This window comes from Bacillus sp. EB01, assembly GCF_000613125.1.
Lineage (GTDB): Bacteria > Bacillota > Bacilli > Bacillales > Cytobacillaceae > Bacillus_D.
The window spans coordinates 292,823-523,508 of record NZ_HG964497.1 but is presented as its reverse complement, the minus strand read 5'-3'; the positions used below and the strand labels follow the sequence as shown (position 1 = coordinate 523,508).

Genomic DNA, 230,686 nt, shown 5'->3' with positions numbered 1-230,686 from the left:
ACAAAGATTATGGCGAAATTCTCCGCTGGGTGTATCGTGAAAATGTTCCGGGGTCATTCCCTTATACCGCAGGAGTGTTCCCGTTCAAGCGTGAAGGCGAGGATCCAAAAAGGCAGTTTGCGGGTGAAGGGACTCCAGAACGGACAAATCGCCGCTTCCATTATCTTTCAAAGGATGATACTGCAAAACGGCTTAGCACCGCGTTTGACTCTGTTACCCTTTATGGGGAGGATCCGGATTACCGTCCTGATATTTATGGGAAAATTGGCGAGAGCGGAGTTTCGATCTGTACGCTTGATGATATGAATAAACTGTATAAAGGATTTGACTTATGCCACCCGTCCACTTCAGTGTCCATGACTATCAATGGGCCGGCACCAATCATTCTCGCGATGTTCATGAATACTGCCATCCATCAGCAGGTTGAAAAGAAGGAAGCGGAGCTTGGAAGGATGCTGACGGTAGAGGAATTCGCGGAGGTTCGGGCTTATACACTCAAAAATGTCCGTGGTACCGTTCAGGCCGATATCCTCAAAGAAGACCAAGGACAAAATACATGTATTTTCTCCACTGAATTTGCGCTAAGGATGATGGGAGATATTCAGCAGTATTTCATTGACCATCAGGTTCGCAATTATTACTCTGTCTCCATATCTGGCTATCATATTGCAGAAGCGGGAGCCAATCCAATTTCTCAGCTAGCCTTCACCCTGGCAAACGGGTTCACCTATGTGGAGTACTATTTGAGCCGCGGGATGGATATCAATGAATTCGCGCCAAACTTGAGCTTCTTTTTTTCAAATGGACTTGATCCGGAATATACAGTCATTGGCCGGGTAGCCCGGCGGATTTGGGCAACAGTCATGCGTGATAAATATGGAGCGAATGAACGCAGCCAGAAGCTTAAGTATCATATTCAGACTTCCGGACGCTCGCTCCATGCCCAGGAAATTGACTTCAATGATATTCGGACTACGCTGCAGGCGTTGATGGCATTGCAGGATAATTGCAATTCTCTCCATACAAATGCCTATGACGAGGCGATTACAACTCCGACAGAAGAGTCGGTCCGCAGGGCAATGGCGATCCAAATGATCATTACCAAGGAACACGGCCTGTCAAAAAATGAAAACCCGCTGCAGGGAGCGTTCATCATTGATGAGTTAACGGACCTTGTTGAGGAAGCGGTTCTTCAGGAATTCGAGCGAATCAATGATCGCGGCGGCGTCCTTGGAGCAATGGAAACGCAATATCAGCGAGGAAAAATCCAGGATGAATCAATGTATTATGAAATGAAAAAACATTCCGGTGAACTACCGATTATCGGTGTGAATACGTACCTGAATCCGAATCCTCCTTCAGAGCAGGAAATGGACAATATGGAGATAGCCAGAGCCTCCAAGGAAGAAAAGGAGCTTCAAATTGCCAATCTTCGCAAGTTCCAGGAGAAACATGCAGACAAGGCGGCGAATGCATTGAAGCAGCTTAAAGAAGCGGCAGTATCTGGAGGGAATATTTTTGCCGAGCTAATGAAAACGGTAAAGGTAGCAAGCCTTGGCCAAATTACTCATGCACTATACGAGGTTGGCGGCCAATATCGCCGTAACATGTAAGATCAAAAGCGCAGGCGCCTTGATCATCGCCGTACAAACTGGAGGGGTTTCGACTGAGATAAAGGAATCACGAAGAGCGAAAGCGATTCGATGATGACTTATCGTAGTGAGGGGACTTCAAGTATCCGGAACGCGTTTAAAGCTATTTAAGTTCAACTAAAGAATTTGAGAAGCGTAGGCTTTCTATTGGATTGAAGCGGAAGGCGCGTAGACTCGTTCGAAAATGCAAAAAAACGCATTTTCTCCTGCGGTGCTTTTTCAGGGAAGATTATTCAATGTCCTGTGGGAGAAAAGGGACAGTGGGAGACCCCGCAGGAGCAAAGCGACGAGGAGGCTCCCCGCCCGCCCACGGAAAGCGAAGCGCCTGGAGCGGAAATTACAGAAAAGCTTTAGGTTTAACCTTTATAGAAGTAGAGCAAAAGCTCAAGCGCTAGCGCTGGAAGTAAAAGAGACCCGGGGAGGGGAAGCCTTCCCTGGGCCATTTTGTAATAAGTTTCCTTGAAATAGGAGAAATATTTTTCCGAAAAACAAGAAAATGAGTTAAAATTTGTCCCGAATACTATATAATATTGGCATACATACATGGGAGGGATTGACAGATGAAAAAGATAAAGACAAAGTATATAATTGCTTTACTCATCCTGTCAGCCTGGCCACTTTATTATTTATATCAACACCAGCTGGGAGCTGTATCCTTTTTGCTCCTTGCCATTCTTTTCCTCATGCTTGCCTTGAAGGAATTGTCAATGGAAAGAGAAAGGCGGGAGAGAGAAGAAGGCGGCCGTAACAACCGTGTGGGATAAAGTGACCATTCCATCTGCGGGACGCTTACTGAGTGTTAAGAGTGGAATAAATATTCCTGCCGCACCCAGTTATAACTGGCATAAACGGGAACATTTTGTTTATAATGAAGAATATGTATTTCGGGAGAATCCCTTCCTGAGCCTTTTGGGCGTAAATTTGAAAGGAAGTGCCAATGTTGAGTCTAGAAAATTACTCTAAAGAGCAGTTGAAGGAAATGTCCATGATTGAAATGGCCTATGAACTGCTGAAGAATACGAAGCAAACTTTATCCTTCCATGATATTGTGGATGAAATTTCGAAAGCATCAGATCTGTCCAGCGAGCAAGTAAGATCAAGGCTTGCACAGTTTTATACTGATTTGAACATAGATGGCCGTTTTATTTCACTTGGTGAAAATAAATGGGGCCTCCGGGTATGGTATCCTGTCGATACAGTTGAGGAAGAGCAGGTTCATGCTGCCAAGCCGAAGAAGAAAAAGGCGAAAAAGGTTCTGGATGAAGATCTTGATGATTATGAAGAACTTGATGATACCGATTTTGATGATCCTGAAGATTTTGTCGAAGATGATATCCTTGATGAAGAAGATGAGGACAGCTTTGATGATATAGATGAGGCCGATGAGTTCGAAGAGGAAGAAGAGGACTTTGATATTGCCGATGATGAAGCGATCGATGAAGACCTTGAAGAAGATATTGAGGAAGACCTTGATGACGACGATCTGGAAGAAAGTCTTGAGGCTCTTGAAGAAGAAGAGCTGGCCGAGGATGAGGACGAAGACGAGGATATGTAGGCTTGACAATCCTATCCGTTTGCCTGTAGAATCGTTTTTGGGCTCCTTAAAAAAGGAACGAATATCAATTGCTATCAAGCGCTCCCCTTGCAAATGCTGCAGGGAGGGCGCTTTTTTATTTTTTTCCGGCGTGAAGATTCTGGCTTCTAGCCGTTCTGCAAGACTGATTCAAATCCCCTTTTAGAAGATAATTTAACTCATGGCACCGTTTTTTTTTTCGACAAAAGGCTGTAATCAGGCAGGAATTGAACAAACTGTATTAGAGGGGGACTTAATATGACAAAATATATTTTTGTAACCGGCGGGGTTGTTTCCTCGCTTGGAAAAGGAATCACAGCTGCTTCACTAGGACGACTTTTGAAAAATAGGGGTCTAAGCGTTTTTATCCAGAAGTTTGACCCATATATTAACGTTGACCCAGGAACGATGAGCCCGTATCAGCACGGGGAAGTGTATGTAACAGGCGATGGGGCGGAAACAGATCTTGACCTTGGCCACTATGAGCGCTTTATCGATATTAATCTAACTAAGAACAGCAATGTTACAACGGGAAAGATTTATTCGACAGTCCTGAAAAAAGAGCGCCGCGGGGATTATCTTGGTGGGACGGTTCAAGTTATTCCGCATATCACTAATGAAATCAAGGAGCGCGTATTCCGCGCAGGCCATGAGACAAATGCCGATGTGGTTATTACTGAAATCGGCGGAACAGTAGGGGATATTGAATCGCTGCCATTTCTTGAGGCTATCCGCCAAATCAAGAGCGATATCGGCCATGAGAACGTAATGTATATTCACTGTACATTAATCCCATACATTAAAGCAGCCGGGGAAATGAAAACCAAGCCTACACAGCATAGTGTAAAAGAATTACGAAGCCTTGGAATCCAGCCGAACGTCATCGTCGTCCGGACAGAACTTCCTGTATCCCAGGATATGAAGGACAAAATTGCCCTGTTTTGTGATATTGATAAAAAGGCAGTCATTGAATGCCGTGACGCAGAAACTCTTTATACCATTCCGTTGGCTCTCCAGGAACAAAACCTGGATAGTATTGTTTGCGATCACTTGAAGCTTCAATGTGGGGAAGCGGATATGACTGAATGGAAGGCTCTTGTCGATAAAGTAACAAATTTGACAGGAAAGACAAAAATTGCCCTTGTCGGAAAGTATGTTGAATTGCAGGATGCATACTTGTCTGTTGTCGAAGCACTTAAGCATGCTGGTTATGCTTATGATGCAGATATCGACATCGACTGGGTGAATGCCGAACATGTTAATGAAGAAAATGTTGAAGAATTGCTTGGCGATGCGGACGGTATTCTTGTACCCGGCGGTTTTGGGGACAGAGGTGTCGAAGGGAAAATTTCGGCTATCAAATATGCTCGTGAACGAAAGGTGCCTTTCTTGGGGATTTGCCTGGGAATGCAGCTTGCAACTATAGAATTTGCCCGTAATGTACTAGGTCTTGAAGGCGCGCACTCGTCCGAGCTTGATCCAAACACGAAACATCCAATTATTGATTTGCTTCCTGAACAGAAGGATATTGAAGACCTTGGTGGAACCCTTCGTCTTGGTTTGTATCCTTGCAAACTTGTTGAGGGTACAAAAGTTTATGAAGCGTATGGTGAGAAAATTGTGTACGAACGCCACCGCCATCGTTATGAGTTCAATAATCATTATCGCAAGGATATGGAACAGGCAGGCTTTGTCTTCTCCGGTACAAGCCCGGATGGCCGCCTGATTGAAACGATTGAAGTTACTGACCACCCTTGGTTCGTCGCTTCACAGTTCCATCCAGAATTCCTGTCAAGGCCAACACGCCCTCAACCTTTGTTCCGTGAATTCATTCATGCTTCGCTTCAAGGGAAATAATGCATAATAAAAGCCAGTTCCTCAACTAAAGAGGAGACTGGCTTTTTTTGTCTGGAAAACAGTGACTTGATATACCGTCTGAAAAGGAAATGTTTTTGTATTTGTTTTGTGAACAACTGGAAATCGCTTGATAAAAAACCTTCCAAAATCATCCTGAGAAACTTTAGAGTTGGTCGTATTCAGCCAATATCTCATCAATAGTGAATTTTAATCCATAGTACACATATAAGGCTGCGATTGGTCCTGGATACCCATACCTGTTTCCTGTTTCGTCAGGAAGCAGCCCCTTTTTTAGGAAAAGATCAATGTGAACATCGGCTAACTCAGCAAGTGATGTTCCGCTGTCTTCATCTGACGTACAAACGGATATAAACGGAACTCCTTCTCTTTGCAAATTTTCGGCAGCCTCAATCCCATTCTGATCGGAGGAAAAGCGAGTAATTATCATTGCCCTGTCAGCAGCCGTAAAGGTTGGTGGTGAAGAAGGTTCCCAAATTGCTGCGCTTTGAAGCGGTTCAACCCCAGAGGTAGCCTCCATTCCCACAGCAGCCATTTCGTTTGGCCCGAAAATATAGATTTTGCCCTGTCCAGCTGATGCCTGTGCAAGCAGACGGGCGGCGTCCTCGAAGTTTTCTTCCTGTTTATTCTGTATTCTGCCTAACAATCCTGTCAGCTGTGTCGAAAACATTTTCAGCATCCATTGCTTCCCCCTCGATGTTTTTCCTCCATTATAGACAAATTCCTTCACTATGCAAAAATTGTCGGAAAAAGGAGGACAGAAAATGCAGGATATTAGTAAGAAAAAGAGAAATAGTTTGAGGACGGTGTTTCCTTTTAAACATAAAGAAGAAATAGTGGGAATTGGGGCGATGTTACAATGAAGGAAAAAATACTTATAGTTGACGATCAATTCGGGATTCGCATCCTGCTTAATGAAGTTTTTCAAAAGGAAGGATATGCCACGTTTCAGGCTGCCAATGGTATCCAGGCTTTGGATATCGTAAAAAAACATAAGCCTGACCTTGTCCTTCTGGATATGAAAATACCGGGAATGGATGGCATTGAGATTTTGAAACGGATGAAGGTAATTGAGCCTGATATTAAAGTCATCATCATGACCGCTTATGGGGAGCTCGACATGATTCAGGAGGCAAAAGACCTGGGTGCTATCACTCACTTTGCAAAGCCATTTGATATTGATGATATCAGGAATGCAGTGCGGACCTATGCTGTAAAGCAATAGGAGTTTTAAAACCGTTTAGTTTTAAATTGGAAAAGGTGTTTTTAATTAGGTTGGCAGGGGTAAACATCTATGTGTGCGTTTTCATTATGACAGTTTACGTACATATGACGGATTAATGGCATTTGATGAAATGGTTTGATATGATAACTAATGGAATTTAATGTTTTGTTAGTTGGCCTAAATACATAATCCGCCAATTGAGGGGTAACCTTACTTACGGAAGCCTTTTAACGAAACAGCCTACTTTAAGGAGGAAGAAAAATGCCTTTAGTTTCTATGACCCAAATGCTCAACAAAGCAAAAGAGGAAGGCTATGCGGTTGGACAATTCAATTTGAACAACCTTGAATTCACTCAGGCAATTCTGCTCGCCGCACAAGAAGAAAACTCCCCTGTCATCCTTGGTGTTTCCGAAGGTGCTGGAAGATATATGGGCGGCTTTAAAACAGTTGTAAAAATGGTTGAAGGCTTGATGGAGGATTATAACGTCACAGTCCCAGTCGCAATTCACCTTGACCATGGTTCAAGCTTTGATAAGTGTAAAGCTGCAATCGATGCAGGTTTTACTTCAGTTATGATTGATGCATCACATCATTCTTTTGAAGAAAATATTGAGATAACCTCTAAAGTTGTTGATTATGCACACTCTAAGGGAGTATCTGTTGAGGCTGAGCTTGGAACAGTCGGCGGACAGGAAGATGATGTCATTGCTGACGGTGTTATCTATGCTGATGTCGAGGAGTGTAAGGAGCTAGTCACACGTACTGGCATTGACTGCCTCGCACCAGCTCTTGGGTCTGTACATGGACCTTATAAAGGTGAACCAAACCTTGGCTTCAAGGAAATGGAGGAAATCGGAAAGGCGACTGGCCTGCCGCTTGTCCTTCATGGGGGAACAGGAATCCCAACAAAGGATATCCAAAAATCCATTTCGCTTGGAACTGCAAAAATTAATGTAAACACTGAAAACCAGATTGCGTCTGCAAAGGTTGTCCGTGAGGTACTGGCGGCTAAGCCAAACGAATACGACCCGCGTAAATACCTTGGACCAGCTCGTGACGCCATCAAAGAAACCGTTCAAGGAAAAATGCGTGAATTTGGTTCCTCAGGCAAGGCGTAAAAAGAACATATAATGTTGAATGAAAGAACGTTCATTGATTTTACGGAAGACACCAGGGCTGACACTGCGGAGCCATTGTATCTGAAACTAAAATCAGGAAAATATTCAAATTCAATATATAGCCTAAATAGGTATACCTTATAAAGATAGTCGGAACCGCCCCTGAAATAGAGGCGGTTTCAATGTATTTTTTGACAGCAGGTACTAATTAACAATGGAGGGTTAAAAATGAAATTTTTTATTGATACAGCCAATATGGATGAAATCCGTGAGGCATATTCTCTTGGTCTTTTATCCGGTGTTACAACAAATCCTTCGCTTGTTGCTAAGGAAAAAGGCGTTTCCTTCGAAGACCGTCTTAAGGAAATTACTGAGCTTGTTCCTGGATCGGTCAGCGCGGAAGTAATTGCTCTCGATGCTGAAGGTATGGTTAAAGAGGGCAGGGAGCTTGCAAAAATTGCTCCAAACATCACAATTAAAGTGCCAATGACTCCAGAAGGACTCAAAGCGGTCCATACTTTCTCGCAAGAAGGCATTAAAACAAACGTAACCCTCATTTTCAATGCAAATCAGGCACTTCTTGCTGCCCGTGCGGGTGCGTCTTATGTTTCGCCATTCCTTGGAAGGCTTGATGATATTGGGCAAAATGGGCTTGATCTTATCTCGACAATAGCTGAAATTTTTGATGTCCATGGTCTTGAAACTGAAATCATCGCTGCGTCTATAAGACACCCAATGCACGTAACTGAAGCTGCATTAAGAGGTGCACATATTGCCACAATTCCTTACAAAGTATTGATGCAGATTTTCCACCATCCACTTACAGATAAAGGAATAGAGGCCTTCCTTAAGGACTGGAATTCTCGCTAATAAGGACTTAAAGGGAAAGCTGTGGACGAATAATATAATTGGAGATTGGTCTATCTCTTCGAATGATTTTTTGCAGCTTCTCTTTTTCCATAAAGTGAAACTTCCATCAGTGGTGACTTTTCCACTGATGGATAGTCCCGCAAAGCCCGATTGTTTTTCTAAAGATGAGCCCAAATTTAAAAAAATTGGACTTTTATGGCAGTTAAATTCCCTCTGCTGGTTTGTTTGTTGCCTATAGATCAGGCGGGAGATTATATCGCCCGTTAAATGATGGAAAACTTTTTTGGTTATCGGTACATGAAAAGGTGATTTTCGTGTAAACTAATGGATAGACAAACTGTCGGATTATGCCTAATGCTTATGGAAAATAATACCTTTAGCCGCGGTCGGTACTAAAATTGGCCGTAAAGCTTATGTACGGTGGCTGGAAAGGGAGTTTCTAAAATGGAAAAGCTTAAAATTGCCGGAGGATACCCGCTTAAGGGTACTGTCCGGGTAAGCGGCGCCAAAAACAGCGCGGTTGCACTTATCCCTGCTACAATTCTTGCAGATTCCCCCGTAGTAATTGAGGGGCTTCCCGATATTTCAGATGTTGAAATATTAAAAGGGCTGCTTGAAGAAATCGGTGGAAAGGTACAGCTTTCCGATAATGAAATGACTGTCGATCCCTCGGCAATGATTTCAATGCCGCTTCCAAATGGGAAAGTAAAAAAACTTCGAGCTTCCTACTATTTAATGGGTGCCATGCTCGGAAGGTTCAAAAAAGCAGTTATTGGCCTTCCTGGGGGATGCCATCTCGGCCCAAGGCCAATAGACCAGCATATTAAGGGGTTTGAGGCCCTTGGTGCAAGTGTCACAAATGAGCAGGGAGCCATTTATTTGAGGGCAGATGAATTGAGAGGGGCACGAATTTACCTCGATGTAGTAAGTGTCGGCGCAACTATCAATATCATGCTTGCTGCGGTCCGCGCCAAAGGGCGGACAATTATTGAAAATGCAGCCAAGGAACCGGAAATTATTGATGTGGCAACATTGTTGACAAATATGGGTGCGCGCATTAAAGGGGCCGGTACAGATGTCATCCGTATAGATGGTGTCGATAGTCTCCATGGATGCCGCCATACCATCATTCCAGACAGAATTGAAGCCGGGACTTATATCATTCTTGGTGCAGCCATGGGTGAAGGTGTCCTTGTTGACAACGTCATTCCTCAGCATCTTGAATCATTGCTGGCCAAGCTTAGTGAGATGGGTGTTTACGTTGAAGCCCGTGATGATCAGATTTTTGTGAAAAGCACTTCTAAATTAAAGGCTGTAGATATAAAAACACTTGTTTACCCTGGTTTCCCTACCGATTTGCAACAGCCTTTCACATCACTCTTAACAAAAGCTGAAGGCTCAAGCATGGTCACGGATACAATATATGGGGCCAGATTTAAACATATTGATGAATTACGCCGGATGAATGCAAGCATTAAAGTTGAAGGCCGTTCAGCTATCATTTCAGGTCCTGTCCAGCTTCAGGGAGCTAAGGTGAAGGCAAGCGACTTGCGTGCCGGGGCTGCTTTGGTCATAGCAGGACTTATGGCTGAAGGAATAACTGAGGTTACCGGGCTGGAACATATCGACAGGGGTTATAGCAATCTCGTTGAAAAACTTCACGGGCTTGGCGCGACTGCCTGGCGTGAAGCAATGACAGAAGAAGAAGTGGAACAGCTTAAAAATACGTGATACCTATTTAAAGAAAACATATCCTCCACATGGAGGGAAAAATGTCTTTAAAGGCGCCTGCCCTTTTAGGCAGCGCCTTTTCTGAATTTTTGTAAATGTGTACTGGATGAAGGGAGAAAGACCATGGAAAGAAGCTTGACAATGGAACTTGTCCGGGTTACGGAGGCAGCAGCACTTGCTTCTGCCCGCTGGATGGGACGAGGTTTGAAGGATGAAGCGGACGATGCAGCCACTTCAGCGATGAGGGATGTATTTGATACTGTCCCGATGAAGGGAACAGTTGTAATCGGTGAAGGAGAAATGGACGAGGCGCCTATGCTTTACATTGGCGAAAAGCTCGGTACGGGATATGGCCCTAGAGTCGATGTTGCGGTAGATCCTCTAGAAGGGACCAACATCGTTGCAGCGGGAGGGTGGAACGCACTCGCAGTTTTAGCTATAGCAGACCATGGAAACCTTCTTCATGCACCTGATATGTATATGGATAAAATAGCGGTTGGTCCGGAAGCGGTTGGCCTGGTAGACATTAATGCCTCTGTCCTTGATAATTTAAAGGCTGTCGCCCGTGCCAAAAATAAAGACATTGAGGATGTAGTTGCCACTGTCCTTAATCGTGAACGCCATGCCAAAATCATTACGGAGCTTCGTGAAGCCGGTGCAAGGATTAAGCTAATCAATGACGGCGATGTTGCTGGAGCAATTAATACAGCCTTTGACTTTACTGGTGTTGATATTCTGTTCGGATCCGGTGGAGCCCCTGAAGGAGTTATTGCGGCTGTTGCACTGAAATGCCTTGGCGGGGAGCTGATTGGGAAGCTTGAGCCTCAAAATGACGCGGAAATTGAACGCTGCAAATCAATGGGCCTTGATGTCAATAAAGTACTCCGAATGGAAGACCTTGTCCGTGGGGATGACGCGATTTTTGCTGCAACTGGAGTTACGGATGGGGAATTACTTAAGGGTGTCCAGTTTAAGGGCTCATATGGTTCTACCCATTCTATTGTCATGCGGGCAAAGTCAGGGACAGTCCGTTTTATCGATGGGCGGCACAGCTTAACGAAAAAGCCTCACCTTGTAATAAAATAAATAATTTTCGTCAGAATTCCGGGCATTTGAAAAGCCCGGGACTTTTGGCGCTAGAAAGATAGTTAAAAAATATGGTTATTTCCTGTAAATAAGGGTAGAATATAAATTGTTTTGCAGGTTTAGTCTATCTTCCAATTAAACTTCAAGAATCCTTCATGTTTAAGAATCCCTCTCTGCACTAAACAAGGTATTTCAACTGTTTATAAAGTGAATCTTCTATCAGTGGGGTTTTCTTATCCCTGCATTGATGGTTAGATGAGCCAATCCGACCTTTACGAGCAGTTGATCTCCCGGTTATTTTCCTTTAATCCTAGAAACTTGAAGTGGGGAGTCTTACTGCCCGTTAAGAGTGGGATAAAAGGTACAGGCGCCAGGTTCGTAAAAAGATGGGTACAAGAATATGGCAATACTGGCAGATGTAAAGATAAACTGCCAGCTGGTACTTTTCTTTGTCTTCCCTTACGGCCAAGGCATCCTTGTGGATGCAGCAAGACATGAACCAAATAAGTAAAGTGTGGTGTCTAAATGGAATTAACAATTACCAGCCTCGAAAATATGAAATTAAAAGAACTATATGAACTTGCGAGGCAATACAAAGTTTCTTACTACAGTAAGCTGACAAAAAAGGAATTGATCTTTTCGATTCTAAAAGCTCGCGCGGAAGAGCAAGGGTTTTTCTTTATGGAAGGCGTCCTGGAAATCATCCAGTCGGAGGGATTTGGTTTCCTTCGCCCGATTAACTATTCCCCAAGCTCGGAGGATATATATATTTCAGCTTCGCAAATCCGCCGTTTTGACTTAAGGAATGGGGACAAAGTATCTGGAAAGGTAAGGCCTCCAAAAGAAAGTGAGCGCTATTATGGACTTCTCCATGTAGAAGCAGTCAATGGTGAAAATCCTGAATCTGCAAAAGAGCGGGTTCACTTCCCGGCATTGACGGCTCTATATCCTGATAGGCAAGTCAAACTGGAAACAACTCCAAAGTATCTTTCCACTCGGATTATGGATCTGGTTGCACCTGTCGGGTTTGGCCAGCGTGGTTTAATTGTGGCGCCTCCAAAGGCAGGCAAGACGATGCTGTTAAAAGAAATTGCCAACAGCATAACCACCAATCATCCGGAAGCGGAACTGATTGTGCTTTTAATCGATGAGCGCCCTGAGGAAGTAACGGACATCGAGAGGTCCGTAGCGGGCGATGTCGTAAGTTCAACTTTTGACGAAGTTCCGGAAAATCATATAAAGGTTGCGGAACTAGTACTGGAACGGGCAATGAGACTTGTTGAACATAAGAAAGATGTCATTATCCTGATGGATAGCATTACCCGGCTGGCGAGGGCGTATAACCTTGTCATCCCGCCTAGTGGCCGTACCCTGTCAGGCGGTATCGACCCTGCTGCATTCCACCGTCCAAAACGTTTCTTTGGTGCAGCAAGGAATATCGAAGAGGGAGGCAGTCTGACTATTCTTGCTACAGCTCTTGTTGATACAGGTTCCAGGATGGATGATGTCATTTATGAGGAATTCAAGGGCACAGGAAATATGGAGCTTCATCTTGACCGTTCCCTTGCGGAGAAAAGAATATTCCCTGCCCTCGATATCCGCCGTTCCGGAACAAGAAAAGAAGAGCTGCTCCTGCCCAAGGACCATCTTGACAAGCTCTGGGCTATCAGGAAGTCAATGTCCGACAGTCCTGATTTTGCAGAGCGCTTCCTGAAAAAGCTAAGGCAAACAAAATCAAATGAGGAATTTTTTGCTCAAGTTGGCGAAGAAATGAAAGCCAGCACCTCGAGAAGACAGCAATCATAAGAAATCCTTTTTCAAGTAAATCCCATCTTGCAAAAAGGACACGTCCCTGATATAATGATACCAGTGTGTTTTTCCACCTCGGGCTTATAGGTGCCCGATTCTATAACTCTGTTTCGGAATGACTCAGGGCGGAAGGAGATGAAAAGAATGAAAGCAGGAATTCATCCAAATTATAAGACAATTAAGGTGACTTGCGCTTGCGGTAACACGTTTGAAACAGGATCTGTTAAAAACGAGATTCGTGTTGAAACTTGCTCCGCGTGCCATCCTTTCTATACAGGCCGTCAAAAATTCGCTGAAGCTGGCGGACGTGTTGACCGCTTCAACAAGAAATACGGCATTAAGCAAGAGCAACAGCAATAATAGCAACTGTACAAAACAGGCAGGATTCAACATCGCTTGCCTGTTTTTTACTTTTAAAAATGCAAAATTTCTCGATTTTTGGCAGATTTTTGGTTTGTACTGCCTAAAAAAGGGTTTTATAGAGTATATATGACGATGTGTGAGACTTAGTTCAAATATACATAATAAATTGACAGGGTATGCAAGGAAGGAGAGGCAGCATTATGTATGTAATGAAGCAAAGCGGTTGGGTTGAAGTCATTTGCGGCAGCATGTTTTCGGGGAAGTCGGAGGAATTAATCCGAAGAGTACGCCGTGCTCAGTTCGCGAAGCAAAAAATTGCTGTTTTTAAGCCGAAAATTGATAACCGCTACAGTGAGGAGTCCGTGGTTTCCCACAACGGTTCCTCGTTTATTGCGATGCCTATTGCTCATTCCACAGCCATTTTTGATTATATTGATGTTGAAACGGATCTTATTGCTATCGATGAAGTCCAGTTTTTTGATGAGGAAATTGTCAATGTGATTCAGCATCTTGCGAATAGCGGATACAGGGTAATTGCCGCAGGACTTGATCAGGACTTTCGAGGGGAGCCTTTTGGCAAAATGCCTGAATTGATGGCGATTGCCGAGTTGGTTACAAAGCTTCAAGCTGTCTGTGCCGTCTGCGGATCGCCTGCAAGCAGGACGCAGCGCCTGATTGATGGCCGTCCTGCTTCATATGATGACCCCGTCATTCTTGTAGGTGCATCAGAAGCTTATGAACCGCGCTGCAGGCATCATCACGAGGTCCCCAACACAGCTGTTGCTGCAAAAGAAGTTGAAATCGATAATAAAACAAAAGCGTTATAAGAAAAGAGGCTGTCCGCCGGTGATGGACAAGCCTCTTTTTTGTTGTTCAGCTTATGAAAATGCTGCAAGGACAGGAGTTCCGGCCTTTAACGATGTGCATGTTCCTGCAAGATGCTCATGCTTTTATTCTGTCTCTATTCTTCAGGTGCTGGTTTCCAATCCTTTATGCCATCTGTTTCTAGAATCCCAATTGTGACGTCCCCAATATCGGGGTCGGCAAGCAGTTTATCCCTGACTCTGAATTTTATATCATCTGCTACTGCGAGTGTGAAACCGCGTTTTAGCTCAATATAACCTTCGATATGATATCTTCTTCCTTCCTGGATGATACGCATTTGCTTGATATCGTCAACATCTGGATCGGCAAGAATGGTCGCTGCTACCCTGTCTTCAATGGCTTTAGGAGCTGCGACACCAATCAGCCCAATTGTATTTTCAAAGCCGATCTTAATTGCTATTCCAAATAACATCAAACCAATCAAGAGCGTCCCAACACCATCGAGGAATAGAAGACCTGTAGTTTTGGAAAGGATAACGGCTCCGAGGGCGAGCAGAGCTCCCAGGGTTGCAATAATATCCTCATAAAAAACCAGCCTGGTTGGCGGAGCAGCGAGACGGACATTTTTAAAAGCAGAAGAAACAATGGCCATTCCCTTAGCTTCGCTCCGAGTTTCATGGACAATTTCCTTCATCGCTTTTACAAGAACCAACCCATCCAGAGCGACAGCAGCGGAGAGAACAAGAACATTAAGCCAAAAGTTTCCTGACTCTTTCGGATGCTGAATCAGTTCCCAGCCTTTTATTAATGTTTCATAGGACATAATGGAAATGACAATAACGGCAATTAATACAAACAAGTTAACAACCCGCCCGAAACCCGTCGGAAACTTACGGGTTGGTGTCTTTTCGGCAATCGCGCTTCCAATAAACACAAATGCCTGATTGGTTGCGTCTGCCACCGAATGGAGAGTGGTTGCCATCATGGTTCCACTCCCGCTAATTATTGCAGCAATTCCTTTAATTATAGCAAGTACTGTATTGGCAAGAGCTGCAATTCCGGAGGATTTGTTCCCTTTTTTTAAAAGTTCCACAAAGGTCAAAATTTTCTCACCCTTTCTAGTTCGCTGATAGGAGGTATACCTGATTAAAGTTACTTTTTATGTCAGTTACCCGCCCTCGTGATGATTAATCCTTTTTAGTATTAACAGTTGGGTTTTGTTATTTTAGATCTTATGAAATAGGATATCTGAAGGAATATAGGGTCATTTGTTTTAAAGAGGGTAAGGAACAAAATATATATAAACCTAAAACTTCCCATGCGCTTTTGACGGAGTAACTGACCTGTAATATAATAAAGAGTACTTATCTTTAGGGATACGTCCCTTTCGTGATTAGCAGAAACAAACCACACCTTTTGGGCAGTCATGCTTACTGCCCTTTAAAAATGGATACAAATATATAGATTAAAGAAACTTGAGGTGAATGAGTGTGTTTGATCGTCTTCAATCTGTTGAGGATCGTTATGAGAAGCTGAATGAGCTTTTAAGCGATCCGGACGTTATTAGTGACTCGAAAAAGCTCCGTGAATATTCCAAGGAGCAGTCAGATATACAGGAAACAGTACAAGTTTATCGGGAATATAAGTCAGCACGTGAACAGCTCCAGGATGCAAAGGTGATGCTGGAGGATAAGCTGGATGCTGATATGCGAGAAATGGTGAAGGAGGAAGTCAGTGAGCTTTCTTCGCAGGTCGAAGAGTTGGAGGCGAGGCTGAAGCTTCTCCTTATCCCAAAAGACCCGAACGATGACAAGAACGTTATATTTGAAATCCGCGGCGCCGCTGGCGGAGATGAAGCTGCATTGTTTGCCGGAGACCTTTACCGTATGTACAGCCGCTATGCAGAGGCACAAGGCTGGAAGACAGAAGTAATGGATGCGAGCCCAACCGGACTTGGCGGATTTAAGGAAATCATCTTCATGATTAATGGCCAGGGTGCCTATTCCAGGCTTAAGTATGAAAATGGCGCCCACCGTGTCCAGCGTGTTCCAGAAACAGAATCAGGCGGAAGGATTCATACATCGACTGCTACTGTTGCATGCCTTCCTGAAGCGGAAGAAGTAGAAATTGAACTCCACGACAAGGATATTCGATTTGATACCTTTGCATCGAGCGGTGCGGGTGGCCAGTCTGTCAACACGACTATGTCTGCCGTCCGTCTTACTCATATTCCAACAGGAATAACAGTATCAATGCAGGATGAAAAGTCCCAGCACAAGAACCGGGACAAGGCGATGAAAATTCTCCGTGCTCGTGTATATGACAAGTTCCAGCAGGAAGCCCAGGCGGAGTATGATCAGGTGCGAAAATCTGCTGTTGGTACCGGTGATCGTTCGGAGCGGATCCGTACCTATAACTTCCCGCAAAACCGTGTGACAGATCACCGTATTGGCCTGACACTCCAAAAGTTGGACATTATCCTCGAAGGAAAGCTTGATGAAATTATCGATGCATTGATTCTTGAGGATCAGTCCCAGAAGCTGGAAGATGCCTCAAATGTGTAAAAAAGTGTTTGAAGCCCTAAACTGGGCTTCTTCTTTTTTAAAAGAGGTGGATCGTGAGGAATTTGCCGGAGAACTGCTGCTGCGGTATGTAACAGGCATGACGAGGACCCAGCTGTTTGCATCAATGCGTGATGAGCTGCCGGAGGAACAATTGATGGCATTCCAAGCTTCGGTAAAGGAGCATGCAGCGGGGAGGCCAGTTCAATATATTATTGGTCACGAGGAATTCTATGGACGGAAATTTATAGTCAACGAGGAAGTATTGATACCACGTCCCGAAACGGAAGAGCTGGTTGATGGCGCAATCAACAGGATAAGGAAGATGTTTGGCAGTCCTGAAGGCTTGGAGTTAGCGGATATTGGTACTGGAAGCGGGGCAATCGCCATCACTATGAAGCTGGAGCTTCCGGGGCTGGGTGGTGTAACTGCTACGGATATTGCAGCTGATTCTTTGAAGGTTGCAAAAAAAAATGCACTAGCGCTTGGGGCAGATATTATCTTTATACAAGGCGATCTCTTGGAGCCTTTCATAGCATCGGGGAGAAAATTGGATGTTCTACTTTCCAACCCTCCGTATATTCCGGATAACGACAAATCATGGATGTCTGATGTGGTAACAGAACATGAGCCGCACCGGGCTTTGTTCGCAGGAACAGATGGGCTTGATTTTTACAGGCGTTTTATGGAACAGCTTCCGATGGTGCTAAACAACCGTTCGCTGATTGGCTTTGAAATAGGAGCAGGGCAAGGGGAGGCAGTTGCTGAGCTTGTTAGGAGAACCTTCCCACAAGGATCGGTGGAAGTTGTTCATGACATAAATGGAAGAGATCGTATGGTTTACGTTTGTAATGAGTGACAGTCATAAATTTTGTGATTCTTTCGAATTATGTGTTTAAGAGGCCGTCAAGTGGGTATAAACATGAGTCGGCATTTTAACACAGGGGGAGATAAACATGAATCATGCCATTGCCGGCATATTTGACTGTTTGCATAAGCTTGAAGATGCCATCATAGAGTTAAAAGCAAACGGCCTCCATTCCGGAGACATGACACTGTTGACAACAGAACCCCATTTTGGGCTAGTTGATATTCCTGCCATCCAGGTCAATGAGCCGCTCATGGTTTGGGATATGATCCTAGAGTATGTAAACAGTGAGGATGTAGAATCCGCTTTTTTGTATACACTGAAGGAATTGATTCTTGAAAAAGGAAAGTTTGTGCTGCTCAAGGAAGTCAGCATATCGGAACCAATCACATAAATGAAGCCGCCCGGCCTGAGTGCCGGGTTTTTTATTTTGAGATATTTCGCCGCCACTTAACAGTAAGTATTCATATTTTCCGAGAAGTGTTCATAAATCCCAAAAAAGTGTTCATAAATCCCATAAAGTATTCATAAATCCGAAAAAGTATTCATAAAAGATAGCAATCTGCTAGCGCACCCGTCTCAAAACACCTGCCATCAAAAAAAATCACCAATTTTAAAAAAATTCCCACACAATGAGAACACTTATATGATGAGATTTGGATAATACCATACCGATCCACACGGGAGGCTCCACTGAGGAGCAAATTTACCTGCAAACCTACAACATCATCATAAACAACCATTTCATTAAAACGTACAACAAACGAATAAGTGCCTCGGGCGGAATTGATAACACCGATCCCTCGAGTAAGTTGGGATTCAAAAAATGTACAATTAAAAGTTTTTCTTTCAGAAAAGAAATTTACTAGTTTATGATTCTTCCATCGTGGCGACACTGTTGATAGTGAAGGGACGGTGGGGGAAATGAACAGTAAACTTCTCGTATGGTTATATTTAGTTGTACTCTCAGTTGGCACCATTGCCAATTTATATATGCCAAAGGTGAAAGCTACCAGCCAGGAGGAGATTGTTATTCCTGGGGAGGCAATTAGGCTAAGAATCTTGGCCAATAGCGACCGGAAACTGGATCAGGACCTTAAGCAGAAGGTTCGCGATGAGGTGAATGTAAAAATTGCAGAATGGGTTGGCGATCTAACCTCGCTTGATCAGGCAAGGGAAACCATAAAAAACAAAATACCAGAAATAGAGAAAATTGCTCGAAATGTTTTAGAAGAAAATGGCTCTAAACAAGAAGCAAAAGCTGAATTTGGCCTAGTGAAGTTTCCTACTAAATTATATGGACAGTTTTTATATCCAGCTGGGGAGTATGAAGCTATTCTGATTACTCTCGGTGAGGGTAAAGGGGCAAATTGGTGGTGTGTCCTGTACCCGCCATTATGCTTTCTTGATTTTTCAAGTGGCACTGCAGTAGCATCTCCGGGTTTTGAAGAGGAAGGCGAAGTAGCTGAACCAGTAATAGATGAAGTTTCTCAAGAAGAGAAGCTAGGGCCAGAGACCGATCAAGATGAAACGTCTGACGATAAAGATGTTCACAATAAAGAACGGGTAGAGGATCAAAAACAGGGTTTAACAGAAGAAACCGAGAAGAATAAACCTGTATTCACACCTGAAGATGAGCAGGCAGTGAAAGTGAAATTCTTTGTCGTAGAAATATGGGAAAACCTTATGAATTAGGCCTTTTGACGGGCCTTTTTATTTTGCAAATTTTAACCTATGTAAAGGGGTTAATAAGTATGGAAGGAGAGGTAACGTTTTCCTCCTTCTTTGCGAAAAGCTATCAACTTTATTACAAAACTGTTTAAGGTGTTTTTAATTGAGAAGGTGGGATAAAAGTAGAGTGTACTACCAATCTCACTTATGAAGGAGGAATCTTACGATGGCTAACAACAACAACGGCAAGATGTCTCGTGAAGAAGCAGGTAGAATGGGTGGAGAAGCAACAAGCAGAAATCACGACCAGGATTTCTATCAGGAAATCGGCCAAAAAGGTGGAGAGGCGACTGCTCAAAACCATGATAGTGATTTCTACTCCGAAATTGGACAAAAGGGCGGGGAAGCTACATCCCGCAACCATGACAAGAACTTCTATGAAGAAATAGGTGAAAAGGGTGGAAAAGCCCGTTGGGAAAACGATAATAAATAACTGATGTTTGATGTATGAGGCTGTCCGGGTTCGGACAGCCTCTTGTCATGTTGTTCTATTCTTTATTCCTCACTCATATTCATAGAGTAGAATACTAGAATTGGAGTGGGGAAAATGCAGTTAACAATAAGACGCGGGGAAAAAACGGATTTTACCAAGATGGTTGAATTTTTAACAAAGGCTGGATTAAGCACAGAGGGTTTGACTGAAGAACTGCAGGGCGGCGTTATATTGGCTGAAGATAGGGAGTGGATAAGAGGATGCCTGGGCATGGAGCAGTATGGAAGCAGCGGGTTGCTCCGCTCTTTAGCCATTTCTCCTGGCATGGGTGAACAGGATTTACTGGCAATGTTTGAACAAATGCTGCTGCTGGCTGCTGAACGAAATATAACAGCTCTATTTCTGGCAACAAATAAACGAAATGCAATTCCATTTTTTGAAATGATAGGATTCAAAAAAATCGTCAAAAACGAATTGCCTTCTGAATTTTTCAATTCTATTCATGTACTGAATGTTTTAAGTATAAACAATTCTATTTTCTTGAAATATTCTTTATAAAGGGTCATTTATCCACAAAGTTATCCACTTTTCCACTGCTGTTATCCACAATATGTTGATAACGCTTGTTTTTACTATCTTCTTCTTTTATTATTGGTTCGAGAACACTTGTGGCTACAGCCGTAAGTTAGATAAAGGTGAAGGTAGAATGGATACAATTATATGGAATGTAGATAACGTCCTTGAAGATACAGATAAAATTAAACAGGCAGCGGCGCTTCTCGCAGCTAACGAGGCGGTGGCTTTTCCGACTGAAACTGTCTACGGGCTCGGCGGCAATGCTGAAAGCGATGATGCGGTCGCGAAAATATTTCAAGCAAAAGGCCGGCCAGCTGATAATCCACTTATCATTCATATTGCTGAAAAAAGTCAAATGACAAAATTTATAGCAGACCTGCCCGAAGTGGCGGAGAAACTTATAGAGGCATTTTGGCCGGGCCCCTTGACTCTCATTCTGCACTTGAAGGAAGGGGTTTTGTCTGAAAGGGCAACAGCTGGTCTTGGAACTGTCGGTGTAAGGATGCCGGATCATCCTGTTGCCCTCGCAATTCTTAAGGAATCGGCGCTTCCAATTGCTGCGCCCAGCGCTAATAGTTCAGGAAAGCCAAGTCCGACTACAGCACGCCATGTTGCGGATGATTTGAATGGGAAGATAGCCGGTATCCTCGATGGGGGAGCAACTGGAGTTGGTGTGGAATCAACAGTCCTGGATTGTACCAGTCCCATTCCTGCTATCCTTAGGCCAGGAGGCATTACCTTTGAACAGCTAGAAGCAGTTATCGGAAAAGTAGAGATCGATCCTGCCCTCCGAAGTGGAGATTCGAAACCAAAAGCACCCGGAATGAAGTATCGCCACTATGCACCTGAAGCTCCGCTATATCTTGTGGATGGCAATAGGGAATTCCTCCAGGCAGCCGCGGCGGATTATATACAGGACGGAAAGCGTGTGGGAATTTTAGCAACGGAAGAAACTGCAGGGGGATATGATGCTAATATCGTCCTTGCGTGTGGCAGGAGAGACAATCTTGAAACCGTGGCAGCCGCACTTTATGATACCTTGAGAATTTTTAATGAACACGAACTTGATATCATCCTGAGTGAAACTTTTCCTGAAGCTGGAGTCGGCCACGCTATTATGAACAGGTTGATGAAGGCAGCCGGAAATAAAGTGATACATGAGTGAAATGCGGAGCAGCGGGATACAGAGGGAATTGAGTGGGCATTTTCATCGCCCGCTGGTTATTAGCTGCTGTGCAAAGCCCGTTGCCCAGGAAAAATCTTTAAGGGCGGTTAACCGCCCTAATTTTTTTCTTATAAACCCAGGATCTTGAGATGTGTCTTAGTTCCAATTAATGCGGGATGAGTCGGTCAGGTAGGTTAAATTTTGCAGTACTTTTCTGAACTTCCTTCTATTCACTGCTGGACGTGCATATCATGAACTAGCATGTCCGGGAGGCTGGTCAGAATGTCGTCATTAGTTGGGGAAATTGCAACGCTGCTTTTAATGGCGTTCGCACTTGGGATGGATGCATTTTCAGTTGGGCTGGGGATGGGTATGTACAGGCTCAGGCTTCGCCAGATTTTAAAAATCGGCATTACGATAGGTATTTTCCATGTTTGGATGCCTCTCGTTGGCATGATTGCAGGCAGGTTCCTGTCAGAGCAATTTGGCTCGTTTGCCTCGTTAATCGGCGGATTGCTGCTGATCCTGCTCGGTATCCAAATGATTTGGGCTGGATTGAGAAAAGGGCAGGAAAGCATTATTACGCCCATTGGTTTAGGTTTGTTGTTTTTTGCCTTAAGTGTCAGCCTCGACAGCTTCTCAGTCGGGCTTACATTGGGGATTTATGGAGCCAGGACCGTGGCAGCAATTGTCTTTTTTGGTTTTGCGGCAACAGTAATGACATGGTTGGGTCTATTAATAGGGAGGAAGGTTCAGGGGTGGCTCGGCTCCTATAGTGAGTCACTTGGCGGCATCATATTGCTGGCCTTTGGCATTAAACTTCTGCTTCCCTTATAATTAGAGGTATAGTGGCCTGGACAGCTTCCGACGTGGAAGCTGTTTTGTTTTGAAGAAAATATTTCCTCTAAAAAAATACCTTTGGTTTTCAAGTTCAAACCGGAGCCTGATTGGATAATTGAGGGTAACAGTTTTATAATGATAGCAAAGGAGGAAGCGTTCATGCATCGTGTGTTGTTTGTTTGTACGGGCAATACGTGCCGAAGCCCAATGGCTGAGGCTATTCTGAAAAATAAGAACCATGAAGGCGTTGAGGTGAGATCTGCTGGCGTCTATGCAATGGACGGGGCTTCTGCTTCATCGAATTCTATAACCGTTATGAATGAAAATAGTATAACTCATAACCATCAATCAAGTCTGCTTACCCATGCTGATGTGGAATGGGCTACGGTCATTCTGGCAATGACGCTCTCGCATAAACAGGCGATTATATCCAACTATCCGCAGGCTGCTTCCAAAACCTTTACCCTAAAAGCGTTTGCGGGAGAGGATGGCTATCCGGATGTGAGTGACCCATATGGGGGCGACGTGGATGTGTATCGGGCGACATTTGCGGAGTTAGTGCAGCTCATTGATAAGGCGATGAGTCGGCTGCTGCGAAAGTAAAGACTGGTTATGTAAAACGTATTCACTGAGTAAATCAGCGCTGGCAGGTTTAGACAAGCTTCCTTCAGAACCGGATTAATCATAACAATTAGCAGGAGGAGTCACAATGAAAGTAGCACTTGCTTCAGACCATGGAGGGGTGAATATCCGAAAGGAAATTGCATCCCTTCTAGAAGAATTAAATATTGAATATAAGGATTTTGGCTGTGAATGCAGCACATCGGTCGATTATCCGGATTATGCCTTGCCTGTGGCAGAGAAGGTTGCTTCTGGAGATTTTCATAGGGGAATTTTGATTTGCGGGACTGGAATCGGAATGAGTATCGCCGCAAATAAGGTGAAGGGCATTCGCTGTGCACTTGTCCATGATACTTTTAGCGCAAAAGCAACAAGGGAACACAATGATACGAATATGCTTGCTATGGGTGAGCGGGTTATAGGGCCTGGCCTAGCCAGGGATATCGCGCAAATTTGGCTGACCACTGAATTCACGGGTGGCCGACATGCCAACCGGGTTGGCAAAATTACTGAATACGAAAAGAAAAACCAATAGGCTTATTATAAAACTGATTGGTAATTTCGCTGAAGCAGGCCGGGTACTCTTTTTATATAATGATGGTTTTGGAGATGGATTTCAGTCTGCCTATAAGGGGGATTAATAATGTCAGATACAATTGAAGAACTTGAACAGGAGTTATCGGAAATCCTCGAAGCGTTTCTAGACCAAGTGAATATTCGTTCCGGAAGCCTGATGGTAGTTGGCTGCAGTACAAGCGAGGTTGCTGGAAAGAGAATCGGGACAGCCGGGACAATAGAAATTGCTGAACTAATTTATCGGCAGCTGGATAAGTTCCGAGATAAAACAGGGGTGAAATTGGCATTTCAGTGTTGTGAGCACTTAAATCGAGCTTTGATAGTCGAAAGGACGACCGCCAGTGACCACAATTTAGAAGAAGTATCTGTCGTACCAGTTCGCCATGCCGGCGGTGCCATGGCTACATATGCGTTTAATAGGATGGAAGATGCTGTTGTAGTTGAATCAATTCAGGCGGAAGCTGGAATTGATATTGGCGAAACCTTGATAGGTATGCATTTGAAGCGAGTTGCGGTTCCTGTCAGGGTGGGCCGAAGAAGGCTTGGGGAAGCTAACGTAACCTTGGCTAAAACGAGGCCAAAGCTTATCGGAGGCCCGCGGGCTGTCTACGAGCGGACATCAGAGAATCTTTCCTGCACCTGAGTATCTTTTCCAATAGGAAACTGCTAAAATAATAGAGAATTTTCAGCATTTTGATTACAGGACGTTCAAGGGGGATTATCATGAAGCATTTGGCAGAACGGGATCCACAAGTTTTTGAAGCAATCCAAAAGGAATTGGGAAGACAGCGTTCAAAAATTGAACTAATTGCATCGGAGAATTTTGTCAGTGAAGCGGTTATGGAAGCGCAAGGATCGGTGCTTACTAATAAATATGCGGAAGGCTACCCTAACCGGCGCTATTATGGCGGATGTGAATATGTAGATATTGCCGAGGACTTAGCTCGTGATCGGGTTAAGGAAATCTTTGGAGCTGAACATGCCAATGTCCAGCCTCACTCAGGCGCCCAAGCAAACATGGCGGTATATTTTACTATACTTGAGCCGGGAGATACTGTACTAGGCATGAATTTGTCCCATGGCGGCCATTTAACACACGGCAGCCCTGTAAATTTCAGTGGGGTTCAATACAAGTTTATTGAGTACGGCGTTGATCAGGAAACACATTTGATTAATTACAATGATGTCCGTGAAAAGGCACTTGAGCATAAGCCTAAGCTGATTGTAGCGGGGGCTAGCGCATATCCTCGTGAAATTGATTTTAAAAAGTTTAAGGAAATTGCCGATGAAGTTGGCGCATATTTAATGGTCGACATGGCCCATATTGCCGGTCTTGTTGCTGCAGGCCTTCATCAAAGTCCTGTTCCTTATGCTGATTTTGTAACATCGACCACGCATAAAACTCTCCGCGGCCCTCGAGGAGGATTAATTCTTTGCCGTGAGGAGTTTGCCAAGAAAATAGACAAGTCCATCTTTCCGGGAATCCAAGGGGGGCCGCTTATGCATGTCATTGCAGCCAAGGCTGTTGCATTTGGTGAAGTCCTTCAGGATTCCTTTAAGGAATATGCCAAAAATATTATTGAAAATGCGAAGGCTCTTGCAAATGGTTTGCAGGCGGAAGGTGTTTCACTTGTATCTGGCGGGACCGACAACCATCTAATTCTGATTGATCTCAGATCGCTTGGATTGACCGGTAAAGTTGCTGAAAAGATTTTGGACGAGATTGGTATTACTGTCAACAAAAACACGATTCCATTCGATCCTGAAAGCCCTTTTGTCACAAGCGGCATCCGTATCGGAACTGCAGCTGTCACTTCCCGTGGCTTTGGTGCTGAAGAGATGAAGGAAATTGCTTCGTTGATTGCTTTTACTTTGAAAAACCATGATGATGAGACAAAACTAACTGAGGCAAAGGAACGCGTTGACGCGTTAACCGAAAAATTCACTCTCTACCCTGAATATTAAATCAAGATAGCCGGCATCCATAAATTGGGCCGGCTTTCCTTTTTACATGTTTGTTGCCCTTGTGAATTTTTTTCTGTAAAATGAGACGAAGTGTGAAACGATATAGTTAACTAAACCAAATAGTAGAGGGGCGATTATAGTGGCAAAAGTTCATGTTTATGACCATCCGCTAATTCAGCACAAGTTGACCTACATACGTGACAAAGACACCGGAACAAAGGAATTCCGCGAACTGGTGGATGAAGTCGCGACACTAATGGCCTATGAAATTACAAGGGACATGCCTCTTGAAGACATTGAAATTGAAACTCCAGTCAGCCTGGCGAAGGCCAAGGTCCTGTCCGGCAAGAAAATCGGCCTTGTTCCAATTCTTCGTGCAGGTATTGGGATGGTCGATGGAATCCTAAAATTGATTCCGGCTGCAAAGGTTGGGCATATCGGGTTGTACCGTGATCCCAAAACATTGAAACCTGTAGAATATTATGTAAAGCTTCCAAGCGATGTAGAAGAACGTGATTTCATCGTTGTCGATCCAATGCTTGCGACAGGCGGTTCTGCCATTGAGGCTATCCACTCCTTGAAAAAGCGTGGCGCAAAGCAAATTAAATTTATGTGCTTGATCGCGGCTCCTGAAGGCGTCGAAGCACTGAAAGAAGCTCATCCTGATGTTGATATATACATTGCCGGGCTTGACGAGAAGCTGAATGACCATGGCTATATCGTACCTGGGCTAGGCGATGCTGGCGACAGGCTGTTTGGAACTAAATAAACAACCAAAAGCGCAAGCGCCTCGGTCATCGCCGTACAAAATGGAGGGACTTCGACTGAGATAAAGGAATCATGAAGAGCGCAAGCGTGTTCGTGCATGACTTATCGTAGGGAGGAGGCCTGAAGTTTGATAAGCGATAGGCGCTCCTCATTACGCTATCGCGTAATTTCGTGCGATGCATCTCGAGGAAGCTTTCCTTGTGGAGCTAGACGTAGACGCTGGAACTGGATTTGCCCAGAATCGTTATTAAATTGTGATATTTAAAAAAGCCGGAACGGAATCCTAAAGGGTTTCGTCCGGCTTTTTTGTGTTTAAATATCCTTTTTCGCTTACTATAGATGCCTTAAGAAACGCTGTGGGTTTTCTAGGAAATCCTTAATCAGGCGTACGTGCTCGACTTCTTCGTATGGGGTTTTATTAAATAATCCTTCATCAAGGGTGTAAATATCTGCGCCGGGAATGGCCATAAGCATCGGTGAATGGGTAGCAATAATAAATTGGGCATCCATCCTGACCATTTCAAGAATAAGAGAGATTAGTGTCAGTTGTTTCAAGGGAGACAATGGGGCTTCGGGCTCGTCCAGAAGATAGAGGCCAGATGGGCGAAATCTTGCCTGGAACAGGTCCAAAAAGCTTTCCCCGTGTGACCGGACCTCCAGTCCATCCCCGTAGAGCTCCTGTAAATCGTAAAGCGTCCTGGCATAAGGAAGCGCTTCGAGGCTAAACTTGTCCCGCTCACGAATTTCTTTTACTGCTTGTTTAGATTCAATTTTTACTTCAGCGAGCTTTCTGGAAAAATTTATAAAGTCATTGGCACGGAAGAAAAACCCGTTTTTTGAACGAATTTTCCACGTCAGCTTTAACTTTTGCCCGAGCTCCCGGGCAGGTTCAAGCGAGCTATCTGAATCAATTGTCACAGCGGAACCAATAAGGGGGATTCCGCTATTGGCGGCAATGGCCTCAAGAAAGGTAGACTTGCCTGACCCATTTTCCCCTACAAATAGAGTAACCTTATTTTCAAAAGTGAAATCTTTGAAGTTTTGAACAAGGGGCAGGTTAAAAGGATAATATGATTCATGTATTTCCTTAACTAGAGTGACACGTTTTAGATGAACCATGGGGCTACCTCCCGTAATCGTTACAGTAACAATAGCAGAAAGTTCAGCTTAACAAAATTAAAAAAACCAAAGCAAGTGGTGCCTGCTTTGGTTTTCCTATCATCGCTGGATAAAAACTTCATTTAGCTTATTAAATTGGATCAGGATTTTTCCTGCACTGTTTATCGTAATTCCTTCTGGCTCTCTAGCTGTATTCAGCTTTACCCTGACTTTGTTTTTGCCATACTTATCAAAGGTCATGTATTCCCCGTTGGATAATAGATAGTATTTTCCATTCCCATAGGCAAACCCTTGGATTGGCTTTCCGGAGGTTGTGCCAATCATTCCGCTAATATGAATCTTTTCACGCCAATCCCTGGTAGCCCATGTACCGCTGCCTAAGTGAATTTTATTAATATCATATCCATCCCCTGATTTGGAAACAGCCACTGCTGTATTTGAATCAAGCATGGCAACGACATTTGGGTGGATGCTTGTAGGAACCTTCCACTTGCGAACTACCGTAAGTGTGGAAGGATTTATTTTTTGAAGGGTATAGCTTTCTTGTCCTTTCACATCCGCCAATTGATAGAGATAACCGCTTTTATACGCAATTGCCTGTCCGTGGCCGATTGTAAGTCGAGCGCTCTTTTTCAGAAGCACTCCCTTAGGACTATATTTGTATATATATCCGTAAGTGGTTTTGTCACCAGTGGCATATGTTAAATACATATTGTTATACTGATCAACTGCAATTCCTTGCAGGCTCCTAATATCATTAAGATTGGTAACAGTAGATGAGTTTCGGTATGGATAAAACAGGGTTTTAACAGAAATCTTGTTACTGAATGTAAGTGAATGTATCGTCATCGCGGCCTTTGCCCGTAACCCGTCGTTCGTTATTGCGAAAATTCCAATCAGTACAGAAAGTAAAACTGCTGTAATTTTGTACCTGGCTTGTTTCATTACGTTCCCCCTGTGTTGTATTTTCTCTGTCTTTTCCATTTTAAAGGAAGCAAAACCCTCTGTAATGGGAACATAGTCGCAAAAAGTATGGCAGTTTTTGGAGAAAAGTGTATTTCGCATACTTTTCATGACTCCGTTAAACCCTATTAAGACAAAGGAGGGTATTGTATGCGGAAATTAACAGTTGCTATGTTTTTAATCTTATTGCTGTGTGAAGTCCAAAAAAGTGAGGCGGCCATATCAGTGCCTCCACTTCCTGAAGAAGATCCGAAAGCTATCGAGTCGGGAATAGTTATTATGAAGGAAAAGGCAACTGAAGATGAAATCCGCAGACTTCTAAAGAGATACCCAAGTGTTAAACTCCGCTATGTATTTTCAGAATCAATTTATGGATTTTCTCTAGAAGGGAATCATGGGGAAATTTTGAAGTTGGAAAAAGAAGCATGGGTTGAGACTTTTTCACCTATTAAAACGTATAAAAGTGAAACTCTCACACAAGAGCTAAATCGGACTAACTCAATAGATAAAGATTATTCAGTGAGCAGCTATCCACTCTTAATTAACACCCAGCAACGGTTGACGGGAAGAGGGGTTAGTGTTGGGGTTATTGATACCGGAATTGATTATACTCATCCCGATTTAAGAAGAGCTTATCGAGGCGGCTGGGACTTCGTTGATCATGACGCTGACCCGATGGAAACAAAAGGAGGCTCTGGTGCGTCAACCATACACGGGACGCATGTAGCAGGAATTATTGCAGCAAATGGAAAAATGCGCGGTATAGCACCGGATGCGATGCTCAGGGCATACCGGGCCCTTGGTCCGGGTGGGACAGGCACTTCTGAACTTGTATTGGCCGCGATTGATCAAGCTATTAAGGATAAGGTAGATATTCTAAATCTGTCTTTAGGCAATGATGTGAATGGTCCTGATTTGCCTATTTCAGTTGCTTTAAATAAGGCAGTTGAAAAAGGGGTTGTCGCAGTTGTTTCAAACGGGAATTCAGGTCCAGGGCAATGGACGGTCGGTGCGCCTGGAACATCCTCTAAGGCAATTTCTGTGGGTGCTTCCACACCTCTTATGAAAGTTCCGTATATATTAATAGAAGGAACAAACGAAAAAATGAAGCTAGAAACAATGGCTGGTTCTGAACAATGGAAATCAAGTCCTTCATTCGATTTAACAGATGGAGGCTATGGCACTGAACATGAGTTGAGACAGTCAAAAAATAAAGTTGCCCTAATCAAAAGGGGAAAGTTGACCTTTGCCCAAAAAGTGCAGAATGCACTAAGAAAGGGGGCTAAGGGAGTAATTATATACAATAATGTAAAAGGCGGCTTTGCAGGCAATTTAAACTCCACTGCCCCATTCCCGGTATCATCAATTACAAATGCTTCGGGAGAACACCTTTTAAGCCGATTAATAGCAGGTAAGGATTCAGCCCGTATTATCTTTAAGGAGGAGAGTAACCTTTTAGCGCCATTTAGCTCAAGGGGCCCTGTTACAGGAACGTGGGAAATCAAACCTGATGTAGTTGCCCCAGGGGTGGCTATTTCCAGTACAGTTCCTGGAGGATATTTGCAATTAAATGGGACAAGCATGGCCGCTCCTTATGTAGCGGGTGTATGTGCTCTCATAAAACAGGCACATCCAGAGTGGACTCCGCAAGAAATAAAAGCGGCACTCATGAATACAGCACTTCCTTTGCATCAGAAAAGCGGTAAGGATTACAAAACCTTTGAACAGGGGGCCGGGCGTGTGCAGCCAGAGAAGGCTGCCAGTCATAATGTGCTTGTTATGCCAGGTTCAATTACCTTTGGAAAAATGCCCAGGACATTATGGAAATCAGCAGAAACAAGTTGGCTTACAATTAAAAATGTTGGCTCAGGAAGGGTTAGGGTTGCCTTTTCGATACCTCCCAGCCAGGCGGGACTTGACTGGAGGATGCCTTTGCCCTTTGAGTTAGGGCCAGGCGAGAAGAAGGCGGTCTCAATTACGTTGCGTATTGATCCCGATGAGTTGAAAGGAAAGATAGCTGAGGGTGCTTTTTCACTGCAAGCCGGAGACAATAAAATCAGAGTCCCGTATATCTTTGCTTACACTGAACCAGATTACCCTCGGGTGATGGGGTTTGAATTTGCCGAGGGCGATGCCCCAGGAAACTATTTATATGAAGTATATTTACCTGGGGGAGCGGAAGAGTTTGGAATTGCCCTTTTCAGAAAATCAGATTATACATTCTCTGGATTCCTTGATTATGGGAGAAGAATTGAAAGAGGATATAGGAAACGGAAAATTGTACAGGAAAACCTTCCCGGCCCTGGACTATATATCGCAAAAATATTTGCCAGGAAAGCGGGAAAAGAGGATATGGTGGAAACGATTATTCAGATTGAACCATGAAAAGAAAATAATGAGGAGTGAGAGTTCAGTAAGTGAAATAAATTTACATACATTATGGAAGGGTAAACTCACTCCTCTTAGGTGGCTTTATACAGTCCTAAATATTTTCAATTGTCGAAAAAACAGGCATCCTTGAATCAAAAATGATATAATACAAACATAAACAATTCACACACAGTGCAAATATAATAGAGATAGTCTATCAAGCTATTTTTACAATTATGACCGCTTTTTGGGAAAGTTTGTGAATCTATTCACCACAAATGAATTGACATCGACAAAGTGCTATTGTATGCTAACAAAGGGCATGAATGATAGGGTTTTCATAAAATTCCTGCAACAATGTTCCATCTATACAGGATTCTTCTATACATAACCTCTTTTGCCCGTTTCTCATTCTCTGAAGAGAGGATGCGATAAAATGCGTCGTGACGAACGCCACCCTTTTAAGGCAATGGCACTAATGTCGGCAATCCTCTCCCAGCTAGTCGGCTCAATCCTGTTTGGCATATTTGCCGGAAGATGGCTGGACGGCAAGGCCGATACGGAACCCCTTTTCTTAATTATTGGGCTGTTCATTGGATTGACAATGGGTGTCTATGCCATGATTCGCCTCATAAATCATTATTACTCAGGAGATTAATACAGACATGTCCGATATTGGGACCATTTATTCCCGGATTCGAAGATACTTATTTTTTTTGCTATCGATTTATGTCCTCGGCTGGGGTTTTACTGACTATCCGCACATATTCGGCGGTCTTATATTAGGCACCGCATTAAGCATGTTCAATTTATGGCTGATGGTGAGGAAAATGGGACAGTTTGATAGTGCTGTTGCACAGGGAAGAAGGGTCCGTTCTTTGGGTTCTATGTCGAGAATGGCAACCGGAGCCCTGTCAGTCATCATATCTATGAGATATCCAGACCAGTTTCATATTATCAGTGTAGTTTTGGGATTAATGACATCCTATATTGTCATTATGATAGATTTTTTCAAAGAATCATTTTTGCGTAATTAGCTTGAGCAGAGAAGCGAGGTGAATACTATTGCATCATGAAAATCCAATAGTGGGTCCGTTTTTTGGTCTGTATTTCAATCTGGCAAACATTTTAATGATTACGGTAGCAACAGCCATTGTGTTCCTTATAGCGTTGCTGGCAACCCGTAAGCTGGCAATGAGGCCGACTGGTATGCAGAATTTCATGGAGTGGGTCATGGATTTTGTAAAGAACATCATTAATAGTACCATGGACTGGAAAACTGGAGGAAGATTCCATATCCTCGGCATTACCCTGATAATGTACATATTTGTCTCAAACATGCTTGGGCTGCCATTCTCAGTCGTCATTAAAGGTGAACTTTGGTGGAAATCTCCAACTGCAGATCCGGTCATAACCCTGACACTTGCAACTCTGGTTGTAGGGCTGTCTCACTATTACGGTGTGAAAATGAGGGGTTTGAAGGGGTACAGCAAGGAATTCTTCCAGCCATTCTGGTTCATGTTCCCAATTAAGCTCATTGAGGAATTTGCTAATACCTTAACGTTAGGACTTCGTCTTTACGGTAACATTTATGCGGGGGAAATCTTACTTGGTTTGCTTGCAGGAGGATTGGCAACCGGATTCTGGGGCAATCTTGCCGCAGTTATTCCAACGCTGGCGTGGCAGGGCTTCTCAGTCTTTGTCGGTGCCATTCAGGCTTTTATTTTTACCATGTTAACGATGGTTTATCTGGCCCATAAAGTCAGCAGTGACCATTAATATATACCCGTCCAAGTTTTGGACAAACAAAACCACTATTTACCTTACACTAAGGAGGAACTTTTAAATGGGTCTTATAGCAGCAGCAATTGCAATTGGTTTGGCAGCACTAGGTGCAGGTATCGGTAACGGTCTTATCGTTTCTAAAACAGTCGAGGGTATTGCACGTCAGCCTGAAGCTCGCGGTATGCTTCAAACAACTATGTTCATCGGGGTTGCGTTGGTTGAGGCGATTCCTATCATCGCGGTTGTTATCGCATTCATGGTTCTAGGCCAATAAAGCTATTCAATGTTCAATAATGGCGAAGATCATTCCATAATGAACCTTCGCCATTGCTTTATGCCCTTATCTTTGAAGGCAGGCAACGGGTTTCCTTCCTTACATAGGGCAGTGTATTTTAGTTGAAAGTAGTTTGGGATACTTTTTGCTTTTTTATGTAGAAAAACCAGTTTGCCAAATATGTGCGACTACAGTTCTATCAAAAAAGCAGATAGCCATCCAAATCATATATGTATCCGGAAATTGTATGACTCTTGAAGGGAGTGACTCGAGGGTGTTGACAAGTTTAGTTTTGGGTGTGGCCGAGAATGGCGAAAAAGCGCCCCTTTTTAACGGCGGAGATATTCTTTTCCAATTAGTAATGTTCATAATTCTGTTGGCATTGCTCAAGAAGTTCGCATGGGGACCGCTGATGGGCATCATGCAAGAGCGTGAACAACATATATCAAATGAAATAAGCCAGGCTGAAAGAGCAAATCTTGAAGCTAAAAAACAACTTGAAGAACAGCGCGAACTTCTGAAAGAAGCACGTGTTGAGGCTCAAGGCCTTATTGAAAATGCCCGCAGGCAGGGAGATGTCCAGCGCGAGGAAATCATTGCGATTGCCCGTACAGAGGCTGATCGGATTAAAGAATCTGCTAAGATGGAAATCGAGCAGCAAAAGGAACAGGCTGTTGCAGCTATCCGCGAGCAGGTTGCCTCACTTTCTGTCTTGATTGCTTCTAAAGTCATTGAGCGTGAGCTAGGTGAGCAAGATCAGCAGAAGCTGATTGATGAATTTATCCAAGAGGCAGGAAAAGGCCGATGAGCACTTCCATGATTGCAAAACGCTATGCGCTGGCTTTGTTCAAGCTGGCTAAAGAACAGGGCCTGCTGGATGTGATTGAAGAAGACCTGAGGGTTGTTAGGGACGTTTTCAATTCCAATAGTGAGTTAAATGCAGTGCTTAAATCCCCGAGATTATCTCTGGACCAGAAGAAAGTCATTGTAAAAGGTGCTTTTACAGGTATTAATCCATATGTGCAAAACACGTTAATGATACTGATTGACCGCCATCGTGAAAATGAAATTCCAGGTGTTGCTGACGGGTATATCGATCTCGCAAATAATGCGAGAGGGATTGCCGAGGCGAAGGTCTATAGTATTCGTCCACTTTCTGATGAAGAGAAAATAGCACTATCTGCTTCGTTTGCCGCTAAGGTAGGCAAGCGTGCGCTTCGGATTGAGAATATCATTGATACCGATCTTCTTGGCGGAATCAAGGTACGCATTGGAAACCGAATTTTCGACGGCAGCCTGCGCGGCAAGCTGGACCGTCTTGAACGTAAATTATTGACCTAGATTTGTAGATAGGGGTGAAACTCATGAGCATCAAAGCTGAAGAAATTAGTGCGCTGATAAAACAGCAAATCGAAAACTATCAGTCGGAAATTCAAGTGAGTGATGTTGGTACAGTTATCCAGGTGGGTGACGGTATTGCTCGTGCTCATGGCCTCGACAATGTCATGGCTGGAGAACTTGTTGAGTTTTCGAACGGCGTTATGGGAATGGCACAAAACCTTGAAGAAAATAACGTTGGTATTATCATCCTTGGACCATACACGGAAATTCGCGAAGGCGATGAAGTCCGCCGTACTGGCCGTATTATGGAAGTACCTGTAGGGGACGCCCTGATTGGCCGCGTTGTTAACCCTCTTGGCCAACCGATTGATGGATTGGGCCCAATCAATACAACTAAGACTCGTCCTATTGAAGCGGTTGCTCCAGGGGTTATGGACCGTAAATCTGTTCATGAGCCGCTGCAGACCGGTATCAAGGCAATTGATGCTCTTGTACCAATTGGCCGCGGCCAGCGTGAGCTTATCATCGGTGACCGTCAAACTGGTAAAACAACGGTTGCGATTGATACAATCATCAACCAAAAAGGCCAGAATATGATTTGTATTTATGTTGCAATCGGACAAAAAGAATCAACTGTACGAAATGCGGTTGAAACACTTCGTAAATACGGTGCTCTTGATTATACAATTGTTGTTACTGCGGCTGCATCCCAGCCAGCTCCTCTATTGTACCTAGCTCCATATGCTGGTGTATCAATGGCTGAGGAATTCATGTATGATGGCAAGCACGTGCTAGTCGTTTATGATGACCTTTCCAAGCAAGCAGCAGCGTACCGTGAGCTTTCCTTGCTGCTCCGCCGCCCTCCAGGCCGTGAAGCTTATCCAGGGGACGTTTTCTACTTGCACAGCCGCCTGCTTGAGCGTGCTGCTAAGTTGAGCGATGCAAAAGGTGCTGGTTCTATCACCGCATTGCCGTTCATTGAAACACAAGCAGGAGACGTTTCTGCTTATATTCCGACAAACGTTATCTCCATCACGGATGGACAGATTTTCCTTCAGTCTGACCTATTCTTCTCCGGCGTACGTCCGGCGATTAATGCCGGTCTTTCTGTATCACGTGTAGGGGGTTCTGCACAAATCAAGGCAATGAAGAAGGTTTCCGGTACACTTCGTCTTGACCTTGCTTCATACCGTGAATTGGAGGCATTCTCCCAATTCGGTTCTGATCTTGATAAAGCTACCCAGGCGAAGCTTGGCCGTGGTGCCCGTACAGTAGAAGTCCTAAAGCAGGATCTTCACAAGCCGCTCGCTGTTGAAAAGCAGGTTGCAATTCTGTATGCGCTGACTCGTGGATTCCTTGATGATATTCCTGTCAGTGATATTCGCCGTTTTGAATCCGAATTCCATTCCTGGCTCGACCATAACCGCAAAGAAGTGTTGGATCATATCCGTACAACGAAGGAACTTCCATCGGACGACGATATGGCATCTGCAATCAATGACTTCAAAAAGACATTTGCAGTTTCTGAATAATTAGAAAAAGCGAAAGCACTCGTTTAGCTTTGAAAAATTATTCTCCAACACAAAAAGGCCCGGGGGAGTATGCCCCCGCGCCGAACTTTGAGAAAAGGGTGGTGAGAGAAGAGTGGCATCATTACGCGATATAAAATCCCGGATAAACTCCACAAAAAAGACAAGCCAAATCACCAAAGCAATGGAGATGGTATCTGCTGCTAAGTGGAACCGGGGTGTGACCAATGCAAAATCATTTGTCCCATATATGGAGAAAATCCAGGAAGTAACAGCTTCCATAGCTGTTGGCAGCAAGGATTCAAATCATCCAATGCTTCAGCATCGCCCGGTAAAAAAGACCGCCTATCTTGTTATCACTTCTGACAGGGGCCTTGCCGGGGCATTCAACAGCAATATTTTGCGTCAAAGCCTTCAGGCCATCCAAGAGCGCCATAAATCCAACGATGAGTTCGGAATTATTGCAATAGGCCGGGTGGGCCGCGACTTCTTTTTGAAAAGGGGCATGAACGTTGTGCTGGATATTGTCGGAATTTCGGATCAGCCGTCATTCGATGATATTAAAGAAATTGCCAGCAATACGGTCGGAATGTTCTCTGATGGTACATTCGATGAACTTCATATGTACTATAGCCATTATGTAAGTGCAATTTCACAGGACGTTACTCATAAAAAGTTACTGCCGCTGACGGATATTGCAGCGTCATCAAAGCTTACATCCTATGAATTCGAACCAAACGCTGAAGAGATTCTGGACGTTCTACTTCCACAATATGCTGAAAGCTTGATTTATGGAGCTCTTCTAGACTCTAAAGCAAGCGAGCATGCTGCAAGGATGACAGCAATGAGGAATGCGACAGATAACGCCCATGAATTGATCAGTTCTTACAGTTTGACATATAACCGTGCACGCCAGGCCGCGATTACTCAGGAAATTACCGAGATCGTCGGCGGGGCATCCGCGCTGGAGTAGATAAAGGTTTTCTTCCTCTATTGGGAAGGATGTAATAGGCCGGGTAGTGGTGCGGGGTGTCCCGCCGTTCTCCCGCCTTTTTAAAGCGCCTGGAATGAAACTTTAATTCCGGCTTTCGGATTATCGCAAATAGGAAAGTATCAGTTCGTACTTTTCTAACGCAAAAGAAAAACGAGGGCTAAAAAGCTAGCCGGTTTTTCTAACGATAGGAGGGAAAACGATGAACACAGGACACGTCCTGCAAGTTATGGGTCCGGTTGTTGACGTAAAGTTCGAAAGCGGTAAACTTCCGGAAATCTATAATGCATTAACTATTAATTCCAAAGCGCGCAACGAATCGGAAGTGGATATCCATCTGACATTGGAAGTTGCCCTTCATTTGGGTGATGATACTGTCCGCGCAATTGCAATGGCTTCAACTGATGGCCTAACTCGCGGCATCGAAGTTACCGACACTGGAGCACCTATTTCTGTTCCCGTTGGTGATGTAACACTAGGCCGTGTATTCAACGTGCTTGGCCAGACAATCGATCTTAAAGAGGATGTTCCTCAAAGTGCACGCAGGGATTCCATCCACCGTGAAGCGCCTACTTTTGATCAGCTTTCTACAGAGGTTGAAATTCTTGAAACAGGAATTAAGGTTGTAGACCTTCTTGCGCCATATATCAAAGGTGGAAAAATTGGTCTCTTCGGTGGTGCCGGTGTAGGTAAGACGGTTCTTATTCAGGAATTGATTAATAATATTGCCCAGGAGCACAGCGGTATCTCCGTATTCGCAGGTGTTGGGGAGCGTACTCGTGAGGGTAACGACCTATACCACGAAATGACTGATTCAGGCGTTATTAAACAAACAGCAATGGTATTTGGCCAGATGAACGAGCCTCCAGGCGCGCGTATGCGTGTTGCCCTGACTGGATTGACAATGGCTGAATTCTTCCGTGATGAGCAAGGCCAGGATGTACTGTTCTTCATGGATAATATCTTCCGTTTCACTCAGGCGGGTTCCGAAGTATCTGCTTTGCTTGGCCGTATGCCTTCAGCGGTTGGTTACCAGCCGACGCTTGCAACAGAGATGGGACGCCTTCAAGAGCGTATTACATCTACAAACAAAGGTTCTGTTACATCCATTCAGGCAATTTATGTACCAGCCGACGACTATACAGACCCGGCCCCGGCTACTACTTTCGCCCACCTGGATGCAACAACGAACCTTGAGCGTAAGCTTTCCGAAATGGGTATTTATCCAGCGGTGGATCCGCTTGCATCGACTTCCCGTGCCTTGTCGCCATCAATTGTTGGTGAAGAGCACTATGAAGTTGCCCGCCAAGTACAGCAAACTCTGCAGCGTTATAGGGAACTGCAAGATATCATTGCAATCCTGGGTATGGACGAACTCGGTGATGATGACAAGCTTGTTGTACACCGTGCGCGTCGTGTTCAAAACTTCCTGTCACAAAATTTCCACGTTGCTGAGCAGTTCACAGGCCAGCCTGGATCATATGTGCCAGTTAAAGAAACAGTTAAAGGCTTCCGTGAAATCCTTGACGGCAAATACGACCATCTTCCTGAAGATGCATTCCGCCTCGTCGGCCGCATTGAAGATGTTGTTGAAGCAGCAAAACGCATGGGTGTAGAGGTTTAAACCAGCCAGGAGGGTGAAAAATGAGGACGATTAAAGTCAGTGTTGTAACTCCCGATGGCCCGGTATATGAATCTGATGTTGAGATGGTCAGCACGAAGGCCCAGAGCGGTGAACTGGGAGTCCTTCCCGGCCATATTCCAATGGTTGCTCCGCTGGAAATTGGTGCTGTAAGGATGAAAAAGGATGGAAAAACCGAATTTGTTGCAGTAAGCGGTGGATTCCTTGAAGTCCGTCCAGACCAGGTAACAATTCTGGCCCAGGCTGCTGAACAGTCCAGTGCCATTGATGTGGAGCGTGCCCTGCGTGCGAAAGAGCGTGCTGAACAGCGGCTCAGAGAGCGACAGCAGGAAAATGTCGACTTCAGACGGGCTGAGCTTGCTCTGCAAAGAGCTATCAACCGTTTGACTGTTGCTGAAAGAAGATTATAAGATTAGATAACGAAGGCTGATTACAGAGTCGTCCACAAGCGGCGGCTTCTGTAATCAGCCTTTTTTAGCTTAGCAAAAATTTTATTATTTATATGGGAAATTAGGTAATGGTAAAAAATAGTTTATTTGTATTATTTTTTCTAAATTGGTTTATTCAAGAGTTTGGCCGGGTATCTCAAATATTGTAATAAATAAGCCAACAGGAGCAACTCCATAAAACTTATTCCAATACATATTGAAAAAGGCAAACCATCTGAAAGGATGGGACGCAAAGCCTAGGAACCTGTAATCAGTAACTTGATCATGGTCGTCCAGCTGCCAGGACTCATTTCTGGCAGCTTTTTGTTGTTTTTAATAGGTCCTTAATGGCTAATGCCATTTGGAATAATGAACATTCTGGGGGAGGTGTCTCAAAATTAGACTGAATATTCGGAATACAATTAAAGAATAAAGAAAGAGGGGACTGTCTTTGAAAAGAAAAACATATAAAATCACATCACTACTTTTCTTAGTATTGCTTATGATTTTTAACCTACTTCCAAATGGGGCTGCTTCAGCCAACAATAAAAGTAATGGAGGAGCTGCGCAGCCTAAGGAAGGTTATGAAATGTTTAAGGTGGATTCAGAGTCCTGGAAGGATGGTGTTTATAAGCATCATGGGGGAAACCTGGAACTCAATTTGAAGTTTGAAACAAATGCAAAGAAAAAGGAAGCTAAAGCGGTATCTTGGACCTCCAACATTCCTGTTTACTTTGTTTATGTAAAAGGAGGAAGAGGCGGCATAGAGACTCCATATCCAGAAGGGGCGACATCAGGGACAGGCTTAACTGCGCCGAATAATAAAGGAATTAGCCATATTGCTTTTTATTATAAAAATATTGATCCTCCAAAAGGGGAGGAAGGCCCTCCGGAAGAAGGAACAACCCCACCGGGTGATGGAGAGAAACCGCCAGGAAACGGAGATAATCCTCCGGGAGGCAGCAACCCTCCGGGCGAAGGAGATAATCCACCGGGCGACAGCAATCCTCCTGGTGATGGAGATAATCCACCTGGGAATGGAGGGGACAACGGAAACAGCAAAACTAATAAATATAAAGTCAACTTAATCAAGGGTTGTATGCCATTGGCGGACCATGCTTTCTTCATCCTGACAGATGGGAAAAAAATAATACTAGATAAGTATATTATTACTTTAAAGGATGTTGAAACAAAGGATATTGATAAGGTTGGGGTTGTCCTAAAAAGCGGGACAGTGCTTGTATTTGAAAGGGAAGACGTTTTAGTAGACTCCCCTAAAAATGAAAATGGAACAGTTGTATTCAAGATTGTCTGTAAAGAAGCAGCCCCTCCAGAAAGCGGTGAAAACCCTCCTGTTGAAAAGGACAAGCCAGCGAAATTCAAAGTGAATTTTATTAAAGGCTGCATGCCACTTGTTAATTATGCCTTTTTCATTCTTAACGATGGCACTAGAATCAACCTTGAAAAGAACACAATTGAACTTGAGGATATAACTCTTGATGATATCGACAAGGTGGGTGTTGTCCTAAAGGATGGTAAAGAACTTATTTTTGAAAAAGAGGAAGTGGTAGTCGAATCTCCCAAAAACAAAAACGGGACAATTGTTTTTAAAATAGAGTGTAAGTCAGATGAACCCCCTACCGAGAAGCCTGAAGCAACCAAAATTAAATTGGTTCTGAAAGATTGTTATGGAATAGTAGATAAGGCGTGGCTCATTTTAACAGACAATAAAGAAGTGGAGTTTCCTTCGTTCACCAGTATCCTTAAGCTCGAGGGCATCGACAATGGAGACCTCAAGGGTATTAAAGTGAAAGTAGGCGAAAAGTTAATAATCTACTCGCTTTCAGACCAAAACGTTAAGGTAAAGGTTAAGGAAAACGGCACGATTGTTATTACGATTGACTGTCCAAAAGCACCGCCAGTCGAGCAGCCTGAACGAATAGAAGTGAAGCTGATTATTAATGATTGTATCGGGATAGTGGACAAAGCATGGCTGCTGCTAGCTGATGGCAGGGAGTTAGAATATACTTCCCTGATGGATTTGGTAATGCAATTGGAAAAAATAAGTTTAGATGATATTAAGGGTGTGAAAGTGAAGGCGGCAGATAAGATAAAAACATACCTCCTATCAGATCCAAATGTGACGAAAGAAGTAAAGGATAACGGAACCATAGTTATCAAGGTGGACTGTGAGACCGAACATCCACCGATCGAGGAGCCAGTAGAATTGAATGTTGAAGTTATTCTTGGAAACTGTATTGGTTTGATTGAGAAGGCAGCTCTCATTTTGAAAGACGGAGGAACAGTAGACTTTAATGTTGATGGAGACTTGCAGACTTTGCTTCTTAAACTAAAAGATATCGAAAAAGAGGATGTCGAAGGACTGATGGTAACAATTGAAGGAGAACACTACACCATCCTTCTCTCGGAACTGAATGAATCAGAATTAGTCTTTAACGGAAATAAAATAACAATCAAGCTAAAATGTGATGAGCCTGATGACGGTGGCGGTGTGATAATTGAAGAACCTGCAGTGCCAGGCGGCCCGGTATCACCAAGTGTTCCATCAGAAGGGCCGATCATTTCGGATGACAACCCTCAAGGTGGAGTAGGAGGAGTTGGCGGGGAATTGCCGCAAACCGGTGAGAATAGCGCAATTGGATTTTACCTGGCTGGGTTACTCCTGTGCCTTGCGGGAGGAGGAATGCTCCGAACTTTGAGGAGGAATCCTGCATAATAGGTGTATGTGGAGGGAGAACTGCTTCTCCCTCTTTTTATTAAGTAATAGATTGAAATGAGGGAAGAATTGATGAAAAAAGCATTGGCATTCCTTTTAATTTTCTCAGGCCTGACAATAATCTGCTACCCCTCTGGAAAAAACCTGTACATCGACTATCTTCAACAAAAGATGATACGAGATTGGGAAAATGGAGAGAATGGTTTTCTGGAAGCGAAGGAGGCAATAAACAGCTTTAGCCAGCTTACTGATATCTTCTCGGAGGCATTGACAGAAGCCCCTGTTCTAGCAGTGGATACATCGGCTCAGGAGGAATCTGTGCAATCGGATAAAAAAACTGAAAAGAAAGCTGAAGCGGAAAAACCACAAATATTGGGGACGATAGAAATTGAAAAAATAGGTGTCAGGCTCCCTATCCTTAAAGGGGCTTCCCAGGAGAATATGAGGTATGGAGCCGGTCATTTGACGGGGACTGACTATCCCGGGGAGAAAGGGAATGCCGCAATTGCCGCTCATAGAAGCAGGACCTTCGGCAGGATGTTCAACAGACTTGGAGAGCTGGAGGAAGGTGACACAATAGTAATCAAGGACCGGAGTCAGACATTCAAGTATACTATTTTCAATTCCTCCATCGTTTCTCCGGATGATACATCTGTCTTAAAGAGAAATGGTGAAGACCAATTATTGACCTTGATTACCTGTGATCCAGTTGACAAAGCTACTCACCGATTAATTATCCATGCAAGGCTGGTTCCTTAAGTCGACAACCTTTTCAATATGGGAAATTATTCAAGAAAATTGTAGATATATGGTGTTTGCTCAGTTATAATAATAGACAAAGAGAATAGAATCACTCTTTTACGAAAGGGCAAACCTGTTGAAAGGCAGGGACGCAAAGCTATAGGGCCTTCACCGGAATTAAGGAAAGGCAGCCTAGCTACCGAAAGGAGAGTTTTTTTGCGCAAATTTATAAGTCTGCTGGTTGTTCTTTTGTTATTTCTGCCCCTCGAATCGACTGTTGCACAGGCCGCCCTTGCCACTTCTCAAACCCAGACTGAAGCGACAATCAACACGAATTCCCTTGCCAAGGGAATTATCTCTGTAGGCTTCAAAACCAAATCCGGTAAAAAGGCCAAAGTAGGGGTTGCCAAGAACGGAAAAACGTATTATTACAATCTGCCTAATAACGGTACCCTTACACAGTTCCCGCTGCAAATGAAAAATGGTGAATACACCGTAACCGTTTTTCAACAAACAACTGGAAATTACTATAAATCAGTAACCTCAAAAAAGGTAACCCTCAAACTGAAAGACTCTAAAACTGTGTTTCTGCAATCCGTCCAGAATGTAAAGTGGACAAGATCCATGTCACCGATTAAGACTGCTTCAAAGCTTGTAAAAGGAAAGACAAGGACCGAGGACAAGGTTAGGTCAATCCAAAACTATGTTGCCCGCAATGTGAAATATGATTATGAAAAGTACCGTAATGTGAAAAGTGGATATTTGCCAAATATTAATACCACTTATAAGAGTAAGAAAGGGATTTGCTACGATTATGCAGCCCTGTTCGGCTCGATGCTCAGGAGCCAGGGAATTCCTGCAAAGCTCGTTACCGGCTATTCCACAAATGCAAAAGGATTGCATGCCTGGAACGAGGTTTATATCAAAGAGCTGAAGAAATGGGTCATTATTGATACCACTGTTGATGCAGCTACTAAAAATTATTCCGGTAAATCCATCTATAAGAAAGCGTCCGATTACAAGAAACAGTATGAATATTAGAAGGAACTCCGCCTGAACGATTGTGTTCACCAACAATCAGGCGGTTTTTTAGCCTGAACAGGCACCCGGGAGACCAATAGCAGTGAGTGTCAGCAAAACTTGTATGGATAGACTATAAACTAAGTAGATATGAAAAAGGTCTGTACTGAATACATATAGTAGGGATAGAAGGGCTTAAACGCCGACTGGCGGTGAGTGATTGATAATTGATCGAATTACGCTGCATAGCGCCGCCACGGCAACCGGGATGAAGGGGAATTTGCGAAATAGGTCAGGGGCTGAAGAAATTTATCGAAATAGAAAGAAAGGGGAAGAAGTCCAGTACTCTTTTTCTTCCTGGCTTTGTCGACACACAAATGCAACAATGCTATAATGAATTCGGTTACATGTTTAACAAGTGTGAAAATTCTACAACATTGGAGGGGATAGGCATGGATCTGCTGAATGTATATCAGAATAATTATCTGATAGTCTTTGTGTTTCTGTGTCTCGGGGTTTTGCTGCCAATTGTGGCACTGTTTCTGGGGAAGCTTCTGCGCCCGCACAAGCCAAGCGACGCGAAGTATACTACATATGAAAGCGGGATTGAGCCGTTTCACGATTCACGAGTGCAATTCAATGTCCGCTATTATATTTTCGCCCTGATGTTTGTTATTTTCGATGTGGAAACAGTATTTTTGTATCCTTGGGCGGTAGCCTATGATAAGCTCGGTATCTTTGCATTGATCGAAATGCTCATTTTCGCATTGATGCTTGTACTAGGGCTTGTTTATGCATGGAAGAAGAAGGTGCTGAAATGGAACTAAAATTGGATAATATATCACCAATAGAAATGGAAGAAATGAAGCGGAATGTCTTTTTGACTACTCTTGAACAAGTGAAGGCCTGGGCCAGGAGCAATTCCCTTTACCCAATGACCTTCGGGCTTGCTTGCTGCGCGATCGAAATGATGGGTGTCGGAGCCGCAAATTATGACCTTGACCGATTTGGATCCTTTTTCCGAAATTCTCCTCGGCAGTCGGATGTCATGATTGTATCTGGAACTGTGACGAAAAAAATGGCCCCGATTGTCAGACGGCTCTATGACCAAATGCCTGAACCGAAATGGGTGATTGCAATGGGTTCTTGCGCCACTGCCGGAGGACCCTATGTAAATTCTTATTCTGTTGTAAAAGGTGTGGATCAAATTGTTCCGGTGGATGTATATATTCCCGGCTGCCCACCAAATCCAGCAGCCTTGATTTATGGAATTAATAAACTGAAAGAGAAAATTCGATACGAGGCGAAGACGGGGAAGAAGGTGATCTAACCGATGAGCGGTGAGAAGGATCTCGAACAATTAAAAAAGGAAGCGGTCGAGAAGGCAAAGGCCGCAGCTGCCGCAAAGCGGGCGGCAAAAGCAGCACAGGAGGCCTCCGGGACCGATGTGCCTGTACATAATGAACCTCCAGCAAAAACTGAAAAACCAGAATCAAAATCTGCTGATTCGGAATTGGAAAAAAAGAAAGCAGCGGCCGCTGCAAAGGCAAAGGCGGCAGCATTAGCAAAACAAAGACGGGAAGCTGGAACCGGCAATGAGCTTACTCAAGGAGCACAGCCAAAACCAGACGCAGAACCAGTGCAAAGTGATGACCAGGATTTAGCCAAGAAGAAGGCAGCCGCAGCAGCAAAGGCAAAAGCAGCAGCACAAGCAAAGCAGGCTGGCAGTGATGGAACCGACGCTGCAGCAGGTGATGAAAAAGCAAAGGCAATTGCAGCAGCGAAAGCAAAGGCGGCAGCAGCGGCAAAGGCAAAGGCTGCAGCACAAGCGAAACAAGCCGGCACAGGTGCAGCAGAACCTGATGGTGCTGATGAGAAAGCGAAAGCGATTGCAGCGGCGAAAGCGAAAGCCGCGGCGGCTGCCAAGGAACGCGCTGCAGCATCAGCCAAAAGCGGTGGAGAAAAGGAAGAAGCGGCACAAGCAGCTCCATCCCCTAATAAACCTTATCTTGATAAGTATGTAAAGGTAATTGAGGAGAACCTTGGAGCCCATGTTCTGGAAGATTCCTATATTAATAAACTTTCAAAGGATGTTCCAACCCTTGTTGCCAAACCGGATACCTACTTCAAGGTTGCGCAATTCCTTAAATTCAATGAACAGCTTAGCTTTGATTATTTATCGGAGTTGCATGGGGCCGACTTTGAAACACATATGGAACTATATGTTCATTTGTACTCATACAAAAATCGCCAATCTGTGGCACTGAAAGTTAAGATTAATCGTGACGAGCCAACAATCGAATCCCTGCACCCATTATGGGCAGGTGCAAACTGGCCAGAATGTGAAGCATACGATTTGCTGGGGATTACATTTACAGGGCATCCGAAACTGCATCGGATTCTCCTGGGAGATGATTGGGTAGGCCATCCACTTAGAAAAGACTACGAGCAGTACGACGTGGAGGTGTAACCTATGATACGAACTGAAGAAATGCTGCTGAATGTAGGGCCTCAGCATCCTAGTACCCATGGTGTTTTCCGGCTTGTTGTAAAGATTGATGGGGAAATCATTACGGATGCACAGCCGGTCATTGGCTATCTGCATCGCGGGACAGAAAAGATTGCTGAAAATCTGCAATATACCCAAATCATTCCTTATACAGACCGGATGGATTACATTTCCTCGATGACCAATAACTATGTTATCTGCCATGCTGTTGAAACGATGATGGGCATTCAGGTACCTGAACGGGCTGACTTCCTTCGGGTTATCGCAATGGAGCTTAACCGGGTCGCCAGCCACCTTGTATGGTGGGGAACGTATTTGCTTGACTTGGGAGCCACAAGCCCATTCATTTATGCATTCAGAGAACGTGAAATGATTATCAATATGCTGAATGAACTCTCCGGCGGGCGTCTGACGTTTAATTACATGCGTGTTGGCGGAGTCAAATGGGATGCGCCTGAAGGCTGGATTGAAAAAGTCCAGGAGTTCATTCCCTATATGAGAGAACAGCTTAAAGGCTATCATCAGCTTGTTACCGGCAATGAAATTTTCATGAACAGGGTTAAAGGGGTCGGCCGTTACTCAAAGGAAACTGCAATTCAGTATTCGTTGACAGGGCCAAACCTTCGTTGCACTGGTGTTAAATATGATTTGCGCAAAGATGAACCGTACTCAATTTACAACCGTTTTAATTTTGATGTTATAACCGAGGAGGGCGGAGATGCGTGGGCACGTTACCACGTCCGCACCAGGGAAATCGAGGAATCCTTGAAAATCCTTGAACAGGCTTGTGAACAATTTCCACAAGAAGGAGAGATCCTCGCCAAAGTGCCGAAAATCATCAAGGCGCCGAAGGGGGAAGCTTATGTCAGAATTGAATCGCCGCGTGGAGAGATTGGCTGCTATATTGCGAGCGATGGGAAAAAGGAGCCTTACCGCCTAAAGTTCAGGAGGCCATCTTTCTATAACCTCCAAATTTTACCGAAGCTCCTGATCGGTGAAAATATGGCGAATATGATTGCGATTCTGGGGGCTATTGATATTGTCCTCGGGGAGGTGGATGGATAATGATACAAAATTTGCTTACCTCGACACCGGGACTTGCCAACTTTTCGATCTTTTTCCTTCTGACAACAGTGTTCCTGCTAGTTGTCCTCGGCTTCGTAACATATGGAATTCTTGCAGAACGGAAAGTCATGGGGTTCATGCAAATGCGCCATGGCCCAAATCAGGTTGGCGGACGATGGGGCTTGCTCCAGACAGTAGCTGACGTACTAAAGCTTTTACTTAAGGAAGACATTATTCCGAAGGCGGCAGACAGGCCTCTATTTATATTGGCTCCTGTCATCGCATTCGCTCCGTCTTTCATGGTCCTTGCGGCAATACCGTTTACAGATGCATTTCAGTTCGCCGACATCGGCGTCGGGCTTCTCTATTATATAGCTGTATCCGGTTTGACTACTTTTGGTGTCCTCATCGGCGGATGGGCATCCAATAACAAATATGCCCTGCTTGGCGGGATGAGGGCAGCAGCCCAGATGATTTCCTATGAAATCCCGCTTGTCATGTCAGTTCTTGGCATCGTCCTCCTTACTGGCAGCCTGAACATGAACGATATAGTGGATGCTCAGAGAAATGGCTGGTATATCATACTTCAGCCAATCGCATTTATTGTCTTCCTAATAGCATCCGTTGCAGAATTGAATCGCGTTCCGTTCGACCTTCCAGAAGGGGAATCCGAAATTATTGCCGGCTTCCATGTTGAATACTCAGGATTCCGATGGGCATTTTTCATGCTGGCGGAATATGTGTATATGTTTGGAATGGCAGCTCTTACAACAGTTTTGTTCCTTGGAGGCTGGTTACCGCCGTTAGCTATTCTTGATTTCATTCCGGGGGCAGTCTGGTTTTCACTTAAATTCAGTTTAATAATCTTTATCCTAATCTGGTTCAGGTCAACATTCCCTCGTTTCCGTGCCGATAAATTAATGGAATTTGGATGGAAGGTTCTTCTGCCAGTTGCGCTGGCAAACGTGTTCCTTACTGCGCTTATTAAAGAACTTTTTGAACTTTTCTAGAAAGATAGAAACATACAATTGAGACCAAAAGTGCATCAGTTGGCTTGCTATTACATGATTGAATTAAAGGGGTGAAAACATGCTTGGATTGGCAAAAGGCTTAAAATATACCCTGAAAAACCTGACCAGAGAAAAGGTCACGTACGATTATCCTAATGAACCGCTGCCATTGCCTGACCGGTTCAGGGGAATTCAAAAGTTTTATCCGGAAAAATGCATCGTCTGCAATCAATGTGCCAATATATGCCCGACAGATTGCATTCAATTGACAGGGAAAAAGCATCCAGATCCAACCAAAAAGGGAAAAGTCATTGATACGTACGACATCAACTTCGAAATATGTATCCTCTGCGACCTATGCACAGAGGTATGTCCAACCGAAGCCATTATCATGACTAATAATTTTGAGCTGGCCGAATACAGCCGCGATTTCCTTTTTAAAAATCTTGAATGGCTGGATGAAAATGACGAGAATGTTCGGAAGGTGAATAAGCCATGATTTCAGGAGAATTTCTTGCCTTTATGGGGCTGGCGTTAGTGGCAGTTATCGGTGGCGTCCTCTTATTGAACCTGAACAATGTCGTCCATATGGTAGTCGCTCTCGTCTTTACATTTGTCAGCATTGCGGGAATATATATTCTGCTTTCGGCTGAGTTCATCGCTGCTGTGCAAGTACTTGTTTATTCCGGTGCCATTACCATCATCATGCTTTTTGGAATAATGCTTACCCGGCATGACCTTGACAGTGAGCACCAAACAGGGAGCTGGCGTAATATCCTTGTCTTTTTGGGAGTAGCGGCGTTTGCAGCTGTGGTATATGCGGGCATCTATAACCTTGACTTAAACCCAGGCCCAATTGCACTCCACGAAAACAATACCGAACAAATTGGAATGGCGCTTTATTCTAGATTCATTATTCCGTTTGAACTCGTTTCGGTTGTCTTGCTAGTTGCACTAGTCGGAGCAATTATCCTCGCGAAAAAAGATAACAAGGAGGGCGAATAAAATGAGTTCCGGAGTACCGGCATCTGCCTTCCTTGCTTTAGCCTTGATTTTATTTAGCATTGGATTGTTCGGGGCCCTCACAAAAAGAAATACGATTATTGTGCTTATTTCGATAGAACTAATGCTGAATGCAGTCAATATTAATCTTGTGACTTTCAGCAAATATGGAATGACCCCTTCCATTGACGGGCAGATTTTCGCCTTGTTTGCAATGGCGGTCGCAGCGGCTGAGGTTGCTGTAGGGCTTGCGATCCTCATCTCTCTATACAGAAATAAGAAAACAGTCAATGTAGACGAAATGGACACACTGAAAAACTAAAAGCGGAAGCGCTGTGATTAGCCCCGACAAGCGCTGGAGGGCCAGAAGAGGAAGTCGTTCTTTGACTTCCACTGAGGGACCGAAGCGACATCGAGGGGCTCGGCGCTGAAGCTAGATAAAACTAAAAGCGGAAGCGCCCGTTAAGCGGCGTATGGCCTCCTCGAAAAAGCTATCGCTTTTCCTTCGTGCGATGCTTATGCTGCCGAAGCATTCCTTGTGGAGGGCCTCGACATGAGATATAGGAAACACGATGAACGAAGTGAATCGATGTTGACTTATCGTAGTGAGGGGACCGAAGGACACTAGACGCTGGGCGCTGCAGCTGGATAAAACTAAAAGCGAAGGCGCCCGTGTCCGCTTAAGCACATGAATGCCAGAGGGTACCCGGGTGCCAAATGGCGAAAGTAAACGCAGGGCCATTCCTGCGGGAGCCTTTAAACAGGCTCAATCAGGCGCGCTGACAGAGACTATTGCTAAATGAACGCGCGTTTAAAAAGGGGATAGTGTATTGATGGAAAATGCATGGATCATACCGCTTTTCCCGCTTTTATCATTTTTGATTCTTCTTCTATTCGGAAAACGTCTTAAAGAGACAAGCGCCTATGTAGGGATTGGGCTGACTCTGGCAACGCTTGCCATGTCTTTACTTGTCCTCTTTGAACGGTTTACGGAGCCTACATATAAATCGGAGGCAACCTGGCTTACAATAGGGGATAATATTCAATTAACAGCGGGATTTGAAGTGAACCAACTGAATGCATTGATGCTGCTTATTGTGTCGCTCGTTAGCTGTCTCGTACATATTTATTCAAAGGGATACATGCACGGCGATGAGCGAATTCCAGTTTTCTATGCCTACCTTGGCTTGTTTACATTTGCCATGCTGGGCCTTGTTATTTCGCCGAACCTCCTGCAAACCTACTTCTTCTGGGAGTTAGTAGGCCTGGGTTCATTCTTGTTAATTGGCTTTTACTTCTTTAAGGAGGAAGCGAAAGCAGCTGCCAAAAAGGCCTTCATTATGACCAGGATAGGCGATGTTGGTCTGTTGATCGGTATGATTCTATTATTCTGGGAAACTGGCAGCTTTGAATACGATGAAATTTTTGCAGTAGTAGAAAGCGGAGCTATTACAGCCGGGATGCTGACTTTAATTGCAATTCTAATTTTCGTTGGAGCAATGGGAAAATCAGGTCAGTTCCCACTCCACACATGGCTTCCGGATGCGATGGAAGGTCCAACTCCTGTATCTGCATTGATTCATGCAGCCACAATGGTTGCGGCTGGTGTGTATCTCGTTGCAGCTTTGTTCCCACTGTTTAATGCCAGTGAAACGGCTATGCTCACTATCGCTGTTATCGGTGCATTTACAGCAATTTTTGCCGCAAGCATCGGCCTGGTCCAAAATGATATCAAAAGGGTGCTTGCATATTCGACAGTTAGCCAGCTTGGCTATATGATGCTTGCGCTTGGTTCAGCAGGTTATGTGGCTGGTGTCTTTCACTTGATGACACACGCATTTTTTAAGGCACTCCTGTTCCTTGCTGCAGGAAGTGTCATCCATGCTGTCCACACACAGAATATTGAAGAGATGGGCGGTCTTTGGAAAAAACTGAAAATCACAGGACCTCTGTTCCTAATCGGAACGCTTTCAATCAGCGGGGTTCCACTATTCTCGGGCTTTTTCAGTAAAGATGAAATCCTGATTGCTGCCTGGGAAGCGGGGCATCCGATTCTGTTCTTATTGGCAGTGATTGCGGCATTCTTTACAGCATTCTACATGTTCCGTTTGTTCTTTATGGTTTTCTGGGGAGAATCTCGCTCCAAGACAAAAAATGTTCACGAGTCTCCTGGCACGATGACAGGACCTATGATTATCCTTGCTATCCTCGCAGTTGTAGCAGGTTATGTTAATACACCTTGGTTCGGTGCATTCCTGGGTGATTGGCTGACTGAAGGTACAGAAGCTCTTGGCCATGGACATATTGAAGGGCCGGCATGGATTATGGTGGTTGCAACGCTCGTATCGCTTGCAGGGATTTTTCTTGCGTGGCTCATGTACGGAAAGCGTTCAATTTCGAGAGATTGGTTTAGCAGCAGTACCCCTATGCTTCATACAATTCTCTATAACAAATATTATATTGATGAGTTTTATCAACTGTCCGTCGTTAATTCAACGAAGGCCGTCAGCCATTTCTTCCGCTATCTTGATATTTTCTTAGTAGAAGGGTTGGCAAGCCTCGTAACTGGTTTAATCCAGGCTTTGGGTAAAATTGGCTCCAAGCTCCAGTCTGGACAAGTGCAGACATATGCTGCTGTTGCCTTCATCGGGCTTGCTGTACTGACAGTCATCTTTGCCCTGACAGGAGGGTACTTGTAATGGATCTATCGTTTGTTCTTTCACTGCTCGTATTCTCCCCGCTATTGGGAATTGCAGTTCTTGCCTTTATAGCGAAATCGAATGAGAAGCTGATTAAAATAGTAGGTCTGCTGGCTACAATTCCTCCACTAATTATTGGAATAGGGACATACTTGCATTACCTTTGGGGCAAGGACTTGGCCGACTTTTCGGTAAGAACTCCCTGGTTGCAATTCGGGGGATTCGGTCCTTCGGAAGAGAATTTCTTTTCAGTTTACTATGAACTCGCCATTGACGGGTTTTCCATGCTCTTGGTCGTTTTGACAGCGGTGGTCGCAACATTGGCAGCCCTTGCGTCATGGAAGGTAAACAAGGAATTGAAAGGATATTACATGCTGTTCCTTCTGCTCGAACTCGGCATGTTAGGTGTCTTTACAGCGCAAAATTTGATTCTTTTCTTCCTTTTCTTTGAAATGACTCTAATTCCAATGTTCTTCCTGATAGGGAAATGGGGCTATTTTGAAAAAGAAAAGGCAGCATACAGCTTCTTGATTTATAATGGGTTGGGTTCAGCCATTTTGCTGATTGTTATTATGGTCCTTTTCGCAAGGACAGGTACTACAAACATTGAAATTCTCATGCAACTCATGACAAATCCTAATGCCGAATTGGTTGCTGAGATTTCCGAAAGCGCCAAGATGGGATTATTGATTGCACTATTAGTTGCCTTTGGCATTAAGCTTCCGATTGTCCCTCTTCACAGCTGGATGCTAAGAGTACACGTTCAAGCACCACCGGCAATTGTCATGATTCACTCGGGCATTCTGTTGAAAATTGGAGCCTTTGGTTTAATCCGTTTCGGGCTCGGAATTTTCCCTGAACAGTTCAAGGAGCTGTCTGTAATTATCGCTATTCTTGGAGTAGTAAATCTTCTGTATGGTGCTTTTCTGGCATTCATTCAAAAAGACTTCAAAATGGTGCTTGCTTACTCCTCCATTTCGCATATGGGAATTGTCTTGATTGGCCTAGCTGCACTGAATGAAGCAGGTATACAGGGGGCTATTTTCCAGGTAATCTCACATGGGTTGATTTCAGCACTGTTGTTCTTCCTTGTCGGGGTCTTCTATGATCGGCTTGATACATCGCTTCTCGGAAATATGGGCGGGCTAGCTAAGGGAATGCCGATTGCATCTGGAATTCTGCTTGCCGCTGGCATGGCGTCGCTTGGCCTTCCTGGCATGTCAGGTTTCGTTAGCGAATTCATGGCTTTCCTGGGCTTGTTTGAAGAAATGCCTATACTGGCAGCGATTGGTTGTATCGGCATTATCATGACTGCTGCGTACTTGCTGCGTGCCATCCTTGGCATGACTTATGGGCAGTCACATCGGGATTTCACGGCTGTTTCTGATTTAAAGGGCGTTGAATTTGTACCTGCAGTGACCCTGGTTTTCCTGATTGTCTTGATCGGTGTATTCCCAAGTGTACTCGGCTCACCGCTGCAATCGGCTCTTAAAACTATCATGATTGGGCTGGGGGGTTGATGCACTATGGATCTCAATGAATTGCTATCATATGAATGGGGAGCAATGATGCCTGAGTTTATTATCCTGGGTACCGCTGCACTCCTGACACTTATTGATTTATTCATGCCAAAAGAGAACGACCGCAAGATATTTGGCTGGATAGCCATCGCGGCAATAGCATCTGCAACCATTTCGCTCGCAGGGCTAATTGATGCACCAGTTACATCAATCCTTGCTGATACTTTCAGGCTGGATTCATTTGCCAAGGCATTTAAGTTTATCCTGTTAATCGGTTCCGCACTTGTTATGCTTTTGGCTATACAGTATAACCCAAAGGATGGTTTTGAGGAATACAAGGGAGAGTTTTTCTATCTATTCCTGACAGCGCTTCTAGGGTCGATGATTATGGCATCAAGCGGGGATTTAATCACCCTCTTCGTTGGCCTTGAAACGCTTTCCATTTCGTCTTATATCCTGGCCGGGATGCGCAAGAACCGGCTGGACTCCAATGAATCGGCAATGAAATACGTCATCAATGGCAGTATTGCAACAGCAATCACCTTATTCGGAATGAGCTATGTTTATGGATTGTCTGGTTCAACTAATTTAAGGGAAATAGCCGGAGTCCTGCAAATGGCTGCAGATTCGCAGCATATCTATTTGCTTGGAATCGCCTTCTTTATGATTTTTATAGGGCTGTCGTTCAAAATTGCGGCTGCTCCATATCATATGTGGGCTCCTGATGTTTATCAGGGCGCGCCAACACCAGTAACGGCATTCCTGAGCGTCGTTTCAAAAACTGCTGGGTTCATCATTATTATCAGGATTATGCTATCTGTTTTTGGTGTACTTGCTTCCGAAGGGCCAAACTCGATGCCGCTCCTGTTAAAATTACAGGATTATATTGCCTTCCTTGCAGGAGCAACCATGATTATTGGAAACGTCGTTGCTCTAAGGCAGCGGAATATTAAACGGCTGTTTGCGTACTCAAGTATCGCTCATGCAGGTTATGTGCTTGTTGCCTTTTCTACTTTAAGCTATTTCATGTTTGATGCTGTATGGTTCTATCTGCTCGCTTATGTTTTCATGAACGTTGGGGCGTTTGCCGTTATCCAGCTGATAACTGAAAAAAGAGGTACAACGGACACGAAGGAGTTTGCGGGTCTTTATAAGAGAGCTCCGCTTCTGGCTGTTGCTTTTGGAATCCTGATTCTTTCCTTGGCGGGATTCCCTGGAACGGCAGGCTTCATTGGCAAGGTGAATATATTTATGAGCACCTTCGTCGACCCGGTAAATCCGCATTATGTACTGGCTTCTGTGATGATCGCCACAACAGTGGTTTCATATGTTTACTATTTCGGAATTTTAACGCAGATGTTTTTCCGGCCTGCCCAGGATGAAACTGCTATAAAAACTCCGGTTGTATTGTCTATTGCAATTGCGATAGCTGTTGCTGGAAGCGTACTGTTCGGGCTGCTTCCGAATGTAGCGCTCGACTTCCTGCATGAATATTTTAATGGATTTAGTGATTTCCTTAGCTAGGGACGGCACAAATCTGACGGGGAGTTTCAATGGGGCCCGGATATTTAGGGGATAGCCGGGATCCCTGGTTATGGTTATGCAATTAGAGGGTGCAGGTGCTTGGGAAACGCTTTGCACCCTGAGGTTTAACAAAAGGGGTAACAATAGGAATGGCCGGCTCTCACATCTGAGCCGGCCATTTGTGTATATTAGGATTCAAGTTTTCTTTTCATATAAGCCAGAAGATCTTCCCTCAATTCCGGCATTTGCAGGGCGAATTCGATAGTTGTCTCGATAAAGCCAAGTTTCTCTCCGACGTCGTAACGTTTCCCCTCAAATTCATAGGCAAATACTCGCTGAATTTCATTTAGGTTTTGAATCGCATCGGTAAGCTGGATTTCCCCGCCGGCACCAACTTCCTGTTTATCCAGGAACATGAATATTTCCGGAGTAAGGATATAGCGGCCGATAATCGCCAAGTCGGATGGGGCAGTACCTAGCTTTGGTTTTTCGACGAATTGTCTTACCTGATAGCGGCGATTGTACTCCTCAATAGGGTCAATGATTCCGTACCGGTGAGTTTCCGATTCCGGGACGCGTTGGACCCCAATGACAGAGGAAAGAGTTTGGTCGTATTGATTCATAAGCTGCTTCAGGCATGGAACCTCTGCCTGAACAATATCGTCTCCTAATAAAACCGCGAACGGTTCATCGCCAATAAAGTTCCTTGCACACCATACGGCGTGGCCAAGGCCTCTAGGCTCCTTTTGCCGTATGTAATGAATGTCGACCATGTTTGTTGACGCTTGAACCTTCTCTAACAGATCAAATTTCTCCTTTTCAAGGAGGTTTTGCTCCAGCTCGAAAGCATGATCAAAATGATCTTCTATCGATCGTTTGCCTTTTCCTGTTACAATAATGATATCTTCAATTCCTGATTCAATTGCCTCTTCCACGATATATTGAATGGTCGGCTTATCGACTATCGGGAGCATTTCTTTTGGCATAGCTTTTGTCGCCGGCAAAAAACGTGTACCAAGTCCAGCGGCAGGAATTATCGCTTTCCTTACTTTTTTCATAATCAATCACCTTCACAAGTTAAATTGGAACACAGAACAAATTTCTTCAAATAAATTGCGTAAAAAAAATCAAATACCTACAATGAAATAGAATGGCTATCATTGATTATTTCATATTAAAACAAATCAGACAACTAACAATATCCTAAAAATTCCCTTTAATGGGCGTAAAGATTTTTACTGAGGAGGATTAAGTGTATGATAGGTGGACTCGGGGCAGAGGCTGTTGTGGGCATTTTTACCCATCTGATTTTTATTGCATTGGCATGGTGGGCATTGCAAGCACTGAACTTTGACAAACTTTTACGAGCCGGTAGAGTTCTGCAAGCACGAATTCTTTATATCATGCTTTCAATTGTTATCGGGTCGGCCGTAAGCAATTTCTTTTTGGATTATCTCCTTTTATCCCGCCAGCTTCAACATATCTTTTGAATTGCAGATAAGCTCTAGCGAATTAAATACGGTAGATATAGGGCCTTACTAATCGGATTTTTCCAATTTTAAAGGGAAACTTTACATAACTAATCCCGTCTATATTCAGGAAAGCAATGATTTGGATTGTTTAAAAACTGGAAAATATTTAGGTCTTCATTCATGTGTTCAAATGGAAGATTATTGAGTACAATCAAGATTGTGATTTAAAACACAATTCATGCGCCTTACAATAGTATTAGGGTACGAATACTCCTCGGTTTGGAGAAAACGAAGCATTCTTCATTGTCCTGTGAAAACTGGAAGTCGAAATCTGCCTATCTCCAAACAGAACGAGGTAAAGCTGTACTCTGAAGGAAAACCCGTACCAACAAACACATCGTGACGGGGACCTTCCCAAATTAAGCGGGATATCTTTAAAATTAGTCTGAATCTATATGAAAACCATCAGGTGTACATAGTAGAGGCATTGTCTAAAAGTGACGAGATTTCCCATGTATGTACCGCTCTTCCATGGCCAAAATGGTAATAAGGGAAGGGGAGCGGACGCATGAATATAAAATTAGCTTTATCATTATTTGCCATAATTGGTTTTATCGTGTTGGAACTTGGGAATAAAACGACTGTAGCTGACAGTGCACCGGATTTAATTAAACTTGCCGCTGTATTGGAAGCAGAAAGTGTAAGCTTTAAGGAGTGGTCGGTTTATTCACGGGAGTATATTGAAGTCTCCAATTCACCCGGGGAATTGGAGGAGTATGCCAAGGGATTGCAGGATATGTTCCCCGATTGGGACTGGTCCATTTCCACAAAAGGCCATACTTGGGAAGTTGCAGCAGTATCTCCTCCTTCCGTCTATGGCCAGGAATACCTTCAATTAATTTCTACCCGCACACCCCATGAGGCAAATGCGTATATAATATATAAGGTGACCGGCGGAAAATGGAATGAGGAAAGTGCTGCCTTTTTACAATCACAGAAATTTTCGGCACGGATAAACGACATATTTCGTGGCCAGCCGTCAATTTTCTCTTGTATCGAGGGCAAGTTCAATGATAGAATAGATAAGGCTCTATCTGGAAAAGTAACTAGTATTTTGGAACGATTAAATGCCGCTGAAACCGAGGCACTAAGGGAAGATGATTTTATTTCAGTATCGGCTTTTTCACCATATCTGCCCGATACATTTGGAAATGGCATGAATGTGCAAATCGCTGCCCGCTCGACTGGGGGAAAAGATGCAACTGTGATAATCGGCACCCCCATCATAACGGTTGAATATTAATATAGAGAACTAGGACGCGGAGGGGAATACACTTGGAAAAGATCATCGTCCGCGGCGGAAATAGGCTGAATGGAACAGTTAAGGTTGAAGGTGCCAAAAATTCTGTACTGCCTGTACTCGCTGCAACACTATTGGCAAGTGATGGAAGAAGTATAATTCGTGATGTTCCTACTCTCTCCGATGTATATACAATCAACGAAGTATTACGCAACCTAAACGCACACGTCGTTTTTAAAGATAATCAAGTTGTAGTAGATGCATCTAGAGAGTTGAATGAGGAAGCACCATTTGAGTATGTAAGGAAAATGCGTGCTTCAGTTTTAGTCATGGGCTCGCTGCTTGCGCGCAATGGCCGTGCCCGTGTGGCATTGCCTGGTGGATGCGCAATTGGCTCACGCCCGATTGACCAGCATCTTAAGGGCTTTGAAGCAATGGGAGCCAAGGTGAAGGTTGGCAATGGTTTTATTGAAGCAGAAGTTGAGGGCCGCTTGAAAGGCGCCCGAGTGTACCTGGATTTCCCAAGTGTCGGTGCAACTGAGAACATCATGATGGCAGCAACACTCGCAGAAGGCACAACCATCCTTGAAAATGTTGCAAAAGAACCTGAAATCGTAGACCTTGCAAATCTCCTGAATAAAATGGGAGCAAAGGTCATCGGTGCTGGTACAGGAACGATCCGAATCGAAGGTGTGGATGTATTGTTTGGTGCAGACCACTCCATTATTCCTGACCGTATTGAAGCAGGTACATTCATGGTAGCTGCAGCAATCACGGGCGGGAACGTGCTTGTCAAAGGCGCTGTTCCAGAGCATTTGTCCTCATTGATTGCGAAAATGGAGGAAATGGGCATCACCATTATGGAAGAAGATGATGGCGTAAGGGTAATTGGCCCGGATAAGCTGAAGGCAGTCGATATTAAGACAATGCCTCACCCAGGATTCCCGACAGACATGCAATCGCAAATGATGGCATTGCTGCTTCGAGCTGAAGGAACAAGTATGATTACCGAAACAGTCTTCGAAAATCGCTTTATGCATGTGGAAGAATTCCGTCGCATGAATGCCGAAATAAAGATTGAAGGACGTTCTGTCATCATTCCTGGAAAGTCAAACCTTCAGGGTGCAGAAGTAGCAGCAACCGACCTTCGCGCAGCAGCAGCATTGATCTTAACTGGCCTGGTTGCGGACGGTGTCACGCGTGTTACGGAACTAAAGCATCTGGACCGTGGATATGTAAATTTCCATGAAAAGCTGGCAGCATTAGGTGCCGATATTGAGCGCGTTAAAGAAGTTGAGGAAGTATTTTCCGAAGAAACACAACCGCTTGTTTCCGACATGAACGCTTAATTGAATAACTTTACAGTGTACGTTCGTATGCTGATTTTTAGAAAGCCAAAGGGATTTGCTGTCTGATGTCTGACAGTTACCCTTTGGCTTTTTATATTTAGGTCGATATTTGTTGAAATTGCAAAAGAAGGGTAGGCATTTTATTGATTGAAGCGGAAGGCACGAAGACTCCTACGGGAGAAAAGGTCAGTGGGAGACCCCGCAGGAGCAAAGCGACGAGGAGGCTCCCAGGCCGCCCGTGGAAAGCGAAGTGCCTGGAGCGGAAATTACAGAAAGACTTTAGGTTTAACCTATATAGTGGATAGTTCACGATTCAAGTTTCTTTATATTGTAACAATATTGATGAGGGCATCTTGATAAAATGTGTAAGAGAGGTGAGTGCCCATGACGAATTTTTTTATTAAACTAAAATCCGCTTTATTTACTACTTTGGCCCTTGGAATCATTACACTTTTAATACCTGGTTTCCTTTCAGGTTCTGTTGGATCGACTATATTTGTTTTTGGTATTATGCTGCTTATAGCGATGATTGGCAATATGGTTGTGGCAATTCCAGTATCCTATTTGTCTGATTTCCTTACAAAAAGGCTCGGTGCTTTTCGGTTCCCATCTGCAGGTTTAATCCATATTGCTGTAGGTCTCTCACCTGTATTTTTTATTGATGAAGTGGCCTTCTACTCAATTGCTTCCGCCTTCCTATTCTTTCTTTTTGCAGAATGGCAGCAGGCGGGTTGGAAGATTAGATTTAATTGGAAGCTCGTGGTTTCTTTTATAAGTGTCGGAGTTTTTACGGCTGCGGCGATTGTTTCCGTACCGAGCATTGTCAATAAGTTTCAAGAGCGGACTCATAATGCTTATTTGATACCAAAAGGTTTTGAGGGTGAAATTAAGGTAGTCCATGACATAAAAAACACACCACTAGAGAAAACAAGTGATGGATATGACATCATTAATATTAATGAATCTGGTTACGGCCTCTCTGCGGAACCACTGGACAGTTCCTTAATAGAGGACAAATATTATTTTGTTGATGAAAGCGGGAATAAAGAGGAAATAGAGAAACTCTGTATCTCTGTTGGTGATAGGAAAGCTATCGGCGGAGATGATTATGAATACACCTATGAAACCTTGTATGTTACCTCAAATAAATGCGGTCAGGTATTCCGTGAAAATGGGAAAAAGTATTTTGGTGAAAAACTGCAAATAGAGGAAATCCTCTTTAAAGAAGGACTTGCAGAAATGACTGACTATGGATATTCCATCCATCCCCAAAACTAGCAAAAAAGCGTCCGCCAACTACTTGGCAGGCGCTTTTTTGTCCATAGAGGCTGTATAAGGCAGTCTTGTAAAAGAGAAACAGTGAAATGGAAAACCTTAACCTTTAGTCATATCTGCTTGTCCACCTCCATATGTTTTAATGAAGCGCAGCCGGTTTGTGGCCGGCCGTTTACTTTTCAACTGGAGGCTCTTATATGAAAAACGCAAAACCATTCATCGCACTAGCATCCTTCCTTCTTGCAGTTACGCTCATCATACCAGCATTGCTCGTCCTCCCTTATAAGGGTGAACAGGCTAGCGGCAGACTGGGTGAAGACTTGCGGCAGGCTCCAACTGAGAAGGCAAATGAACGTATAGCAGATGCTACAGTAGAAGTCGCAGTATACCGGACCGCCCAGCAAAAAATTGAAAAGCTGACTCTCAATAAGTACCTCGAAGGCGTCGTAGCAGCCGAAATGCCGGCGGAGTTTGAGGAGGAGGCATTAAAAGCGCAGGCTTTGACAGCCAGAACCTATATAGTCCAACAGCTATTAACGAAGGAAAAGCTTGGCCTTCCGGAAGGGGCAGAGGTGACTGACACTGAAATCCACCAGGTATTCAAAAGTGATGAAGAACTAAAGCGGCCTAAACCCATAGGATGGGGTGCGGATTATAAGTGGAAAAAGAAGAAGATCAAGGATGCAGTCCGGGCAACGGATGGGCAAATCCTTACCTATAATGGCAAGGCTATTGATGCCACATTTTTTTCAACTAGCAATGGCTATACGGAGAATTCAGAAGACTATTGGAAAAATACTGTACCGTATTTAAGGAGCGTAGAAAGCCCATGGGACAAAAAATCTCCAAAATACAAAAACCAAATAACCATTTCTATTCAGGACTTTGAAAGTAAGCTTGGGGTACAGATTGGAAACTCCGAGACAATTGGGGTTATTAAAGAACGGACGGCAGGGAACCGGGTTGGAACAGTAGATTTCAATGGGAAAACTCTTACTGGAAGGGAAATACGTGATGAGCTTGACCTAAGATCCTCTGACTTTTCCTGGGAGAGACGCGGAAATGAAATTATCATAACTACCCGGGGCTTTGGCCATGGAGTCGGTATGAGCCAGTACGGAGCCAATGGTATGGCTGCTGAAGGCAAAACATATAAAGAAATTGTTAAATATTATTATAAAGGAATCGATATCAGCAAGGCAGATGGACTTCTTGCTACTATTACTGCAGGCAAATAACGAAGAGGCCGGCTCCCGATAAAGGAGCCGGCCTTTTATGTATTAGGCTTTGTTATAGGATAATGTTGTTTATTAAACAGAGTTGATTGTAGCGGAAGGCGCGAAGACTCGTTCGAAAATGCAAAAAACGCATTTTCTCCTGCGATGCTTTTTCCGTGACGTCCTACGGGACAAAAGGTCAGTGGGAGACCCCAGAGGCGCTAGCGCCGAGGAGGCTCCCAGGCCGCCCTTGGAAAGCGAAGCGCCTGTAGCGGAAATCAACAGCGATGTATAACACAGCCATGTATTAAAAAAGCTGAACCAATGAGTTATTGCTATTAGCGCTATAAATAGGAGTGGAGTCTTCCGCTTCCTGGCCCAACAGCTTTCCTCCACTTCTCCAGTAGCCTTGCAAGCCTCTGGAATTTCGCCTTGAACATTGCCCCGTTAACAAAATAATAAACAACCAGAATCCCGACAACGTCCTTGAAGAGGTCAAACAGCGACGCCGACCGATAAGGGTAGAAGGATTGGTGAATTTCGTCTGTAACCCCATAGAGAGCCGCTACAGCAGCGAGAGCCATGTTCACACGAGTAGTGAACTTCTTTTTAGTAGTGAGGAATGCAAGTACAAGCAAACCGTATAGAATCGCGAACTCTATCAAATGAAGAGATTCCTTTATGGTGCGGTCGATTTTTGAATCAGGGAGCTCTACGAAGTGGTTGCTGGGCAGGCTGGACATCGTCCAGATCAAAACCATATAGATGAAAGGCAGCAGCCTTGCCGCCCATTTGACAAATTTCAGGAAAAATCACCCTTTCATGCATAAAACGGAAATAAATACAAAAAATAAACCAAAAATTTTTCATGCCATGTATATAATTCTACCAATGTGTTCAGAATGATTGCTGAGGTGATGATAATGAGAGAGGAAGAAAAAAAGCAATCTTCTCAAGGAGTCAAACGCTTTTTCAAAAAGCGCTGGGTATTACCCACAGTTTACATTCTTAGTGCAGCCATCATTCTGACAGGTGTTCTTTGGTACCAGAACAGCGGCGACTCAGCAGACAAATACGATTACAAATCGACTGATCTCGCCAAAAAGCAAGTCGATGAACCATCCTTAGAAGTCAACAAGTCTATGGAAACCATCTCAATGCCGGTTGGCAACGAGGAACAGACAGTCGTTAAAAAGAAGTTCTATGACAACGCCGCCAGCGAAAAGGAACAGGAAGCAGCACTGGTAGTCTACAACAATACCTACGTCCAAAATACTGGCATTGATATTGCCATGAAGGATGGCTCCGCGTTTGATGTGCTTGCAGCACTAAGCGGTACAGTTACAAGAGTAGAGGAAGATGCTCTGCTTGGCAACTGGATTGAAGTCCAGCATGACACTGGTATTGTAACACACTATCAATCCGTTAAAGACATTAAAGTCCAAGTTGGAGATACTGTAGACAAAGGTGACGTACTTGCAACAGCAGGACAAAGTCTGCTGAATGAAAAAGCTGGTGTCCATGTCCACTTTGAAATCCGTAAGGACGGTGTGGCAGTCAATCCAGAAAATTTCTTTGACAAGACGCTAAGTGCGCTCCAACAAGAACAAGTTGGCGGGCAAGAAGCAGCTGACGAGAAGGAAGCCGTTGAGGAAGAAGGCAATAGCCAAACACCAGCTGATGAACAAGGTACTGAGGAAGAAGCAGGTGAATCCTCTAACCAGCCAGCTGATGATTCATCCGAAAAAGCTCCAGCAGACGATTCAACCGAGGAATCTGGAGATAACTCAAATTCATAATCCAGTATTTGAAGAGAGGGGCAGCCCTCTCTTTTTTTTATGAAAATTGTACCCTCTTGCCGCCCGCAAAACGGGATATTATCAACTTTCCCGAGAACCTTTTAGAATATTGGAAGAATTGAAGTAGCACGGCAGTCCGATACTGAATCATTAGCCTTTCGAAACATATATTGGTAAAATGGGGGAAACAGCAGAGGGGGACAAGTAATGAAGAAGCTGATAGGTTTACTTATTGGTGTAGCCCTGATGGCTGTGCTGGCTGGATGTACGGAACAGCCGCAGCCTGCAGACCGTTTTTCCAGTTACATTGATTTATGGAACAAACAGGATTTTGACGGAATGTATGATTATTTGTCCTCTGAGACACGGGACGAAATCAGTAAAAAGGAATTTACGGAGCGGTATAAAAAGATATATGGAGACCTGCAAATTAATGATTTAAAAATAAGCTTTAAAAAGCCAAAGGAAGACAAACAAGCTGAAAAGGAACAGGCCACATACAGCTTTACAGCTAAAATGGAAAGTATCGCGGGCCCGATAGAATTCGGACATGATGCTTTTCTTGTCAAAGAAACCCGGAACGATAAAGAGAATTGGTATATTGATTGGAATACGAGTTACATATTCCCGCAGATGGAGAAGACGGATAAGATCTCGCTAGCCACACAAACACCGGCACGGGGGGAGATCTATGATCGGAATGGACAGCAGCTTGCCACTACAGGATTGGTCTTAGAAGTTGGACTCGTTCCTAAAGATATGGAAGGGAAAGAAAAAGAGACGATTTCCCAGGTGGCAAAGCTTTTAAATATGCCGGAGGAAAGCATTGAGAAAGCGGTAGGAGCCGAATGGGTGAAACCGGAATATTTTGTCCCGCTTAAAAAGGTTTCAGAGAATGATAAAGCCCTAATAGATAAATTAATAGAGCTCGAACCGGTCCAGACGAAAAGGGTTGAATCGAGGATATACCCATATGGGGAAGCGGCCGCCCATTTGGTTGGCTATATTGGCAAGGTGACAGCGGAAGATTTGGAGAAGCTGGAAGGCAAAGGCTACTCAAGTAATGATTTTATTGGAAAGAGCGGACTCGAAGAGCAGTTTGAAGAACAGCTTAGGGGACAGCCCGGTGTCCAAATCGTGATCGTTGATGAAGCCGGGAACAAGGAAGTGCTGGCTGAAAAGCCGGTTGTGAACGGTCAGCACGTCAAGCTGACCATCGATGCTGAATTACAGGCAAAGATAGCGGCGAAAATGAAAAAAGAGGCAGGAGCGGCGATTGCGATTCATCCAAAATCGGGAGAAACCTTGGCTCTTGTCAGTTCGCCTTCGTTTGATCCTAATCAAATTGTATTCGGAATGTCGGCGCCTGAATGGAAAAAGCTAAGCGAAGATCCCAAGCAGCCCTTGAATGCGAGATTCAATGATAGGTACGCACCGGGATCAGTCATCAAGCCGATTGTCGCCGGAGCAGCATTAACTGCTGGCGAACTTGATCCGAAAGCAAAGATGAATGTGAAAGGACTCAAGTGGCAAAAAGATCCATCCTGGGGTGGCTATTTTGTCACAAGGGTAAGCGAAGCCTCCAATGTGAATCTTGAAAAGGCACTCGTGTATTCCGATAATATTTACTTTGCCCAGACGTCTCTAAAGCTTGGCAAGGACAAATTTTCCGATGGTCTTAAGAAATTTGCATTTGGCGAGGAAATCAGCTATCCTTTCCCGCTTGAAACATCAGAAACTGGTTCGCTTGATACTGACATCCTTTTGGCGGATGCAGGCTATGGCCAGGGACAGCTTGAAATGAATATCGTTCATCTGGCATCAAGCTACACGCCGTTCCTGAATACTGGCAACATGATCAAGCCAATCCTTTTGCTGGATGAGGAAAAGAGCCAGGTGTTAAAACAAGAGGCGATTAGTGCTGAAGCTGCCTCAACCGTTGGTCCTATCTTGAGAAAAGTTGTTTCAGACCCAGCCGGTACAGCACGAACTGCGGAAATCAAGGGATATCCTTTATCAGGAAAGACCGGAACTGCTGAAATCAAGGAAAGCCAGGGGGAAACCGGAAAGGAAAACGGCTGGTTTGTGGCATATAACGCCGAGGCGGAGGATATGCTAGTTGCAATGGTTGTCGAAGGCGTCCAGAAACGCGGCGGCTCCAGCATACCGGTCAAGATGGTAAAAAGTATATTTGAAGATATGAAGTAATAGTTTGAAGGCTGGGATAAAAATTCCAGCCTTTTATTTGTGTTCAAGGAAATTATAAATTTCGCGACTGTGGGTAACTTTTTTTACTGAGCGTATGTACGTCTAGCTCCACAAGGAACGCTTCGGCAGCATAAGCATCGCACGAAATTACGCAATAGCGTAATGAGGAGCGCCTATCGCCTAGCAAACTTCATGCCTCCTCCCTACGATAAGTCATCATCGAATCGCTAGTGCTCTTCGTGATTCCTTTATCTCAGTCGAAGTCCCTCCATTTTGTACGGCGATGACCACTAAGGGAAGCTCCTGAGAATAATCATCGCAGTGATAGGCGGTTTTTGCCTGTCACGAAGGCGCTTGCGCTTTTGTTCATATTGGAACCACTTTTCAGGAAACTGGATGGATTCATGAGGTCTACTAATTCGTTTGATTCATTATTATAGTTGGAGGAAAGAGATCTTTTTGAAAGTAAGAAGCAGAAAAAACATTATTTGATTGACGGGCAATCGTGTCCCTTAAGTAAGTATGTTAATTCAATCTTCATTTAAGCCTGATAAACTAGCAATTAGAAAAGTCTGACTTTTCCTCTTTTTCTGATAGGTTGGCATCTGGTATACTATTTCGGAAGGCGAAACAGCCAGGGAGGGAATAATATGTCACTTCTTACATATCCTTATTCATCACGGAGGATGGCAACCGTTGCTAGAAACGGGATGGTTGCCACGTCACAGCCGCTTGCGGCCCAGGCGGGTCTCCGAATTATGCAGCAGGGCGGTAATGCAATTGATGCCGCAATCGCAACGGCGGCATGTTTGACAGTTGTAGAACCTACTTCAAACGGAATTGGCGGTGATGCATTTGCCCTAGTTTGGACAAAAGGGGAACTGCATGGACTAAATGCCAGCGGTCCGGCACCACAATCTATCTCAATTGAAAAGTTGAAAGAGCTTGGCCATGAAAAAATGCCGGTTATGGGCTGGATTCCGGTAACAGTTCCTGGAATTCCATCCGCATGGGCAGCATTATCTGAAAGATTTGGCCGTTTGCCGCTTACAGAGGTGTTAAAGCCAGCAATTGAGTATGCAGGGAACGGTTATCCAATCTCTCCTATCCTCGGAAGGTACTGGACTAGGGCTTATAACGCTTACAAATCCAGGGCAACAGGGCCGGAGTTTGAGGAATGGTTCCGCGTGTTTGCTCCTAATGGGAAAGTACCTGGAATCGGTGAAATGTGGAAGTCCGAGGACCACGCCAACACATTGCAGGAAATAGCAGAGACAAGTGCGGAAAGTTTTTATAGAGGAAGGCTTGCAGAAAAAATTGCTGGAGCATCCAGCCAGCAAGGCGGTTTCTTGAAGGAAGAAGATCTGGCTGCCTTCAGGCCAGAATGGGTCAAGCCGATTTCTGTTAACTACAAAGGCTATGATGTTTGGGAAATCCCGCCGAACGGACAGGGACTTGTCGCTCTGATGGCACTTAATATTTTAAAGGAATATACGTTTACCCACCGTGAGAATGCAGAAGCAGTCCATATTCAGCTTGAGGCGATGAAGCAGGCGTTCACGGATGGGAAGACCTATATTTCGGATGCGAAAACAATGAAAGCTAAGGTAGCTGACCTCTTATCAGATGAATTCGCCCGAACAGCGCGAAAGAAAATTCAGCCAACCGCAATGGACCCTGAGCCGGGTACGTTACCGAAAGGCGGGACAGTCTACCTTGCAACTGCCGATAGTGATGGCAACATGGTCTCGTTCATCCAGAGCAATTATATGGGGTTTGGATCAGGGGTCGTGGTACCAGGTACAGGAATCGCACTCCAAAACAGGGGCCATGATTTTTCACTGAATCCCGAGCATGAAAATGCCCTTGCTCCCGGTAAAAAAACGTATCATACAATCATCCCTGGCTTCATCACCAAGGGAAATGAAGCGGTTGGGCCATTCGGGGTAATGGGTGGTTACATGCAGCCTCAGGGTCATGTACAAGTGGCAATGAATATGATCGACTTTGGGTTGAATCCCCAGGCTGCACTGGATGCGCCTCGCTGGCAGTGGATTGAGGGTAAAAAGATTGAAGTTGAGCATGAATTTCCGAACCATCTTGTCCAAGAGCTCGCCGAAAGAGGGCATCAAATCCTTGTTGCCCATGACTCTGGCGGTTTTGGGCGGGGACAGGTCATTGTCCGTAATTCTGAGACAGGCGTCCTAACTGGCGGCACCGAGCATCGGACTGATGGAAGCATAGCGAGCTGGTAGGAGGGGACATTTTGAAAAAATTGCTTTTAACAGGCTTTGAACCCTTTCTGGGATTTCCAATCAATCCTACGGAGAAAATTGTTTCAGCCTTAAGCGGCCAGTCAATTGGGAACAACAAGATTTTTGGTTTGCTTCTTCCTGTTGATTACAGCTTGTCGTCCAAAATCATTTTGGAAAAAATAAAAGAGCTAAATCCGGATGTAGTAGTATCGCTCGGACTTGCCGCAGGCCGAAATTCGATTACACCCGAGCGTATTGCCATTAATTGCAGGGATGGTGCAGCAGATAATAACGGTGTTGTACTCGAAGATGCTCCAATTATAGAGGATGGGCCGGACGGACGGTTATTTTTCCAGTCTGCCGATCCGGTCAATGGTTCATACACTTAAGGAAAAAGGCTGCCCTGCTGAAATTTCAAATACAGCAGGAACGTATCTTTGCAACAATGTGATGTATTCGGTACTGCATGAACTGTCTTTGGGCGGCAAGCCGATACCTGCAGGTCACTCATATCCCGGCATCGCACGAGCTTGTGGTTGCTGGAAAAAAGGCCATGCCTTCCTGGAGCGATTGCGATCTCTTAGAGGCAGTCAAGGGTGCAATTAGTGTTATAGAATAATTAATCAAGCCCAGGGAAGATCATTTTCCTGGGTTTTTGTTTTAAAGGAATACGTAAAGAAACCTAGAATTAACTTAACAAAGGAGGGATTTGTGTGAAAGACCATATTCAGGACGTCCTCAGGCAAATTGAGGCGCAGTACAAAATCAAAATCCTGTATGCCTGCGAGTCGGGAAGTCGCGCCTGGGGATTTCCCTCAAAGGATAGCGATTACGATGTGCGCTTTATGTATGTACATGAAATGGACTGGTACCTATCGATTGACCAAAAACGCGAGGTCATTGAAATTCCGAAGCATGATTCATTAACAATTCCAATTGATGATTTGCTGGATGTGAGTGGCTGGGAATTAAGGAAAGCTCTTCGCCTGTTCAGAAAATCAAACCCGCCGCTACTTGAGTGGCTCCGTTCCGGCATTATTTACTATGAATTTGGTACTGTGGCCGAAAAACTAAGGGAATTAAACGAAACAATTTTTTCTCCAGTTTCCGGCATGCACCACTATTTAAATATGGCCAAAGGGAACTACCGGGAATTCCTCCAAGGAGATACGGTCAAGATTAAGAAGTACTTTTACGTCCTGCGCCCGATACTGGCAGCAAAATGGATTGAACAATATAACACAGTCCCTCCAATGGAATTCCAATCTCTTATGGAACGCTTGCTTCCGCCTGGAGACCTGCGGAATGAGGTAAATACCCTGCTAATCCGCAAAATTGGCGGGGATGAGCTGAATCTTGAACCAAGGCTGGATATAATCAACCGATATCTTGATGAGGAAATCAACCACTTTGAAGATTATGTTAAAAATCTCAGTACTTCAATCGAGGACCCCACTCAAAAGCTTGATTTGATTTTCAGAGAGACGCTTGATGAAGCCTGGCACTGATTAGATTCCATTTTAAAAAGGCTCATAGATAGAATTGCTCTGAATAGACTTGCATAAATTATATTAAAAAATCGCCGAAAAATCCGTCATATGGCGGATTTTTCTTTTGGAAATAGATTTAAATATGACCGATATTTGCAAATACGCCGAAAAACAGTCCAATTTTTCGAAAAACTTAGCCACCCCCTTGTCCCACGTGCATATTCGCTCAACCATGCTAATAAACTGTTACAAACCTGTACAAGAGAGTGTTTGAGGTGAAGAGTCGTTTGCAGACAACGGGTATTCAGCTATAGATTTGATTAGACCATATAGGGTCAGAAAGCGAAGCGCTTTTTAAAAGGGCGGATGCTTTCTGCCGTACCTAGGTTCCAGTTCGAGATAACGGGGTGCGGAAGGCAGTATTTCGTCGAAGTGATAAGCGGGTCTCATTTCACACTTCTCACATCCAATTAAAGGAGGGCGAGTGGTGTGCACGATTACATCAAAGAGAGAACTATCAAGATTGGGAAGTATATCGTGGAGACGAGGAAAACAGTTCGCGTAATCGCGAAGGAATTCGGCGTATCCAAAAGTACAGTCCATAAAGATTTAACTGAAAGACTCCCGGATATCAGTCCGGAGCTAGCGAATGAAGTAAAGGAAATCCTTGATTATCATAAGTCAATCCGACATTTAAGAGGCGGAGAGGCAACGAAAATGAAATACCAGAAGGAAGAAGAAGGAGAACCAGTGAAATAAATAGAAAGTTTGATTCTCGACAATTTTTTACAGAAACCTCCTGAAAAGGTATGGAAAACGGATGCATTATGATACAATTAACAATTAGGAAAGTAAGTGGGAAACCGTTTTTCAAGGAGGAAATTAAAAGCAATGTTTGCTAGGGATATAGGGATTGATCTGGGTACGGCTAACGTGCTTATTCACGTCAAAGGCCGTGGAATCGTATTAAATGAGCCATCTGTTGTTGCGATTGATAAAAATACAAATAGAGTCCTTGCAGTTGGGGAAGAGGCACGCCGTATGGTAGGGCGTACGCCAGGTAATATCGTCGCGATTCGCCCGCTTAAGGATGGGGTAATTGCAGACTTTGATGTGACTGAAGCAATGCTGAAGCACTTTATTAACAAGCTGGATGTAAAAGGCTTCCTCTCCAAACCGCGTATTTTGATTTGCTGCCCGACGAATATTACAAGTGTCGAGCAAAAGGCAATAAAGGAAGCTGCCGAGAAGAGCGGCGGCAAGAAGATTTATCTTGAAGAAGAGCCAAAGGTTGCTGCGATTGGCGCCGGCATGGACATCTTCCAGCCGAGCGGCAATATGGTGGTCGATATCGGTGGGGGAACGACTGATGTAGCCGTCCTTTCAATGGGAGACATCGTAACTTCCTCCTCGATTAAAATGGCTGGCGATAAATTTGATATGGAAATCCTAAATTATATAAAGCGGGAATATAAGCTTTTAATCGGAGAACGGACTTCTGAGGATATTAAAATTAATATCGCGACCGTATTCCAAGGCTCACGCAATGAATCAATGGAAATCCGCGGACGTGATATGGTCAGTGGCCTGCCTCGTACGATTACTGTGCATTCTGCCGAAATTGAGCAGGCTCTTCGCGAATCTATTGCCGTGATTGTTCAGGCTGCCAAAAGTGTTCTGGAACGAACTCCGCCTGAACTTTCTGCTGACATAATTGACCGTGGAGTCATCCTCACCGGAGGAGGCGCTTTGCTTCATGGAATCGACCAGCTTTTGGCTGATGAGCTTAAAGTACCGGTACTTGTTGCCGAAAACCCAATGGACTGTGTTGCGATTGGGACAGGCATGATGCTTGATAACATTGACAGAATTGCCAGAAGGAAACTAGGGTAACTTTAACTTATATGAGGGCCTGGCTGGAATGCATTGTTCCGGCTGGGCTCTTTTAGTATGTATATTCCTGAAAAAGTACCCTCTTACTCTCAATTTAGCGACTATTTTCTCTGTTATCTAACAAAAAATGCTGTTACATTTTCATTTTTTTCTTATAATAGAGATAAAGGAACCAGCTTTTTTGTAAAAAAGGTTGCCGATAGTTTTTGTACGTCTGCTTCCTACCCAAAAGGAGTAAATTATGTCATCAACAACATATAAGCAAGAACAACCTAAAACGCGTGAAGAGGTTAAAAAGGTACGCCGCCAACAAGAGGAGGGGTCAGTATCAGCTTCATCAAAAAAGAAGCGGGTACGTACCCGCCTTATTCCCATTTGGCTGAAACTGATTCTGTTCATCCTGCTGGTTGTTATTTGTGCCGGAGCAGGTGCTATGTTTGGCTATGGCGTGCTTGGCGGTGGGAATCCAACTGATATCCTCAATGAATCTACATGGACACATATCCGTGATCTCGTGAACAAAAAATAAGTAAGGAAGGGAGATTCCCTTCCTTTTTTTGTATAGAAAAATAGATTTAGCTTCTGGGGTTAGATATTTATTCAGCGTGTCTAGGTCTGGCTACACAAGGAAAATTTCTGAGAATAACCATCAAAGAGAAGCTCGGGCAGAATAATCATCACAGATAAAGGCCGTTCCTTCCCTGTTACGAAGACACTTGCGCTTTTGTACTGAAGAACCGTACAATAGTATTAATACTACATATTAATAGGAGGTACTAATAATGCTTGATATTAAACAAATTAAAGAAATAATCCCACATCGGTATCCATTTCTGCTTGTAGATAAAATACTTGAAGTTGAAGAGGGGAAAAGCGCAGTTGGCATTAAGAATGTTACTGCGAATGAAGAATTTTTCAATGGGCATTTTCCGGATTTCCCTGTTATGCCAGGTGTCCTGATTGTTGAGGCTCTTGCCCAGGTAGGGGCAGTAGCAATGCTGAAGCGCGAAGAAAATCGTGGCAAGCTAGCATTTTTTACAGGAATCGATAATTGCCGTTTTAAAAAGCAGGTGTACCCTGGCGACCAGCTTCGCCTTGAGGTTGAAATGGTCCGGTTTAGAGGACCGATGGGCAAAGGAAAGGGTATTGCCACAGTGAACGGTGAACTTGCTTGTGAAGCTGAAATTATGTTTGCCCTAATAGACCAAAAATAAAGGTAACATATGCCAATCTCTAGTTCATTTGGATTAAATTTACTTTGTTTAGGTTTTACGCACCTGAAAAACGTAAATTAAAGACAACAACCAAAGCATACAGTGCCACATACCTTCCTCCCAGAGACTGCAACCGGCACTGTATGTTTTTTTGCTTTTGGCTGTTTTTCATAAGCCGCTTTAAGAAAAGTTGTTTTTCAAGGAGAATGTTTAAAATAATGCACAAGTTCCTTATCTTTTTGGGGAAGATAATTCCGAGACCAATGTTCGGTCGACATTAAGATGAAGGGAGCTTTTTGCATTATGAAACATAAACTGCTTGCACTGCTTGCATGCTCGATGTTTGCTGTTTTTATGCTGGGGGGCTGCGGTACAAATGATGATGAACAGAACCCGCCGCCACAGGATAATATTCAGCAGGACGATGACATGCAAAACCGTGATGACAATGATGCCAATATAAACAATGACGGCAGGGTAGATGAAGATGGGTTGCTAAATGATACGGATGATGGCAACAACAATGATGATGGGAATATGTTGAGGGATGACAATAACGGAAACAATCTTGACATGGACGATGATAAGAAAAATGATTAAGTAATAAAAAGGAGGCCCAAGGTTTAACCTAGAGCCTCCTTTTTGTTTTTGCGCTTTCGATAATATTTGCAAGACTGTTTTCATTCAATGCTACTCATTGCAAGGGTTATATTGTTTTTAATCAAACGTTTGATTAAATTTGCGGGGGTCGAAAAAGGAAAGAATAGGTCAAAAACAGCGATGAGCTTTTCAACTTAAACGTCATCTCGGCTTTAGCCTGGGCTTGCTTTGCATTTTGTCTTTGAATTCAGATAGCAGCCCGTTACCCTCCAAGCCCTGGTCAAGAAGCTGGCCCAGCAGCATTTCCGCATAGCCCACTTTCGTTCTGCGCAGCCGTCCTTCTAGCAGGACACTTATGTGGTTCTCGAACTTCTTTAATGTGCAAACCTTGGCCTGGAAATAAGCAGGGTCATTTTGGCGGTGGGTAATGACCACCTGGACAATACACTCCTGCGCGGAATCTTCAAATTCCTTGAAATACTCATAGAAGGAAAGGTCGGTGTAGGCTTCGATCAGCCAGTTTGATTGTTCGTCTTCTTTATTGATGATCAAACCGCTTTCCAGTGGAATTTCGGTTGTTTTTTCATCCTCTATGATTTCGAGGGCTATAAGCTTAAAGGTTTTCACACAACATACCTCCCCAAGAGTATAAGTTGCCTGTATTATACCATAATCACCATTTACATCACCCGTGGTCACTAGTAGAAAAAAGATTTCTGAACTGGCAAAATCGCATTGTTTTTGAAAAAAGACTGTTCATAGGTCACTTTTCCCTAGGGCAAAAATGACTTTTAAGGGCAAGTGGGGTAAGAAAAATGGTTTTTGCCAATTTTACTTGCTAAGCATGCAGGGATAAGATGAAACCATCGAAGGAGAGGAGTTGTGAAGATGATCAATCAAGTTACACTGGTGGGCCGACTGACCAAGAATCCCGACTTGAGAGTAACAACAGAAGGAACTTATGTTTTAAATGTTATCCTTGCAGTCAACCGCCAGTACCGAAATACCCATGGGGACGTCGATACGGATTTTGTTCAATGCACACTCTGGAGAAAGGCTGCTGAAAATACCGCTCAGTATTGTCAAAAGGGATCAGTCGTTGGGATTACAGGAAGGATTCAAACCCGTAATTATGAAAACCAAGATGGCAAAAAGGTATATGTGACAGAGGTAGTGGCAGAGTCAATAAGCTTCCTGAGCAGCAAGCAGGCTGATACAGGAAGGCGCCAAGAAGTGCCTGCCAGGGACAGGAATGGCGGGCAGGCAGTAAGCGTCCAAAACCATGTGCAACCTCCTCCGCCTCGGCCTGAGTATTCACAAGGATTACAATCGGAAAGAGTTGTACCGCAGGAAGGATACATGCCCCAGGACCCTTGGGGTAGTTCTCATCCTGATCCAGGGATCCCCCGAGAAGTACCTGTGCAGGAACGCCATTTCAGTTCTGGGCAAAGTACGGCTCCAGAGACGTCCCCTGTTCAAGGTGGTTTTGCTGGCCACGCGGGTTCCCCCCATTCCGATACACCACCTCCGACGCGATTCTCTTTTGAGAAGGTAGAGGCTGTCATCCCGCCTGCCAAGGAGGAAGTCCCATTTGGATAGGTATAAAAGCAACGTAGCTGAAAGCTTGGAGCTGCTGCTTGAACGCCTCATCAAGATGACTGGCAAAACAAACGAAACCGTCAGCAGCCTCCATAGCCGTATCCTGATTCTTGAGAAACGGCTAGAGGAACATGAGCGTAACCTGGGATGTGCCCGCGCCGATCCAACCGAGCAATCCCTCCACGATTCCCCTTTCCTAATGAATCTTTAAAGCGAACCGCAGATAAATTTTCTATTTTCATAAACATGACCGATGCCTATCCATGGCTTACCTTCCCAAAGCATTTGCCATGCGAGAGCTGCCACTAGAAACGGTCCCCATTAGCCCTTTCAGAAAAAGATTCAATCTGTCCCCCCGTAGTCCTGCCCCCTGCTGCCGGCGGTTTTTCCGCCGGTTTTTAAATTTTTTGCCTAAAAAAGAGATTATAGGTATAAGTTGCACCACAGCGGGTAAACTGATTAAAAACCCCCCCTGTAATATAAAAGGAAAGGCCGCTGAACTGCCAATTCAGCGGCCTTTCCTGTTTTAAGCTATAAAAAGATGTAACTCAATTGATTGAGGAAGAATAGGTGGTTTTTATGTTTTGTGGATTTTAGTAATATCAGCGGATTTCTATATCCATTGAAAGAGTGCTCAAAGCTTGAAAAAGTAACAGAGCCCTGTCAGTGCCCAAACAGAGTGCCCCAAGCATGAAAAGGTAAAAGAGGAGCCTTGTCAGTGCCCAAACAGAGTGCCTCAAGCATGGAAAGGTAACAGAGAAGCCTTGTCAGTGCCCAAACAGAGTGCCTCAAGCATGGAAAGGTAACAGAGAAGCCTTGTCAGTGCCCGAACAGAGTGCCCCAAGCATGAAAAGGTAACAGAGAAGCCTTGTCAGTGCCCAAACAGAGTGCCTCAAGCATGAAAAGGTAATAGAGAAGTCTTGTCTCCAGCAGGTCATTCTAAAAAAAGCCGGCTGTCCATAAATACGGACAGCCGGTTTTTTGGGTTTATTTTAATAGAATCAGATCGCGCAGTTCTTCGGTCGACATTTCGGTGATCCAGTTTTCGCTTTGAATGATCTGGTCGTTGAGATGCTGCTTCTTCTCGAGCATCGCGTCAATCTTTTCTTCGAGCGTCCCCGTGCAAATCATTTTGTGAACATGAACAAAGCGTTCCTGGCCGATGCGGTATGCTCTGTCGGTTGCCTGGTTTTCCACGGCCGGGTTCCACCATCGGTCATAATGGATGACGTGGTTGGCTGCGGTTAAATTCAGGCCGGTTCCGCCTGCTTTCAGGCTAAGCAGGAAGACCGGGAACTGGTGCTCCTGAAACTGCGCTATCATATCGTCGCGTTTTGTTTTTGGAACACTTCCATTTAGGAATGGAACATCAATTTTGAACTTCCGCTTTAAGACAGCCTTAATCATTTCACCCATTTCAATATATTGGGTAAAAATCAAGCAGCTTTCATCCTGGTCAAGGACTGCATCGACTAATTCAACGAGTTTTTCCATTTTGGCAGACCTCGAAATCAGGTCCCTCCCTGGGGAAACATCGCTGTCTCTGACCTGGGCATTTTCCTTCAAATACAGGGCTGGGTGGTTACAAAGCTGCTTCAGCCGGCCAAGCAGCTGAAGAATCATGCCTTTTCGTTCCATACCAGTCAGCTTCTCAAGCTGGGAGAACGTATCCTGAACAAGCTGTTCATACAAGGATGCCTGTTCCGCGGTCAACGGGCAGTATTCTTTTTGTTCAAGCTTATCAGGCAGATTTAACGCAACTTCTTCATCCTTTTTCGTCCGCCGCAGAAGGAACGGGCGAATCAGGCCCTGAAGCTCGCGGACTTTGTCTTTATTATCATCCTTTTCAATCGGGATGATGAACCGCTTCTGGAATTGGCCAAGGCTGCCGAGGTAGCCGTGATTCGTAAAGTCGAAAATCGACCAAAGCTCGGACAGGCGGTTTTCCATCGGAGTTCCTGTCAAAGCAATATGATGTCTTCCCTTGAGCTTCCGGACCGCGCGCGACTGCTTTGTATTCGCATTTTTTATGTTTTGCGCCTCATCAATGGCAATTGCGTTCCACTCGATTTTATTAAACTCTTCTTCATCGAGGTGGGAAAGGCCATACGATGTCAGTACAACGTCCTGCCCGATTACGGCTTCAACGAAGTTCTCGCCCTTCAGGCGGCTAGGGCCGTAATGCAGGTGGACACGGAGATCGGGTGCGAACCTTTCAAGCTCCTTTTGCCAGTTGCCAAGCACGGATGTCGGACAGATAATCAGTGATGGAGGCTCCGCAGTGGCAGCCGTCACCACGCCCTCTAGGACGGGTTCCGCAAGCAATGTATCTTCTCCATCAGATTTTCGGTTGCTTTTCCCTGTGCGGCTGCCTTCTTCGGCGGCTTTTTCTTTAACCGAAAGAAGGTAGGAAATAAGCTGGATCGTCTTGCCGAGGCCCATGTCATCAGCAAGTGTTGCGCCGAATCCGAATTGGCGGAGGAATAGGAGCCAGCTCAAGCCAAGCTGCTGGTATTGCCTTAATGTTCCGTTCAGGCCTGATGGAACGTCGACAAGCGGAATTTCCTTGATTTCGTTTAGCTGTTTGAGCATTTGTTTCCATTGCCGGTTCAGTTCTATCTGGATTTTGGCAAATGTCCTTGGGTTTTCAAGGTCATCACTCTCTGGTTCGGGACTCAGTTCCTGCTCGAGCAGGTCGCGAACATGAAGGCCTTCCTTTTCCGCTTTCTTCATGATTTCCTGGATTTGGCGGATAAATTGCGGGTCGAGCTTTACCCAGCGGCCTCGTATATAGACGAGGCGGCGCTTTTCTTCGACCATTGTCCGGAATTCATCTTCGGACAGGTCAACGCCGTTCATCGAGAAGCGCCAGTTGAAGTCGAGCATCGCCTGTAGTCCGACGAACGATGGCCGGTGGCTGGATGTGCCCTTCAAGGATGCCTTGACACGCAGGTTGGCGTTCTTCATTGCTTGCCACCAGCCAGGCAGGAGAATTTCAACACCGAGAGCAAGCAATATTTCGCTTGATTCGGTCAGAAACACCCAAGCCTCTTCTTCGGAAAGAGATGTTTTCAGCCTGCCATATATCCCAAGGGACGGAATCAGGCTGATCCATCGGTTCTCCTCATGAGCTGCCTTTTCCAAAAAGGGCTTCCATGAAGAGGGGATTGCGGGATCGTCGATTCTGTACAGCTCATCGGGATTCCGTTTGCTTCGCAAAAAGGTTTCAAGGAGCCAGAAGCCCTCCCCGTCCTCGGGTTCATCTAGCCTTAATCCTACCGTAAATGGTTCCTCGCTTTCCCTGATGCCAACCCATTCAAGCCAGGAGTCTTCATCAAAATAATGGGCGAGCGTGGCCGCGGGGATATTTTTACTTTCAAGAAGTTCGAGCTTCGGCCCGAACAGCTCCCGCATTTCCGTATTTCGGGTCAGGTAAGCGTCAAGTGCTTGGTTGTAAAGGTCCTCAATAAAGTCATAGGCTGTCACTTGGCTAATAGCTTCGTCTGATTCAGAAGCTGTGCCAGAAATAGTGACAGGCTGTTCCCAGAATGAGCTGTCGAACTCTTCGCGTACTCTTGAAGGGAGCCTCCAGCGGAAGTTGCCGCCTTCCCAGGATTTGAAGTCAGGCAGCCATTCCTTTTCTAAAATGCCTTCATATATAATATGAGCAGATGACAGGCAGATTTCCGCAGCCTCATCCCAATCCCAGTCAAAAAAGCGGTTGAAGGACTCGCGGGCAAACAAGGTGGCGAGCTGCCATGCATTCAACTCAATCTGTTCAATCCCGTCCACTTTTACGGGATCAATAAATGCACCGTAAAAGCTTTCGGGATGCCGGCTGAATAGCGGGAACTTCCAGGCATCAACGGGCAGCCAGCCTCCTTGTGCGCCCTGAGCGGACAGCAGATAGACATCACCATGTTTTTTTAGGAATAATTTAATGAAGCGCTCATTATACATTGATCAGCTTGCTCCTTTGGCACTCTTCATGGAACGCGCGCAGCCGCTTTGTCCGTTCCAGCAGCTCCGTGAAAAATACATCCCATTCATCAAGCCGCTTTTGCTTTTTATACAAGGTCCTGAGCTTTTTGAGCATCCGGACCGCTTGCTTGTATCCAGGCCTGTTCTTGGTGGCAATTTGCTTTGCTGCGGACTGGTGCAGCATCGAGATGACCGCCTCAGGCATTTCTTTTTCAAGTATCTTCAGTCTTGCACTAGGAAGGTCGGTATAATGATAGCCCATGAAAGATTGCAAATCTGCCCATTTTCCGTACTCGCCCCGTTCAAACAGCAAACTGCCATATTCATAATACGTATAAGGAAGTGCCTGGTGAAGCAGCCTTTCCAGGAGCTCCGACCGGCCTGTCTCCTCGACATAAGGAAGCGCCGACTCAAGCGCTTTTCTGGCAAACTGAGCCCGGCCCTGGTATCCCTGGATTGCGGCAAGGACACCCTTGAGTTTCTGTGTGAGCAGCTCGAGGTATGGACCAACCCGTCCCCATTCCTTGTGTGTATTCATCTCATCAATCCAGTACAGCAGGAATGGCGGTGCCTCCTCATCAGACAGCCTTGCTATAAATGCAAGAGCAAGCGCATCCTCATTTAAAAGGACATGTAAATGGGCAGCCGCAATTGCAAGCGGGTGACCGGATTCTGCGCTTAAACTCATTTCATCAAGCGTCTTGGACTCTTCTTCAAGCCATTCCTTCTTTTTAAAAAGACCCGACCAAATCCCCATGTATAAAAAGGCACGCTCATAAACAAGAAATGGAATAACCGTCAAAATATCTCGCGTATCTTTACGGAGCTGTTCTAAGAAGGGATCGAAACCTAGCGGCCTGGCGCGTTTGCCTAGCTTTGCCGCAAGTCGGGATGCCTCGGTCTCAAGATCTGCAAACACATGCCTGTAGTAACGGCTAACCATCTCCTCGGTATGTCCGAGCTCCTGGCTAAAGCGCGCCAGCTCTGTGAACGAAAATAAACTCGCCGAAAGCTGATGCAGAAGCGCCCATTCCTCACCGCGCGGAGAATCAGCTTTAATACGGCGCCAGTAAACTCCAAACAGCTCGCTGACAACGTACGGATTTACATTCTTCTTTGCGCGCATAATTGAAGAGAAGTTTTCCGTGAAGGACTCAATCCAGGCGGCGTAATCCTGTTTCAAGGCTCCACTTGCCTTGACTAGATCACGAGCCTTCAGCAAGCCCCATTCCGCGGCAGCACGCTTTTCCCGGACCGGATAACGCCAGTCCTCTATCCATTCAGCGACTGAATTGGTTCTGCCATACGCACTGAAAAAAACAGCAAGCTGATGTCTGCACAGTCCTTGGCTTGGACACGAGCACTCACTCATCTCGGGAAATAACAGCTCAAGGGTTACCTTGACAGGCACAACATCCTGAACTGTCGCAGTAATGGTTTCTTCATCCATTCGCAGTTGTGAGACCAATCCCTGGCGGTAAAGCAGCATTCCCTTTTGCATCAGGCGCGCATCCTCTTCCGAATGTGGCGACAGCATATCCTGTATTTTATCGGACGCCATTGCAAGCCCTTCATTCCGCATCGGTACACACCTCTTTCTCTTTTTTGCTAATAGAAAAATATTGAATGGTTATTTTCCTGGTACTAGGCCAATCGCCAACAGTACAGGGGAATTACTTTTTATATTGCTGTGACCGTATTGATTTCTAAAAAGTATCTAGTACGAACATTTATATTCATTTCAACCCGCATGCCACATTGCCCGGTAATGCACCGGTTAAATTTTACACATATGCTACAGTGCTTGTTAGCAGCGCCACGAATGGTCCATTGGCACGCTGCGGAAACTTTGCCGCAGTTGGATGGAATCGTTGCCCAATCTGTTGCAACAGCACCCTCATTCAAATCCCGGTGAACCCATATTCAACGGTAAGCCGGGACTAACACTTAGCGTTTGAATGTACACTCTACTGTATTGGTAGTTATCACTTTATTATACCCCAAATTAGCAGAGAGTAGGAGACCCCTTCAGGCATAGCACTGAAATTGACTCTTTCTCCTTTAAAAACAAAATAATCTCTCTTTGTGATAATTCCTTTTGATTTGGAGCGTTCTTTTTTAAACTTTCATCACTCCTTCCACTGATTTCCCAAAATCGCTTCCTCTTTTTCTCAAGACTTGAATGTTCACTTATTAACAAATAATTATATTATAATAATGTTATTTTCTATTTTAACTTGTTAATAGGTTTTAAGTTTGCGGAAAAAGGGGATATTTTTAACACTAGTTTTTGGATGGATTTGCAGGAAAATACTGACATGAAATTGACAAATATTAAATTTTTGGAAATTCATTTACATTTGACAAAATTTTTACTAGAATGATGGAAAAGACTGAAAAAGGAGGAAAAAACTCGAAGTGAAGAAAAGTGGAGTTGAAGAAGGCCAAATGCTGTTTTTTGAAATTTTAAAGCGGGCCTACGAAAAGGGTTTAACAGAAACTGAAATGACAACCTGGAAAATGCTTGAAGAATTGAAATTGGACTTGCAAAGTATACCGATTGCCGAATCGGATAGATTATAGAGAGAATAGAAGGGGAGAGGATCCCCTTCTATTTTTTTTGCTGAAATAACTATTTTAATATAGTTAAATGGACAGGGGTATCTTAAAAGCCAATTTCCTCCATGATGGTTTTAATATTTTTCCTAGCTCTATCCCGCCAGCTTTTTACTGTTGAAACACTGACGTATTCAAGAACGGCTATTTCCTGAATAGTCAGTTGGTCCTGGCATGTATATTTCAGCCATTTTAACTGATTTTTACTAAGGGAATTTCCGCAGGCATCAATCAGTTCGGAAATTTCGTTCTCGCCTACAGACTGATCTTCTAATAACTCCCAGTGTTCTGGCTTTAGGTGGATGTTCCGTTCAAGTTGATTATGGCAGCGGGTTAACTCAATCATCATCCGGCCTTTAATGAAGCGGTAGGCATATGTTTCAAATTTGCCTTTTTCCGGATCAAAGCCTCTTGCTGCCTCCCATAGGGCAATAAGGCCAATTTGATAGAATTCTTCCTTGTTTGTGTAGATGTGAAGAGAACGGATAATGCTGTTGATCATGGGGGTATATTGGGTTGCGAGATGCTCGAAATTTTCAATTTGGCGTTCCACAGTACGTCCCTTTCGGGGAAGCGCGCTTGCCATTTTTATTCCCGGGTAAGTCAACCATATAGCCTCTGGGTTTGGGTGTCGAAATCTATTAATTTACTTTTTATTCCAGATAAATAAGCAGATTTCAGGCAGAATGATCCTGATAAATGAAAAAATATTGTTTACTTAAGTTGAAAAATTAAATTTCCTCTCATTTACGGATAATTGAAAATTCTTTCAAATGCCTTTAGGGTATATAGAGAGGCTTTTGGTTTATAGCCATAACTGAGGCTAACCGATATAATGAAGTAGAATCTTAATTGATAGGGGTTTGTTAAAAGATGGCAGATCGATTTAAAGTGATGACCGTGTTTGGCACACGGCCGGAAGCAATTAAAATGGCGCCGCTAGTCAAAGAACTTGAGAAGCATAAGGATAAAATTGAACCGATTGTGACGGTCACCGCTCAGCATAGGCAGATGCTCGATCAGGTGTTGAGTATTTTTGAGATTGTTCCTGATTATGATTTGAACATCATGAAGGACCGGCAGACGCTTATCGATGTTACCGTAAGGAGCCTCGAGGGGCTTAACGCTGTTTTGCAAGAGGCGAAGCCGGATCTTGTTCTCGTTCATGGCGATACGTCTACCACCTTTGTTGCGAGTCTGGCTGCATTTTATAATTCGATACCTGTTGGCCATGTTGAGGCAGGCTTGCGGACTTGGAATAAGTACTCTCCATTTCCTGAAGAAATGAACCGTCAGCTTACTGGGGTTATTGCCGACCTGCACTTTGCCCCAACCAGGCAATCCCGGCAAAATCTGCTGACCGAAAATAAATTAGCAAATGCGATTTTTGTAACCGGCAATACAGCTATAGATGCTCTGAAGACAACAGTTAAAGAAGATTATTCACATCCTGTGCTTGATAAACTGGGTGGTGACCGTCTAGTTCTTATGACAGCTCATAGGCGTGAAAACCTCGGCATTCCTATGGAAAACATGTTCAGGGCTATTAGCAGGCTTGTCGACAAGCATAAGGATGTACAAGTGGTATATCCGGTACACATGAATCCGGTCGTAAGGGAAATAGCAGGCAGGATTCTCGGGGATAATCCCCGCATATCTCTGATAGAGCCGCTTGATGTCATTGACTTCCATAACTTTGCCTCACGCGCACATCTAATTTTGACCGATTCGGGGGGAGTCCAGGAAGAGGCGCCTTCACTTGGGGTTCCGGTCTTGGTACTCCGGGATACGACCGAACGGCCTGAAGGGGTGGAAGCTGGCACATTAAAGCTTGCCGGTACGGATGAAGAAACGATTTTTACACTGGCAGATGAGTTGCTGACGGATGACGAAGCCCATGGGAGAATGGCCAAAGCGTCAAACCCATATGGAGATGGTTCAGCTTCGGCTCGAATTGTAGAGGCAATCCTCTATCACTTTAAGCAAGCCGAACGTCCTGCAGATTTTCAATAAATGCATAAAGAAGTAAGCCTCTGTCGATAATGGATGGAGGCTTTTTGTATTTGCCTGAATTTGAAACCAGGCAAGGTTGAAGAAAACGAGATTATAAATGGAAAAAACGAAGAAGTTCCCAAGGAGTTTTCCGGAAGTGAAAATGTCCTCCCTGTCCTCCATCAGGCTTAAGAAGACGGAACAGACCAGAAAACATCCTACGGTTCAAGCAAAACGGGCCTTGCAGAGTAGAAAATGTTCTTAAACCAGAGCCCCTGGGACAAAATGGAGTAAAGCGGCCAAACTGACCAACCAGTATTCCATTTAAAAATATATATAGCTAGAGTCTCAGCCTTAAGTCTTAGTGTTCTCTACAATCCCGGCCGGTGGAAAGATACCTTCATTTCGTGTATTGTTAATATAAGGAACCAATATTTACAAATTTATTTTTCATGTAAAATGAAACAATTCAATGGCCATCAACGTACTAACAGATATAGCTATTAAAGTCGGGAGTCGATCCGTATGAATCCATTTCTTTCATTTTTATTAAGAAGTTCAATAGCTGTCCCTACCGCTGTAACAGCGGGAGCGGTAAGCTTTCTTGGTTTCGATGCAGGATGGCTGCTGTCAACCGGAATTTCGGCAGCTGGTGGGTTTGCGGCATACCAATCAGTTGGCATGTACACCAATTCCCAATTCTTGAAGAGGCATAACCTGACAAGGAAGGAATACCGTTATATTAAAACCAACCTGGAGGAAGGAAAGCGGAAAATCAACCGCCTCCATAGGGCCCTTTTTTCGATAAAAAATCTTCCGTCCCTGAAACAGCGGATAGAGCTGCTGCGGGTAACGAAAAACATTTACAAGCTGACCAAAAATGAGCCAAAGCGATTTTATAAAGCGGAACGGTTTTACTTTTCACATCTAGATTCTCTAATTGAACTTGCCGAAAAATACGCGTTCCTGTCTGCGCAGCCGAAGCGGAGTCCTGAACTCGAACTTAAGCTTCATGAAACCCAGCGGACGCTTGATGAGCTGACTGACACAATTGAGCAAGATTTATACTATATTATCAGGGATGATATTGACCATCTCGATTTTGAAATTGATGTTGCCAAAAAGGTAATTGCAAATCAAAAGAATATTAAAATCCCTGAAGAAAACAGGAGGCTAAAATGAATCAAAACAATCAACCTTCCATGAATTCGAATAATATTCTTGATGATATTCTTTCAGATCCATTTGGCGCGAATGAAAATCCAGCTGTTGCACCGGCACCGGCTGCCGAGGGCGGCAAGCAGGTCCGCCTGATTGATGTCATTCCTGAGGAGAACAAGGCCAAGGCTATGCAGCTAGCAGAGCAGATTGACCCGAAGAACCACCAGGCGATGATTTCGTACGGTACCCAGGCGCAATCCAAGCTGCTTTCTTTTTCAAATACGATGCTTGAGCATGTGCAAAAGAAGGATGTAGGGGAAATTGGTGAAATCATTAACGACTTGATGAAGCACCTGTCACATGTGAATCCCGACGAATTGAATCAAGAAAAACGCGGCTTAATTTCACGCATGTTTGGCAAGATGACTGGGTCTGTTCAGGAAGTGCTATCCAAGTACCAAAAAACCGGAGCTCAAATCGATCGGATTTCTGTAAAGCTGGACCGTAGCAAAAACACCCTTCTTGCTGATATGGCTCTCCTCGAGCGGTTATATGAGCATAACAAAGAGTACTTCAATGCCCTGAATGTGTACATAGCAGCGGGTGAATTGAAGTATGATGAGCTTGTTCAAAAAACTATCCCGGCAATGCGCAGGGAAGCGGAAGTCTCAGGAGACCAGATGAAGGTCCAGGAAGTCAATGATATGATGCAGTTTGCTGACCGCCTTGACAAACGAATCCATGACCTGAAGCTAAGCAGGGAATTGACGGTTCAAAGCGCGCCGCAAATCAGGCTCATCCAGAATACAAACCAGGCGTTAGCCGAAAAAATTCAGTCGTCAATTATGACGGCAATTCCGCTTTGGAAGAACCAGGTCGCGATTGCGTTGACACTTATCCGCCAGCGCAATGCGGTTGAAGCCCAGAAGCAGGTTGCAAAGACAACAAACGATTTGTTATTAAAGAATGCCGAAATGCTGAAGGCGAACACAATCGAGACTGCGCGTGAAAACGAGCGGGGCATTGTTGAAATTGAGACGCTGAAACGTACGCAGGAAAGCCTTGTCTCAACTCTTGAAGAAACATTAAGAATTCAGGAAGAAGGCCGCACCAAACGGCGCCAGGCCGAGCATGAACTATCACTCATGGAGAGCAACCTGAAGCAGAAGCTGCTGGATATTAAAGGCGAGACGGACCGGAAACGAATCGAATAGCAATAGGGAACGCTGCAGGCAATAATGCCTGCAGCGTTTTTTCTGCACCTGTGGAAATAAAAACAGTTTGTACCAGTTCGACATTTTCCTTAAGTGCGAATCTTGTAAATCACAGAACCTGAAAGGCTATTTCAGGTTTTTAATCAAACGTTTGATTAAAAACAAGTTTGTCATTAAAGAAAGGTTCCGGTCGAAAATTATCCCTTTTGCATCAAGAAAAACTAATGTCTGGTAAACGCAGTTATGGTACGCTAAGGAAAATGGATCAGGAGTATGATTATGGAATTTAATAGAAGATGGTTATTGGGCTGCGGTTTGTTTCTGCTGGTAGTAAACGGTGGAGGTTTCCTGCTTGTTCAGCTATTTGGCCAATAATCCAAGCCCAAATGCTTTTGGCTAAATTAAGAGGTTAGCGGGGAAATGGAATTGATAAACGACTTAACAAAACCAGTATCAAAACGGTTACTGCTTTTACTGCTGATCGTGACCGTTGGTTCCGAGATGGCTCTCTATTTATCTCGGTACAGTTACTTTTTTTCCGAGCTATATGATTCAATTATGATCGTTTCGATATTTCTTGCCTGGAAGCTGCATCCGAGGCTGGGACGGACTGGAACATATGCCTCCGGAACATTGAGAGACTCGCTCGGGTTGAGTCCCGTGGAGCCTGGCGGGAAGAAGTCATTTTGGCATAAAGGGTATATTTCACAGTTTGCAGCAGTTTTTCTGCTGTTCAATATGGCATCAGCAGTTGTCAATTTTTATTCCTATATTCTTTTTCCGGGCTTTAATGATAACTACCAGGAGTATGTGGAAGAATCGATTGATACGGTCCAAGGCGGCTGGGATTCATTCGCAGATGATGAAGGAATGGTTGAACCTAATGATACAAGCCCAGTATTGGAGTGGTTTGACTTTGCTGGCTACGACTTTTATACCTCTGCACTGGCTGGATTTGAGGAGGTATACCGGCTCGGCTATATGATTCTGTTTTTGTTGCTTTTTAAAAAATTTCTCCCATTAAAATGGCAGCAGTGGCCGGAAGAAGGTTTACTAATGGCTGTATTGTTTTTAAGCAGTCTTCTGTTTGGAATCGGGCATGCACTTGATACTCCGCAGTCATGGGATGTGACGATAGGGACGATTGTCACATTTACCAATATGGGGTTAATTCTTGGTATCCTTCTTTTATGGTCACGCAATCTTTGGCTACTAATAGCTGTCCATGGTGTTTACGATGTGTTGATGACGATTGAATGGTATTACTATGAGGCGGCTTCCGTTATATTTTCGGTAATAATACTCGCCGCATGGGCCTTGGAGGCGGTTATCCGAAAAATAAGTCCGGAGAAGGAAAATGAAATTAAGGCAAGCCAATAGAATGATCCAAAAAAATGCGGAGCCTATCCGCATTTTTTTTATTTATAAGGTGAAGATGTGTAAAAGTGGCAAGGGGATGAAAGAATAATGTAGAATTATGCTGAATGATGTCGAAGTGAAGGAGCCTGCAAATGAACCAGCCAATAGTGAAGGTTGCTGTCATGGGAAGCTGCGTGACTAGGGACAATTTCAATTCAAAGTTCAACCCAAATTATAAAGATGTCTATGACTGTGTGCTTACCCAAAATCAGACATCTCTAATAAGCTTGATGTCCAAACCCACTATGTTTAAGGAAGAATATGTAGAAGGAATGGGCAAATACGAAGCATGGAATGTACGGTCAGACTTAAATAAAGAGTTCCTTGAACAAATGAAGGAACTTCAGCCAGACTATTGTATTCTCGACTTTTTCGGCGATATACACTTCGGGGTCCTTGAGCTTGAGGATGGACGTTACATTACAAATAATCGCTGGATGCTATGGAAGACAAGCTATTATAAGGACTTGAAGGAAACAGACAAGATGATAGAGCTTAAGATCGAAAAGGATACTGAACGCTATCTGAAGCTTTGGAAGGAGCATGCAGATCGATTTTTTGCTTTTATGAAAAGTGAAGTTCCAAATTGCGGAATTATTGTACATAAGGCCAGAAACGCCGAAACATATATCACGGATTGTGAGAGAAAACCTTTGAGCACCTCAGGCAAGGTAATGAATATGGACGTCAAGCGCATGAATGAACTTTGGGATGAGCTTGATAACTATATAGTTGAAAAGTACGGTGTTCATGCAATTGATTTGAGGCATCGCGACCTGGCCAGCTTTACAGAGCACCCATGGGGTCCATTTTATGTTCATTACACGATGGATTATTACCCGGAGTTTCTTGATAGACTCAATAAGATTGTCCTCTTCGACAAGGTTGGGGAGCAGGGACTGCCAGGAAAAATTGTGAAAAACCTCCTTGAACTTGACGAGGAACGGACAATTGGACAGCCCGATTCTAAGGAACAAGAATATGCATCCTTGACAGAACAATTGGAAAAAACAAAGTCAGAGCTTACAAAAGCCAAAAAGAAGCTAAACCGATTTGAAACGGAGACTGTCTTCAAGTTTGCAAAACGGAAACTGAAAAAGTATAAAGCAATAAGGAAAGCTTATAAGTTACTAAAGGAATAGAACAAAACGCCTGCATTACTCTACAGGCGTTTTGTTTATTTTTTATGTATGCCGAGCTCCTTTAGTGCCTGCTGCATGCTGGCTCTTGTTTTAATACCGGTGAAATCCAATCCGAGACTGACGATGGTTTGCGAGATCTCAGGCCTAATACCGGTCACAATTGCCTGAACTCCTGTAAGCCTTAGGGCATTGAAAATCTGGAATAGCTGGTCGGCTACCATTGTATCGATGATAGGTACACCAGAAACATCAAATATTATCTGGCGGACATTCAGTTTGGCGCTCTCAGTTAAGGAGACATCCATGATCAGCCTTGCGCGGCGGGTGTCAATTGAGCCGACAAGGGGCACAACGGCTATACCCTCGACAATCGGAACGACCGGTACAGACAGCTCCTCAAGAGCAGTATAGGCAACATTCATAAGCCTATTTGTATGGACCTCAAATTCCTCGCCTATGACACTGCAGACGCGGTCTAATAAAGGGTCGAGTATTTTGGAGACATCGAGCATCGTAATTGCTGCAAATTTCTTTTTCTCAAGTTCGTCGGTAAAAACGTCCCAAATCACAGTCCGGAAAAATGCTACGCTCCGAAGGGAGTCTGTTAGGGAAATGGAATACAGGATGGCGTAACCTGCTGCTTTCTTGCTCCATTCCTCAACCTTGTCGTATATAGGAGCAGTATTCAAAAGCGCCTCACCAAGCAGATGGACAAGTTCTGAGTAAAATTCCAGTTGTTTTTCACCGGGAAGCAAGGTAGCAGGAAGCTCAAATGTATCATTTTTATCAATATTTATGATGACGTTTTTAGCTATTACACGGTCATTCGCCATAATTTTATTGCCTATATACTGCAATTCATCCTTCACTTGCTAAGCTCCTCCCAAATAGTTCCTATACTTATAATATAGTATTGTCCTTGAATCCCGCAAAATAAATACCTTTTACTTTTATAACAATTCCTATTTTTATAAAAATTAAAAAGGCAGCATTGACAGCTGCCGTTGTCTTCATAATAGAAGCGGTGCTTTTAAGTATCTCGCTGATTGAAATACAGAAGACCACCTGCCTGGTAATTTAGTAAGTTTATTATATTGTAGTTTTGTTTGGATCGAAGCTAATTATCGTTTAAAACGGTTGCTGAGTACCTTTAATAAAAATTGCTTTTCTTCAGCGGTAAGCATTCTCCAGTTTTTGACTTGAATTTTCACCAAAGTTCCCTCCCCGTATTTCTTTATTGACATGAAAAAGTATGATTATGGCCGTTTGCTGTGTATTGTCTTTCTATGTATAACTATAGCGCTGCGAAAGGCGAATTTGAATATAAACCGTTCAACAAATACTGACTTTCCTACCTGTATAATGCGGGTGAAACTATGGATTCATGAGTAGAATTAGCTGAATTGTGAAGAAATGCATGGGGAATTGCCGAATAGTGTCGGCTTGGTCCGCAAGACGGGAGCAAAGGGCTGCGAAAAAGGCGCAGCCTACCCGTTTTTAATTCTCGAACGATGGCTGATGGCCTTCAGGATGAATTGCTTTTCCCAAGCGGCTAATCTCTTCCAGCTGCCTGCTTTTATTTTCATTCTCGCCCACTCCTTCATATAGAATGTATTGTTTCTTTATGGTGTAAGAAGGATGAAGGAACCAGAGATTCATCTCTTCCTTTGCTAGTTGTTTACCGTCTTTTTAGCCGGAATAAACAAAGAACCGTTCCTCAAAAACAGAGGGAATCGGACAAGGGAAGCCTTATATGGACAAAGAATGGGTCCTCTCAGGAGAAGAAGATAGCGAATTGGGATAAAGTAATGGAGAATTTGCCGAAATAATTTTGAGTAAAAATATGAAGTTGGATTGTTTAAATGGAAAATAAAAAGACCAAGGCTTTTGTCTCCAAAAACCTGGCCTTTTATTGTATGCGCGGAAAGGTAAGTTTGAAGGTGGCCCCGGTATGAGGGCCATCACTTTTAACATCAATTCTCCCTTTATGATCCTGAATGATTTTATAGGTCACCATCAGTCCCAGGCCATTTCCGGTTGATTTTGTCGTGAAAAAGGGTTCCCCCAGCTTCCTCAATTGTTCTTCCGTCATGCCGACCCCTGTATCTTTTATGGTTACCGATACTTCCGATGGCTGGATGTTCATCGATATATATACGAAACCGCCTGATGGGATTGCCTCAATAGCATTTTTCATTATATTGAGAAACACTTGCTTTAGCTGATTTTTCTCCCCGGAAATGATCACTGGTTCGTCAGGGAAATCAGTAATGAGAAGGACATTTCGCAGCAGCGCTTCCGGCTCAATGAATTTTGCAACGTTTTTCAGGATCTCGGTCAGATTGCACTGAGTAAAATCAGTCACATGAGGCCTTGCAAAAATCATGAAATCACTAACAATCGAGTTGATCCTGTCGATTTCATCCAAGATTGTTTTAGTAAAGACCGTCTCCTTTGTTGTTTCTGTTAACAATTGGACAAAGCCTTTAATGGTCGTTAATGGATTGCGGATTTCGTGGGCAAAGCCAGCTGCGAGTTCGCCTACCATCGACAGCTTTTCTGCTTTTAGAAGCGTTTCCTCGGTCCGTTTCTTCTCTGTTATATCGTATTGGATGGAGATATGCTTATATTTCCTGCCTGCTTTATCAATGAAGGGAATGATTGTGGTATCTGTCCAATAGGTTGTTCCGTCTTTCGCTTTGTTCAAAATCTCTCCGTTCCAGACCTTTCCCGCACTTAAATCATTCCAGACGTTGTCGAAATAGCCTTTAGGGTGATAGCCGGAATTAAGAATATAGGGGGTTTTCCCAATTAATTCGTCCTTGGAAAATTTAGATACCTCACAAAATTTTTCGTTAACGTAAATGTATGCATCATTTTCATCCATGACAGCGAAAATTGTTGCTTCGTTAAGAGCCTTCTTAAGTTCAGCCAACTCTTTCAGAGTCATCCGCAGGTCCTCTGTTGACTCATCAAGGGCGTATTTTGTCGCGAAGAGGATATCGTTGTAATGGTTTATGACAGAGCTTAGGACTGCATTTAGAAGTGGATCCAGAAGTTTAATTGATTCGATAAAATATTCCCCTGAAAGCTTGTTTTCCTTTATTTCCGTTTCCATTAAGGTAATAATGGCAGATCGGGTTCTGTAAACAAGGCCGATACAAGAATCCAGGGATCCCGCAATACCGACAGATCGCTGGCCAAGGAGATTTGCGAATGAAAGTAAATCATTTTTAATGGAAGGATTATGTGTTGAGAGATACTCGCCAAGAAGATAGAAAAGGTATTTTTGCATATAGTGGGAATCGTCCAGGTGGTGGTACAGGACATTATATTTGCTGCCGGTACCTGGCGTATCCAAATACTCAGCGAGTTCACCGCTGAGTTGTTTAATTTTACAGCCTAAATCATACATTTGACTGTTCATGATACTCCTCCGGCTAAAATTATTCTACTTATCTATTCATTTAAGGATAACAGAAGTGGTTTGCAACGAATAGATAAATAGTTACAATTTTCTAATTTAACTATAATGACTTTTTGTATGCTTTGTAAATATTTGTATATCGATTTTCGCTATAAATTTAGTTTTTAGCTGCGCGGCTAAAATAAACACTATACGACATCCTTGAAGGGCTCTCCCGCTGCTTGATTCTATATATATTGAACTTCTAATTTCACGCCTGCATTTTTGTCGTTTTCCCTTACAAAAAGGAAAAAATAGTGAAATATTTATGAAAAATAGGCCTTTTTCCCTGGGATAGAGGACAAAAGACTCTAGCATGTTAACAAAGTAATAACTAGAATGTGAGAGTCATTCAAAAATCTTACATTTGGAGGTATCAGCTTGAAAAAGAAATTACTTTCGATGCTTATGTTTGCTGCTTTGCTAACCGGAGCAGTGTTCCTTATAGACCCAACTGAAAGCCATGCTGCAACTGCGACGATTAAATTAGGCGAAACAAAAGCTGCTGTAACAACAAAGCTTGGAAAAGAAAAAAGGGTTTCAGCAAATGAATATAAATTGAATTGGTACACACATCATAATTCAAATAAAGACTACTACATGGTTAGTTACCTGAACGATAAGGTAACCGGAATCTATACAATGGATACAGATTATGCCATCTTCGGCATCCGTGTAGGTTCGACCCTTACCCAAGTGAAGAAAGCACTCGGTACGCCAATTAAAGGTATACTCAAAGGAAACACAAACTATCTGGTCACAAATGACTCCAAAATGCAGACATTTTATAAAAACGGTGCATACATCACCATATTCTTTGACTCCTATAACGATGGAAAAGTTACAGGCATTCAAGTGGTGTCTAGTACGATGGAAAAGAGGAAGGCGGCCAGATATGGAGTTTCGTCTACTTCATTGCGCTCCGGTTTCGAGCTGCAGCTTTTCGACCTTGCTAATGCCGATCGTGTTAAAAGCGGCCTAAAAGCCCTTGCCTGGAGTGAAAAGGCAAGAACCTCGTCGAGGCTGCATAGCCAGGATATGGTTACTAACAAGTTCTTTAGCCACACCAATCTTAAAGGAAAAACCCCTTTTGATAGAATGAAAGCGGCAGGTATCAGCTATTGGACTGCGGGCGAGAACATTGCTTATGGACAACCCAGCAGTATTTTTGCCCATGAATCATTAATGAATTCAATTGGGCACCGAAATAATATCCTGAATAAGAACTACACCCATCTTGGGACTGGTGTTGCGTTTAAGTCGGGGAGTTACACACCGTATTATACTCAAAATTTTTATAAGGTGAGATAAACAGGTTAGTGGGCCTTCGCGATGAAAGCCTGCTATTTTACTGCAAATTTTGTAGAAAAATGTAGAAATTTGAAGATTAATATTATGAGGATAATTTCATTATTTTACCAAAAGTTTATTTTAAAATAAAAATACAACATTTATAATAATGTAGAATGTAAATTTATTGTAAATAAACTACGACTTTTGATGAATTCCACGTTCTTTAAATAATCATAAGTGCTTATAGCATTTTGTGGAGGATGCAAAATGAAAACTGTAACAACTGAGAAAAAGAATACCAGAGATTATATAGACCTTCTTATGAAAGAGAAAGATAGACAAGATGACAAGGATTGGTACAGTGTTGAGCATAATGTACTAGACTTAAGATTTAATGGCCCTACCCTAACCCTTGAGGGCTATTGTTATATTAATGATATCCCTATATTAAAATGTTTCGACGTAAAAAAGAGGCTTGTTTTATTTGATAGTAAACAAAAAAAGTATTGGAAGTTCATTTTGGAAGATATCACAGTTGATAATGTTTTATCTTTAAAAGAGGCAATCGACCCCCAGTACAGGTGGGCTGGATATAAGGGTACGATTGATCTTTCGAATGTTGAGAATAATATGCCTTTGAAGGAAGGCAATTATGTAGCCCTGCTGGAAATTGTCATTTTTCAAAAGAACGATAAATTAGTTAAAAGAGTGCCCCTTGGTGATATCCGCAGGTACTTAAAAGATGGCTTCTATACTTCGAAAATGGAACACTACTCTGCCAATTCTCAGCTGCTCTATAATGTAATGGCAAGATATGATTTGAATACGAAAAGTTTGCAAATCGAATCACATAAAGTTAAATCGATTAATCCTAGTGAGCTTTATGGAGATATTAAAAATAAAACCGAAAAGCCGAATGCCTTTTATAGGCTTATGCGAACAAAAGGATTCATGTTTTTTTATTACCTCTTCCACTTATTTCCCGTGAATAAGAGGAAAGTTTTATTTGCTTCAGACAGCAGGGATGAAGTAGGAGGCAACCTTAAGTTTGTTTACGATGAAATGAAAAAACAAAACCTAGGCTATGAATATAGATTCATGTTCAAAGAAAATAGCTTTGTAAAGAAGTCGATTTTAGAGATTATTAGGCTTGCATATGACGCTGCTACATCAAAAGCAACTTTATTAGAAGAAAACTATCCGATGTTTTCACAGTTGAGAATTAGGAAAAATACGGATCTGATTCAGCTTTGGCACGGCGCCGGTGCATTTAAAAAATTCGGATACAGCCGAATGGGACAGCCAGGCGGTCCTAAAATCACGTCCAAGGATCACAGGAATTATACGAAAGCGATAGTTAGTTCAAAAAATATCACTCCTCAATATGCAGAAGGATTTGATATAGAAGAAGAAAAAATTATCCCTTTGGGAATACCGAGAACGGACATTTTTTTTGACGAGGAATACAAGGAATTAAAAAGGAAAGAGCTTTATGAAGCCTACCCATTTCTAAAGGGCAAGAAGGTTATTTTGTTCGCTCCTACGTTCAGGGGCAAGGGCAGAAAAGAGGCCCATTATCCTTTTGAAAATCTTGATTTTGAAAAACTTTATAAAAACCTTAAGGATGAATATGTTTTTCTTTTCAAACTTCATTTCATTGTCCTTAATAAGGTGACGATTCCTTACAAATACGCTGACTTCTTCTATGATTTTACGAGCTACAGGGAAGTTAATGATTTGTTGCTGATTACGGATTTACTTATTACCGACTATTCATCCATCTGTTTTGAATTTTCACTGCTCGACAAACCCATGCTTTTCTATGCGTATGATGTTGAGAACTATATCAGCAAGCGTGGTTTTTATTTTGAATATCAAAGCTTCATCCCGGGTAGCCTTGTAAAAAATACCGACCAGATGGTTGCGAAAATTATTAAGAATGATTTTCAAAAAGAGAAAATTAAGCTATTCCGTGATTATTTCTTTGATTACCAGGATGGCAAGGCTAGTGAAAGAGTCGTGAATCATTTAATTAAAGGAACGGAATAGAATTGTCCAAATAAACACTTGCAGATTTATGTAAGTGTTTATTTTTGCAAAGAAATTGAGGTGTAGAGAATTGTTTTCGGTTTTGAATTATAGATTTGAAGAAAATAGGATTTCATTGAGCTTTAAAAGTGAAATAGAGTTTGAAAACTTGAAACTTGAATTAAGGTTCAAGGATATGGAAAGGTTCATCGGAGCCCAAGCATATGAATACTATTATCCGGTTGAGTTGAAAAGCGAAGGGCTTGTCCATATTGCAGACATACCTTTACTAGAAATAGTGAGGAAAAGAGGAGAGACTTTTGTAGGAGACCAGTTGGTGTGGCTGTATGTTCTTGCAGAGGAGAAGTCTGTGCCGCTTAAGGCAGATAAGGATTATGTCTCTAGTGGTAGTCAAATAGTTACACTTTCTCAGAATCTTTCTTTTACAACATTAATCAATAAAAAAAGTGAGTTTCAGTTTAAGATTTTAATGGAAAAGTTTGCGAATACAATAGGTTTTTCTACACAAAATAATGAAACAACGTTTGAAATCCAGTCAAGCCTTTCTGAAATCAATGTGCATCTCAGGAAAAGAGTATTTAAAGATGCGGGGATTCATTCACTTAATATACCACTTCCCCATAAAGAAAATGGTTTCGTTCTGAAGAAGGACATATTGGGTAATTTAATGCTGGAAGACGAAATTACTATTTTTGATTTTATTGTTGAAGGTGAGTCAGATGGAATTAGGTTTTCTAACTTTGGAAGAGTAGAAATTCCTGATAAACTGCCAATTCCGATTGATTTTGGTAATAGAAATTACAACGGTGAATTGTATAAAACAAATAAAGGTAACATGGCATTAAAAATAAGTCGGAAATATCCGACAGGTAAAATAGACCATATAGTAGAAGCTGAACCAGGCAAATATGAAATTATCCTTTCTATACAAATGGAAGGACAGGCTATTGTGTGCAGATATAATAAGTTGAATTTCCTTTCGCCAATGGACAATTATATACAGTTTAAATCCATTCCACTCTTGCAGGATGAGAGGGAGAAAACGTATTTCGAGCTCAATATGGATGAACTTTTCGGTGAAATTGAAGCGAACTATGAACAGCGTTACCGTATCATTTTACAGTCTAAAGATGGCATTCAGTATAAGCTTGGATTAAAAGAACCATTATATACCTGCTTTCCTACTTCTAAAAATAATATTTATCTGGAAGGAGAAAAGGTATTCAATATTTTTGTTCGTGGGAAACAGGAAAATGGCGTAAAGATCGGAGTGCTTGGCTCCTGTTTTTCACGAAGCCAGTTTAACAGCCAGGACAAATTCTATAAAAATAACGATTACAAACTTGCATTCAATGTCTGTTTCAGCCAATTTTGGCCTTCAATTATCAGCCTGGTAAGTAAACCCATAAAGTATGACGAATCTGAGCTTGCTAACATAGCCCCTAAAAAAATGGGCGAAATCAAGCGCGAGATGGATAAGACGATATTAAGTGACATAAAAGATGCAAATGTGGATTATTTGATCATCGACTTTTATGTCGATGTTATTCATGGAGTTAGGAAATTTGAGGATGGAACCTACCTTGGTATCAATCCATACATTAGGTCTACAGGATATTATAAAAACAAGGTACTTAAAACTTCCAGGCAAATGGATTATCGTGATCCTGATTACTTTCGTGTATGGAAACAGGCGTGTGATGAATTTTTGGAGAGGGTTCAAGAGTTCTTGCCGGAAAAGCGATTAGTATTAAATACTGGCGGCCTTATTGACAGGTACTATGATAAGGATCGGAATGTAAAGAATTTTATCGAAGAGAAGATTATTTCAAGAAAAAGCTTTATCAATTACAACAGCCTTTGGGAAAAAATGAATCAATACTTTTTAACAAAGGCTCCTAATGCAAAGCTGTTGGATATGCAAAGATATGGCTATATAGGTGACATTAAACACCCAAGTCCATTCGGACCTCATCATTATGAGTCCGCCTATTATCGAGGTATGACCGGAGAATTGGCTAGAATTATTGTGTTTGACCAAAATAGGTAGAATAAAGAATAGGTACCTTAAACAAGAGGCTATCCCAACATATTTTTGGGACAGCCTCTATAATTTTGCTCTATACCATTAGTAAAATCGCTTAAAACTCTCAAAATGTTTTTTGTAATAAGAATTGTCCAGACTTGTAATCGTTACGCCGTCATTGCCTGCATGAATAAACTGATTATCCCCAATATAGATGCCCATATGAGAGATGCCTTTCTTATATGTATTCTCAAAGAATACTAGATCACCAGCTTCAGGCTTGTCCACATAATAGGAGCGGTCGTAATAGCCTTGTGATGAATGCCTGAGTAAGTCATGCCCTGATTCTTTAAATACATAATAAATAAAGCCGCTGCAATCAAAGCCTTTCGGAGTTGTTCCGCCCCAGACGTATGGAGTGCCAATCAACTCCTTGGCAGTTTCGATAATCAGTTGGGATACACCAGTGGCAGGTTCGGGCTGTGCAGGCTTTACAGGCTGTACAACTTTTTTCGTTGGGACCTTTAATACCTGGCCGACCCGGATCAAATCAGAAGTTAATTTATTCAGTGTTTTGATTTCTGCAACTGTCGTACCATAAATAATGCTGATGGCACCAAGCGTATCACCGCTTTTTACCGTGTAAGATATAGTTTCGGCAGCTGGTACTTGCGGTTCTGGCTTCGGCTTTACAGGTTCCGGTTTGGCTGGTGCTGCTGGAGCCGGGACCGGTTTAGGCTTTGCAGGTGTTGGTTTTGCCGGAGCAACAGCTGGCTTTTCCGTCACTGGAGAAGATACAATCAGCTTTTGTCCGATATAAATCATGTCGGATTTAAGGCTGTTCCATTTCTTCAAGTTTGCAACCGTAGTCTTCTTGTTGCTGGCAATTTTGCTTAGGGAGTCTCCTTTAACGACCGTATAGGTTGCGGGAGTCTTGACTGCTGCTGGTTTCTTAACCGCAGGGGCTGCTGCTCCCTTTTTTGAGGCGGACGGGATGACCAGCTTTTGATTAATGAAAATAAGATCCGATTTTAAACCATTTGCCGTTTTAATCTCATTTACCTTTAATTTATATGTAAGGGCAATTTTTGATAGGGTATCTCCCTTTTTTACAGTGTACTTGATACTTGAGGCAGAGGCTTCGGCGGAATAGGCGGCGGATAGGATGGCAACAGTGGCGAATGCAGCAACAACTTTCCCTTTCATCGGGTTTGGACCACCTCACTAGTAGTTTTTTAATAAGAATATTTTACCATGGAGCTGGAGCAATTAGTATATCAATCTGAAAAACTTTGGAGAATTTGTAGAAAAGACTTTAAATTTGAGAAAAAAGATTGGTTTAGAAATAAAAATGGGGAAAATGAACCAAACGTAACATTCCACAAAATGGTTGTTGCTGATAGAATAGTAGGCATCAGCAAGTTTCTGCTAGATTAAAACCAGGAGGCGCCATATGCAGGGCTATTTTAAAAAAATCAGTGTCGCGGTTCTTTCATGTATGATTGTTTTTCCAGCAGCAGTCAATGGCTCGGAGCTTAACCAAAATAATGAGGGAATTAAAGCGGAAGAGGTTACTGTTCCGGAAAAATATCTTGTAATAAGCAATGAATCTACCAATCCGAACATAAGCCAGCCTTCTGGGACTACAGCTCTCGCAAAACAACTGGCCTTAATAAATAAAAATGTCAGTGGGAAGCCATTTAAGTTCAACCCTACAAAACCTTTTGATGCTGAAAAGTATAAGGATAAGAAAGTAGAAGAGGACAAGCTCCCGAACTATTCAATTCGTGCATATAGAACGGGTGACTTGAAGTATTTCTGGACGTATGACTTTGTAAAAGGAATTGATGTCCGAACCGCGGCACGTCTTGCATATAGTGGCTCGAAAGCAAATGTATGGGTCAGTGGCCGGCAAATTTCCAATGAAGACGCTGCCAGACTTGGCACCGAGTTTGATACAACTATGTACAAAACAGTGACGGCCAATTTTGCAAAAGAGTCGGATGTAAACGGTGATGGAAAAATCAACATCCTTGTCTATGATATCCAGGATGGCTTTGATGGCAATGGCGGTTATATTGGCGGTTATTTTTATGGCGGAGACCTTTTTGAGGGAGATGCTTACAATAGATCGAATATGTCCGAGATTTTTTATGTTGATACGTACCCTTCCATGGGAGAGGGAACAGTCAAGGACGTGACATCGGCCTATACGACGCTTGTGCACGAATTTCAGCATATGGTCAATTTCAATCGGACGGTCTTTATTGAAGGAAAATACTTACCAATGGATACATGGCTGGATGAAAGCCTGGCAATGGCGGCAGAACAAGTGTATTCAGGCCGCGCCCTGAATTACAGGATTGATTATTATAACAAATCCGAGTCTATACCAAATGGTCACTCCCTGCTTTATTGGGATGACTATGGCGATGTACTCGCGAATTATTCGTTATCCTATCTGTTTGGGCAATATCTCATGCTTCAGGCTGGGATCGGAAACGGTGTATATAAGGAAATCATCTCAAACAAATACGATGATTATCGGGCCGTAGAGGCTATTGTGAAAAAGTATATTGACCCGGGAATGTCATTCGGGAAATTCATGACCAGCTTCCGGACAGCATTGCTGTTAAAAAGGGATAAAGGTCTGTATGGCTTTAAGGGCATTGAGGCTTATGATGCGATAAATCCAGGCATGGGGAAGGATGGCAGCCGCCTTAAGGGTGGAGGGGCCATCTATAAAACCCTGTTAAGTGATCAGCCTTTTTCCATTCCTGTTGATAAAGGCGCGAATGTAAGCTATACCATCGTTGATAAGGCAGAGTCTTCTGATACGACAGCACCTGAAGCCCCGGTTATTAAACCGGTGGATGATAATGATGGGACAGTGTCTGGAAGTGCAGAACCCTCAAGCACTATTACAGTAAAAGCGGGAAAAGTTGTCTTGGGAAAAGGAACGGCAGCAACTACAGGTCTTTATAGTGTGAAAATTCCTGTTCAAAAAGCGGGGACGGTCCTAACCGTCACCGCTTCAGATGCGGCAGACAATGAAAGCGGGATTGCTTCAGTAACCGTTACCGATAAGACTGCTCCTGCAAAGCCTGTTGTGAACCAGGTGAAAGATTACGATAAAAGAGTAACCGGGAAGGCAGAAGCGGGGTCAACAATTAAGGTTAAGCTAGGATCAACCCAGTTGGGGTACGCTGTTGCCAATGGAAGTGGGAGTTTTATCGTCTCATTAACAAAGGCACATAAGGCAGGGACTATCCTTACTGTTACAGCGACTGACAAAGTGGGAAATGTGAGTGCCATTACGAAAACTGCAGTAGTGGATAAAACCCCTCCAGGAGTCCCAACTGTGAGCACAGTTGCAAACAACCAGAAGACAGTGACTGGAAAAGCAGAACCGAAATCGACCGTAAGAATTAAACGAGGTACTACACAGCTAGGGCTTGCTGTAACAGATGCCTATGGGAAGTTTAAAATATCCCTGCCTGGCTACCAAAAGGCAGGAACTGTTCTGACAGTGACAGCAACTGACAAAGCAGGCAACAGAAGCAAAGCTACTTCCAAAACAGTTATTGATAAGACTGCTCCTGGTGTGCCAGTCATTTATAAGGTTACTAACCGTTCGACTGCTGTTACAGGAAAAGCCGAAGCTTATTCCCATGTTACGGTGAAACGGCGTTCAACTGTTCTTGGCTCTGGCTACGCATCCAGTACAGGCAAGTACTCTATTAAAATTGCTAAACAACGCTCTGGGACGGCCCTGTATGTCTATGCGAAAGATAAGGCGGGCAATGTAAGTAAACCTGGAAGTGTGAAAGTGGCCAGCTATTAATCTTTGAGAAAAACGGACCGAATTCGGTCCGTTTTTTGCGTAAAGTAGGCGGGGGAATGGTAATCTTTCAAAAACTGTTGGTATTTGTAAGATTACGGCAGATTTTTTCCCAACTAAAAAAAGTGTCGTTATTAGGTATTTAATAGGATATTAATTGTTTTTGCCGTGACAGGAGGTTTTATTTATGATAATTTTCCCAATAATTTTACATAAAATTCCCATATGTTCTTTATAAAGTTAGTATTGTTAATAAACTCCTAACCTACTATACTAGAGAAGTATTACAAATATATTACAGGTAAGGGAGTTAGCACATGAAGAAAATTGGGGTATTTTTATTGGCTTTATTCCTTGTTGTTGGCCTTTTCCCTCAGGCGTCTAAGGCGGAAGCTGCGGACACGTTTGAAGAGGATTTGGCTCTGTATTTGGAAGAAATCAGCAGCACAAGGGGAATTGATATTACGAAAGAGAAACTAGAAGCCTATCTTGAGGAATTTTGGGGCAGTACCCTTGATGAGTGGGAAACCGTTGCCGAATTAAAATCAGATCTTGGAGAAATCATTAAGGCTGACCTTAGCAACCTGGCACCAATTTACGAGGAATTTGAATTGGATAAAGCGGGACTTGAGGCTTTACTAGCTGAATACGATGAGAAGATTGATGACTATATCTTTGTCGATGATTTATATAGCACAGTCCATTTTTATGTGAATTATGATGAAGGAGAATTCCCTTCCGAGGAAGAAATGGCTGCAGAGTATGAAGCAATGCTTGCGGAGTTTGATTTGACTCAGGAAGAAATCGACAGGGTTGTTGAACATATTCTTTCTTTGGAAGAAAAGTTTAACAGTGAGGAAACACTTGCAAGACTTGAAGCTCTATCTGAACGAATGATGGCTTTTGAAGATATTGATTTTACTACAGTTACTGAACTGACTGCAGAACAATTTGCGGAAATCCTTGATATTTACACTGAACTGCTTGACCTGTTTGAACTTCAAGCAGAATATACTTTAATTACGAATGGAGAAGAAACACCACTTTCATTGGAAGATCTGTTTAGCATGGACGAGCTTGTAAATGCTAAGCTAAAAATCTCCCTTTACAATTTAGCTGGTGACCTTCTTGCGGATATGATCATCACTGGTGAAGATGTAGATTCAGGAACAATTATTGATACCGGGAAAGATCTCGAGAAAGTTGTTGAGGAAGTGAAAAATCCTTCCAAGCCAACACCTGCAACTGTCAAAGGCGGAAAGCTTCCTAATACAGCCTCTGATTACGGACAAAATGCACTGTTTGGCCTTGTTATTCTGCTTGGCGGCGTTGCCTTGTTCCGCAAGGTAAGGACTAGATAGGAATGGAAATGCGCAAGGAGCGAAAGAAAAGGGGAGTCCATCGGAAACGGTGGATTCTTCTTTCACTGGCTATGGTTGTCATCGTATCAGGTGCTTGGTTTTCAACTACGAACGTATATAAGCTTGCCAAGGGGTATTTTTTGTTTAAAGCTGCTGCCGATGAAAAACCTGTAGTACAGGTAGAAACGGTTCAGCCGAAACCAAAAGAGCCGAAGGAGCAGCCTCTGTACTTAAGGCGGCCTGAAATTGGGGAAAATATGGGGAGCCTTTATATTCCTAAGCTAGATGCAACTCTGCCTATCTTTCACGGAACGGATGAGGATGAGCTTGAAAAAGGCGTCGGCCATTTTGCGGGCAGTGTCCTTCCGGGTGAAAAGGATAACTCCGTTCTCTCGGGGCATAGGGATACTGTGTTCCGAAAACTTGGCGAGGTAGGCGTAGGTGACAAGCTTGTTGTTACGACAGAAGCCGGAACATTTACGTATAAGGTGAAAAAGGTGCGGATTGTCGATGCCGATGACAGGACTGTCATTGTTCCGAAGCCTAGGGCAATGCTGACAGTAACCACCTGCTATCCATTTGATTTTATAGGTGATGCACCTGATAGGTATATTCTTCAGGCTTACCTTATTAATGAAGATTTAAATCAGAAATGGGTTCGTAAATAATGAAAAAGGGACATCCGCCGCTAGTGGTGGATGTCCTCTTTTTAGTTTGAATTATTACGGAGTTTCTGTATCCGCGTCTGAGTTTATTTGTCCAGCAGAGGCTTCTGTTTCGGCAATCCAAGCGATAATCGCATCCTTCTTTGACTTCAGGAGGGACTCGGTTGCCGGGAAGCTGTAAAACTTGCCGGGATATTCTGCATTCATCGCTTTCTTGTATGCGGCTGCTTCAATCTCCAACTGGTCAAGCTGAGCCAGCTTTTCTTTTACGACAGGGAGATTTTCTGGTTGAAGCAACTGTTCAATTTCACTGGTTAAACCATAACGTTTGATTTCATACAGTGTATTGTCTTTCGTAATCGTTGCAGGAACAATGTATTTTGTATTCGCAAGGGAGCGTACGGATGCCCATGCCATTTTAGTGACGGCTCTGGATGTTGCTCCTGTTGAATCAATCAGCTTTTTATGCATTGCGGCGATTCCAGTATCCAAAGCACCGGCTGTCAGCTTATCATTTAGAACCTTTTGCTGTGCCAACAGTGCGTCGCCTGCTTTAACACCAGCGATAAAATTGCCGGAGTTGGTTATATGCGCGTTGATTTCCTTTTGGTAGGTTGCAAGCTTTGTCCGGTAGCTGGATGGAAGCTTAGCCGCCTGTGAAGTGAGTGATTTGTTCTGTGAACTCAGTGAATTATAAAAATCAGTGTGGGCCTTAGTGATCTTCAAATCGGCAACAGTTTTCACTTCTGAGTAATAGTATGGCCTTAGCTTTCTCGAGTCAATTGTGAGCTGTACAAATTTTGGCTTCAACTGGGCGAAAAGCCTGTCATTGTATAATTTAGCGCTTTCCTGAGCCACATAAAGCCCGACTGCCTGGTTTTCTCTCCAAGCACCAGCAAATTCACTTAACGGAGGATTGGTTTCGTAGACTGGCTTTGAAATTTCCGGAGTAAAGCCAGGCCTCTTTTTATAACTAGTGAACCAATCGGTGAAACCGCCGCCTGACGGAATTCCTTGAGGGTAGACGAGTCTGTAGCCAGTCAGGGAACCGATTTTTTTCGCATAAGTATGATCTCTCGTATATTGGCTGCCTGTCTGGCTGTATTTCCAATATAGAATTTTTCCGCTGCTATGGTAAGAGACGGCCATTTCCGGATTAATTCCATTCACGAATTTTATGACTGCCTTTGTCTCAGCTGCACTTTGTGGGGCGTATCCTTTGAAATCTTTATATCTTGGAGCAGTGGGGCCTTTTAACGCCTTCCAGCCTGCGTTGTACTGTCTATTTAGGTCCACACCTTTTGCATTTGCCTTCCACCGTTTGAAGTTTGTGCTTCCTTCATTCATTTTCTTCAATGACGCATGCATGCTTTGAGGAAATGCCTTCAAGCCTTCCTGCTGCAGCTTTACACCATCCGGGTTAATCATCGGTACAAACCATAAAGTTGTTTGATTAAGAATAGTCCTGGCGTTATAGCCGCCAATGGAGGTGTTTTTTGTGTATGCCTCTGCATAGTGGTTGATCATATACATATTCAATGTTGTCGTCATCCACTCACGGGCATGATGGGAGCCGTTAACAAACACATTGGCGCTGCCTTTGCCGAGGCCAATGGCATACAAGTTCCGCCCGTATTCGGATTTGCCGATGACTTTTACTTGAATAAGTCCAGGGTAAGCCGATTTCAGCTTATACATATCCGTGATCATATCCCCGAAGGAATAAACCTGATTTGGGTTGACAATGATACCTGCAGCCCTGCCGTTTTCAGGGAACATAAACCCCGAAAACATAAAGATAGCCGCAATAATGAAAAGTTTTACCTTGCGCAACTAGTTTCCCCCTCATGTAATTAATTGCTATGTATCTATCAATTTATTATAGCAACTTTACTAGCGTAAAAAATGGTAAATAAGTTGCTATTTACTCACATTAAGAATAAAGGCAGGAGAATTTCCTTCTCAAAAAAATAAGCCGGCGATTTGCCGGCTTGAATCTATTCATTCATTTCTTTCCATTTTCCATAAGGAATGACCTTGAACTCAATATCTTCGGGAATTCCGTGAAATTCTTTGAAGAAGTCATATTGGAGACTTGGAATAATTGGGGTACTAACCCATAAATATCGCTCATGGGGCAGCCTCGTTAAGGTAATTACCTTTTCCCCCTTTTCAATTTGTTCGTGTATATAGCTCATTCGTTCCCGGTCAACCATTCCGTTCATGGTAAAAACGTAGATTAGGGATAAGCTAATCAAAAAGGCACAAATCCCAAATACTTTGTTTAACGAGAAAATTCGAAAGTTCTCTTCCTTGTGTATATAGATTCCCAAATCAATTGCCGCCATAGTAAAAAAGGTATAAGGCATAATGAAATTCCTTGGTCCGAACGGATGAACGAACAGCAATGGGGCGGTAATCAATAACGCTGAAAGTAGATAAAAGAGAATCCTGTGCTTAACATTCTGGTTCTTGACGGCAATGGAAACAGTCAAGAGGATGGCAATAAAGAACAGGAGTGAAAAAATAGCCTCAAATTGCCTAGTCCCTTCCTGGAAGGGCCAAATTTGATAAACAGGTAGAATAAATGTTTTATATAAGGGATATAACACAAACAGAGCGATGGCTATATGTTTTATAATTTTCCCTATTATACTTTTGGTTGATGACTTATAGAGAAGGATGAGGCAGAAAACCGCAAGAATAATATTAAGCATAATATTGGACGTGAAAAGCATTGGAGACATTTGTTCACTGAACACATCCCAAATCTTTTCAAAAAAGCCAAGTTCTTCTTCCGGAGTGCCTATTTTTCGGTAATCGTCATCGCCACTTGCTATTTTCGAATAGGCTCCATTTGAAAACATGATGATGGCGCCCACAATAGCCCCAGTAACATACCCGATATGAAGGAAATAGACTTTTTTAAACTTAAGGAACACGTAACCAATTATAATTAAGCCCATTATAATACTATATATTGTAGCGTTTTCCATAAAAAGCTGACTGGCTATTGCAAAGGGTATGACTAAATAATTTAGCCATTTATTATATGTAGGGACTTCATCCTCAAAAATATTCTTAATTGCCGTTATATAGATAAGAATAAAAACAATCGAAGTGATATAGTTTGAAAAGCCTGCGACCCATGCATAGGTTTGACTCATGACATTGACCGGAACAGAAAGAAAAAGAAACAAGCTCAATATATAGGCAAAACGCGACTGCTCCTTGTATTGTCTTGCGGCAAGAAGAACTAGAAGGGTTGAAAAAACTGCCATGATGAGAAATCTCAACCAGTAGACCCTAGTTAGAAACAATTCGAAAAAATTCCCCATATAACGCCCGTTATAATCCTCGAACCAGTTCATAAACCTTTTATAACCTTCAGAGCTTCCCCATGTCCAGTCGTCGTGGGTAAGTGGTGTCTGATAGGCTAGATAAAAATAAAAGCTGAATACAATCAAAATAAAAGCCCTAAAAAACGTCTTTCCTGATTTACTGGCAATACTACTCATCGCAACCTCCATCAATCATTTGGTTCAAAAAAAATCCAAATTATCCCTGTACTCAAGCTTCCGACTTCTCTTTAAAAATAAATACTTTGCTAAAGACATAATTAGCTACTAATACAATTCCATTTGCAAATACCTTTGCCCAGGTATCGTTGATGCCAACCACGCTTACTAGCAAGATCATTGCACCTAAATCCATAAGAAAGGACAAAAACCGGAACCCGAAGAACGAGGCCATTTCTTTGACTAAGGCCTGAATCGTCGGGGTGTGGGTTTGGAATACATATCTCTTATTGGTAACGTACGCGAACAGAACTGAGGCAATCCAGGCAATTGTTGTTGCAACGCGGTAATCGAGCTCAATTGGAGTCGCTGCTAGCCAATATATCACGATGTTTACTAGGGTAGTCAAGACACCCATGACCAAATACATGAAGATTTTATATAGTTCTCTGTTTTTCATAGATTGATTGCATCTCTTTCTGATTGTTATATTCCTGGACAAAGTAAAGAGGCCTATTCTTTGTTTCGGTAAATATCCGGCCTAAATATTCACCGATAATTCCGAGCGATAAGAGTTGGATACCGCCAAGGAACAATATAATAGCCATTGTAGACGGATATCCGCTAACATCTGAGCCGAAAAGCACAGTTTTTATTACAATAAAACTAAGGTAAATAAAAGAGAGTAATGATATAAAAAAACCTAAGAAAGTGGATATTCGTAAAGGGAATGTCGTAAATGAAGTAATTCCTTCCACGGCTAATTCTAATAGTTTGAAATAATTCCATTTTGTTTCGCCGCCTGCACGAGGGGCAGCCTCATAAAGAATCTCTTTTTTCTTAAATCCAATCCAGCTATACATTCCCTTTGTATACCGTTGGGATTCCCTGATTTGTTTTAAGGCGTTTACACATTTTTGGTCAAGTAGGCGAAAATCTCCTACATCAGGCAGGATGGGAATATTCGTCACCTTTTGAAGCATTCGATAATAAATTTTTGAAGTAGCTCTTTTTAGCCATGGCTCTCCATCGCGTTCGACTCTTCTAGCATATACATCGTCATAGCCTTGCTCCCAGTAGTAAATCATTTCTTCAATCACTTCTGGAGGATGTTGGAGGTCGGCATCCATGATGATAACAGCATCTCCTTTGGCAAAGTCAAATCCTGCAGCCATAGCAGTTTCTTTCCCGTAATTCCGGGATAAATCAAGGTACGAAATACGCGTGTCATAAAGCTGTAATCCTTTAATGATATCAATTGTTTTATCCTTGCTCCCATCATTAACAAACAACAATTCAAATTGATAGTTATCAATAGAATCCAGGATTGAAGTAACCTTATTGAAAAATTGTTCAATAACAGCCTCTTCATTGTATGCGGGTATTAAAATCGTAATCAACTTCAAAGCTTTTTACCTCCATTGTCGAAAACTGCCCAATTATCATGAAGATTTTTTTCTAGTGTTTAGTAGATTTTTATTTTTACTTAGGAAAGTAGTAGTTACACCTTAAAATACCTCAGTTGTTAATTCCCTATTACTCTATGGACCAACCATTCTTTTGTAAAATAAATATAGGTATAATTCCACTCCTAGCAATTGGATATTTTTGTTAGAATGATAGAAAAAGAGAGATAAAGATAGAAAAATAAAAGGATGGGGAAAATGAGAATAGTAAAATGCCTGGTGGTTATGCTCCTGGCGGTGTCAATCCTGATGCCCGGTCATGCATCGGCTGCGGGCTATCTGACAGCAAGACAAAACTTCTTGGACAAACTGGCTCCTGAACTAAATCGTTACATTAAAACAGCTGGAGGCACCATTTCACTTCAATATCAGGATTTGGTAACAGGTGATTACTATGTATTAAGGAATACCACAGCTGGAAAGGCTGCAAGCACGATTAAGCTTCCGCTTGCCATCTATGTAATGGAGCTTGCTTCCAAAGGGAAGCTTGATTTGGAACAAAAACTCACGTATAAAAGTCATCACTATAATGGAGGCAGCGGAGTAATCCAATATGACAAGGTCGGGACAAAGTATACAATCAGGGATCTTGTGAAGAAGTCGATGGTCCATAGTGATAATATAGCTTTCGTCATGCTTCGGGAGCGTGTTGGAAAGAGTAACTTTATAGCTTATATGAAAAGCCTCGGTGCTCAGTATGCGTACCCGAATGGACAAAATATGACATCGCCGAGGGACCTTATTATATACGCGAAAAAACTATACTCTTTTTCAAAAACAAGTCCTCTTGGAAAGGAGCTTGACGGTTATTTAAGGAAAACTGTATATAATACGACCATTCCAAAAGGAATACCAGGTGTTCCGATTGCCCACAAAGTCGGGATGATTCCCAATTCGCTTATATACAACGATGTAGCAGTTGTTTATGATAAAACGCCATATGTATTGGCAATTATGACAAAGAATATCTCCTATGAAAAATCTCAAAAAGTAATAGCGGGAATTGCATCTATCATTCATAAGCATCATAAGGCTAAAGAGGCTGCCGGTTATATGAGGACAAAAGTAGCTGTGACGGTATACCTCAAGGCATCTAAGGATAAAGCAATTGGCACTCTACAGAAGGGAGCAAATTTTAAAGTAAAGGCAATTCAGGGAGAATGGTATGTAATTTCCTATAGCAAAGGAACAGGCTATATTGAAAGGCGGCTTGTAACTGCCGCGGTGTCTCCGGGAATATCATCGATTTATTTCACCTCCAAGCCCCTGGGAGGAACAGTTATTAAGATTTCCCAAAATGCGACTGTCCTGAATCGCACAGGATCCGGGGCTCCACTCGGAATTATGAACAAGGGACAAGAAGTCTTTACCTCGGGAATTAAATCAGGCTATTACATTATCGATATAGGTGGAAGGGTTGGCTACATTCAAGAGCAACTTGCAGCCGAGGTTCAGCAATAGTCGAACATCTAAGAGGAATTAGAGGAAGCTATCAAAAAGGGTGGCTTCCTCTTTCTTTTGATTTATTACATAAATTTGGCAATTGAGGGAGGGGCATTTTAGGTCTTTTTCCCCTCTTATTACTTCCACTTTTGGTTTATAGTGGGTATGTTCTTACAAAAACATACAAGAAAAGACAAAAGGTGGGAAATGAGTGAAGGTTGCATCTCTGGTAAAATCTGTCGTATGCCTCTTAGTCCTTTTTTCATTCGTTCTGTCACTGGACCATAATAAAGCTGAAGCTGCCTATTCCTTTCAGGCTAAAGTAACGGCTAGCTCTCTCAATGTTCGTTCCGGCCCGGGAACAACCTACGCAGTTATAGGGAAGCTAACAACAGGCAAAATTGTAACAGTGCTCCAACAGAAAAACGGCTGGTCAAGTATCACAGCAGGTACCGTAAAGGGGTGGGTATCATCTCAGTACCTTTCTCCGGTAACCTGGACGGGTTATGTGACTGCTGACAGCCTGAATGTTCGTAAAACGGCCAGTGCCACTGGTACCATCCTTGGCGCAATTCCCCGTGGTACAGCAGTAACAGTTCATGGAACCGATGGCGGCTGGCTGAAAGTCACTGTTCCTTCCAAATCACTAAGCGGCTGGGTATCTTCCTCCTATATATCAAAAACAGCCGCATACCCAAAGCTGGTTTTAAAATCAGCTACCACAATGAGGAAAGGGCCTGGCACATCATATGCCATCATTTCCTCTGAGTCTCCTGGCACCTATTATGATAAACTTACTGTAAAAAACGGCTGGACCCAGGTGAAGAAGTCAAATGGGACAACAGGGTGGATAGTATCGACACTTTTAAGGGATCCTGCTACAGTCCTGAAGGGTAAGGTGATTGTCCTTGATGCAGGCCATGGCGGATACGATAGCGGAGCAGTCGGAGCAATTTATTATGAAAAGATGCTAACGTTAAAAACGGTCCTTCAGCTCGGGCCAAAGCTGCAAAAATCAGGTGCGAAAGTCGTTTATACTCGAACAACAGATACGTACCTTACACTTGCAAAGAGAGTCAGCATTTCGAATCTGAATCTTGCACATGCGTTTTTGAGTATTCATTACAACGCATTCTCAAAAACAAGCACTGGGATTGAAACATACTATTACTATTCCTCCAGAGAAAAGTCCCTTGCATCTTCAATCCAGAATGGAATCATTAAGCAAACTAGAATGAAAAATTTAGGGACGAAGTACGGAAACTACCATGTCTTGCGTGAAAACAAGCGGCCTTCCGCACTGCTGGAGCTTGGCTTTATTTCCAATCCTTATGAGGAAAAAACAGTAGCTTCGTCTGCTTTTCAAACAAAAGCGGTACAGGGCATACATGATGGCTTGTTCAACTATTTTTTAAATAGATAAAGTACTTCTGTTTTCGCGACTCCTTCCAAAAGGATTGTTATTTATTCATAGTATTAACTGCTGCCATTCCAGTTCGCTGGGATGGCGTTTTTTGTTTCTAAAGTCATTTTTAGGAACGTATGGATAGAAAAGGCGTTCGGCAAATAACATGTAGTCTTGACATATTTCTACAACAACCATTTAAATAGAAGGTAGGGCTTTTTTAGACCTTTTTTAAAGAAGGGGAAAGATTAATGTTATTTAGTTCATCAATATTCTTATTTGCGTTTTTGCCGATTGTGCTGATTTTGTATTTTCTTAGCCCCCGAGTGCTAAAGAACATCATATTGCTTGCTGCAAGTCTGTTCTTTTATGCGTGGGGAGAACCTCGCTATACCATCATTATGCTTATCTCAATTCTAATCAATTATCTTTTTGCCTTGATTGTTGATAAGAAAAGGGAAAACGGAACGGCAGTTAAATGGATCCTTGGCAGTATGGTCATTGCCAATCTCGCTATACTTGGCTTTTTCAAGTATGCGAATTTTTTCGTTGACAATTTAAATGGGCTTTTAGGAACCAGTATTAATATTCCGGATATCCCGTTGCCAATTGGCATTTCCTTCTATACATTCCAGGCTATGAGCTATGTGATTGACGTTTATCGGAAGGATGGCAAAGTTCAAAAAAATCCGATTAATATGGCTCTTTATATTTCTCTATTCCCGCAATTGGTTGCCGGACCGATTGTCAGATACCAGACAGTTGCGGATCAAATCAATGAGAGACGGGAAACGATTGACAAGATTGCAGAAGGAATTAGACGGTTTCTAATTGGTTTGGCTAAAAAAATGTTTCTTGCAAACAACTGCGGTCTTATCGCTGATCAAATTTTCGCGCAAAACCCGTCGGAAATGTCTATGGGGCTCGCCTGGTTTGGTATTATTGCGTATGCACTGCAAATTTATTTTGATTTCTCAGGTTACTCGGATATGGCAATAGGTTTAGGAAAAATGTTTGGGTTTGATTTTCTGGAGAACTTTAATTATCCGTATATCTCGAAATCTGCTACAGAGTTCTGGCGCAGATGGCATATTTCACTTGGAAGCTGGTTCAGAGATTATGTCTATATTCCACTAGGCGGTAATCGTAAAGGTGAAGCGAGAACCTACCTAAACTTACTGATTGTCTGGTTTGCGACCGGATTATGGCATGGAGCAAGCTGGACCTTTATTGCATGGGGTGTCTATTATGGTTTATTGATCATGATTGAAAAGGCATTCCTGCTTAAATTCCTAAAAAGGATACCTGCTATCCTTCAGTATATGTATGCTTTATTGATAGTTTTAATCGGATGGGTATTTTTCCGGTCCGAAACATTCACCTATGCTTTTGATTATATAAAAGCAATGTTTGGCATGAATGGAGTAGGTTTATGGGATCTTAAAGCGGAGTTTTACAGTCATGAACATGGTGTTGTTTTGTTGCTAGCTATTATTGGTGCCACTCCGTTGTTCAAGAAGCTGCTTGACTGGTTATCTTCTGAATATGGGAACAGGGCTGTTATGGCAGGGAAGTCCGTTGCATTGAATACGTATTATGTGGCTCTTCTTGTTCTCTCAGTGGTTTACGTTGTTTCAACAACCTTTAATCCGTTCATTTATTTCAGATTCTAAACGATACCTCGCCTGGAAGGGGTGCGATGATGCGCTATAAAATAAAAGATGTTTTTATTGTGGTAGTATTCTTCGGTTTTATCTTTGCATTTGCGATACTTTCTTTGCTTGGAGCAGACAATGTCTCTTCCCAGCTCGAAAGCAGAAAGCTTGCTGAAAAACCGGTTGCCGATCCTGAACTGATTTTGTCAGGAGAATACTTTAAAAACTATGAAAAATACTTTTCGGACCAGTTTCCGCTTCGTAATAATTGGATTGAAGCCAATGCGTTGCTGGACCGGAAGTTGTTAAAGAAGGATTATATCAGGGATATTTATATCGCCGATGATGGCTATATGATTACGCCGGTAAACCCTGCCAACAAGGGGAACTCTATTCCTGGAATTCAGAAAAAAATTGATACATTTGCCAGTGAACTTAAGGAACAGAACGTGAAAACATATTTTGCTCTTGTTCCCAATAAGTCTACCGTAATGGAAGATAAATTGCCTGACTACATCGAAAGCCATGCAAATGACTATTCAGATAAGCTTTTAAAAGGCTTTTCTTCCGATGTTGGCGCGATAGATTTTAGGGATGAAATTCTTTCCCAAATGGAAAAGGAAGAGAACCTTTATTTTTATTCAGACCATCACTGGAAGCCCAAGGCAGCCCTTATTGCTTACCAGAAAATTATTAATGAAATGTCAGAGGCTTTTCCCGAAGTGGGCAAACCGCTTGAAGCAGATGACTTTGTGTGGAAAGAACATCCATCGAAGTTTTTTGGGTCTGAGGCCAGGAAGATTACCAAAGTAAACGTACCGAAGCCTGACACAGTTACGATTGTGGAAGCGAAAGACAAACAAAAGCCTTTGACCGTTTGTTATAGTGGGGATTGCAATAAGAGCCTTTATAATTTGAATGTCCTTGAGAACGAAGAAACGTATACAAATCGATATACGACTTATATGTCCGGGGATGTAAAAGAAGGAATCATTAAGAACCCGAATGTAAAAAATGGCTTTAATGTATTAATCCTAAAAGACTCCTATGCCAATCCTTTGATACAGTTCATGGCTATGAATTTTGAGGAAACACGGCTGCTGGATTTAAGGAAGCATAAAAACCTTGATGTTAAAGAGTATGCACTTAAGCATAATATCGATGCGGTCCTTTTCGTTCATAATATTAATTCAATTGTTATAACCCCGGCCTTCATTAATCTGGGTGGGAGCAACTAATACGTACAACTAGGCTGCCTGGAGAAGTTGTTGAATAACGGCTTTTCGGGGCAGCTTTTTAGTAGTATTCCCTTATTTTTTTGAATCTCTAGTAGCAAGTTCTTTAATATATGAATCACTATCGGGCTAAACCCGATTTTTTTTGTTTATATGTAAAAATCCCCCGGGTAAAAAGTAGGATTGGTAAATTAAGAAAAAGGTGAAAAAATACTAAAATTCCCAGTTAAGCCGTGATATACTAAGGAATGGATTTTCAAATCCACTCTATTAAATTATTAGAAATGAGGGGTTCTCGTTTGTCAATGGAGTCTTTGGCGAAAAAGGAAATGAATATAGAGCAGCCTAACCAAAAAGCCCGATTTTCAGTAGATGGAAAAAGGCTTTTTGTAGCTTTGCTAACAGTTTTTTTTATGGTGGGCCTGCCAGTCCTGACTCTTATTGCGAGTGAGGTAATTGTCAGAGGAGCACTTGAAATGCCTTTTCTCGATTGGGCAAAGGAGTTCACCAAAAGGTTTGCCCTAAACGCAATTCTCCTTATCGCATTATTTAATATCTTTTATATATTGCCGCGCAAGTGGTTTATGATATCGAGTTTATTTGTAAGTAGTATTCTGCTAGTTTTTGCAATAGCCAATAAAGTGAAATTGGAAATAAGAAATGCACCTATTGCTTTTAGTGATTTAACATTAATAAAGGAGCTCCAGGGCCTTGAAAATCCAATTGAACTTAACCTCATGGCAATTATTGGAGCCGTTGTCGGGCTAGTTGCCGTAATTGTGGCCATTGTGTTCCTGGTTCCCCGGTATAAGGAATTCTGGGTATTGAAAGCTGTGGTTTTCCTTGTCTCGGTTGCCTTCCTGTATATCTTTATTGCCGAGAAACCTGTTTCACCTATGAAAATGGTGCAATTTCAGAATACATGGTGGAGGCAGGAGCTTGGCACAATGCGCAATGGGTTATATGGGAATTTTGTCCTGTTGGCAAAGCAAAATCAGATTAACCCGCCAAAAGGTTATTCCGAGCAGACGATAGGAAAAATTGGTGCCAAATACAAGCCTTCAGTTCCGGTGGCGAAAGGTGAAAAGCCAAATGTGATCTTTTTAATGAGCGAAGCATTTATTGATCCTTATAGTTTTGGAAAACAATATTTTACGGAAGATCCGATTCCAAACTTTAGAAAGCTTTTCAGCGAATCCCTGCATGGCACGATGTACTCTCCTGAATTCGGCGGAGGTACCGCCAATGTCGAATTCGAGGCACTCACTGGTTTGAGCAGGCAGTTTATGCCTGATAATACAGTTGCATACCAGCTTTATGTCAAGAAGGCGCTTCCGTCGGTTGCCTATTTATTCCGCGAAGCGGGATACGAAACTACGGCTATCCATTCGTTTTACAACTGGTACTACCAGCGGCGGCCAGTGTATAAAAATCTTGGCTTCGACAGGTTTGTTCCAGGAGAATTCATGGATCTGGAGCATGAGATGGGAACAGGGCATGGATATCCAGAGGACACTCAAACGATGAAAACGATACTTGAGACTCTTGATTACACAGAAGAGCGGGATTTTCTTCATGTTGTTTCTATTGAAGCTCACCAGCCTTACCCAAAGATCCCGGACTCCAAATTTTTGAAAAAAGGTCTCCTTCCTGAAGAAACCAGGCAATATCTCAATAATTACACAGAACGTATCCATAACGTGGACAAGAAGCTGGGCCAATTGATAGAGGATTTGGAAAAACGGGATGAACCAACGATTCTCGTATTCTTTGGGGACCATTACCCAGCATTTGAGAGTAACTACCGTGTCTACGGGAATGCAGGAACAAAAGTCGCCCATAATATTTTGGGTGATTATGAGGATTTCATGGCCTCCCACAAAGTACCATATTTCATCTGGAATTCCGAAGAGAATAAGCCTTCCGAGCTTGACCTAACACCGAATCAATTCGGGGCAATTGCCCTTGATATGGCTGGGGTAAAGGGGAATACCGTCACTGCGATTCTGGATAAAATGAGATCGCTCGGTGACTCGGTGATTCCATATAGTAAGTGGCAAAAGCAAATGGGCCAGCAAACGAAGGAAATGAAAGATTTACGTATCCTCCAGTACGACTTGCTGCATGGAAAAAGGTATAGCAATAACGCGATAGACGGCCTTATTGACTCTCCTTCAAAGGATTACTATCTCGGCCTCTACAAAACCATGAAGCTCGTAAGCGTGGAGGAAACTGGCGGTAAATATAAAGTAGTCGTAAAAGGCGCGCCTAAGTACTCTAATCTGGTCGAGGAGAACGGCAAGGAAATCGAGACAGAGTGGGAAGACGGCGGAACAGGAGTGGCAATATTCTTTGTTAAAAAAGAAGATGTTGATCCTGATAAAACCTATCACTTCATAGTAGAGGATTCTCTTGGAAATAACCTCCGGGCAACGAAGAACTTTTCGTTTGAAAAATAAATAATGAGTAATTGAGGCTATCCCGGAAGATGAGGGGTGGCCTCTTTTTTGTTTTCTTTTTAGCGATTTTATAAAAGATGTTTTCTAACGGAAGAGATTGAAGCACCTCGTAACAGGCAAAGAACGCCTGTCCCTGCGATGATTATTCCTGGAAGATTCCCTTTGTGAAGCGGAAATCACACTTTTTTAGCACAGCCCTCTATTAAAAAGCTGTCTTCAAACCAGCCAATCCTCTCTTTGGCTACATTCTTTTACCCCTAAGATTCTACAAAACATATTACTATTCCCCATATTTCTACTAGTAAACTAGGTATAATAGAGCATTTTTGGAGAAAACTATTAACTTTTATGTGGAAATTTAGGATAATAATAGACGAAAGATAATAAAGGAGGAGAGTTTACCATTAAAATCCGACAATTAAATAGACCCCTAATTCCTCTCGTATTATTGATCGCGCTTTTCTTTATATTCCCAGAAGGCAAAGCGCATGCCGCAGAAGAATACTGGAAGGCTTCCTTTTACCCTCAGCTAAATTATCAAGGAACGCCGATTGTGAAAACTTATAGCGATGTGAATTTTTCATGGGGAGGCAATTCTCCCATTGCTGGTATTCCTAAAGATTCTTTTTCTGCAAAAATATCAAAACGGGTCACAATAAGTGAACCTGGTCTATACACGTTTAGCGGAACAGCTGACGATGGGATCCGCATTTATGTAAATGGTAAAAATAGATTGAATAAGTGGATGGATGGCGTTCACAATTTTAGTACTAATGTCTATCTTACCCAGGGTACCCATGTTGTGACGATCGGCTATTACGATAAAAAGTGGAGTGCTACGCTGAAGGTTGATCTGGCAAAAGCTGATGAGCAGCTGCAGGAAGATACCTGGAAAGCAACGTACTATCCTTCCTTGAATTTCACCGGTACTCCTGTGACTACTTCTGTGAAGGAACTTGATTTCTCTTGGGGAGGTAGTTCGCCTGCCGCGGGGATTCCTATTGATAACTTCACGGCTGTTTATGCCAAGCAGCTTGTCCTTGATAAGCCAAAGAAATTGAAGCTTTCCGGAAAAGCTGATGACGGCATTCGCATTTTTGTGGATGGCAAAAAGGAAGTGGACCTTTGGCAGGATGGCGTCAATCCATTCGAAAAGGAACTGTCGCTTGAGGCTGGGACCCATACAATACTTGTTGAGTACTATGACAAGAAATGGAGTGCGACCCTGAAGCTTGGCCTGGAGGATATTACTCCTGTCCCTGTCCCTGAAGTGCCAGCTGGTCATTGGAGCGCTTCATTTTATCCCACGGCTGACCTTACAGGGAATCCAGTCCAAACCTCTTATCAGGACTTAAACTTTTCATGGGGCGGCGGTTCACCTGATCCCGCAATTCCAACTGACAATTTTTCAGCCGTATTTGAAAAGACAGTCAATGTAACTGAAACTGGTAATTATAAAATTATCGGTACAGCTGATGACGGGATGAAGATATATGTGGATGGCGTTCTGAAGGTCAATGAATGGAAAGATGGGGTAAGCAGAGTTAATGAATCGATTACCCTTGCTGAAGGCAGTCATAAAATCAGGGTTGAATATTACGACCGAAAATGGAGTGCAACACTGCGCCTTGATTTGATAGAAGATTTTTGGAGAGCCCAAATCTATCCAACAGCTGGACTTACTGGAACACCAGTAAATCTGGCATATGCCGAATTGAATCTTAGCTGGGGTGCTGGATCACCTCATTCAAGCATACCCGTTGATGGATTTTCTGGAATCTTTGAAAAACAAATCAATATAGAAAAAGATGGGAAGTATCGACTCACTGGAAAAGCAGATGATGGTGCCCGGATCTATGTTGATGGCACCAAACAGGTTGATGTGTGGAAGGATGGAGTCAATACAATCAGCCATGACTTAACACTATCAAAAGGGCTTCATACGATTAAGGTTGAGTACTATGACCGGAAGTGGAGCGCGACTTTGAATTTGGATTTAAAAGAAGTCCTGATTGGCAAATCGTTTACTTATACAAGCTATCCCAATACACTGGATGAGGCTGTAGCCATCCAAATGAATTATTCCCAGACCGATAAGAAATATGATGCGTATGTTCGGAGCGATGCATTAATAGTAAATGCAGCTACACCGAATACGGGCATCGTAGATGGTGTTGGCTGGAATGTGCGTGGCGGAAAGCCTATCGATGGCTGGGTACTGGGGAAGCTGAATGATAACGAAAAAGTCTCAATCCTTTCAAAGACTGCTAAGCTGTCTGACGGCTATATCTGGTATAAAATCAACTACAACAGGTCATGGGTTAATCCAAGCCCTGAAGATATTTCCTATTATTTGAATCCGAATACGTTTCCTCTTGAAAGCAGGCAAAGCTATCAGTTTATCAAACTGTCCCAGCCAGCGGAATCTGATCCGAATGAAGTGAATCAGAAGGTTCTTGCCAGCAAAGGCGTTCTTACCGCCAAGGCATCAGTCTTCCTTCAGGCAGGGCGTTCGTATAACATCAATGAAATTTATTTGATTGCCCACGCTCTTCACGAAACTGGTAATGGAACATCACATTTGGGAACGGGTGTTAAAGTGAATGTAAAACGTGATGCGAATGGGAATGTCGTTAAAGACGGCAGCGGTAATACAGAAATAATCGTCTTGGATAGGTCTGCAACAAAGTATGATGCGATTGTCTATAATATGTATGGAATCGGTGCATATGACAGCTGTGCACTCAACTGTGGTGCTAAAAAGGCTTACAATGAAGGCTGGACAACAGTAGATAAGGCAATCATCGGCGGCGCTCAGTTTGTTGCTGAGTCATATATCCATCGCGGCCAGGATACTTTGTATAAAATGAAATTTAATCCGGCAAGGCCGGGGTATCATCAATATGCGACCGATATTGGCTGGGCTGTAAAGCAAACGCCGAATATCTATAATATTTACCAAATGCTCGATAGCTACTCGCTTATCTTTGATATCCCTAGTTACCAATAAGGATACACGAATGATAAAACGCATGGCAGGGAAACCTGTCATGCGTTTTCTGTTTAATTCAACCCCACTGAAAAATTTGGCAAATCTTCCTGTGGCTGCGATGGGAGCCTCATTTGTATTAGCATGACTAGCCACTAGGAGTGGGACAGGCAAAAAAACGCTCACCCTTACGAAGTATATTCTAGGACATTTTCATCAATGGGGAAAAATCTAGTGTTTTTTCAAAAGAAAAGCTGTTAAAGCTATAAGTGGACGAATTGTGAAAGCTTTGCGCCTCCTGTCCATTTCTTGAAAAAGGGGGTAAAAGGGTGTATAGTTTAAATGAGTTTTTATGTCAAAGACTGTCTATTAAAGGATGCAGGTCCTATTTATTTTTGCTTAATTTACGGAAGATCCATAAAACTGGACTAGAAAAGAGGTTAAGACTGTGATCTATGCAGAAATCCTCGCGGGCGGAAAAGGGACCCGCATGGGCAATATTAATATGCCTAAGCAATTTCTAACATTGAAGAATACGCCGATTATCATCCACACAATTGAAAAATTTATGCTGAATGATCGGTTCGACAAGATTATTGTTGTTTCACCTAAAGAGTGGATCAACCATACAAAAGATATTATAAAGAAACATATTGGCCCGACAGACCATATTGTGGTTGTGGAAGGCGGCAGTGACCGTAATGAATCAATTATGAGCGGAATCCGCTATATCGAAAAGACATTTGGACTTAATGATGATGATGTAATCATTACTCATGATTCTGTCCGTCCATTCCTTACACATAGAATCATTGAGGAAAATATTGATGCCGCACTTGAGTATGGTGCAGTCGATACAGTGATTGAGGCGATTGATACAATCATCAGGTCAGAAGACCGTGAAACGATTACTGAAATTCCTGTCAGGGATGAAATGTACCAGGGCCAGACCCCACAAAGCTTCAATATTAAAATGCTCGTCAACCATTACAATTCCCTGTCTAAAGAACAGAAGGAAATTCTCACTGACGCCGCTAAAATCTGCGCGCTTAAAGGCGAGAAGGTTAAATTGGTCAAGGGCGAAGTATTCAACATCAAAGTGACTACTCCGTTCGATTTGAAAGTAGCAAATGCTATTTTACAGGAGCGGATTGAAAAATGATCAATCAAGTATATCGATTAGTTTCTCCGCGCCAATTCGAAGTGACATATAAGGACCGCTCACTGCAGTCCGACCGGATTGTTGTCCGTCCGACTTACCTTTCTATCTGTGCTGCGGACCAGCGCTATTATACAGGTTCAAGGGGCAAAGAAGCGATGGCAAAGAAACTGCCAATGGCGCTTATCCATGAGGGAATCGGAAAGATTGTCTTTGATCCGAAAGGCGAGTATAAGCCAGGTACGCCTGTTGTCCTTGTTCCGAATACACCTATGGAGCAGGATGAAATCATTGGTGAAAACTACTTGCGGACCAGCAAATTCCGCTCAAGCGGCTATGATGGTTTCATGCAGGATTATGTATTCATGAAACGCGACCGGATTGTTACCCTGCCAGAAGATTTGGATCCCCGTGTGGCTGCTTTCATTGAGCTTATTACGATTAGCATGCATTCCCTGTCCCGTTTCGAAAAAAGAGCCCATAACCGAAGAGATGTTTTTGGTGTGTGGGGAGATGGGAATCTTGGCTATATAACTGCCTTGATCCTTAAAAAGACCTACCCGGAAAGCAAGGTATACATTTTTGGAAAAACGGACTACAAACTGAACCACTTTTCTTTCGTGGATGAAGCTTATCAAATTAACGAGATTCCGGATGATGTCAGGGTTGACCATGCATTCGAATGTGCTGGCGGTATAGGCAGCCAATATGCAATTAACCAAATTATTGATTATATCCATCCTGAAGGATCTATCTCCATTCTTGGCGTTTCTGAATATCCGGTTGAGATTAACACCCGGATGATTCTTGAAAAAGGGCTTACTGTCATTGGAAGCAGCCGGAGTGGCAGGGATGATTTTCAAAGGACAGTCGATTTCATGAGGGACAATCCCGAGGCGGTTGAGTACCTTGCGACTCTGATTGGGTCTGTCCATGAAGTCAGGACTATTCAGGATATTATTGAAGCGTTTGAAAAGGATTTAACTACCTCCTGGGGAAAAACAGTTATGGAGTGGAAGATTTAAGGTTTGGCATAGGTTGAAAGGCAGGCAGAAGCATGCGAAGTTTAAGATATTTGCCCACAATACTTGTAAAGTGGCTGGTTAGGTTATCCTTTTTGTTATTTAGTGCCCTATTTAAGATCAAGGAAAAAAAGGTGACATTTGCATCCTATAGGGATACCGAACTAAAGGGGAATCTTGCCTGCATCCATCAGGAATTTAGGGACAAGTATCCGGAATATGAAGCTGCTTTTCTTTTTAAAAAGCTAAGTACAACAAAGCTTGGAAAGGCCAGTTATCTTTTGCATATGATGAAAGCCAGTTACCATCTTGCAACATCCCGGTTCTTCATTATTGATGACTATTACTTTCCCGTGTACGCCATTAAGCCTAGATCCGGTACGGATATCGTCCAGCTTTGGCATGCAGCCGGGGCATTTAAAAAATTCGGCCTGAGCACGATTGACAAATCGTTCGGGCCGAGTGCTACATACCTAAAGCATTTGAAAATCCACTCAAATTATACAAAGGTGTATGTCAGCTCTGCGGAGGTTGTTCCCCATTACGCCGAAGCCTTTGATATGACTGAGAAAAATATCTTTCCCCTTGGCATTCCGAGGACAGATTACTTCTTCAAGGACAATATCCACAAAGAATTAACAAGCCGCTTCTTTGAAAGGTATCCCTCCTTGATGGGAAAAAAACTAATGCTTTATGCGCCTACCTTCCGCGGGAAAAGCCATTATCAGGGCCATTTCAAGCTTCCTCTCGACTTTAGTGAAATGCAGGAGGAACTTGGGGATGGGTATGCGCTGATTGTTCACCTTCACCCATATATGAGGGGCAATGTGGAAACACAGGGTAAATTGGAGGGGTTCGTCTGCCATATTCAGGGCGAATTCACGATTGAAGAGCTTCTTGTACTCTCGGATATATTAATTACCGATTATTCATCGGTCATTTTTGACTATAGTCTATTGTGCAGGCCGATTGCATTTATTGCGGACGATTTGGAAGACTATAAAGCAGAACGAGATTTCTATTATGAATTTGAAAGCTTTATACCTGGGCCATTTTACACGGCAACCAAGCCTCTCTCCCAATGGATAAAAGCTGGGGAATTTGATCTGGAAAAAGTCATTCGCTTCCGTGACCGATTCTTCGATTACCATGATGGGAAATCGAGCAGCCGGATTGTAAGGCATCTTATTGAACAGGATAGCTTTGGTTCTTCAGACTAAGGGGATTGTTAAATTCCCTTTTTTCCGTTTAATCAATATACTTTTGAGAAAAGGAATTTTAGTATGGCAATTAATCTGACTGGGAAAATTAAGCTGAAAGTCGCTGCTATTTACAATTCAATTAGTAGAAACAGGGGATCGATTTTGTATCGCCTTTTTTACACAAAGGGATTTCGGCTTCTATATAAACTATTTTGCTTTCTGCCGCTAGATTCTAAAAAGATTATTTTTGCTTCCGACAGCCGTACCGATATGAGTGGGAACTTTGAATTTGTTTATAAACAGCTGCTTGAGACCCAACCGCAGTTCAAATACCGATTTATGCTGAAACCTGGCACAGGTGCCAGGAAATCTGTGGGTGAAATTGTGACGCTTGCTTACAATTTGGCCACCTCCAAATTCATTGTGCTTGATGACTTTTACCCAATGGTTTATCCGTTGAAAATCAGAGATGGAGCGGAGCTAATCCAGCTTTGGCATGCTGTAGGCGCCTTTAAAACCTTTGGGTACAGCCGTACCGGCCTGCCTGGAGGGCCGAGCCCGAACTCCTTGAACCACCGGAATTATACAAGGGCAATTGTCAGTTCGAGAAACGTGGCAAAGCATTATGCAGAAGGATTTGGAATAAGTGAGGATAAAGTGATTGCCACAGGAATTCCAAGAACAGATATTTTCTTTGATGAAATCCATAAAGAAAAAGTAAGACAGGATCTTTATGAAAAATACCCTTTTCTGAAAAATAAGAAAGTCATTATGTTTGCACCAACATTCCGAGGTCCAGGGCAGCAAACTGCATATTACCCAACAGATGTTCTTGATTTGGATAAGCTTTATACAGCCTTGGGGGATGAGTATATATTCTTGCTTAAAATGCATCCATTTGTAAAGGAATATTGGGAAACACCTGATAAATATAGCGATTTTTACTTTGATTTTTCATCCTACCGTGAAATCAATGACCTTTTGTTCATAACTGATATACTGGTTACTGATTATTCATCCGTATGCTTTGAATTTGCTCTTCTTGGTAAACCAATGGTGTTTTTTGCGCCCGATGTCGAAGAGTATATTGCTGAAAGGGATTTTTATTATAATTACTTTTCCTTCATTCCAGGACCTCTGGCAAGGTCTGATGATGAGTTAATCCATGTCATTCGTGAAGAGCGTTTTGAAGAAGAACGGCTGGACTCCTTTGTCCATTATTTTTATGATGATTTGGACGGGAAATCAAGTGAGCGAGTAGTGAATCAACTGATTGTAAGCAACTGTAAACAGAACTAGATTAATGTAACAGAGGAGTAATATCAATGAATTTTTCAGAAATAAAAGTGAGCGTCATCACCCCTGTATACAATGTCGAGGAATATTTACGGGAAACATTGGATTCGCTCGTAAATCAGACGTGCAAGGAAATTGAAATTATCATGGTTGACGACGGCTCAACGGATAGCAGCCCGGAAATCATTGAAGAATATGCTAAAAAGTACAGCAATGTCGTTTTCATCCGCCAGGAAAATTCAGGCCCGGGTGCAGCAAGGAATAATGGCCTGGATAATGCGCGTGGAGAATTTATCAGCTTCGTTGATTCTGATGATATCCTTCCAGAGGATGCTCTTGAAACCATGTACGAAGCCGCAATTGAGGAGGGGGCAGATGTTGTTACTGGTGCTTCCTTGAGCTTTAACAGCAAGGAAAGCTGGTACATTGCCAGCCACTTGAACAATGGTGTTTACCGTCCGGGTGAAAAAGCACTAATTTCAAATCCTGAGCTTCTTTATTCGCTTGGGCCATGCAATAAGCTGTATCGGCGCTCAATTGTCCAGGATATCCGATTCCCGCTTGATATAAAGGTCACTGAGGATCAGCCATTTGTCATTGAAGCATACTTACGGGCGAAAAAGATGTATACGGTCGATAAAATTATCTATAACTACAGGCAGAGGGAGACCGAAACAAATATTTCGCTTTCACAGATTGTCAAGGTTGACTCTGTAGCGGTCTTGTCTGATATTTTTAAAAGCCTGAAGCTTTCGGACCAGCTATGGGATAAGTATATTCAAAATAAAGTATCAAGAAATGCTATTAAAACAAGCTATTACATGCGTATTGCCCAGGCGGACATATGGCCAGCCATCCGCAGTGCGATTGACAGCAAGGAATGCGATGTTCAAGTTAAAACCTTCAGCATGCTGCTTGAATGGGTTAAGGAAATGGACCGCTATGTGTTCAACGGAATTCCGATTCTCCATCGGGTCATGACCTATGAGATTGCCGAGCGATTTAATAAAGTCTGCGAAAAGGCTAAGGATATTTATTTGCAGTGGTTAATTACTGCCTTCGCGCTTATGGATCCAACTGCAATCCATGTCCTTGATATATCCAGTAGAAAGAAAATCTTTAATGTAACGAAGAAGGCTGCTAAACGCAGGAGCCTTACACCGATATATTATTTCCTTTTTAAACGGAAAATGAAGAAATACTATACGCTGGCAAGAATGGCAACTGCCAGAAGGATTGTCCTTCCGTTGTCTGGTTTCCTGCCGCAGCAAAAGAAGATTACCTTTGCTACAAATAAATTTCCAGCAATGTCGGATTCTTTTCAGGAAATTTATAAACAGCTGATTGACCTGCGGCCTGATTATGAAATAAAGGGATATTTGAAGAAGAAGAAAAACTTCAAAGATTTCTGCAGGATGTATCACGATATGGCAACTTCGAAGTACGTGATTCTTGATGATTACTATCGCCATTTATACAAACTTAAGCTTCCAAAGCGGACTGAAGTGATACAGACATGGCATGCCGCCGGTGCTTTTAAAAAATTTGGCCACAGTTCCATTGGCTATGCCGATAGCAATACCGTCGAGTTTGAGAACCAGGCTCATCGCTCCTATACGAAAGCCGTCGTAACGTGCCAGGAAATTGTTCCGTTGTATGCAGAGGCATTCAAAATGCCTGAAAAAAATATATATCCATTAGGACTTCCCAGAACGGATATTTTCTTCAATGAAGATGCCAAGCAATATATTCGTAATAAATATTATGGTATGTACGAAAACCTGCGCGGCAAGAAAGTGATAACCTATGCGCCAACTTTCCGCGGAGGCCCCGGGAAAAGAGCAAACTTCCATTTGGAATTGGAGCTTGTTGATATGGCGAGAGAACTCGGAGATGAATATGTGCTCGTCCTTAAAATGCATCCATCCGTAACGAAAAATACAAAGATTCCAAGCGAAGCAAAGGAATTTGTCATTAATATGAGCCAGCATGATATCAGTGAAGTCATGATCATGACAGATGTGCTAATCAGTGATTATTCGTCTCTTGTTTTCGAATATGCTTTATTGGAACGGCCGATGATTTTCTTTGCTTATGACCTTGAGAACTATTTGGAAGAAAGAGGATTCTACTATGAGTATGAAGACTTTGTTCCAGGACCGATTACGTCAAACACGGATGAAATCATTAATTTAATTAAGTCTGGTGATTTCGATTTGGAGAAAGTCAGAGCATTTGCTGAGCGATTCTTTGACCACCGGGACGGCCAGGCGGCAAAACGCTTTGTTGAGACATTAATAAAGCCTTAGCAATTTGTTTGCACGATTTCAAGTAGTAATCTTAGTGCGCTGAGGATATCATCAATGATCCTGATGCCTCGTTGAGTAGAAGTTTGAGTCCTGGACCAGCTGCCAGGACTCTTCCCTTTAGAGGGAATTTAGCCAGCAGTTCTTAAACAGAACAATATTCCCTGAGAAAAAGATTCATATTTTGCGCAAATGGCCAAAGTACCGAATTTTGGCTTGGGTGGAAACTACATAGGTTTGAAAAACCAGCATACGAGTAATATAATGGATTGAGGGCAGTTTTACCTGTCTGTTTAGTTTTCAGGAGATGATCATGTTGAAGAAGGTTTTAACATATGGAACGTTCGACCTGCTTCATACAGGTCATATCAATATTTTGAAAAGAGCAAAAGCCCTGGGTGATTACCTGATTGTGGGCTTGTCGACAGACGAGTTCAACTTGATCAAGCATAAAGAAGCGTATCATTCTTACGAAGACAGGAAAGAAATTCTTGAAGCAATCCGGTATGTCGATGAAGTCATTCCTGAAGAGAACTGGGAACAGAAAATCACTGATGTTCTTGAACACCAGGTAGATCTCTTTGTGATGGGCGATGATTGGAAAGGGCATTTTGATTTTTTGAAAGAATATTGTGAAGTTGTTTATCTGCCGCGGACCACAGGAGTTTCAACCACGAAAATCAAGTCGGACCTAAAGAGGTAGATACTGATGAGAGAATTTGCGATAGTTGCCTATTTGTTTATTATTAGGCTTATTTATACATTGTTTAATATGCTTCCTTTAAAGGATAAAGCCACATTTATTGTTTCGTTTGGCGATAATACCCAATATGTTTATGAAGAGATGCTTCGTCAGGATATACCCTTTGACGCGGTTTTTTTATGTAAGGGAAAGAGTATTGATTTATTCAAAGACTATGAATCTGCAAAAGTGATTCCTTTTGAATCTGGCAACTTTCTTAATCTAATTCAATCAATCTATCATGTGGCGACTTCAAAAAGGGTTATTGTTGATAACTACTTTGGCTTCCTGGCTGCTGTTGACTTCCGTGACGAGGTTGAGTGCATACAGCTTTGGCATGCGACTGGAGCGATTAAGAAGTTTGGCCTTGAAGATAAGTCTGTAACCACAAGAACGAAAGCTGCCCAGCAGCGTTTTAGGGATGTTTATGACCGTTTTGATAAGGTAATAGTCGGTTCGGATGTAATGGCGACTATTTTTGGCCACGCATTTGGACTTGATGACAGCAGGATTCTGCGTACAGGCATCCCGCGTACAGATTTCTTTTTTAACGAACAGGAAATTCGTAAAAACAAGCAGCAGTTAGTTTCTCAAAATCCAGCACTTGCTGAAAAGAAAGTCATTCTCTATGCTCCTACTTATAGGGATGCAGAGCTGGATCAATTTAAGCTTCAGCTTGATATAGAAAAGATGGAACAAGAACTTGGCAGGGACCATGTATTGGTTCTCCGTCTCCATCCTGCAGTCAAGAATGATACAGATTATGCCTCTATGTTCCCCGGCTTTGTATATGACTATTCATCTGGTGAGTACAATATAAACGACTTGCTTTCGCTTGCAGATATCCTGATATCCGACTATTCTTCAATTCCTTATGAGTTCTCGCTATTGAAAAGGCCAATGATATTCTTTGCCTACGACCTTGAGGAGTACAAGCGGGACAGAGGGATTGCCATTGATGAGTTTCCCGGTCCGATTGTCCGGGATACGGAATCCATTATTGAATTGATTAAGAAGGATGCTTTCGATTATGGATTAATTGAGAAGTATGCTGCAAAATGGAATAAATATTCACGGGGTAACGCAAGTGCGCAGCTTGTCGGTTACATGTTCGGCAAGGAAGCTGAAACCATTAGGGAACAAAGGCGTGCCCTTTAATAAATCCAGCTGGCCCGGGGACCCAAATTCCCGGGTCTGTGTTTTTATTGTTCATCCTCAGGGGAATGTAAGGTATAATGGAAAATGGTTGTTAATTGGTTATAAGGAAGGTTATTATATGAAGTCGTTCTTTACTGTTATCAAGGAACAAATCAACAGCTTTTATTTGGTAAGACGTTTGTCATTGTTCGAGTTAAAGGCAACCAATACTAATAATTATCTTGGCATGGCTTGGGAAATCATAAACCCTGCAATCCAGCTTTTGATATACTGGTTTGTTTTTGGTTATGGAATTCGAAGCGGGGCAAATGTAGGGGAAACTCCTTTCGTCTACTGGCTTCTATCGGGAATGTCTGTGTGGTTTTTTGTTAACCAGTCACTTCTTGAAGGATCGAAATCGATTTACACAAGAATTAACTTTATTTCAAAAATGAGTTTCCCGATGAGTGTTATTCCAACCTATGTCATTATGTCAAAGTTTTATCCTCATTTAATACTTGTTGCTATCATAACGATTGGCCTTGAAATTGTTGGCGGGCATTTTTCGCTTTTCTTTATTCAATTGCCGTATTTTATGTTTGCAACCTTAATGCTACTTATCGCTGTATCGCTAATTACATCGACGCTCGCAACGATTGTCCGGGACGTCCAAATGATTGTTACATCGATTGTCAGGATGCTTCTGTATTTGACACCATTACTATGGTGGCCAAAGAAAGAGGATGGTTGGATTATGGATATTATGATGATTAATCCACTTTATTATATTGTTGAAGGCTACAGGGCATCGATGCTGGGTACATCCTGGTACATTGTTGAGAATCCCGAGCTTGGCCTGTATTTCTGGGGCGTCGTGTTGGTCTTGTTCATTATTGGTTCTTCGCTCCATGTGAAATTCAGGAACCATTTTGTCGATTATCTATAAATGGAGGTCTTCCATTGAGCCAAACAGTTTTAATTGAAAATGTATATAAGAAATATAAAATGCATAAGAAGACATCGGACAAGCTCCTGGATGTACTGTTGCCAGGCGGCTATGGAGAGGACTTCTATGCACTCCAGGATATAACGTTCTCTGCCCAGAAGGGTGATACAATTGCTTTAATCGGTGTAAACGGATCAGGTAAATCAACGCTTTCCAATATCATTGCCGGTGTTATCCCTCCAACCCATGGTTCTGTCAAAACCGTCGGCCAGACATCTTTGATTGCCATTGCTTCTGGCCTCAATAACAACCTGACAGGCCGTGAAAATATTGAGCTGAAATGCTTGATGCTTGGCTTCACCAAGAAGGAGATTCAGGAGATGGAGCCGGATATCATCGAGTTTGCCGATATTGGTAAATTCATTGATCAGCCTGTAAAAAAATACTCTAGCGGGATGAAGTCCAGGCTTGGATTTGCTATCTCTGTTACCGTCAACCCAGACATTCTTGTTATTGACGAAGCTTTGTCTGTTGGGGATCAGTCTTTTGCTCAAAAATCTAAAAACAAAATGTTTGAATTCAAGGAAAAAGGTAAAACTATATTTTTTGTCAGCCACTCTATGTGGCAGGTGAAAGAGTTTTGCGAGAAGGCAATGTGGCTAGAATATGGTGAAATCAAAGCCTTTGGTCCGGTTGCGGAAATTATTCCGCAATATGAAAAGTTCCTTAAGGAATTCAAGGAGATGACCCCTCAACAGCAGAAGGCCTGGAAGGAAAAGGTTATCGAAAAACAAAGCAGGATGATTGAACCCGCAACTAAACTTACGTAAACAAAAGCTGGCAGCCGCCAGCTTTTATTTTTTTGCTTTTAAAGTGCTTTTCTGGAAGAGAGCCGGGTTGAATCTTATGGTTTTGGCAAAAACTAAATCATATAGTACTACTTGCCAGGAAGGAGGCAGCCAGGATGAGAGCCCGGTTTTATACCGATTGGATTGAAAGGTTGTTTTTACTATTTATACTATGCCAGCCTTTCCTTGATTTGCTTACTTCCCTGGCAATCCGATATTCCTATCCTATGTTTACAATTGGTATCCTCGCCCGAACGGCATTTCTCTTGCTTGCTCTCTTTTATTTGTTTTTCGGGCCTAAAAACAGGCCAGCCAGGTTCACAATGGTACTTCTCTTAGCATTGACTGCCATAATAGCAGTCCAAATTACGGCAAATGCCTCCCTAAAACCGGTCTTTTCAATTTCTGCTGAGATATCGTATACTCTCAAAATTCTCTATTTCCCCCTATCACTGTTCGCTTATCGTAAACTATTCCTTTCAGATGATACGTTAGCCGGGACTGCAGAAAGATATATAGCTGTTTCGATTGCACTAACGGGATTCATAATGACTTTGGCTGGAATGTCAGGAAGTGCTTATCCAAGTTATGAGGGAGGAAAGGCAGGGCATACCGGCTGGTTCTATGCAGGCAATGAAATTGCTGCCCTCCTTGCAATTGGATTCCCGGTACTCCTGCTTTTTGCACTTAATAGAGGGTTTGCAGGGTGGCCAGCTGTTTTAGTTGTCCTATATAGTCTGTTTGCGCTTGGAACAAAAGTTGGGCTCGGAGCTATTATCATTACACTATCAGCCGGAATACTCTCAACAGGATTAATACTTTTAAGAAACAGAGAGAAACGAAAAGCGATTGTTCCTTTATGCGTCCTCATATGCCTGCTGGTTGGTTCGGCGCTTTATACTCCGCACTCGCCAGTAGTACAAAATGTTCAAATTCATATGGAATGGCTGGGGATGGACAAACAGACGCAAATGGAAGTGGAAACGAAAGTCTCTCAAGCAAAAATGGATAATCTTGTTTACAGCGGACGCGAAAAATACTTGGAGAATCAGGCAAATTCCTATCATCAGGCCCCGCTCACCCAGAAGCTGTTCGGGATGGGGTATGCGGGCAACTATACAGAGGAGCCGAAGCTGGTCGAAATGGATTTTCATGATTTGTTTTTTTCATTAGGTTTGATTGGTTTTGTCCTCTATCTATCCCTGGTTGGAATCGTATTTGGGAGGATGATCAAAACTATTAAACGTGATGGTATAAAAGTTCAAACCATCATGAAGGCAGTGGGAGTTGTGCTTGGCTTTGGGATAGCTTACACCGCCGGCCATGTACTGACGGCTCCAGGAGTCAGCATCTACCTGGCAATCCTCCTGGCCAGTTTTACAAAAGAGGCAACCCCTGAGATGAAGGAGAGTGCGCCGTAACATGGTGAAGCGAAATCCGATTATAGTCCGCCAGCTATTATACATAAGTCTTTCTTCTGCATTGGCTTTGTTTGTAACAGAGTCAATTTATCGGGGTGGACCAGGTAAGGTGGTTGAATGGCTCATTAGTTACCCATTTAGTGTTTTGGCAGTGGCCATTTGGATGTTATCTTATTTCGGTATTCTGTTTTTTGCCAATAATAAGGGCTTTATCGTCGCTGCCATTTTATCTATTGCAATCTTATCCGCGATTGCGTTAATTGGCTTCTATAAGGAAAAGCTTAGAGGCGATCCGCTTGTTCCATATGATCTGGCGATGGCAGCTGAGGCTGGGAAAATGGCTGCAGTTTTTATGGATTTGCCAGTTGCGGTCATCGGTCTTGTTATTCTTCTCATCTTTTTACTAATTGGTTTGGTTTTTGCTATAGTGAGAAAGGTGGAAAATTCACCTTACACGAGAGATTATTTATATGTTCCAGCAGGGTCGGCGATTCTTTTTGCTATAATGACTTGCCTTATATTCAGCCAGGCATCATTTTTTTCAGGCGGAGAGGCTATCGGCCTGAAGGAACGCTATATGAAAATCGGAATCTTAGCAGGGCTGGCAAGTAACCTGGGCCATCCCGAGGCACCTGAGGGTTATGAGGAACAAATTGAAAGGCTTTTTACCAGGATAGGAAATGAGCATGAACCCATTTCAAAACCCAATATCATCATGATTATGAGTGAAGCCTTTTGGGATCCTACGATAATGGAAACTATCACATTCAATAAGAACCCATTACCAAACTTCCATAGACTATCCAGGCTTCATCCTTCAGGTACTCTCCACGTTCCTGTGTTTGGCGGCTCCACTGCCAATACTGAATTTGAGGTGCTGACCAGCCTGTCAACTCAGTTCTTGCCTTCTGGAAGCATTCCTTATAAAAATCTCATAAAAGAGCCTGTGCCGGCATTGCCTCACACGCTGAGGGGCGCTGGCTATGAAACAACAGCGCTGCATATGTACCACAACTGGTATTATAACCGCGATGAAGTTTATCGTTTGCTTGGCTTTGACCGGTTTGTTAGTCTTGAGTTTTTTTCAAAGCCTGTAAAGGATATGATGTATTACCGGGATGACGAGCTGATGAATGAAATCGTGAGGCTGGTAAACGAACGCGAGAAACCTAACTTCATCTTTGCAGTGACCATGCAAAATCACGGTCCATACCGCACAAATGCTAAGAAGTTTTATGCAACGATAGAAGCCTCACTAAAGGAGGAAGGGAAATCTTTTTCGCCTGAATCCGAAAATATTCTTGAATTTTACGCGGACAACCTGGTGGAAGCCGACAAGCAGCTCGGAAGGCTGACTGAGGCACTTCAAAAGCTGGATGAGCCGTCCGTAGTGGTGTTTTTCGGTGACCATTTGCCGCTGCTGGGAGAAGACTACAAGGTCTATAGAGAGGCAGCTTATCTGAGCGGACGCGATGGATATCGTGAATATATGAAAACGTACCAGACCCCGCTTCTCATATGGTCCACAGAGCCATTCAAAATTGAAACACTGAATCTGGAGAGCTCATTCCTTGCTCCTTATCTGCTCAATTCGATTGGTTTAAAAGGAAACTATGTGACTGATTTTCTGTCAGAGCAGTTGAACGGAGGCAAGGCGCTTCTTTTACCTGAGAAGTTTTCAAGGCAATCAACGGTCAAGGGGAAAGAACGGAAGATGTATGAGTCGCTTCAATATGACCTGTTATATGGGAATAAGCAAGGTATAAGACAAAGCGGTACGAAGATTAATCCAAGTAAGAAGTACCGTCTTGGCTACGGTGAACCCGAGATTATAAGAGCGGCGCGGAGTTCCTACCAAGGCAAGGAAGCCATCAAGCTTATCGGAAAGAATTTTACGAGCAGTACAGAGGTTTTTGTTGATGGAGAAAAGCTGAGGTCTGTTTTTGTTGATCAAGCCACTTTATATGCGCTTTCCGCTAATCCGGGCAAAGAGTTCAATGTTCAGCTGAAAATTATCGATAGCGAGGGAACGGTGCTCTCTGAAAGCAGTAAACGGGTTAAGGTGGAATAAACCGGCTAACCCTATTAGCCGGTTTCTCACGTTACTTTTAATAGCTGCTCAATGACCTTCCAGCGGGCATCCCAGGAGTTCTCTTTGCCAGTCGCTTGTCTGGGCAATACCTTTTCCTCGGAATGATGATATTCGAGGTTACCAACGATGTCCATCAGAACTCGGATCGTTTCTGCAGGTCCATTCGCAATCTGGATGATTCCATCATAGTTGAGTACCTCGGGGAGCGGTGTAGAAATAACCGGCTTGCCCGCGGATAAATATTCATACATTTTGATTGGATTGACGCTTTTGGTAAGCTTCGTCAACTTAAAAGGTATGAGGCAGACTGAGAAAGCATGGATATAGGCCGGAAGCGAAGAATAAGGCTTTGGGCCAAGAAAATGAACGTTATCTAAATTAGTAAATATAGAAATATCTGTATCAACTGGCCCAATCATCACGAAAGATACTTCCGGAAGCTGAAGTGCGGTTTGATAGATTAAATCCAAATCAATCCATTCACTGATTCCACCGATAAATCCGGCAATCGGATTTTTTATTGAAAGTATATCTTCAGGCACTGGTAAATCAACGTCCTGAATCTTTGCAAAATGTTCGTATTCAGCGCCATTAGGAACCAAGTGGATGTCTGGATTAAGGCTGGCTCTGTCGTCACTCAGCTGCTTTGCGGTTGCAAAGCAGACATTTGATTTGGTTAAAAGCTCGGTTTCTAGCTCCGCCACCAACTTCGGATTAATCAATCCCTTAAACGCTCCATGGTCGTCGACACAGTCGTAATAAACAGCCCTGAAAGGGACCAATGCCAGCAGGTCTGCGGCAGAGGGGAGAAAGGTATATAGGCTTGGCTGGCCGCCAATCTTTTTAATGTTGTTTTTTAAGGACAAGGCAAGCAACCGTTGGTTTAGTTTGTTAATCCACCTATATTTATATCCAAATGGGAGGATGGGCGGAGGCGCGAGTACATATAAATTATCCTCTTTTTTTGACAGCCCCTGTCTCCACCGTTTCCACGTGGCAATGGATGCTTTGTTTTTCAATGGTCCCAATAAAGACACGGGAGGCTCGACGTATAGAACTGTCCTGCCTGATTGTGCAGCCCGCTTCATAAAATGATGCGGCCTGTGTTTGATACCATCCCAATCTCCTGCTGTAAGCGAAACAAGTATATCATCCATAAACCTGGGCTCCTGTCTTTTTTAAAAGATCAACTGGTATTGCTTGTGAGTGACTTGTAACTAAGAAGATTCATTACCTTCGAAAAATAGGAGACTCTTTTTCATCATGTCGGACTGGCTTATCTTGAAGAAGTATGGTTGTCGGATTTGCGTAAAAGGCGTTCCTTCAACCAAGACAGCTCTTCTATTTTTAATACAATAGAGGAAATGAGAAAAATTATTCCCGCGCAAGCTGCCGACAAAATGAGCTGAAGAACATGATTCAATCCTTCTGTTAAAGCAGAGATTGCATATACAGCCGAAAGAGTTATTAAAAATATGACAAGCAATCTGCTAAAGTTTTTTATAAAAGAACGATAATGCTCACTTTCAATAGGCAGCTTTTTTCGTAAATACACGAGTAAGTAAACGGTTTGAAAAAGCATAGCGATTGACGTTGCCAGGGCAATTCCGCCAGTACCGAGAAGCCGGGCCAGCAGGATGCTAAACAGAATATTAACCAGTACGGCGGCGATGCTCGCTTTCATTGTGACCTTGGGTTCCTTCATTGCAATAAAGCAGCGATTAAGCAATTCCTTTAATGCCAAAAATACCATCCCGAAGGAGTAGTAAAAAAAGGCTGAGGCTGTGAGGGAGGCAGCTTTATGATCGAAGGCACCCCGCTCAAAAGCTAAGGAAACAAGCGTGTTATTTTCAACAAGCATTACAGCCAAAATAGGAATCGCAACAAAAATAATTGCATTAAAGCCTTTGCTGATTAAGTCGATGAACCGTGAGCCCTGCTCTGAAAAAGCATCGATAATGGACGGGAACAATACTGTAATAAGAGAGAGCAGAATGATGCTTAACGGCAAGTACATCAATTTGTTTGCAAAGTTAAGGGCCGAGACACTTCCTGTTTCAAGGTAGGAAGCAACCATCCGGTCAACAACACCATTTATCTGGTAAGCCACAGAGGCGGCAATCATCGGAAAAAACAGCGCCCATGTCTCAGCGATTTTTTCCCGATAGAGGCCGAATTGGAAATTCAGCCTAAACCGGATATAGTTCCGGAAAAAAGGATAGAGCATAATCACCTGGCTTATTGCACCGAGCAGGGTCGCGACAGCAACAGAATAAATACCGTAACGGCTGCTGAATAAAACAACAGCGAAAATCACAAGAATGTTCTGTGGAACTGCAATAAGTGCCGGCGGAGAAAAGCGCTTCTCATATTCAAGTATCCCTGTCATAAACGCTGATAATACATAGAAACAGAAGCTCGGAATCATAATTCGGGCCAGGCTATTCACCAGCTCGGCTTCGTTTTCGGAAAAGCCGGGGGCAATCAAGGTCGTAATCCATGGAATACTGATATAAAATAGGATGGATAGCATAATTGATAAAACAAGGAATAAGGTTCCGAGCATGTTCATGAACGAGGCTGCTGTTTTTTTTCCAGCGCGGCTCGCCTCGGCATATAAAGGGACAAGCCCTGTTGTCAGTGCCATACCAATCGCACTGAACATGAGGACGGGAATAATCGATGCAACGAAAAATGCATCTGTCGTCCCGGTTGCTCCGAAGTAGGCTGCGATTAATAGTTCTCGGGCAAAGCCAAGAACCTTGCTGATAATAGCAATAATCGTGATTAAGCCTACAGATTTAATAAACGTATTATTCAAGAAAATCAACACCGTTTCAAAGCCAGTTTTCTTAATGATAAATGAATTTGTCTGTCAAGCTGGAGAAAGATTAAAGTGAATACTGTCAAGCATACCCACTTTGCCAGCATTTTAAATCTGCCGGCCGGGGTTATAGATACCAAATGTGAAAGAGGCACAAACATGGAACAAAAAACAATCACAATTCTTGATATTCCGTTTTTGGCAAAACGTTTTGAGGAAGTTGCTGGCCTTTTGGCTAAGCATATTAAGGAGGGCGAGAAGGCTTTTATCGTCACAGCCAATCCTGAAATAGTTATGTATGCGAAAAATGATGAAGATTATAAACGAACATTAAAAAAGGCGGATTATATTGTCCCTGATGGATTTGGCGTGATCCTTGGCTCAAGGATGCTTAAAAATCCGCTCCCGGAAAGGGTGGCAGGGTTCGACCTGACAATCCGCTTGCTGGAGATGGCAAATAAAGAAGGGTTGAAAGTTTATCTTCTAGGGGGAAAGGAAGAGGCAAATCAGGCTGCGGCGCAAAATATTAGCCAAAAGTATCCCGGGCTTACGCTGGTTGGACGCCACCACGGCTATTTCAGCTGGGAGGATGGGAAAATCAGTGATGAGATTGAGATGAAAGAGCCAGATATAGTTTTAGTGGCACTCGGATATCCAAAACAGGAACAATGGATAGCTGAAAATATTGGACGAGTTACGAAAGGGATTTTTATTGGTGTCGGTGGAAGTATTGATGTGCTGGCCGGTACAGCCAAACGGGCACCTGAGGTGTGGAGGAGAATCAACCTTGAATGGCTTTACCGATTAGTAAAACAGCCATCGAGGTGGAGGCGGATGCTGATGCTTCCCAAATTTGTGATAGAGGTATTGAAAATTAAATAAAGTGAAACGTCAATCCCGTGGGGGTGTTCTTCATCCACCACTGATTGTTAGTCGCGCGAAGCCTGATTGATTTTCCTAAAGGATGAAGCACAAGAAAAATCTTATTTCACTAATCGGATAATTAACAGCCATCCCCAGTTATGAGGTTTGCTCCAGATGGACATAAACAATAATGAAGAGTTACTTGTAACTTCGTGTCGTCTGGAGACGTCAAATAATTGGAAGTAAGGATGGTCAATGTGAAAGTCCTTCATCTGAATGCCGGGGCTGAAACCGGGGGCGGAATGGTCCATATTCTTAATGTCTTGAAGCAAATGGATAGATCGAAGAGTATATTGGGGGTTTTTGAGGACGGATTAATGAAGAAAAAGGCATCTGAACTGGGCATACAGGTCCGCCTTTTTAAACAATCCAGCAGGTATGATTGCCTGTTTCTTAAAAAACTAGCTGTGTTCATTGATCAGGAAAGCATAGAAATTATTCATACCCATGGCCCCCGGGCTAATTTAATGGGGATTTTTATTAAAAAAATAAGGCCACGGCTTAAGTGGGTTACAACTCTCCATAGCAATCCGTATGATGATTTTCTGGGAAGAGGCTTAAAGGGAAAGGCATTTACATGGCTTCATTTGCAAGCCTTGAGAAGGCCAGACCATTATTTGGCCATTTCTGCGCCTTTTAGAGACCTTTTAGTCCAGAACGGGATAGCTCCATCTAAAATTACGGTTATTTTTAATGGAATTGATTTTAATGAAAAGGAAAACAGTATACCAATTACACGCGAGTCCCTGGGGTTATGCAAGGAAGACTTCGTTGTTTCAATGATTGCCAGGCTTACGCCGGTAAAAGGGCATATCGATGTACTTCACGCAATTCATAAGCTTAAAGGACGGTATCCGCAAATTAAAGTACTGCTTGCAGGAGATGGCTTCCTTGAAGGGCAGCTAAAAAATAAAGCTGCTGAGCTAGGTATCGGCAAAAGTCTAAGGTTCCTCGGCTACCGGGACGACATTGGCGGATTGCTCGCAATTTCAGATATAAAGCTGCTGGCTTCTAAAAGCGAAAGTTTTCCGCTTGTTTTATTGGAAGCTGCCCGGCAAATGCTGCCGGTGATTACAACTGAGGTTGGCGGGGTAAAAGAGCTAATACCAAACTCCGATTATGGCTGGGTCATTCCAGTTGGGTGCGTTAATTCCCTCGCAAATGCCTTGGAGGAGGCTCTTCATATGAAAGGTAATCATATCTTGTCCGCAAAAGGCATCAGGCTTTATGAACATACATCAGCTCATTTTACATTGGAAAATTGTGTGAAGAGTATTACAGGCGCTTATGGAAAATTTGTCTGAAACGTGAAATGACAGGGTTTGGGGCTAGTCCAAAAGCTCTGAAAAAATTCATTATGAACACAAATCGTTTTTTATGCTATAATAAGTTCGGTTTATGATTTTTACTGGTAAAGAAATGCCTGTTTGTTTATAAGTTGGAAGGGGCATTATACCTTCAAGGAGGGTCTTGGATGTTTTACGCGACCTTAATCATATGTTTTTTATGCTCCATCCTGCTTACGCCGTCTATAATAAAACTGGCCTACAAGCTAGGGGCCGTGGACAAGCCAAACAAGCGGAAAGTTCACACTAAACTGATGCCCCGGCTCGGTGGATTGGGGATTTTCATTAGCTTTGTTATAGGGATTCTTATTCTTCAGCCATACAGCCCCTATCATTTGGCAATCGTTCTGGGAAGCATCATCATTATCATAACCGGAATTTTGGATGATATATACGAACTTTCAGCAAAAAAGAAATTTCTCGCCCAGCTAGCGGCAGCGTTAGTGGTTGTCCTTTATGGGGGCATTGAAGTCAACTTTATTAACCTTCCTTTTGGAGGCAAGCTTGACTTTGGAGTTATGAGCGTCCCGATTACGATTCTTTGGATTGTTGGAGTAACAAATTCAATTAACCTGCTCGATGGTCTCGATGGCCTTGCAGCTGGCGTTTCATCAATCGCACTTATCTCAATTTCTGCGATGGCAATTGTCAAGGGTGATGCGTATGTTATGTCGCTTGGCTTTATTGTCCTCGTCAGCACAATTGGTTTCCTTTTTTATAATTTTCATCCAGCGAAAATATTCCTTGGCGACACCGGGGCTTTATTCCTTGGATATATGATAGCCGTCCTGTCTTTGCTCGGATTTAAGAACGTTACATTCATTTCGTTCATTATCCCGGTTATCATTCTTGGTGTGCCGCTGTCCGATACCATCTTTGCTATCGTAAGAAGGATTGTTAAGAAGGCTCCTTTATCGGCACCGGATAAATCACACTTGCATCACTGCTTGCTGAATCTTGGGTTTTCCCATAAAAAGACAGTCCTGCTTATATACGGAATCAGCGCATTGTTCGGATTGGCCGGTTTTATTTTTTCCATGGCGACCATGTGGGGATCGCTTTTGATACTAACACTTACCTTGCTCGCGGTTGAGCTGATTGTGGAAAGTGTCGGCTTGGTTGATAAAAACTACAGGCCGCTCTTGAACATGATGCGAAACATCCGCTATGCTAGAAACAGATAACCCATATCGAAAACATAAGGCTGCCCGGTTTAAATTCAAGGTTTCACTTATCGGTGGTTTCTAATTAATAGACACAAGAATGGACGTATGAATTGGCATACGTCTTTTTTTATTTATTTATGGAATTCCATAAACTTGAGATACAGCAATTGATTATGGGGCAACTGTCATATGTAGTGCTGTTTTAGTACCAATTTTATTTATTCTTATAAGTTGGTTGATAAAAGCCGCTATTCCCATTTAATTTCAAGAGGGTCCGCAAGTACGATTGGGGAATCAGCTTAATCTCCCACGCTGATAAAATAGACGGAGGAATTCCGCTTAATTAGTTATTATGATTAAAAATAGCTAAAATAGACGGAGAGATTCCGCCTAATGACTCAAAATCTATGAAAATAGGTGCTTTTGCTTTTTATAACCGGAAAATCTCCGCTTATATACATCGATACGACCTCTATTCTCTATGTAACCGGAAAAACTTCGCATATTTTACCTTCGCTGGTTACTCGATCTAAGGACAACACATCTTATTTAAAGAAAGTGAGTTTTAGCCAAGAGAACCTCATTTTGATGCATTACGGTGAACAATCACAAGCAAATAAGGTTTTTGTATCCCTAATAAGGAAACTCGCCATGATTGAAAAAGAGGCCCCCAAAGATCACCTTTGGGGGCCTTACACATTTACCTATTTGTTTATTCGTTCTCGGAGGCAGCTTGCAGCTGTGACTCACTTGTTGTTGCAGTGGTTGCCGGCGTCAAGCCTAAATGGGCTTTTAAGGTTGTTGTGAGCATGCTTACACCCTGCTCATCAAGCTGGTAATAATAAGTACTGCCGATGTACTGGTCGTGGCCGTCAAGAGCTATTGATTCAATGTTCAAGCCTGTGCCTGCATAATCGTAAAGGGAAAGAATTTCACCAAATTTGAAGTTGGTTGTAATATTGTCTCCCAATGCTTCCATGACATCACCATATTTTGTAATAGAACCAGCAGAAATGGCTTTATCAATTATCGCTTTAAGTACGAGCTGCTGGCGCTTCCCACGTTCAATGTCGTTGTCAATTTTCCGCGTTCTTGCCAGGGCGAGGGCCTCTTCACCGTTCAGTTCCTGAAGACCTTTTTCAAGGTGAATGGCATCTTTGCGGTCCTTGCTGTCCTGTTCAGAAAAAGTGACCGGAACATCGACTGTAATTCCGTCAAGCGCTTCAACTACATCAATAAACGCATCGAAATTAAGCTTAACATAGTAATCTACTGGAATATCAAACAATTCTTCTACTGTTTCAATCGTACCATCTACACCGCCGAATGCATGTGCATGTGTAATTTTGTCATTCTTTCCTTCCACCGGGATATACACATACGAATCACGGGGAATGCTGACCATTTTTACTGACTTGGAATCACGGTTAAAGGTGGCAAGAATAAGGGCATCGGTCCTAGTTGCCGAACCTTGCTGCCGCTTCTCGCTATCATCCACACCCATGATCAATACCGAAAAGTTGTCGCTCTTAGGGTCGATTTTCTGAATCCTTTTTGCGGACGTGTCACCCCGTTCAAGCTCCTGATTCGATGCATTCATAACATTTGCTGCCTTTGTAAAAAGAAAGCCTGCATATGTGCCTCCCGCTAAGAGAATCAAAAGGAGGGGGAGGACTAGAAAATAAAAAATCCGCTTCTTCTGCCGCTTTTTCCTAGACGATTTATGATTAATTCTTGTATTATTCAAAGTCATTCTCCTAAGTGTTAAATTTTCACAGGACTAAACTCATAAAATTAGCAAGCTACAACTTTTAATTATAATACTACGAAAGTACCAGGCACAATCGTTTATTTTTACAAAAAAGCAACAATTTCCCAGTGTGAAATCATCAGGTCGATTTATCTTTCAAATTCGACATAAAGAACCTCACCCAAGCGGCAGTCGCACTGGCCGTTAGCGAGATCCACCATCCTGTCCATGAAAGGCGTAGTCTCACTGTCGTCAACCAGCGTTTCAATCTCTACTTTATCCAGGTAATGTATATTCCTGATATGGGCACCGGAAGACCTTAATTCATTTTCGATTTTTCCAAGAAGAGTGTAATCAATGGTTGTGTGGACAATTCGCATCAATCTGCGCTCTACAATCCCTGTAGAATTGATCCCTTCAGAAGCAGACCTTCCATATGCGCGAATCAGGCCGCCCGCGCCAAGTTTAATGCCGCCAAAGTACCGTGTCACAACAACGACTGTATCCTTTAGCTTCTTCTTTTTAAGAACCTCAAGGATTGGAACCCCAGCGGTACCACTTGGCTCTCCATCATCATTCGCTTTTTGGATGTGATCGGTTTCGCCAATTAGGTAAGCGGAACAATTGTGAGTTGCATCGCGATGACGACGCTTAATATCAGCTATAAATTCCTGGGCTTTTTCCTCAGTTTCAGCCCGTTGTACATGGGCGATAAACCGGGATCTTTCTATAATGATTTCGTGTTCACCGTAGTCTTTTACTGTTAAATATGAGGGAAGCATATAATGGTCCTTCCTGAGAATCGCTTTATTCTATAATTCTGTATGTCCGCCTTTTATTTGACGGTACAAAAAAGAAAATCGTTTCACGTATACTATAAAAAAGGAGTCAATGTTTGCCATATAAACTGGATGCTTAAAGCAAAATGAAAAAGTTGGGAAATTTGTAATCTATTTACCCGCATTTACAGGATTATAGTACAAAACTGACTTCATTATTTTACTCTCCTTCACCCCTGTATTCAATAGTAGCAGTCAGGTTAAGGATGAAATATTTTCCCAATCAGCAGTAGAGTAATTGTTAACATCGAAAAAAAGTTGCATGCTATAATTAGTACAGTGTACATAGTGGTAATATCTATGACTAGGTATCATATTTTTACTTCTTAGTTAAAAAATCCTAGAATAGTAGGTTTATCCATCCTTCCTATAGGCTAAAGGATATAGAGTTTAAATGCAATTATAATCCCAATTACCGATTTTTAGGGGGAATTAAGAAATTATCCCAATATTGGATAGTTTCGTTCAGTCTTTCACGATAAACTATGAGAAAAGAGCTGGTGACAAAATGTTCCCAACTCTGAATCTTGAGTTTAGGCGGGGCATGGGCGCCCCGGGAGGAAGACTATGGGAATAAAGGACTTTGATACTAAAATGCTTGATGTAATCCTGGCAAGAATGATTGAATCTGTTGGAAGAAGCAAGAATGAAATCTTTTGTTTAGGTGAAAAATCACGGGCTGACTTTGAGACGCTGAAGTCCGAACTCGAGGAAGTTGAGAATCTTGCCAACAGGGTGGTTGGCGAAGGAGAGCGCCTCGAGACCAAGGTTCGCCATTCCAGGGGCAAGCTTTCGGAAGTCAGTATGCATTTTAAAGACTATACCGAGGATGAAGTGCGTGAAGCGTACGAAAAAGCGCATGAACTCCAAATGGAACTGACACTGAACAGGCAGATGGAAAAACAGCTGCGTGAACGGAAAAAGGACCTGATACGGAGGATGGAAGGTTTGCGTGAAACAATGGATCGCGCCGACCATCTTGTCTCACAAATTTCGGTTGTGATGAATTATCTGATGAGCGATCTGAAGGAAATGGGGGAGATACTCGAAGATGCCAAGCTGAAGGTGGAATTCGGCTTGAAGATCATAGAGGCCCAGGAAGAGGAGCGAAAGCGTCTTTCGCGAGAGATACACGATGGGCCTGCCCAAATGCTTGCAAATGTTATGATGCGTTCCGATCTGATCGAGCGTGTATATAAGGAAGACGGAATTGATGCTGCCCTTTCAGAGATTAAAAGCTTTAAGCAGATGGTCAGGAACTCACTATATGAGGTGCGAAGGATTATCTATGATTTGCGGCCAATGGCTCTTGATGACCTGGGACTTGTACCTACCTTAAAGAAGTATCTGCAAACGATGGAGGACTATCACAAAACCGTAAAGATAACCTTCCAAAACCTAAGAGCGGATAGGCGCCTGCCTTCAAAGTATGAAGTTGCCCTTTTCAGGCTAATACAGGAATCAGTCCAGAATGCATTAAAGCATGCGGATGCGAATGAAATCCAGGTTAAGCTTGAAATGAGAGAAACAGCCATTACGATTGTCATACAGGATAACGGGAAAGGCTTTGACCCGAAAAAGAGAAAATATGGTTCGTTTGGCATCATCGGCATGAAGGAACGAGTAGACCTGCTGGGAGGGCAGTTTGCCATTTCCTCCAAGCCCGGCCAGGGTGCAGCCGTCATTATTCAGGTGCCAATACCGCAAACGTAGGGGCGGAAGAAGTTTGAACAGGGAGGCGATGAGAATGAAAACTAAGATTGTCATTATAGATGACCACCAGCTTTTTCGTGAAGGAGTAAAAAGAATTCTTGAATTTGAAAAATCCTTTGAGGTGGTTGCCGAAGGGGACGATGGGACAAGCGCCCTTGACTTGATCAAGGAACATGACCCTGATGTTGTGATCATGGACATCAACATGCCAACGCTGAATGGTGTAGAAGCAACCGCGCTTGCCATGGAACGCTATCCTGAAACGAAAATTATTATCCTTTCTATCCATGATGATGAAAATTATGTTATGCATGCCTTACAGACTGGGGCGAGAGGCTACTTGCTTAAGGAAATGGATGCCGATGCCCTCGTAGATGCTGTTAAAGTCGTAGCAGCTGGCGGTTCCTATCTCCATCCAAGGGTGACGCATAATCTTGTCAATGAATACCGCCGGCTTGTAGGTGCAGCCGAGGAAAGTGTGGCTGCTGGTTTGCAGCAAACAGAGATCAGAAGACCGCTCCATCTTTTGACACGGAGGGAATGCGAAGTTCTGCAAATGCTGGCTGATGGAAAAAGCAATCGCGGAATTGGCGAAGCCTTGTTTATTAGTGAAAAGACTGTGAAAAACCATGTCAGCAATATTTTACAAAAAATGAATGTAAACGACCGGACACAGGCTGTAGTAGTTGCCATTAAAAACGGCTGGGTTGAGGTCAGGTAGAACTAGCACGGGGGATTCCCTGTGCTAGTTCTATTTTCCAAATTGGAAAAAAGCGGAAATTAACCGAGTTGCCTCTTACAAAGGAAGGTGCAATCTCACCCTGCTTACGCTACAATATAAAGATAGATAATTGAGCGAGGATGGTACTTATATGAAAACGGCTGTTGTAACAGATAGTACAGCATACATACCGAAGGAATTACGCGAACAATTGAACATACATATGATCCCCTTGAATGTTATCTTTGGTACAGAGGCGTACCAGGAGGAAGTTGAAATCACTGCAGCAGATTTTTATGAAGAAGTGAAAACAAAAGATCTGCCCACTACTTCTCAGCCGCCAATTGGGCTGTTTGTTGAGCTTTTTGATCAGCTGGGCAAAGAATATGATGCCGTCATCAGCATCCATTTATCAAGCGGAATTAGCGGTACGTTCCAGGGGGCGGTCACTGCAGGGTCAATGGTGGATGAGATTGCTTTGTACCCATTCGATTCAGAAATCAGCTGCATGGTGCAAGGCTTTTATGCCATTGAAGCAGCTGAATTGGCTAATCGCGGTGAAAATCCGGAGGCAATCATGAATCGCCTTGATGAAATGAAAAAGTCCATGCGGGCCTACTTTATGGTGGATGACCTTTCCCATCTTCAGCGCGGCGGCCGGCTCTCAAGTGCCCAGGCCTTGATAGGCAGCCTGCTTCAGGTAAAGCCGCTTCTTCATTTTGAGGATAAAATGATTGTTCCTTTTGAAAAAATCCGTACACGAAAAAAAGCTATGAACCGAATTGTCGAGCTTCTAACAGAGGCAACGGCTGCTGAAGGTGAATACGAGGCAGTCATTATCCATGCCAATCGTGAAGCAGAGGCAATTGCTTGGAAGACTGAGCTTGAAACCAATCTTCCACAAGTAAGGTTCACGGTAAGCTATTTCGGTCCGGTTATCGGCACCCATTTGGGCGAAGGTGCCATGGGGTTAGGCTGGTATAAAAAAAGATAGTTTGGTAAGGCCATCTCTTTTGGGATGGCCTGTTTTTTTGGCGTTAAGAAAGTTTTATTTAATGAGTACATTTGGGTTAATTTGCAGAATCTGCGATGAGAGATTTATCACTCAAGTTTGTGAAGTCTTGAACATTTCGTTAAGTTTCATTCCAAAAGACCCACATTTACCCAATCTTTGCCAAAATGGAAGAGAAAGGATTTATACAAGTCCATTAAAATGAGGGTGATTATATGGTTTATGATTTGGTATTATTTCATCCACCGACCTGCTCCTCTTGCCCGAGAAAGAAAAACAGGCAGGGCTCGCCCTCATCAAAAAGGAAGTCGAAGAAGTCAACCGCCACAGCATCTGCGGCAAAAATGAACTAAAGTGGGAAGTATCAAAACGCTACGCGGACTTCTTTACACTTGGACGAATCGGACTAGAATTCAAAAAAGTCTTCATAAAATCGAAAATGTGTTCATAAAATCTAGAAAGTATTCATATATTCAAAAAAGTATTCATAAAATCGAAATAGTATGTATATAATCTGGCGAGTTAATAGCACGCCAATATACTATCTTACTAGAGTTCACATTTTTTTCACAAAACGATTAAAAGTATAGCAGGAAATTACCTACTACCTAAAGAAAGTGACAATAACAGAAAGGAGGATAATTTTTGAGAGTGAATGAAAGAAAAATCCCTTTAAAGATTCTCCAGCTGGAAGCACTGCTGAGAAACATTCCCAAAGAGAATCCGAAACAATCAGCAATTGAAGGTGAGCTTTCCCGCCGAAAAGCCGGATACTGGGGAGAAACCCAATTGGATTACTATCTGAAACTCCTGCCTAATGAGAATTACTACATCGTTAATGACCTCCGGCTTCCCTTCAAAGATGATTACTTCCAAATCGATTGCCTCATCCTAACTCGAAGATATTGCTTGGTCATTGAATCTAAAAACTTCAAAGGAATCCTCTTTTTTGACGGTGTTTTTAACCAGCTAATCCGTATGGATGGAGATACTGAAGAAGCTTTTGAAGACCCAATTGCCCAAGCTGAAAATATCATCATCAAACTAAAATCCCTACTAACAACATACTTTCCAGACCTTCCGTTTGATTACCTCATTTCAATTGCCAGCCCAAAAACCAAATTACAGACTAATACTGAAAAACCAGACAGGATAGGCCATGCATATTCCATGGCACATAAAATATTTCATTTGGAAAGGTTCTATCAAAAGGAAGTAATCACTGACAAGCAAGCCCAGGAAATCTGTAAATACCTTCTCACTCTAAACACACCCTATGAAAAAAGCATCCTGCCTGAGTTTAATTTAACGAGGAAAGACTTGCCGGATGGAGTAACATGCCCCCATTGTTTTACCCAAATGACTTATGCCAGGGGGAGAGCTCATTGTTCAACATGTAAGAAAGATTTCCAGGAACCTTATTTAATAAAAGTGATCGATTACTTCCTGCTTTGTGAGCCGACTGCCACAAATTCGAAGCTAAGAGTATTTTTGGGTTTTCCGGAACGCCATCATATTACCCACTTTTTAAGGGGGTTAAGGCTCCCTATTTCAGGAAGTGGAAAGGGCCGCAATTACCATAGGCCTGATAATGTAAGAGAGATTCTGGCAGACCCTTTATTACTACTAAAAAAACAACTCGAGGGCACCCAATGAGGTTCACGCTAGAAAACAATCTCATAACTCCGACTCTTCCAACCTATCTCAAGTCAGGAATTCCGCAATTCCCGTCCGGCTCAAAAAGAATCACCGATCTTACGTCAATTCCGCAGCCGCAGCCAAACTCCCTTTTTAAACCCAACCCTGAGCTTCAATCCATCCTAACAGGCAAACAGCTGCTTCTCGATGACCTGGAATTCTCCTTACAAGATATCCATCAGCATTATGAAAATGGCTATGTCCAATATAGAAAAGGGATAGTGGGAAAGGCAGGTCATCCTGTCTGTGCGAGGTGCGGCAACAAGGATCCAAAGCTATTCGCTTCCTTCCCCTGTACCAGGTGCGGGGAGAGGTGTACCTATTGCCGCAACTGCATTATGATGGGCCGCATCACGGAATGCACGCCATTGATCAGCTGGGCCGGCCCGCCACCTCATTTCGACCCTCCTAAAAAAATCCTTGAATGGAGTGGGACGCTTTCTGCCGGCCAGCGAATTGCTTCGAATAGCGCAATCGAAGCGGTCCAGCAAAATTCAAGCCTTTTAATCTGGGCAGTTTGCGGAGCTGGAAAAACTGAGCTTCTATTTGAACCGATTGAGGCTGCACTTAAAGACCAGAAACGAGTATGCATTGCAACACCGCGTACGGATGTTGTCCATGAGCTTACCCCGCGCCTCCAGGCTGCTTTCCCTTCTATAAAAATTGCTTCGCTCTATGGAGGGAGCGAGGACCGCCATACATATTCACAGCTTACAATTACGACAACACACCAGCTTCTTCGTTTTCACTACGCATTTGACACGATGGTTATTGATGAGGTCGATGCGTTTCCTTATACAGCAGATGAAGCACTTCAATATGCAGCAGAAAAGGCGCGGAAGCCTATATCATCGACTATATTTCTGACAGCGACACCGAGCAGGAAGTGGCAGCGGGAATGCAGGTCTGGCAGGCGTGCCCATATCACTATTCCAGCCCGTTTTCACCGTAATCCTCTCCCGGTTCCTGAATTCCGCTGGTGCGGCAATTGGAAGAGTCAGCTTCAAAAAGGAAAACTGCCTTCTGAATGTCTTCGCTGGATTGAAAAAAGGCTTTCGGCCAAGAAACAGGCACTTGTCTTTTTCCCGCATATAGAATCCATGCAGACGGCCTTGCCTATTTTACAAAAAATAAATCCTGCCATCCAGTCAGTCCACGCTGAAGACCCTGATCGAAAAGGAAAGGTTGGCAATGCTCGCTCGGGATCTATTCCAATTTTATTAACTACGACTATCCTGGAACGCGGTGTGACGCTGGCCAATATCGATGTTGCCGTAATTGGAGCTGAGGACCGGATATTTACTGAGAGCGCGCTTGTCCAAATTGCCGGACGGACTGGGAGGAGCGCGGCTCATCCGGAAGGAGATGTTACCTATTTTCATTTTGGGAAAACCATTGCCATGGAGAGGGCCAAAATCCAAATTCAAATGATGAACAAAGAGGCAAAAGTTAAGGGGCTTATCAAGGATTCGTTGGGATAATCAGGGCATACTATAAAGGGATGAAGAAATGTTATTTATTAATGAGCGATGTGTACTTTGCAGTGGCAAGACCGGTGAAGAACCAAGCTGGACAGTTTTGTTTTCAGCCTCAAAGGAGGTGGAAATATGCAAATCTTGTTTTTCGAAGCTGGAGCCGATAAAAGGGGAAGTGTGCAGGATTTGTGGCAGGTTGTTCACTGGCAAGGCTCAAAATTTCCGCACTGGAGACCTATGCCATGATTGCCACCGCTGGGAGCGGGATCCGGAATGGGCGGGACTGCTTTATCAAAATAAATCGATATATGTTTATAACGAGTTTTTTAAAGAAGTAGTTGCCAAGTTTAAATATCGTGGCGATTATCAAATTGCAAAGGCATTTTCCTATGAAGTTGCCAAAGTTATACGTTCATTGAAAGCGGATAGGATTGTTCCAATTCCGCTAAGCGATGAACGGCTTTATGAAAGGGGTTTTAACCAGTCAGAGGCCATCTTGCATGAGGCTGGAATTAAGTGGTCAGCGCTCTTAAGCAGGGAGCATGCTGAAAAGCAGTCAAAGAAATCCCGAAAGGAACGAATACATTTACCCCATGTGTTCAATCTGGTGGATCAAGGCAGCCTGGGCGGGAAAAGGGTGCTGCTTGTCGACGATATTTACACAACCGGCTCAACCCTCCGTCATGCCGCAAAATGTTTGAAGGAGGCAGGGGCAAGGGAAATCATCTCATTTACAATTGCGAGGGGGTAATTGTCATGGTTCAGCAAAGACATTTCGACAAAATTTGCTTCATCATTTAGCGCCTAAATCACCTTTGAAGCCCATTGGGGAAGGGTTGTCACTATTTGGCTGTTGCTTTTGTCATAGATTCGACAAACTTTTTGTTCTGTTTTAGAAGGATTCTCATAGGGTAGAAGAGAATATAGTTTACATAGTCTTAACAAAAGGAGGCGTTTCACATGAATTTCAATATTCGTGGTGAAAACATTGAAGTAACTCCAGCAATACGTGAGTACGTGGAAAGGAAGATTTCCAAGCTAGAAAGGTATTTTACCGAAACACCGCAAGCGAATGTCAATGTAAACCTGAAGGTGTTCCAGGATAAAACATCCAAAGTAGAAGTAACCATCCCGATGCCGCACCTCGTCCTCCGCGCCGAGGAAGGCCATGAAGATATGTATGCCGCAATTGACTTGATTACTGATAAGCTTGAACGCCAAATCCGCAAACATAAAACGAAAGTGAACCGTAAGTTCCGTGAAAAAGGCGATTTTGCTGCAATGTTTGCCAATGGTGAGAACTCTCAGGTTGCAACTTTTGACGAAGAAGATGAGCTTGAGGTGGTCCGTCAGAAGAGCTTCGAACTGAAGCCGATGGACAGTGAGGAAGCAATTCTTCAAATGAACATGCTTGGCCATAGTTTCTATGTTTTCACAAATGCTGAAACAAACCGTACAAACGTTGTCTATAAGCGCCACGACGGCCGTTACGGCTTGATTGAAGCTCATTAATGAATAATAGCAAATCCGGTTCCCGAAAAGGAACCGGGTTTTTTTAAGGGTATAATTCAAATTGATGTTAAAAAGGAGCAGGCACAGGCCCGCTCCTTTTTAAATATATTAAGCCCCGTGGCAGTTTTTATATTTCTTGCCGCTTCCACAGTAGCATGGATCATTGCGCCCGATGTCAACCTGTTTGGTGACAGGCTTTTTCTTGCTGGCTTCCCCGTCTGCCTTCGGATTGACAGCAACGCCCTTGGCAACTTCCTGGCGCTCCAGGTTATTGCGGATTTCTGCCTTCATAATGTAACGGGCTGCTTCATCCTCGATTGAGACAACCATGTTCTCAAACATTGCATAGCCTTCATGCTGGTATTCGCGAAGCGGGTCGGTCTGAGCGTAGGCACGAAGGTGAATGCCCTGGCGGAGCTGGTCCATCGCATCAATGTGGTCCATCCATTTTGAATCGACCGCACGAAGTACGATAACTTTTTCAAACTCACGCATTTGCTCTGATGAAAGCACTTCTTCCTTCTCATTATAGCGCTCAATTACCTTAGCAAAAATGGTTTCCACCATTTCATCCTGGAACTTGCCCTTCAGGTCATCAATTGTTATGTCGCCTTCGCGAAGCAGGTTGGCATGTACCCAATCGACAAGCGCATCCAGGTTCCAACCCTCTTCATCCCCGCCACGTGGCGCATGGGAATCCACTGCACGCTCGATTGACGATTTAATCATGTTCTCTACGATGCTGCGTAGATTTTCCGCTTCAAGAACGTCATTACGCTGCTTGTAAATGATTTCACGTTGCTGGCGCAATACGTCATCGTACTGAAGGAGCTGCTTACGGGCGTCAAAGTTATTTCCTTCAACCCGTTTTTGAGCTGACTCGACCGCGCGAGAAACCATTTTGCTTTGAATCGGCTGGGAATCATCCATGCCAAGCCGTTCCATCATGGCCTTCATATTATCAGATCCAAAACGGCGCATTAGCTCGTCTTCCATCGATAAATAGAATTGAGTAACACCCGGATCTCCTTGACGGCCTGAACGTCCGCGCAGCTGGTTATCAATCCGGCGTGATTCGTGGCGTTCTGTACCGATAACGGCAAGACCTCCAACTTCCTTTACACCTTCGCCAAGCTTGATATCGGTACCTCGGCCTGCCATGTTGGTTGCAATTGTAACCGAGCCGCTTTGGCCGGCTTCAGCAATAATCTCTGCTTCACGTCCATGGTTTTTCGCATTCAGGACGTTGTGTTTGATCCCCTTTTTTTGCAGGTACTTCGAGATCAATTCTGAAGTTTCAATTGCAACCGTGCCGACTAGGACAGGCTGGCCTTTTTTATTGCGTTCGGCAATGTCCTCGACAACAGCACGGAACTTACCATCCATCGTTGCGTAAATCAAATCCGCACGGTCATCACGGACAATTGGGCGGTTCGTCGGAATAACGACAACGTTCATATTATAAATATTGCGGAATTCCTCTTCCTCAGTCTTAGCCGTCCCTGTCATTCCGGCGAGCTTTTCGTACATACGGAAGTAGTTCTGGAAGGTGATGGTCGCAAGAGTCATACTCTCGTTTTGAACTTCCAGACCTTCTTTTGCCTCTATAGCTTGGTGAAGGCCTTCGGAATAACGGCGGCCTTTCATCAAGCGGCCGGTGAATTGGTCAACAATAACGATTTCGCCGTCCTGTACAACATAATCCACATCAAGATGCATCGAGACGTTTGCCTTCAATGCCTGATTGATATGGTGATTCAATGTTACATGATTGATATCGAAGAGATTTTCAATCCCAAAAGCTCGTTCTGATTTGGAAATCCCCTGCTCAGTCAGCATAACGCCTTTTGTCTTTTCGTCGTACGTATAATCTTCATCCTTAGTTAGCGTCCGGACAAATGCATTCGCCTGGATGTAGAGAGAAGTCGACTTTTGAGCAGTTCCGGAAATAATCAGCGGAGTCCGCGCTTCATCAATTAATATGGAGTCAACTTCGTCTATGACCGCATAAAAAAGTGGGCGCTGGACCTTTTGTTCCTTATAAAGAACCATGTTGTCGCGAAGATAGTCAAAGCCGAACTCGTTGTTAGTACCATAGGTAATATCAGCTGCGTAGGCTTCCTGCTTTTCTTCTTTTGTCATGCTGTTCAGGTTCAGGCCTACAGAGAGACCCAGGAAATTGTAAAGCTGTCCCATCTCGGTCGCATCCCGGCTCGCCAGGTATTCGTTCACCGTGATAACATGGACGCCCTTGCCGGAAATAGCATTTAAGTAAACCGGCATGGTTGCTGTCAAAGTCTTACCTTCACCAGTCTTCATTTCAGAAATGTTCCCTTCGTGCAGGGAAACACCGCCCATTAGCTGGACGTGGTATGGATAAAGGCCGAGAACGCGCCTCGCACCTTCACGGACAACCGCAAACGCCTCGACAAGCAAATCATCCAGTGATTCACCATTTTGATAGCGCTTTTTGAACTCCTCCGTCTTTTCGCGGAGCTGGTCATCAGTCAGCTTTTCCGTTTCGTCGGCAAGTGCCTCGATCCGGTCAGCAATTTTTGTAAGCTTCTTGATTTCGCGTTTGTTCATATCAAACAGTTTATTTAAGATGCCCATCGTTACGCTCCTTCTATATATACATTCCAATCCATAAGAAAAAAGAATTCGTTATCTTCTAGTAAATTCCTGTAAAAACATTTCGGCAATTTCTTTTACCATCTTACCACTTCAGCCAAGCAGTGACAACCGAAGGCATACTGATTCGGACGTCTCGAAAATAATGTAAACAGATAAAAATTAAGTCATTCTCACGCATAAGCTTAACCTTACTTTTGAATGATGATGGAAGAAATGATTACACTTCATCGCTAGCAAATGCTAAAGAAAAAGCGAGAAATAATGACTTCTGTAATACATGCCATGGAAACAGGCCCCCAAGCCACGGGGAGAGCGGATTATGGCTGAAGGGACACGCTCCTTCCGCCAAGACAAATCAGCAAAAGGCTCAATGTGCTGTATGCCATGATATTGAGAAACTACTCCCTAAAGAAGAGATAAAGGCGCCAACTGATGTGTATTGTGAATATTGCCATAATACCGGCTTCTTGGGAGACTTTAACTAAAGATACCAGGAGAATGGAAAAGCAATGGGGAAATTCATTGTTTTTCCTCTGTTCATACTTTCTTCACATCTTCCTCACAAGTTTCACACCACTTCCACATAAATTCTTCATGTGATACTCATAATTTCCTCACAACTTTCTTTTGCTGAATTATGTAATCGTATGCAAAAAAACGCTTTAAAATCGCATGATATTTGGATATTTATGCAATATATTTTATTTTTATTAGTATGAACCAACTTACCACTACCTCTATGTTATAAAATAAAACCTTGATAAATCAACGTTTAATCTTTGTTTGTCGAACCGGATTCAACGACAATCTTCGTAAAATTATTCACAAATTGTACATTGGAAAATAACCTCTGAATATTAGATACTACCTTTAGAGAGGTAAAAATGGAAATAAAAGTAGATAGTTTAAACAGAGAGGGTGAAACAGCGTGGCCTTTTGGAGGAAATCCAAAAATACAGAGACAATTAGCCCTGAGACAGAGACAAGGGAAGGTAAAAAGAAAACAGGCCTAATACGCAGACAATGGCACAAGATCAAGAATATAGACTGGAAGAATCCAGTCAACCGCTGGAAATTAGGCTTCGCATTATTGTTCGCGCTGATTGCTATGAGCGGAACAGTATATGGAGCAATTGCTTTCACATCAAATCCAAGCTTTTGCGCCAGCTGCCATGAAATGGCCCCAGAATACCAAACATTCAAGGCGAGTGCCCACAGCGAAATCAAGTGTACCCAGTGCCACATTGAACCGGGTGCGAAGAACATGGTCCTGCACAAGATCGAATCAATGAAAGAAGTGTACTACCACGTTGTTGGTCCGCCGGATCCAATTGTCCAGACTGTACCGGTCATGAAAGTCAACTGCGGCCAGTGCCACTCGGATAACAGACTTGTAACTGCAACAGGAGACCTGAAAGTAAACCACAAAGGACACGTTAAAGAAGGTGTTCCTTGTATCACATGCCATGCCGGTGTTGCCCATGGCAAGGTTGTAGACCGAGGAATTAACGGCTCTGAAACATACGATTTTTGGACAGAAGAAAATGTCGATAAGCTCATGACAAAAGAATACATCAATCCTAATATGGGAACTTGTATCGACTGCCATGACAAAGTGAACAAAGGGCAAAAACCTTGGGAAAATATTGCATACAGCCTTCCGGTAAATAATCATGGAGCACCTGGGAAAAAGAGCGGCCATGGATCAGAAAAGGCTTTAACGACAGAGAAAGGCAATGGAGAGGAAGCAGTGGCGGAGCCCCACGAAGCAACTGTGACCGGAGTTCAGGGCAGTGAGGAAACAACCAAGAAGACCCAGAAAATCATTCTGCAGGCTCTTGGAAAACAAACCGAAAACGTCGAACTTTCAATGGAATGTATGACATGCCATAAGCAAATTTCTATTCCAGAAAATCACCAGGATAAGAAATGGAATCAAGGGCACGGTGCAACTGCTATTAAGGAGCTTAATCAGTGTCTGGATTGCCACGAAGATTCAAAATGGATTCGTGATATAGAGAAACAGGACATAAAGACTCTAATCAATCAGGAAAAAGATGAAAAGTATGTTCCAAACGTCAAGGTTGCCAAGGATAAATCAAGAGAGAGCGCATTCTGCTCCACTTGCCACGCGGAGCGCCCTGAAAGCCATGGAGACAGTGATTCCTGGCTGACAAAACACTCTGGAAAAGCAAAAACGAACGAGTCGAAGGCTGAATGCTTTGTATGCCATGACAATGAAAAACCAGCTGAAGATGTTAAGTCAACTGCACCAACAGATGTTTACTGCCAGTTCTGCCACAGGACAGGTTTCAAAGGTAAAAAAGGAGCTTAATCCTTACTATAGAACTGGAGGGTCAGTTTGATGGAAGATGAACAAAAAAAGGATCTGCCGGCCCTTCCCCGTTTTCGCAATAAAATCTTTAAGATTCTAACCATAACCTTGTTGTTTCTAGCCCTATTCTTTTCAATTGGATTGGTAGGGCTGGAGGCGACATCCAGCTCCGGATTTTGCTCTTCCTGCCACGAAATGAAGCCGCAATACTTTACGTGGAAGGCATCATCCCACGCTCAGGTGGATTGCGTTAATTGCCATACAGAACCTGGGGTCAAGCAGACCACAAAGGATAAAGCAGAATTAATTGTCAGCGCGTTGGGTAGCAAAGATGACAGTAATGTAGCACCCATTAGGATGACAAAAGAAATACCGAACAGCACATGTGAAAAATGTCACAATGTTTACAATCGGGAATTCTCTGTTTCTGGAGATATTATCATCCCTCATGATAAGCACAATGATGAGGAAATTGAATGTACCCAGTGTCATACGGGGATAGCACATGGAAAGATTACAGATAGGGAAATGACATTTAAAACAGATTATGACAAATGGGATGCCGAGTTGGGTAAGGCAGCCATGGCAGATCTGAAATTTTCAAAGCCTGATATGGATACCTGCATTGATTGTCATAAATCCAGAAATATTTCAACGGAATGTAGTACCTGCCATTCTTCAGGCATGGTACCGGAAAGTCATGAAGTAGCCGGATTCAAAACAAAAAACCATGGAAAATTAGCGAAAGCTGAATTAAGTGATTGTAATTTCTGCCACGGGCCAATGTCGACATCGAAGTTGGAGGGTTATGAAGACACGTCAACTTTGGATAAGTATCTTAAAACGGAAAGTAAGCAGTCCCATAAAGATGAACGAACATATGCAAAGGAAAACAGCTTTTGTTTGGACTGCCATAATAAACGGCCTGAAAGCCATAGGGATTCATTTTTCAGCACCCATGGAACACAAGCCAGTGAAAATGAACAGAAGTGCTATACTTGCCACGACCCAAATAGAACTCAACCTGATGGAAATAACACGGTCAATTGTATTTCATGCCACCAAATGAAACATCAAAATAAGTGGCGTGAAAACCATCCGGTTCCATTAGGAAATGTAACAAAGCCTCAGGAAACCTGCTATAAGTGCCATGTTAAAAAGACTTGTACCAATTGCCATAGAACGACTAGGGACTAAAGGGAACGATTATTTAATGCCTAGCGCGGTTTAAATTTTTGTGAGGAGGATTCATATGGAGGCCCATAAAATCCCGAACAAGCCCGAAGAAGCAAATGAATCACGTGTAGAAATGAAAAACAACAGCTTTACAAAAATCCAGGGATTATCTCTCATTATCGGAACGCTGCTCATAAGTCTAATAAGCGGATATCTAATAAGTGATAAATACTTTTGGGATAATGATACAAGCAGGCTTGACCAGCAAGTAGCGTATTATGAGGGTCTGGTAAGCAAGGAACCAAATAATCCTGAACATCGTGTTAATTTGGGATATTCATTGCATTTGGTCGATAAAAGTGATGATGCAATTAAACAATTGCAGATAGCAACAGATCTGGATAAGAAAAACGTTAGCGCATATTTTAACCTTGGCCTTGTTTATAACGACCAGGAGCGTTATGACGATGCACTAAAACAGGCAAATAAAGCTGTTGAATTAGCACCTAGGGATTATAAAGGATTTTTATTGGAAGGCATGGTTTACAGAAAGTTAAAAATGTATGACGATGCTATAAAATCCCTTCAAGAAGCAGATAAATTAATGCCGGTAAATAACGATATTATTTTTGAGATTGGCAGAGTAGCAGAGGATCAAGGAAATATTGCAGATGCTGAAGAGCTTTACAAAAAGGCTTTAAGCTTTGACCCGCTTTATAAACCAGCTTCTGAAGCATTGGCCAGGTTAGCAGGCAACGACAGTAATTAATAGGAGATGACTAGAATTGAAAAAGACAACTGTATACATTTGGATGAGCGCAATGGTTGTACTTTCTGCTGCCTTATTCTTTGGCATCGCCTTGTTAGACCTTGGTCCAAAGTTAAAGCCGATGGTTGCAGCTGCAAATCCTGTAAGTGGAGAACCAGAATTCAGGCAAACCTTTTATGGCAGTTTTGAAAAACCGCTAGGGAAACCAATGGATGTTAGTAAAATAGGTGAGTTTATTTATGTGACGGACTCAAAAAATAAACACATTCAAGTGTTTGACCAGTCTGGAAATAGTGTCAGCCAATTTGGCAAAGAAGGTACAAAGGAAGGAGAATTGCAGTTTCCGTATGGAATTGACGGGGATAGCAACGAAAATGTATATGTAGCTGATTTGTACAATGGTAATATTTCAATTTTTGACTCCAAAGGAAAATTTGTTGGGTACTTTCCTGACAAGGAAAAGTTACTGCAGGCTCCTGGCGGGTTACGGATATATGATAAAAAGCTTTATGTGACTGATATAAAACAAAACAAGCTGTTTGTATTCGATCTGACAGGCAAGAAGTTGATGGAAATAGGCGGGGCCGGCCAGGAAGAAGGTAAATTTATTGCACCTAATGCCGTGGCGGTGGATCGTGATAATAAAATTTACGTAACAGATTCTGGTAATAACCGTCTCCAGATATTTGACAAGGACGGTAAATTCCTAAGTATCATTAACGGCTCCGAAAAAGGTGAAGGAGCTCCCCTGTTTGTTAATCCAAGGGGTGTAGGTGTTGATTCTGATGGCAACGTGTATGTCGTAAGCAATCTATCACACAACATTTATGTATATGATGACGAAGGAAATGAAGTGAGAGTCATGGGTGGAATGGGAACAGGAAATGGCCAACTTTATCTTCCGAATGGCCTTTACATCGATGATCGTGGTGCGATTTATGTGACCGACACTGTCAATCTAAGAATCTCAGTTTTTTACTAAAGCAGAACATATTTTAACTCATCGGAAAATGGTAATCTCCCATTACCAGGAACAGACACTACCTAAAAATGTATATATTACTTTCTTTAAGGAGGTGATGCGAAACAGATAGCCGTACAGTGTATACAAGTTGTAGTAAAGAGAAGAAACGGGAGGTTACGAGAGATGAGAAAGTTCAAAATTGGTTTTTCAGCGCTCTTCATGCTAATTATGCTGGGCGTGTTTGCAGCGGTCGCATCTGCTGAATTTACCCCAACACCAGGGAATCCGGCGGAAGACATATACGTTGGAACTATTGATAATAATGGTGAAGTGAATCAGCACAGAACGCATGGCAATTTCCAAAATAACACGAATTCTTGTGGTAACTGTCACAGCACACATAATGGTGATAGTGCAACACTATTAAAGTTTGAAGAAACTGAATCTGATTTGTGCATGTCCTGCCATGACGGTACTCTTGGCTTCTACAATGTTAAAGGCCAAGGCGCCGGTGCTGGTACATTCAATGAATCACACGAAAGTGCTTCAATGCACAATGTAGGTGAAGTAGCAATTGCTGCAGCTCCAGGTGCATTAGATGCTAAAACTTCTACAGAAGAATTGCAGTGTTCTAGCTGTCACAACCCACACGGTTCCACTAACGACCGTTTGTTAAAAATGACTGTAGCCGGTGTGACGTATTCTACAACACCTATCAAGCTAGCTTTAACTGAAGATCCTGCTTATGCAGAAATCAACAAGAGCTCTACAAATTCCGGATTGAAAATCACTAAATCGATTGGTCCTAAAGAGAATGCTGATAAAGTGACCTATGCGAATTTCTGTTCAACTTGCCATGATACGTATGACACTGGCAGTGGTAAACAAACTGCCCTTGGCCACTATTCGCATACAACAAACAGTTCTTCACAGGGACGTAACTGTGCAAGCTGCCACTATGCTCATGGTACTGACATTACGCTTCTGAAGGATGCGGCTGGTAAAACAATTGCTGATTACACCAAGCCAGTAGCTGACGGCGGCAAAGGTTGGACTCCTGAAAGAGCTACTGAGTACATGAAGGATGTAAGTGCTGGCGGCTCTGCTAACAAGAAGTACACTAACATGGCAGTTTGCTGGACTTGTCATACTTCCAGCCATCCGCTTGATACTCCAATGCCTGCACAAAAAGGTGACCCAACACTTGGAACTGGCGAGCTTTGGAACTGGGTATGGAGCACTAGATATAACAAGATGATTCCTACATTCAACGAAAAAGCTAATATCAGATAACAAGCTGCAAATAGCCCCACTATTTGTTAGCTTACAAAGTTAATAGGATAACAAGGCGGTAATGAATATTGCTGCCTTGTTTTCTATCAGAATACGTTAAATGTATACCAAAAAAGAGAGAGATTTATATGGAGGTTAATAATATGAGCAAGCTAAGAGTAAGCATCACTGCTTTATTCACGCTCATTCTACTAAGTGTGTTTGCTGCAGGTGCTTCTGCTGAAGGGACTTTTACACCCACAAAAAGCAATCCAGCGCCTGGCATTAATGTAGGAACCATTGATAATAATGGGAATGAAGCAACTCACAGGACACATGGTAATTTCCAAAACAACACGAACTCCTGCGGAAACTGTCACAGCACTCACAACGGGGACAGTGCAACTCTATTGAAATTTGAAGAAACAGAATCAGATTTGTGCTTATCTTGCCATGACGGAACACTTGGCTTTTATAATGTAGAAAAGGCTTCCGGCGCTGGTGTGTTTAACAGCAGCCATAAAAGTTCTTCCATGCATGATGTAGGCACTGTTGCAATTGGTTCCGCTCCTGGAGCTTTGACTGCTAACGAAGAAGAATTACAATGTTCAAGCTGCCACAATCCACACGGTTCTGTAAATGACCGGTTATTGAAAACAACTGTAAATGGCAAAACCTATTCTACAAAAGCAATTGACCTGGAACTAGTCGAAGATCCTGCTTATGCAGATTTCAATGCTGTCACGGGTCCAACTGGCCTCAAAATTTATCAATCTAAAGGCCCTGTATTTGTTAATCAGGACCTTCCGGATGTTCCACAACGGGTGTATTCCGATTTCTGTTCAACCTGCCATGAAGACTATCTGAAGTCCAGAACTAATCAAAGAGCGGATGGGCACTATACACATACAACCAACAGCTACAAATCTGGCCGCAACTGTGCAAGCTGCCACTATGCACACGGAACTGATATTACACTGTTAAAAGATACTGCTGGCAAGACCGTCGCTGACTATGTCAAGATGGGCTGGACACAGCAAAAAGCTGAAGAATACATGAAAGATGTCAGTGCCGGTGGATCTTCAATCAAGAAATACACGAATATGGCAGTATGCTGGGCATGCCACCAATCAACACATAAACTGGATACTCCTCCTGTTGCAGGCGGAAATTATTCAGGTAAGCCAACCCGCTAATAAATAATCGCTATGTTGTTATAGAGACAATTAGTTAAGGTAATGAAATAGCCCCACTATTTAATTACCAAGATTAATAGATGGTTAACAAGGTAGTAATAGTAATTATTACTACCTTGTTCCATTTATGTAACGACAACAGGAAAATGTCAAAAAGTATTCCTATAACTATGATATTTACCATTAGATTGGTTGATATAATTTAAGAAAAGAAAGCTCTTTTTTAAATATTGCTAGCTTAAATATAAAGTAGAGGATGAAATGCTGTGAAGAAGATGAACTATTATCGGAAGATAGCTGCATATCTCGTCATAGTGAGCCTTTCGCTTAGTTCACTCCTTTTCTATTCTTCCGGATCCATTGTTTTTTCTGCCGAAAGTGTATATTCAATCGTCATAACATCACCGGAATCCGAGACGATTCTGGAAAATACAAAGGCAGAATTCACTGGAAAAATTTCAGGCACTGTTCCACTGCCGGAAACTCAGCAGTTAAAAGTATATGAAGAGAATGCTGAAACCTTGGAACGAGTGGATATAACGGATACAAACTCACTAAGCCTCAATGAAGCTGGTGAATGGACATTTTCAAGAGTGTTTAGTGAAGGAACACATAAGGTTCTATTCGTCCTGGAGGACGGGAGTGTAAAGTTGGCTGAAGCTCCTATCAATTTTACGATTAATTCGGTACCTGCTGAATCAGACGGCAATAAAGGTTCTCCAGCAGTTGGAGATGTAGAAGAACAACCATCTGACAATACCAGTCTTGAGGAGAACGGAGAAACCGCTTTACCGGCTATTGAAAGTTCCGCGGAGAGAACAGACACTATCGAAGCAACGGAAGTACCTGTAATCCGGCCTCAAGTTACAAGTATAAAGATCATTGCTTCTGAATCTGAAGACAGTGGCTTTCCTGCGGAAGCTGAGGACATGACAAATGTCCCTATTAATGCAAGCATTCAAATTTCCATTAAGGAAAATGGTGAATTAATTGTTCCTGGCGAACCGATACTGGTATTTCCTGAAATGAAAACGGAAAGCCTGAAAAGTGTGGAAACGGCGGAAAATGCAACTCTTATAAGTAAAGATGGGGTGTACGTGCTTACCTTTACTCCGTTGGAACCCTTGCAGTACAAGACGACCTATTATGTCTATATAAATCCGGCTATTAGTAATAAAGATGGCGGGAGGATTTATTCACGGTACTTTAAATTTACAACAACTTCTCAAAATACTGCCCATGATTTGCATGGCAACTATGCTAATAACACAAATTCATGCGGAGCTTGTCATAGCACCCATACTGGCCAGAATGAAAAGCTGCTGGGCGGGAAATACGGCAGTGATCCGGGCAAAGATTTATGTATGGCATGCCATGATGGGACAACTGCTCCAGCACCTGATAAAGAAAATACAAAACATAAGCATACTGCTTTTACCGATAAAGAATCTTCCAATAGCTGTGCATCCTGTCACAATCCTCATGGAGCATGGACACCGGAAAATCCAGGTAAAATAAAGCTTGCTGATCCGGACGAAAATCTGTATGCTACGAATTCTTATTTGAAGCAAGGCAAGGCTATCGGCACCCCCGAAGATTTTAGTTTATGCTTCCAATGCCATAATGGGGACGCCAAAAAGTCCAAAGCGGTGGATATTGAAAAGTATTATAAGGATAAAACAACGGTCGCTCAGTCAGGGCATAATATTACGGCTGTCGATGGCTCCAAATTGAAAGGGCAATTAACTTGTGCAGATTGCCATGAAACCCATGGCTCAAACAATATTTTCTTGTTGAAAGAAAACCTTGGAAATAAGCCGCTTATGGGGTCCGATAAGTTCACTTCTGGCGAGCATAAAAACTGGAACGCTTATGTGGAACGTGATTTCTGTTTGAAGTGCCACAGTGCAAAAACAGCTGATTTTGCAAAAACAGAATTATACGGCAAAACACCATTGTTTAATCCGACTAGTGGAAATCACAGAAGCAAGACGCTCTCCTGCTCGGAATGCCATGGAGTTGGAGATGACGAAGTGGAGCAGCTAAGAAGTACAGCACATGCTCCAAAAAAACTAACTAATCCGGTACTTCCTACAATAACAAAACCTTAAGATACTAGATAGAACCCCTGAATAAATGCTTCAGGGGTTTTGCTTTTTTCTACATATACACTATCGTTTCCTGGGAAATAAATTGTAAGTCCTTGTCGTAAGCTGATCAATTTGTCGAGTTCACTTGCTTTTATGGTAATAAGAAAAGACGGTAGGGGCATCCCTTCCGTCTTTTAACTATCCTAAAAATACCGCCCCATACACCAAGCTTCCCGCAATCACATATGCCGGATGGACATTTAGCTTTTCCATCAAGAGCAGACTGCCAGCCGCCAATACGACTGTATGCAATAGTCCCGGCCCCTGATACGATTCTACAAAAAAGTCCCATGCCATAACACCGAGCAGAGCAGCAATGACAGGGCGGACAATCATTGTCATCCGTTTAACTTTTGGTGATTCCTTGTGTCGCAGCAGAAGGCTTAGCAGGCTAATCATTAAAATCAACGACGGAGCAACACTGGCAAATACAGCAATTGCAGACCCAGCCACTCCCCCGACTTCATACCCGATATAGCCAGCCATTTTTGTAGCAATCGGTCCTGGCAACGCATTTCCCATGGCTAAAACCTCGGAGAATTCGCTGGTTGTCATCCATTCGTACCGGTCGACGACTTCCGCTTCAATTAGTGGGATTGAAGAGGGGCCGCCGCCATAGCCTAGAATGCCCGGAAGGAAAAATGCCCAGAAAATTTTTAAATAAATCATGCTTTGCCCTCCTTCTTTTTGTCTTTCATTAGGAGCGCGCCAAGAAGGAGTGAGAAAATAATGATAGCAGGGTGGACGCCGAGTGCCTCGAGCAAAACAAAACTTGCCACAACAAGAATGATAGTCCATGCCTTGCCGAGCTTAGAACTGGTTGATTTTTTTACAAATTCCCATGTCATTGTTAAAAGCATGACAGCGACAACTGGGACAACAGCTGATGCTGCGCCGCTTACCCATGGCTGGTCCTTGAAGGCGTTAAGCCCGGTCAGGAGCAGAATCATCAGGAAAATAGTTGGAAGGATGGTTGCCATGACAGCGTTTATCATGCCGAGGAGTCCCGCTACCCGGTATCCTATGTATCCGGCGAGCTTTGTAGCAATCGGTCCGGGAAGCGCATTTGCCAGTGCCAGGACATCCCCGAACTCATCACCGTCCATCCATTTGTATCGGCCGACAACCTCCTTCTGTACGAGTGGTATTGAAGAAGGACCCCCTCCGTAGCCGAGCATGCCAACCCGGAAGAAAGCCATGAATAAATCTTTTTGTTTCATTTAATGTCATCTCATTTCTGGTTCTGTTGCTGTAATTTCATATATTTAAGGACGTCGAGATCGATAAAACCTGTTTCCTGTTCCCGCATTTCAAAATTTTCTGTATGAAGATAAGCGGTCAACGCTTTAAGAATATCATCTCTTCCTGCAAAATTGGTTTTAAAATAACCAAGTCTGCCAAGGTGTTCGACTAGTTCCGTTTCAATTTCACCTTCGACAGGAACAACTTTTTCAGGCTTTGAAGGTGCAAAGTAAAGCTGCTGAAGACCATAGATACGAATAAGTTCTTTTATTGGCTGAGGATGGTCATCCACCCGGAGATCGATATAGCGATCGTTGAAGGCTCCGTACCCTCCGCGCTCCTTGACCACATACAATGCAGCGGACTGCTGGCCGCGTGAATCTCCACCAGCCTCCTGGCCTGCATCAAGGGCAGCAAGCAACCGTTCTGCCAGCGTTCCAGTCGTCGAAGTAAACGTTTCGGCCATTTTACCGACAGTATGTTCATCAACGAGGATATTTCCCTGCGCTGCAAAGTGATTGCCGGTAATCCCGCCAGCCCAATTATAGCATTGTGAACCAGTGAAGGTTGCAGGATTACCAAAAGAATCAATAATTCCAACCTGGCGCATTTCCTTTTCTTTATCTTCTTCCAGGATGAGCTTCAATGTTTCTTCTGCAGTTTTCCCCTCAGCCATCAATTCGAGTGCGCGCGGCCCATAAGAAGTATTTGCGTAGGATTGGGTTGCGACTGCACCAACACCAGCCTTAGCCCATGGTACGACTGCACCGACTCCAAGAAACTTGGATTGAACCGCAATTCCCCATTCTTTTTCCACAGGATCAAACCCAATAATTGAAAAGGTCATGAATAACAACTCCTTGTCTAAAAAGATGTATTTAAGATTTCCTCACCTAAATCATTTCGATATCCGAAGAAATATTCCTGCAGCGAGTTAAAATTGTTTAGAGAACAGGATTTTCTGTAATGGGAAGAATGTTTGATATACTTCTTTTATGTGAATGTATTTTATCATAGTAGGTTATTTTATACGCCTTGATCCTGGGGAGGAATTAACGTGGATGTACATAAGAAATATGTAATAGGCCTGGATATTGGGACAACTTCAACTAAGGCATCCTTGTTCACAAAGGACGGGAGCCCGGTTTCTTCAGGGGCTGTAGAATATCCAATCATTCATCCAGAGCCGGACTGGGCAGAACAAGATCCAGACATGATAGTTGAAGCAGTTGTGGAATCAATTAGGACCGTTCTGAATAAATCTAAAATTGATGTTTCCGAGCTTCTGGCAATTGGCATTTCGGCGGCTATGCATAGCATCCTTGCAGTAGATGAAGACGGGGAGCCGCTTACAAATAGTATAATCTGGGCTGATAATAGAAGCCATTTTTACGCAGAAAAGCTTAAAAAAGACTGGAATGGAGAAGACATTTATAAGAGGACGGGAACACCAATCCACCCGATGTCACCTCTTTGCAAGCTGCTCTGGATGAAATATGAACGCCCTGACCTTTATCTTAAAGCCAGTAAGTGGATTTCGATTAAAGAGTATGTCATGTGGAAATTGTATGGTGAATACGTTGTCGATTACTCGATTGCTTCAACTTCTGGAATGTTCAATCTGCAGAAGTTGGAATGGGATGAAGAAGTCCTTAAACTACTTGAACTTCAAAAGGAAAAACTATCGAAGCCGGTGCCGACTACAAATGTGTATCGGCATATGGATAGGAGCTTTGCAGCTGCAATGGGAATTCCGGCTGATTTTCCTGTGATTGTGGGGGCAAGCGATGGTGTTCTTGCTAATCTTGGGGTTGGGGCAATCGGTGAGGGTGAATATGCAGTAACTATTGGAACGAGCGGTGCAATCAGAACAGTTGTAAAGGAGCCGTTGCTCGAATCCAAGGGGCGGACATTTTGTTATTATCTTGCAGACGGAAGATGGGTAATTGGCGGGCCTATTAATAATGGCGGTATCGCACTAAGGTGGCTGAGGGACCAGTTAGCAAGTGATGTTTCAGGACTGGCTGAGAGTAGGGGAGTAGATCCTTACGATTTATTGATTGATGAGGCGGCAAAGGTGCCTGCAGGGGCGGAAGGATTGATTTTTCTTCCTTATCTTTCTGGAGAAAGGGCTCCGATGTGGGACGCAAATACTCGGGGTGGTTTTATTGGAATCACGCTAACCCATCAAAAGGGGCATTTAATCCGTGCTGTTCTTGAGGGAATTATTTATGCTGTTTACAGTGTAGGAGTCCTTTTGGAAAATATGGCTGGAAAACCCGGGGAGATAAGGGTATCCGGCGGCTTTGCCCGTTCAGAGCTTTGGAGGCAGATCCTCGCCGATGTGTCAGGAAAACCTGTGTTTGTTCCAGAAAGCCATGAAGGTTCTGGATTAGGAGCTGCAGCTCTTGCTTTATTTGCAATAGGTGAAATTTCTTCCCTTGAGGATGTGAAAAAGTTGGTTTCTGTAAAAACTGTTCAGTATCCAATTGAAGAGAACAAACAGGTCTACGAACACCTCCATCCCATCTATATGTCTTTGTATAATTCGTTGAAAGAGCAGTTTGATGCCATTTCCGCGTATCAAAGAGGGGAATAAAACAGTTTAATGAAAGGCTGTGTTAGTGGTTATTGTTCATTTTATAGCAGTGTTGATTGGAGCGGAACTCCCGTAACGTCATACTTAATGAAGGAAACTTTCCTGGACGCAGACCCAATTATGCAATTTTTCCCTCACACTTTGGCATTCCACTCATTACACGATATACTGTATAGTGATGAATCTTACGGAAGTTATATGAGGTGATTGATATGGAAATGGCAGATATCAGGAATGAATTAGAAAAAACAGCTAAGCGATTAGCGGGCTTCAGGGGGTCTCTTTGACCTAGAGGAAAAGGAGGCACGCATCGCGCAGCTTGACAACGAAATGCTGCATCCGGATTTTTGGAATGATCAGGACGCTGCACAGAAGGTAATTAATGAGGCAAACGCACTAAAGGAGCAGGTAAACACGTTCATGGAAATGAATGAGTCTTATGAGAACCTTGACGTGACGTTTGAGCTTCTAAAGGAAGAACTGGATGCTGAGCTGCAGGCTGAGCTTGAAGAGGAGCTTATGGCGCTGACAGCGCAGTTGGATGAATATGAGTTGGAAATGCTATTAAGCGAGCCTTATGATAAAAATAATGCAATCCTTGAGCTTCACCCTGGTGCGGGCGGTACAGAATCGCAGGATTGGGGCTCGATGCTTCTCAGGATGTATACGCGTTGGGCTGAAAAGCGCGGCTACAAGGTGGAAACACTGGATTACCTTCCTGGAGACGAAGCAGGAATCAAGAGCGTGACACTCGCAATCAGGGGCCATAATGCTTACGGATACCTTAAGGCGGAGAAAGGTGTACACCGCCTTGTGCGAATTTCACCATTCGATTCCTCAGGCAGGCGCCACACATCGTTTGTATCTTGTGAAATTATGCCCGAGCTTGATGATGATATAGAAGTTGATATCCGTACTGAGGATTTGAAAATTGATACGTATCGTGCAAGCGGAGCAGGCGGACAGCATATTAATACGACTGATTCTGCAGTGCGAATTACACATATACCAACCGGAGTCGTTGTGACTTGCCAGTCGGAGCGTTCCCAGATTAAGAACCGTGATGCAGCTATGAAGATGCTAAAGGCAAAGCTGTATCAGCGTGAGATTGAAGAAAAGGAAAAGCAGCTTGCCGAGATTCGCGGTGAGCAGAAGGAAATTGGCTGGGGAAGCCAAATCCGTTCGTATGTATTCCACCCGTATTCAATGGTAAAGGACCACCGTACTGGTTCAGAGTCCGGAAATGTCCAGGGTGTGATGGACGGAGACCTCGATCAGTTCATCGATTCGTACCTAAGGTCAAAGTTGTCTTAATAAAGTTACTATAACGGTAAACTAAAGAATCGCTGAAGTGGTGACACTTTATTAAATTAATTGGAGCGGAAGGCACGAAGACTCGTTCGAAAATGCAAAAATCGCATTTTCTCCTGCGATGCCTTTTCAAGGATGATTATTCAACGTCCTGCGGGAAAAGCGGGACAGGGGAGACCCCACAGGTGCGGCAGGCGCCGTGGAGGCTCCGCGACCGCCCGCGGAAAGCGAAGTGCCAGGAGCGGAAATTTAGAAAAACTTAAGTTTAAGTTATATAAAAATAAACAGAAAAGCCTTTGCTGCAATAATTTGCTGGCAAAGGCTTTTTTGTAATTTGGGTCTAGTTTGCTAGAAGAAATGGGAAGCTGAATGGGGTGTATCATTGAGCAATTCATAAGCGGCAACTACTATTGCAGTCTCTCTGCAACGGTCTGAAACATTTTATCGGGTTGATCCATTTTTGTTCCTGAAAATTTGAAAATGACTTCTAAATTCTGCTGCATTGTTATTGACTGTTTCCGTAAGGTCTTCAATACGGAAGTCGATGCCATTTAACCTGGTATCAATAACGTTAAGACGGATGTCCATCCAGTTCAGCCGTTTATCAACTCTATTAAAGCGATAATCCAATCTTTGCTCCAATTCTTCAAGACGCTGGTCCATCTTTTCAAATTGCTGGTCAATTTTTTTGAATTGCATGTTAATTTGTTTGAATTGACCGGCCATTTCCGCCATAAATTGCTTCAGTGGAATTACTTGTTTTATGAAAATAGTTTCTTCACCGGTATTATTATGTTTATCATCTCTAGGATGGTATAATCAAAACGGCTTTATGAACCGCTATTTCTGCGGGAATTATCGTATTAACTAAGAGGTGTTTGCCATTGAAAGCAAAAAGAAGAAGAAATCATGATTTGACAGCAACCCCATTAGAAAAAGTCATGGAATATATATACATACTAACTGGCTCCGCTGTTGTCGCCTTATCCTTTAATTTGTTCCTTCTTCCGAATCGAATCGCTTCCGGAGGAGTCAGTGGAATTTCAACTATTACCGATGCAGCATTCGGCTGGGAACCGGCATTTGTACAGTGGTCGTTGAATATCCCGCTGTTTATTGCGGGTGTTTTGTTGCTTGGAAGGCAGTTTGGTATTAAGACTCTTGCCGGTACAGTATTTTTGCCGTTGGTTGTCTTTGCTTCCGCGGATTTCGAGCCATGGACGAATGATCCTCTTCTTGGTGCATTATTTGGAGGAGTAGGGGTCGGGCTTGGTCTCGGTATTGTTTTTCGCGGCAGGGCTTCGACAGGCGGGACAGATCTTGCAGCCCAGATCATGCATAAGTATACTGGCTTGACCCTTGGCCGCTGTGTCGTATTAATTGATGGCCTTATAGTTCTTGCTGCATCACTTGTCTTTGATATTGAAAGGGGCCTTTACGCTCTAATTGGCCTGTATGTAACAAGTAAGACAATCGATCTCGTACAGGTTGGCTTTGGAACTTCGAAAATGGCAATGATTATAACTAGTAAGCAGGAAGAGGTCCGCGAAGGCATTCTAAACAAGATTGATCGGGGGGTAACAAGGCTGTCTGCTTATGGTGGATATACCGATGCGGAGAAGCCTGTCCTGATGTGCGTTGTTGATCAATGGGAGTTCACAAAATTGAAACAATTAGTTAAAACCATTGACCCAACTGCTTTTGTCATTGTTATGGATGCTGCTGAGGTGCTTGGAGAGGGTTTCAAACGGGAGTGAAATTGGTATAATCAACCTGAGTAATTATAAAAGGAGTAAAATACATGAACAAAAAGCTGATTACCTTGATTATGGGTGCTTCCATGGTGCTTGCAGCCTGTGGCGGTGATAGTGGCGGCGGCGATTCCGCAAGCGCAGATCCCCAGAAACTATACGAACAAAAATGTTCAGGCTGCCATGGTGTTGACCTGTCTGGCGGGTCTTTTCCAGAGCTTACAAAAGTGGGCAGTAAATATTCAAAAGAAGAAATTGAGAAGATCATCGTGGATGGAAAAGGCGGTATGCCTCCTGGCCTTTATAAAGGTGAAGAGGCATCCAAGGTAGCAGAATGGCTTTCACAAAAGAAATAAAGCAGAGCGTCCTGTCGAATGGCAGGGCGTATTTTTATGAATTGTTTCAATACGGAATGATGAAAACCAATAGTAATTTTGAAATGCAAACGGATTCGTTAAAATTTTCACAAGCTGTTCAAAAAGGTTTTGTAATCGAAATGTCATAATGACAAGGAAATGACATGTTATATAAGAAAAGCATTAACTTCCTTTAACCCCTGTTTTGACTATATTCATAGTAAAACTTTCAAGTGACAAAATTATCCTTAAAGAAAATATTTCTAGTTTTTTTGTCCAATACAGGATAAAATTGTAAAGGAAAGTTCACTTTGAAAAGAAACTGTAATATTTCTCCCCCTTTTTTTACATGAATTGAATGATATAATGGGTTTGTGTTACAACACACATTGGTTTTTTTGTCAGATAAACAAGAATACTGTCAACAAGATCAGTCAACAAATTGTACAGTCGACAAAAACTAGTAAGGTGATTAAATAAATGATAGAAATGCAGAGTGTTTATAAAAAGTATCCAAACGGCGTTACTGCTGTTAATGGCATAGATATTCGTATAGGCCCGGGTGAATTCGTTTATGTTGTGGGACCGAGCGGTGCTGGTAAATCGACATTTATAAAAATGATGTATCGCGAGGAAGTGCCCACATCAGGAACGATCCTAATAAATGGAATTAATATTGCAAAGCTGAAGCAGAAAAAGGTTCCTATCTTCCGCCGCAACCTTGGTGTTGTCTTTCAGGACTATAAGCTGCTGCCAATGAAGACAGTTTATGAAAATGTCTCATTCGCTCTAGAAGTTATTGAGGAGCAGCCGAAGGTCATTAAGAAGCGGGTTATGGAAGTGCTGGATCTTGTGGGCTTAAAGCATAAGGCTAGAATGCTGCCAACCGAGCTTTCAGGCGGTGAGCAGCAAAGGGTCTCAATTGCCCGTTCCATTGTCAACTCACCTAAAGTTGTTATTGCGGATGAGCCTACTGGCAACCTCGATCCTGAAACATCCTGGGAGATTATGAGGATATTTGATGAAATCAACACAAGGGGAACCACGATTGTCATGGCAACCCACAACAGAGAAATCGTGAATACTATCAAGCATCGCGTCATTGCGATTGAGGATGGCAGGATTGTTCGCGACGAGCAAAGAGGTGACTACGGTTATGAAAGTTAGAACCATTGGCCGCCACGCTCGTGAAAGTATGAAAAGCATTGGCCGGAACGGCTGGATGACATTTGCATCCGTTGGTGCCGTCACTGTTACACTCATTCTTGTCGGTGTCTTTTTCGTTATTATGATGAATCTCAACAAGGTTGCTACAACCATAGAAGAGGACGTGGAAATCCGCGTTCACATCGATATCACTGCTAATGAGAAACAGCAGCAGGTGTTAAAGGATCAAATAGATTCCATCCCGGAAGTTGATGAAATTGTATACTCATCAAAAGAAGAAGAACTTGATATTCTCATTAACAATCTCGGTGAATCTTACAAGCTATTTGAGCAGGACAATCCTTTAAGTGATGTATTTATCGTAAAAACGAAAAATCCCGAAGATACAATGAAGGCTGCAGGCAAAATCGATGCCCTGGAATTTACGGATAAAGTCCAGTATGGCCAGGAAAGTGTTGAAAGGCTGTTTAGTTTCATCGGTGCCAGCAGGAACGTAGGGCTAGCCTTAATTGCTGGATTGCTTTTTACTGCAGTATTTTTAATCTCTAACACAATTAAAATTACAATTATTGCCCGCCGCAGAGAAATTCAGATTATGAGATTGGTGGGTGCAACTAATGCGTTTATCCGCTGGCCTTTCTTCCTGGAAGGGCTTTGGCTCGGAGTTCTTGGCTCGGTTGTGCCGATTGTCTTACTATCTATTGCCTATTACCAAGCATATGAGTTTATCTCGCCGCTTCTTGATGGACATTTTATTCAAATCCTTCCGTTTGACCCATTCATGTATCAGGTATCCGGGCTTCTCATCCTGATGGGAGCATTAATCGGTGTATGGGGAAGCTTGATGTCAGTCCGCAAGTTCTTAAAAGGGTAACGAGTTGTCACAAAGTTATTTGGGTCTTTGGTTGAAGCGAGTATCATGAGCGAAAAAACAATATTTCAAAACGGATGAATCTAAGAACGATTTACCTGTACATGGGTTACATTGGAAAGGAGAAATCGGGAAGTGAGAAAATCAGTCATGGCGCTTACCGTATCAGTTGCGGTAGGCATAGGGAGTTTGTTTGGAGGCACTACAATAAAAACAGAAGCCTCAAAGCTATCAGATTTGCAAAACCAGAAACAGCAGATTCAAACAGAGCGTTCGGGTATCAATTCAGATATCCATGCAACAGATAAGGAAATCCAAAGGCTTCAGGTCGAGCAGGACAAGGTCGATGCTGAAATCAAACGTTTGGATATGGCCATCGGCAACACAAACGAAAAAATTCGTGAGAAGACAGCTGATATCCAGGATACAGAAAAAGAAATTAAGAAACTCCGGGGAGAAATTAAAATCTTGCAGGACCGCATCGCCAAGCGGGAAGAGCTTTTGAAGGATCGTGCCCGCAACTTCCAGGTTAGCGGCGGGATGGTCAGCTATATAGATGTACTCATGGGTGCAACCAGTTTTGGTGATTTCGTTGACCGTGCAACTGCGGTTGCAACCATCATGGAAGCTGACAAGGATATCCTTGAAGAGCATCAGAGAGACAAGGAAAGCCTTGAAAAGAAACAGAAACAAGTTGAAGAAGAGTTGGCCAGCCTGAAAAAGATGAAGGCAGAACTTGAAGTAGCGAAGAAACAGCTCGATTCCCAGCGTTCAGCAAAAGACAAGCTCATGAAACAGCTTGTTAAGCAGGAAGAAGAAGAGCATGACCATAAAATGGGCCTTCAAGAAGAAGAGGCTACGTTAAGGGCACAGGAAGCAGCGATGGCTAAAGCTATTCAGCTTGAACAGTCCCGAATTGCTCAAGAAGCAGAGCGCGCCCGCAAACAAGCAGAAGCACGCGCGGCAGCAGAAGCCGCTGCAAAAAAGGCTGCAGCTGCAGCTTCGAATAAAGGAGGAGGCGGTTCCAGTGCAGCAACAGCACCAGCGCCAGCACCTTCTTCACCAGCACCAGAACCGGTAGTTACTTCAGGTAATTTCATGAAGCCAACTACAGGTGCGAATACATCCGGATTCGGTCCACGCTGGGGAACGTTCCACTATGGCGTAGACTGGGCGAACCGTAGCTCAAACGTAGCGGTTGTAGCTGCCGCGAGCGGGGTTGTTATCCGTTCTTACTATTCGAGCAGCTATGGAAATGTTGTATTCATTGCACACTCCATCAATGGCCAGACATTCACGACTGTCTATGCTCACCTTGAAAGCCGCGGCATTGGCGAAGGTGCGGTTGTTTCTAAAGGTCAGTTCATCGGTTATATGGGAAATACAGGCCAATCGACTGGTAAACACTTACACTTCGAACTTCACAAAGGCCAATGGAACGGCAGCAAGTCCAATGCCGTCAACCCGTTCGCTTACGGAGTTCCAAGATAATAGATTTATAGTTGATAATTTCATATAAAGATAATGGCGGAGGAGCAGAGCTTCTCCGTCTTTTCTGTGGAAAAGAGGCGGAACTGCCCTAACCATTTAGGCTTAGAATCAATTTGATAAAATGAAAAGGCTATGCCTGGGTCGTTGTTCTGCTTGGCTTCGCTCACACCGCCTTATTTTATAGTTTCTATTCATTAAAAGACCCAAGTCCATTGCTGTTTTGAGAGCAGTGCTTTATTGGTTAAATAAACCGGCATCTTGATGTTCCATTCTGAGTGTGCTTGCCGGCGTTACACCCTATATATTTCCTTTTTTGAAGATTAGTAAACTTATTTTTCGGCAAAAAGAGATGGAAGTTGACTCCAGTTACCCTGCTGAAAACTCTAAGATGCGCGAATCATAACTCGTCCATTCCTGCATATATGTATTGTAACTAGGCAAAAGCCGGGCTTTGGTATTGTCTTTTTAAAAGAATGGTTGCCGTATTTAAGAGTGCGGAGCCAATGCTGGGAGTGACGGAGAATGAGGCGGAAATGGATGGCACTAGTGGTGGCCGCCAGCTTAACGGTTGGCTCGGGCGGAACGTATGCAGGGATGAAGTGGCTGGAAGTACAGGAAACCGGATTTGCAGTCGATGTAGCGGGTGTACTGAAAAAGGGCGATTCTAAGGCTGAAACTGTGAACTTAGACAAGGTAGGCCAGGCATACGATTTGATTTACAGCCAGTATGTGGAGGAAATCGATAAGGAGGAGCTGGTTGAGGGTGCTATTCAGGGCATGCTTGCAAAGCTGGGCGACCCTTATTCGGTTTATATGGACAAGGAGACTGCCAAGCAGTTCAATGAATCGCTTGAATCGTCTTTCGAGGGAATTGGTGCCGAAGTTGGAATGGATGGCGGCAAGACGGTGATTGTGTCACCGTTCAAGAACTCTCCCGCAGAAAAAGCTGGCCTAAAACCGAATGATGTAATTCGGAAGGTTAATGGCAAAAGTGTCGAGGGGCTAGATTTATTTGAAACAACCTTGAAAATTCGCGGTAAAAAAGGGACCGTTGTCGAGCTTGAAATTGAGCGGGCTGGCCTTAGGGAACCAATCAGGGTGAAGGTGAAGCGTGATCAGATTCCAGTCGAGACTGTTTTTTCAGATGTAAAGAATATAAATGGCAAGAAAATTGGCTATATCGAGCTGACGTCGTTTGCCGAGGAAACGGCTTCAGACTTCAAGAAGCAGCTAAAGGAGCTGGAGCGTTCGGGAGATGGAATTTCCGGACTCGTAATTGATGTACGCGGCAATCCTGGAGGGCTGCTGCTAAGTGTGGAGGAAATCCTCCGTGAGTTAGTGAGTGGAGAAAAACCGTTCGTGATGATCGAGAAGCGGAACGGCGAACGGGATAAGTACTATTCCACTTTAAAGAAGGAAAAGGAATACCCGGTTGCCGTGCTCATCGATAAGGGAAGTGCCTCTGCTTCGGAAATCCTAGCTGGCGCGCTTGCTGAGGCAGAAGGGTATCCGCTTGTCGGAGAGAAGACGTTTGGTAAAGGGACAGTTCAGCAGGCGATGCCGATGGGCGATGGCAGTAATATTAAGCTTACGCTGGCTAAATGGCTGACCCCTGATGGAAATTGGATTCATAAGAAGGGCATAGCTCCAACAGTCGAAGTAGCGCAGCCAAGTATTTTCTCGACCCATCCTCTTCAGGTTGATGGCGCGTTGCAGGTGGACATGAATAATGAGCAAGTGAAGAACGCCCAGGCGATTTTGGAAGGGCTAGGCTATACACCGGGACGGACAGATGGCTATTTTAGTGCAGGCACAGTCCGCTCGGTGAAAGCATTCCAGCAGCAGGCAGGATTGCAGCCGACGGGAAAGATTGATGCCAAGACAGCTGAGGCTCTTGAAACTGCTATGACGAAAGAACGGAAAAAAGAGAAAAATGACTTGCAGCTGAGGACAGCGTTGCTGTTGCTCGCGAAGTAAGGTAGTAAGAGGCGGGAACTGTTCCTGCCTTTTTCCTGTTTTCATCGGGGGAAGGAAATTTGATTGAATTCATAGTTGCGTGATTTTTTCCAGTAAATGTCTAAATGCTCATATCGGTGTGGAATCGGCTTATGTGAGGCTCATAAGTGAGGTTTTTTACAAAAGATACAAAATGCTGTATAGGTCCGTACACTGGTTCTGTTCCTCCTGTAGAAACATTTCAAAGGATGCCTACATAAAAGCAGTAAAAGATTATCTCATCCTATACAAACCATTCATAACCAATGAAGATTTCCGCAAGTTCACTGGCCTGGATTCAAGGAAAGCGGCCACTAGAATTTTGTCTGCTTTGGATTTAGTTACAATCGGCACAAACAAAGGAACTATCTACTTCCTTCCGCTTCATCCTCTACTGACATGAAATTATTTCCTAATCTCAATATCTTGACTAACTTGTATATACAGGATATAGTTATCAATATAACTTGTATATACAGGATAAAAACATACGCCTAACTCTTTTTTTAAAAAAGAATGAAAGCGCTAAATTATTAAATCACTGTACACTGCAAGGGGGATAATACGGGCTGAGAAATTTATGTTTACTTTTTCCTTTTTGGAGAAAAGTAAGGATGGACCAATCGAATTTTTACAGCCCAAATCGCAAACGCTATCATCTATCATTTTAGGAGGAGACACCATGGATCTGAAAAAGTCAGCATCTGAGATCGTTGATGCAGTCGGCGGCAGAGACAATATTGCAGCCGCAACCCACTGTGTCACACGCCTGCGTTTCGCATTGAAGGAAGAAGGCAAAGTAAACAAAGAACAATTAGAAAACATCGACGTTGTCAAAGGGTCGTTCTCGGCTAATGGCCAGTTCCAGGTTGTAATCGGCCAGGGGACCGTTGATAAAGTATACAATGAAATGACCGGCCAAACTGGCATTGCCCAGGGAAGCAAACAAGACATAAAAGATGCGGCTGAGTCTAATTTGAATCCACTCCAGCGCGCGATTAAGACGCTTGCGGACATCTTCATTCCAATTCTGCCAGCAATCGTTACTGCGGGTCTTTTGCTAGGTATCAACAATATCCTTACTGGCGCTGATATTTTCTACGAAGGCAAATCTTTAGTACAAGTTCACCCCCAGTGGGCTGACTTTGCGTCGATAATCAACCTGATTGCCGGAACAGCGTTCGCCTTCCTTCCAGCACTGGTCGGCTGGTCCGCGGTCACCAAGTTCGGCGGAAGTCCGCTGCTCGGTATTGTCCTTGGCCTTTCGCTTGTACACCCGGATCTCCTGAATGCATGGGGATGGGGTGCCGCACAGCAAACAGGCGAAATTCCTACTTGGAATCTCTTTGGCCTGGAAATCCAGAAAGTCGGTTATCAAGGTCAAGTATTGCCAGTCCTGGTGGCATCATATGTCTTGGCTAAACTTGAAATTTGGCTCCGCAAGAAAATTCCGGATGCGTTCCATCTTCTGCTCGTAGCGCCAATCGCACTATTAGTTACCGGTTTCCTATCTTTCATTGTTATTGGGCCGGTTACATTTACAGTTGCTTCATGGATTACCGACCTGTTCACTGGAATTTTTGATTTCGCCCCAGCGATAGGCGGGTTTGTTTATGGAGCGCTATATGGCCCACTTGTTATAACAGGTATGCACCATACGTTCCTGGCTGTTGACCTGCAGCTGATTGGCAGCACAGGTACAACATTCCTGTGGCCAATCCTGGTTATGTCCAATATTGCCCAGGGTTCTGCGGCACTCGCAATGATGCTGCTTGTTGACGATAAAAAGCTGAAAAGCTTATCCGGTACATCAGCAATTTCCGCTTATCTTGGTATTACAGAACCGGCTATGTTCGGGGTAAACCTCCGCTTCCGCTTCGCATTTATTTCAGCGATGATCGGTTCTGCGATTGCTGGTGCTTTCATCACAGTCAACAAAACTCTTGCTCCATCAATCGGTGTAGGTGGTCTGCCAGGCTTCCTGTCGATCGTACCGCAAAAATGGGCTCCGTTCTTTATTGGAATGGCCATTGCTTTAGTCGTGCCTTTCGTCCTCACCTACGTCTGGGGCAAAGGCCGCGCACGCCGCGAAGTAAAGGTACAGGAAACACAGCTTTAATCTTTAATTGAATCTAAAAAATTGGATACCATTGGCCTCCCTGGCCAGTGGTATCTTTTCTAATACGGATGGTGTACTGCACCATTCGACAAAATCCGGGGAGTGACAGGCACCCCCAAAAAGAGGTGGCAACATGAACGAACCTTGGTGGAAACGATCAGTCGTATACCAAATCTATCCGAAAAGCTTTAAGGACTCTTCTGGAAAAGGTGTCGGTGACATTGTTGGAATCATCGACAAGCTTGACTATTTGAAACAGCTTGGGGTTGATGTCATCTGGCTAACCCCGATTTACAAATCGCCACAAAGGGACAATGGCTACGACATCAGTGACTATTTTTCAATTCACGAAGAATATGGCACAATGGAAGACTTCGATCGGCTCCTGGAAGAAGCCCATTCTCGCGGCTTAAAAATCATCATGGATATTGTTGTGAACCACACGTCGACTGAGCATCCGTGGTTCCAGGAAGCGCGCAAGTCGAAGGACAACCCGTACCGGGACTTCTACATATGGAAGGATCCTGTCGACGGCGGCCCGCCAACAAATTGGGAATCGAAATTTGGGGGAAATGCCTGGGAGTATGATGAGAATACAGGCCAGTACTATTTGCATCTGTTTGACGTCACCCAGGCCGATTTGAATTGGGAAAACGAAAAGGTGCGCCAGGAAGTATATGAAATGATGACATTCTGGTTTGAAAAAGGCGTAGATGGTTTCCGTCTTGATGTCATTAACTTGATTTCCAAAGACCAAAGCTTCCCGAACGATGATAGAGGTGACGGACGCCGCTTTTACACAGACGGTCCTCGCGTCCATGAATTTATGAAGGAAATGAACCGTGAAGCGTTCTCGAAATTCGATAGCATGACCGTCGGCGAAATGTCTTCAACATCGATAGACAACTGTATCCAATACAGCAATCCGGAAAGCCGCGAGCTCAGCATGACCTTCAACTTCCACCACCTGAAGGTTGATTACGAGGGTGGGGACAAGTGGACGCTTGCCGACTTTGACTTTATTGCCCTGAAACAAATCCTGTCCACCTGGCAGGTTGAAATGAATAAAGGTGGCGGCTGGAACGCGCTGTTTTGGTGCAACCATGACCAGCCGCGCATTGTTTCCCGTTATGGGGACGATGGCGAATACCGCGTCGAGTCCGCGAAAATGCTTGCGACAACGATCCATATGATGCAGGGAACCCCTTATATTTACCAGGGCGAAGAAATCGGGATGACCAACCCGAAATTCGATAGCATAGACGACTATCGTGATGTTGAGTCGCTTAACATGTACAACATTCTTCTATCAGAAGGAAAAACGAAAGAGGAAGTCATTGAGATTTTGAAAAGTAAGTCACGTGATAACTCGCGCACCCCGGTCCAGTGGGATGCGTCGGAAAATGCAGGATTTACGACTGGCATTCCCTGGATTGATGTGGCCAGCAACTATAAGGAAATTAACGTCGAGCAGGCGCTGGCCGACTGTGACTCCGTTTTCTATCACTACCAGTCACTGATCGCTCTTCGTAAAGGTTACGATATCATCACTCATGGAGACTATGAGCTCCTGCTCGAAGGTGACCCGCAAATCTTTGCGTATGTGCGCAGGATGGGGGATGAAGCGTTGCTGGTGGTAAATAATTTTTACGGCAAGGAAGGAAGGTTCGAGCTGCCCGAGGATGTTAGCTTTACAGGTAATGATGCACATGTGCTGATTTCGAACTACGAGGATACTCCGCCGGATTACCGCAGCTTTGATTTGCGGCCATATGAATCTCTAGTGTTTCATATTCGGTAATCGTGCTTCTAACAGCTTATAAATGATACAATAAAGGAGGCAGTGAACCAGCTGCCTCCTACATTATTACATGAACCGGGTGAGGGACATGGTCCATAACAAGTATGAAAATATTTACCAGGAACTTGCCGATCAGATCGAGTCTGGGAAGCTTAAAAAGAACACGAAGCTTCCATCTGAAAATGTATTGGCAGAACAATATGGGACAAGCCGGGAAACCATTCGCAAGGCACTCAATCTTCTTTCCCAGCACGGCTACATCCAGAAAATTAAGGCAAAGGGTTCAATTGTCCTCGATATTGGCCGGTTTGATTTCCCTGTTTCCGGGCTAACAAGTTTTAAGGAAGTGGCCGAAAAGGTTGGGCAGCCATTTTCGACAGAGGTACATGAACTTTATATAATGAAACCCGATCAGTTTTTGCAAAATGAACTTAAAATCCCTTCCCGGGAAGAAGTCTGGAAGGTCATAAGGACCCGGGAGACCGGCGGGGAGCGAATCATCCTTGATAAGGATTTTTTTATAAAAAAGCACGTCCCTGGCCTGACAAAGGAAATCTGTGAGAACAGCATTTATGAATATATTGAAAATGTCTTGAACCTGAAGATTTCGTTTGCCAGGAAGGAAATCACAGTCGAGGAATGCACGGATGAGGACCGGAAGTATCTTGATCTGAACGGCACCGATCATGTGGTCGTAGTCCGCAATCATGTTTTCCTTGATAATGCCATCCTGATAGAGTATACCGAATCTAGGCATCGCCTGGATAAATTCCGGTTTGTTGACTTTGCAAGGCGGAGTAAATAGTTTTTATAAAAATTACCGTCCATTGGGCGGTTTTTGTATTAAAGGGGCTCTGAATGTTTATTTCCGCTGATTATATATTGAGTTTACTAGTGATTATTGACCAAATGATTTTGCTTTTTATAGTTGTTTTTCACTAACTGCTGAAAAAATCAATCTGGTTACTGCCTGTTACTCACTAGTCTATGCACAGCAGTAATCAGAGGGATAGTAAGTTATTGCTAGTGATTCGAAAGATGTCAAACATATATGTAACTAGTGTTTTCTACAGTTTCACTAGTAAACTTATCTTTATAAAATGACAATTAACTAGGTAATGAGCAAGTTGGATTTTAACGTTTTTTGTTAGCTAGTGAATAAATACTAGTTACCACCACTTTTTTAAACGAACGAACATGTTGAAATTTTGGGGGACTATTCCTAAAACATTTCCCAGCTTCAAGAATCTAGCAATATGTTTTAGCGGTGCTTTTTGATAGAATAGGAATAAGCTGAATACGAACGAAAATGAACTTACATACAGGGCGGTGCAGAAAAATGATTGAGCAATGGGGTATTGAGGTGCTAAAAGGGATAGGAAGGATGTTTCTGCATCCTGTCTTCTACTATGTGTTTTTCTTGGCTGCCGTTCTCGGAGTAAGCCGAGTGAAACGCGAGCGGAAGAACTTCCACATCCGCGCCAAGGATGCTTACTTCGAGCTGCGCCAACTGGTCCCTGCCGGCCTTGCCGCAGGACTGGTGCTTTCAGTTGCGGCAATTGGGATGGGTCTTACAGTTCCAGTTGCATCGCTTATCCTGATTGCGGCATTCACACTGCTGTTCAGCCTGACAGGTAATATGAGGCTAGTTGGGCCTGCATATACAATTGGGGCGGCATTCTTTGCGCTTGCCATTCTTGGCGGGGTCAGCGTCAACTTCCCGTTTATCCAGGGAGCATTTGAGGCAGCGGGTGATAAAATTTATCCTTCCGTAGCCATCCTGCTTTCCATGCTAGTGATTGTTGAAGGGTTTTTGATTTTAAAAAGAGGAAGCCATGCAACATCGCCAAAGCTACGAACAAGCAAACGCGGCCAGATAGTCGGTGTTCATGAGGCAAGAAGGCTCTGGCTGCTGCCTGTATTCCTTTTAATCCCGGGAAGCACACTGAGCCTGCCTTTCGAATGGTGGCCAGTGTTCACGCTTGGCGGGGAAACATACTCGTTATTTTTAGTGCCATTTGCGATTGGCATGCACCAGCAAGTATTTGGAATGCACCCTATAGATGCAATCGTATCCCAGGGGAAAAAGGTTATTAAACTAGGGATTATTGTTCTGATTATAGCTGCTGCGGGGTATTGGTATCCTATTGCTGCAGTCGGAGCCACAGCCCTTGCCATCCTCGGACGCGAAGCGCTTGCTCTTCTGCAAAAGCTGAAGGAAGACGGAATGCCTTTTTATTTTTCCCGGAAAAATAATGGCTTGATGATCCTCGGTATCATTCCCGACTCTCCAGCTGAAAAAATGGGCCTTAAGGTCGGTGAACTGATCAGTAAGGTGAACGGGGCACCGGTCCATGATGAACAGGAATTCTATGAAGCTCTCCAGCATAACCGTGCCCAGTGCCGGCTTGAAGTGTTTGACACCAACAACCAAATTCGATTCGTGCAGCGCGCCCTTTACGAAGGAGACCATCACGAGCTTGGCATCCTTTTCGTCCATGACGAGAAAAAATGGGAAGATAAAGCGGTGTGAAAATCAATTATTTCTGGTGGCATTTTAAGAAACTTTTCACAATATAAAGGACTCGCCAATAGCGGCGAGTCCTTTATTATTTAGACCATTTGTATCCGACACCCCACACGGTTGACAAATAATCGTCAACGGGAAATCCTGCTTTTCTCAACTTGTCCCGCAGGTTTCTCACGTGGGAATCGATTGTCCTATCTTCCGTGACAACTGAATGGCCCCAAATTGTCGTTAACAGGTGTTCCCGCGAGAACACTTTGTTTTTATTCTGCATAAATAAACTCAGCATGGCGAATTCTTTCGGGGTTAAAGAGACTGGCCTGCCTTCAAAAGATAGTTCAAAAGAATCCTGGTTTAGCACCAATCCCTTGAATGACAAAGTAATGTTTGAAGGGCCTTTCCTTCTTAATACAGCTTCCAGCCGTGCAATAAGTTCCTCTGCATCGAACGGCTTCTGGACATAGTCGTCAGCTCCAAGCTTAAGGCCTCTAACAATATCCGTTTTCTCGGTTCTTGCTGTCAACATAATGATTGGAATGTCCCAATGACGCCTTATTTCCTGGCACGTTTCCCATCCATCCATCTCAGGCATCATGACATCAAGAAGGACCAATTCAGCTCCTTCCGTTTCCAAGTAGTCCAATGCGGCTAAGGGGGAAGTAAACTTAATACACCTGTAGCCCTTCGGCATTAAATACAAGGAAATTAAATCAAGCATCCTTTCTTCGTCATCGATCAAAACGACTTTTTTCAAGTGTGAATCACCCCATTTGGCTGCCTTATACCTACTATTATAACTTTTTCCAACTTATGTAGATTTAGATATTTTGTTAAGAATATGAGGGCAGGGCAACTAAATCTTGTATGTTCATATAATGCTGTGAGGTGATAGCTACAATGTGTGTGGCCAATGACAGTTTTGAACAAGGATCCCAGTCCATCGTGGATCAAATGATTCGAGAGACTGCCTACAAAATCACAGGGTTTGAAATCAATGGTAAACTAGTTGAAAATTCGTCAACCGCTCTAATAAAACCAAGCGATATGATATCAGGCGTGCTCCTTGTAGATAAGGCAGGAGCCTCCCATTTAATAAAGCCTGGCATTCCTGGGATTCGGTATACCAGAGGGGACATAACGTATGATGAGTATGTGAGGCTGCAGAAAAGAGCGGATAGGCTTGGTTTCGGTATATTCGGAGCTGCAGTATGCATATTGGTTGCCGTCGGTATCCTTTTGGTAAACGTTTATTTATAAAAAAGGTTAGTAACCCTCAGTGGGATTACTAACCTTTTTGTTTTAATCGCCAAGTACGGCCAGGTTTTAACGGGAGTCATCATATGTTTTAACTGCAATTAAACAACTTTTTCTCTATCCAATCCTGCTTCTTGTTTTATCATCTCAATAAAAGGTTCCACGTATTGGGGGTCGAATTGCTTCCCGGCACACGTTCTTAGCTCTACAATAGCTTCCTCAAAGGTTTTTGTCTTCTGGTATGGCCGTTCTGTTGTCATCGCATCAAACGAGTCAATGATGCAGAGAATCCGGGCAAGCTTTGGAATCGTTTTCCCTTTAAGCCCGTACGGATATCCATTGCCATCATATCTCTCGTGATGAAGTTCGACCAAAGGGATAAGGTCCTCCAACTTTTTGTTTGTTGAAATAATTTCTTTGCCCCAAGTTACATGTTTTTTCATCATTTCCCATTCATGAGGCTCCAGTTTTCCTTTTTTATTTAAAATATCTCTCGGAATTTCAAGTTTTCCGATGTCATGGATGATGGCACCGAGGATGAGGGTTTTCCTGTCGTAATCGCTTAAATTCAGCTTTTTTGAAAAATCTACTGCATATTGATAGACCCGCTTGCTATGGCGATACGTGTAGACATCCTTTGAAAGGAATATTTTTAACTGCTGCTCAGCTTCCTCAAGATCTTTTTCAAGATTTAAAGACCGCTGGACAGAGTAGTCCGAATGCTCTTTAAAAACTTGAACCAGATTTTTGCCCTGATCCTTAGCGGCATACATTGCTTGATCGGCGTTATTTAAAAACTCTGAGACACTGTATGTCTGATTTTCCCATTCCGCTATCCCCGCGGAAAAGGATAAACAGCCATAAGGCAATGCTTCAACCCCTTTGAAAAAGGTGTCATTCGTCTTTTTTCTCAACTCGTTCATAAAAGCGTATGCTCTATCTCTGGGTGTATCGGGCATTATAATTGAAAACTCTTCGCCGCCATAGCGGGCAACGATAAAGTCGTTTGTTTTCGATTCAAATTCTAGCAATGTACCAAAATCTTTAAGTAAATGATCTCCTTGAATATGGCCATATAAATCGTTGTATTTTTTGAAATCATCAAGGTCAAGAAGTGCAATGCTTAAAGGCCGCTCTGTCTCCTTTGCCGTAAAAACGTGTTTCTCAAGCAGTTCCTTGAAATAGCCATGGTTGTTTAACCCGGTTAAATGATCTTTATTAGCTTTATCCGACATCACTTTATATAATTCAATATGCTGTTTAAAAGCTACAGATAACATCACTGTTATACTGACAAAAAGAAAAAGTCCAAATATTTTTTGTGACTCAATTAAAATGACCAATACGAAGGAAAGCAATAAGGTGGTTATATATGTGGCGAATGTTCCTTTAAACATTCCTCTTAATACTTTACTTATGCTGTCGAAACCTCCTAAAGCGAAATAGATTGCGATAAGCCCCACATTCATTACAAAATAGACACTTAACGCACTGATGTAAGGAAGTAAATTTGCAAATTCTGTGCTGCTAGGTATTCCGCCAGTAAGACTAAATATATAATCGGCACTCGAAATCATAAAAGCATAAATGGCAAAATTAAAAACATGCTTCCACCATTCCATTTTTCGATAAGAGAACATATAAACTATTGAGAAGATCACCAATACAACTAGAGTCGATTCAAGGCCATACAAAAAAAGACTTGCCAAAAATATGGAGGAATCCATGGAGAGTCTATTACCCTCTGGGGGTAATTCAAATACAATATGGTTAAGCAAGAGTATTGATCCAGCTAGTGTAAAAATCATCGGCCATTCAGAAGTGGAAAAGTGCTCAAAGTTACTCGATAAAGCAAAGACTGCGATGCCGGTTATCGAAACTATAAGAAGGTATACATTGGCGCGTGTTTTAAAGAATTCCATTATAGATCACTCTCATTTATAGAATAAAGGAGAAGTTATTGATAAATAACTCCTCCTTCTTGAATCTCACTCATCCTCCTAGCTTATAGCCGGAAGTTAGAGCAACGATAACAGAACCAACAATGATTGCGTTAAACAAAAGATTCTTTAATCTTGCCTTGTTCATTTAGTTTCACCTCCTTTTATAGAAAAGGAGTTATCTATAACCTCTTTACCTCTGGGATTATTCACCATAAGGTGCTGAATGAAAAGGAAAATGCCCACATTCATAATCACATCACCGATACTAATTACCTGATCGCGTGGATAGGGATTTGTCAACGGTATAATATCACCCAGAAATGCCAATCTTGTAGATTCATCTAATATCATATGCTTTGCGTATAGGCTGTTTTTCATAACATCAACAAATGCTGGATCGAGGACAGCAGCTGTAGCTTCCATTGAAACAGGCATTCTTCCTCCATTTACAGCCATTACAAGGAAGTTCAGGAATACCCCGATCAAAATAGCGATAAAGCCTGTATGATGGCGATTCAGGAACAAAAACAGCAATCCCAGTACGTATACAAGCATATAAATGTAGGAACTTGCCTGCCCAAGAAAAGGAATCTTATTTTGAAAAACAAATACGATGATTTGTACCAATAATAAGAGTGGAAAAATCCATCCATACTTTAGCTTTAAATCAGCCAGGCCTGTTAAGTTGCCCTTTCGAAGCAAGCCGACAATAAGGGAAATAATAATTCCGTCATATACCAATAAAACTACCACCTAATTGTATTTGGTAAAAAATGATTAAAATGAAATATACTTTTATATTAAGTGATAGAACAAAAGGATGACAATCGTTTTTTTGAAAATTTTGTAGTTTTTCTCATATTTGTGTAGATAAATAGAAGTTTTTAGGGATTAAGGTTATACCTTTTATAGAAGAACAGCGATAGTTAAGGCAATGGCCATCTGAATAACTTCTAATGCTCTAACACGAATATTAAAAAGTCCTTTAAGGTCACCCTTAAAAGGACTTTTATTTTGCGGAGTAATTAATCATTACATCTGGTGTTTGTATGTTTCGAAAGTGTTTCGGAGTAACCCCTATGTATTTTTTAAAAAGAAGGGTGTAGTAGCTCTGGTTGCAGTACTGGAATAGGTGGGCAATATCACTTAAGGATAGTTTGGAATGCAGTAAAAAGTATTTTGATTCCTCTACCCTCCTGCGATTAATGAATTCAGAAATCGTCACCCCTACGGATTCTTTAAATACTTTGGAAAGATAACTTGGAGTCACTCCGACATGGTCCGCAATAATTTCCAGAGATAAATCATGAAAAATCCCCTGGTTAATATAGTTGATTGCCTTGTTAATTACATTGTTGTAAATCGGGCGATTCGCCGATTTTAATGTGTCGATGAAAGAAGAAATCATTTCATATTCGAGCGCCTTGATTTCGGCGGGAGAGCTTAATCTTTCAATTTGACGAATATACACGTCGCTTAAATCAAAGGCATCCTCCGGCAGGACTCCAGCTTTAATAATCGACCGGGTAAAAAGGGTGCAGGAACAAATAAGGGAATTCTTTAATGACCGGATCGGGTCGTCCGCCAGCTTTGCGCGTTCAGAGGAATTAATTAGGTCGAGAACGGCTTTTGCATCCTCCTCGGCACCTCTTCCTATACAATCCATGAGCTGTTGTTCAAGTCCATAGGATGGATGGACAAAATAATTTTGTTTGTTTTTAAGACGGGTTTCAAAATATTGCTGAATGATAGCAGATTTCATAGATTGATTACTAATCATGGCATGTTTTCACCCTAAAAATTTAATAAAAACTTTAAAATTTTAATATAACTGTCATTTTCTTGTATATACAATTTAAGTATAAACCATAAGGGGGTCTGTGTTAAATGAAGAAAAGTTTTTTCTCAAAAATGTTAGCGCTTTCTTTCGCGGCCAGCATTGCCTTAGCAGGCTGTAGCAGTGATGATACTGGCAAGAAACCTTCAAAACCGGCAGGTGGAGATGCAAAGAATGAGCCAGTTGTTCTAAAATTTGCTGCACAAAATGATAATACACCAGCCACACAAAAACTGTTAGATGCTTTTAACTCCAGCCAGGAAAAGTACAAGGTAGAATGGACCCAAATGACAAACGATTCTGCACAAATGCACGACCAGCTCCTAAACTCGTTATCTAGCGGATCGAGTGAATACGATGTATTGTCCCTCGATGTAGTCTGGGCAGGTGAATTTGCCGGTGCTGGATATCTTGAACCAATCGATGTGAAAATGAATGAAGCTGGGTACTCAAAGGATAATTTTAATGCCGGGTCGATGGCTTCTGGAAATTACAAAGGGAAGCAATACACACTTCCTTTCTTCCCTGACCTAGGACTCCTTTACTTCCGCAAAGATATCGTAAGCGCTGAAGATGCTGCTAAACTTGAAGGCGGCAGCTATACGTTTGATGACCTTTATGCTATGTCCGAGAAATATTCCGGCCAAAAAGGCACTAAGTTTGGATTTGTCTACCAGTCCAAGCAGTACGAAGGCCTGACGGTTAACGTTACCGAGTTTTCCAAGTCCTACACCGATGTAAAAGGCGGACTTGAAGCGATGTACAAATTCACAAAAGCGCCTTTCTCACCAAAGGATATCCTGAATTTCATGGAAGGCGAAACCCATACAAACTTTGAGCAAGGAAATGCTGTATTCTCCCGTAACTGGCCATATGCTTTTGGACGTATCAATGGCCAGGAAGATGGAGTAAAAATCAAGGTTGACCAGGTAGGCATCGCTCCACTGCCAAATGGAGGATCCGTCGGCGGATGGCTGCTGAGCTTGAACAAAAACTCCAAGAACCTTGATGGCGCATGGGAATTTGTTAAGTTTGCAGCTGGAGAAGAAGGCCAAAAAATCATGAGCACAGAAGGCGGGTACCTGCCTGGATTTAACGCTCTGCTTGAAAATGCGGATGTAAAAGCAAAGAACGTTATGCTTTCCTATCCTGGTTTCCAAAAAGCATTGACAACAACAATTGCACGCCCTGTTTCTCCTGAGTACTCCAAAGTATCGGATACCATTCAGGTTCAAGCACATAAATACTTGAGTTCTGGATCAGGGCTTGACGAGGCCGCGGCAGCAATCGAAGCAGCCGGCAAAGCAGAGTAGAGAATAACAGGAGGAGGCTCTAATTCCTATTAGAGCCTTTTTCTATAAGAATAATAATTTTCCAATTTCCAATCGAGCCTGATTGGAACCGTTTTGAGCTCCCAGAAAAGTCAAAATGTAGCCAATAAGCCCGATTGGAACCGTTTTGAACTCTACGGGAGGTTAAAATGTAGCCAATAGGCAAGATTGGGACCGTTCTGAGCTCCCAGGCAGGTTAAAATGTAGCCAATAAGCTGAATGAGGTCGGTTTCAAGTTCTACAAACCCTTGTACTAAGACTAAACAATAAGAGGATTCTTAGAAAAAATTGCTAACACAGGCATTTGCCTCTCACAAAGGCGCTTGCGCTTTTCTTACAGCCATGAAAGGGTGATTCTATTGTGGAAAATGGGTTTTAAGGAATGGCTGTTTATTGTACCCACGCTCATTTTAATCGGCATTTTCTCGTTATGGCCGGTGTTCCAATCACTAACCTATACGTTTTTTGATTATCGTCTGAATGACCAGCAAAAGGCTGGGCTTTACTTGAATGAACGGTTCAATGTCGACTTGTACAAGGAAACCTCCCTGTATGTTTCGATGTTTCTGGATGAGGATCTACCTAATGTTACCGATTCCGGCGATCAAGAGAAGGTTCAAGAGATAAAGGAGCGGCTTGCCGAAACTGGCAAGCAGTTTGAAACTGATAAAGGTGTCATTAAGATTAGCGGGGATCAGCGCGATGAGGTCTCTGCCCTCCATAAGGATGCAGAGGAACTTGTGGATAGCTTAAATGGGAAGTATACCCTCATTCATAAAGATGATCTCCCTGCCCTTGTTGACGATATCCAAAATAGTATCATCCCTTCCAACTTTATTGGCTTAAAGGGGTATGCGAAGGTCTTGACCGATGACCGTGTCGGAAAGGCGCTTTGGAACACGACGCTCTTTACGGTAGTTTCCGTGTTTATTGAGCTTGTCCTTGGAATCGGGCTGGCGCTTATTTTAAATAAAGCAATGTTGGGCCAGGGGCTGGTCAGGACCACTTCACTAATTCCATGGGCGATCCCGACCGCAGTTGCAGCCATGATGTGGAGTTACTTATATAATGGCAGCAGCGGGATTGTTGCCTATGTTTTTGAAAATATCGGGCTTATCGAGCAATCCCAAGATTTGCTCCTGAGCGGTCCTGGCGCAATGGCCTCAAGCATTTTTGCAGATGTTTGGAAAACGACGCCTTATATGGCGCTGCTGTTGCTGGCAGGCTTGCAGAACATTCCCAAATCGCTCTATGAAGCCGGGGCAATTGACGGCGCAGGGAAAATTCAATCGTTTTTCCGAATTACCTTGCCTCTGCTAAAACCATCTATTCTGGTTGCCTTGCTTTTCAGGACGCTGGATGCCTTCCGTGTCTTTGACTTGATTTTTGTCCTTACTGGAGGAGGCCCTGGCGGGGATACGGAAACACTATCAATCTATGCCTATAAAGTCATGTTCGGCCAAACCAATTTCGGGTATGGCTCAATCCTTGTCATGCTTATGTTTGTTTGTGTGGCCATTATCGCAATCCTGTTTGTACGGTTCCTCGGTACCAATCTCATGGAGAAAAATTAAGGGGGGGAAAAGAATGCAAACTTCTAAACGGAAATTGTGGATCACGATTGGAGTGTTCGTCGCATTTTATTTATTTGCGATGGTATTCCCGTTTTTCTGGGTATTCATTACCTCCTTTAAAACATCCGGGGAAATCTTTGGGACCGGTGCCTTTAATGTCATCCCGGAAAATCCAACTCTGAAAAACTATGTTCAAATCCTATTTGAAAAGGGAATAGTAAACTCAATAAAAAATAGTTTTATCGTTGCCACGGTAACGACTCTTTACGTAATTATTGTCGCTACGCTTTCAGCCTATGCGATCTCCCGTTTCCATTTTAAAGGGAAAAACATTCTGCTTGGACTTATACTTGCTGTGTCGATGTTTCCACAAATGATCTTGACCGGACCGATTTATAATCTGTTTTTGGACTTGGGCCTGCTTAACTCGTTTGCGATTGTCCTTCCTTACTCGACAATTACGCTTCCGATGGCTGTCTGGATTTTGGTGACCCATTTTAACCAGATTCCATTAGCCCTGGAGGAATCTGCAAAAATTGATGGCGCAACTACCTTCCAGACGCTCTATAAAATTATTTTTCCTTTGGCTGCCCCAGGTGTATTTACTGTTGCCATTATAACATTTATCGCTGCCTGGAATGAATTTTTGCTGTCCATCGCATTAAATGGGGAAGAGAAATATCATACGGTTCCGGTCGCCATTTCATTCCTCCGGACGCAATTTGAAATCCTCTGGGGAGAGGTATCTGCCGCAACAGTAATCGTCACGATTCCTACGCTAATCATTGTCCTTTTCTTCCAGAAGCAAATCGTATCAGGACTGACAAGTGGCGGAGTGAAAGAATAGAGGTGTGTTTAAATGTCCTGGAAAATCAACTCGTATTCACTGCAAGAACACCAGCTTTTAAATGAAGAAAGCCTGTTTTTTACGGGAAATGGATACCTTGGAGTACGCGGGAATTTTGAGGAAGCATTTCCGGATTCATTCCCATCTATCCGCGGCGCCTATATCAATGCGTTTCACGATATTGTACCGGTTGAGTATGGAGAAAAGCTCTATGGATTCCCGGATACACAGCAAAAATTGCTAAACGTGATTGATGTACAGACTATTATCATCGAATTTGGCGCTGAACGATTCTCTTTGTTTGAAGGAAAGGTCGTTTCATATAGGCGAACCCTCCATCTTGATAAAGGCTATGCTGAAAGAAGTGTTCATTGGCAGTCGCCGGACGGAAAAGAAGTAAAAATTAAGTTCCTCCGGCTTGCATCCTTTAAGCATAAGGAACTTTTCATGCAAAAAGTTGTCATTGAACCTGTGAATTACTTTGGGGAAATCACCATTGTTTCAATGGTTAATGGGGATGTTTCCAATTTTGTCGATAAAAATGACCCAAGGGTTTCTTCCGGCCACGCAAAACGCCTTAAACTCAATCAGGCCTTCCAGGAAAATAAAACTTCATTTGTTGAAGTAGAAGCACTGGAGTCCCAACTGAAAGCAGCCTGTGGCACTGTTTATTCTACCAGTCAAAAGACAGCCAGCGAGGCTCAGGTAAATGGCGGGAAAATAGAAATCAGATTTAATGGTTTGTTAACTGAACCGCTAGTATTTGAGAAAAAGAGTGTCTACGTCGATACTCTCCGCCATGGCGATGATTTATTGGCTCGGGCAGAAGAAGTCCAGTCGCAAATTTCGGATTTGGATTTCGATGAAGCATTATTTGAACAGGAGGCTTTTCTAGAAGCGTTTTGGTCAGATACGGATGTTCAAATTGAAGGGGATGCTGCTCTTCAGGAAGGAATTCGTTTCAATTTATTCCACCTCCTGCAATCGGCTGGACAGGACCGGGTTTCCAATATCGCAGCTAAAGGGCTTTCCGGTGAAGGCTATGAGGGCCACTATTTCTGGGATACTGAGATTTATATGATTCCTGTTTTTTTACTGTCTAATCCTGAAATTGCAAAACAGCTGCTGTTGTACCGCCATTCCATTCTGGATGGAGCCAGGAATCATGCTAAAATAATGGGCCACTCAAAAGGGGCACTATATCCATGGCGGACCATCTCGGGCTCGGAATGTTCGTCCTACTTTCCTTCAGGCTCGGCACAGTACCATATTAGCGCGGATATAGCCTATAGCTTTATTCAATATTATTTGGTCACTGGCGACATCGAATTTTTAAAAGAATATGGCGCAGAGGTTTTATTTGAAACAGCCAGAATTTGGATTGAAGCAGGCCATTTCAAAGATGGGCAATTCAGGATCGATGCCGTTACTGGTCCAGATGAATATACATGCATAGTGAATAATAACTACTACACAAACGTCATGGCGAAGCACAATCTAAGATGGGCAGCTAAGGTGTATAACCTGTTAAGCTTAAACGAGCCAGGGGGTGTTACCGTATGGAAAAAGAATCTCCAGCTGGAGGACGAAGAAGTGAAAGCCTGGGAGAAGGCGGCGGATCAGATGTATCTTCCCTACGATTCGGAACTGAACATTAATCCGCAGGATGATGCTTTTTTGAATAAAAAGAAGTGGGACCTGGAGGCTACACCTGAAGAGAAATTTCCGCTCTTGCTCCATTACCATCCTTTAACCTTGTACCGGTATCAAGTATGTAAGCAGGCTGATACCGTTTTGGCCCATTTCTTACTCGAGGATGAACAAGACAGCGAAACAATGAAAAATTCGTATGATTACTATGAAACGATTACTACCCATGACTCTTCTCTTTCTTCCTGTGTATTCAGTATTATGGCCGCCAAGCACGGGTACAAGGAAAAAGCGTATGATTATTTTATAGAAACGGCACGGCTAGATTTGGACAACACACACGGAAATACAAAGGATGGCCTTCATATGGCCAATATGGGCGGAACATGGATGGCAATCATTTTTGGTTTTGCCGGGTTAAGAATCAAGGAGGATGGACTCTCCCTGAACCCTGTACTTCCGGAACAATGGAAAAGTTATTCATTCCCGCTTCGCTATCGAGAGAGGAAGCTCCGCATAACTGTTAATGGTGCCTGTACAGAAGTTGAGCTTGTGTCGGGCGAGGACCTGGAGATTAAGATTTCAGATGAAACTTTTAGTGTTTCTACAGGGGTTCTAATTACTGCCGGTAACTCGGATAAATAATATCGTTTATTCTATTTTGAAAATCACCCCAATTATTAGGGCTATTCTAATAATTGGGGTGATTTTTTTGGAAGAAAAGAAGCGAAGTTAAATAATTTTACTGAATATTTTTATGAATCCGTTTACAAATATATTATATATAATATATTATATATTACATAGGGGGGCAGTAATCCTATTTGGCTATATATTGCTAAATACAAAGTCTCTTAACTTCATAGAAAAAGTACCGCACTATGGCATAAAAAAGCTGCCGCCTACTGAAAAGTAAAATGTAAACGTTTCCTTTAGTGTTTAAAGCTAATTATAGTCTTTGATGGGGGAACAGAGGAGGTGATGGTAGAAAAAATGAACTTAGTAGATTTGACAAATGTGAGACCGCTAGATTTCATTTAACCAAATTTGGTTAGTGTTTCGTTAGCAAAGGAGGTAAGTAAATGATTACAGTGAAAGAAAAACTAGAAGAAAAGAATATTGTAATAGGTACATTTAGTAAATTCTCAAGCCCAGTAGCTACCGAGATGCTCGGGTATATTGGATTTGATTTTGTTATTTTGGATATGGAGCATTCAGCTCTTGATTATAGTCAGGCAGAAGACTTAATAAGGGCTGGGGATGCAGCCGGAATCTCTACTGTTATCCGGGTTCCCGGAATAGAAGAAAATCCACTATTGCGGGTTTTGGATTCAGGTGTTCAAGGTGTACAAGCACCTGGAGTGGACACGGCCGAAATGGCAAAAAAAGTTGTGGAAGCATCAAGATATCGGCCAATAGGGAAACGAGGCCTTTCATTCTCAACTCGGGCTGCTGGATATACTCTTAAGAACAAAGACCAACATATGTCCGATTCTTTGAAAAAGCAATTAGTTGTCGTTCAAATAGAGAGCAAGGAAGCAGTCGAAAATTTAGAAGAGATCGCTGAGTTAAAGGGCATAGATGTATTGTTTTTGGGACCCAGTGACTTAAGCAATTCATACGGCATTCCGGGACAAGTCGATCACCCTCTTGTGCAGGACGCTTTAAAAAAGCTTACCAGATTAGCTTTGAAAAATGGAAAGGTAGCAGGAACTTTCGTTTCCAATCATGACCAAGCTTTAAGGGCGATTGGTGCTGGAGTACGGTACCTTGTATATGATAACGACGTAGCGTTTTTTGCTAGGGGTGCGAAAGCTGTTTTAGATGATTTAAATACTTCAATCGGATAAATGGAACGGAGGTTCAACATGCAGGCTGTAGAAGTTGAAGCACAACCTATAACGAATGGTCCCTGGTACAAGGAGATAAATAATCAACAGTGGAAAGCGCTTATTGGTGCTTTTCTGGGATGGGCACTTGATGCATTTGATTTTTTGCTATATAACTTTGTAATCGTTACTTTGATTAAAGAATGGGGCTTAACGACAGCTAGCACAGGATTGGTGGCTTCCGTTACGGTGGTTGCTTCGGCACTCGGCGGAATTGTTTTTGGCCGGGTCGCTGACAAAATTGGCCGAACAAAGGCTCTGTCAATGACGGTTCTTATTTATTCAGTTGCCACTATGCTTTGTGGTTTGTCTCCAAATATCTGGTTTCTAATGTTTTTCCGTATCTTTGTCGGTTTAGGAATGGGAGGCGAATGGTCTGCTGGAGCAGCGTTGATTTCCGAAACATGGCCTAAAGAACACCGAGGGAAGGCTATGTCCATCATGCAATCTGGATACGCTGTCGGTGGTTTAACTGCTGCACTGGTTGCAGGGCCCCTAATTAATGCGTTTGGTTGGCGGGCAGTATTTTTTATTGGAGTCCTGCCAGCACTTCTCGTTTTTTGGATTCGCAAAAATGTAGAGGAACCGAAAATTTGGGTAGAAAACGAAGTGAAAGAAGAAATTCAAGTAAAAAAAGATAAAGAAGAAAAGACATCCTGGTTTGACCTCTTCCGTGGGAACTTACTAAAGCCGACAATTATCGGAACACTATTTTGTATTGTAGGTCTGGGTGCCAGTTATCCTATCGCCACTTGGCTTCCTGCTTACTTAGGAACACCTGTGTCTGAAGGCGGGGCCGGTTTCAATGTTGTGAATGCATCGATATTTATGGTCCCTTTCTATTTAGGAAGTATTTGCGGATACATCGTGTACGGGTTCCTTAGCGATAAGATAGGAAGAAAAAAGAGCTTTGCATTGTTCTTTGCGGTTGCAGCTATTTTCATTCCTACATTTATTTTCACAGGTGCCAGCAATATGGTCATTTTCTTCTTACTCATGTTCATAGTGGGTGCGGCTTATTGTGGATATTATGGCGGGTTTGGTACCGTTCTAGCTGAAATGTTTCCAACCAGATTACGTGGATCAGGCCAAGGATTTGCCTATAATGTTGGACGTGGGGTCTCAGCATTTGCAATTACTGGGGCGGGAGCTATTGCAATTACAACTGGTCTTGGGACAGCCCTCGTGTATTCCTCGGTAGGTTTATATATTATAGCCATTTTTGCAGTAGCACTTTTGCCAGAAACAAAAGGTAAAGAATTAGAATAAAAAAAACCTAAGCAAAACTATTGAACTAAAGTTTGCTTAGGAAAAATAAAAAAACACCAATGTAATAGTAGTACAAAATAAGAAATACATCAAGGAATCTAGGATTTTATAGCGTATGGAAGTCCTTGAGATATGCCTTATCTTAAGGGCTTTTCCAGCACTAGTATACTATAAAAATAGTAAGAATGAACGGATAATACTTGGAGGTGTAGGTATGTTTGACAAAACTGATCCACGTTCAACTTTAGGTCAGGCAAAAGAGAGTCAGAAAGAACTTAGGCAAATTGCCCCTGCGGATTACGGAAAGTTCTACGAACAGGAGCCTATTGAGGCTGATGCTTTCACAAAGACTTGGTGGATACGGGGCCAGAATTTCTTTCTTGCCTACTCTGACGCAACTGAGGGTGCAAATTTCAAGCGAGAAGACCAAGTAGACGAATATGTATTGCTGCTTCCGGATAAGGACAGTGAGGCTGAGATTATATGGGGAAATCACACAACAAAGCTAGATGGTTTTAGCATTGCCTTCATTCCGGGCGGTAAAAGTGAGATAAAGGTGAACAAAGGTGGAAAGGTCATTCGGCTGTTCAGCTCAGAAAATAAAGACCTCGAAAATCTTCCATATAATAAAGAGTCCTACCGAAACCCAAATCCGCATGTTGCGCCAATCAACCCCTGGCCAGAACCGGAGGGTGGTTACAAGGTAAGGGTTTACAGCTTGGATGTGGCTAAGGAGACAGGAAGATTTGGCCGTATTTTCAGATGTACAACATTCATGGTCAATTTCCTTGAACCATTCGAGGGACCTCGTGACCCTTCTAAAATGTCTCCGCATACACATGATGATTTTGAGCAATGTTCGCTTGCAATTCAGGGGGAATTTACACACCATCTTCGTTGGCCGTGGACGACAGATATGGGAGAGTGGCGTCCGGATGAGCATGAACACTGTGCAAGTCCATCTGTAGCAATCATTCCTCCAGGGGTTATTCATACTACACAATCTACTGGTTCGGGCTCAAACCTGTTAATTGATATTTTCTGTCCGCCCCGGATTGACTTTTCGGAAAAACCGGGCTGGGTTTTAAACTCTGATGAATATCCAATGCCGAAAGCTGATAGGGAAAATAGTTAATCTGAGGAGGAAAATTCTATGTATGAAAAATTACTTGAAGGCGCTTATGATTTGCATGTTCACACTGGTCCTGATATCAGTGCGCGAAAATTAGATGATTTTGATTATACAGAGCGGTTAAAAAAGATCGGAATGAAAGGGTTTGTAATAAAATCCCACTATTTTAATACTGCAGAAAGAGCCAGGCTAGTAAAAAAAATCCATCCCGATTTTAATCCAATGGGGGCTATTGCTTTAAACAATTCAGTTGGAGGAATAAACCCTACCGCCGTGGAAATGGCAGCAAAAGATGGTGCAAAGCTCGTCTGGATGCCGACATTTGATGCTGAAAATGAGATTCAATATATGTTTAACCAAACGGGTTATGAGGAACTGCCACCTTGGGCACAAGTACAATTTGACCGTAGAAAAGAGGGGAAAACCCAAAGTGGGATTACAGTTCTAGAGGACGGGAAACTAAAAGCTGAAGTTCATGAAGTGCTTAAAATTGTAAAAGAAAATGACCTTATCCTTGCAACAGGGCACTTGAGCAAAAAAGAAATCTTCGCTTTAGTTTCAGCTGCAAAAGGTCAAGATATTAGAAAAGTTGTCATTACTCATCCAACCTTCTCTTCAATTGCCCTCTCTAAAGAGGAGCAGAAGGAATTAGCCGATTCAGGCGCATTCCTTGAGATATGTGTAGGCTGTATCACGCCTGCATATGGTGCGACGTGGGAGGATATTTATGAAGAAATTCGTTATATAGGAGTTGACAAGTTCATCCTATCATCAGATTTGGGACAGATGAATAATCCATACCCGGATGAAGGACTTATTGAAGCGGTTAAAAACCTTTCTGAAAATGGCTTCACCAATTCGGAAATTAGAAAAATGACTGTAGAGAATACTACATTTTTGGCAGAGGCCTGATACGATATAAACCAATTGGCTCATTTTAGATTAAAAAATGAGCCAATTATGTTTTTTTATGATAGTTTTCACACTCACTCCTCTTGGAACTTTTTTATATTATACGTTATTATTAAAATGGCTAAGTAACCATTATTTGTTAAAGATTTCTTTGACAATCCGAAAGAATCTATATTATATAGTATATGACTTTATCTTACAGCTAGATCGGAGTTGAGTTTTCATAAATAATTTTAAGATTTATAGTACAAAAACAGAAATGGTCTATCAAAGATTAAAAGAAGATATCAATACCGGTATCCTGGAGCAAGGCGAACGAATTGTTGCAAGAGAGATAGCTAAACAGTTTGGCGTAAGTGACATTCCAGTGAGGGAAGCATTAAAGAAACTGGAATCAGAAGGTTTAGTTGAAAACATTCCTCATGTTGGTTCTAGGGTAAGTACAATAAACATACAAACGGCTGAGGAGGTCTTCACCATACGCCTGGAATTAGAATCATTTGCTACACGCCTGGCAGCCAAGAATGCGACTGATGAAGGTATAGATGAGCTTCAGAAAATAGTCGACGAAATCGAAAATACCATCCCAAAGGGCAATATAAAAGAAATTAGCCGTTTGAATACTGAATTTCATCAAAAGCTTTATCAATTATCAAAAAATGCCACTCTTTGTGAAATGATTTTTTCACTAATGGAAAAATCACAATTTTCCCGAGCGGTATTTTCTTACCTTCCTGACCGGAAAGATCATTCGAATAAGGAACATCAGTTAATTGTTGATGCTCTAAGGCAAAGAAATGCTGAACAGGCAGAAAGGGCACTAAGAACTCAAAAAGAGTATTCTTTTGCCGCGCTTTTAAATATTCTGGCCCAAGACACCAAGAAAATTTAAAAACCCTTACGCATGGGGAGTATTGGCGGATTAAGTTTAAAAGGGATTGTGAAGTTTTGTACGTAAAGGAAAGTAGGAGTTTAGCAGGTAAAGAGTAAATCGGAGCTTTATCGACATAGAGTTCATACTCACAAAAAATCTTCGGATTTGAAATGGGGCTTATTGGTACTCATTCAAAGAAATGCTCATTGAAGTATTGCGTGCGCTTACTAACCTTAGAATTGCCCGTTGTGTTTCCATTGCCAAAAAATTAAACTTTAGACATATAAAAGGATACCAGCTTGTGTAGCAAGAGCTGGTATCCTTTTTTAGTTTAATATTCTTCAATTGTATGTGTGTGTTCAAACTCTATTGCGTTCTTAAGAGTCTGTGATACTGGGCAGCCCCGATCAAAAACAGAGAGCGCTCGCTCGGCAGCCTCACGCTTGCCAGCGGGTATCTTCAGGCTGTAATGAACACTGATTTTGGTGATTTTGAGTATGCCATTGACATTTTCAATGGTTCCGACGACGTCGGCACTAACTTTGTCGGGTGCTGCGGGTATTTTACGCGCCTCCAGCGCGCCTGATAAGGTCCCGACCAGTCAGCCGCCTGCTGCCGCAACGATGTGATCCAATGTTGATGGATATTCTACTTGGGGTGTTGCCCCGTAAAACTTCTTCACGCCGCTATGGACTCCAAACCTGATAGGTTCGGGGAAATCACCGATATACGCTTCCTTGACTTTATCCTCGACACTAACCTGGTTAATTTTAATCCGTGTTAACTCAATGGGTTCACTCATTTGTTGGGCCCCTTTCAAATAGCTGAACGTATGTTTATGATACCAGATTGTCCCTGTGAATGCAGGGTGAGGGATTCGCGGGAAAGTGTCCCAAGAAATAGGGATACAGGCTAGTTTTTTTTATAAAAATTTCACAATTTATCTTCTTTACAGAAGGAGTTCACGGGAGTATAGTAAGTTCAGTTTCAAATTCCTAAATCGCTGAAACCAATTGGTGCGGGGGAACCACTCGAACATGGGGTGAATCCTTTTTAAAGGTAGGGCAACTCATGCGCCCGAATCCGGCAGCTAACCTCGTAAGCGTTATTGGGAAGGAAGATGAAGCTTGCTGGACTGAACCCTTCATGCCTGCAAGTCTCTTCGTGATGACTTGTGGGCATTTTTTTGTGGTCTTTTGGAAAAATAACCACATTTCGGGCTGGAAAGGCAAATCTCTTCTTGGAACAATTATATTATTGGAGATGACCAACTGTGAAATCACCTATTAAGCGGTATTTGATTGGGCGCCCTTTGAAATCCAATGAACTTGGGGAGCAGAGGCTGAGTAAGACAAAGGCATTGGCGATTTTGTCCTCGGACGCGCTGTCTTCTGTAGCGTACGGCCCTGAACAAATCCTGCTCGTCCTTGTGACGATTGGTGCCGCTGCATTCTGGTACTCGCTGCCTATTGCGCTCGGCGTTCTGGTGCTGCTTCTCGCACTTATCCTTTCTTATGGGCAAATCATTTATGCCTATCCCCAGGGTGGAGGAGCGTATGTTGTTTCGAAGGAAAACCTTGGAACCAACTACGGTTTGATTGCCGGCGGGTCGCTGCTGGTGGACTACATTTTAACAGTAGCGGTAAGCGTATCGGCTGGTACAGATGCGATTACTTCGGCTTTCCCATCACTGCATGACCAAAATGTGGGGATTGCAATATTGTTCGTGATTTTTATTACGACCCTGAATCTTCGCGGTGTGACCGAATCGGCCTCGGTGCTTGCTTATCCTGTTTATTTGTTTGTGCTGGCCTTGTTTATCCTGATTGGAGTCGGACTCTTCAACGTAGCAACCGGGCAGGTCCCGCCGGAGCTGAGTGCACCGATTGGAACACCGGTTGCTGGCATTTCGCTGTTCCTGCTGCTGCGGGCGTTTGCTTCCGGAAGCTCGGCGCTGACCGGGGTAGAGGCAATCTCGAACGCAATCCCGAATTTTAAGGACCCGGCTCCAAGAAACGCAGCCAAAACACTGGCGGCGATGGGGGGGTTGCTGGCTATTCTATTTACAGGAATTGTCCTGCTCGGCTATTTTTACGGTATCACCCCTAAAGTAGAAGAGACGGTTGTTTCGCAAATAGCATCATCTGTATTTGGCCGTAATTGGATGTATTTCTTCATCCAGTTCACAACTGCACTGATATTGATATTGGCTGCAAACACTGGTTATTCTGCATTCCCGCTGCTCGCGGTGAATCTTGCAAAGGATAAATTCATACCTAGGATGTTCACGATCCGCGGTGACAGGCTTGGCTATTCAAACGGGATTATCTTCCTTGGAGTGGCATCCATCCTGTTAATTGTTGTGTTCAGGGGACATACGGAAAACCTGATTCCGCTTTATGCGGTTGGCGTATTCATACCGTTCACGCTTTCGCAGACGGGAATGATCCTAAAGTGGCTCCGTGAAAAACCGGCTGGCTGGAAGATGAAGCTTGCAATTAACGCGACTGGAGCAGTTATATCCTTCATCGTAACGGTCATGTTCTTTTTAACAAAGTTTGCCCAGGTCTGGTCAGTGCTAGTGTTCCTGCCGCTGATTATCTATATATTTCACAGGATTCATAAACACTATCTAGAAGTTGCCGAACAACTTAGGGTTGCGGCAAGTGAGCCGGCAATGGAAGTAGCCGGTAATGTCATCATCATTCCGGTAGCTGGAATCACCCACGTGGTCGAGAACTCGCTGAATTATGCAAAGTCGCTAAATGCCGATAAATTGATTGCGGTTTATGTTTCCTTTGATAAGGAGGAGCAGAAGCGTTTTGAGGAAAAATGGGGAAAATGGCAGCCGGATGTCCGCCTTGTTACGCTATACTCCCAGTATCGGAGCATCATTCATCCACTGACTAAATTTGTAGACATTGTTGAGCACAAGGCTGCCGAATCAAACTATAAGGTAACGGTGATCATCCCGCAATTTATTCCGAAGAAGGGCTGGCACAATATCCTCCACAATCAATCCAGCCTGTTAATCCGTGCCTACTTGCTTTACCGGCGCGACATCATCATTACAACCGTCCCATACCACTTGAAAAAGTAAAAGGGGACGATAACTGTCTTGCGGTCTCTTTGATGAGAGACCGCTTTTTAGTTTTTATACAATTGTTTAAATAAGGATTATAGTGTCCTTGCAAGTTCGGCGAGCTTGGCAGTTGTCCGCCAGTTTCGGAGTGTGGCATGGACGCCGAGCTTCATAACGTTTGCTGACAGCTTCGATGTATGGAAATTTTTACGCAGCAATAAGTAAATGTTCTTGCCGATAAGCGTAAATTCTTCGGTTTCTGAACAGTATTTTTCCAGGCGCTTTATCGCCTCCGAAGACGGAATATCCGATAGGAAGGCAACATGAATTAGTTCCCCTTCGGCAAGACTTTCGGGCGGGTAGGGGCTGTTGGCGATCACTGAATCAAATTCCTCAGCTGTCCGGATGACAACCGGGACTGCCAGGCCAAACCTTTCCGAAATCGCCTTTTCAATTTTAACCGCAAGTTCCCCGGCTCCGCCGTTAGCCAAAAATAAAACATTGCCGCTCTGTATGTACGTTTTAACTTTTTCAAAACCCAGTTCCTCAAACAAAGCCTTCAGCTCGGCCATTTTGATCATGTTATGACCGTTCACATTAATCCCGCGCAATAATGCGATGTATGAATTCACCAGCATCATCCCCCTTATTCCATTGTTTACCATTACTTTATCATGACTGTACTGAAGTTTCATAGAGACTTCGCCGGGGAATCGAAGGATAGATACCATTTTTGGGTGGAAACACCCAAAGTCTAGAAAAGGAGGCTGATGGCATGCTAACTTTTATTCCAAGCAGGGATGAATCAACAATTGCAGTTGAATTCAGTGGTACTGCGACAAAAGAAGATGCGGAGAAGCTTGAGCAATATGTGAAAGAAAGATTTGGAGAAAACAACAAATTTAATATATTTGCCAAAATGCACGATGTGGACGGGACAACACTGATGGGTATGGCCTACGGAATGAAATTCGATGCGAAGCGCTGGAGCCAGTTCCGTAAATTTGCCGTCGTAACAGAATTGAAATGGCTTGAAGCTGTCACAGAGCTGGGGAGATTTCTGCCCGGCCTTGAAGCGAGGCATTTTGACAAAGGGGAAGAAGAGGCGGCCTGGGCGTGGCTGAAAGAGTAGGTGAAATATCCTAACTTCAATCAATTGAATTTGAGGCTGTTTTAAAATGGATATTGTAATTTTATAGCAATGTTCTTTGACTTTACTTGAGGGACCAAAGCGACCTCGAGGGGCTAGGCACTGAAGCAAGACTGGCTCCCCGCACGCCCCACGGAAAGCGAAGTGCCTCGTGACAGGCAAAGAGCTGCCTCGCGATAGGCAAAGAACGCCTGTCTCTGCGATGTTAATTCAAGGTTGCTATCCTTTGTGTCACTTTGATGAATATTCTCAGGAGCTTTCCTTTGTGTAGCGGAAATCAACACACTTGTTTAACACAGCCAAATTTAAAGGCTGGCTGCGTATGCAGTCAGCCTTTTTCCAGTAAAAAATCCACCATAATCTTGCCATATTCCTCGATAAAACATAGCACTATTGTTATAGTAGTAACTACAAGGGAGTATGGTAGATTCCGATAGAAAGTGGGTGGGTATAGCTGTGACATTTAGGAAAAAGCAATTGCTGGGACTGGGATTAACAGTCTTATTTTTAGTTGTGCTATTATTTGTCATTTTATTGAATACAGGAAAAATGAGAGAGAACATGCTGGACATCGTTGAGGACCAGTATGCCAAAGTGAATGCTGCCTTAGCTATCAGGCAGTCTGTCCTTTTGACGGACCGAGAGCTAGTCAATATTATTTACGATGGCTCGAGTACAGACAGTGAAACAGTCATTCCGTTGCTTCGGGAAAATCAGGAATTCATACGGACATCAATTCTTGAGCTTGAAGGAACATTAAATAAGGAAAAGTCTAAAATGCTTCTTGGCGAAATTGATACAGCCTTTACAAATTATCTGAATATGGAGCAACGGTTGTTGGCCGCCTTGGAATCAGGAGCTACAGAAAATGAATTGCAGCAAATTTATTATAGTGCGGAAAACGATAAAAACCTACTTTTACAAAAGGTTAATGAATTCAAGACATATCAGGAAGGCTTGATGAACGAGTCTCTTGAGACTGCGAATTCAGCATATGACCAGTTAATTCTGTCACTTATTGCCTCAGTTGTCTCGGCAACTATTTTGATTTCGCTTGTCACATTATGGGTCATCCGGAGCACGAGCCGAAGCCTGGAGGCTGTAACGGAGGGTATCCAGAATGTCGATTACAACAACCTGGAGGAAATTCCAAGGCTGAATGTGGAATCACACGACGAGATAGGTAAAATTGCTGCCTCCTTTAATTCAATGGCTGCCTCACTGGAGACATTTTATATGAAGGAAAGAGAATTTACGGAAGAAATCTCCGAGCAGAATTGGGTTCAGACTCAATCGGCTGAACTTGTCAACCTCTATACAAGAAGTACCGAGGTTGAATCGCTTGCAAGGCAGCTGATGGAAAGATTGTCCCCTGCTGTCGGAGCAAGCCTTGGCGCATTTTATTTAATGGAAAATAACTCGTTGAAGAAAATTGCATCTTATGCTGATGGCGGCGGAACGGCGGGCCGGGAGGAAATTGCCTTGCGCGAAGGATTAGTCGGCCAGAGCGCTGCCGTAAAAGAAATGATTTATATGGAAGATGTTCCGGAGGATTATACAGCCATTTCGACGGGGCTAGGTTCAATGAGGCCGAAGAGTATTTTGATTGCACCGGTCATGGTCAAGGATGAAACGGTGGCAGTCGTTGAGCTTGCTTCTTTGAAGCCATTTACTAAGGCGCAGCAGCGGCTTGCCGAAAAGGTATTTGAGACGCTTGGAATTGCGGTCATGAATATTCTTGGCAGGATGGAAGTTGAGCGCCTTTTGCTTGAATCACAGGCTCAGGCTGAAGAGCTACAGTCGCAATCGGAAGAGCTTCAGGCCCAGTCCGAGGAGCTGCAAACACAGGCAGAGGAACTGCGGATGATCAATGAGCAGCTTGAGGAACGTACACGGGATGCCGAGCAAAAATCGGCTGAATTGCAGGTGGCTAAGGAAGACCTTGAAATTAAGGCAAGAGAACTGCAACAAAGCTCGAAATACAAATCGGAATTTCTTGCAAATATGTCCCATGAATTGCGGACTCCTCTTAACAGCATTTTGCTGCTTTCTGAAATGCTCGGTGAGGAAGAGGAGTCAAATCTGACTGAAGAACAGAAAGATTTTGCTAAAGTTATTCATACTTCCGGGCAGGATTTGCTAAACCTAATTAATGACATACTTGATTTGTCAAAAGTTGAGGTAGGGAAGTTAGAGGTTGTATTTGATGCTGTAAATATTTCCGACTTCGGGGGAAGGATCGAGCACGTATTCTCACATCATGCAGTTCGAAAAGGACTGGGCTTTATGGTTGAGCTGGGTGACGACCTGCCTGAGCTGTTCTATACGGACGAACAGCGCCTTCAGCAAATTGTCAAAAACCTTCTTTCAAATGCGTTCAAGTTTACAGAACAGGGAGCGGTAGTGGTCCAGGTTGAACAGGTTTCTGAAAAGGAACAGCCTGACTTCCCTGTGTCGGATACTTGGCTGAAGATATCGGTCAGCGACACTGGGATCGGTATTCCAAAAGATAAGCATCAGCATATTTTTGAGGCATTCCAGCAGGTCGACGGGGCTACGATGAGGAAATACGGCGGCACCGGCCTTGGCCTGTCAATCTCAAGGGAATTTGCAAGGCTGCTGGGCGGGACGGTCAAGTTGGAGAGCGAGGAAGGAAAAGGAAGTACCTTCACTCTGCTTCTGCCAAGCCTGCCGCAAGGTGTCCAGGAAATTAATCCGATTCATGAAGCAAGTAAAGAGGTCGCAATTGGCGTTGAACATGGTTCTGAAGCTGGGTCATTTGTTGGAATGAACCATGAAAAGAACGATACGGCTACAGCTAATGCCAATGAAAGTGCTACTGCAATAGCCATCAATTCCGGCAACAACAATATTCAGGAGCCATCCAATGGCCTAAGCGGTAAAACAGTAATCATTACCGATGATGACCACCGCAATATTTATGCTCTTGAAAAGGCTCTCCAAAAGGAAGGCATGAAAATCATTACAGCGGAAAACGGAATGGAATGCCTTGAGGTCCTTAGAACAACTGAAAAAGTTGACATTGTCCTTATGGATATTATGATGCCTGTAATGGATGGGTATGAAACCATGAAGCAAATCCGGGGGATGGAGAGGTTTGGCGAACTCCCTATCATCGCCTTGACCGCCAAGGCCATGAAAGGCGACAAAGAAAAGTGCCTTGAAGCAGGCGCATCAGACTATATCTCCAAGCCACTCAAAATCGACCAGCTCCTCTCAGCAATGAGAGTCTGGCTCGCACAGAACTAGGAAGGTATACGGGTAGGGGGTAAGGGTCAGACCCCTACCCCGGGAGGTATTTTGTTGCAAAAGGAAGACTTAGAATTAGAGTTGCTGCTTTTAGCGGTGTATAGGCTGTCGGGGTTTGATTTTCGGCAGTATATGAATTCATCGATTATGCGTCGGGTGCAGAATCGGCTTCGTCTTGAACAGCTTCCGGGAATTTCTCGTTTGACGGAAAAGATCATTGAGGATGAAACAGTTTTGAGGAAGCTGCTTGATGACTTTTCAATTAATGTAACAGAAATGTTCCGTGATCCAAGTTTCTTTGCATCCTTTAGGCGTAATGTTATCCCGCGCCTGAAGAAGCTTGAACAAATCCGCATCTGGCACGCAGGCTGTTCAACTGGCGAAGAGGCATACTCCATGGCCATCTTGCTGGAAGAGGAAGGACTTGGGGAGCGGTCGAAGATTTATGCGACTGATATGAGTGAAAAGGTACTAACGGTAGCAGAGAATGGTATTATTCCGCTTTCCAAAATGCAGGCCTATACAAAAAACTATTTACAGGCGGGCGGAAAACAGGCTTTTTCGGAATATTATACAGCTGATAGCCATTTCGCTACGATTGTTCCCGCATTGCGCGAGAAGATTGTATTCGCCCAGCATAACCTGGTTACGGATGGGTCTTTTAATGAATTTCATGTGATTATTTGCCGTAATGTACTCATATATTTCAATCAGGATTTGCAGCGTCATGTACTGAACCTGATTGACGGGAGTCTCAGCGTAGGAGGTTTTCTGGGGCTTGGCAGCAAAGAGGCCATCCGGACTGACGTACATCCGAATTTTGAAGAATTTGACCCGTTAGAAAAGGTATATAAGAAGACTTCAGTAAAAGTAAATTAAAACGAGCCCCTATACGGTGCTCGTTTTCTTGTGTCGTTAGTGATAAGGGAAATACGCTCAGGCCACCCAAAAAGGAACCTGGATAGCTCCTGCCTTTATAAAAAATGCACAGCTTTCTTTTTAATCGGTTTGTGCATTTTAAATGAATGACAACTCCTGGTTGCCAAGAGAGCGAAGTGTCATTCATAAAGCCGATGAATGACAACTCAAGGCTGTCAAGAAAGCGAAATGTTTCATTAGTGACTTCTATCTGGCCTGTATCACGATGACGCAAATATCATCGTCAGCAACAGCTTGTAAGTCCTTCGAAAGCAGAAAATCCACGGGTTCCTTTTCCTCAACCTCCAAGTGCCGGGCAGCGGCTTGCTTCATATATTCCATACCAGGCAGTCCATGCTTTTCTGCGGTTTCCGGAACTCCATCGGTAAACAGAAGAAGCTGTGCCGAATTCTCATATGAAAGGACTTTATTTTCAACATTGATTTTATCGAAAAAGCCTACTGCAACTGTGTTGGAATTCAGTTCTACAAGCTCTCCATCAATAAGGGCGTACCCGGACGGATGGCCAGCATTAATATATTGAAGTGTTTGCGTCCCTGTATCTACAACAGTATAAATTGCTGTAAAATAATACGGAATTTGCTGGTTCCGGCTGTTCAGGGAACTCATCCACCGATTCAGCTCCCGAATCACATGTTCGGGATCAGGATTAGCCCTGATCAAGTCACGGAGCACAGAGGAAATGAACATGCAGACGAGTGATGCGGATATACCATGCCCCATCATATCAAGCAAGATGACTGCATAGCGGTTATCGTCAATTTTATGCCAATAGTACATATCTCCAGCTAATGTATTGGCCGGCAAGTAGGAAGCCTTAATTAACAACTTGTCCTCAACGACCGGCTCGCTAAGCAGGCTTTTTTGAACCTGCATCGACAAGTGAAGCTCATTCTGGATTTTTTCATCCTGCTCTTTATGCCAGTCTTTTTCATATTTAAGCCTGAGTGCGACACGAATTCGTGCCAACAGCTCGGTTTTGTTTATTGGCTTCATTACATAGTCACTTCCGCCGGCATCGAGTGCTTCGGATACCTTATTCGAATCCTCAAGCGCAGTTACGAAAATGACCGGAATATCCCGTGTTTGCGGATGCTCCTGCAGACGCCGGCAAGCCTCAATTCCATCCATCTCCGGCATCATGATATCCATTAAGATAACGTCTGCAGGGCGTTCGATGGGATGAGGGTTGTCAATCTGCAAATAATCGAACATCTCACGGGCCGTCAAAAAGGACAGGTAATTGGTGTAGCCCGCCCTTTTAAGAATTTTTTCTATTAAAAATAAATTCACCTGGTTATCATCAACAATCAGAATTGCCATTCTCAATACCCCTTTGCCTTCCTTGACACTAGTCTCTCTATATAAATAGTATATCCCTTTCCCTTACCCTTTGCAGAATAGTTGAAACCATTTGGACTGTAAAAATGCTACTTTCTTTAAAAGAATCCTTTAAAATCATAAATTGTGACAAAATCGGGACACTATGTACGGAATTAGAGAATTTTTAAAAAATCATAAGAAGTAATAGTTGCATAGGGTGGGGGGGTATAGTAATATAAGTGTGAGGAGGCGATGGAATGGAAATAATTAACCGTGAAGAAACAGCACCTGTGTGTGAAGACCATTGCAATACTGAAAACTCTGCCCGAAAAAGCCATCATTCCGAGAAGACGAAATCAAATCTTATCACAAGGTTAAATCGTATTGAGGGGCAGATCCGAGGCATTAAAGGCCTTATTGACAAGGATACGTATTGCGATGATGTCATTACACAAATTTCTGCAACACAGGCCGCTTTGAATTCCGTCGCAAAAATCCTGCTTGAAGGACATATGAAAAGCTGTGTTGTTGAACGCATCCAGGAAGGCGATCACGAGGTTGTTGATGAGCTGCTTGTTACAATTCAAAGGCTCATGAAAAAATAAATTAGATTTGAGAGGGGAAGTTTACTTATGGAAAAAACATTATTGAATGTAGAAGGTATGTCTTGCGGACATTGCGTCAAAGCAGTTGAAGGCAGCGTAGGCAAGCTGGATGGTGTGGAGCGTGTCCTTGTTGACCTTAGCGCCAAAACAGTTGCAGTCGAGTACAATAACGATAGCGTTTCATTGGACAAAATTAAGGAAACAATTGAAGACCAGGGCTACGATGTAGTCTAAAAAAGCGAAGGCACCCGTTTAGCGGCGTTGCTGGAGTTGGATTCAAACGGCGCGTGCCTAAATCTGTTGGCACGTTCTTTTTTCAAGAAAATATACCCTATCGGGGTATGGGGGAGTTGAGAATATGAGTACGGGTACAGCATTAGAAAAACCTGCAAAAGAAACGACGATACAAATTACCGGAATGACGTGTGCCGCCTGTGCAGTTCGGATTGAAAAAGGCTTAAACAAGCTTGAGGGCGTACAGGAAGCGAACGTTAACCTTGCACTCGAGAGGGCTTCGGTCAAATTTGACCCGGCTGTCACTAACCTTGCCAGCCTTGAAAACAAGGTCCGAGATCTTGGCTATGATGTCGTAGCCGAGAAAAAGGAGTTTGATATCACAGGAATGACGTGTGCCGCTTGTTCGACCAGAATTGAGAAAGGCCTGAACAAGATGGACGGCATTACCAAGGCGAATGTCAATCTTGCCCTTGAAAAGGCATCAGTTGAATACAATCCGTCCGTCCTTTCGGAACGAGATATCATTAAAAAGGTTGAGGCGCTTGGCTACGGTGCAGCCCTAAAGGAAGAAGCAAACGAGCAGGCAACAGCGGACTATCGCCAGCGGGAGATTGAAAACCAGACAGGGAAATTTATTTTCTCGCTCATCCTGTCCTTGCCGCTCCTATGGTCAATGGTTGGTCACTTTTCGTTTACCTCGTTCATTTATGTTCCGGATATGTTCATGAATCCGTGGGTACAGCTTGCGCTCGCGACACCGGTCCAATTTATAATTGGCCGCCAGTTCTACGTTGGTGCCTACAAAGCATTGAAAAATGGCAGTGCCAACATGGATGTGCTTGTTGCGCTCGGTACATCGGCAGCCTATTTCTACAGCCTATACCTGTCATTTGTATCACTCGGGGGCAATGCACATTCAGTTGAGCTGTACTATGAAACAAGTGCCGTCCTTTTGACTCTCATTATCCTTGGAAAGCTGTTCGAGGCAAAGGCAAAGGGCCGGTCATCCGAAGCAATCAAGAAATTGATGGGGCTCCAGGCTAAGACTGCAATCGTCGAACGTGACGGGGCAGAGGTTGAGATTGCTCTTGAAGAAGTGCTTGTTGGCGACATCATCCACGTTAAACCAGGCGACAAGATTCCTGTTGATGGCCGGATTGTCGAGGGGCAGTCTGCCATTGATGAATCGATGCTGACCGGGGAAAGCGTTCCGGTTGATAAAGCAGCAGGAGATGAAGTCATTGGTGCGACAATAAATAAGAATGGTTTTATTAAAATTGAAGCAACCAAAGTTGGGCGCGACACAGCCCTGGCCCAAATCATTAAGGTCGTTGAGGAAGCGCAGGGCTCAAAGGCGCCAATCCAACGGTTGGCTGACCAGATTTCCGGGATTTTCGTTCCAATTGTTGTCGGTATCGCCGTTGTTACATTCCTTGTCTGGTACTTCTGGGCAGAGCCTGGCAATTTTGCCGAGGCGCTTGAAAAAATGATCGCTGTGCTTGTAATTGCCTGCCCATGCGCACTTGGCCTGGCAACTCCGACCTCTATCATGGCAGGTTCAGGACGTGCTGCGGAATATGGCATCCTGTTCAAGGGCGGAGAACATCTTGAAATGACACATAAAATCGATACAGTCGTCCTAGATAAAACGGGTACTGTTACAAATGGAAAGCCTGTTTTGACCGATGTCATCCTTTCAGGGACTATGGAAGAAAATGAATTTCTAGCGCTTGTAGGATCTGCCGAAAAGCAATCCGAGCATCCGCTTGCCCAGGCGATCGTACAGGGCATCAAAGAAAAAGGTTTGGATTTATCTTCGGGTACTTCTTTTGAAAACATCCCTGGTTTTGGCATAAAAGCGTCTGTTAGTGGCCGCGATTTGCTAATTGGGACACGTAAACTAATGGCAAAGAATGGAGTTAACAGCGAAGTTGCTTTTGAGAAAATGGATGCACTAGAGCGCGAAGGAAAAACGGCAATGCTAGTTGCAATTGATGGCCAGTATGCTGGAATCGTTGCAGTTGCTGATACAATCAAGGACACTTCAAAGGCGGCGATCAAACGCCTGAAAGAAATGGGCCTTGACGTAATCATGATTACAGGCGATAACACCCAGACTGCGAAGGCGATCGCTTCTCAGGCTGGAATTGACAACGTTATTGCCGAAGTCCTTCCTGAAGGCAAGGCAGAGGAAGTGAAAAAGCTCCAAGCTGCCGGTAAAAAAGTTGTGATGGTTGGTGATGGCATCAATGATGCCCCTGCCCTAGCAGTCGCTGACATCGGGATGGCGATTGGTACAGGTACGGACGTTGCTATGGAGGCGGCTGACATTACCTTGATCCGCGGCGACTTGAACAGCATTGCCGATGCCATCTTTATGAGCAAGCTGACTATCCGCAACATTAAACAGAACCTGTTCTGGGCATTTGGCTATAATACATTGGGAATACCGATTGCAGCCCTTGGCTTCCTCGCTCCATGGCTCGCTGGTGCTGCGATGGCGTTCAGTTCCGTATCGGTCGTCCTGAATGCACTCCGCCTCCAAAAGGTGAAATTGTAGGGAGGGAAAAAGATGATAAAGAAGTGGACAATTGCAGCCGTGGCATATCTCGTATTAGTAATAGCCGGTTATGGAGTGTACTCGGCAGTTTTGGGTCCAGATGAAGCTCCGGCGCAGCATGAACAATCGAACCACTAAAATATACACAAACAGGCCAGAGTTCATCGGACTCTGGCCTGTTTTATTTGGTCGCTTTTTAATCACTTTGCACACATGCATGATTAATTAACTTGAAACTTCAAGGACAATTTTATAGGCAGCCGGGCTCAAAATGTACTCGAAATGATAATTCAAGGACAATTCGATAGGTAATCGGGTTCAAAATGTACTCGAAATAGTATTTCAAGGACAATTCGACAGGCAGCCGGGCTCAAAATGTACCCGAAATAGTAATTCAAGGACAATTCGATAGGCAGCCGGGTTCAAAATGTACTCGAAATGGTTGGAAATGAGATCGTTGATAGTCATGGGAATACTTCGCCCCCTCACTGTTAAATAATCGTTTCAATTGCTCTGCCACGGGTATTGTTAAAAGGTAGAGGAGGTGGAACGGGATGGGAAATCAGCACTATATTGATTGTATTGAGGCGTGCTTTGAATGTATGGAAGCATGCAACCATTGCTATGATGCCTGTCTTCGAGAGGATGACGTCAAGATGATGGCGGAGTGCATACGCACGGACCGGGAGTGCGCCGACATCTGTGCATTTGCTATTAAGGCGATGCAGTCGAAATCGCCTTTTGTAAAAGAGATCTGTGACCTGTGTGCGGAAATTTGCGAAGCGTGCGGCAGAGAATGTGAAAAGCATGCACATCATCATGAACATTGCAGGAAATGTGCGGAGGCCTGCTTCCGTTGTGCCGAGGCTTGCCGGAAAATGGCTGCGTAGCTGAGAAGCAATTTATGTTCCCGAACCGGGGCCGGAAAGCTTAAAAACGTAACATAGAAGCAATCTATGTGCCAGAGAAAGCGATTCGGCAAAAACAAATATATACAAAAAAGGCATTCGCTTGTTAAATCAGTGAATGCCTTCTCTTTATGGCCTATTAATTTGCGGGTACCGGAGTCGGTGTCCCTTCCCCTAAGTTCGAATAATGGTCAACAATGGTTTCATGGATTTCCTTCAGGCCTTTACCGTTCTGCTTATGCATACTCGCCTCCCGGGCGATGTCGACACAAGTGTCTCAAGCGGTGCCATGAGGATCCCATTCAGTCACGGCCAGGTCGGAATCCATTCCTTTTATAAAGCAATCAAGGTTGCTTTTATGGCCATCATCCATACCGCAGCCACAATAACATGGTGATGCGGCGAGAGCTTCCGGATACTTGGCAGCCAACAGGTACGTTTCCTGGACCTTATCGGAGCTTTGCAGGACATAATCCGGCAGAGGAGCATGCTTTGCATCAAGCTCGAGGTTTTCAGTATCCAACGAGCTGCAGGCAGAAATGACGCCGATTGCAAGGATTGAAAACATAAGCATTAGGTATCTTGATAATTTCATCGTCTATCCTCCTTATATAACGTTTTTAGATTAGTCATACTAGGACGGTTTCTGCTTCCCATCTAAGAATGAAGGAAAAATGTGCAGAAACTATCGAGAAACGGTTAAAAAATAATGAACAGTTATACGAGATGTTAAAACAAAGGCCCCTCCACTAACGGAAGAGCTCTGAAATAAGGCTATTTTAGTTTGCTGGGACAGGTGTCGGAGTTCCTTCACCATAGGATGAATATTCTTCAACAATAGCTTCGTGGATTTCCTTCAGGCTTTTACCGTCTTGTTTCATTTCTACCGCCTCCCGGGCGATATTGACACAAATGTCTCAAGCGGTGCCGTGCGGATCCCATTCAGTTACAGCAAGGTCGGAATCCATTCCCTTGATGAAGCAATCCAAATTACTTTCATGGCCGGATCCGGTGCCGCAGCTGCAATAGCATGGAACAGATGCAAGTGCATCGGGATGCTGGGCGGCCATAACATATGTTTCTTGTACCTTATCAGGAGTCTGGAGAACATAATCTGGCAAGGCAGTATGCTTCGGATCCAATGTCAGCTCTTCAGTTGATGATTGCGAACTGCAGGCAGAAATGATGCCGACGGCCAGGATTGAAAACATCAGCAGCAAATATCTAGATAATTTCATGGCCTTCTTCCTTTCATTTATTTACAACCTTATTTTAACAAGGAAACCATGGTGGAAACCTGTTGCTTTTCAAACGTTTTGTGACGGAGAAGGTTGCGTATGGTGGAATGGGGTAGTGATGCTGGCGTGGCGTATGGATCAGCTATGAATAAGCTTCGGCGGCTGTTGGTTTTCACAAAAACGATCGTCGTTTTTTTTGAAGTTGGAATGGGTATGATATTAGTATTTACGAGATCCGGAGGGGGTTTGCTATCATGGATTTGACACCGCAGCAACGTGTGGAGCTGCATGGCTTCAATAATTTGACGAAAAGTTTAAGTTTTAATATGTACGATATTTGCTATACGGGCACGAAGGAGGAGCGCGAGGCGTACCTTGAGTATATTGATGAGCAGTACAATGCGGATCGCCTGACAAAAATCCTGAAGCATGTCGCGGATATTATCGGGGCGCATGTGTTGAATGTGGCGAAGCAGGATTATGTGCCGCAGGGTGCGAGCGTGACGATGCTAGTGTCCGAGGGCCCGGTTGTCGAGGTGCCGACCGAGCATTTTGAGGAATCGCCTGGGCCGCTGCCATCAAATGTGACACTCTCTCTTGATAAGAGTCATATTACGGTTCATACATATCCGGAGTATCATCCGGATGAGGGGATTTCGACGTTTCGCGCCGATATTGATGTATCGACTTGCGGAGAGATTTCGCCGCTGAAGGCGCTCAATTACCTGATTCATTCGTTCGAGACAGATGTGATGACGCTTGATTACAGGGTGCGTGGTTTCACGCGTGACAAGGAAGGCTACAAGCTGTTTATTGACCATGAGATTTCGTCAATCCAGAATTACATTCCGGATGAGGTGGCTGATAAGTTTCATATGATCGATGTGAATGTGTACCAGGAAAACATATTCCATACAAAGTGCAAGCTGCGTGATTTCGACTTGAACAATTATCTGTTCGGCTATACGAAGGACAAGTTAAGCGAGGAGCAGCGCGAGGAAATTGAAGGCAGCATCAAATGGGAGATGGATGAAATTTTTTATGGGAAAAATATTTACATGGGCAGTTTTGATAAGAACGCCGAGAAAGCCTTCCGTGAGAACCTGGAGAACGAAGTGCAGAGAAAGAAAAACTGATCCTGATTTGAGAAGGATAGGTTGTGAAGGGAGGGTGTCCCAAAGGCATACTTGGGACACCCTCTTTTTGACTTCCGCTCTACAAAGGAAGCTTCTGAGGACTTCAATCGCAGAGACAAGCTCATTTTGCTTCGGAAGTATAAACATCGCACGAAATTATGCGATACAACAGAAAGCTTCCATGTAAAAACGAGAGAGAAGTGTTAGAAAAGGATTTACTAGACGGAACTAGGGCCGGCAGAGTGAGATTCGTCGAGAAAAAGGATTTACTAGACGGAACTAGGGCCTGCGGAGTGTGATTCGTCGAGAAAAAGGCATTTGCTAGACGGAACTAGGGCCTGCGGAGTGTGATTCGTCGAGAAACAGGCATTTGCTAGACGGAACTAGGGCAAGCGGAGTGTGATTCGTCGGGAAAAAGGCATTTACTAGACGGAACTAGGGCCTGCGGATTGTGATTCGTCGAGAAAAAGGATTTACTAGACGGAACTAGGGCCTGCGGAGTGTGATTCGTCGAGAAAATTCTCTTGCTCCATTTTGGCAAACAAGAAAGGGCCCAGCGCATAACAGCTGGGCCCTCGATTTATCGTGCTGCTATATTAATTGCATGGTGGTGATGCAAGTGATATCTCCCTGGGAAGTAGACAGCTGGGATTCTGTTACTTTGCCGTCGTATTCAATCTTTACATTGTATGTTTTATTCCGGGGCAGCCATAAATCAATGAATCCATTTGCTCCGGATTTCAACGTTTTGTCTACTACAATATTTCCTTCATTGTCTTCGATGACAACATCAAATTCCTCATTCATAAGCTCTCCCTGACAACCTGCCAGGCTATGAGTACCTCATTCATGGGTTTGGCTGACATAAGGGGCAATGGATACAAAGAATTGGTCTGCCGGTAACTCATGAACAGTTTCAGTTCCATCCGTTCCCTTAATGATAAGCTGGTCAGATGTGATTGAAGCAGCTTCGACTTCTGTTTTACCTGAACTGATATCCGCTATTAATTCCTGAACTGCAGGGGTTTCACTCTGATTGGCAGCTGTTTCGTTAGCTGAGTTCTCGACTTTGGTGCTGTCTTCGCTGCAGCCGGCCAGGATAATGCCAAGAAACAAAGCAACTGTAAAAACCTTAAGCTTCACCAAATTCACTCCTTGTTAAATGTTAGGTTCATTATAAACTAAATTTATCCATGTGTTTACTTTTTCACAAATTGCACATACTTTACAATCCATTTTACCTAGGTGTAAAGTATTGGTCTTTTTAAATCATTTCGAGTTTTCACGCTCATTCACACCCCTTCCCGCGCAAGTATATCCACCCTTTAGAATGGCTATGATGGTAGTTGATGGAAAAACCAGCGTGTCTTTAGCATGCGGTATGCCGAGGTGGAATATATGGAAACGGAAGTGAAAAATAAAGTAAGCAAGAGCCTTGAGGCAAATGTTGCTTTTTTAAAAAGTGAGCTAGGGGTTGGAAAAAGCTTTGACGTCATCCACCTTGAGGTCGAGTACTCGGGGCGGAAAATGAGCCTATTCATGATTGACGGGCTTGTAAAGGATGACATGCTGCATCTGCTGCTGAAGTTCATGGCCAACTTGAAAAAGGAGCAGCTCCAGGGTGCAACGATCAAAGAAATGTTGAAGACGTATGTCCCCTATATTGAATTGGACTCAACGGATGACCTGGACAAGGCAGCGGATATGGTGCTTGCCGGGCCGACTGCGCTTGTCATCGATGGCGAGCAGGAAATTATTCTGATTGATGCCAGGACCTATCCGGTCAGGGGCCCTGAAGAGCCTGATACAGAACGGGTTGTCCGCGGCTCGCGTGACGGATTTGTTGAGACGATTGTGTTCAATACCGCGCTGATTAGAAGGCGCGTTCGCGACAGGACTTTACGGATGAAATATATGCAGGTTGGGCGCCGTTCAAAAACAGATATGGTTATTTGCTATATTGAGGACATTGCCGACCAGGACTTGGTAAAGAAACTTGAGGATAAGCTTTCGAAGATCGATACGGACGGGCTGCCGATGGCGGAGAAGACAGTTGAGGAATTCATTACCGGCAGTAAATGGAATCCATTCCCGGCGGTTCGGTATACGGAGCGGCCAGATACAATGGCAACTCATTTGTACCAGGGGCATGTTTGTGTGCTTGTCGATGGATCTCCAAGCGCGATGATTACGCCGACGACTTACTGGCACCATCTTCAGCACGCAGAGGAGTACCGGAACAAGCCGCTCGTCGGTGCTTACTTAAGGCTGGTTCGATTTTTGGCAGTCTGGGCATCCTTGTTCCTGCTTCCGATCTGGTACCTGCTGGCAATCGATCCGAGCCTGGTGCCAAAAAGTATGGAGTTTATCGGTCCGAACGATCCTGGAAAAATCCCGTTATTCCTGCAATTTTTGATTGTCGAAGTCGGGGTCGATATGCTGCGTATGGCGGCCATTCATACCCCTACATCGCTGGCAACCGCACTGGGCCTTATTGCTGCGTTGATGATCGGGCAGGTGGCAGTCGAGGTGGGATTGCTCACAAATGAGGTCATCCTCTATTTGGCGCTCGCTGCTATCGGAACGTTTTCGACCCCAAGCTATGAGCTTAGCCTTGCCAACCGGCTTGTCCGGTTGTTTTTGCTCATTTCCACTGCATTATTCCACACACTGGGTCTGGTTGTCGGCTTCACACTCGTTGTAATCTATCTTTCAAGGATGAAAAGCTTTGGAATACCGTATATGTGGCCGTTCATTCCTTTTAATCTCAAGTCGTTCAAGGAAATTCTGGTCAGGTCGCCGATCCCGTTTAAATCCAAGCGGCCGGGGGTCCTGGATCCTAAGGACCCTGACAGGTAGTTGATGATTCTGTTGGGGGGTTAAGCGCTCTGTATCCAAGCTACGTTTAATCGGAGTTAGGGAATAGTTCATTGCCAAGAAGCTCAAGCAGGGTTTGGTTTAGGTAGTCATAATCGCGATTGAACAGTTATATACTTTTTATTGGCAACCTTGCTTTGCCAGCCAGGGGGAAGGGGTGGCATTCATGCTGCCTCTTCCTTTTTCAATACTCGTCTTCACCGGAGGCTCGTAAGCTGTTCGATGCAACTAATGGACCTGCGCATAAAACGTCGGTTTAATCTGTTCGTCCCGGACATCGATGATATATTGCTTGAACACATAGTCCTTGCCTCCGTATGCCTCATACCAGGATTGAACCTGCTGGGCATGGGCCTCGTCCTCGCGGATATTTGCTTCAATCTCCAGGAAGGATTCAAAATTATCATATTCCCAGATTGCGAAGATTTCAGTTGTATCGGCATCGACAGGAACCATCCAGCGGCCGGTCAGCCGCGCACCATGCCTAAGGCGATTCACAAAATTGTACTCATTAAAAAGATCATTCAGGGAATCAACAAATTCATTTTTTACAAGATAAGATTTTCTTCGATAAAACATTGAAAAAAGCCACTTCCTTTAGGTTTCTATCACTTCCAATGTGTTTGTCGTAATTTCTAAGAAATAGTTTCATATTTTAATGTGAAAATCGATAAAAAGAGCGTTCCTTTTGTAAGAAACGCAAAAAAGCTATGAAGGCAGTTTTTTGGTTCCATCAGCTAATCGCGTAACATTTTTGCACTTTTGCGGACACAATCATTAAGCCTTTAGTCTTCCACAAACGGAAACATCAGCACTTTTTTCGATTCGCAGTATTGAAGAATTGGATCGCCGTAAAGCGCAACCGGGCTCATTGTATTCACACTCACTGCAGCCGACGCTTCACCCACATCCCACGGCAAATGGTGGATATCACCGCGCAGCACTTTTCCATCCCGTGTCGTGAACAAACAATACCGCTCAACCAGCCAATGCTCAAGCGAACCCGGCTCACATACAAAAGGAGCGGATTCCGGCCTGTAGGCAGCCTGATATTCACCGAAACCGTTCTCGGCCGAAATTCTTTTATTTGTAAAAAGAAAACCAGTTTCTCCTTCGGCATCCTTTCCAGCCCTCTTGAACTCCATTTCGGCATGCTTATAAGGAAGCGCAAGCAGGCCATTTGCCGCCAGCACAGCCGGCGCCAAATTTGCATCAAGAGAAAAGAAATAAACCCCATGCTTCCCGCCGCGTTTCACGTAAGTCCGCACATTCAATTCGAGGTACTCATTCAAAAGCGGAATCTCTGGCAGTATTCTGAATCGCTGGTGCTTTACCTGAAACGGCGAAATAGTCAGCCATGCCTGCCCCTTCCACGTATCCAATTCAAGTTCGGCGGGAACCAGCGCCCTTATCGCTGATGTATCAACCGGCCAATGCATGAACAGCAAGTTTTCCCATGTCTGGGTCATCATCCATGGCAAATCCGGCAGAGGATAGGGGCGGTGAGAAGTCACCTTCAGTACATCATCCACAATTATTACCTCCAATCAGCATCATACCCTACATTTTCTCCTCCTTTAATGGAGTGAAACCTGCAAAGCATGCAAATTGAGAGAATTTCCTGTATTATATGAAGGTAAAAGCAATCGTTAAAGCAAGCAGCCCTCCTCAGAGAGCTTGAGGACAGGAGGGAACGGAATTGCCTGCTATTTCGTCTATTTTTGTGTTGCGGAGGCTATCATGAACGAATTAGACCAAGCCCTATACGAATACCTATTGTCCCATTCATCGGATATGACCGACGAATGGCTAAGCCGCAGGAATAAAGAATCAGGCTCGCTTTATTCCAAAGATGCAGCCCCGGAGTTAGTTAAAAAGCTCCGCGAGCAAAACAAACTATTTAATACGAATATCTCCAAGGTTTTCATAGAGGAAGAAGAGCCCTACAAGGAAGGTCTGATTCCATGGACAAAGATGGTTGCGGAGGACCGCGTAAATTCCAACGTCCCTCTTCACCTTGTCATTAAGCAATTCGGTGTTTTCAGGGCTGTCTTCCTGGACTTTATTGAAAGTTTCGTTACTCAAAACGATAACCTGGCCATTAAGCACGGTGATATTTTTCGCTGGTCCAAAAAAATCAATATAGCATTTGATAAAGTAGTGGACTTATTCTCAGAGCACTATAATGAAGTGCACAATAAGCTTATAACTGAAAAGGAAAAAATCATTCTTGAACTAAGCGCTCCGGTTATCCCGATAGCAAGCAGCATCGGCGTCCTGCCTTTAATCGGTAAAATTGACATTGAACGCGCTCAGGCAATCATGGAATCGGTCCTAAATCAGAGTTCGCATATGCGAATTACTAGGCTGTATATTGACCTGTCCGGAGTTCCAGAAATGGATGCAGTAGCATCATGCGAGCTTTCCAAGGTCATAAAAGGGCTAAACCTGCTGGGTGTGCAGGCCATCCTTTCAGGAATGCGCCCGGAAGTAGCCCAAGCCGCCGTTGAACAGGGAATCAACTTCAGCAATACACAAATGGAGCCTAATCTCGGCGCTGCCCTGTCGAAGATTGAGTGGTAATCCCAACAAGGAAAGGGAGGTAGAAAGGTGATGAAATACTTGGCGGCATTCTTCCTGCCCGGGCTGACAGTCCTTTTGTTTTCGCGGGTAACGTATAACCGGGTTATCGGTCTCGTCCTGACAGTTGCCTTAATTGCTGCCTCCGTCTACAAAGGCTACACTGACAGCTGGGCGCTAATCGTCATCGACGCATTCTCGCTCACAGCCGGTTTTTGGGCAGCCTCCTACCTCAAACCGAAATTCCCTGGAAAACAAACATAAAGTGAGCCTTCCATCAGCGTTCTTTGCTGATGGTTAGTCGAACCAATCGGACCTTAAGGGACAGTTGCCCTTTAGGGCATACTGTCCCTTAAGAGTGGGATGAAGTGAACCGAACTCCCGAGCCATTAACGGGAGTTTTTATTTTTTATAAAATGGCGCTCGTTCCTGCATGCCCACAAGGTTTATGTATTTGTGGGCAACAAAGGATTCAGGCTCCATAGGATGAAATTCTTCCGTATCGCGGTTTATTTCAAAAAAATTGGGAAAAACTCGAAACTAATCGAATATTTGTTCGCATATTATTGGTTAGTTTCATACAGTTTGTGGTAGAATGGTTAGTATGAGATTTGGGGACAATGCCGGGATTATTGAATTCGGGCATCCTTTCAGTTGCCTTCTCTCATTTATGAGGGGAAGGGGACATGTTCGTTTGTGCCCGTCCATTCAAATAAGGAGCGGACCGGGTTACACTTTGACTACTGGAGGGCATTTAATTTGAAAAACCAATTTGAGCTAGTGTCCAAGTATTCGCCACAGGGAGACCAACCGAAAGCCATTGAGAAGCTGGTAGACGGAATTTATAAAGGCAAGCGTATCCAGACACTGCTCGGGGCGACTGGAACCGGGAAGACATTCACTGTATCGAACGTTATTAAAGAAGTGAACAAGCCGACACTTGTTATCGCACACAACAAGACGCTTGCCGGACAGCTCTACAGCGAGTTCAAGGAATTTTTTCCGAACAATGCTGTTGAATACTTTGTTAGTTACTACGATTATTATCAGCCAGAGGCCTATGTGCCCTCGACCGATACATTTATAGAAAAAGATGCAAGCATCAATGATGAGATTGACAAGCTTCGCCACTCGGCGACTTCCGCATTGTTTGAACGCAAGGATGTCATCGTCATAGCGTCCGTCTCTTGCATCTACGGCCTCGGTTCTCCAGAGGAATATAGTGAGATGGTGCTTAGTCTCAGGACCGGGATGGAAATTGAACGGAACAAACTCCTTCGCAGACTGGTCGATATCCAGTATGCCAGGAATGATATTGATTTTAAGCGCGGAACGTTCAGGGTTCGCGGCGACGTCGTCGAAATTTTCCCTGTGTCGCGTGATGAGCACTGTGTAAGGGTTGAATTTTTCGGCGATGAAATTGATCGTATCCGTGAAGTTGACGCACTGACTGGAGAAATCCTCGGTGAACGCAACCATATCGCAATCTTCCCAGCTTCCCACTTCGTAACCCGCGAAGAAAAGCTCCGTATAGCAATTCAAAACATTGAGGCCGAGCTTGAAGAACGGCTGGAAGAGCTTCGTTCCGAGGAAAAATTGCTGGAAGCACAAAGGCTTGAACAGCGGACAAGATATGACCTCGAAATGATGAGGGAAATGGGCTTCTGTTCCGGGATCGAGAACTATTCGCGCCACCTGACGCTCCGGCCTCCAGGCTCGACGCCATATACACTGCTCGATTATTTTCCTGAAGACTTCCTGCTCGTCATTGATGAGTCCCATGTTACCCTTCCGCAAATAAGGGGTATGTTTAATGGAGACAAAGCAAGGAAACAGGTGCTTGTCGATCACGGCTTCAGGCTGCCGTCCGCTCTCGATAACCGTCCTCTCATGTTTGAGGAATTCGAGAAGCATATTTCGCAGATAATTAACGTTTCCGCAACGCCCGGGCCTTATGAAATCGAGCATACACCAGAGATGGTCGAGCAGATTATCCGCCCAACTGGCCTGCTGGATCCAACAATTGAGGTCCGTCCGATCGAAGGCCAGATTGACGACCTGATTGGGGAAATCAATGAGCGTGTGGCGCGGAATGAACGTGTCCTTATAACGACACTGACAAAGAAAATGTCCGAAGACCTGACTGATTATCTAAAGGAAATCGGCATTAAGGTTAATTACCTGCATTCCGAAATCAAGACGCTTGAGCGAATTGAAATCATCCGCGAGCTCCGGCTTGGGAAATACGATGTCCTGGTCGGGATCAACCTTCTAAGGGAAGGTCTTGATATTCCTGAAGTATCGCTGATTGCAATTCTAGATGCGGACAAGGAAGGCTTCCTCCGTTCCGAACGCTCGCTTATCCAGACGATTGGACGCGCAGCTAGAAATGCGAACGGACATGTTATTATGTACGCTGATAAAATCACTAACTCGATGCAGATAGCGATTGAAGAAACAAAGCGTCGCCGTACGGTCCAGGAGGAATACAACAAAAAACACGGAATCACACCGACGACGATTCAGAAGGATATCCGTGCAGCAATCCGTGCTACCCAGGCAGCAGAGGAAAGCGAAGACTACTCAGCAACAGCCCCGCTTGCCAAGCTTGCCAAGAAAGACCGTGAGCGCGTAATCGCCCAAATGGAAAAAGAAATGAAGGAAGCTGCAAAGGCGCTTAACTTCGAGCGCGCAGCCGAGCTTCGTGATTTGATACTAGAGTTAAAAGCGGAAGGATGACAACAAAATGGCATTGGATAAACTTGTCGTAAAAGGCGCCAGGGCCCATAATTTGAAAAATATCGATGTCACCATTCCGAGAGACAAGCTTGTCGTAGTGACTGGGCTTTCCGGTTCCGGAAAGTCCTCTCTTGCATTCGATACCATTTATGCCGAAGGGCAGCGCAGGTATGTCGAATCGCTGTCCGCCTATGCAAGAATGTTCCTCGGCCAGATGGACAAACCAGATGTTGATTCAATTGAAGGCCTTTCGCCTGCAATCTCGATCGACCAGAAGACTACAAGCCGGAACCCGCGGTCTACAGTTGGAACGGTCACTGAAGTTTATGATTATTTAAGGCTGCTTTTTGCAAGGGTCGGCCGGCCGGTTTGCCCGGAGCATGGAATTGAGATTTCATCACAGACGATTGAACAAATGGTCGACCGTATTATGGAATATCCGGAACGGACCAAAATGCAAATCCTTGCCCCGGTAGTCGCCGGCAGGAAAGGGATGCAAGTCCAGGTTCTTGAGGACATCAAGAAACAGGGTTTTGTCCGCGTCCGAATCAACGGTGAAATGATTGACTTAAGTGAAGAAATTTCACTTGAAAAAAATAAAAAACACTCAATTGATGTTGTCGTCGACCGGGTCGTTGTCAAGGAAGGAATCGAGGCCAGGCTTGCCGATTCCCTGGAAACTGCACTCCGGCTCGGAAGCGGGAAAGCCGTCATTGACGTTATGGGCCAGGAAGAGCTGTTGTTCAGCGAACACCATGCCTGTCCGATCTGCGGCTTCTCAGTTGGCGAGCTTGAGCCACGGATGTTTTCGTTCAACAGTCCATTTGGTGCTTGCCCTGAATGTGACGGCCTCGGTGCCAAAACGGAGGTTGATCCAGACCTTGTTATCCCAAACAAGGACCTGACCTTGAACCAGAATGCAATTGCCCCTTGGGAATCTGTTTCGTCTCAATACTATCCATCGCTCCTGAAGGCCGTCTGCGACCATTATGGGATCAACATGGATGTTCCGGTCAAGGATCTTCCCAAGAGCCAGCTGGACAAGATTCTGAAGGGTGCAAAAAACGATAAGATTTATTTTAAATATAAAAATGATTGGGGCCAGGTAAAGGAAGGCTATATCGTCTTTGAAGGCGTTCTTCGAAATGTCGAGCGCCGCTACAAGGATTCAAGCTCTGACTGGGTTCGTGAGCAGATGGAAAAATATATGGGACAGCAGCCTTGCCCAACCTGCGACGGCTACAGACTTAAGAGGGAAGCGTTGGCTGTTAAAGTTTCAGGCCAGCATATCAGTGAAATCACGGATTATTCCGTTGTGGAAGCACTGGATTTCTTTTCTTCGCTTAACCTGACAGAGAAGGAAATGCAAATTGCCAGATTGCTGTTAAGGGAAATCGGCGAACGGCTTGGCTTTTTGAAAAATGTAGGCCTCGATTACCTGACGCTTAGCCGCGCGGCCGGAACGTTATCTGGCGGTGAAGCGCAGCGGATCAGGCTTGCGACCCAAATTGGCTCGCGGCTGACCGGAGTACTCTACATCCTGGACGAGCCGTCGATTGGCCTCCACCAGCGCGACAATGACCTGTTGATCAGTACTCTTCAAAATATGCGCGACATTGGCAATACGCTTATTGTCGTTGAACACGATGAAGACACAATGTTTGCTGCCGATTACCTGATTGATATCGGCCCAGGAGCTGGCGCGCACGGCGGTGAGGTTGTCGCCATGGGCACGCCTGAAGAGGTCATGAACAATCCTGCCTCCTTGACCGGCCAGTATCTTTCCGGTAAAAAATTCATCCCGCTGCCGGTCGAAAGGCGCAAGCCGGATGGGCGCTATCTGGAAATCAAGGGCGCTTCGGAAAACAACTTGAAGAATATTAATGTCAAGTTCCCGCTCGGTGTTTTCATGGCCGTTACAGGTGTTTCCGGATCCGGGAAGAGTACACTTGTCAATGAAATTCTTCAAAAGTCGCTTTCCCAGAAGCTTCATCGTGCAAAAACAAAGCCAGGGGCATTCAAGAGCATCAAGGGAATCGACCATCTTGACAAGGTCATCGATATTGACCAGTCTCCGATTGGCCGTACACCGCGGTCGAATCCGGCTACCTATACCGGAGTCTTTGATGATATTCGCGGTTTGTTTGCATCTACCAATGAAGCCAAGGTTCGCGGTTACCAGAAAGGACGTTTCTCTTTTAATATCAAGGGCGGCCGCTGTGAGGCGTGCAAGGGTGACGGGATCATCAAAATTGAGATGCATTTCCTGCCGGATGTCTACGTCCCTTGCGAAGTTTGCCACGGGAAGCGCTACAACCGCGAAACACTTGAAGTGAAATATAAAGGCAAAAGCATTTCTGATATCCTTGAAATGACAGTTGCCGATGGCGTTGAATTTTTCGCGAACCATCCGAAAATCAGCCGCAAACTGCAGACAATTGCCGATGTCGGGCTTGGTTACGTCACTCTTGGCCAGCCGGCAACCACCTTGTCCGGCGGTGAAGCACAAAGGGTGAAGCTTGCATCCGAATTGCATAGGCGCTCGAACGGTAAAACGATGTATATCCTCGATGAGCCGACAACCGGGCTTCACGCGGATGACATTTCGCGCTTGCTCGATGTCCTGCAGCGGCTCGTTGATAACGGAGATACTGTTCTGGTGATCGAGCATAACCTCGATGTTATTAAGGCTTCAGATTATCTCATCGATCTCGGCCCTGAAGGCGGCGACAGGGGCGGCGCGATTGTCGCGACTGGAACGCCCGAGCAAGTTGCGGAAGTTCCGGAGTCGTATACAGGCCGCTACTTGAAGCCAATCCTAGAGCGTGACCGTGAGCGGATGAGAAAGCAAATAGAAGAAACCGAAAAACAGGCTGCTCATACGAAATGAGAACAGCTTAGAATAGGACCGTGCTGAATAGGCGCGGTCTTGTTTTAGTTCTGGAGGAAATCCTCGGGCTGGAAACATCCAATTTACCGCGACGCGAATCCACATATCATATCAAGGACATTTCATCCTACCGGAGGGATCAAAATGTACTCGAAAACCGATTTCAAGGACATTTTGCCTCTACAACAGCATCCAAATGTCCTTTAAAACTAATTTCAAGGACATTTCGTCTTCCGTAAGTACCAAATTGTACTCAACACCGGTAGTGTGAAAAATTTCCGAAACCAGTTTCAAGGACATTTCGCCTCTCTCAGCATCAAAAAGTACTCAAACAACCAATAGGCATTTTCCAAGTCCAATCTCATCAGTAGGGCTTATTGATAACGTTTTGCCAAAAATTATGTAGTGAAATGTAACCAATAGAGCTTCTTGGTTACATTTCATAAAAAATTTTCTGCTAAAATGTCACCAATAGGGTTTCTTGGTCACGTTTTACGAATAATCACTCACTGAAATGTCACCAACAGAGCTTTCTAGTTAGCCCATACCCACCCAATTTTCCACAAAAGGATATCTCCTCCACCAACTCCTGCCCATAAGTAAGCTGCTACTCTATAAAACCTTATAAAAACCAGTAAAATCACCAAGCACACATCAAATTACAATAAATTGAAAACATTCTGACAAAATTGTAAAATTAATGTAACACAAATAAAGGAAACCTCGACTAACAAAGGAGAAAAGCAAATAAAGAGTTGCGTAGAGAAAAGGGGGAAGGAAATTTGAATATTGTAAACCTTGTAGTTCGCCAGGGTATATTGTGGATTGTAGCGACAATCCTTTTTTTGACTTTGCTATTTTTGCCGAGGACAACAGTGTATACGGAAGGGCGGGGAGGGTCGTTTGAGAGTGCGCGGTATGAATATTCTCTAAAGGATCACGTCCAGCAGTTCAAAGACTTTTATACATATATCAAAGTGAACAAAGGACTGGGCGAGGTCATGGATGGCCACTCGGCTACTGTGCATGTCGTTCGGACTTTTACCAAAAGCATGAAAATCGCGCTGCCTGCACTAGCGATTGGCCTGTTCGCGGGAATCGCTAAAGGGGTATTTGATTACCGGTTCCGTAACAAAAAAACTCGCTTCCTTGGCGAGCCAACAACTCGTGTTTTCTTATCGATCCCGGACTTATTCCTAATCATTATGATTCAAATTGCCATTATGACCGCATACGAATGGGGAATTATGCCGTACATGAAGGTGTATGGAAGCGACTCTATGAGTGTACTAGTCTTAAACATCGCCTTTCTATCAATCTACCCTATCTTTTATATTGCCAATATCACCTATTCAAGCATTCGCGATGAACAGGGCAGGGATTACATCGTCACTGCTTTTTCAAAAGGAACGCCATCGCTAAAGGTATTGTATAGCCATGTCCTGAAAAATTGTTATCCAAAAATTCTTAGCCATACAAATACAATTACGCTTTATACTCTATCAAACTTGTTCATTGTTGAGTATTTGACAAATTACCGGGGTGCCGCCTTGTTTTTCTATGAAACCGTGGCCTCGCCAGCAATGATTGGGATTGGCCAGCAAAACCCGATAAACCTATTTGGTGCGGCTGGCTATATTATTCTTTTTACCGGAGTTATTTTTCTAGCAAAACTGGCGGCAGGAATTGGGAAGAATTTGGTCTCCCCGCTTGAAAGGAGCTAATTGTATGAAATGGAATTGGAGACTATGGCTTGGTGCATTTTTTCTAGTGATTGTAGCTCTAGTGGCTGTTTTTGGGTCCTATTTTCCATTCGTTGACACGGAGTTGAAGGAACTTGGAGCTCTTAAAACAGAGGAAGGTAAATTTGTTCTGCCTCCATTCCCGCCGATGGACGGCTATCCGCTTGGCAGCAACCATAAAGGGGTGGATATACTGAGCCTAATTATTATGGGGGCGGGAGAGACATTGCTCATCGTGTTGGCGATTGTTGTTGTGAGGTATGTGTTTGCGGTGCCGCTCGCAGTTGCCGCCTTTTATTCAAAGTTCATGGAAGTGGCCATGCACGCCTGGCAGCAGCTATTTTCATTCATGCCACCGATTTTTTTTGTATCGTTTTTTGCTATGCTGCCCTTCATCTTTTTTTCGGAAATCAGACCGGTCTGGTTTGTGCTTGTCCTAGCCTTGCTTGAAGGCGGGCGGGTTGCGGAAATCATCCATGAGCATATGAAGCAGACCGAGAAACGCCCATATATTGAAGCTGGAATTGTCGCAGGATGTACGCCGTATAAAATGTTCAGGAATTATTATCTGCCGGTTGTCATACCAAATATTATTGTGCTCGTTATCAATGACATCGGCCGTATCCTGTTCCTGATTTCACAGCTGGGCATCATTCACATTTTTATCAACCACACATTCATCAGTCAGGAAAGCCGCTTTTTGTATGATGTCGTCAATACGTCACATGCCTGGCCTACGTTGTTCATGACCATTCTTGATGATGTGAGAATTTACAGATGGATCCCGTTTTCAGCAATAGCGGCCATCGGTTTGACGATTCTGTTTTTGAACCTGTTTGCCGGCGGGCTGCAGCGCTATTTTGAAAATAAGCACAGGCTTGTCAGAAACGATTTATAACCTTTCAATTGAAACTTTTAGGCATTTGTCACGTACATTATGTTTGGAGGAGTGATCCATATGGATACACAAAGAGTTTTATCGGCACTTTGTTATTTCAGCGTCTTTTTTGCAGCATTCCTGCTGCCGTGCGTAGTCTATTTTGTCGCTGATAGCGAAGTGACGAAAAGCCATGCCAAAAAGGCATTCCTGTCCCATCTTATTCCGATAGCTGGAGTTCCGTTCATTATCATGCTTGCCCTATTCGTGGCTGCAGCGGAACCTGGGGCTGGGTTTGTGTTCGCCATTCTCGGTTTTATTGTGTATGGCATTCTTGTACTGGGAATCACGATTTGGAATGTTATCATGGGAATCAAAGCACTTCAAGAACCGGCTCATACGTATCATTTGTAAACATAATGCTAATTGTAGAACGGAAAGGGGAGTTTTTTGATGAAGGAAGAACGGAAACGAATATTGGAGTTGGTGGAGAGGGGCAGCCTGTCTGCTACAGAGGCCATCACGCTTCTGGAAGAGCTCGAAAAGTCGTCAAAGTCAGCTGACCAAAAAGAACAGGAGATCATGAATGAACTTTCTGTCGTTGTCGACCAAAGCTCCGAGAAAAAATATTCATCCCATGGATCTTATAAAAATAACTCAGCAAAAGATAAACTTTTTGATTTGGTGGATACTGTTATTAAAAAGGTCAAAGAGCTTGATTTGGATTTGAATTTCGGCCAGTCTGTTGAAATTTCGCATATTTTCCAGCACAACGCCGTGAATCTCTCAGATATCGACGTTAGCATTGCAAACGGCTCGGTCAAAATCGTGCCGGCCGATCAAGAAGATGTCCGTATTGAATGCCAGGCAAAGGTTTACAGGGCGGACACCCAGGAGGAGGCAAGAAAGGCTCTGCTAGACTCTGTCATCTTCGTGGTTGAAGACAGCAAACTGAAGTTGCTTGCCACCCAGAAGTGGATGAAGCTGGATGCAGTCCTTTATGTTCCAAATGCCTCCTATGAAAAGATCCGTGCAAAGCTGTTCAATGGTCCTGTAACTGGAGAGAATCTGCAGGTCAAGGATTTAAAGGCCAAGACCGGCAACGGGAAAATATCCTTAAAAGGTGTTTCCGGTGAAAAACTGGAGGCCGAAACAGCAAATGGGCATATTAAATTGAAGCGGTGTGCAGTCGAGAGAGTCGATGCTGAAACAATCAACGGAGGCATCAAGCTTGCCGGCCCATTCAAAAAAGCCGACTTGAGAACTTTTAACGGCGGGATTGAGTGCGAGGTGCAGGGCGACTGCGATTTCCTTTCCACCAAAGCAGTTACAGGTGGAATTGAGATTTACGTGCCAGCCGAGCTGGCTGTTGACGGGGAGTTGAGATCCAACCTTGGAGGTTTCCAAGTTGACCTAGACAGAATTCAGCTCATTGAAGAGAAGAGTGAAATGGTCCAAAAGCTTCTTCGCTTTAAAACAATTCAGGAAGAAGAACAGGTTTCGAGGATTGTTGCTGAAACGAAGACTGGCGGTATTTCTGTCCGTAAGGCAAGTGTTTATAAAAAAGATAGCCAAGAGTAAAGCTACATTTTCTCCGGCAAACTGGAATACACTAGTGATATGAATCAAACGTTTTAGGAAGGGTGAGGCAAATGAAGTGGTTTATCGGAATCGCCATCAATGCAGTTTTATTTATGGCGATAGCTGGTTACTTCAATGATGAATTCAGGCTTTCGGGACTCGGAGCAGCCATAGGAGCCAGCTTCCTCCTGTCAATTCTGAACATCATCGTCAGGCCAATCCTAATTTTGCTCACCCTTCCAGTTACTGTCCTAACACTTGGTTTCTTTCTATTTGTCATCAATGCATTAACTTTGCTGATGACCGACAAGCTGATGGGTTCCGCCTTCGAAATTTCAGGCTTTGGGATGGCGCTCTTTGTAGCCATCATCATGTCACTCGTCAACCTGGTTGTTCAGAAAACGGTTTTTGATAAACGCAAGGAATGAAATAGCTCCCGTCCGGCTGCCGAAGCCGGGCGGGTTTTTTACTGGCTGATGTTAAACAAAGTCACTTGGAGTCTTTTTTTCAGCTGTGAAGAGGCTGTGAAGAGGATTGATATATATTTATAAATTATGAATAACATCTTGGATGCTGGAACGGGGTGAGTTGTTATTCATCAGTTCCATGAATGACATTTTGGGTGCTGGAACGGGTTGAGTTGTCATTCATCAAGTCAATGAATGACATTTTGGGTAACCGAACGGGTTGATTTGTCATTCATTCACTTGGATAAAAAAATACCCGCAGGATCTCCTGCGGGTATTAGTCTTTATAGGCAAAAGTGTCGAACCCGTCAGCCAGAAGCTCTTTTGCTAGTGCATCGGCGTTTTCCTTTTCTTTAAAAGCACCAGCCTGAACTTTAAAGAGGCCATCTGTATCCTTAAAAACAAAGCTGTCATAGCCTTTGGTTTTTAATTTTTTTACAAGATCGTCAGCGTTCTCTCGATCCTTGAATGTACCGGCTTGTACCTTGTACAATGTCGTTCCTGCTGCTGGTTTAGGTGCAGGCTTGG

The 230,686-nt window shown here is 43.4% G+C and carries 194 protein-coding genes, 2 pseudogenes and 3 riboswitches (1 of these 199 only partly in view); of the genes and pseudogenes, 156 read left to right on the top strand and 40 right to left on the bottom strand.

Annotation, left to right across the window (positions count from 1 at the left end):
• The 4 genes from icmF to TY16_RS02265 form a co-directional block, all read left to right on the top strand.
• A protein-coding gene (gene icmF / locus TY16_RS02285; RefSeq protein ID WP_043930092.1) for a fused isobutyryl-CoA mutase/GTPase IcmF crosses the window boundary here: on the top strand, positions 1 to 1,613 show its end. It extends 1,648 nt beyond the left edge of the window; the window shows 1,613 of its 3,261 coding nt (coding positions 1,649-3,261); its start codon lies beyond the left edge, outside the window; the stop codon is at positions 1,611 to 1,613.
• A 599-nt stretch (positions 1,614 to 2,212) separates the two neighbouring features.
• The gene (locus tag TY16_RS02275; RefSeq protein ID WP_043930089.1) at positions 2,213 to 2,416 is read left to right on the top strand and encodes a hypothetical protein; all 204 of its coding nucleotides are present in this window, start codon (positions 2,213 to 2,215) and stop codon (positions 2,414 to 2,416) included.
• Between the two features lie 173 nt (positions 2,417 to 2,589).
• On the top strand, positions 2,590 to 3,207 hold the full coding sequence (rpoE, locus tag TY16_RS02270; RefSeq protein WP_331281051.1) for a DNA-directed RNA polymerase subunit delta: 618 nt from the start codon (positions 2,590 to 2,592) through the stop codon (positions 3,205 to 3,207).
• A 276-nt stretch (positions 3,208 to 3,483) separates the two neighbouring features.
• On the top strand, positions 3,484 to 5,082 hold the full coding sequence (locus tag TY16_RS02265) for a CTP synthase (protein ID WP_043930088.1): 1,599 nt from the start codon (positions 3,484 to 3,486) through the stop codon (positions 5,080 to 5,082).
• A 163-nt stretch (positions 5,083 to 5,245) separates the two neighbouring features.
• On the opposite strand, the gene TY16_RS02260 is transcribed toward TY16_RS02265, so the two are convergent.
• On the bottom strand, positions 5,246 to 5,779 hold the full coding sequence (locus tag TY16_RS02260; RefSeq protein ID WP_043930086.1) for a DUF2529 domain-containing protein: 534 nt from the start codon (positions 5,777 to 5,779) through the stop codon (positions 5,246 to 5,248).
• 180 nt (positions 5,780 to 5,959) lie between these two features.
• Here TY16_RS02260 and TY16_RS02255 point away from each other — a divergent pair, with 180 nt between their 5' ends.
• From TY16_RS02255 to TY16_RS02220, 8 genes are all read left to right on the top strand, one after another.
• The gene (locus TY16_RS02255) at positions 5,960 to 6,325 is read left to right on the top strand and encodes a response regulator (protein WP_043930085.1); all 366 of its coding nucleotides are present in this window, start codon (positions 5,960 to 5,962) and stop codon (positions 6,323 to 6,325) included.
• A 261-nt stretch (positions 6,326 to 6,586) separates the two neighbouring features.
• A complete protein-coding gene (locus TY16_RS02250; protein ID WP_043930083.1) occupies positions 6,587 to 7,444 on the top strand; it encodes a class II fructose-bisphosphate aldolase in 858 nt (285 codons plus the stop codon).
• A gap of 228 nt (positions 7,445 to 7,672) precedes the next feature.
• Positions 7,673 to 8,314 carry a fructose-6-phosphate aldolase gene (gene fsa / locus TY16_RS02245; RefSeq protein WP_043930082.1) on the top strand — a complete coding sequence of 214 codons (642 nt, stop codon included), beginning with the start codon at positions 7,673 to 7,675 and terminating at the stop codon, positions 8,312 to 8,314.
• Positions 8,315 to 8,758: 444 nt separating this feature from the next.
• Positions 8,759 to 10,045, top strand: coding sequence for a UDP-N-acetylglucosamine 1-carboxyvinyltransferase (locus TY16_RS02240; protein ID WP_043930080.1), 1,287 nt, complete (start codon positions 8,759 to 8,761; stop codon positions 10,043 to 10,045).
• A 123-nt stretch (positions 10,046 to 10,168) separates the two neighbouring features.
• On the top strand, positions 10,169 to 11,131 hold the full coding sequence (gene glpX / locus TY16_RS02235; protein ID WP_043930078.1) for a class II fructose-bisphosphatase: 963 nt from the start codon (positions 10,169 to 10,171) through the stop codon (positions 11,129 to 11,131).
• 525 nt (positions 11,132 to 11,656) lie between these two features.
• Positions 11,657 to 12,937: a transcription termination factor Rho gene (rho, locus tag TY16_RS02230; RefSeq protein ID WP_043930077.1), complete on the top strand. Its 1,281-nt coding sequence runs from the start codon at positions 11,657 to 11,659 to the stop codon at positions 12,935 to 12,937.
• A gap of 147 nt (positions 12,938 to 13,084) precedes the next feature.
• Positions 13,085 to 13,300, top strand: coding sequence for a 50S ribosomal protein L31 (gene rpmE, locus TY16_RS02225; protein WP_043930076.1), 216 nt, complete (start codon positions 13,085 to 13,087; stop codon positions 13,298 to 13,300).
• A 203-nt stretch (positions 13,301 to 13,503) separates the two neighbouring features.
• Entirely contained in the window at positions 13,504 to 14,130 is a 627-nt protein-coding gene (locus TY16_RS02220) for a thymidine kinase (protein WP_043930074.1), read from the top strand.
• 134 nt (positions 14,131 to 14,264) lie between these two features.
• Here the strand turns inward: TY16_RS02220 and TY16_RS02215 are convergent, their stop codons facing one another.
• The gene (locus tag TY16_RS02215) at positions 14,265 to 15,233 is read right to left on the bottom strand and encodes a cation diffusion facilitator family transporter (RefSeq protein WP_442853239.1); all 969 of its coding nucleotides are present in this window, start codon (positions 15,231 to 15,233) and stop codon (positions 14,265 to 14,267) included.
• 385 nt (positions 15,234 to 15,618) lie between these two features.
• Between TY16_RS02215 and prfA the strand changes: the two genes are divergently transcribed.
• The 13 genes and pseudogenes from prfA to upp all read left to right on the top strand — a co-directional run bounded on the left by prfA (position 15,619) and on the right by upp (position 26,233).
• Positions 15,619 to 16,692: a peptide chain release factor 1 gene (gene prfA / locus TY16_RS02210; RefSeq protein WP_043930072.1), complete on the top strand. Its 1,074-nt coding sequence runs from the start codon at positions 15,619 to 15,621 to the stop codon at positions 16,690 to 16,692.
• Positions 16,685 to 17,548, top strand: a complete 864-nt coding sequence (gene prmC, locus TY16_RS02205; RefSeq protein WP_043930070.1) for a peptide chain release factor N(5)-glutamine methyltransferase — start codon at positions 16,685 to 16,687, stop codon at positions 17,546 to 17,548. The genes prfA and prmC overlap by 8 nt, the downstream gene beginning before the upstream one ends.
• A gap of 97 nt (positions 17,549 to 17,645) precedes the next feature.
• On the top strand, positions 17,646 to 17,951 hold the full coding sequence (locus tag TY16_RS02200) for a hypothetical protein (RefSeq protein ID WP_043930069.1): 306 nt from the start codon (positions 17,646 to 17,648) through the stop codon (positions 17,949 to 17,951).
• Between the two features lie 530 nt (positions 17,952 to 18,481).
• Positions 18,482 to 19,252: a stage II sporulation protein R gene (gene spoIIR / locus TY16_RS02195; protein WP_043930068.1), complete on the top strand. Its 771-nt coding sequence runs from the start codon at positions 18,482 to 18,484 to the stop codon at positions 19,250 to 19,252.
• A gap of 202 nt (positions 19,253 to 19,454) precedes the next feature.
• A pseudogene (locus TY16_RS02190) lies at positions 19,455 to 19,718 on the top strand (KGG domain-containing protein); the annotation flags it as partial.
• 117 nt (positions 19,719 to 19,835) lie between these two features.
• Positions 19,836 to 20,279, top strand: a complete 444-nt coding sequence (locus TY16_RS02185) for a GNAT family N-acetyltransferase (protein WP_043930066.1) — start codon at positions 19,836 to 19,838, stop codon at positions 20,277 to 20,279.
• Positions 20,280 to 20,427: 148 nt separating this feature from the next.
• Complete coding sequence (locus tag TY16_RS02180) at positions 20,428 to 21,462, top strand: L-threonylcarbamoyladenylate synthase (protein ID WP_043930065.1); 1,035 nt, start codon at positions 20,428 to 20,430, stop codon at positions 21,460 to 21,462.
• Between the two features lie 282 nt (positions 21,463 to 21,744).
• The gene (locus TY16_RS02175) at positions 21,745 to 22,299 is read left to right on the top strand and encodes a manganese efflux pump MntP (RefSeq protein ID WP_043930064.1); all 555 of its coding nucleotides are present in this window, start codon (positions 21,745 to 21,747) and stop codon (positions 22,297 to 22,299) included.
• A gap of 162 nt (positions 22,300 to 22,461) precedes the next feature.
• Entirely contained in the window at positions 22,462 to 22,905 is a 444-nt protein-coding gene (locus TY16_RS02170) for a low molecular weight protein arginine phosphatase (RefSeq protein WP_043930063.1), read from the top strand.
• Between the two features lie 106 nt (positions 22,906 to 23,011).
• Positions 23,012 to 23,458 (top strand): ribose 5-phosphate isomerase B, encoded by a 447-nt coding sequence (gene rpiB, locus TY16_RS02165; RefSeq protein WP_043930061.1) that lies wholly within the window; start codon positions 23,012 to 23,014, stop codon positions 23,456 to 23,458.
• Positions 23,459 to 23,566: 108 nt separating this feature from the next.
• Entirely contained in the window at positions 23,567 to 24,142 is a 576-nt protein-coding gene (locus tag TY16_RS02160) for a TIGR01440 family protein (RefSeq protein WP_043930060.1), read from the top strand.
• An 80-nt stretch (positions 24,143 to 24,222) separates the two neighbouring features.
• Positions 24,223 to 25,464 carry a serine hydroxymethyltransferase gene (gene glyA, locus TY16_RS02155; RefSeq protein ID WP_043930059.1) on the top strand — a complete coding sequence of 414 codons (1,242 nt, stop codon included), beginning with the start codon at positions 24,223 to 24,225 and terminating at the stop codon, positions 25,462 to 25,464.
• Positions 25,465 to 25,603: 139 nt separating this feature from the next.
• Positions 25,604 to 26,233 carry a uracil phosphoribosyltransferase gene (upp, locus tag TY16_RS02150; RefSeq protein ID WP_043930057.1) on the top strand — a complete coding sequence of 210 codons (630 nt, stop codon included), beginning with the start codon at positions 25,604 to 25,606 and terminating at the stop codon, positions 26,231 to 26,233.
• A 332-nt stretch (positions 26,234 to 26,565) separates the two neighbouring features.
• Here the strand turns inward: upp and TY16_RS02145 are convergent, their stop codons facing one another.
• Positions 26,566 to 27,351 (bottom strand): AAA family ATPase, encoded by a 786-nt coding sequence (locus tag TY16_RS02145; RefSeq protein WP_043930056.1) that lies wholly within the window; start codon positions 27,349 to 27,351, stop codon positions 26,566 to 26,568.
• 99 nt (positions 27,352 to 27,450) lie between these two features.
• The gene (locus tag TY16_RS02140; protein ID WP_043930055.1) at positions 27,451 to 28,296 is read right to left on the bottom strand and encodes a hypothetical protein; all 846 of its coding nucleotides are present in this window, start codon (positions 28,294 to 28,296) and stop codon (positions 27,451 to 27,453) included.
• A 168-nt stretch (positions 28,297 to 28,464) separates the two neighbouring features.
• Between TY16_RS02140 and TY16_RS02135 the strand changes: the two genes are divergently transcribed.
• From TY16_RS02135 to nuoN, 25 genes are all read left to right on the top strand, one after another.
• Positions 28,465 to 30,699 (top strand): S8 family serine peptidase, encoded by a 2,235-nt coding sequence (locus tag TY16_RS02135; RefSeq protein ID WP_043930053.1) that lies wholly within the window; start codon positions 28,465 to 28,467, stop codon positions 30,697 to 30,699.
• Between the two features lie 421 nt (positions 30,700 to 31,120).
• A complete protein-coding gene (locus TY16_RS02130) occupies positions 31,121 to 31,342 on the top strand; it encodes an AtpZ/AtpI family protein (protein ID WP_043930052.1) in 222 nt (73 codons plus the stop codon).
• 7 nt (positions 31,343 to 31,349) lie between these two features.
• A complete protein-coding gene (locus TY16_RS02125; protein ID WP_043930051.1) occupies positions 31,350 to 31,721 on the top strand; it encodes an ATP synthase subunit I in 372 nt (123 codons plus the stop codon).
• 28 nt (positions 31,722 to 31,749) lie between these two features.
• Complete coding sequence (gene atpB / locus TY16_RS02120; protein ID WP_043930050.1) at positions 31,750 to 32,463, top strand: F0F1 ATP synthase subunit A; 714 nt, start codon at positions 31,750 to 31,752, stop codon at positions 32,461 to 32,463.
• 67 nt (positions 32,464 to 32,530) lie between these two features.
• Positions 32,531 to 32,743 (top strand): F0F1 ATP synthase subunit C, encoded by a 213-nt coding sequence (gene atpE / locus TY16_RS02115; protein WP_043930049.1) that lies wholly within the window; start codon positions 32,531 to 32,533, stop codon positions 32,741 to 32,743.
• 247 nt (positions 32,744 to 32,990) lie between these two features.
• Entirely contained in the window at positions 32,991 to 33,551 is a 561-nt protein-coding gene (atpF, locus tag TY16_RS02110; protein ID WP_043934444.1) for a F0F1 ATP synthase subunit B, read from the top strand.
• Positions 33,548 to 34,084 carry a F0F1 ATP synthase subunit delta gene (locus TY16_RS02105; protein WP_043930048.1) on the top strand — a complete coding sequence of 179 codons (537 nt, stop codon included), beginning with the start codon at positions 33,548 to 33,550 and terminating at the stop codon, positions 34,082 to 34,084. The genes atpF and TY16_RS02105 overlap by 4 nt, the downstream gene beginning before the upstream one ends.
• Positions 34,085 to 34,107: 23 nt before the next feature.
• The gene (gene atpA / locus TY16_RS02100) at positions 34,108 to 35,616 is read left to right on the top strand and encodes a F0F1 ATP synthase subunit alpha (protein ID WP_043930047.1); all 1,509 of its coding nucleotides are present in this window, start codon (positions 34,108 to 34,110) and stop codon (positions 35,614 to 35,616) included.
• Positions 35,617 to 35,728: 112 nt separating this feature from the next.
• The gene (gene atpG, locus TY16_RS02095; RefSeq protein WP_043930046.1) at positions 35,729 to 36,586 is read left to right on the top strand and encodes an ATP synthase F1 subunit gamma; all 858 of its coding nucleotides are present in this window, start codon (positions 35,729 to 35,731) and stop codon (positions 36,584 to 36,586) included.
• A gap of 220 nt (positions 36,587 to 36,806) precedes the next feature.
• Positions 36,807 to 38,228 (top strand): F0F1 ATP synthase subunit beta, encoded by a 1,422-nt coding sequence (gene atpD / locus TY16_RS02090; protein WP_043930045.1) that lies wholly within the window; start codon positions 36,807 to 36,809, stop codon positions 38,226 to 38,228.
• 20 nt (positions 38,229 to 38,248) lie between these two features.
• Positions 38,249 to 38,656, top strand: coding sequence for a F0F1 ATP synthase subunit epsilon (locus tag TY16_RS02085; RefSeq protein WP_043930044.1), 408 nt, complete (start codon positions 38,249 to 38,251; stop codon positions 38,654 to 38,656).
• A gap of 233 nt (positions 38,657 to 38,889) precedes the next feature.
• Positions 38,890 to 38,979: riboswitch (cyclic di-GMP riboswitch) on the top strand.
• Between the two features lie 146 nt (positions 38,980 to 39,125).
• Positions 39,126 to 41,411, top strand: a complete 2,286-nt coding sequence (locus tag TY16_RS02080; RefSeq protein WP_043930043.1) for an LPXTG cell wall anchor domain-containing protein — start codon at positions 39,126 to 39,128, stop codon at positions 41,409 to 41,411.
• Positions 41,412 to 41,483: 72 nt separating this feature from the next.
• Positions 41,484 to 42,170: a class D sortase gene (locus TY16_RS02075; protein WP_043930042.1), complete on the top strand. Its 687-nt coding sequence runs from the start codon at positions 41,484 to 41,486 to the stop codon at positions 42,168 to 42,170.
• Positions 42,171 to 42,268: 98 nt separating this feature from the next.
• A riboswitch (cyclic di-GMP riboswitch) is annotated at positions 42,269 to 42,356 on the top strand.
• 12 nt (positions 42,357 to 42,368) lie between these two features.
• Positions 42,369 to 43,193, top strand: coding sequence for a transglutaminase-like domain-containing protein (locus tag TY16_RS02070; RefSeq protein ID WP_043930041.1), 825 nt, complete (start codon positions 42,369 to 42,371; stop codon positions 43,191 to 43,193).
• A gap of 431 nt (positions 43,194 to 43,624) precedes the next feature.
• Entirely contained in the window at positions 43,625 to 43,999 is a 375-nt protein-coding gene (locus TY16_RS02065) for an NADH-quinone oxidoreductase subunit A (RefSeq protein WP_043930040.1), read from the top strand.
• Positions 43,990 to 44,502, top strand: coding sequence for a NuoB/complex I 20 kDa subunit family protein (locus TY16_RS02060; protein ID WP_043930038.1), 513 nt, complete (start codon positions 43,990 to 43,992; stop codon positions 44,500 to 44,502). The genes TY16_RS02065 and TY16_RS02060 overlap by 10 nt, the downstream gene beginning before the upstream one ends.
• 3 nt (positions 44,503 to 44,505) lie before the next feature.
• Positions 44,506 to 45,642, top strand: coding sequence for an NADH-quinone oxidoreductase subunit C (locus TY16_RS02055; RefSeq protein ID WP_043930037.1), 1,137 nt, complete (start codon positions 44,506 to 44,508; stop codon positions 45,640 to 45,642).
• A gap of 3 nt (positions 45,643 to 45,645) precedes the next feature.
• A complete protein-coding gene (locus TY16_RS02050) occupies positions 45,646 to 46,746 on the top strand; it encodes an NADH-quinone oxidoreductase subunit D (RefSeq protein WP_043930035.1) in 1,101 nt (366 codons plus the stop codon).
• Complete coding sequence (nuoH, locus tag TY16_RS02045) at positions 46,746 to 47,756, top strand: NADH-quinone oxidoreductase subunit NuoH (RefSeq protein ID WP_043930034.1); 1,011 nt, start codon at positions 46,746 to 46,748, stop codon at positions 47,754 to 47,756. The genes TY16_RS02050 and nuoH overlap by 1 nt, the downstream gene beginning before the upstream one ends.
• 79 nt (positions 47,757 to 47,835) lie before the next feature.
• Positions 47,836 to 48,255: an NADH-quinone oxidoreductase subunit NuoI gene (gene nuoI / locus TY16_RS02040; protein WP_043930033.1), complete on the top strand. Its 420-nt coding sequence runs from the start codon at positions 47,836 to 47,838 to the stop codon at positions 48,253 to 48,255.
• On the top strand, positions 48,252 to 48,761 hold the full coding sequence (locus TY16_RS02035; protein ID WP_043930031.1) for an NADH-quinone oxidoreductase subunit J: 510 nt from the start codon (positions 48,252 to 48,254) through the stop codon (positions 48,759 to 48,761). The genes nuoI and TY16_RS02035 overlap by 4 nt, the downstream gene beginning before the upstream one ends.
• A 1-nt stretch (position 48,762) precedes the next feature.
• Positions 48,763 to 49,080: an NADH-quinone oxidoreductase subunit NuoK gene (nuoK, locus tag TY16_RS02030; protein ID WP_043930030.1), complete on the top strand. Its 318-nt coding sequence runs from the start codon at positions 48,763 to 48,765 to the stop codon at positions 49,078 to 49,080.
• A gap of 508 nt (positions 49,081 to 49,588) precedes the next feature.
• Positions 49,589 to 51,457 (top strand): NADH-quinone oxidoreductase subunit L, encoded by a 1,869-nt coding sequence (gene nuoL / locus TY16_RS02025; protein ID WP_043930029.1) that lies wholly within the window; start codon positions 49,589 to 49,591, stop codon positions 51,455 to 51,457.
• Positions 51,457 to 52,977: a complex I subunit 4 family protein gene (locus TY16_RS02020; protein WP_043930027.1), complete on the top strand. Its 1,521-nt coding sequence runs from the start codon at positions 51,457 to 51,459 to the stop codon at positions 52,975 to 52,977. The genes nuoL and TY16_RS02020 overlap by 1 nt, the downstream gene beginning before the upstream one ends.
• 6 nt (positions 52,978 to 52,983) lie before the next feature.
• A complete protein-coding gene (gene nuoN, locus TY16_RS02015; protein WP_043930025.1) occupies positions 52,984 to 54,501 on the top strand; it encodes an NADH-quinone oxidoreductase subunit NuoN in 1,518 nt (505 codons plus the stop codon).
• 188 nt (positions 54,502 to 54,689) lie between these two features.
• Here nuoN and galU read toward each other — a convergent pair whose 3' ends face one another.
• Positions 54,690 to 55,559 carry a UTP--glucose-1-phosphate uridylyltransferase GalU gene (gene galU, locus TY16_RS02010; RefSeq protein ID WP_043930024.1) on the bottom strand — a complete coding sequence of 290 codons (870 nt, stop codon included), beginning with the start codon at positions 55,557 to 55,559 and terminating at the stop codon, positions 54,690 to 54,692.
• Positions 55,560 to 55,757: 198 nt separating this feature from the next.
• Between galU and TY16_RS02005 the strand changes: the two genes are divergently transcribed.
• The 5 genes from TY16_RS02005 (at position 55,758) to spoIID (ending at position 61,135) form a co-directional block, all read left to right on the top strand.
• Positions 55,758 to 55,991, top strand: coding sequence for a DUF1146 family protein (locus tag TY16_RS02005; protein ID WP_043930023.1), 234 nt, complete (start codon positions 55,758 to 55,760; stop codon positions 55,989 to 55,991).
• Positions 55,992 to 56,541: 550 nt separating this feature from the next.
• Positions 56,542 to 57,276: a YwmB family TATA-box binding protein gene (locus TY16_RS02000; RefSeq protein WP_043930022.1), complete on the top strand. Its 735-nt coding sequence runs from the start codon at positions 56,542 to 56,544 to the stop codon at positions 57,274 to 57,276.
• Positions 57,277 to 57,308: 32 nt separating this feature from the next.
• Positions 57,309 to 58,622 (top strand): UDP-N-acetylglucosamine 1-carboxyvinyltransferase, encoded by a 1,314-nt coding sequence (gene murA / locus TY16_RS01995; protein ID WP_043930021.1) that lies wholly within the window; start codon positions 57,309 to 57,311, stop codon positions 58,620 to 58,622.
• A 384-nt stretch (positions 58,623 to 59,006) separates the two neighbouring features.
• Positions 59,007 to 59,900, top strand: coding sequence for a DUF6843 domain-containing protein (locus tag TY16_RS01990; RefSeq protein ID WP_043930019.1), 894 nt, complete (start codon positions 59,007 to 59,009; stop codon positions 59,898 to 59,900).
• Positions 59,901 to 60,094: 194 nt separating this feature from the next.
• Positions 60,095 to 61,135 carry a stage II sporulation protein D gene (gene spoIID / locus TY16_RS01985; protein ID WP_043930018.1) on the top strand — a complete coding sequence of 347 codons (1,041 nt, stop codon included), beginning with the start codon at positions 60,095 to 60,097 and terminating at the stop codon, positions 61,133 to 61,135.
• A 323-nt stretch (positions 61,136 to 61,458) separates the two neighbouring features.
• On the opposite strand, the gene TY16_RS01980 is transcribed toward spoIID, so the two are convergent.
• The gene (locus TY16_RS01980; protein WP_043930017.1) at positions 61,459 to 61,875 is read right to left on the bottom strand and encodes a VanZ family protein; all 417 of its coding nucleotides are present in this window, start codon (positions 61,873 to 61,875) and stop codon (positions 61,459 to 61,461) included.
• A gap of 162 nt (positions 61,876 to 62,037) precedes the next feature.
• Between TY16_RS01980 and TY16_RS01975 the strand changes: the two genes are divergently transcribed.
• From TY16_RS01975 to TY16_RS01930, 10 genes and pseudogenes are all read left to right on the top strand, one after another.
• Positions 62,038 to 62,913, top strand: a complete 876-nt coding sequence (locus tag TY16_RS01975) for a M23 family metallopeptidase (RefSeq protein ID WP_043930015.1) — start codon at positions 62,038 to 62,040, stop codon at positions 62,911 to 62,913.
• Between the two features lie 207 nt (positions 62,914 to 63,120).
• Positions 63,121 to 65,121: a penicillin-binding transpeptidase domain-containing protein gene (locus tag TY16_RS01970; protein ID WP_043930014.1), complete on the top strand. Its 2,001-nt coding sequence runs from the start codon at positions 63,121 to 63,123 to the stop codon at positions 65,119 to 65,121.
• A gap of 650 nt (positions 65,122 to 65,771) precedes the next feature.
• Positions 65,772 to 67,376, top strand: coding sequence for a gamma-glutamyltransferase family protein (locus tag TY16_RS01965; RefSeq protein WP_043930013.1), 1,605 nt, complete (start codon positions 65,772 to 65,774; stop codon positions 67,374 to 67,376).
• Positions 67,377 to 67,387: 11 nt separating this feature from the next.
• Positions 67,388 to 67,995 (top strand): annotated as a pseudogene (locus TY16_RS01960) (pyroglutamyl-peptidase I).
• 94 nt (positions 67,996 to 68,089) lie between these two features.
• Complete coding sequence (locus TY16_RS01955) at positions 68,090 to 68,884, top strand: nucleotidyltransferase domain-containing protein (protein ID WP_043930012.1); 795 nt, start codon at positions 68,090 to 68,092, stop codon at positions 68,882 to 68,884.
• Positions 68,885 to 69,355: 471 nt separating this feature from the next.
• Complete coding sequence (spoIIID, locus tag TY16_RS01950; RefSeq protein WP_043930010.1) at positions 69,356 to 69,625, top strand: sporulation transcriptional regulator SpoIIID; 270 nt, start codon at positions 69,356 to 69,358, stop codon at positions 69,623 to 69,625.
• Positions 69,626 to 69,757: 132 nt separating this feature from the next.
• Positions 69,758 to 70,759: a rod shape-determining protein gene (locus TY16_RS01945; RefSeq protein ID WP_043930009.1), complete on the top strand. Its 1,002-nt coding sequence runs from the start codon at positions 69,758 to 69,760 to the stop codon at positions 70,757 to 70,759.
• Positions 70,760 to 71,000: 241 nt separating this feature from the next.
• Positions 71,001 to 71,288: a DNA-directed RNA polymerase subunit beta gene (locus tag TY16_RS01940; protein ID WP_043930008.1), complete on the top strand. Its 288-nt coding sequence runs from the start codon at positions 71,001 to 71,003 to the stop codon at positions 71,286 to 71,288.
• A 253-nt stretch (positions 71,289 to 71,541) separates the two neighbouring features.
• Positions 71,542 to 71,973, top strand: a complete 432-nt coding sequence (fabZ, locus tag TY16_RS01935; protein WP_043930007.1) for a 3-hydroxyacyl-ACP dehydratase FabZ — start codon at positions 71,542 to 71,544, stop codon at positions 71,971 to 71,973.
• 303 nt (positions 71,974 to 72,276) lie between these two features.
• Positions 72,277 to 72,573, top strand: coding sequence for a hypothetical protein (locus tag TY16_RS01930; RefSeq protein ID WP_043930006.1), 297 nt, complete (start codon positions 72,277 to 72,279; stop codon positions 72,571 to 72,573).
• Positions 72,574 to 72,774: 201 nt separating this feature from the next.
• On the opposite strand, the gene TY16_RS01925 is transcribed toward TY16_RS01930, so the two are convergent.
• Positions 72,775 to 73,200 (bottom strand): YwpF family protein, encoded by a 426-nt coding sequence (locus tag TY16_RS01925; protein ID WP_043930004.1) that lies wholly within the window; start codon positions 73,198 to 73,200, stop codon positions 72,775 to 72,777.
• Positions 73,201 to 73,461: 261 nt separating this feature from the next.
• Here TY16_RS01925 and ssb point away from each other — a divergent pair, with 261 nt between their 5' ends.
• The gene (gene ssb, locus TY16_RS27035) at positions 73,462 to 74,172 is read left to right on the top strand and encodes a single-stranded DNA-binding protein (RefSeq protein WP_081772855.1); all 711 of its coding nucleotides are present in this window, start codon (positions 73,462 to 73,464) and stop codon (positions 74,170 to 74,172) included.
• Positions 74,165 to 74,383, top strand: a complete 219-nt coding sequence (locus TY16_RS01915) for a hypothetical protein (RefSeq protein WP_043930003.1) — start codon at positions 74,165 to 74,167, stop codon at positions 74,381 to 74,383. The genes ssb and TY16_RS01915 overlap by 8 nt, the downstream gene beginning before the upstream one ends.
• Positions 74,384 to 75,159: 776 nt before the next feature.
• Here the strand turns inward: TY16_RS01915 and TY16_RS01910 are convergent.
• Together TY16_RS01910 and TY16_RS01905 are read right to left on the bottom strand one after the other, a co-directional pair.
• Complete coding sequence (locus TY16_RS01910) at positions 75,160 to 78,132, bottom strand: DEAD/DEAH box helicase (RefSeq protein ID WP_052342566.1); 2,973 nt, start codon at positions 78,130 to 78,132, stop codon at positions 75,160 to 75,162.
• Positions 78,125 to 79,735: an SWIM zinc finger family protein gene (locus TY16_RS01905; protein ID WP_043930002.1), complete on the bottom strand. Its 1,611-nt coding sequence runs from the start codon at positions 79,733 to 79,735 to the stop codon at positions 78,125 to 78,127. Before TY16_RS01905 ends, TY16_RS01910 begins: the two co-directional genes overlap by 8 nt.
• Positions 79,736 to 80,571: 836 nt before the next feature.
• On the opposite strand from TY16_RS01905, the gene TY16_RS26025 reads away from it, so the two are divergent.
• Complete coding sequence (locus TY16_RS26025) at positions 80,572 to 80,736, top strand: hypothetical protein (RefSeq protein WP_155922118.1); 165 nt, start codon at positions 80,572 to 80,574, stop codon at positions 80,734 to 80,736.
• Between the two features lie 82 nt (positions 80,737 to 80,818).
• Here TY16_RS26025 and TY16_RS01900 read toward each other — a convergent pair whose 3' ends face one another.
• On the bottom strand, positions 80,819 to 81,322 hold the full coding sequence (locus TY16_RS01900) for a sigma-70 family RNA polymerase sigma factor (RefSeq protein WP_231505548.1): 504 nt from the start codon (positions 81,320 to 81,322) through the stop codon (positions 80,819 to 80,821).
• Positions 81,323 to 81,642: 320 nt separating this feature from the next.
• Between TY16_RS01900 and wecB the strand changes: the two genes are divergently transcribed.
• The 5 genes from wecB (at position 81,643) to TY16_RS01875 (ending at position 87,697) form a co-directional block, all read left to right on the top strand.
• Positions 81,643 to 82,782: a non-hydrolyzing UDP-N-acetylglucosamine 2-epimerase gene (wecB, locus tag TY16_RS01895; protein ID WP_043930001.1), complete on the top strand. Its 1,140-nt coding sequence runs from the start codon at positions 81,643 to 81,645 to the stop codon at positions 82,780 to 82,782.
• Between the two features lie 504 nt (positions 82,783 to 83,286).
• A complete protein-coding gene (locus TY16_RS01890; RefSeq protein ID WP_043930000.1) occupies positions 83,287 to 83,943 on the top strand; it encodes a 5-bromo-4-chloroindolyl phosphate hydrolysis family protein in 657 nt (218 codons plus the stop codon).
• Entirely contained in the window at positions 83,940 to 85,136 is a 1,197-nt protein-coding gene (locus tag TY16_RS01885) for a toxic anion resistance protein (protein ID WP_043929999.1), read from the top strand. The genes TY16_RS01890 and TY16_RS01885 overlap by 4 nt, the downstream gene beginning before the upstream one ends.
• 420 nt (positions 85,137 to 85,556) lie before the next feature.
• Entirely contained in the window at positions 85,557 to 86,516 is a 960-nt protein-coding gene (locus tag TY16_RS01880; RefSeq protein ID WP_043929998.1) for a CPBP family glutamic-type intramembrane protease, read from the top strand.
• Between the two features lie 131 nt (positions 86,517 to 86,647).
• Positions 86,648 to 87,697: a DUF6270 domain-containing protein gene (locus TY16_RS01875; RefSeq protein ID WP_052342564.1), complete on the top strand. Its 1,050-nt coding sequence runs from the start codon at positions 86,648 to 86,650 to the stop codon at positions 87,695 to 87,697.
• 35 nt (positions 87,698 to 87,732) lie between these two features.
• Here the strand turns inward: TY16_RS01875 and TY16_RS01870 are convergent, their stop codons facing one another.
• Positions 87,733 to 88,566 carry an STAS domain-containing protein gene (locus TY16_RS01870; protein ID WP_043929997.1) on the bottom strand — a complete coding sequence of 278 codons (834 nt, stop codon included), beginning with the start codon at positions 88,564 to 88,566 and terminating at the stop codon, positions 87,733 to 87,735.
• 1,040 nt (positions 88,567 to 89,606) lie between these two features.
• The gene (locus TY16_RS01865) at positions 89,607 to 91,124 is read right to left on the bottom strand and encodes an ATP-binding protein (protein ID WP_043929995.1); all 1,518 of its coding nucleotides are present in this window, start codon (positions 91,122 to 91,124) and stop codon (positions 89,607 to 89,609) included.
• 420 nt (positions 91,125 to 91,544) lie between these two features.
• Here TY16_RS01865 and TY16_RS01860 point away from each other — a divergent pair, with 420 nt between their 5' ends.
• From TY16_RS01860 to TY16_RS01850, 3 genes are all read left to right on the top strand, one after another.
• Positions 91,545 to 92,474: a CAP-associated domain-containing protein gene (locus TY16_RS01860; RefSeq protein ID WP_052342563.1), complete on the top strand. Its 930-nt coding sequence runs from the start codon at positions 91,545 to 91,547 to the stop codon at positions 92,472 to 92,474.
• 249 nt (positions 92,475 to 92,723) lie between these two features.
• Entirely contained in the window at positions 92,724 to 94,505 is a 1,782-nt protein-coding gene (locus tag TY16_RS01855) for a CDP-glycerol glycerophosphotransferase family protein (protein WP_043929994.1), read from the top strand.
• A 148-nt stretch (positions 94,506 to 94,653) separates the two neighbouring features.
• Positions 94,654 to 96,555, top strand: a complete 1,902-nt coding sequence (locus TY16_RS01850) for a DUF6270 domain-containing protein (RefSeq protein ID WP_155922116.1) — start codon at positions 94,654 to 94,656, stop codon at positions 96,553 to 96,555.
• A gap of 78 nt (positions 96,556 to 96,633) precedes the next feature.
• Here TY16_RS01850 and TY16_RS01845 read toward each other — a convergent pair whose 3' ends face one another.
• Positions 96,634 to 97,737, bottom strand: coding sequence for a C40 family peptidase (locus TY16_RS01845; RefSeq protein ID WP_043929992.1), 1,104 nt, complete (start codon positions 97,735 to 97,737; stop codon positions 96,634 to 96,636).
• A gap of 48 nt (positions 97,738 to 97,785) precedes the next feature.
• On the opposite strand from TY16_RS01845, the gene TY16_RS01840 reads away from it, so the two are divergent.
• The 4 genes from TY16_RS01840 (at position 97,786) to TY16_RS01825 (ending at position 102,401) form a co-directional block, all read left to right on the top strand.
• Entirely contained in the window at positions 97,786 to 97,968 is a 183-nt protein-coding gene (locus TY16_RS01840; RefSeq protein WP_043929991.1) for a hypothetical protein, read from the top strand.
• A gap of 16 nt (positions 97,969 to 97,984) precedes the next feature.
• Positions 97,985 to 100,375: an Ig-like domain-containing protein gene (locus tag TY16_RS25045; RefSeq protein WP_052342562.1), complete on the top strand. Its 2,391-nt coding sequence runs from the start codon at positions 97,985 to 97,987 to the stop codon at positions 100,373 to 100,375.
• Between the two features lie 314 nt (positions 100,376 to 100,689).
• Positions 100,690 to 101,733, top strand: coding sequence for a processed acidic surface protein (locus TY16_RS01830; RefSeq protein ID WP_043929990.1), 1,044 nt, complete (start codon positions 100,690 to 100,692; stop codon positions 101,731 to 101,733).
• A gap of 2 nt (positions 101,734 to 101,735) precedes the next feature.
• Positions 101,736 to 102,401, top strand: coding sequence for a class D sortase (locus tag TY16_RS01825; RefSeq protein WP_043929989.1), 666 nt, complete (start codon positions 101,736 to 101,738; stop codon positions 102,399 to 102,401).
• A gap of 54 nt (positions 102,402 to 102,455) precedes the next feature.
• Here TY16_RS01825 and TY16_RS25520 read toward each other — a convergent pair whose 3' ends face one another.
• The 4 genes from TY16_RS25520 to TY16_RS01805 all read right to left on the bottom strand — a co-directional run bounded on the left by TY16_RS25520 (position 102,456) and on the right by TY16_RS01805 (position 107,322).
• Positions 102,456 to 104,231 carry a M14 family zinc carboxypeptidase gene (locus TY16_RS25520; protein ID WP_197028347.1) on the bottom strand — a complete coding sequence of 592 codons (1,776 nt, stop codon included), beginning with the start codon at positions 104,229 to 104,231 and terminating at the stop codon, positions 102,456 to 102,458.
• A 164-nt stretch (positions 104,232 to 104,395) separates the two neighbouring features.
• Positions 104,396 to 105,916 carry a DUF6056 family protein gene (locus tag TY16_RS01815; protein WP_043929988.1) on the bottom strand — a complete coding sequence of 507 codons (1,521 nt, stop codon included), beginning with the start codon at positions 105,914 to 105,916 and terminating at the stop codon, positions 104,396 to 104,398.
• A 52-nt stretch (positions 105,917 to 105,968) separates the two neighbouring features.
• Positions 105,969 to 106,376: a GtrA family protein gene (locus TY16_RS01810; RefSeq protein WP_043929984.1), complete on the bottom strand. Its 408-nt coding sequence runs from the start codon at positions 106,374 to 106,376 to the stop codon at positions 105,969 to 105,971.
• The gene (locus TY16_RS01805; RefSeq protein WP_043929983.1) at positions 106,354 to 107,322 is read right to left on the bottom strand and encodes a glycosyltransferase family 2 protein; all 969 of its coding nucleotides are present in this window, start codon (positions 107,320 to 107,322) and stop codon (positions 106,354 to 106,356) included. Before TY16_RS01805 ends, TY16_RS01810 begins: the two co-directional genes overlap by 23 nt.
• 258 nt (positions 107,323 to 107,580) lie before the next feature.
• On the opposite strand from TY16_RS01805, the gene TY16_RS25040 reads away from it, so the two are divergent.
• The 17 genes from TY16_RS25040 (at position 107,581) to TY16_RS01720 (ending at position 132,718) form a co-directional block, all read left to right on the top strand.
• The gene (locus TY16_RS25040) at positions 107,581 to 108,843 is read left to right on the top strand and encodes a serine hydrolase (protein WP_052342561.1); all 1,263 of its coding nucleotides are present in this window, start codon (positions 107,581 to 107,583) and stop codon (positions 108,841 to 108,843) included.
• 193 nt (positions 108,844 to 109,036) lie between these two features.
• Complete coding sequence (locus tag TY16_RS01795) at positions 109,037 to 110,248, top strand: N-acetylmuramoyl-L-alanine amidase (RefSeq protein ID WP_043929981.1); 1,212 nt, start codon at positions 109,037 to 109,039, stop codon at positions 110,246 to 110,248.
• A gap of 233 nt (positions 110,249 to 110,481) precedes the next feature.
• Positions 110,482 to 111,903 carry an MBOAT family O-acyltransferase gene (locus TY16_RS01790; protein WP_043929980.1) on the top strand — a complete coding sequence of 474 codons (1,422 nt, stop codon included), beginning with the start codon at positions 110,482 to 110,484 and terminating at the stop codon, positions 111,901 to 111,903.
• A gap of 29 nt (positions 111,904 to 111,932) precedes the next feature.
• On the top strand, positions 111,933 to 113,123 hold the full coding sequence (locus tag TY16_RS01785) for a DHHW family protein (protein WP_043929978.1): 1,191 nt from the start codon (positions 111,933 to 111,935) through the stop codon (positions 113,121 to 113,123).
• Positions 113,124 to 113,425: 302 nt separating this feature from the next.
• Positions 113,426 to 115,579 (top strand): LTA synthase family protein, encoded by a 2,154-nt coding sequence (locus tag TY16_RS01780; protein WP_231505674.1) that lies wholly within the window; start codon positions 113,426 to 113,428, stop codon positions 115,577 to 115,579.
• A 448-nt stretch (positions 115,580 to 116,027) separates the two neighbouring features.
• A complete protein-coding gene (locus TY16_RS25035; protein ID WP_081772851.1) occupies positions 116,028 to 118,589 on the top strand; it encodes a PA14 domain-containing protein in 2,562 nt (853 codons plus the stop codon).
• A gap of 427 nt (positions 118,590 to 119,016) precedes the next feature.
• Complete coding sequence (locus TY16_RS01770) at positions 119,017 to 119,730, top strand: IspD/TarI family cytidylyltransferase (protein ID WP_043929976.1); 714 nt, start codon at positions 119,017 to 119,019, stop codon at positions 119,728 to 119,730.
• The gene (locus TY16_RS01765) at positions 119,727 to 120,752 is read left to right on the top strand and encodes a ribitol-5-phosphate dehydrogenase (protein ID WP_043929974.1); all 1,026 of its coding nucleotides are present in this window, start codon (positions 119,727 to 119,729) and stop codon (positions 120,750 to 120,752) included. The genes TY16_RS01770 and TY16_RS01765 overlap by 4 nt, the downstream gene beginning before the upstream one ends.
• Before the next feature lie 32 nt (positions 120,753 to 120,784).
• Positions 120,785 to 121,969, top strand: a complete 1,185-nt coding sequence (locus TY16_RS01760; protein ID WP_043929973.1) for a CDP-glycerol glycerophosphotransferase family protein — start codon at positions 120,785 to 120,787, stop codon at positions 121,967 to 121,969.
• 63 nt (positions 121,970 to 122,032) lie between these two features.
• Entirely contained in the window at positions 122,033 to 123,250 is a 1,218-nt protein-coding gene (locus TY16_RS01755) for a CDP-glycerol glycerophosphotransferase family protein (protein WP_081772850.1), read from the top strand.
• Positions 123,251 to 123,276: 26 nt separating this feature from the next.
• Positions 123,277 to 125,556: a bifunctional glycosyltransferase/CDP-glycerol:glycerophosphate glycerophosphotransferase gene (locus TY16_RS01750; protein WP_043929972.1), complete on the top strand. Its 2,280-nt coding sequence runs from the start codon at positions 123,277 to 123,279 to the stop codon at positions 125,554 to 125,556.
• A 313-nt stretch (positions 125,557 to 125,869) separates the two neighbouring features.
• Positions 125,870 to 126,256, top strand: a complete 387-nt coding sequence (gene tagD, locus TY16_RS01745; protein ID WP_043934433.1) for a glycerol-3-phosphate cytidylyltransferase — start codon at positions 125,870 to 125,872, stop codon at positions 126,254 to 126,256.
• 6 nt (positions 126,257 to 126,262) lie between these two features.
• Positions 126,263 to 127,453, top strand: a complete 1,191-nt coding sequence (locus TY16_RS01740) for a CDP-glycerol glycerophosphotransferase family protein (RefSeq protein WP_052342558.1) — start codon at positions 126,263 to 126,265, stop codon at positions 127,451 to 127,453.
• 118 nt (positions 127,454 to 127,571) lie between these two features.
• Positions 127,572 to 128,378 (top strand): ABC transporter permease, encoded by an 807-nt coding sequence (locus TY16_RS01735; RefSeq protein ID WP_043934432.1) that lies wholly within the window; start codon positions 127,572 to 127,574, stop codon positions 128,376 to 128,378.
• 14 nt (positions 128,379 to 128,392) lie between these two features.
• Positions 128,393 to 129,208 (top strand): teichoic acids export ABC transporter ATP-binding subunit TagH, encoded by an 816-nt coding sequence (gene tagH, locus TY16_RS01730; RefSeq protein ID WP_043929970.1) that lies wholly within the window; start codon positions 128,393 to 128,395, stop codon positions 129,206 to 129,208.
• A gap of 134 nt (positions 129,209 to 129,342) precedes the next feature.
• Positions 129,343 to 130,647 carry an O-antigen ligase family protein gene (locus TY16_RS01725; RefSeq protein WP_043929969.1) on the top strand — a complete coding sequence of 435 codons (1,305 nt, stop codon included), beginning with the start codon at positions 129,343 to 129,345 and terminating at the stop codon, positions 130,645 to 130,647.
• 1 nt (position 130,648) lies between these two features.
• Entirely contained in the window at positions 130,649 to 132,718 is a 2,070-nt protein-coding gene (locus TY16_RS01720) for an LTA synthase family protein (protein WP_043929968.1), read from the top strand.
• Positions 132,719 to 132,744: 26 nt separating this feature from the next.
• Here TY16_RS01720 and TY16_RS01715 read toward each other — a convergent pair whose 3' ends face one another.
• Positions 132,745 to 133,896: a glycosyltransferase gene (locus tag TY16_RS01715; protein WP_043929967.1), complete on the bottom strand. Its 1,152-nt coding sequence runs from the start codon at positions 133,894 to 133,896 to the stop codon at positions 132,745 to 132,747.
• A gap of 119 nt (positions 133,897 to 134,015) precedes the next feature.
• Positions 134,016 to 135,560 carry a murein biosynthesis integral membrane protein MurJ gene (gene murJ / locus TY16_RS01710; RefSeq protein ID WP_043929966.1) on the bottom strand — a complete coding sequence of 515 codons (1,545 nt, stop codon included), beginning with the start codon at positions 135,558 to 135,560 and terminating at the stop codon, positions 134,016 to 134,018.
• A 162-nt stretch (positions 135,561 to 135,722) separates the two neighbouring features.
• Here murJ and TY16_RS01705 point away from each other — a divergent pair, with 162 nt between their 5' ends.
• The 3 genes from TY16_RS01705 (at position 135,723) to TY16_RS01695 (ending at position 139,017) form a co-directional block, all read left to right on the top strand.
• On the top strand, positions 135,723 to 136,445 hold the full coding sequence (locus tag TY16_RS01705; protein ID WP_043934431.1) for a WecB/TagA/CpsF family glycosyltransferase: 723 nt from the start codon (positions 135,723 to 135,725) through the stop codon (positions 136,443 to 136,445).
• 218 nt (positions 136,446 to 136,663) lie between these two features.
• Positions 136,664 to 137,791, top strand: a complete 1,128-nt coding sequence (locus TY16_RS01700; RefSeq protein WP_052342557.1) for a glycosyltransferase — start codon at positions 136,664 to 136,666, stop codon at positions 137,789 to 137,791.
• Between the two features lie 170 nt (positions 137,792 to 137,961).
• Positions 137,962 to 139,017, top strand: coding sequence for a glycosyltransferase family 4 protein (locus tag TY16_RS01695; RefSeq protein WP_043929965.1), 1,056 nt, complete (start codon positions 137,962 to 137,964; stop codon positions 139,015 to 139,017).
• Between the two features lie 694 nt (positions 139,018 to 139,711).
• On the opposite strand, the gene TY16_RS01690 is transcribed toward TY16_RS01695, so the two are convergent.
• Positions 139,712 to 140,752, bottom strand: a complete 1,041-nt coding sequence (locus tag TY16_RS01690; RefSeq protein WP_043929964.1) for an LCP family protein — start codon at positions 140,750 to 140,752, stop codon at positions 139,712 to 139,714.
• A 146-nt stretch (positions 140,753 to 140,898) separates the two neighbouring features.
• Positions 140,899 to 141,531 (bottom strand): YigZ family protein, encoded by a 633-nt coding sequence (locus TY16_RS01685; RefSeq protein ID WP_043929963.1) that lies wholly within the window; start codon positions 141,529 to 141,531, stop codon positions 140,899 to 140,901.
• Positions 141,532 to 142,155: 624 nt separating this feature from the next.
• Between TY16_RS01685 and TY16_RS01680 the strand changes: the two genes are divergently transcribed.
• The 7 genes from TY16_RS01680 (at position 142,156) to hpf (ending at position 149,719) form a co-directional block, all read left to right on the top strand.
• Entirely contained in the window at positions 142,156 to 143,301 is a 1,146-nt protein-coding gene (locus TY16_RS01680; protein WP_043929962.1) for a sensor histidine kinase, read from the top strand.
• A gap of 34 nt (positions 143,302 to 143,335) precedes the next feature.
• Complete coding sequence (locus TY16_RS01675; protein WP_043929961.1) at positions 143,336 to 144,022, top strand: response regulator; 687 nt, start codon at positions 143,336 to 143,338, stop codon at positions 144,020 to 144,022.
• 151 nt (positions 144,023 to 144,173) lie between these two features.
• Positions 144,174 to 145,016 (top strand): DegV family protein, encoded by an 843-nt coding sequence (locus TY16_RS01670; RefSeq protein ID WP_043929959.1) that lies wholly within the window; start codon positions 144,174 to 144,176, stop codon positions 145,014 to 145,016.
• Between the two features lie 669 nt (positions 145,017 to 145,685).
• Positions 145,686 to 146,690: a nuclease-related domain-containing protein gene (locus TY16_RS01665; protein ID WP_231505673.1), complete on the top strand. Its 1,005-nt coding sequence runs from the start codon at positions 145,686 to 145,688 to the stop codon at positions 146,688 to 146,690.
• Positions 146,687 to 148,213, top strand: a complete 1,527-nt coding sequence (locus TY16_RS01660) for a DEAD/DEAH box helicase (protein WP_052342556.1) — start codon at positions 146,687 to 146,689, stop codon at positions 148,211 to 148,213. Before TY16_RS01665 ends, TY16_RS01660 begins: the two co-directional genes overlap by 4 nt.
• A gap of 28 nt (positions 148,214 to 148,241) precedes the next feature.
• Entirely contained in the window at positions 148,242 to 148,958 is a 717-nt protein-coding gene (locus tag TY16_RS01655) for a ComF family protein (RefSeq protein WP_043929956.1), read from the top strand.
• 209 nt (positions 148,959 to 149,167) lie between these two features.
• Positions 149,168 to 149,719: a ribosome hibernation-promoting factor, HPF/YfiA family gene (gene hpf, locus TY16_RS01650; RefSeq protein ID WP_043929954.1), complete on the top strand. Its 552-nt coding sequence runs from the start codon at positions 149,168 to 149,170 to the stop codon at positions 149,717 to 149,719.
• Between the two features lie 108 nt (positions 149,720 to 149,827).
• Here hpf and secA read toward each other — a convergent pair whose 3' ends face one another.
• Positions 149,828 to 152,332: a preprotein translocase subunit SecA gene (secA, locus tag TY16_RS01645; protein ID WP_043929952.1), complete on the bottom strand. Its 2,505-nt coding sequence runs from the start codon at positions 152,330 to 152,332 to the stop codon at positions 149,828 to 149,830.
• Between the two features lie 949 nt (positions 152,333 to 153,281).
• Between secA and TY16_RS01640 the strand changes: the two genes are divergently transcribed.
• The 7 genes from TY16_RS01640 to TY16_RS01610 all read left to right on the top strand — a co-directional run bounded on the left by TY16_RS01640 (position 153,282) and on the right by TY16_RS01610 (position 162,176).
• The gene (locus TY16_RS01640; RefSeq protein ID WP_043929951.1) at positions 153,282 to 154,688 is read left to right on the top strand and encodes a cytochrome c3 family protein; all 1,407 of its coding nucleotides are present in this window, start codon (positions 153,282 to 153,284) and stop codon (positions 154,686 to 154,688) included.
• A gap of 30 nt (positions 154,689 to 154,718) precedes the next feature.
• Positions 154,719 to 155,885: a NapC/NirT family cytochrome c gene (locus TY16_RS01635; protein ID WP_043929949.1), complete on the top strand. Its 1,167-nt coding sequence runs from the start codon at positions 154,719 to 154,721 to the stop codon at positions 155,883 to 155,885.
• Between the two features lie 55 nt (positions 155,886 to 155,940).
• Entirely contained in the window at positions 155,941 to 156,633 is a 693-nt protein-coding gene (locus TY16_RS01630; protein WP_043929948.1) for a tetratricopeptide repeat protein, read from the top strand.
• Between the two features lie 16 nt (positions 156,634 to 156,649).
• Entirely contained in the window at positions 156,650 to 157,615 is a 966-nt protein-coding gene (locus TY16_RS01625; protein WP_043929947.1) for a 6-bladed beta-propeller, read from the top strand.
• Positions 157,616 to 157,780: 165 nt separating this feature from the next.
• A complete protein-coding gene (locus TY16_RS01620; RefSeq protein ID WP_043929945.1) occupies positions 157,781 to 158,890 on the top strand; it encodes a cytochrome c3 family protein in 1,110 nt (369 codons plus the stop codon).
• A 143-nt stretch (positions 158,891 to 159,033) separates the two neighbouring features.
• Positions 159,034 to 160,065: a cytochrome c3 family protein gene (locus TY16_RS01615; protein WP_043929944.1), complete on the top strand. Its 1,032-nt coding sequence runs from the start codon at positions 159,034 to 159,036 to the stop codon at positions 160,063 to 160,065.
• A 275-nt stretch (positions 160,066 to 160,340) separates the two neighbouring features.
• A complete protein-coding gene (locus tag TY16_RS01610) occupies positions 160,341 to 162,176 on the top strand; it encodes a cytochrome c3 family protein (RefSeq protein ID WP_231505672.1) in 1,836 nt (611 codons plus the stop codon).
• A 177-nt stretch (positions 162,177 to 162,353) separates the two neighbouring features.
• Here the strand turns inward: TY16_RS01610 and TY16_RS01605 are convergent, their stop codons facing one another.
• Genes TY16_RS01605 through TY16_RS01595 form a run of 3 tightly spaced genes read right to left on the bottom strand, consistent with a single transcriptional unit; the run spans position 162,354 to position 164,304 of the window.
• The gene (locus TY16_RS01605) at positions 162,354 to 162,884 is read right to left on the bottom strand and encodes a chromate transporter (RefSeq protein WP_043929941.1); all 531 of its coding nucleotides are present in this window, start codon (positions 162,882 to 162,884) and stop codon (positions 162,354 to 162,356) included.
• Positions 162,881 to 163,435: a chromate transporter gene (locus tag TY16_RS01600; protein ID WP_043929940.1), complete on the bottom strand. Its 555-nt coding sequence runs from the start codon at positions 163,433 to 163,435 to the stop codon at positions 162,881 to 162,883. Before TY16_RS01600 ends, TY16_RS01605 begins: the two co-directional genes overlap by 4 nt.
• Before the next feature lie 11 nt (positions 163,436 to 163,446).
• On the bottom strand, positions 163,447 to 164,304 hold the full coding sequence (locus TY16_RS01595; RefSeq protein WP_043929939.1) for a DUF1028 domain-containing protein: 858 nt from the start codon (positions 164,302 to 164,304) through the stop codon (positions 163,447 to 163,449).
• 210 nt (positions 164,305 to 164,514) lie between these two features.
• On the opposite strand from TY16_RS01595, the gene TY16_RS01590 reads away from it, so the two are divergent.
• The gene (locus tag TY16_RS01590) at positions 164,515 to 166,056 is read left to right on the top strand and encodes a gluconokinase (protein ID WP_043929938.1); all 1,542 of its coding nucleotides are present in this window, start codon (positions 164,515 to 164,517) and stop codon (positions 166,054 to 166,056) included.
• A 212-nt stretch (positions 166,057 to 166,268) separates the two neighbouring features.
• Positions 166,269 to 167,370, top strand: a protein-coding gene (gene prfB, locus TY16_RS01585; RefSeq protein ID WP_155922114.1) for a peptide chain release factor 2 whose coding sequence is annotated in 2 segments (ribosomal slippage) — positions 166,269 to 166,340 and positions 166,342 to 167,370 — 1,101 coding nt in all. Because the reading frame shifts where the segments join, the coding sequence is not laid out codon by codon here.
• A 438-nt stretch (positions 167,371 to 167,808) separates the two neighbouring features.
• On the opposite strand, the gene TY16_RS01580 is transcribed toward prfB, so the two are convergent.
• Entirely contained in the window at positions 167,809 to 168,102 is a 294-nt protein-coding gene (locus TY16_RS01580) for a septation ring formation regulator EzrA (RefSeq protein WP_052342555.1), read from the bottom strand.
• 206 nt (positions 168,103 to 168,308) lie between these two features.
• On the opposite strand from TY16_RS01580, the gene TY16_RS01575 reads away from it, so the two are divergent.
• The 10 genes from TY16_RS01575 to TY16_RS01530 all read left to right on the top strand — a co-directional run bounded on the left by TY16_RS01575 (position 168,309) and on the right by TY16_RS01530 (position 181,451).
• Positions 168,309 to 169,124: a YitT family protein gene (locus TY16_RS01575; RefSeq protein WP_043934427.1), complete on the top strand. Its 816-nt coding sequence runs from the start codon at positions 168,309 to 168,311 to the stop codon at positions 169,122 to 169,124.
• Positions 169,125 to 169,168: 44 nt separating this feature from the next.
• Positions 169,169 to 169,474 (top strand): cytochrome c551, encoded by a 306-nt coding sequence (gene cccB, locus TY16_RS01570; protein ID WP_043929935.1) that lies wholly within the window; start codon positions 169,169 to 169,171, stop codon positions 169,472 to 169,474.
• Positions 169,475 to 169,954: 480 nt separating this feature from the next.
• Positions 169,955 to 170,641 carry a cell division ATP-binding protein FtsE gene (gene ftsE / locus TY16_RS01565; RefSeq protein WP_043929934.1) on the top strand — a complete coding sequence of 229 codons (687 nt, stop codon included), beginning with the start codon at positions 169,955 to 169,957 and terminating at the stop codon, positions 170,639 to 170,641.
• Positions 170,631 to 171,515 carry a permease-like cell division protein FtsX gene (ftsX, locus tag TY16_RS01560; protein WP_043929933.1) on the top strand — a complete coding sequence of 295 codons (885 nt, stop codon included), beginning with the start codon at positions 170,631 to 170,633 and terminating at the stop codon, positions 171,513 to 171,515. Before ftsE ends, ftsX begins: the two co-directional genes overlap by 11 nt.
• Positions 171,516 to 171,647: 132 nt before the next feature.
• Positions 171,648 to 173,003 (top strand): murein hydrolase activator EnvC family protein, encoded by a 1,356-nt coding sequence (locus tag TY16_RS01555; RefSeq protein ID WP_043929932.1) that lies wholly within the window; start codon positions 171,648 to 171,650, stop codon positions 173,001 to 173,003.
• A 522-nt stretch (positions 173,004 to 173,525) separates the two neighbouring features.
• Positions 173,526 to 174,980: a S41 family peptidase gene (locus TY16_RS01550; protein ID WP_043929930.1), complete on the top strand. Its 1,455-nt coding sequence runs from the start codon at positions 173,526 to 173,528 to the stop codon at positions 174,978 to 174,980.
• Positions 174,981 to 175,680: 700 nt separating this feature from the next.
• A complete protein-coding gene (gene treP, locus TY16_RS01545) occupies positions 175,681 to 177,117 on the top strand; it encodes a PTS system trehalose-specific EIIBC component (RefSeq protein ID WP_043929929.1) in 1,437 nt (478 codons plus the stop codon).
• A gap of 133 nt (positions 177,118 to 177,250) precedes the next feature.
• Positions 177,251 to 178,918, top strand: coding sequence for an alpha,alpha-phosphotrehalase (gene treC, locus TY16_RS01540; protein WP_043929927.1), 1,668 nt, complete (start codon positions 177,251 to 177,253; stop codon positions 178,916 to 178,918).
• Between the two features lie 88 nt (positions 178,919 to 179,006).
• On the top strand, positions 179,007 to 179,723 hold the full coding sequence (treR, locus tag TY16_RS01535) for a trehalose operon repressor (protein ID WP_043934426.1): 717 nt from the start codon (positions 179,007 to 179,009) through the stop codon (positions 179,721 to 179,723).
• 534 nt (positions 179,724 to 180,257) lie between these two features.
• Positions 180,258 to 181,451, top strand: coding sequence for a PDZ domain-containing protein (locus TY16_RS01530; protein ID WP_043929926.1), 1,194 nt, complete (start codon positions 180,258 to 180,260; stop codon positions 181,449 to 181,451).
• A gap of 76 nt (positions 181,452 to 181,527) precedes the next feature.
• On the opposite strand, the gene TY16_RS01525 is transcribed toward TY16_RS01530, so the two are convergent.
• Positions 181,528 to 182,199, bottom strand: coding sequence for a response regulator transcription factor (locus TY16_RS01525; protein ID WP_043929925.1), 672 nt, complete (start codon positions 182,197 to 182,199; stop codon positions 181,528 to 181,530).
• Between the two features lie 143 nt (positions 182,200 to 182,342).
• On the opposite strand from TY16_RS01525, the gene TY16_RS01520 reads away from it, so the two are divergent.
• Positions 182,343 to 182,702, top strand: a complete 360-nt coding sequence (locus TY16_RS01520; protein ID WP_043929923.1) for a hypothetical protein — start codon at positions 182,343 to 182,345, stop codon at positions 182,700 to 182,702.
• Between the two features lie 98 nt (positions 182,703 to 182,800).
• Here TY16_RS01520 and TY16_RS01515 read toward each other — a convergent pair whose 3' ends face one another.
• The 3 genes from TY16_RS01515 to TY16_RS01505 form a co-directional block, all read right to left on the bottom strand.
• On the bottom strand, positions 182,801 to 184,621 hold the full coding sequence (locus tag TY16_RS01515; RefSeq protein ID WP_043929921.1) for a bifunctional diguanylate cyclase/phosphohydrolase: 1,821 nt from the start codon (positions 184,619 to 184,621) through the stop codon (positions 182,801 to 182,803).
• Positions 184,622 to 184,783: 162 nt separating this feature from the next.
• Complete coding sequence (locus TY16_RS01510) at positions 184,784 to 185,383, bottom strand: DUF5317 domain-containing protein (RefSeq protein WP_043929920.1); 600 nt, start codon at positions 185,381 to 185,383, stop codon at positions 184,784 to 184,786.
• A gap of 268 nt (positions 185,384 to 185,651) precedes the next feature.
• A complete protein-coding gene (locus TY16_RS01505; RefSeq protein ID WP_043929918.1) occupies positions 185,652 to 186,422 on the bottom strand; it encodes an AraC family transcriptional regulator in 771 nt (256 codons plus the stop codon).
• Between the two features lie 107 nt (positions 186,423 to 186,529).
• Between TY16_RS01505 and TY16_RS01500 the strand changes: the two genes are divergently transcribed.
• From TY16_RS01500 to TY16_RS01460, 9 genes are all read left to right on the top strand, one after another.
• Positions 186,530 to 187,792 carry an extracellular solute-binding protein gene (locus tag TY16_RS01500; protein ID WP_043929916.1) on the top strand — a complete coding sequence of 421 codons (1,263 nt, stop codon included), beginning with the start codon at positions 186,530 to 186,532 and terminating at the stop codon, positions 187,790 to 187,792.
• 377 nt (positions 187,793 to 188,169) lie between these two features.
• The gene (locus tag TY16_RS01495; RefSeq protein ID WP_043929914.1) at positions 188,170 to 189,384 is read left to right on the top strand and encodes a carbohydrate ABC transporter permease; all 1,215 of its coding nucleotides are present in this window, start codon (positions 188,170 to 188,172) and stop codon (positions 189,382 to 189,384) included.
• A 13-nt stretch (positions 189,385 to 189,397) separates the two neighbouring features.
• Positions 189,398 to 190,231 carry a carbohydrate ABC transporter permease gene (locus TY16_RS01490; RefSeq protein WP_043929913.1) on the top strand — a complete coding sequence of 278 codons (834 nt, stop codon included), beginning with the start codon at positions 189,398 to 189,400 and terminating at the stop codon, positions 190,229 to 190,231.
• A gap of 12 nt (positions 190,232 to 190,243) precedes the next feature.
• Positions 190,244 to 192,526 carry a glycoside hydrolase family 65 protein gene (locus TY16_RS01485; protein WP_043929912.1) on the top strand — a complete coding sequence of 761 codons (2,283 nt, stop codon included), beginning with the start codon at positions 190,244 to 190,246 and terminating at the stop codon, positions 192,524 to 192,526.
• Positions 192,527 to 192,963: 437 nt separating this feature from the next.
• Entirely contained in the window at positions 192,964 to 193,731 is a 768-nt protein-coding gene (locus TY16_RS01480; RefSeq protein ID WP_043929911.1) for an HpcH/HpaI aldolase family protein, read from the top strand.
• 18 nt (positions 193,732 to 193,749) lie between these two features.
• A complete protein-coding gene (locus tag TY16_RS01475) occupies positions 193,750 to 195,039 on the top strand; it encodes an MFS transporter (RefSeq protein WP_043929909.1) in 1,290 nt (429 codons plus the stop codon).
• A gap of 214 nt (positions 195,040 to 195,253) precedes the next feature.
• Positions 195,254 to 196,174 carry a hypothetical protein gene (locus TY16_RS01470; RefSeq protein WP_043929908.1) on the top strand — a complete coding sequence of 307 codons (921 nt, stop codon included), beginning with the start codon at positions 195,254 to 195,256 and terminating at the stop codon, positions 196,172 to 196,174.
• A gap of 18 nt (positions 196,175 to 196,192) precedes the next feature.
• Positions 196,193 to 197,083 (top strand): DUF6282 family protein, encoded by an 891-nt coding sequence (locus TY16_RS01465; protein WP_043929907.1) that lies wholly within the window; start codon positions 196,193 to 196,195, stop codon positions 197,081 to 197,083.
• Between the two features lie 259 nt (positions 197,084 to 197,342).
• On the top strand, positions 197,343 to 197,975 hold the full coding sequence (locus TY16_RS01460; protein ID WP_043929905.1) for a GntR family transcriptional regulator: 633 nt from the start codon (positions 197,343 to 197,345) through the stop codon (positions 197,973 to 197,975).
• Between the two features lie 313 nt (positions 197,976 to 198,288).
• On the opposite strand, the gene TY16_RS27240 is transcribed toward TY16_RS01460, so the two are convergent.
• Both TY16_RS27240 and TY16_RS01455 read right to left on the bottom strand, forming a co-directional pair.
• On the bottom strand, positions 198,289 to 198,558 hold the full coding sequence (locus TY16_RS27240; protein ID WP_081773108.1) for an OsmC family protein: 270 nt from the start codon (positions 198,556 to 198,558) through the stop codon (positions 198,289 to 198,291).
• Complete coding sequence (locus TY16_RS01455; protein WP_043929903.1) at positions 198,559 to 198,759, bottom strand: hypothetical protein; 201 nt, start codon at positions 198,757 to 198,759, stop codon at positions 198,559 to 198,561.
• 189 nt (positions 198,760 to 198,948) lie between these two features.
• A riboswitch (cyclic di-AMP (ydaO/yuaA leader) is annotated at positions 198,949 to 199,077 on the top strand.
• A gap of 153 nt (positions 199,078 to 199,230) precedes the next feature.
• Between TY16_RS01455 and TY16_RS01445 the strand changes: the two genes are divergently transcribed.
• Positions 199,231 to 201,057: an APC family permease gene (locus TY16_RS01445; RefSeq protein WP_043929901.1), complete on the top strand. Its 1,827-nt coding sequence runs from the start codon at positions 199,231 to 199,233 to the stop codon at positions 201,055 to 201,057.
• Between the two features lie 77 nt (positions 201,058 to 201,134).
• On the opposite strand, the gene TY16_RS01440 is transcribed toward TY16_RS01445, so the two are convergent.
• Positions 201,135 to 201,671, bottom strand: coding sequence for a DUF1697 domain-containing protein (locus TY16_RS01440; protein WP_155922113.1), 537 nt, complete (start codon positions 201,669 to 201,671; stop codon positions 201,135 to 201,137).
• 143 nt (positions 201,672 to 201,814) lie between these two features.
• Here TY16_RS01440 and TY16_RS01435 point away from each other — a divergent pair, with 143 nt between their 5' ends.
• From TY16_RS01435 to TY16_RS01425, 3 genes are all read left to right on the top strand, one after another.
• A complete protein-coding gene (locus TY16_RS01435) occupies positions 201,815 to 202,171 on the top strand; it encodes an STAS/SEC14 domain-containing protein (RefSeq protein WP_043929898.1) in 357 nt (118 codons plus the stop codon).
• Positions 202,172 to 202,645: 474 nt separating this feature from the next.
• Complete coding sequence (locus TY16_RS01430) at positions 202,646 to 205,459, top strand: ATP-binding protein (RefSeq protein ID WP_043929897.1); 2,814 nt, start codon at positions 202,646 to 202,648, stop codon at positions 205,457 to 205,459.
• A gap of 54 nt (positions 205,460 to 205,513) precedes the next feature.
• Positions 205,514 to 206,338 (top strand): CheR family methyltransferase, encoded by an 825-nt coding sequence (locus tag TY16_RS01425; protein WP_043929896.1) that lies wholly within the window; start codon positions 205,514 to 205,516, stop codon positions 206,336 to 206,338.
• A gap of 246 nt (positions 206,339 to 206,584) precedes the next feature.
• On the opposite strand, the gene TY16_RS01420 is transcribed toward TY16_RS01425, so the two are convergent.
• Complete coding sequence (locus TY16_RS01420; RefSeq protein ID WP_043929895.1) at positions 206,585 to 207,721, bottom strand: PP2C family protein-serine/threonine phosphatase; 1,137 nt, start codon at positions 207,719 to 207,721, stop codon at positions 206,585 to 206,587.
• Between the two features lie 257 nt (positions 207,722 to 207,978).
• Between TY16_RS01420 and TY16_RS01415 the strand changes: the two genes are divergently transcribed.
• The 5 genes from TY16_RS01415 to TY16_RS01400 all read left to right on the top strand — a co-directional run bounded on the left by TY16_RS01415 (position 207,979) and on the right by TY16_RS01400 (position 212,013).
• On the top strand, positions 207,979 to 208,326 hold the full coding sequence (locus TY16_RS01415) for a metal-sensitive transcriptional regulator (protein ID WP_043929894.1): 348 nt from the start codon (positions 207,979 to 207,981) through the stop codon (positions 208,324 to 208,326).
• A 27-nt stretch (positions 208,327 to 208,353) separates the two neighbouring features.
• Positions 208,354 to 208,560 carry a copper chaperone CopZ gene (gene copZ / locus TY16_RS01410; protein WP_043929893.1) on the top strand — a complete coding sequence of 69 codons (207 nt, stop codon included), beginning with the start codon at positions 208,354 to 208,356 and terminating at the stop codon, positions 208,558 to 208,560.
• Between the two features lie 124 nt (positions 208,561 to 208,684).
• Positions 208,685 to 211,123 (top strand): heavy metal translocating P-type ATPase, encoded by a 2,439-nt coding sequence (locus tag TY16_RS01405; RefSeq protein WP_043929892.1) that lies wholly within the window; start codon positions 208,685 to 208,687, stop codon positions 211,121 to 211,123.
• Positions 211,124 to 211,135: 12 nt separating this feature from the next.
• The gene (locus TY16_RS27030; RefSeq protein ID WP_269320266.1) at positions 211,136 to 211,261 is read left to right on the top strand and encodes a hypothetical protein; all 126 of its coding nucleotides are present in this window, start codon (positions 211,136 to 211,138) and stop codon (positions 211,259 to 211,261) included.
• A 416-nt stretch (positions 211,262 to 211,677) separates the two neighbouring features.
• Positions 211,678 to 212,013 carry a four-helix bundle copper-binding protein gene (locus TY16_RS01400; protein ID WP_043929890.1) on the top strand — a complete coding sequence of 112 codons (336 nt, stop codon included), beginning with the start codon at positions 211,678 to 211,680 and terminating at the stop codon, positions 212,011 to 212,013.
• 157 nt (positions 212,014 to 212,170) lie between these two features.
• Here the strand turns inward: TY16_RS01400 and TY16_RS01395 are convergent, their stop codons facing one another.
• Entirely contained in the window at positions 212,171 to 212,626 is a 456-nt protein-coding gene (locus tag TY16_RS01395; RefSeq protein ID WP_442853202.1) for a PCYCGC motif-containing (lipo)protein, read from the bottom strand.
• Positions 212,627 to 212,810: 184 nt separating this feature from the next.
• A complete protein-coding gene (locus tag TY16_RS26775; protein WP_442853201.1) occupies positions 212,811 to 213,269 on the bottom strand; it encodes a PCYCGC motif-containing (lipo)protein in 459 nt (152 codons plus the stop codon).
• A gap of 254 nt (positions 213,270 to 213,523) precedes the next feature.
• On the opposite strand from TY16_RS26775, the gene speD reads away from it, so the two are divergent.
• Positions 213,524 to 214,405, top strand: a complete 882-nt coding sequence (gene speD / locus TY16_RS01385) for an adenosylmethionine decarboxylase (RefSeq protein WP_043929889.1) — start codon at positions 213,524 to 213,526, stop codon at positions 214,403 to 214,405.
• A gap of 591 nt (positions 214,406 to 214,996) precedes the next feature.
• Here speD and TY16_RS27175 read toward each other — a convergent pair.
• On the bottom strand, positions 214,997 to 215,548 hold the full coding sequence (locus TY16_RS27175; protein ID WP_197028345.1) for a CueP family metal-binding protein: 552 nt from the start codon (positions 215,546 to 215,548) through the stop codon (positions 214,997 to 214,999).
• A 255-nt stretch (positions 215,549 to 215,803) separates the two neighbouring features.
• Here TY16_RS27175 and TY16_RS01370 point away from each other — a divergent pair, with 255 nt between their 5' ends.
• A complete protein-coding gene (locus TY16_RS01370; RefSeq protein WP_043929885.1) occupies positions 215,804 to 217,264 on the top strand; it encodes a spore germination protein in 1,461 nt (486 codons plus the stop codon).
• 246 nt (positions 217,265 to 217,510) lie between these two features.
• Here the strand turns inward: TY16_RS01370 and TY16_RS01365 are convergent, their stop codons facing one another.
• On the bottom strand, positions 217,511 to 217,861 hold the full coding sequence (locus TY16_RS01365) for an NIPSNAP family protein (RefSeq protein WP_043929884.1): 351 nt from the start codon (positions 217,859 to 217,861) through the stop codon (positions 217,511 to 217,513).
• A 206-nt stretch (positions 217,862 to 218,067) separates the two neighbouring features.
• Entirely contained in the window at positions 218,068 to 218,814 is a 747-nt protein-coding gene (locus tag TY16_RS01360; protein ID WP_043929883.1) for a YqjF family protein, read from the bottom strand.
• A gap of 208 nt (positions 218,815 to 219,022) precedes the next feature.
• Between TY16_RS01360 and TY16_RS01355 the strand changes: the two genes are divergently transcribed.
• From TY16_RS01355 to TY16_RS01315, 9 genes are all read left to right on the top strand, one after another.
• Positions 219,023 to 219,865 carry an STAS domain-containing protein gene (locus tag TY16_RS01355; protein ID WP_052342552.1) on the top strand — a complete coding sequence of 281 codons (843 nt, stop codon included), beginning with the start codon at positions 219,023 to 219,025 and terminating at the stop codon, positions 219,863 to 219,865.
• Between the two features lie 30 nt (positions 219,866 to 219,895).
• Complete coding sequence (locus TY16_RS01350) at positions 219,896 to 220,126, top strand: CsbA family protein (RefSeq protein WP_043929882.1); 231 nt, start codon at positions 219,896 to 219,898, stop codon at positions 220,124 to 220,126.
• A gap of 495 nt (positions 220,127 to 220,621) precedes the next feature.
• Positions 220,622 to 222,601, top strand: a complete 1,980-nt coding sequence (uvrB, locus tag TY16_RS01345; RefSeq protein WP_043929881.1) for an excinuclease ABC subunit UvrB — start codon at positions 220,622 to 220,624, stop codon at positions 222,599 to 222,601.
• Between the two features lie 7 nt (positions 222,602 to 222,608).
• A complete protein-coding gene (gene uvrA, locus TY16_RS01340; protein WP_043929879.1) occupies positions 222,609 to 225,491 on the top strand; it encodes an excinuclease ABC subunit UvrA in 2,883 nt (960 codons plus the stop codon).
• Positions 225,492 to 226,273: 782 nt separating this feature from the next.
• Positions 226,274 to 227,215, top strand: coding sequence for an ABC transporter permease subunit (locus TY16_RS01335; protein WP_043929878.1), 942 nt, complete (start codon positions 226,274 to 226,276; stop codon positions 227,213 to 227,215).
• Between the two features lie 4 nt (positions 227,216 to 227,219).
• Complete coding sequence (locus tag TY16_RS01330; RefSeq protein ID WP_043929877.1) at positions 227,220 to 228,131, top strand: ABC transporter permease subunit; 912 nt, start codon at positions 227,220 to 227,222, stop codon at positions 228,129 to 228,131.
• 60 nt (positions 228,132 to 228,191) lie between these two features.
• Complete coding sequence (locus TY16_RS01325) at positions 228,192 to 228,524, top strand: DUF4870 domain-containing protein (protein WP_043929876.1); 333 nt, start codon at positions 228,192 to 228,194, stop codon at positions 228,522 to 228,524.
• 39 nt (positions 228,525 to 228,563) lie between these two features.
• Positions 228,564 to 229,691, top strand: a complete 1,128-nt coding sequence (locus tag TY16_RS01320; RefSeq protein WP_043929875.1) for a DUF4097 family beta strand repeat-containing protein — start codon at positions 228,564 to 228,566, stop codon at positions 229,689 to 229,691.
• A 71-nt stretch (positions 229,692 to 229,762) separates the two neighbouring features.
• Complete coding sequence (locus TY16_RS01315) at positions 229,763 to 230,119, top strand: phage holin family protein (protein ID WP_043929873.1); 357 nt, start codon at positions 229,763 to 229,765, stop codon at positions 230,117 to 230,119.
• 316 nt (positions 230,120 to 230,435) lie between these two features.
• On the opposite strand, the gene TY16_RS01310 is transcribed toward TY16_RS01315, so the two are convergent.
• Positions 230,436 to 230,686: SPOR domain-containing protein (locus TY16_RS01310; protein WP_197028344.1), on the bottom strand; the 251-nt coding region annotated here is incomplete at its 5' end.

What these genes read in the sequence shown, in the direction of transcription:
- TY16_RS02275 (WP_043930089.1), top strand. Translation starts at nt 2,213, where the DNA reads ATGAAAAAGATAAAGACAAAGTATATAATTGCTTTACTCATCCTGTCA.
- rpoE (WP_331281051.1), top strand. Translation starts at nt 2,590, where the DNA reads ATGTTGAGTCTAGAAAATTACTCTAAAGAGCAGTTGAAGGAAATGTCC.
- TY16_RS02265 (WP_043930088.1), top strand. Translation starts at nt 3,484, where the DNA reads ATGACAAAATATATTTTTGTAACCGGCGGGGTTGTTTCCTCGCTTGGA.
- TY16_RS02260 (WP_043930086.1), bottom strand. Translation starts at nt 5,779, where the DNA reads ATGCTGAAAATGTTTTCGACACAGCTGACAGGATTGTTAGGCAGAATA.
- TY16_RS02255 (WP_043930085.1), top strand. Translation starts at nt 5,960, where the DNA reads ATGAAGGAAAAAATACTTATAGTTGACGATCAATTCGGGATTCGCATC.
- TY16_RS02250 (WP_043930083.1), top strand. Translation starts at nt 6,587, where the DNA reads ATGCCTTTAGTTTCTATGACCCAAATGCTCAACAAAGCAAAAGAGGAA.
- fsa (WP_043930082.1), top strand. Translation starts at nt 7,673, where the DNA reads ATGAAATTTTTTATTGATACAGCCAATATGGATGAAATCCGTGAGGCA.
- TY16_RS02240 (WP_043930080.1), top strand. Translation starts at nt 8,759, where the DNA reads ATGGAAAAGCTTAAAATTGCCGGAGGATACCCGCTTAAGGGTACTGTC.
- glpX (WP_043930078.1), top strand. Translation starts at nt 10,169, where the DNA reads ATGGAAAGAAGCTTGACAATGGAACTTGTCCGGGTTACGGAGGCAGCA.
- rho (WP_043930077.1), top strand. Translation starts at nt 11,657, where the DNA reads ATGGAATTAACAATTACCAGCCTCGAAAATATGAAATTAAAAGAACTA.
- rpmE (WP_043930076.1), top strand. Translation starts at nt 13,085, where the DNA reads ATGAAAGCAGGAATTCATCCAAATTATAAGACAATTAAGGTGACTTGC.
- TY16_RS02220 (WP_043930074.1), top strand. Translation starts at nt 13,504, where the DNA reads ATGTATGTAATGAAGCAAAGCGGTTGGGTTGAAGTCATTTGCGGCAGC.
- prmC (WP_043930070.1), top strand. Translation starts at nt 16,685, where the DNA reads ATGTGTAAAAAAGTGTTTGAAGCCCTAAACTGGGCTTCTTCTTTTTTA.
- TY16_RS02200 (WP_043930069.1), top strand. Translation starts at nt 17,646, where the DNA reads ATGAATCATGCCATTGCCGGCATATTTGACTGTTTGCATAAGCTTGAA.
- spoIIR (WP_043930068.1), top strand. Translation starts at nt 18,482, where the DNA reads ATGAACAGTAAACTTCTCGTATGGTTATATTTAGTTGTACTCTCAGTT.
- TY16_RS02185 (WP_043930066.1), top strand. Translation starts at nt 19,836, where the DNA reads ATGCAGTTAACAATAAGACGCGGGGAAAAAACGGATTTTACCAAGATG.
- TY16_RS02180 (WP_043930065.1), top strand. Translation starts at nt 20,428, where the DNA reads ATGGATACAATTATATGGAATGTAGATAACGTCCTTGAAGATACAGAT.
- TY16_RS02175 (WP_043930064.1), top strand. Translation starts at nt 21,745, where the DNA reads ATGTCGTCATTAGTTGGGGAAATTGCAACGCTGCTTTTAATGGCGTTC.
- TY16_RS02170 (WP_043930063.1), top strand. Translation starts at nt 22,462, where the DNA reads ATGCATCGTGTGTTGTTTGTTTGTACGGGCAATACGTGCCGAAGCCCA.
- rpiB (WP_043930061.1), top strand. Translation starts at nt 23,012, where the DNA reads ATGAAAGTAGCACTTGCTTCAGACCATGGAGGGGTGAATATCCGAAAG.
- TY16_RS02160 (WP_043930060.1), top strand. Translation starts at nt 23,567, where the DNA reads ATGTCAGATACAATTGAAGAACTTGAACAGGAGTTATCGGAAATCCTC.
- glyA (WP_043930059.1), top strand. Translation starts at nt 24,223, where the DNA reads ATGAAGCATTTGGCAGAACGGGATCCACAAGTTTTTGAAGCAATCCAA.
- TY16_RS02145 (WP_043930056.1), bottom strand. Translation starts at nt 27,351, where the DNA reads ATGGTTCATCTAAAACGTGTCACTCTAGTTAAGGAAATACATGAATCA.
- TY16_RS02140 (WP_043930055.1), bottom strand. Translation starts at nt 28,296, where the DNA reads ATGAAACAAGCCAGGTACAAAATTACAGCAGTTTTACTTTCTGTACTG.
- TY16_RS02135 (WP_043930053.1), top strand. Translation starts at nt 28,465, where the DNA reads ATGCGGAAATTAACAGTTGCTATGTTTTTAATCTTATTGCTGTGTGAA.
- TY16_RS02130 (WP_043930052.1), top strand. Translation starts at nt 31,121, where the DNA reads ATGCGTCGTGACGAACGCCACCCTTTTAAGGCAATGGCACTAATGTCG.
- TY16_RS02125 (WP_043930051.1), top strand. Translation starts at nt 31,350, where the DNA reads ATGTCCGATATTGGGACCATTTATTCCCGGATTCGAAGATACTTATTT.
- atpE (WP_043930049.1), top strand. Translation starts at nt 32,531, where the DNA reads ATGGGTCTTATAGCAGCAGCAATTGCAATTGGTTTGGCAGCACTAGGT.
- atpF (WP_043934444.1), top strand. Translation starts at nt 32,991, where the DNA reads ATGACTCTTGAAGGGAGTGACTCGAGGGTGTTGACAAGTTTAGTTTTG.
- TY16_RS02105 (WP_043930048.1), top strand. Translation starts at nt 33,548, where the DNA reads ATGAGCACTTCCATGATTGCAAAACGCTATGCGCTGGCTTTGTTCAAG.
- atpA (WP_043930047.1), top strand. Translation starts at nt 34,108, where the DNA reads ATGAGCATCAAAGCTGAAGAAATTAGTGCGCTGATAAAACAGCAAATC.
- atpD (WP_043930045.1), top strand. Translation starts at nt 36,807, where the DNA reads ATGAACACAGGACACGTCCTGCAAGTTATGGGTCCGGTTGTTGACGTA.
- TY16_RS02085 (WP_043930044.1), top strand. Translation starts at nt 38,249, where the DNA reads ATGAGGACGATTAAAGTCAGTGTTGTAACTCCCGATGGCCCGGTATAT.
- TY16_RS02075 (WP_043930042.1), top strand. Translation starts at nt 41,484, where the DNA reads ATGAAAAAAGCATTGGCATTCCTTTTAATTTTCTCAGGCCTGACAATA.
- TY16_RS02065 (WP_043930040.1), top strand. Translation starts at nt 43,625, where the DNA reads ATGGATCTGCTGAATGTATATCAGAATAATTATCTGATAGTCTTTGTG.
- TY16_RS02060 (WP_043930038.1), top strand. Translation starts at nt 43,990, where the DNA reads ATGGAACTAAAATTGGATAATATATCACCAATAGAAATGGAAGAAATG.
- TY16_RS02055 (WP_043930037.1), top strand. Translation starts at nt 44,506, where the DNA reads ATGAGCGGTGAGAAGGATCTCGAACAATTAAAAAAGGAAGCGGTCGAG.
- TY16_RS02050 (WP_043930035.1), top strand. Translation starts at nt 45,646, where the DNA reads ATGATACGAACTGAAGAAATGCTGCTGAATGTAGGGCCTCAGCATCCT.
- nuoH (WP_043930034.1), top strand. Translation starts at nt 46,746, where the DNA reads ATGATACAAAATTTGCTTACCTCGACACCGGGACTTGCCAACTTTTCG.
- nuoI (WP_043930033.1), top strand. Translation starts at nt 47,836, where the DNA reads ATGCTTGGATTGGCAAAAGGCTTAAAATATACCCTGAAAAACCTGACC.
- TY16_RS02035 (WP_043930031.1), top strand. Translation starts at nt 48,252, where the DNA reads ATGATTTCAGGAGAATTTCTTGCCTTTATGGGGCTGGCGTTAGTGGCA.
- nuoK (WP_043930030.1), top strand. Translation starts at nt 48,763, where the DNA reads ATGAGTTCCGGAGTACCGGCATCTGCCTTCCTTGCTTTAGCCTTGATT.
- TY16_RS02020 (WP_043930027.1), top strand. Translation starts at nt 51,457, where the DNA reads ATGGATCTATCGTTTGTTCTTTCACTGCTCGTATTCTCCCCGCTATTG.
- nuoN (WP_043930025.1), top strand. Translation starts at nt 52,984, where the DNA reads ATGGATCTCAATGAATTGCTATCATATGAATGGGGAGCAATGATGCCT.
- galU (WP_043930024.1), bottom strand. Translation starts at nt 55,559, where the DNA reads ATGAAAAAAGTAAGGAAAGCGATAATTCCTGCCGCTGGACTTGGTACA.
- TY16_RS02005 (WP_043930023.1), top strand. Translation starts at nt 55,758, where the DNA reads ATGATAGGTGGACTCGGGGCAGAGGCTGTTGTGGGCATTTTTACCCAT.
- TY16_RS02000 (WP_043930022.1), top strand. Translation starts at nt 56,542, where the DNA reads ATGAATATAAAATTAGCTTTATCATTATTTGCCATAATTGGTTTTATC.
- TY16_RS01990 (WP_043930019.1), top strand. Translation starts at nt 59,007, where the DNA reads ATGACGAATTTTTTTATTAAACTAAAATCCGCTTTATTTACTACTTTG.
- spoIID (WP_043930018.1), top strand. Translation starts at nt 60,095, where the DNA reads ATGAAAAACGCAAAACCATTCATCGCACTAGCATCCTTCCTTCTTGCA.
- TY16_RS01980 (WP_043930017.1), bottom strand. Translation starts at nt 61,875, where the DNA reads ATGGTTTTGATCTGGACGATGTCCAGCCTGCCCAGCAACCACTTCGTA.
- TY16_RS01975 (WP_043930015.1), top strand. Translation starts at nt 62,038, where the DNA reads ATGAGAGAGGAAGAAAAAAAGCAATCTTCTCAAGGAGTCAAACGCTTT.
- TY16_RS01970 (WP_043930014.1), top strand. Translation starts at nt 63,121, where the DNA reads ATGAAGAAGCTGATAGGTTTACTTATTGGTGTAGCCCTGATGGCTGTG.
- TY16_RS01965 (WP_043930013.1), top strand. Translation starts at nt 65,772, where the DNA reads ATGTCACTTCTTACATATCCTTATTCATCACGGAGGATGGCAACCGTT.
- TY16_RS01945 (WP_043930009.1), top strand. Translation starts at nt 69,758, where the DNA reads ATGTTTGCTAGGGATATAGGGATTGATCTGGGTACGGCTAACGTGCTT.
- TY16_RS01940 (WP_043930008.1), top strand. Translation starts at nt 71,001, where the DNA reads ATGTCATCAACAACATATAAGCAAGAACAACCTAAAACGCGTGAAGAG.
- fabZ (WP_043930007.1), top strand. Translation starts at nt 71,542, where the DNA reads ATGCTTGATATTAAACAAATTAAAGAAATAATCCCACATCGGTATCCA.
- TY16_RS01930 (WP_043930006.1), top strand. Translation starts at nt 72,277, where the DNA reads ATGAAACATAAACTGCTTGCACTGCTTGCATGCTCGATGTTTGCTGTT.
- ssb (WP_081772855.1), top strand. Translation starts at nt 73,462, where the DNA reads ATGATCAATCAAGTTACACTGGTGGGCCGACTGACCAAGAATCCCGAC.
- TY16_RS01910 (WP_052342566.1), bottom strand. Translation starts at nt 78,132, where the DNA reads ATGTATAATGAGCGCTTCATTAAATTATTCCTAAAAAAACATGGTGAT.
- TY16_RS01905 (WP_043930002.1), bottom strand. Translation starts at nt 79,735, where the DNA reads ATGCGGAATGAAGGGCTTGCAATGGCGTCCGATAAAATACAGGATATG.
- wecB (WP_043930001.1), top strand. Translation starts at nt 81,643, where the DNA reads ATGGCAGATCGATTTAAAGTGATGACCGTGTTTGGCACACGGCCGGAA.
- TY16_RS01890 (WP_043930000.1), top strand. Translation starts at nt 83,287, where the DNA reads ATGAATCCATTTCTTTCATTTTTATTAAGAAGTTCAATAGCTGTCCCT.
- TY16_RS01885 (WP_043929999.1), top strand. Translation starts at nt 83,940, where the DNA reads ATGAATCAAAACAATCAACCTTCCATGAATTCGAATAATATTCTTGAT.
- TY16_RS01880 (WP_043929998.1), top strand. Translation starts at nt 85,557, where the DNA reads ATGGAATTGATAAACGACTTAACAAAACCAGTATCAAAACGGTTACTG.
- TY16_RS01875 (WP_052342564.1), top strand. Translation starts at nt 86,648, where the DNA reads ATGAACCAGCCAATAGTGAAGGTTGCTGTCATGGGAAGCTGCGTGACT.
- TY16_RS01865 (WP_043929995.1), bottom strand. Translation starts at nt 91,124, where the DNA reads ATGAACAGTCAAATGTATGATTTAGGCTGTAAAATTAAACAACTCAGC.
- TY16_RS01855 (WP_043929994.1), top strand. Translation starts at nt 92,724, where the DNA reads ATGAAAACTGTAACAACTGAGAAAAAGAATACCAGAGATTATATAGAC.
- TY16_RS01845 (WP_043929992.1), bottom strand. Translation starts at nt 97,737, where the DNA reads ATGAAAGGGAAAGTTGTTGCTGCATTCGCCACTGTTGCCATCCTATCC.
- TY16_RS01840 (WP_043929991.1), top strand. Translation starts at nt 97,786, where the DNA reads ATGGAGCTGGAGCAATTAGTATATCAATCTGAAAAACTTTGGAGAATT.
- TY16_RS25045 (WP_052342562.1), top strand. Translation starts at nt 97,985, where the DNA reads ATGCAGGGCTATTTTAAAAAAATCAGTGTCGCGGTTCTTTCATGTATG.
- TY16_RS01830 (WP_043929990.1), top strand. Translation starts at nt 100,690, where the DNA reads ATGAAGAAAATTGGGGTATTTTTATTGGCTTTATTCCTTGTTGTTGGC.
- TY16_RS01825 (WP_043929989.1), top strand. Translation starts at nt 101,736, where the DNA reads ATGGAAATGCGCAAGGAGCGAAAGAAAAGGGGAGTCCATCGGAAACGG.
- TY16_RS01815 (WP_043929988.1), bottom strand. Translation starts at nt 105,916, where the DNA reads ATGAGTAGTATTGCCAGTAAATCAGGAAAGACGTTTTTTAGGGCTTTT.
- TY16_RS01810 (WP_043929984.1), bottom strand. Translation starts at nt 106,376, where the DNA reads ATGAAAAACAGAGAACTATATAAAATCTTCATGTATTTGGTCATGGGT.
- TY16_RS25040 (WP_052342561.1), top strand. Translation starts at nt 107,581, where the DNA reads ATGAGAATAGTAAAATGCCTGGTGGTTATGCTCCTGGCGGTGTCAATC.
- TY16_RS01790 (WP_043929980.1), top strand. Translation starts at nt 110,482, where the DNA reads ATGTTATTTAGTTCATCAATATTCTTATTTGCGTTTTTGCCGATTGTG.
- TY16_RS01785 (WP_043929978.1), top strand. Translation starts at nt 111,933, where the DNA reads ATGCGCTATAAAATAAAAGATGTTTTTATTGTGGTAGTATTCTTCGGT.
- TY16_RS01780 (WP_231505674.1), top strand. Translation starts at nt 113,426, where the DNA reads ATGGAGTCTTTGGCGAAAAAGGAAATGAATATAGAGCAGCCTAACCAA.
- TY16_RS01765 (WP_043929974.1), top strand. Translation starts at nt 119,727, where the DNA reads ATGATCAATCAAGTATATCGATTAGTTTCTCCGCGCCAATTCGAAGTG.
- TY16_RS01760 (WP_043929973.1), top strand. Translation starts at nt 120,785, where the DNA reads ATGCGAAGTTTAAGATATTTGCCCACAATACTTGTAAAGTGGCTGGTT.
- TY16_RS01755 (WP_081772850.1), top strand. Translation starts at nt 122,033, where the DNA reads ATGGCAATTAATCTGACTGGGAAAATTAAGCTGAAAGTCGCTGCTATT.
- TY16_RS01750 (WP_043929972.1), top strand. Translation starts at nt 123,277, where the DNA reads ATGAATTTTTCAGAAATAAAAGTGAGCGTCATCACCCCTGTATACAAT.
- TY16_RS01740 (WP_052342558.1), top strand. Translation starts at nt 126,263, where the DNA reads ATGAGAGAATTTGCGATAGTTGCCTATTTGTTTATTATTAGGCTTATT.
- TY16_RS01735 (WP_043934432.1), top strand. Translation starts at nt 127,572, where the DNA reads ATGAAGTCGTTCTTTACTGTTATCAAGGAACAAATCAACAGCTTTTAT.
- TY16_RS01725 (WP_043929969.1), top strand. Translation starts at nt 129,343, where the DNA reads ATGAGAGCCCGGTTTTATACCGATTGGATTGAAAGGTTGTTTTTACTA.
- TY16_RS01720 (WP_043929968.1), top strand. Translation starts at nt 130,649, where the DNA reads ATGGTGAAGCGAAATCCGATTATAGTCCGCCAGCTATTATACATAAGT.
- TY16_RS01715 (WP_043929967.1), bottom strand. Translation starts at nt 133,896, where the DNA reads ATGGATGATATACTTGTTTCGCTTACAGCAGGAGATTGGGATGGTATC.
- TY16_RS01705 (WP_043934431.1), top strand. Translation starts at nt 135,723, where the DNA reads ATGGAACAAAAAACAATCACAATTCTTGATATTCCGTTTTTGGCAAAA.
- TY16_RS01695 (WP_043929965.1), top strand. Translation starts at nt 137,962, where the DNA reads ATGTTTTACGCGACCTTAATCATATGTTTTTTATGCTCCATCCTGCTT.
- TY16_RS01690 (WP_043929964.1), bottom strand. Translation starts at nt 140,752, where the DNA reads ATGACTTTGAATAATACAAGAATTAATCATAAATCGTCTAGGAAAAAG.
- TY16_RS01685 (WP_043929963.1), bottom strand. Translation starts at nt 141,531, where the DNA reads ATGCTTCCCTCATATTTAACAGTAAAAGACTACGGTGAACACGAAATC.
- TY16_RS01680 (WP_043929962.1), top strand. Translation starts at nt 142,156, where the DNA reads ATGGGAATAAAGGACTTTGATACTAAAATGCTTGATGTAATCCTGGCA.
- TY16_RS01675 (WP_043929961.1), top strand. Translation starts at nt 143,336, where the DNA reads ATGAAAACTAAGATTGTCATTATAGATGACCACCAGCTTTTTCGTGAA.
- TY16_RS01670 (WP_043929959.1), top strand. Translation starts at nt 144,174, where the DNA reads ATGAAAACGGCTGTTGTAACAGATAGTACAGCATACATACCGAAGGAA.
- TY16_RS01660 (WP_052342556.1), top strand. Translation starts at nt 146,687, where the DNA reads ATGAGGTTCACGCTAGAAAACAATCTCATAACTCCGACTCTTCCAACC.
- TY16_RS01655 (WP_043929956.1), top strand. Translation starts at nt 148,242, where the DNA reads ATGTTATTTATTAATGAGCGATGTGTACTTTGCAGTGGCAAGACCGGT.
- hpf (WP_043929954.1), top strand. Translation starts at nt 149,168, where the DNA reads ATGAATTTCAATATTCGTGGTGAAAACATTGAAGTAACTCCAGCAATA.
- secA (WP_043929952.1), bottom strand. Translation starts at nt 152,332, where the DNA reads ATGGGCATCTTAAATAAACTGTTTGATATGAACAAACGCGAAATCAAG.
- TY16_RS01635 (WP_043929949.1), top strand. Translation starts at nt 154,719, where the DNA reads ATGGAAGATGAACAAAAAAAGGATCTGCCGGCCCTTCCCCGTTTTCGC.
- TY16_RS01630 (WP_043929948.1), top strand. Translation starts at nt 155,941, where the DNA reads ATGGAGGCCCATAAAATCCCGAACAAGCCCGAAGAAGCAAATGAATCA.
- TY16_RS01620 (WP_043929945.1), top strand. Translation starts at nt 157,781, where the DNA reads ATGAGAAAGTTCAAAATTGGTTTTTCAGCGCTCTTCATGCTAATTATG.
- TY16_RS01615 (WP_043929944.1), top strand. Translation starts at nt 159,034, where the DNA reads ATGAGCAAGCTAAGAGTAAGCATCACTGCTTTATTCACGCTCATTCTA.
- TY16_RS01610 (WP_231505672.1), top strand. Translation starts at nt 160,341, where the DNA reads ATGAACTATTATCGGAAGATAGCTGCATATCTCGTCATAGTGAGCCTT.
- TY16_RS01605 (WP_043929941.1), bottom strand. Translation starts at nt 162,884, where the DNA reads ATGATTTATTTAAAAATTTTCTGGGCATTTTTCCTTCCGGGCATTCTA.
- TY16_RS01600 (WP_043929940.1), bottom strand. Translation starts at nt 163,435, where the DNA reads ATGAAACAAAAAGATTTATTCATGGCTTTCTTCCGGGTTGGCATGCTC.
- TY16_RS01595 (WP_043929939.1), bottom strand. Translation starts at nt 164,304, where the DNA reads ATGACCTTTTCAATTATTGGGTTTGATCCTGTGGAAAAAGAATGGGGA.
- TY16_RS01580 (WP_052342555.1), bottom strand. Translation starts at nt 168,102, where the DNA reads ATGGCGGAAATGGCCGGTCAATTCAAACAAATTAACATGCAATTCAAA.
- TY16_RS01575 (WP_043934427.1), top strand. Translation starts at nt 168,309, where the DNA reads ATGGAATATATATACATACTAACTGGCTCCGCTGTTGTCGCCTTATCC.
- cccB (WP_043929935.1), top strand. Translation starts at nt 169,169, where the DNA reads ATGAACAAAAAGCTGATTACCTTGATTATGGGTGCTTCCATGGTGCTT.
- ftsE (WP_043929934.1), top strand. Translation starts at nt 169,955, where the DNA reads ATGATAGAAATGCAGAGTGTTTATAAAAAGTATCCAAACGGCGTTACT.
- ftsX (WP_043929933.1), top strand. Translation starts at nt 170,631, where the DNA reads ATGAAAGTTAGAACCATTGGCCGCCACGCTCGTGAAAGTATGAAAAGC.
- TY16_RS01550 (WP_043929930.1), top strand. Translation starts at nt 173,526, where the DNA reads ATGAGGCGGAAATGGATGGCACTAGTGGTGGCCGCCAGCTTAACGGTT.
- treP (WP_043929929.1), top strand. Translation starts at nt 175,681, where the DNA reads ATGGATCTGAAAAAGTCAGCATCTGAGATCGTTGATGCAGTCGGCGGC.
- treC (WP_043929927.1), top strand. Translation starts at nt 177,251, where the DNA reads ATGAACGAACCTTGGTGGAAACGATCAGTCGTATACCAAATCTATCCG.
- treR (WP_043934426.1), top strand. Translation starts at nt 179,007, where the DNA reads ATGGTCCATAACAAGTATGAAAATATTTACCAGGAACTTGCCGATCAG.
- TY16_RS01530 (WP_043929926.1), top strand. Translation starts at nt 180,258, where the DNA reads ATGATTGAGCAATGGGGTATTGAGGTGCTAAAAGGGATAGGAAGGATG.
- TY16_RS01520 (WP_043929923.1), top strand. Translation starts at nt 182,343, where the DNA reads ATGTGTGTGGCCAATGACAGTTTTGAACAAGGATCCCAGTCCATCGTG.
- TY16_RS01515 (WP_043929921.1), bottom strand. Translation starts at nt 184,621, where the DNA reads ATGGAATTCTTTAAAACACGCGCCAATGTATACCTTCTTATAGTTTCG.
- TY16_RS01505 (WP_043929918.1), bottom strand. Translation starts at nt 186,422, where the DNA reads ATGATTAGTAATCAATCTATGAAATCTGCTATCATTCAGCAATATTTT.
- TY16_RS01500 (WP_043929916.1), top strand. Translation starts at nt 186,530, where the DNA reads ATGAAGAAAAGTTTTTTCTCAAAAATGTTAGCGCTTTCTTTCGCGGCC.
- TY16_RS01490 (WP_043929913.1), top strand. Translation starts at nt 189,398, where the DNA reads ATGCAAACTTCTAAACGGAAATTGTGGATCACGATTGGAGTGTTCGTC.
- TY16_RS01485 (WP_043929912.1), top strand. Translation starts at nt 190,244, where the DNA reads ATGTCCTGGAAAATCAACTCGTATTCACTGCAAGAACACCAGCTTTTA.
- TY16_RS01480 (WP_043929911.1), top strand. Translation starts at nt 192,964, where the DNA reads ATGATTACAGTGAAAGAAAAACTAGAAGAAAAGAATATTGTAATAGGT.
- TY16_RS01475 (WP_043929909.1), top strand. Translation starts at nt 193,750, where the DNA reads ATGCAGGCTGTAGAAGTTGAAGCACAACCTATAACGAATGGTCCCTGG.
- TY16_RS01470 (WP_043929908.1), top strand. Translation starts at nt 195,254, where the DNA reads ATGTTTGACAAAACTGATCCACGTTCAACTTTAGGTCAGGCAAAAGAG.
- TY16_RS01465 (WP_043929907.1), top strand. Translation starts at nt 196,193, where the DNA reads ATGTATGAAAAATTACTTGAAGGCGCTTATGATTTGCATGTTCACACT.
- TY16_RS01460 (WP_043929905.1), top strand. Translation starts at nt 197,343, where the DNA reads ATGGTCTATCAAAGATTAAAAGAAGATATCAATACCGGTATCCTGGAG.
- TY16_RS01455 (WP_043929903.1), bottom strand. Translation starts at nt 198,759, where the DNA reads ATGAGTGAACCCATTGAGTTAACACGGATTAAAATTAACCAGGTTAGT.
- TY16_RS01435 (WP_043929898.1), top strand. Translation starts at nt 201,815, where the DNA reads ATGCTAACTTTTATTCCAAGCAGGGATGAATCAACAATTGCAGTTGAA.
- TY16_RS01420 (WP_043929895.1), bottom strand. Translation starts at nt 207,721, where the DNA reads ATGGCAATTCTGATTGTTGATGATAACCAGGTGAATTTATTTTTAATA.
- TY16_RS01415 (WP_043929894.1), top strand. Translation starts at nt 207,979, where the DNA reads ATGGAAATAATTAACCGTGAAGAAACAGCACCTGTGTGTGAAGACCAT.
- copZ (WP_043929893.1), top strand. Translation starts at nt 208,354, where the DNA reads ATGGAAAAAACATTATTGAATGTAGAAGGTATGTCTTGCGGACATTGC.
- TY16_RS01405 (WP_043929892.1), top strand. Translation starts at nt 208,685, where the DNA reads ATGAGTACGGGTACAGCATTAGAAAAACCTGCAAAAGAAACGACGATA.
- TY16_RS27030 (WP_269320266.1), top strand. Translation starts at nt 211,136, where the DNA reads ATGATAAAGAAGTGGACAATTGCAGCCGTGGCATATCTCGTATTAGTA.
- TY16_RS01400 (WP_043929890.1), top strand. Translation starts at nt 211,678, where the DNA reads ATGGGAAATCAGCACTATATTGATTGTATTGAGGCGTGCTTTGAATGT.
- speD (WP_043929889.1), top strand. Translation starts at nt 213,524, where the DNA reads ATGGATTTGACACCGCAGCAACGTGTGGAGCTGCATGGCTTCAATAAT.
- TY16_RS01370 (WP_043929885.1), top strand. Translation starts at nt 215,804, where the DNA reads ATGGAAACGGAAGTGAAAAATAAAGTAAGCAAGAGCCTTGAGGCAAAT.
- TY16_RS01365 (WP_043929884.1), bottom strand. Translation starts at nt 217,861, where the DNA reads ATGTTTTATCGAAGAAAATCTTATCTTGTAAAAAATGAATTTGTTGAT.
- TY16_RS01355 (WP_052342552.1), top strand. Translation starts at nt 219,023, where the DNA reads ATGAACGAATTAGACCAAGCCCTATACGAATACCTATTGTCCCATTCA.
- TY16_RS01350 (WP_043929882.1), top strand. Translation starts at nt 219,896, where the DNA reads ATGAAATACTTGGCGGCATTCTTCCTGCCCGGGCTGACAGTCCTTTTG.
- uvrA (WP_043929879.1), top strand. Translation starts at nt 222,609, where the DNA reads ATGGCATTGGATAAACTTGTCGTAAAAGGCGCCAGGGCCCATAATTTG.
- TY16_RS01330 (WP_043929877.1), top strand. Translation starts at nt 227,220, where the DNA reads ATGAAATGGAATTGGAGACTATGGCTTGGTGCATTTTTTCTAGTGATT.
- TY16_RS01325 (WP_043929876.1), top strand. Translation starts at nt 228,192, where the DNA reads ATGGATACACAAAGAGTTTTATCGGCACTTTGTTATTTCAGCGTCTTT.
- TY16_RS01320 (WP_043929875.1), top strand. Translation starts at nt 228,564, where the DNA reads ATGAAGGAAGAACGGAAACGAATATTGGAGTTGGTGGAGAGGGGCAGC.
- TY16_RS01315 (WP_043929873.1), top strand. Translation starts at nt 229,763, where the DNA reads ATGAAGTGGTTTATCGGAATCGCCATCAATGCAGTTTTATTTATGGCG.